This window comes from Streptomyces sp. NPDC110618 (assembly GCF_055657065.1).
The window spans coordinates 1-217,212 of sequence record NZ_JBVKBN010000014.1; the positions used below are offsets into that span (position 1 = coordinate 1).

The following is a 217,212-nucleotide window of genomic DNA, read 5'->3' on the forward strand; positions in this document are numbered from 1 at the left end:
CTGAGCCATCGGAGGCAGCCAGCATGAAAACCATCCCTGCCCCACCCGCGCAGTCCCAGAGTCGCGAACTCACGGGATGCACTCAAGAAGGTAGGGCGAGCATGACCGTGCAGACCGAACGGCCGCCCTCCGGCCCGGCGGACGTCCGCAAGCAGGCGGACGGCGCAGGATCCGGCAGGCCGAACCCGAGAGCGTCCCGCATCGGCGCGCTCGCCCCCTACCTTCTGCTGCTGCCCGCCGTCGCGGCCACCGTGCTGCTGCTCGGCTGGCCGCTGCTGAAGGATCTGTTGCTGTCGTTCCAGAACCTCAACATGGCGCAGCTGATCCAGCACGTCACCGAGTGGAACGGCGTCGACAACTACACCGAGGTCCTCACCGGTGAGGACTTCTGGCGGGTGACCCTCCGCTCGATCCTGTTCACGGCGGTCAACGTCGCCCTGACCATGCTCCTCGGCGGGCTGGTCGGCCTGCTGCTGGCCAGGCTCGGCAAGCGCATGCGGTTCACGCTGATGATCGGCCTGGTGCTGGCCTGGGCGATGCCCGTGGTCGCCGCCACCACCGTCTACCAGTGGCTCTTCGCCCAGCGCTTCGGCGTGGTCAACTGGGTGCTGGACAAGCTCGGCTGGCACTCCATGGCCGACTACAGCTGGACCAGCGACCAGATGTCGACGTTCTTCGTCGTCACCGTGCTGATCGTCTGGATGTCCATCCCGTTCGTCGCGATCAACCTCTACGCCGCCACGACCACCATCCCGAACGAGCTGTACGAGGCCGCCTCCCTCGACGGCGCCGGCGCCTGGAAGAGCTTCACCACGGTCACGCTGCCGTTCCTGCGGCCCTTCCTCTACGCGACCACGTTCCTGGAGATCATCTGGATCTTCAAGGCGTTCGTGCAGGTGTACACCTTCAACCAGGGCGGCCCCGACCGCCTCACCGAGATCCTCCCCGTGTACGCCTACATCGAGGGCGTCGGCAACCAGCACTACGGCATGGGTGCCGCCATCGCCTTCCTGACCATCCTGATCATGGTCGGTCTCACCGCGTACTACCTGCGGATCGTGCTCAAGCAAGAGAAGGAAGAAGAGGAGGCCGGGCTGTGAAGCGCACGCTCTTCGGTCGCATCTGGCCCAACGCCACGGCCGTCGTCCTGTTCATCGGCTTCGTCTTCCCCGTGTACTGGATGATCGCCACGGCGTTCAAGCCGACCGGCGACATCATCTCCGAGGACCCGGTCTGGTTCCCCACCGACGTCACCTTCGAGCACTTCAAGACCGCCACCAGCGCGGACCACTTCTGGACGTTCGTCACCAACTCGCTGACCGTCACGGTCCTCGCCGTCGTGTTCTCCCTCGTCATCGCGCTGGCCGGGTCCTTCGCCCTGGCGCGGATGCGGTTCAAGGGGCGGCGCGGCTTCATCATCGGCTTCATGCTGGCCCAGATGGCGCCCTGGGAAGTCATGATCATCGCAATGTACATGATCGTCCGGGACGCCTCGATGCTGAACAGCCTCGTCCCGCTGACCGCCTTCTACACGATGATGATCCTCCCGTTCACCATCCTCACCCTGCGCGGCTTCGTCGCCGCCGTGCCGGCCGAGCTGGAGGAGTCGGCGATGGTCGACGGCTGCACCCGGATCCAGGCGTTCCGCCGGGTCATCCTGCCGCTGCTCGCGCCGGGCCTGATGGCCACCTCGATGTTCGGATTCATCACCGCCTGGAACGAGTTCGCCCTCGTGCTGGTGCTGAACAAGGACGCCGAGGCACAGACCCTGCCGCTGTGGCTGACCAGCTTCCAGACGGTCTTCGGCAACGACTGGGGTGCCACCATGGCCGCCTCGACCCTGTTCGCCGTGCCGATCCTCATCCTCTTCGTCTTCCTCCAGCGCCGGGCCGTCAGCGGCCTGACCGCCGGCGCCGTGAAGGGATAACCGCACCCGATGACGACTTTCGCCAGCGATACGTTGACGCGGGACGCGCTCACCGTCCTCCAGCCCGGCTTCCCCGGCACCACCGCCCCCGACTGGCTGCTGCGCCGGATCGGCGAGGGCCTTGCCTCGGTCGGCCTGTTCGGCCGGAACATCGCCACGCCCGAGCAGGTCGCCGCGCTCACCGCGCAGTTGCGCGCCGAGCGCGAGGACGTCCTCGTCGCCATCGACGAGGAGGGCGGCGACGTGACCCGGCTGGAGGTGCGCACCGGCTCCTCCTTCCCGGGCAACCATGCCCTCGGCGCCGTCGACGACGTCGACCTCACCCGCGAGGTCGCCCACGAGCTGGGCCGCCGTCTCGCCGCGTGCGGGGTCAACTTCAACTGGGCCCCGTCCGCGGACATCAATTCCAACGCCGCCAACCCGGTCATCGGGGTGCGCTCCTTCGGCGCCGACACCGACCTGGTCGCCCGGCACACCGCCGCCTACGTCACCGGCCTCCAGGCCGCGGGCGTGGCCGCCTGCACCAAGCACTTCCCGGGCCACGGCGACACCGCCGTCGACTCGCACGAGGCGATGCCGCGCATCGACGTCGGACTCGACGTGCTGCCCGAACGCGAACTGGTCCCGTTCCGCGCCGCCATCGCCGCCGGTTCACGGGCGATCATGACCGCGCACATCCTGGTCCCGGCCCTGGACGCCGCCCGCCCGGCCACCCTGTCCCGGCCGATCCTCACCGACCTGCTGCGCGGCGAACTCGGCTACGACGGACTGATCGTCACCGACGGCATGGAGATGCAGGCCATCTCCGCCACCTACGGCATCGAGCGCGGCAGCGTCCTCGCCCTCGCGGCCGGCGCCGACGCGATCTGCGTGGGCGGCGGCCTCAACGACGAGAACACGGTACGGCGCCTGCGCGACGCCCTGGTCACCGCCGTACGCACGGGAGAACTCCCCGAGGAGCGGCTGGCGGACGCGGCGGAACGGGTCCGGGCCCTGGCCCGCTGGACGGCGGGCGCGGCCTTCGCGCCGGACACCGAGCCGTCGGACGTCGGCATGGTCGCAGCCCGCCGCGCCCTGAGCGTCACCCCGGCCGTCGGGCACACCCCGGTCACCGAGCCCGTCCAGGTGGTCGCCCTGAGCCCGGTTGCCAACATCGCGGTCGGTGACGAGACCCCGTGGGGCGTCGGCGCCGACCTGGCCGAGCTGCTGCCCGGCACGGAGACCACCACCGGCACGGACGCGTCCGCGGCGGAGGAGGCCCTGAAGGCGGCGGGGGAGCGCCGGATCGTGGCCGTGGTCCGCGACGAGCACCGCCACCCGTGGATGGCCCAAGCCCTGGACACCCTGCTGCGCGCCCGCCCCGACACCATCGTGGTCGAGATGGGCGTCCCCCAGTCCGCCCCCCGCGGCGCCCTGCACATAGCCACCCACGGCGCGGCCCGCGCCTGCGGCCGAGCGGCGGCGGAGTACATCACGGGCCGCTAGCCCGTGTCCCCAGCAGAAAGGCGCCGGTCCCCTGGATGGGGGAGGACCGGCGCCTTTCTTGTACCCGGGTCGACCCCGGTTCGATCCGGGGTCGACCCGCAGGGGTCTGATCCAGGGGTTGCCCTAGGGTCTGTCGTCGCATTCCCGCCTGCCGCGCGACGCCTGGCACGCGCGCTCGCCGCGTTGCCGGAGTGCCCACGTGACTCCGCCACGCGGGCACTCCGGCGCCTTGCGATCGCACGCACCGGACGCCGCGCGGCCCGCCCTCCGGGCGGACGACGGGAATGCGACGACAGACCCTAGATTCCCTGCCAGTCCGGCTTGTTGGCGTAGGTGTGGCGGAAGTAGTCCGCCAGCTTCAGCTTGGACGCGGCGGCCTCGTCGACGACGACCGTGGCGTGCGGGTGCAGTTGCAGCGCCGACGCGGGACAGACGGCCGCCACGGGGCCCTCCACGGTCGCGGCGACGGCGTCCGCCTTGCCCTCACCCGTGGCCAGCAGCACCAGGTGCCGCGCCTCCAGGATCGTGCCGATGCCCTGGGTGATGACGTGGTGCGGCACCTGCTCGATGTCCCCGTCGAAGAAACGGGCGTTGTCGATCCGGGTCTGCTCGGTCAGCGTCTTGATCCGGGTCCGTGAGGCCAGCGAGGAGCACGGCTCGTTGAACCCGATGTGCCCGTCGGTCCCGATCCCCAGCAACTGCAGGTCCACGCCCCCGGCCTCGGCCAGCGCCGCGTCGTACGCCTCACAGGCCGCCTGGACGTCCTCGGCGGTGCCGTCCGGGCCCATGAACGCGTCCATGCCGATCCCGAGCGGCTCCAGCACCTCGCGCCGCAGCACCGAGCGGTAGGACTCCGGGTGCTCGGCGGGCAGCCCCACGTACTCGTCGAGCTGGGCGATCCTGGCCCGCGAGGCGTCCACCTCACCGGCCCGCACCTTGGCCGTCAGAGCCTGGTAGATGGGCAGCGGCGTCGAGCCCGTCGCCACCCCGAGCAGGGCGTCGGGCTTGCGCCGCAGCAGCCGTGCCATGGCGTCGGCGATGAGCTCGCCACCCGACTTGGCGTCCGGAACGATGACAACTTCCACGCTGGGGCCTGCCGATCTGAAGAGGGGACTCAACCGGTACCCGAGAAGGGCTGTGTGGTTTAGACCAATCTAACAGAGGAGGGCCCTCCCTCCCAGGCGAACGCGGCGCCCGGGCCCGGCTACTGAAGGCTCAGCAGTGACCCTCCCGTCGCGTCCAGATGCTGCCCGGTCATCCAGCGCGAGTCCGGCGAGGCCAGGAAGGCGACCACGTCGGCCACCTCCTGCGCCGTCCCCACCCGCCCGAACACCGAGACCGACTCCGCGTGCGCCCGCATCCCGGGATCGGCCGGTACCGGGGCGGTGAGGTCGGTGTCGATGAACCCCGGCGCCACGGAGTTGGCCGTGATGCCGCGCGGCGCCAGCTCGACCGCGAGCGACCGGGTCAGCGCGGTCACCGCGCCCTTGGCCATATGCGTGGCGGCGATGGCGGGTATGCCGAAGTCCGTGGCCGCCGTGACATTGATGATCCGGCCGTCGTCCCGCAGCCGCCCGAGCCCCTCCCGGACGATGAAGAACGGTGCCTTGGCGTTGAGCGCGTGCGCCCTGTCGTACAGGTGCTCGTCGGTGTCGCCGACGGTCGCGAAGGTGGCCGCGCCCGCGTTGTTCACCAGGATGTCCACCCCGTCCGTGTGCCGGTCGAACGCCTCCCACAGTGCCTGCGCGTCCCCGGGCACCCCCAGCACCGCCCGGACGGCGAAGGCGCTGCCGCCCGCCGCCTCGATCCCGGCCACCGTCTCCCTCGCCGCCGCCTCGCTGCTGCCGTAGTGCACGCCCACCCGTGCGCCGTCGCGGGCCAGCCGCTCGGCCACCGCCCGCCCGATCCCCCGGCTCGCCCCCGTGACCAGCGCCGTCCTACCCGTGAGCACACCCATGCCGCACCCCCCAGATTTGCCTAGCGATCGCTACAGAAAGACCGTAGCGCACGACGGGATTCTTTCTCTAGTGCCCGCTATAGAATTCACCCCATGGAGCGCACCCAAGACCCCCGAGCCACCCCCGCGTCCCCCGTCGGCCGACGGGGCCGGCCCCGCTCCTTCGACCGCGAGACCGCGCTGGAGAAGGCGCTGATGGCCTTCTGGGAGCACGGCTACGAGGCCACCTCCGTCTCCGACCTCACCCGGATCATGGGCATCGGTGCCCCCAGCCTGTACGCGGCCTTCGGCGACAAGCGGGCCCTGTTCGACGAGGTCGTGACCGAGTACGGCCGGCGCTACGCGGCCTTCGGCGAGCGCGCTCTGGCCGAGGAGCCCACCGCCCGTGCCGCCGTGGCGCGCATCCTGCGCGAGGCCGCCGAGTGCTACACCGCTCCCGGCCGCCCGCAGGGCTGCCTGTACGCCCACGCCGCCACCAACTGCACCACCCCTGAAGTGCAGGAGAACCTGCGGGAGAAGCGCAACGCGGTCATCGCCGCGGTCGAGAGCCGGATCCGCGCGGACATCGCCGCGGGCCGTCTTCCCGCGGACACCGACGCCCGGGCGCTCGCCCGGCACACCGGCGCCGTCGTCCAGGGCATGTCCCAGCAGGCGCGCGACGGCGCGAGCCGCGCGGAGTTGACGGCGCTGGCGGAAATTGCCCTGTCCATCTGGCCCCGCACATGAACCCACACGGGTTAGGCTTCGTGGTGGATGTCGGAGCGCCCGAGCTGGTGGCGCGGCCCGCATCGGGCGTCACAACAACGAACATCCTTCAACGCATGGACACGTCGAGTGGTCTAGTCCACAATGGTGTGGAGAGTCCATGTGATACGAGGACGCGCAGCAGCTTCCGTCTTCCCCGCACAGGAAGACGGACGGAGGAACCGAGGCTCTCTGCCCTGACTGCCCCGGCTCCTCATCCTTCGGCCGACCGGGACCGCACACCCCACGGCCGATATTGCTCCGGGCTGCGGTGCCGGGAGGGTTGAGGGTCCCTCCCAGGCGCCGCGGCCCGCGGGTGTTTCCGGGCCCCTTCGGCCGTACGGGCCGCGACGGCCGGCCGTCCGTTTCGGAGCCGCACAGACCGCCGGGTACGCTCGCACCCGTGCCCTCCATGAACGAGCTGGTCCACCAGCACACCGCTCTCGACGAGTCCGACCTTGAGTGGCTCCACCTGCTCGTCTCGGAGTGGCAGCTGCTCTCCGACCTGTCCTTCGCCGACCTCGTCCTGTGGGTCCCCACCCGCGACGGCACCCGGTATGTGTCGGTGGCCCAGATGCGGCCCAACACCGGCCCGACCTCCTACCAGGACGACATGGTCGGCCACCTCGTCCCGCGCGGCCGCCGCCCCATGCTGGACGCCGCCCTCGACGAGGGCCGCATCGTGCGCGAGGGCGACCCCGAGTGGCGCGAGGAGGTCCCCGTCCGCGTCGAGTCGATCCCGGTACGACGCGAGGGCCGGGTCCTCGGTGTCATCGCCCGCAACACCAACCTGCTCACCGTGCGCACCCCGAGCCGCCTCGAACTGACGTATCTGCAGAGCGCCTCGGACCTGGCGCAGATGATCGCGGCCGGAGCCTTCCCGTTCGCGAACCAGCAGGTCGACATGGACGCCTCGCCCCGGGTCGGGGACGGCCTGATCCGCCTCGACGCCGACGGCATCGTCCAGTACGCCTCCCCGAACGCCCTGTCCGCCTACCACCGCCTCGGCCTCGCCGCCGACCTGGTCGGCCACCACCTGGGCAAGACCACCGCCGAACTCGCCCCGACCCACGGACCGGTGGACGAGGCGCTCGCCAAGGTGGCCAGCGGCTGGGCGCCCCGGGAGTTCGAGATCGAGTCCGACGACGGGGTGATCCAGTTCCGGGCGATCCCGCTCAAGCCCAAGGGCACCCGCATCGGTTCGCTCGTCCTGCTTCGCGACGTCACCGAACTGCGCCGCCGCGAACGCGAGTTGATCACCAAGGACGCCACCATCCGGGAGATCCACCACCGGGTGAAGAACAACCTCCAGACGGTCGCCGCCCTGCTGCGCCTCCAGGCCCGGCGGATCGACTCGGACCGCGGCCGGGAGGCGCTCGAAGAGGCGGTGCGCCGGGTCGGCTCGATCGCGATCGTGCACGAGACGCTCTCCCAGAACCTGGACGAGCGGGTGGAGTTCGACGAGATCGCCGACCGGGTGCTGGCGATGGTCGCCGAGATCTCGCCCGGCAAGGTCACCGGCCGGCGCACCGGACGCTTCGGCATCCTGGACGCCGAGGTCGCCACACCGCTGTCGATGGTGCTGACCGAGGTCCTCCAGAACGCGCTGGAGCACGGCTTCCGCCAGGGCGAGACCGGAACCGTCGAGGTCTCCGCGGTCCGCGGCGGCACCACCAAGGAGGCCCGCCTCCTGGTCACCGTCCAGGACGACGGCGTGGGACTGCCGGAGGGCTTCGACCCGCACACCGCGGGCAACCTCGGTCTGCAGATCGTACGGACCCTGGTGGAGGGGGAGTTGGGCGGGACGTTCGACATGGTCCCGGCCCCGGAGCGCGGTACGCAGGTGATCCTGGACATTCCGGTGCGGGCGCACAAGTAGGCCGTACCGGCCGGGGCTTCGTGAGGGTTCCGAAAGCGTAGGACCCCCGAAAGCGTAGGACCCGGAAAAGCAATGAGCCCCGGACCGAAAGGTCCGGGGCCAAAAGCTCGTGCTGCTCTTGCTAAGCGCATCGGGTACTGCGCGCTGCGGCTCGGGGGCGGGAGATGCGTACTCGCTGTACGCGCCGCCAAGCTCAGGCGGGGTGGGTGGGTCAGGCGGAGGCCTGACGGGCCCTGTTGCGGGCGGCACGGCGCTTCATGGCGCGACGCTCGTCCTCGCTGAGACCACCCCAGACGCCGGAGTCCTGGCCGGACTCAAGCGCCCACTGCAGGCACTGCTCGATAACCGGGCAGCGGCGGCAGACGGCCTTGGCTTCCTCGATCTGCAGCAGCGCAGGACCGGTGTTGCCGATGGGGAAGAAGAGCTCGGGGTCTTCCTCGCGGCAAACGGCGTTGTGACGCCAGTCCATGGCTGCTACCTCTCCTTGGTATTACGTGCAAGTTGCTTGTGAATGTGAACGCTTTCACGAATCCCTCAACAAGTGAAGGGCCGACCGTCAGGTTTCCCTGGCGTGGTCCTGTGGTTTGAAGAGGGGTTCCGGTGATCTGTGGAGCCGGTGTTGCGGGCTGTCTCGATCGCCACGTAGAGACTCGCAAACCTCAGCGGCGGATACAACCCCTTCCGGAAAGTTTTTTTTGATTCCTCGGTGTCGACTAGGTCACAGCCGTACTTCCATGGGGTGGACCCTGGCCTAAACGTTCGAGTGAAAGGACTTTAGCCGGTTCTGCTCACACAATCACACGCAGTGCACGGCGTACGCCTGTGAACGTCACGCTCGTTCGCAGTCCCAGGTGGTCGCCGTCCATCTGAAGGGGCAGTGGGACCTTCGAATGCAAGGTGAACTGGTCCAGGTCGTGCAGTGAGACGGCGTGCTTGCCGTGCGGGCCCCGCTCGGGGGACGAAGTGAGCAACTGGGTCGCATACCGGGCAACCGCGAGCGTGGACATACGGCTGAGACCGAGTACGTCCAGCCCGGTATCGAACGAGGCCTTAGGTGACGCGTACACCGGGCGATTGCCCAGATAGGTCCACGGAGCGGTATTGCAGACTATGAAGAGCACCAAATCGGTCACCGGTTCGACACCGGGCCGCTCCAGGGTGATCGTGCCGTGCCGGCGGTTCGGCTCCTGGAGGAACTGGCGCAGCGCCTGCCGCATATAGAGGGCGTGCGTGGACTTCTTGCCCCGCTCGCGCTGCTGCTCCACCCGGCCGACCACACCCGCGTCGAAGCCGAGCCCCGCGCAGAAGGTGAACCAGCGGGCCGGGACGCCCTCGTCCTCGGTGCCCGGCGTCCCCGAGGCGATACCCATGCCGACCGTCCGCCCGCTGCCCTCGCGCAGCGCGTCCAGCAGTGCGCCGGTCGCCTCCACCGCGTCGTTCGGCAGACCGAGGGCGCGGGCGAAGACATTGGTGGAGCCGCCGGGGACCACCGCGAGCCGCGGCAGCCGCTCCGGGTCGGGGCCGTTGTGCAGCAGTCCGTTGACGACCTCGTTGACGGTGCCGTCGCCGCCGAGGGCGACGACGAGATCGACGTCCTGGCTCTCCGCGGCCTGCCGTCCGAGGTCGCGGGCGTGGCCGCGGTACTCGGTGGTGACCGCCTCCAGCTTCATCTCGCTGGCGAGCGCGTGGATCAGGACATCGCGCGTACGTGCGCTTGTGGTGGTTGCCGCCGGATTGACCACGAGAAGTGCACGCATGAAGGGCAGCGTACCTACTGGGGGGTACCGAGCCCACACCGAACAGAGATCCAATATGAGAATCGGTGCGTGAACCTCGCCACGGGCGCCCGCGCACACGCCGGGCGCCCGAGGGGGCGGGCCTGGCGACGGATACCCTGCTGGGGTGAGTGCTGAGCAGAACCCCGCCCCGGAAGCCGGACCCCGCCCGCGGCGGCTGACGTACGCGGCGGCCCTCGCCGCACTGGAAGGGCTCGCCCTGGTGGCCGGCGGGATCTGGATCCTCGTCCTGGGCGTGACCGGGGACCCGGACGACCGGCGGCAGGCGATCACCGGCGGAGTGACGCTGATGGTCCTCGCCCTGCTGCCGCTGCTCGCCGCCCGCGGACTGCTCGCCCGGCGCAGCTGGTCGCGCGGCCCGGCCGTGATCACCCAGATCCTGGCGCTGCCCGTCGCCTACAACCTGCTCCAGGCCGACAGCATGGCCATCCCCGCCGGGATCGCCCTCGCGGTGGTGGCCGTCGCCGCGCTGGTGCTGCTGGTGAACGCCGAGACCACCCGGGCCCTCGGCATCCGGGGGCCCGGCAACGCCTCCCAGTAGGCGCGCGGCCTACTCCTCCACCAGCAGCTTCTCCCGCAGCTGGGCCAGCGTGCGGGCCAGCAGCCGCGAGACGTGCATCTGGGAGATGCCGACCTCCTGCGCGATCTGCGACTGGGTCATGTTGCCGAAGAACCGCAGCAGCAGGATGCGCTTCTCGCGCGGCGGCAGATCCTCCAGCAGCGGCTTGAGGGACTCGCGGTACTCCACGCCCTCCAGCGCCTCGTCCTCCGCGCCCAGGGTGTCCGCCACGGCCGGCGACTCGTCGTCGGTGTCGGGGACGTCCAGGGAGAGCGTCGAGTAGGCGTTGGCGGACTCCAGGCCCTCCAGCACCTCCTCCTCCGAGATGGCCAGCTTCTCGGCCAGCTCGTGGACCGTCGGGGAGCGGCCGTGCTGCTGGGACAGCTCCGCCGTCGCCGTGGTCAGCGCGAGGCGCAGCTCCTGCAGCCGGCGCGGGACGCGCACCGCCCAGCCCTTGTCGCGGAAGTGCCGCTTGATCTCGCCGACGACCGTCGGGGTCGCGTAGGTGGAGAACTCCACCCCGCGGTCCGGGTCGAAGCGGTCGACCGACTTGATCAGACCGATGGTGGCGACCTGTGTGAGGTCGTCCAGCGGCTCGCCGCGGTTGCGGAAACGGCGGGCGAGGTGCTCGACGAGCGGCAGATGCATCCGTACCAGCTTGTTGCGCAGCTCCGCGTACTCGGGGCTGCCCTCCTTCAGCCCGCGCAGCTCGACGAACATGGCGCGCGCCCCGCTGCGGTCCTGCGGCTCACGCACCGGCGTCTCGTGCTGCGTGGCCGGCACGCCCTGTTCGTCGTCTCGCTCGTGCTCGCTCATCGTCCCGCCCGTCGCCCTCTGTCGAGCCCTTGTCTCAGCCCGGCCGGGGGTGCCCCCGTTCCGCCTCTGGCGAGGCGAGCCCTGTGCGGCGCCGTCCGGTACTTCCGGGGCGCCGGCCGCGTCGTCCTCAGGATGCGGCCTGGCCTGCTCGGGAATGCCGTCCACGCCGTCCGCCAGGTGTCGGGAACCGCCCGGAGCGACCGCGTTGTCGGCGTTCTCGGCCGGCAGCTCCCGTGTGCCGCGCTCTTCGTCCCGCACCGGCCCGTCCCCGTCCCTCACGCCGGCCCGGGTCCCGCGCCGCGCTGTTTGTAGAGGCTGATCGAAACGGTTTTGTCCTCGTCCACGGCGGAGGAGACCTTGCCCGCCAGCGCGGACAGCACGGTCCAGGCGAAGGTATCCCGTGACGGTGCGTGACCGTCCGTGGTCGGTGCGGAGACGGTGACCTCCAGCGAGTCGTCGACGAGCCGGAAGACGCAACTGAGCACCGAGCCGGGCACGGCCTGCTGAAGCAGGATCGCGCACGCTTCGTCCACCGCGATGCGCAGGTCCTCGATCTCGTCGAGGGTGAAGTCCAAACGGGCCGCGAGGCCGGCAGTCGCCGTACGCAGCACCGACAGGTAGGCACCCGCAGCCGGCAGCCGGACTTCCACGAAGTCCTGGGTCGCGGGCTCGCCTGCGATCTGGGACACCCTCACCTCCAAGGTGGTACAAGCTTTTCGGGGCCGAGGGTCGCCCCTCGGGGTAACGCGATGTGTGGTTCAGCGGTGACGCTATCGCGCTCCGAACTTTCTTGTCCCCAGGACCCCAACCCCATGCTGTCACTCATAGTAAACACACGGATACGCTCCGTGGCTAGGGGGTCTGTGAGCCCAATTGGGAAGAGCGCGCGCCGGTTTGACGTACCCAGGCCGCCCGCACTCGAACCGTCCGGATGCGCAGTCGTGCCGTCACACCAGGACGTGGTCCACGAAACACCAGCGCCAGTCCTCACCCGGTTCGAAGGTCCGCATGATCGGATGCCCGGACTCCTTGTGGTGCGCGGTGGCGTGCCGTCCGGGTGAGGAGTCGCAGCAGCCGACGTGACCGCAGCTGAGGCACAGCCGCAGCTGCACCGGGTGGGTGCCGTCCGCCAGACACTCCGGACAGGTCTCGGTCAGCGGACCTGGTTCCGGGTGCGGCAGCACGTCGGCATGCGTGCACTGTTTCATGATTGCCAGGTTACGACGGGCGTGTGCAAGGCTGCGCGGAAAAATCGGCGGGGCGGACGGCGACGAGGAGAGCGGGCGAGGCCATGGACGTGATGCCGCTGCTGTTGCTGGTGGCGGGCAGCGCCGCGGTCGCCGCGGCCGCCCGGCGCACCCCGGTCCCGGCGCCGCTGCTGCTGGTCGCGGTGGGTCTGGTGGTGTCGTACCTGCCCGGCGTTCCCGAGTACACCCTCGACCCGCACATCGTGCTGCCGCTCGTCCTGCCGCCGCTGCTGCACACCGCCGCCACCGACAGCTCCTATCTCGACCTGCGGGCCCAGATGCGGCCCGTGGCGCTGCTGTCGGTCGGGTACGTGCTGTTCGCGACCTTCGTGGTCGGCTGGGCCGCCTATCTGCTCATCCCCGGGCTGCCGCTGACCGCGGCCCTGGTGCTGGGCGCGGTGGTGGCGCCGCCCGACGCGGTCGCGGCCACAGCCGTCGCCCGCCGGGTGGGGCTGCCCTCGCGGATCACCACGATCCTCCAGGGCGAGTCCCTGGTGAACGACGCGACCGCCATCACCGCCTACCGGGTCGCGGTCGCGGCCGCCGTCGGCGAGGGCGCCACCTGGGCGGGCGGGATCGCCGAGTTCCTGGTCGCGGCGATCGGCGGCATCGGCATCGGCCTGCTGCTCATGGTGCCGATCCACTGGCTGCGCATCCATGTGAAGGAGGCGCTGCTGCAGAACACCCTCTCGCTGCTGATCCCGTTCGTGGCCTACGCGGTCGCCGAGCAGGTGCACGCCTCCGGAGTGCTCGCCGTGGTGGTCGTCGCGCTGTGGCTGGGGCACCGCGCGTGGGAGGTCGATTTCGCCACCCGCCTCCAGGAGGAGGCCGTGTGGAAGATGGTTGCCTTCGTCCTCGAATCAGCGGTGTTCGCGCTGATCGGACTCCAGCTGCCGGTCGTCCTCAAGGGACTCGGCGAGTACGAGGGAGGACGCGCCGCCGCGTACGCGATCGCCGTCTTCCTGGTCGTCGTCGCCTCCCGGTTCGTCTGGGTCTACCCGGCGACCTTCCTGCCGCGCATGCTGTCGGCCCGGATCAGGGAGCGGGAGGAGAACCCCACCTGGAAGGCGCCGTTCGTCATCGCGTGGGCGGGCATGCGCGGCGTGGTCTCGCTGGCCATCGCCTTCTCCATCCCGCTCACCGTGCACGGCGGCGAGGAGTTCCCCGAGCGCAATCTGATCCTGTTCCTCACCTTCACGACGGTCATCGGCACCCTCGTCGTCCAGGGCGTCACCCTGCCCCCGCTGATCCGGCTGCTGAAGCTGCCCGGCCGGGACGTGCAGGCCGAGACCCTCGCCGAGGCCAACGCGCAGGCACAGGCGTCCCGCGCCGCCGAGCAGCGCCTCGACGAGCTCCTCGCCGACGAGCGCAACGCCCTGCCGCCCCCGCTCGCCGAACGGCTGCGCAGCGTCCTGGAACGCCGCCGCAACGCCGTCTGGGAGCGCCTCGGCCAGGTCAACCCGGTCACCGGGGAGACGGTCGACGACACCTACCGCCGCCTCTCCCGGGAGATGATCAGCGCCGAGCGCGAGGTCTTCGTCAAGCTCCGGGACGGCCGCTACATCGACGACGAGATGCTGCGCACCCTGCTGCGAAGGCTGGACCTGGAGGAGGCGGCGGCCTTCCGCGAGGAGGGGTGAGGAGACGTCCCTGAGGAGCAGGTCAGGACACCGGGAACGGCCGTCCCGTGACGACCGCCGCGATCGTCGTCCCGCGCGCGAAGGCGCCCTCCTCGGCGAGCGTCAGCAGCCCGTACAGCAGCTTGGCGACGTACAGGCGCTCCACGGGGACGGCGTGCCGGTCCTCGAAGTCGGCGGCGAAGGACTCCAGTTCGGGCCCGGTCCGGGCGTAGCCGCCGAAGTGGAAGCGCTCGTCCAGGGACCAGTCCCCGCGCCGGCCGCCGAACGCGGCGTGCTGCAGGGCCCGTATCTCCCGGGTCAGGAAACCGCCCTTGAGCACGGGCACGCCGAGCGCCCGCCGGCCGGGGCCGAGACCCGCGGCCAGTCCGGCGAGTGTGCCGCCGGTGCCGCAGGCGACCGCGGCCACGTCGCAGTGGCCGCGCAGCTCCTCGCCGAGGGCCCGGCAGCCGCGCACGGCACGGACGTTGCTGCCGCCCTCCGGGACGACGTACGCCTCTTCGGCGCCCGCCTCCCGCAGGAGCGCGGCGAGGGCGTCCGGCTCGGTCTTGCGCCGGTACGTCGATCTGTCGACGAAGTGCAGGCGCATGCCGTCGGCGGCGCAGCGGGCGAGGGAGGGGTTGAGGGGGCGGCCGGCCAGTTCGTCGCCCCGGACCACCCCCACGGTCTCCAGGCCCAGCAGGCGGCCCGCGGCGGCCGTGGCGCGCAGATGGTTGGAGTAGGCGCCGCCGAAGGTGAGAACCGTGCGGCCGGCCGCCGCGGTGAGGTTGGGCGCGAGCTTGCGCCACTTGTTGCCGATCAGCTCCGGGTGGATCAGGTCGTCGCGCTTGAGCAGCAGCCGCACCCCGCGCCGGGCGAATCGTTCGTCCACGATCTCCTCAAGCGGCGAGGGGAGCCGGGGCTGAAGGGCGTCGAGGCTGGTCACGGCACCATTGTCGAACATGATGGCGGTTCGCAATGCCCGCGTGCCCAAGCGGCTGGTGATCCATTCCCGCTCTTTCGTGTAATAGCACCAGCACTCTGTGTAAGGAAGGCTTGGTCCTGCGATTCGATGCCCGGCGCGATCGGTGCCGGTGCATGACCGGGAGGGCAATTCCTTATGTCGGTAGGCGAAGAGATCCGCACTGACGAGAGCAGGCCGCAGCAGAGTCTCGGCACTGCCGCCGCGCGGAACCTGGCCACCACCACCAAGTCGGCACCCCAGATGCAGGAGATCAGCTCGCGCTGGCTGCTGCGGATGCTGCCGTGGGTCAATGTGCAGGGCGGTACCTACCGGGTGAACCGCCGCCTCAGCTACGCCGTGGGAGACGGCCGCGTCACCTTCGTGAAGACCGGTGACCAGGTCGAGGTCATCCCCGCCGAGCTGGGCGAGCTGCCCCCGCTGCGGGACTTCGAGGACCTGGACGTGCTCACCGAGCTCGCCCGCCGCTGCCGTCAGCGCGAGCTCGCCGCGGGAGAGGTGCTCGCCTCCTTCGGCAGCCCCGCCGACGAGGTCTATCTGCTGGCGCACGGCCGGGTCGAGAAGATCGGCACCGGTCCCTACGGCGACGACGAGTCGCTGGGCGTGCTGGCGGACGGCGCCTACCTCGGCGACCACGCCCTGCTCGGCGAGGACGCCATCTGGGAGTACACGGTCCGCACGGTCACCGGCTGCACCCTCCTCGTGCTGTCCCGGCAGGACGTCGAACAGGTCGCCGAGCGCTCCGAGGCGCTCCGCGAGCACCTCACGGCGCACCGCGCGATCCCCGCCCAGCGTGCCAACAAGTACGGCGAGAAGGAGATCGATCTCGCCGCCGGCCACAGCGGTGAGGCGGACATCCCGCACACCTTCGTCGACTACGAGGCCAGCCCCCGCGAGTACGAGCTGAGCATCGCCCAGACGGTGCTGCGCATCCACTCCAGGGTCGCCGACCTCTACAACCAGCCGATGAACCAGACCGAGCAGCAGCTCAGGCTGACCGTCGAGGCGCTCAAGGAGCGCCAGGAGCACGAGCTGATCAACAACCGCGAGTTCGGCCTGCTCAACAACTGCGAGTACGACCAGCGGCTCCAGCCGCACGACGGGGTGCCCAGCCCCGACGACATGGACGAGCTGCTCAGCAGGCGCCGCGGCACCAAGCTGTTCCTCGCTCATCCGCGGGCCATCGCCGCCTTCGGGCGTGAGCTCAACAAGCGCGGGCTTGTCCCCGAGACCATCGACATGGCGGGCAACCGCATCCCCACCTGGCGCGGCGTGCCGATCTTCCCGTGCAACAAGATCCCGGTCACCGAGGCCCGTACCACCTCGATCATCGCCATGCGTACCGGCGAGGCCGAGCAGGGCGTCATCGGTCTGCAGCAGGCCGGCATCCCGGACGAGATCGAGCCCAGCCTGTCGGTGCGGTTCATGGGCATCAACGAACAGGCGATCATCAAGTACCTCGTGACCGCGTACTACTCGGCCGCGGTCCTGGTCCCGGACGCGCTCGGCGTGCTGGAGAACGTCGAGATCGGGCGCTGGCGGTGACCCAGCCCCCGGCAACCGGTGTCCCCGCCCTTCGGGGCGGGTACACCCTTGGGGTACGGCGATCGTCCGAGACGCGTGAAAGGCGGAGGCCCATCGGGACCCAGACACACGCCGGACCGGGTCCGCTCGACGGGCAGGAGGCGATGGCGATCCTGGAGCGTGCACGAGGAGCCGTCGACCCCGAACTGCGGTCCGCCATCGAATCCTTGCCGGACGCCATGCGCCGGACCGCGCTCTACCACTTCGGCTGGCAGCACGCCGACGGCACGCCCGCGGCGGGCAACGCCGGGAAGGCGATCCGTCCCGCGCTCGTCCTCACCGCGGCCGAGGCACTGGGCGGGCCCCAGGCCCGGGGGGCCGCGGTACGGGCCGCCGCGGCGGTGGAACTGGTCCACAACTTCACGTTGCTGCACGACGACGTGATGGACCGGGACGCCACCAGGCGGCACCGGCCCACGGCCTGGACCGTGTTCGGTGATTCCAACGCGATCCTCGCCGGGGACGCGCTCCAGGCGCTCGCCCTGCGACTGCTCGCCGAGGACCCGCATCCGGCGTCCACGGCCGCCGCCGCCCGGCTCGCCGCCTGTGTCGTCGAACTGTGCGAGGGGCAGCACACGGACACCGCCCTGGAGCAGCGGGCCTGCTCCGACGTCGGACTCGACGAGACGCTCGCCATGGCCGAGGCCAAGACGGGGGCGCTGCTGGGTTGCGCCTGCGCCCTCGGTGCCCTGTACGCGGGGGCGTCGCGGGAGGACGTCGAGGCGATGGACGCCTTCGGCCGGCAGGCCGGGCTCGCGTTCCAGCTCATCGACGACGTGATCGGCATATGGGGCGACCCCCGGCGCACCGGCAAGCCGGCCGGGGCGGACCTGGTGGCCCGCAAGAAGTCGCTGCCGGTGGTCGCCGCGCTGACCTCCGGCACCCCGGCGGCGGCCGCGCTGGCCGAACTGTACGCGGTACCCCACGGCAAGGGAGGTCTGGCGGCGGAGGAGGAGACGGCCCGGACCGCGCTGGCCGTGGAGCAGGCGGGCGGACGGGACTGGGCCCAGGTCCAGGCCGCCGACCGGATGGCCCGCGCCATGCAGGAACTGGCCCGCGCCGTACCCGAACCGGAGTCGGCGGGCGGCCTGCTGGCCCTCGCCGAGTTCGTCACCCGACGCACCACATAGATCACCTCGGACCCCGGACCGGTGGTCGTGCGGCTCCTGACCCCGCACGACCACCGGCTCCGGCCGGACGGGTCCCGCACATCCCCACGGTGTGCGGGGCCCGTTCATGTGAGGGCGCGCGGGTTCCTGCCACCCTCAGGGTCCAATTCCCGTCAATCTCAGCCCCGTCGCACCACCACACCCGCCAACCGCCTTACGATCACCGCCGGTTCACACGGAGAGGCGGACGATGAGCGTAGGCATCCGGCAGGCGGGCCAGGCCGACCGGGACCTGGTCGTGCGGTTGCTCGACTCGGCCTTCCAGGACGATCCCGTCAGCGGCTGGGTGTTCCCCGGGGACGAGTACCGCCGGGCCACCCACCACCGGCTCATGGCCGCCTTCACCGACATCGTGCTGGAGGCCGGGCGGATCGACGTGACCGAGGACGGGTCCGCCTGCGCGCTCTGGCTGCCGACGCCCGCCGGAGGGCACGATGCCGACGACGACGGGCCCGCGCAGGTACGGGCGGCGGTCGACCCCGACAACGAGCGCGTCGAGCTCATCGCCAGACTCACCGCCGGGATACACCCGGCCGACCGCGCCCACGAGTACCTGTGGATGATCGGCGTGCGGCCCGACCGGCAGGGCGAGGGGATCGGTTCCGCGATCCTGGGCGCCGTCCTGGACCGCTGTGACCGGGAGGGCACCCCCGCCTACCTGGAGGCGAGCAGCGAGCGCAGCCGGAAGCTGTACGAGCGGCTCGGGTTCGATCTGCTCGGCCGGCCGCTGCAACTGCCCGACGGCCCGCAGATGTTCCCCATGTGGCGCGAGCCGCGACCGCTCCGCGAGCCGTGACTCTCCGCCGGGACGTGACCTTCCGGCGAGAGATGACTTCTGGCGGGCCGTGATCCTCCGGCGGGCCGTGACCTTCCGCCGGGAGATGCCCTCCGTGAGCCGCGGCGCTCTGGCGAGAGAGGACTTCCGCCGGGCCGCGACCTTCCGCCGGGAGATGCCCTCCGTGAGCCGCGGCGCTCTGGCGAGAGAGGACTTCTGGCGGGCCGTGACCTTCCGCCGGGACATGACCCTCCGCCGGCCGCCTCACTCCTGAGGCACGATCGTCTCCACGATCCGGTCGATCAGCCCCTCCGGCACGCTCACCCCCGGCAGGACGCCGTCCAGCACCCCCGGCAGGGTCAGGTGCTCCAGGATCAGTCCGAGCATCGCCAGATAGAGCACCGCGACGGTCTCGTCGCCGCCCGGGAGACCGGCATCGCGGTGGAACTCCATGCCCTCGGTCAGGTCCCCGCGCACGGACGTGGTGTAGGAGGCGCGCAGTTCGGGGCGGCGGGTGGCCTCCAGGCGCATCTCCAGCAGAGCCAGGTATCCGGTCCGGTCCCGTGTGGCGCGGCCCATCAGGTCGTGCATGAACGCAGCGACCAGTGACCGGTCCTTGGGCCGCTCCAGCAGTTCCGCGATCACCTTCGGATCGGGGGCGAGCCGTATGTGCAGACGGGCGTCGATCTGGCGGAGCAGGTCGTCGCGGCCGGTGAAGTAGTTGGACGCGGTGCCCACCGGCACCCCTGCCTCGGCGTCCACCGCGCGGAATGTCAGCCCGCGCGCCCCTTCTCGCGCCAGCACCTCCACCCCGGCGTCCACCAGCGCGGCCCGGCGCTCCGGATTCCTGGCCAATGCGGAATCTCCTCTCCTACTTCAGTCCCGGTCCACAAAAACGCTTGCAACCACTACAAGCGAAGTACTACAACTGGAGTTGTTCACACCCCAGCCTACGAAGAGAGACCGGCTTGCGAAAGCTCACGTACTTCGTCGCCTGCTCCATCGACGGTTTCATCGGCGCCCCGGACGGCGACGCCACCTCGATGTTCGCCTTCCTGGACGAGGAATACCTCGGCTACCTCGCCTCGCAGTGGCCGGACACCATCTCCGTCCAGGGCCGCGAACAACTCGGCCTCAAGGGCGCCGAGAACCTCCACTTCGACACGGTCGTCCAGGGCCGCGCCAGCTACCAACTCGCCCTGGACATCGGCATCACCAGCCCGTACGGCCATCTGCGCGAGTACGTCGCCTCGCGCTCGCTCGGCCCCTCCCCGGACCCGAACGTCACGGTCATCGAGGACGACCTCGTCGCCCGGGTCCGCGAGCTGAAGGCCGAGGAGAGCGAGCTGGACATCTGGCTCTGCGGCGGCTCGCAGGTCGCGGGCGAACTGCTGGACGAGATCGACGAGTTGGTGATCAAGACCTACCCGCAGGTGTACGGCGCGGGCCTGCCGATGTTCGGCACCGGCTTCGCCGTCACCGACTTCACGCTGGAGGACGTCCGCACGTTCGCCAACGGAGTGGTCGTCCGCACCTACGCACGCAAGCGCTGACCGTCCTACTCTGAGGACATGGACAGCGAGACACGTGCCTGTCCGTCCTGCGGACAGTCCGTCGAAACGGTCGTCCGGCGCCACAAGACGCTGGGCGCATGGGTACCGCGCTGGGTGCCAGGCCCCTGCCGCAACCCCGACTGCGAGGCGTACGTCGAGGAAGGCGCCGAGGAGGAGCCGCACCCGCACCACCGTCGCACGCACCGCCATCACCCCGAGCCCTCGCCCGAGCCCTCTCCGGAGCGGTCCGAGAGCCCGGAGCAGCCGGAACAGCCCGCCGCGAAGAATTCCTGAGATTTCCCGCCGCACCATGTCGAGAGCACGGGCCCGGCTCCGACGTCCCCTGTGAAGAGCCGCCCGGACGGGCGGCCCGAGACGAAGGAGCGAGTCATGAAGTACCTGGTCATGGTGCAGGGCAGCCAGGCGGACTACGAGGTCATGAAGGGCAGCGGCCCCGAGGGCTCCCCGGTCTGGACCGAGCAGGACATCCAGGCGATGTTCTCCTTCATGGGCGCACTCAACGACGAACTCGCCGAGAGCGGCGAACTGATCGACGCCCAGGGTCTGACCGAGCCCGCGCAGGCCCGCTTCGTCGACCTCGGTGACGACGGCAAGCCCGTCATCACCGACGGCCCGTACAGCGAGACCAAGGAGCTGATGGCCGGCTACTGGGTGCTGGACTGCGCGAGCCTGGAACGGGTCACCGAGATCGCCGCCCGTGTCCTGGAGTGCCCCCAGCCGGCCGGTGCGCCGGTCTACCCGGTCGTCATCCGGCCCATCGGCGAGGCGGGCGGAGACGTCTGAACCCGTGGGCGACACCGTCGAGGACCTGCTGCGCTCCCACGCGCCGCAGGTCCTCGGCGCGCTCGTGCGCCGGTACGGCCATTTCGACGCCGCCGAGGACGCCGTACAGGAGGCGCTGCTCGCCGCGGCCGGGCAGTGGCCGGAGAAGGGAGTGCCGGACAACCCGCGCGGCTGGCTGATCAAGGTGGCCTCGCGGCGGCTGGTGGACGCGCTGCGCGCGGAGGGCGCCCGGCGGGCACGGGAGGAGAAGGCGGTGGCGCTCGGGGAGCGCCTGGCCACCGGCGCGGACCGGGCACCCCGCGAGGACGACTCCCTCTCCCTGCTCTTCCTGTGCTGCCATCCCGATCTGACGCCGCCCGCGCAGGTGGCGCTCACCCTGCGCGCGGTCGGCGGACTGACCACCGCGGAGATCGCCCGCGCCTACCTGGTGCCGGAGTCGACCATGGCCCAGAGGATCAGCCGGGCCAAGCAGAAGGTGCGCGGGGTGCGCTTCGGGCGGCCCGACCGCTGGGCCGAGCGGCTGCCCGCCGTCCTCCACACCCTGTACCTGATCTTCAACGAGGGCTACACCGCGACCTCCGGAGCGAGCCTGCAGCGGCGCGAACTGGCGGGTGAGGCGATCCGGCTCACCCGGATGGCCCACCGGGTACTCCCGGAGGTCGGCGAGGTGACCGGGCTGCTCGCCCTGATGCTGCTCACCGATGCCCGCCGCGACGCCCGCACCGGACCCCACGGCGACCTCGTGCCCCTCGACGAACAGGACCGCTCCCGCTGGGACAAGACCGCGATCGAGGAGGGCATCGCCCTGATCACGCACGCCCTGCGCAGCGGCCCCGCCGGCCCCTACCAACTGCGCGCCGCCATCGCCGCCGTCCACGACGAGGCGCCCCGTGCCGACGCCACCGACTGGGAGCAGATCCTCGGCCTCTACGACATCCTCGTCGGCCTCGTCCCCGGCCCCGTGGAGCGCCTGAACCGGGCGGTCGCCGTCGCCATGGTGCGCGGTCCGGCGGCGGGGCTCGCCGAAGTGGACGCGCTGGAGGGCGAACTGGGCCACCGCCGGGACGCCGTAAGGGGCCATCTGCTGGAGCGGGCCGGGGCCCACGAGGAGGCGCGGGCCGCCTACGAGTCGGCGGCCGCGCAGACCATGAGCCTGCCGGAGCAACGGTATCTGCGGGCGCGGGCGGCCCGGCTGGGCCCGTAGCGTGACCGCATGAGCGAACCGATCCTCCACCTGACCCGTCGCTCCCAGTGGGACGCGGCCCGTGCCCAGGGCACGTACGAGATCTCCACCCGCGGCCGGACCCTCCAGGAGGAGGGCTTCATCCACTGCTCCACGCGCACCCAGCTCCCGCGCACCGCCGCGGCCTTCTTCTCGGACCTGGACGATCTGGTGGTCCTGGTCGTGGACCCGGACCGGTTGAAGGTGCCCGTGCGGTACGAGGCGGCCGAGCCCGGTGGCGAGCAGTTCCCGCACGTGTACGGGCCGATCCCGGTGGACGCCGTGGTCGGGGTGGAGCCGTGGAAGTGAGGGGCGGTCAGCGGAAGTCGGCGAGGTGATCGGTGGCCCAGGCGGTGAAGGGGCGGGGGGAGTGGCCGGTCAGCTCCCGCACCGTGTCGGTGAGCGGGACGGGCCTGCCGTCGTTGGAGCGCCACCAGTTCAGCAGGGGCTCCGCGTAGTGCTCGGGCAGGTAGTCGGCCATCTCCAGCTTCCACTCCTCCCGGCTGACGTGGCGTACGGCCACGGGGCGGGCCAGCACCTCGGCGAGCAGGTCGATCTGCTCGGCGAAAGTCAGCGACTCGGGGCCGGTGAGCGTGTACCGGCCGCCGCGAAGGGCGGGGTCGGTGAGGACGGCGAGGGCGGCCTCGGCGATGTCCCGCTCATGGAGGGGGTCGCTGTGGGCGTTCGGGTAGGGGAGGCTGATCGGCTGTCCCGACCGGATGGGCCAGGCCCAGGCCGCCGCGTTGGAGGCGAAGGCGCCGGGGCGCAGGATCGTGGTGGTCAGCGGGGAGTCGAGCAGGGCGCGCTCGACGTCCAGGTGTGAGCGGGCCAGCGGGTCGTTCTCGGCGTCGGGGCCGAGGACCCCGGCGGAGGACAGGAGCACGATGTGCTCGACGCCGGCCTTGAGGGCGTGGCCGACGAAGTCGTGTATCCCCTCGGGGCGGGCGTAGAGGAAGACCGCGTCGACGCCGGTCAGGGCGGCGGGGAAGTGAGCGGGGTCGGTGAGGTCGAGGGGTACGGTCTCGACGCCGCCGGGCGGGTCGAGTTCGCCGGGGCGCGCCGAACCGAGCCGTAGGGGCAGGCCCCGTGAGTGGAGCAGCTGGGTGAGATGAGCGGCGACGGCGCCGCGGGCGCCGGTGATCAAAAGCATGGGTTTCCCCCTGGTGAAGCTGGCGCGAACGATGTACGTAACGAACGGCGTTCGCTTACGGTCGTGGCGGCGACCGTACGGAACGAACGCTGTTCGTGTCAAACGCTGTTCGTGCCGGGCTAGGCTTCCCCCATGAGCACCCCACCGGTCAGCCGCCGCGCGCGGCCCGCCAAGGCGCCCCTCAGCCGCGAGGTCATCGTCCGTACCGGCCTGGACATCCTGGACCGCGACGGCCTGGACGCCCTGACCATGCGCCGCGTCGCCAAGGAACTCGACACCGGCCCGGCCTCGCTCTACGTCTACGTCGCCAACCGCGACGACCTGATGGCCGCCATGCTCGACCAGGCCCTGGCCCCCGTCCCGCACACGGCACCGCCCGCCGGGACCGGATGGCGCGAGCGGCTGCACGCCCTGATGCGGGCCGCGATCGAGGCGATGAGCCGCCACGAGGGGCTCGCCCAGGTCGCCCTCGGCGCCATCCCCACCGGCGACAACGCCCTGCTCGTCATCGACCGCATGCTGGCCCTGCTCAAGGAGGGCGGCCTCGACGACACCACCGCGGCCTGGGCCGTGGACCTGCTCTACCTGCACATCGCGGCGGCGGCGGCCGAACAGAGCGCGTACGACACCAAGGCGCAGGACGAGGAGTCCGCGGTCGCGGCGGCCGACGCGCACTTCGCCGCGCTCCCGCCCGGCCGCTACCCCATGGTCACGGCGCTGCGCGGCCCCCTGTTCGCCCCGGGTGACCGGGACACCTGGGGCATCGACGTCCTGATCAACGGCATACTCCGCACACCCGCGAACTGAGAGGGGATCGCACGCATGCGACGGCGCCGGTTATGGCGATGGGCGGTCATCGTGTGGGCGGTCGTGGTGGCCGTCGCCGGAGGGGTCACCCTGTGGCTCCAGGACTCCCGGCCGCCGGGGGAGGACGGCAGGACGTACCGGTGGACGGAGTTCGAGCCGCGGCCGACGGGTGACTCCGAGTGCCCCGGCCCCGGAGAGACACCCACGCCCCGCGCCGACGGCACGGTCGTGGCGTGCGCCTACGCGACCGTAGAGCCCTGACCGGGCAGCCCGCCCGTGTGCGGATCCCGCCCCGTCAGGCAGTACAGCCCGCCCGCCGGGTCGCGCAGCACGCTCCAGTGGGAGCCGTGGCGCACGAGTTCGGATCCGAGGCGTTCGTGCGCGGCCAGGCTCGCCCCGATGTCCGCGCAGGCGAGGTCCAGGTGGGCGGAGGCGGGGCGCTCCTCGCCGAGCCGCTGGATCAGGATGCGGATCGGTAGCCCGGCCGGTGGCCGCAGCACGTGGAACTCCGGCAGGGAACCGGGGCGGGACTCCCATGCCGGCAATAGGGCCGTCCAGAAGGCGACTTCGGCCTCGTGGCGGGAGGGCGGGGTGTCCAGGCACACCTGGTCGAGCCGGGTGCCGTGGACGACGGGCGGGCGCTCGGCCTCCCCGGACCAGGGAACCGAGCAGAACAACTGCCCGGCGGGAGACCGCAGTACGGCCCACTCCCCGTGATCGGCGACCAGCTCCGCGCCCGCGCGCTGCGCCTCCTCCCGGAACCCCGCGACATCCTCCACGGCGAAGTCGAGATGGGCGCCGCCCGGCCCCGCGTCCACGCCCTGCACCTTGACGCACGCGTCACCGGACTCCGGCAGGAGGGTGGCGAACTCGCCCTTGTCCCCGCGCAGTTCGGACAGCCGAGTGCCCGTGACGGCGGTCCAGAAGTCGCAGGCGGCGCCGAAGGAGCCGGCGGGGCGGTCGACGAAGGCGTACGTCCAGCGGATGGTCATGGATGCGATCGTAGATCGACCGCTGGGCTCACTTGTTCGGTTCCATGAAGCGCAGCATGTTCCCGGCCGGGTCCCGGAAGGCGCAGTCGCGCACCCCGTACGGCTGGTCCATCGGCTCCTGGATGACGTCGCCGCCGGACTCCCGCACCCGCTCGAACAGGGCGTCGCAGTCGTCGGTGGTGAAGTTGACGCCGTGCAGCACACCCTTGGCGAGCAGCCGGGCCATCGCCTCCCGGTCGGCGGGGGAGATGTCCGGGTCCGCGCCGGGCGGCTCCAGCACGATGTCCACGTCGGGCTGGGCCGGCGACCCGACGGTCACCCACCGCATGCCCTCGAACCCGACGTCGTTGCGGACCTCCATGCCCAGGACGTCCCGGTAGAAGGCGATCGCCTTGTCGTGGTCGTCGACGGCGAGGAAACAGTTCTTCAGCCTGATGTCCATGCGGCCAGGCTAGGCTGCTAAGCCCGTTTCTTCCCCCTTGGCCGGGTGAACCGGCGTGCCACGCAGGCCGGGATCACCGCCCCGTCGTCGTGCGGCCGGGCCCGGTACGCGCTCGGCGTCTCGCCCACCAGCTCCGTGAACCGCGCGCTGAAGGAGCCGAGCGAGGTGCACCCCACCGCCATGCACACTTCCGTCACGCTCAGATCCCCCCGGCGCAGCAGCGCCTTGGCCCGCTCGATCCGGCGGGTCATGAGATAGCTGTACGGAGTCTCCCCGTACGCGGCGCGGAAGCTGCGCTGGAAGTGCCCCGGCGACATCAGCGCGGTCCGCGCGAGCGCGGCGATGTCGAGCGGCTCGGTGTACTCCCGGTCCATCCGGTCACGCGCCCGCCGCAGCCGCACCAGGTCCTCGGTGTCCACTCCGCCAGCATGCCACGAACTGAAGTTTCCCCGTGCTCTTGGACACTCGTTGGTTATGCCGCGAGAGTGTGTTGGTGGCGCTGCCTGGTCTCGACCGGGGTGAGATAGCCGAAGGTCCTGTGTTTGCGCAGGCGGCGGCGGTTATAGAAGGTCTCGATGAAGGTGAAGACCTCGGCGCGGGCGGTGGCCCGGTCGGGCCAGGTCCGGGTTCCGATCTCCTCCTTGAGCAGAGCCCAGAAGCTCTCCGCGGCGGCATTGTCGAAGCATGATCCGGTGCGTCCGCAGCTCTGGCGCAGCCCCAACGCGCGTATCCGGTCGCGGAATTGGGCCGATGTGTACTCGCTGCCGCGATCGCTGTGTATGACACAACCGGGCTCCAAATGCGCCCGGCCGTGAGCCATGTCGAGGGCGTCGGTGACGAGTTCGGCGCGATGGTGGTCGGCCATGGCGTAACCGACGACCTCGCGAGTGGCCAGGTCGAGCCGGCAGGCGAGGTAGAGCCAGCCCTCGGCGGTGGGCAGGCAGGTGATGTCGCCGACCAGCTTGATGCCGGGGCGCTCGGCATGGAAGTCGCGGCCGATCAGGTCCGGGGCCGGCTTCGCCTTCGTGTCCGGCCTGGTCAGCGAGCGTCTCTTGCGGCGGGTGACGCCGCGGATGTCGCGCTCGCGCATCAGGCGGGCGATGCGCTTGCGGTTCACCTGTCGCCCCCGGCGCCGCAGTTCGGCATGGATTCGTGGGACACCGTAGGTGTGGCGGGAGGCGATGTGCAGCACGGTGATCTCGTGCGCGAGTGCGTCGTCGGCCGCCTGGCGGGCCCGGCGGGCGGCCTCGCTCTCGCGCCAGGCGTAGTAGGAGGAGCGGGCCACGTGCAGTACACGGCACAGCAGAACGATCGGATAGTTCGCCTTCTCCGCATGGATCAACCGGTACAACGCGTTCACCGGTCGCTCTCCTTCGCGAAGAAGGCGGTCGCTTTTTTCAGGATTTCGATGGTCTGCTGCTGTTCGCGGTTCTCCTTGCGCAACCGCCGCAGTTCCTCGCGCTCGGCGCCGGCCAGCTCGCCGGGCTGCCCCTCGCTCTGGTCTGCCTTGGCCCGGCGGTACCAGCCGCGCAGGGACTCGGAGCTGATGCCGAGTTCCCGGGCGACCGCCGTGACCGTCTTGCCCGAGGAATCGACGAGCGCGATCGCGTCCCGCTTGAACTCTTCGGTGTACCGCTTCGTGTACTTGCTTCCCACCTGGTGCTACTTCCTCTGGAACCTCAGGTCCCAGTCTCCAGGTGTCCACGATCAAGGGGAAGCTTCACTTTCCAGTTGGCTCTGGACGTAGACGGACACGCGGTCTGGCAAAGGGCGTTTGGCTCTGCGGTTGAGCGCCGGCGCAGGCAGAGAAATGCCCACGCTCCGTTGGTGTGCCTTCGCATGTAGATAACGCCATCATGGCGGTCGAGGTTGAGCTCGCGGGCGCGGGCGCGGGTGTCGTTCATGGGGCGCCGGGCACCGCGTCTACTTCACCACCGCCGAGGAGGTCACCCCGCCCACGGTCGTGAAGGTCGAGGCCATGGCCCGTGTGATGCCGCCGTACATCCGCGCGGCGATCGTCACGCTCGCCGGATCAGGCTTGCGAATAGGCGAGTTGCTCGGCCTCAGGGTGTCGGACGTCGACTTCAAGGCCGGCACCATCCGCGTCGAGCGCCAGCGCCTCCAGTCCGGGAAGATCGGCCCGCCGAAGACCGCAAAGTCCCGGCGGACTGTCCCGGTCGGTGAGGTCGTCACTGACGCGCTTCTCACGCACTTCGCCGCACGCCCCTCCAAGGAGTGGCTGTTCACGATGGAGGAGGGTGAACCGCTCAACTACCGCCGCTGGAAGACCGAATGGAACTGGGCTCGTAAGGAGCTGCAGAAGGCGGAGAGCGAGGCTGCCGGGCGCGAGGGCCGCAAGCCCGTCGAGCTGCCGCACATGGTGACCCACGACCTGCGTCACTTCTACGCCTCCGCCCTCATCGCCGGCGGAGCGAGCGTCAAGCAGGTCCAGCTGGTCCTCGGCCACGCGTCCGCCGTCATCACGCTGCGGATCTACGCGCACCTGTGGCCGGGCGAAGAAGACCGCACCCGGACCGTCATGGACGCCGTTCTCGGCGGCCTGCGGACCGGGTGCGGACAGGTAGGCAATACGACCCGCGAAACCGCAGGTCAAACGGCCTAGCCAAAGATCAAGCCTTCTTGGTCTCCCAGAAGATCTTGTCGATCTGGGCGATGTAGTCCAGCGCCTTCTGGCCGGTGGCCGGGTCCGTGGACGCCTTGGCGGCCGAGAGGGCCTTCAGGGCGTCGTTGACCAGCTGGTGCAGCTCCGGGTACTTCTCGAAGTGCGGGGGCTTGAAGTAGTCGCTCCACAGGACCGACACGTGGTGCTTGGCGAGCTCGGCGCGCTGCTCCTTGATGACGGTCGCACGGGCCTGGAAGTGCGGGTCGTCATTGGCGGCCATCTTCTCCTGCACGGCCTTGACCGACTCCGCCTCGATGCGGGCCTGGGCAGGGTCGTACACACCGCAGGGCAGGTCGCAGTGCGCGCTGACCTTCACCTTGGGGGCAAACAGGCGGGAAAGCATGGAGCATTCCTTCCTCGTGATCGTCTTCTCAGGTGGGACATTACTCCCTGAGGGACGGGTTTTCGCGAGTGCCCCCTTGGGCTTAGGACAAAAGTCCGGGGTCGGGCCGAGACTGGTGGAGGATAGGACAGGGGAGGTGCCGCTGATGCCGGAACTGTCGCAGGAGACCGAACGCGGGCGGCCGTTGCTGCCCTTCGGGCCGGCCGAGGTGACCGGGCCGTCGATGGTGCCCACGCTGCACCACGGCGACCGGCTGCTGGTGCACTGGGGGGCCCGTATCCGGCCCGGTGACGTGGTCGTTCTGCGCCATCCGTTCCAGCAGGACCTGCTCGTCGTCAAGCGTGCGGCGGAGCGCCGCGAGGGCGGCTGGTGGGTGCTCGGGGACAACGCGTACGCGGGCGGGGACAGCACCGATTACGGGACCGTCCCGGCCGAGTTGGTGCTGGGCAAGGTGCGGGCTCGGTTCCGGCCGCGCCGGACCGATCAGCGCTCGCCGCTCGCGCGGGTGCTCTGGGCGCTCTCCGCGGTCCGTCCCGTGCTCTCGGACCGGTCCGCCTCCAGGCGTTTGCGGGCCCGGTAGGCGGCCACGTTCGCCCGGGTGGCACAGCGGTCGGAGCAGTAGCGCCGGGACCGGTTGGTCGAGGTGTCGAGGTAGGCGTTGCGGCACGGCGCCGCCTGGCACAGGCCCAGCCGGTCCACGCCGTACTCGGTGAGGTGGAAGGCCAGGCCCATCGCCGCGATGGCCGCGTAGCCGGAGGTCGCGTTCGAGGGGTGGTCGGCGAGGTGCATGTGCCACAGCGGGCGCCCGTCGTCGTCCCGGAAGTCGTGCCCGGAGATCTGCGGGCTGACCGGGAACTCCAGCAGCAGTGAGTTCAGCAGGTCCACGGCGAGCGTCTCGTCGCCGCCGTCCGCCGCCTCGAAGACCGCGCGCAGCCGGGCCCGGACCGAGCGGAAGCGGGTGACGTCGGCCTCCGTGGCGCGCCGCGCCGCCGACTGGTTGGCGCCGAACAGCTCGCGGACGGCCTCGACGGACGTCAGCGTGTCCTTGCCCCGGGCCGGGTCCTCGCTGTTGACGAGACGCACGGCGTAATCCGAGTAATAGGCCAGTTCCACTTGTAGTCCTTACGGAGGCGTTCTATGGTCGTGGTGCGGTCGGAGTAACAGCTGATCGTGGTTCCAGGGTATTACGCATCCGTCCGAGGAGGGGGCTTCCCATGACGACCGGTACCCGTACCGACTGGCAGGGCTGGCAGGAGAGCTGGGACCGGCAGCAGGAGTGGTACATGCCCGACCGGGAGGAGCGCTTCCGGATCATGCTGGACATGGTCGAGGCGCTCGTCGGTCCGAAGCCCCGGGTGCTCGACCTGGCCTGCGGCACCGGCTCCATCACCGCCCGCCTGCTGGCCCGGATGCCGGGCGCCACCAGCACCGGCGTCGACCTCGACCCGGCGCTCCTGACCATCGCCCGGGGCACCTTCGAGGGCGACGAGCGGGTCAGCTTCGTCACCGCCGACCTCAAGGACCCCGCCTGGACGGCCGCACTGCCGTACGACTCCTACGACGCCGTCCTGACCGCCACGGCCCTGCACTGGCTGCACAGCGAACCCCTCGCGGCCCTCTACGGTCAGGTCGCGGGGCTGGTCCGCGACGGCGGTGTCTTCATGAACGCGGACCACATGATCGACGAGACCACGCCCCGGATCAACCAGGCCGAACGCGCGCTGCGGCACGCGCGCATGGACCGCGCCAAGGACGCCGGCGCCCTGGACTGGGCCGAGTGGTGGCAGGTCGCCGCCCAGGACCCGGTCCTCGCCGAGCCGACCGCCCGCCGCTTCGAGATCTACGGCGAGCACGCCGACGGCGACATGCCCTCCCCGCAGTGGCACGCGCGCGTGCTGCGCGAGAAGGGCTTCGGCGAGGCCCGCCCGGTGTGGTGCTCGCCCTCGGACACCCTGCTGCTGGCGCTGAAGTAACCCGCCGGGACAGCGAAAGGGGCGGTACGGGAGACCCGTACCGCCCCTTCGGCGTCGTACCGTCAGAGGACCTTCGACAGGAACGCCTGGGTCCGCTCGTGCTGCGGGTTGGTCAGGACCTCGCGCGGGTTGCCGGACTCCACGACCACGCCGCCGTCCATGAAGACCACGCTGTCGCCCACCTCGCGGGCGAAGCCCATCTCGTGGGTGACGACGACCATCGTCATACCGGACTCGGCCAGGTCGCGCATGACGTCGAGGACGTCACCGACCAGCTCCGGGTCGAGCGCCGAGGTCGGCTCGTCGAAGAGCATCAGCTTCGGCTCCATCGCCAGCGCGCGGGCGATGGCGACGCGCTGCTGCTGACCGCCCGAGAGCTGCGAGGGGTAGTTGCCGGCCTTGTCGCCGAGACCGACCTTCGTCAGCAGCTCGTGCGCCCGCTCCCGGGCCTGGGACCTGCTGACGCCCTTGACCTGGACCGGGGCCTCCATGACGTTCTCGACGGCCGTCATGTGCGGGAAGAGGTTGAACCGCTGGAACACCATGCCGATGTCCCGGCGCTGCATGGCGACCTCGCTGTCCTTCAGCTCGTAGAGCTTGTCGCCCTTCTGGCGGTAGCCGACGAGCTCGCCGTCGACGTACAGCCGGCCGGCGTTGATCTTCTCCAGGTGGTTGATGCACCGCAGGAAGGTCGACTTGCCGGAGCCGGAGGGGCCGATGAGGCAGAACACCTCGCCGGTCTGGACCTCCAGGTCGATGCCCTTGAGGACCTCGACGTGGCCGAAGGACTTGTGGACGCCCTCGGCCTTCACCATGGGCGGGGTGGGCGCCGCGTCCTGGACGGGCTGCTTCGTCACGTCCGTCATGCCGTGACTCCCTTCGGGCGGCGAGCGGGCAGGACGGCTGCCTTGAAGCGCTGCAGGGGCGTCGGGGGCAGGGTCCGCGAGGAACCGCGCGCGTAGTGCCGCTCGATGTAGTACTGGCCGACGCTGAGGATCGAGGTCATGATCAGGTACCAGGCGGCGGCGAGGAAGTACATCTCCACCGTGGAGCCCGCGTTCTGACCGATGTCCTGAGCCTCCTTGAACAGGTCGGCGAACTGCACCGCCGAGACGAGCGAGGTCGTCTTCAGCATGTTGATGACCTCGTTGCCCGTCGGCGGCACGATCACGCGCATCGCCTGCGGGATGACGATCCGGCGCAGCGTCTTGGTGTGGCTCATGCCGAGCGCGTGCGACGCCTCGGTCTGGCCCTCGTCGACCGAGAGCAGACCGGCACGGCAGATCTCCGCCATGTACGCGGCCTCGTTGAGGCCGAGCCCGAGCAGCGCCGTCAGCAGCGGCGTCATGAAGGACGACCAGTAGTCCTTGTAGATCGGGCCGAGGTTGATGTACTCGAAGACCAGGCCGAGGTTGAACCACACGAACAGCTGGACCAGGACCGGGGTGCCCCGGAAGAACCAGATGTAGAACCAGGCGATCGACGAGGTGACCGGGTTCGTCGACAGGCGCATCACGGCGAGCAGGATGCCGCCCGCGATACCGATCACCATGGAGATCACGGTGAGCAGCAGGGTGTTCCAGACACCGTGCATGATCCGGTCGTCGAAGAAGTACTCGGGGATCGCGTCCCAGTTGATGTTGCCTTGCGCGAAGGCGTAGACGATTACGCCGAGGATGGCGATCGCGAGGGCCGCGGACACGTAGCGCCCAGGGTGCCGGACCGGGATGGCCTTGATGGCCTCCGGCCCGGTGGGCGGCGTGGGGTCCGCGGGACCGTCCGTCTTGTTGACGTCAACAGTCACGGGTGGAGCCTTTCAGAACGGTAGTGCCGAGGCGGAGATCAGGAGCCGCCGTTGATCTTGGCCTCGGTGATCGCGCCGTCCTCGACGCCCCACTTCTTGATGATCTTCTCGTACTCGCCGTTGTCGATGATGGCCTGGACGGCGGCCTGCAGCGCGTCACGCAGCTCGGTGTCGTCCTTGGCCACGGCGATGCCGTACGGGCCGGCCTCGACCTGGTCGCCGACGATCTCGAAGTACTTGCCGCCGCCCGCGTTCTTCACCGAGTACGCGGCGATCGGGAAGTCGGCGGAGACGACGTCGGCGCCCTTGGAGCGCATCCGGGTCTCGGCCTCCGGGTTGGTGGCGAAGTCCTCGATCTTGAGCGTGGCCTTGCCGTCGTCCTTGCACTTCTTCGCCTGCTCCTTGGCGAGGTCGTGCGAGAAGGTGTTGCGCTGCACGGCCATGGTCTTGCCGCACAGGTCGTCCCAGGTCTTGATGCCCTTGGTGTCGCCCTTGTTGGTGTACAGCGAGACGCCGGCGGTGAAGTAGTCCACGAAGTCGACGCCGTCGCCGACCTTCTTGCCGGTGTCGCCGTCGATGCCCTCCTGGCGGTCCTTGGTGTCCGTCATCGCCGACATGGCGATGTCGTACCGGTTGGAGGCCAGACCACCGATGAGGGTGTCGAACGTGGCGTTCTGGAACTCGAACTTCACACCGAGCTGCTTGCCGAGGGCCTCGGCGATGTCGGGGTCGATGCCGACCACCTTGCCGGAGTCGTCCTTGAACTCCACCGGGGCGTACGCGATGTCGGAGCCGACCTTGATGACGCCCTTGTTGGCGATGGCCGCCGGCAGCTTGTCGGCCAGCGGGGCCGAGCTCTCGGTTTCGGTCTTGCTGCTGTCGTCCTTGGTCTGGTCACCGCAGCCAGTGATCAGTAGGGCGCCTGCGACCGCGATCGAGCCGACCGCTGCCAGCCGGGAGCGCGCGGCGGTCGTACGACGGGTGGTGCTTGCGGTCATGGTGGGTTCCTCCGGCGGATGGGTGGAGTTGCCGATGGGTCGACGAGAGCACACGTCTTCGAGTGTCGCGACCTCGTGTGATTACGGCATCTTGCCATTCGGACTGTGCGATTCAGGGTGCCCGCTATGTCAAAATCGGATAACGGGTGACCCCCGAACCACTACAGGTCAGGACATCGCGACCGCATCTCTTCCGGGAATCTCCCCTTCCGGCCGAAGAATCTCCGGTCTGTCTCAGGATGTGACTGGTCGGTAAGTTCCGCCGGACGGCTACTTGAGCGTCAATCGGGCGCGCGTCAAGGGGGATTGACCGGTTGTCCATATGACGGCGCATGATTCATGTCACCGATAAGCGGTGATCGATGATCGTTCTTCGTTCCGCCATGTGAGCTTGCGCCTATTGGACTCGTCCTCGACGGCGTCCGTCCGGTAAGAAGGTGCTTTACACCCCTCATCCGGGGCTCAGGGCGCGTGTGCGGCGCGCCCGTCGCGTATGCGCCCTCAAGTGACCGTACGTATCGGTAACTGGGCCGTGCGCGGTGCCCGCCCACCCCTCACCTGGGAGTGGCCACCCTCAAACCATGAATACTTAAGGGGTCAGACAAAGTGGCAGCGGAGATCGTCAATCCTCGCAGCGACAGCGATACGGGTCAGGACGGAGAGGCGGAGCCCTTCGATTCCTTCGACCCCGCGTTCGCGCTGCACCGCGGCGGCAAGATGGCAGTGCAAGCCACCGTGCCGGTCCGCGACAAGGACGACCTGTCCCTGGCGTACACGCCCGGCGTGGCGAAGGTGTGCAGCGCCATCGCCGAGCAGCCGGAGCTCGTCCACGACTACACGTGGAAGTCCTCCGTGGTCGCCGTCGTGACGGACGGTACGGCCGTGCTCGGGCTCGGAGACATCGGGCCCGAGGCCTCCCTTCCGGTGATGGAGGGCAAGGCGATTCTGTTCAAGCAGTTCGGCGGCGTGGACGCGGTGCCGATCGCCCTGAACTGCACCGGCGTCGACGAGATCGTCGAGACCGTGGTGCGGCTCGCTCCCTCCTTCGGAGGCGTCAATCTGGAGGACATCTCGGCGCCCCGGTGCTTCGAGATCGAGCGCCGGCTGCAGGAGCAGCTGGACATCCCTGTCTTCCACGACGACCAGCACGGTACGGCGGTCGTGACGCTTGCGGCGCTGCGGAACGCCGCGCGGCTGAGCGGGCGGGAGATCGGGCAGCTGCGCGCGGTCATCTCCGGGGCCGGGGCGGCCGGTGTCGCCATCGCGAAGATGCTGGTCTCCGCCGGGATCGGGGATGTCGCGCTGGCCGACCGCAAGGGCATCATCTCGGCGGACCGGACGGATCTGACGGACGTCAAGCGTGAGGTCGCCGGGTTCACCAACAAGGCCGGGATCTCGGGGTCGCTTGAGGACGCGCTGGCCGGGGCCGATGTGTTCATCGGGGTCTCGGGTGGCACCGTCGCGGAGTCGGCTGTCGCCTCGATGGCGGAGGGCGCCTTTGTCTTCGCCATGGCCAATCCGAACCCCGAGGTGCATCCCGAGGTCGCGCACAAGTACGCGGCCGTCGTGGCTACCGGGCGGTCGGACTTCCCGAACCAGATCAACAACGTGCTGGCGTTTCCGGGCATCTTCGCGGGTGCGCTGCAGGTGCGGGCCTCCCGGATCACCGAGGGGATGAAGATCGCGGCGGCGGAGGCGTTGGCGTCTGTCGTCGGGGACGATCTGGCTGCCGACTATGTGATTCCGTCGCCGTTCGACGAGCGGGTTGCTCCTGCGGTTACTGCTGCGGTTGCCGCGGCGGCTCGGGCCGAGGGTGTGGCTCGGCGGTGAGTGTTCCGCGTAGGTAGGTGAGGTGACCCCGGTCGGGTGTATCGACCGGGGTCATTTCTTTACCCGGGGGTTGGGCCGGGTGGGTGATGGTGCATTTTTTCGCCCCCGCCGCCCCTGCCCGTTCCCGCCCTCCAGGGGCTTCGCCCCTTCGACCCCACCAGGGGGCTCCGCCCCCTGGACCCCCATCGGCCTGAACGGCCTCGTCCTCAATCGCCGGACGGGCTGGAGTGAGCGGCCTGGGTTCTTACGTGCTGGACGGGCTGGAGTGAGCGGCCTGGGTTCTTACGTGCTGGACGGGCTGGAGTGAGCGGGCTGTGTTCTCACGTGTGGACGGGCTGGAGTGAGCGGGCTGTGTTCTCACGTGTGGATGGGCTGGATTGGCTGGGCTCGGTGGCCGGGGGTGGAGTGCAAGAGGGGATGTGTCACAGGTGGGGGCTGTTTCGGTGGGGGTGGGGCGGGCCTATCGTCGGGGACATGTTCGCTGTCTATGCCGCCCGAATCGACCGCGACCAGCCGCTCAGCGGCCTTGAGTTGGGGGAGCGTCCTGCCCCAGAGGCCCGTGCCGGCTGGAGCGTCGTCCATGTCAGGGCCGCCTCTCTCAACCACCACGACCTGTGGTCCCTGCGCGGCGTCGGCCTCGCCGAGGACAAGCTGCCGATGATCCTCGGGTGCGACGCCGCCGGTGTCGACGAGGACGGCAACGAAGTCGTTCTGCATTCCGTCATTGGGCAGAGTGGGCATGGGGTGGGACCCAAGGAGCCCCGCTCGATTCTCACCGAGCGGTATCAGGGGACCTTTGCCGAGCAGGTCGCCGTGCCCACCTGGAACATCCTCCCCAAGCCCAAGGAGCTGTCCTTCGAGGAGGCCGCCTGTCTGCCCACCGCCTGGCTGACCGCCTACCGGATGCTCTTCACCAACGCCGGGGTACGGCCCGGCGACTCCGTGCTCGTGCAGGGCGCCGGGGGCGGTGTCGCCACGGCCGCCATCGTGCTCGGCAAGGCCGCGGGGCTGCGGGTCTTCGCCACCAGCCGGGACGAGGCCAAGCGGAAGCGGGCACTGGAGCTCGGGGCCGTCGAGGCCGTCGAGCCGGGGGCGCGGCTGCCGCAGCGTGTGGACGCCGTCATTGAGACCGTTGGTGCCGCCACCTGGTCCCACTCCGTCAAGTCGCTCAAGCCCGGCGGCACGCTCGTCATCTCCGGCGCCACCAGTGGTGACCGGCCCTCCCACGCCGAGCTGACCCGGATCTTCTTCCTGGAGCTCAAGGTGGTGGGCTCGACGATGGGGACCAAGGACGAGTTGGAGGATCTGCTGTCCTTCTGCGCCGCTACGGGCGTGCGGCCTGTCATCGACGAGGTCCTGCCCATGGACCGGGCCCGTGAGGGCTTCGAGCGCATGGCCTCCGGGGAGCTGTTCGGGAAGGTCGTGCTGACCAACTCCGGGTCCTGAGGCGTCTGGTTCCTTCGCCGAAACCGCCCGCCCCTGTCAACTTCGGTTGACAGGGGCGGCTTCGTCAACCTACGTTGACGGGTATGAGTGAGGCAACCGATCTCGCCGCGCGTGCCGGTGACCGTGACCCGAGGGTGGGGCTGCGGGCCGTCGCCGCGTTGCGGCGGCTGTTGGAGCAACTGGAAGCCGTACAGGTGCGCAGTGCGCGCAATCAGGGGTGGTCGTGGCAGGAGATCGCCGCGGAGCTCGGAGTCAGCAGGCAGGCCGTGCACAAGAAGTACGGGAGGCATTGATGTTCGAGCGGTTCACCAAGGACGCCCGCGCGGTCGTGAAGGGCGCGGTCGAGCACGCGGAACGCACCGGCGCCGGCACGGTCGACACCGAGCACCTGCTGCTCGCCCTGCTCGACCGGGAGGCCAGCCGCGGCTCCTTCGTCCTGGCCGCGCTGGGGCTCACGGAGCGCAGGGAGTCCGTACGGGAGGCGCTCGGGGAGGCGCGCAGTCGGGCCGGGCTGTCCCGGGCCGAGGCCGACGCGCTCGCCGGGCTCGGTATCGACGTCGCCGAGATCGTCGCCCGGGTCGAGGAGGTGCACGGCGTCGGCGCGATGTCCGGCGATCTCAGGGACAAGGGCTGGTGGTCCGGCCGCCGCTCCTTCAGCCGGGAGGCCAAGGGCGTCCTGGAACGCTCCCTGCGGATCGCCCTGGCCCACCGCGACCGGCACATCGGCGACGAGCACATCCTGCTCGCCCTCACGGCCTTCCCCGGGGTGCCGGCCGAGGTCCTCGCCGACCACGGGGTCACCAACGCGTCGGTGACCCGGGTCCTCTACGGGCAGGGGCAGGCCAAGGCGGGCTGAGCCGCTACGCCTTCGGCGCCCTCAGCAGCGCCCCTATGTGGGCCGCCGCCGTGGACAGATGCCTGCGGGCGTCGCGGAGTTGATCCGCCGTCACACCGTGGTCGCGGGCCGCGTCACGGACGTCGTCGCGGAAGCGGTCCAGCAGGCGCTCCAGGTCGCGCGCCGGGTCGCCGGTGGAGTCCTTGGCGTCCTCGTGGGCCCAGGACGGCTCGTACTCGGCGGGGAAGTCCACCGGGGTCTCGGAGTACCCCGGGGCCTCCGACGACTCCGGGCGCCGGTCGGTCGCCGTGCCGGGGCGGCCGAAACCGAAGTCCTTCCCGAACTCCTTGCCGAAGCCCTTCCCGAACTCGCCGAACTCCTTGGCCAGTTCCGCGAGGCCCTCGCGCACGCCGGTCGGCCAGTCGCCGCGCGCGAAGTGGTCCTGTACGTGGTCCTGGACCCGCTTGGCGATGCGCTGCATCTCCTCCTGGGCCTGGGCGCGGGCCCGGTCCTGCGCCTCCTTGGCCTGGCGCCGGGCGCGCTGGGCCTCCTCGCGGGCCCGACGGCTCTCGTCCTTGGCACGCCGGGCCTGCTCCTTCCACTCCTGCTTGGCCCGCCGCATCTCCTCCTTGGCCGCCCGCCAGGCCTCCTTGTCGGTGAAGTCCGTCAGGTCGCCGAGGTCGCCGAGGTCGCCGAGGGGACTGCCGCCCGTCCTGCCCTTGTCGCCCTGCCTGGCCTCGGAGGCCGCAGCGCGCATCTCCCGGCGCAGGTTCCCGGCCGCGCCGCGCACATCGGCCCGTATCTCCGCGGCCAGCTCCGCGACCGACTCCCGGATCTCCAGCTCCAGGTCGGCCAGTTCCCCGCTGCGGTCGGCGAGTTCGGCGCGGCCGGCGTCGGTGATGGCGTACACCTTGCGGCCGCCCTCGGTGGTGTGGGTGACCAGGCCCTCGCTCTCCAGCTTCGCCAGCCGGGGGTAGACCGTGCCCGCCGACGGGGCGTACAGGCCCTGGAAGCGCTCCTCAAGGAGGCGGATCACCTCGTAGCCGTGGCGCGGCGCCTCGTCCAGCAGCTTGAGCAGGTACAGGCGGAGACGGCCGTGGGCGAAGACGGGAGGCATGTCAGAGCACCTTCTTGTCGGTCGTGCCGTCGGCCGGGTCGCCCGGGTCGGCTTCGGTGGGCGGTGTGGAGTCCCGGCCGGCGTCGGAATTCTCCCCCGAACCGGCCCCCGTGTTCTCCACCGGGGCGTCCTCCCAGAACTCCCCCTCCCACGGCTCCTCTTCACGGGCCGGCCGGCGCAGCAGGGCGATGGAGCCGGAGACGGTGGTCGCCCGCAGCTTGCCGTTGCCCGCGCCCAGCTTGCCGGTGATCTTGTGGGCGCCCCACTGGCCGTGCACCCGAAGTCCGTCGAAGGCGTTGGAGATCGTGCCGCTCGCGGTGTTCGCCTCGACGTCGGCGTCGGCCGGGTGGGGGAGGCGGATGGCGATCTCGCCGGAGACGCTGGTGAGCCGTACGTCCGTCGGGCCCTCTGGGTCGAGGTCGACGATCATCGAGCCGCTGACCGAGTCCGCGCGCACGGAGGGCCCCGAGCCCTCGACGACGGTGAGGTCGCCCGAGACCGAGTTGAAGCGGAGGTCGCCGGTGACGGACTGGGCCTCCAGGTTCCCGGAGACCGTGTCGGCGCGGACCGGGCCGGAGAGGCCGACGAGGGTGGTGTCGCCGGTGACGCCCTTGACCACCGAGGGGCCGCGCACCCCGGAGACCACGGCGCCCGCGCCGACCACGCCCACCTCGACGCGGGTGTCGGCCGGGACCGCCAGCGAGACCACGGCACTGCGCCGCCAGCCCTTGCGGTCGAGCCACTTCAGGAAGCCCTTCCAGGGCAGGTCGTCGTAGGCGACAGTGAGGGTGCCGCGCTCCTGGGTGACCACCAGGGGTGGGCCCTCCATCTCGGAGACTTCGAGGCGGGCGGAACCTTCGTCGGTGCCCACCACGTTCACCGTGCCGTTGACGATCCGTACGTGCAGCTCGCGCACCGGTTCGTCGAAGGTGAGCTTCTTCGGCTCCGTGACTGACCACTCGGTCATGGTGACGACCTCCCCGTGACAACGCGCCATATCGCGTCTCCTGTCAATCACGATATATCGCGCTCGGGGAAAGTCAAGACACTCCTTCGGGGGTTCGGGAGGGGCTCGGGTTGCCGGCCGGGCGTCCCTGATGCGGCCGTCCGCGGGTCCAAAAGTGACCAATCGCCGCAGATCGCCCTACGGTATGAGCATGTCGACCCCCGGAGCCCTGCTGCTCTGCCGCGCCGCGCCGGAATCCGTCGCCGCCATCGCCCCGCTCCTGCGCGCACCCCTGCTCGTCGCCCCGGCGGGCGAGGAGTGGAGCGTGCTCGTGCCGGAGGACGGGCCCCGGGCGCTCCACGACGAGCCGGTCGACCGTGTGCTCACCGGCTGGGCGAGCGCGCTCGCCGTCGGCGCGCCCTGGCCCGTACTGGCGCTGTGGTGGGACGAGGACCGCGCCGGGTTCACCCTCGCGTCCGGCTTCCGCCGCCCCGTCGGTTACATCTGGCTGGGCGACGGCACGCCCGTCGGCGAGGACGAGGCCATGCACACCTTCGCCGCCCGGCTGGGCCTGGACCCGGTGCTCGACATGGAGGCCCTGGACGCCCTGACGGAACCGGACCCCGACGCCGACGCCCCCGCCCGGCTGACGGGCCTGCTCGCGGTCCTCACACACGCCGGAGTCGCCCTCCCCGACGGCCTCGCCCCCGGCGAACCCGCCGACCGTCTGCACGCCGTCGTACGGGCGCATCCCGGCGCCCACCCCGTCGAACGCGCCGGCTGGCGCGAGACGGTCCGCGCGGAACTGGACGCCGTGGACGTGGGCCGCCTCAGCCCCTGGTTCCCCTGGTCCGGCACCCCCCAGGCCCGCGCCCTGCACCTCGCCCAGCTCGCGGGGGGCGTCCCGGCCACGGTCTGGGGTCTGCACCGCCGCAGCCCCGGCTGGCTCATCGCGGGGGCGGTGCTGCTGGCGCACGGGACGCTGGGGCTGGCGTTCGACGTGACACGTCCGCGGGACTGACGGGCCGACCGCGCGGAGGCCGCGCCGAAGGCCGCGGCACGGGAAACAGAAGAGGGCGCCCGCAAGAGGCGCCCTACGCGTGGGGTGTTACTCGTCGTCCTCGTTACTCGTCGTCCTCGTCGTCCAGCCGTGCCAGCCAGGTCGCCAGGCGCTCCACCGGGACCTCGAAGTCGGGGTTCAGGTCGACGAACGTGCGCAACTGCTCGGCGAGCCACTCGAAGGTGACCTCCTCCTCGCCGCGCCGCTTCTCCAGTTCTTCGATGCCACGGTCGGTGAAGTACATGCCCACAGGATAAGGCGGCAGGGCCGCACCCCCGATCGGGGTACGGCCCTGCCGGACAGCCAGGCGCTTACGCCTCGAAGACCTCGCGTACCAGCTGCTCCTGCTCGGCCTGGTGGCGCTTGGCCGAACCGACCGCCGGGGACGAGCTGTGCGGGCGCGAGATACGGCGCAGGCGCTCGCCGTGCGGCACGTCCGCGCCGACCGCCAGGTCCAGGTGGTCGATGAGGTTCAGGGCGATGAACGGCCACGCACCCTGGTTCGCCGGCTCCTCCTGGGCCCACAGGTACTTCTCGGCGTTCGGGTACTTGGCGATCTCGGCCTGGAGCTCGGCACCCGGCAGCGGGTACAGGCGCTCGATCCGGATGATCGCCGTGTCCGTGGCACCGCGCTTCTGCCGCTCGGCTTCCAGGTCGTAGTAGACCTTGCCCGCGCAGAAGACGACCTTCTTGACCGCGGCCGGGTCCACCGAGGTGTCGCCGATGACCGGGCGGAACTGGCCGGTGGTGAACTCCTCCGCCTTCGACGCGGCGGCCTTCAGACGCAGCATCGACTTCGGGGTGAAGACGACCAGCGGCTTGTGGTGCGGGTTGTGCACCTGCCAGCGCAGGAGGTGGAAGTAGTTCGACGGCAGGGTCGGCATCGCGACCGTCATGTTGTTCTGGGCGCAGAGCTGGAGGAAGCGCTCGGGGCGCGCGGACGAGTGGTCCGGGCCCTGGCCCTCGTAGCCGTGGGGGAGGAGCAGCGTGACACCGCTGGTCTGGCCCCACTTCTGCTCCGCCGACGAGATGAACTCGTCCACGACCGTCTGGGCGCCGTTGACGAAGTCGCCGAACTGCGCCTCCCACATCACCAGCGACTCGGGGCGGGCCAGCGAGTAGCCGTACTCGAAGCCCATCGCCGCGTACTCGGAGAGCAGGGAGTTGTAGACGTTCAGCCGCGCCTGGTCCTCGGAGAGGTACATCAGCGGCGTGAACTCCTCGCCCGTCTCGCGGTCGATGATCACCGCGTGCCGCTGGCCGAAGGTGCCGCGCTGGGAGTCCTGGCCGGCGAGCCGGACCGGGACGCCCTCAAGGAGCAGCGAGCCGACCGCGAGGGTCTCGCCCATGCCCCAGTCGATGGTGCCCTCCTCGACCATCGTCGCCCGGCGCTGCAGCTGCGGCAGCAGACGCGGGTGGACGGTGATGTGGTCGGGGATGTTGACCTGGGACTCGGCGATCCGCTTGACGACCTCCGCGGAGACGGCCGTGTTGACCGCGACCGGGAACTCGGCCTGCGGGTCCACGTGCTCGGCGACGGCGGGCTGCGAGGTGGCCTCGCGGACCTCCGTGAAGACCTTCTCCAGCTGGCCCTGGTAGTCCTGCAGCGCCTGCTCGGCCTCTTCCAGGGTGATGTCGCCGCGACCGATCAGGGACTCGGTGTAGAGCTTGCGCACCGAGCGCTTCTTGTCGATCAGGTCGTACATCAGCGGCTGGGTGAAGGCCGGGTTGTCCGACTCGTTGTGACCGCGGCGGCGGTAGCAGATGAGGTCGATCACCACGTCCTTGTTGAACGCCTGGCGGAACTCGAAGGCCAGCCGCGCGACGCGGACCACGGCCTCCGGGTCGTCGCCGTTCACGTGGAAGATCGGGGCCTCGATCATGCGGGCCACGTCGGTGGCGTACATCGAGGAGCGCGACGACTCGGGGGCCGCCGTGAAGCCGACCTGGTTGTTGATGACGATGTGGACCGTGCCGCCGGTGCGGTAGCCGCGCAGCTGCGACATGTTCAGGGTCTCGGCCACCACGCCCTGGCCCGCGAAGGCCGCGTCGCCGTGGATCGCCACCGGCAGGACCGTGAAGTCGGTGCCGCCCTTGTTGATGACGTCCTGCTTGGCGCGCGCGACGCCCTCCAGGACCGGGTCCACCGCCTCCAGGTGGGAGGGGTTGGCGACCAGGGAGACCTTGATCTGCTCGCCGTCCAGGCCGGTGAAGGTGCCCTCGGCGCCCAGGTGGTACTTCACGTCGCCGGAGCCGTGCATCGACTTCGGGTCGAGGTTGCCCTCGAACTCGCGGAAGATCTGCGCGTAGGACTTGCCGACGATGTTGGCGAGGACGTTCAGGCGGCCGCGGTGGGCCATGCCGATGACGACCTCGTCCAGACGGGACTCGGCAGCGGAGTCGATGACCGCGTCCAGCAGCGGGATGACGGACTCGCCGCCCTCCAGGGAGAACCGCTTCTGCCCGACGTACTTGGTCTGCAGGAAGGTCTCGAAGGCCTCGGCGGCGTTCAGCCGGCGCAGGATGCGCAGCTGCTCCTCGCGCTCGGGCTTGGTGTGGCCGCGCTCGACCCGGTCCTGGATCCACTTGCGCTGCTTGGGGTCCTGGATGTGCATGAACTCGATGCCGGTGGTGCGGCAGTACGAGTCGCGCAGCACGCCGAGGATGTCGCGCAGCTTCATCAGGGACTTGCCGGAGAAGCCGCCGACGGCGAACTCGCGCTCCAGGTCCCACAGGGTCAGGCCGTGCTCGGTGATGTCCAGGTCGGGGTGCTTGCGCTGGCGGTACTCCAGCGGGTCGGTGTCGGCCATGACGTGGCCGCGGACCCGGTAGGAGTGGATCAGCTCGAAGACACGGGCGGCCTTGGTGACGTCGTCGTCGTGGCTGGCGTCGATGTCCTTGAGCCAGCGGACCGGCTCGTAGGGGATGCGCAGGGCCTCGAAGATGTCGTCGTAGAAGCCGTTCTCGCCGAGCAGGAGGTTGGCGACCTGGCGCAGGAACTCGCCGGAGGCGGCGCCCTGGATGACCCGGTGGTCGTAGGTCGACGTGAGCGTCATGACCTTGGAGATGCCGAGCTTGTTCAGGGTGTCCTGGGAGGTGCCCTGGAACTCCGCCGGGTAGTCCATGGAGCCGACGCCCATGATCACCGACTGGCCGGGCATCAGACGCGGCACGGAGTGCACGGTGCCGAGGCCGCCGGGGTTGGTCAGGGAGACGGTGACGCCGGTGAAGTCGTCCATCGTCAGCTTGCCGTCGCGGGCGCGGCGGACGATGTCCTCGTAGGCCTGCCAGAACTCGAAGAAGTTCAGCGTCTCGGCCTTCTTGATCGCCGCGACGACGAGCTGGCGGTCGCCGTTGGGCTTGACCAGGTCGATGGCGAGACCGAGGTTGACGTGGTCCGGCTTGACCAGGGTGGGCTTGCCGTCCTTCTCCGCGAAGGAGTAGTTCATCGACGGCATGGCCTTGATGGCCTGCACCATCGCGTAGCCGATCAGGTGCGTGAAGGAGATCTTCCCGCCCCGGGCGCGCTTGAGGTGGTTGTTGATGACGATGCGGTTGTCGAACAGCAGCTTCACCGGGACCGCGCGGACCGAGGTGGCGGTCGGCAGCTCCAGCGAGGCGTTCATGTTCTTCGCGACCGCGGCGGCCGGGCCGCGCAGCGTCACCAGCTCGGGGCCCTGCGGGGCCGCGGCGGCGGGCGCGGCCTGCGCGGCCGGCTTGGCGGCGGCGGGCTTGGCCGGGGCCGGAGCGGCGGGGGCCGGAGCGGCGGCGGCCGGCTTCGGGGCCGCCTGGGCCGGGGCCGGAACCGCGGCGGGTGCGGGTGTGGCCGGTGCGGCGGGAGCTGCCGGAGCCGGGGCGGGCGCCGCGGCGGTGCTGCCCGCGGGAGCCGAGCCTGCGGCGGCCCCCGGCTTGTAGTCGGCGAAGAAGTCCCACCAGGCGCGGTCTACCGAATTCGGGTCCTGGAGGTACTGCTGATAGATCTCGTCGACGAGCCACTCGTTCGGACCGAACGCGGCTGCGGGATTCTTGCCCGCTTGGTCTGCGTCGGTCGTGGGGGTACCGCCCGGCCGAAGGCTGGGGGAGCTCGATGCGTTACTGGGGGACTGTGGCGACACGGCGGCAACCGCCCTCTTCCGCTTCACAAGGTGATGGACAGCGGGAATAAAGGCTACGCCTCCATGACCGGGAAGGTCAGGTCGGGCCGGTTCATCGTCGTGTAAGTCACATCGGAAAGCGTGTTTCGGGCTTTGAAATGGCGGGAAACAAGCGAGGTTTCACTGCTCGGGGTACGGGTCGTCCCAGGCCGGGCGCACGGAAGGCGCGGGCCTTGGCCTGATCACACGTGTCCGTCAGCGCGGACGCCCGTGGATCTTGTGGCTCCGGTTCGAACCATACGTCAACTCGACGTGGATGGCTCTCCCGGAAGGGTGACAAGGATCCGGCAACCCCGATCGGATTCGGCCACTCCGATCCGGCCGCCGTGCAGATCCACCGCCCAGCGGGCGATGGCGAGGCCGAGACCGGTGCCGCCGTCGCTGCCCGGGCCGTGCGGAGAGGGCACCGCACCCCGGTTGAACCGCTCGAAGACGCGGTGCCACTGCGAGCGCGGAATGCCGGGCCCCTCGTCCAGTACTTCCAGCTCCAGCGACTGGGGCCGGTCCCCGCGCCGGGCCTTCACCGTCACCCGCCCGTGCGGCGGGCTGTGCTTGACCGCGTTGTCGATGAGGTTGGCCACCACCTGGTGGATCCGCTCGGGGTCCGCGTGCGCGGTCAGCTCCGGCGGAGAGACGTCGAGGTGCAGATGGACGTCGGTACGCGTGTGGCCGCCCGAGCCGGAGGCGATCCCCGCGCGCGTGGAGGCCACCATGTTGGCCTCCTTCAGTACGCCCGACAGATACGGCCACACCTCGAAGCGGCGCGCCTTGAGCGGGACCACGCCGTTGTCGATGCGGGACAGGTCCATCAGCGTGTCGACCAGGCGGCCCAGGCGCTCGGTCTGCTTCAGCGCGGTGCGCATGGTCTCCGGGTCGGCCTCGGTGACGCCGTCCACGATGTTCTCCAGCACCGCGCGCAGGCCCGCGATGGGGGTGCGCAGCTCGTGCGAGACGTTGGCGACCAGCTCCTTGCGCTGACGGTCCTGGGTCTCCAGCTCGTCGGCCATGACATTGATCGTCTCGGCCAGGTCGCCCAGCTCGTCCCTGCGGTTGTCGCGCACCCGGCGCGAGTAGTCGCCGTGCGAGATGGAGCGGGCCACCGCGTTCATCTCGTCCAGCGGCGCGGTGAGCGAATGCGCCACGAACTGCGTAATGAGCAGTGTGGCGATCATCGAGAAGACCGTGATGAAGCGCAGCTCGGTCTGGGTGCGCACCGCGATCATCGACAGACCCGTGGTGATCAGGACCGAGATGACGACCAGCGCGCCGAGCTTGGTCTTGATCGAGAACGGGCGTACGCCGCCCCAGGGCTCCCCGGGGCCTCTCCGCGCCGGCCCCTCGCTCATGGCGTCGGGGTCTCCAGGGCGTAGCCCACGCCGTGCACGGTACGGATGCGCTCGGCGCCGATCTTGCGGCGCAGGGCCTTGATGTGGCTGTCGACGGTCCGGGTGCCGGAGGCGTCGGCCCAGTCCCACACCTCCGCCAGGAGCTGCTCGCGGGAGAGCACCGCGCGCGGGGTGTTGGCCAGGCACACCAGGAGGTCGAACTCGGTGGGCGTGAGGTGGACGTCCTCGCTGCGCACGCGGACCCGGCGCTGGGCGTGGTCGATCTCCAGCTCGCCCAGCCGCAGGATGCCGCTGCGCGGGGTGGAGGCGGCGATCGCGGCCCGCTCCACCCGGCGCAGCAGGACGTGCACGCGGGCGGCCAGCTCCCGCATCGAGAACGGCTTGGTCATGTAGTCGTCGGCGCCGACGCCGAGGCCGACCAGCATGTCGGTCTCGTCGTCGCGGGCCGTCAGCATCAGCACCGGCACGGGGCGCTGGGCCTGCACGCGGCGGCAGACCTCCAGGCCGTCGAAGCCCGGCAGCATGATGTCGAGGATCAGCAGATCGGGCTGCCAGGCCTCGGCCGTGTCCACGGCCGACGGCCCGTCGCCCGCGGTCTGCACGAGGAATCCCTCGGCACGCAGGCGGGCCGCGATGGCGTCCACGATGGTCGGATCGTCCTCGACCACCAGAACCCTGCGCTGTGCGCCCGGGCTCGCCGCCGTGCCGTTGTGGGAGGTGTGTGTCTGCTCCATCGCCCGCCCCTGAAGTTGCTTTCCGGAATCCGTGGGGTGATCCGTCTTGTGCGACATGCCCGAGCATGCCTGCGATTGACGCTTGAATGATCCGCGCCAAGGCAGCAGCGTACGGGGAGTCACGGTGGCTCGGCTATCCAGGTCGGACGGCGAGATGCACGACGTCGGGAACGCCCCGGGCAACGGGGATCTCTTCGGTACGCACCTGATTGAACCCGGCATTCCGCAAGGATTCTTCGAATTCCGGAGAGGGCTGTGCCGACCACACGGCGAGCACCCCGCCGGGGTTCAACAGCCGTGCGCAGCTTGCCAGTCCGGAGTCCGAGTAGAGGCTGTTGTTCCCGTCCGTGACGGTCCAGCCGGGGCCGTTGTCGATGTCGAGACACAGTGCGTCGAACGTGTCGGATGTCTCAATGACGTAGTTGATCAGGTCAATTTCGAGGATCCGGGTACGCGGATCCCGTCGGGCCGCTTCGGTGAGCCCGGACAGAGGGCCCGAGCGGTGCCAGTCGACAATGGCCGATTCGCGTTCCACCACGGTGATCCGTCCCCAGCGCGGGTCGGCCGCGGCGTGTGCGAGCGAGAACCCGACGCCCAGGCCGCCGATCAGTACGGCGGGGTCGGTGCGGTCGTCCAGCGCGTCCCGCGCCGCGTCGACGAGCAGGCGCTCGGAGCGGCCGTCGGAGGTGTCCATCAGGAAACAGCCGTTGGCGATGATCTGCAGCAGCTCCCCGTGCCGCCGCAGCACGACCTCGCCGTAGGGGCCTTCGCGACGGTCCAGGACTTCAGGGATGTCGTACGAAGTGGGCATCCGCTCATCCTGTCAGGTCCGCGGCGTGAAAATCGCTGGGAGGCGTGGACCGGCATGTGGAGAATCCCCCCGGTACAGGGGAGGGTTCGTGGATGTTTTCGGGTGCGCCCGGTGTGATGCGCCGCTGACGGCCGCGGTGTCCCGGGTCGCGTTACCCGTGCACGCCCATCACTCGTCCTGGCACGAGCTGCTGCCGCCGCTGATGGAACAGGGCCTCTACGCCGTCGACCCGCTGCCCTCGGGCCCGCCGTACCGGCGCTGGGAGGAGGTCGGGGAGGCCGAGGCCGTCGCCCGTGGCGTGTACGCGCCGGAGTACTCGGTGTCCTTCGGCGCGGCGGGCCGCATCGCCGTCGCGCCCGGTGACTCGCGCGGCACGGTGGTGATCCCGGAGCGTTGCGACGGGTACTGCATGGGCCTGGACGGCAGGGACGGGCCCAACCTGGCCTGTGGGCGGTGCGGGTCGGCGGTGGGCACGCGGGTGGACGACTGCGGGCTGTGGCAGGCGGTGTGGCTGGAGCCCGACGCGGTACGCCGTGTCCCGCTGGACGACGGGTCCGATCCCGCGCCCGAGGTGCGGGCCCGTCCGCCGATCGAACCGTGCGGAGGCTGGGACGGGCGCTGGGTGGCGGCGGTCGCGGTGGCGTTGGCGCACCTGGTGGTGGCCGCGGAGGGTGATCCCGTGACCTTCCCGGCGGGCGGCCTGCTCGCGGAGACGTTCGCGCGCGGGGCCGAGCGGGTGCTGCCGGGGCCGGTGCGGAAGTCGGTGGGCCTGGCGGGTCCGGGCGTTCCCGTCGCCGGTGACGACATCGTCCTGGTCCCCCGGGACCCGGTGACGGGTGAGCCGTGGCGGCCCGAGGCGGAGGTCCCCGTGGCCCCGTTGTCCGCCGAGGTCTGGGCCCACCTGACCGAGCCCCCGGAGACCTCGCCCCTCCCGGCTTCGGGGACGCTCCCGCCCGGGGTCCTCCGCGACGACTACCCCCTGCCCCCGCTCCCCGGGTACTTCTTCGAACCGGACCGGCGGATCTTCCTGAGTGCTCTGGCCCGGCACCCGGCTGTACGGCGGCCGCGGATCCGGGCGGTGTACGACCGGGTGGCGGCGGGTCGGCACCCCCTTTGTCTGTAGCGGGAGTGAGGCGGGTTCATCTGTAGCGGGAATGGGGCGGGGACCGGCCCTGTTCTGGCAGGTCACCGGCCCGTCGGCGTGATCGCTCACAGCGAACAAAGGCTCGGGAACAATCCGCGGCCGTCATGCATTGAGTCGACATAACTCAACTTGACTGCCGAAGGGGAGATCATGGCTTCGACGTCCATCCCGCTCACCCTGCCCGTGTTGCCCCTCGACGACGAGGTCGTGCTGCCCGGGATGGTGGTCCCGCTGGACTTGAACGACGGGGATGTGCGCGCCGCCGTGGAGGCCGCGCAGGCCGCCGCCCGCAACGCGCAGGGCAAGCCCCGTGTGCTGCTGGTGCCGCGCATCGACGGCACGTACGCGAGTACCGGTGTGCTGGGCACCGTGGAGCAGGTCGGACGGCTCGCCGACGGTGACCCGGGCGCCCTGATCCGGGGCCGGGAGCGGGTGAGGATCGGCGCCGGGACGACCGGGCCGGGTGCCGCCCTGTGGGTCGAGGGCACCGTGGTCGACGACCGCGCGCCGGATCCGCTGCCCGGGAATGTCGTGGAACTCGTGAAGGAGTACAAGGCGCTCGCCACCTCATGGCTGCGCAAGCGCGGCGCCTGGCAGGTCGTGGACCGGGTCCAGGCCATCGACGACGTCTCGGCGCTCGCCGACAACTCCGGCTACTCGCCCTTCCTCACCACCGAGCAGAAGGTGGAGCTGCTGGAGACCGCCGACCCGGTGGCCCGGCTGAAGCTCGCCACCCAGCACCTGCGCGACCACCTCGCCGAGCAGGACGTCGCCGAGACCATCGCCAAGGACGTCCAGGAGGGCGTCGACAAGCAGCAGCGCGAGTTCCTGCTGCGCCGCCAGCTGGAGGCCGTGCGCAAGGAGCTGCGCGAGCTGAACGGCGAGACGGAGGGCGAGGAGTCCGACGACTACCGCGCCCGCGTCGAGGCCGCCGACCTGCCGGAGACGGTCCGCGAGGCGGCCCTGAAGGAGGTCGACAAGCTGGAGCGGGCCAGCGACCAGTCCCCGGAGGGCTCCTGGATCCGCACCTGGCTGGACACGGTGCTGGAGCTGCCGTGGAACGAGCGGACCGAGGACTCCTACGACATCCAGGGCGCCAAGGCCGTACTGGACGCCGAGCACGCCGGGCTGGAGGACGTGAAGGAGCGGATCACCGAGTACCTCGCGGTGCGCAAGCGGCGCAGCGAGCGCGGTCTCGGTGTCGTCGGCGGGCGGCGCGGCGGTGCCGTGCTCGCCCTGGTCGGTCCGCCCGGTGTCGGCAAGACCTCGCTGGGCGAGTCCGTGGCGCACGCGATGGGCCGCAAGTTCGTCCGGGTCGCCCTCGGCGGCGTCCGGGACGAGGCGGAGATCCGCGGCCACCGCCGTACGTACGTCGGTGCGCTGCCCGGACGGATCGTACGGGCGATCAAGGAGGCCGGTTCGATGAACCCGGTCGTCCTGCTCGACGAGATCGACAAGGTCGGCTCCGACTTCCGCGGCGACCCGGCCGCGGCCCTGCTGGAGGTCCTGGACCCGGCGCAGAACCACACCTTCCGCGACCACTACCTGGAGGTCGAGCTCGACCTGAGCGACGTGGTCTTCCTCGCCACCGCCAATGTGCTGGAGGCCATCCCGGAGGCCCTGCTCGACCGGATGGAGCTGGTCCGCCTGGACGGCTACACCGAGGACGAGAAGGTCGTCATCGCACGGGACCACCTGCTGCCGCGCCAGCTGGAGCGGGCGGGCCTGAGCGGGGACGAGGTCGCCCTCGACGAGGGCGCGCTGCGCAAGCTCGCCGGCGAGTACACCCGTGAGGCGGGCGTACGGAACCTGGAGCGCTCCATCGCCCGGCTGCTGCGCAAGGTCGCCGCCCAGCACGAACTGGGCGACCGGGAGCTGCCGTTCACGGTGACCGGGGACGACCTGCGCGGTCTGATCGGGCGCCCGCACCACGTGCCCGAGTCGGCGCAGGACCCGGCCGAGCGGCGTACGGCGGTGCCGGGCGTGGCCACCGGACTCGCGGTGACCGGAGCCGGCGGCGACGTGCTGTTCGTGGAGGCGTCCCTGGCCGACCCGGAGACGGGCGCGGCGGGTCTGACGCTGACCGGGCAGCTCGGTGACGTGATGAAGGAGAGCGCCCAGATCGCGCTGAGCTTCCTGCGCAGCCACGGCGCCGAACTGGAACTGCCGGTCGGCGACCTGAAGGACCGGGGCGTGCACATCCACTTCCCGGCGGGGGCGGTCCCCAAGGACGGCCCGAGCGCGGGCATCACGATGACGACGGCGCTCGCCTCGCTGCTGTCGGGCCGGCTGGTCCGCACCGACGTGGCGATGACCGGTGAGGTCTCCCTGACCGGCCGGGTGCTGCCGATCGGCGGCGTGAAGCAGAAGCTGCTGGCCGCCCACCGCGCCGGGGTCACTACGGTGATCATCCCCAAGCGCAACGAGCCCGACCTCGACGACGTCCCCGCCGAGGTGCTGGACAAGCTCGACGTGCACACCGTGACCGATGTGCGCCAGGTCCTGGAGCTGGCGCTGTCCCCGGCCACGCAGGGGGCACAGCCGGAGGTTCCGGTGGCGGCGTGACGGACGCTGCCGGAAGAGGGCGCAGGCCCGGGTTTCGTGAGGGAGGCCCGGGCCTCCGTCGTGCCGTCAGCCGTAGGCGAGGGCTTGCACCCGGTCCAGGGCGCCGTTGAACCGGTCGTGGTCGCCGACGGTCGGGCCGGTCGAGGTGTACTGCCACATCGTGTAGTACGCCCAGCCCGCGGGGAGCGTCCCCACGGTGGCGGCGTACCGCGCGATCCACAGCGGGTTGACGGCGCCGAAGCCGGAGTAGTCGCCCGTGCACTGGGTCCACCAGCTGGTGGCGGTGTAGATGACGGCGTCCCGGCCGGTGCGGGCCTTGTACCGGTTCAGGAAGTCACGGATCCAGGTGACCATGGCGCTCTGCGACTTGCCGTAGCAGGCGGCGCCGTACGGGTTCCACTCGATGTCCAGGGCGCCGGGCAGGGTCCGTCCGTCACGGGACCAGCCGCCGCCGTGGTCGACGAAGTAGTCGGCCTGGGCGGCGCCGGAGGCGGTGTCGGGGGTGGCGAAGTGGTAGGCGCCGCGGATCATGCCGGTGGTGTAGGAGCCGTTGTACTGCTGCGCGAAGTAGGGGTTGGTGTAGTAGGTGCCCTCGGTGGCCTTCACGTAGGCCCATCGCACGCCGCTGCTCCAGAGCGTGGACCAGGCCACGTTGCCCTGGTGGGAGGAGACGTCGACGCCCTCCGTTTGGGTGACGCGGGTGTCCCGGGGCAGTCCGTGGACGCCGTCGTGGGACGCGACGCCCATCCCCATGTACGCGGAGCCGCGGGCGGGGGTGGTTTCGGCGGCGGAGGCCGGGGGAGTGGGGGTGGCGGCGAGGGTCAGCGAGAGCGCGGTCAGCAGGAGTCCGGTCAGGACGAGTCGGAACGGTCCGGGTCTGTGCACGGGCATAGCGTGCCTCCGAAGGATCGGTGACGCACGGTGGGGAGACCTGGGGAGTGGGGGGGTACCGGCCCGGGACGGGGGTGGCGGGTCGCCGTTGGCCCGCTGTTGGCCCACCGCCCGACAATGCTGGCGTGAGCATGCCAGTCGGGGCCTGTTGAAGACGCTACGGACGTGCGCCGACCGGTGGAAGAGGCCCCGGAGGCTGCCGTTGGTCTACGCCTGAGAAATACTGACGGAGCTGCGGCGATGACGGCATGTGACGGAAACTTTCAGTACAGGGAAACCGAGGCAGGGGCTGACGTGCGCGAAGAGGGAATCGACGACGGTCGCCGGGCCGGGTCCGGGGGGTCCGCCGGACTGCCCGGACAAGGCGCCGACCCGCCCGAGTTCCTGTCCCTGGAGCGGGAGTTGACCGTACTGCTGCGGCGCGCCCGGGCCAGCCAGGGCGAGATGGCCCGGGAGGTCCACCCCGACCTGGAATCCGCCGCGTACGGTCTGCTGATCCGCCTCGACGAGTGCGGGCGCCAGCGCGCCACCGACCTCGCCGCCTACATCGGCGTCGGCAAGGCGACCATGTCCCGTCAGCTGCGCGCCCTGGAAGACCTCGGCCTGGTGGCCCGCGAGCCGGACCCCGCCGACGGCCGGGCCTGGCTCGTCCACCTCACCGAGGAGGGCCGCGGCCGGGTGAGCAAGGTCCGCGAGGCCCGGCGCGCCCGCTACGCCCGCCGCCTCTCCGGCTGGGACCCCCGCGAGGTCGCGGAACTGGCCCGGCTGCTCCAGCAGTTGAACCAGGAGATGGAGGGGCAGGGCTGAGCGGCCCTCGGTCGCACAGGTCCGCGGTGCAGCGGACCCTGCCGTCCTGGTGAACTGCTCGGCCCCGACCCGCACTCCGTGCCCGCGGTGGCCGTGACCCTCGTCAAACGGCCTCCCGGGCGCTGTACGCGTGGGTGGCGAAGCCCTGCGCACTCCGTGCCCGCGGCGGTGGCCGCGACCCTCGTCGAACGCAGCCTGGGTGCTGTACGCGTGGGTGGAGAAGCCCTGCGCGCGCCGCTGGACCAAGCCCCGCCGCGAGACCGTACCGGCACGCGGGAAGCCGGTCGCCGTCGGCTGGTTCGGCCCGGTCACAGCTCCACGAAGACGACCGTGGCGTCGTCGTGGGTCTTGCTGCGCCCCAGGAACACGCGCTCGGCGTCCGCCCGTTCCAGCGCCCGCACCCGGTCCACCAGCGCCTGGGCGCCTTCCTTGCGGACGACGTCCAGGCAGGCGGCCCAGTCGCCCTCCCGGAACCGGTCCACCCAGCGCGTGGCGCCGTCCGTCAGCGCGGCCAGCGCCCGTACCCCGGACCGCGGCAGTGTCCCGGTCACCGCGCGTGCCGCCACCGAGGGATCGGCGGCGGCGGTGAAGAAACCGCCCTCCCGGTTGCGCAGATCGGCGTCCACCAGCGTGTCCGTGGCCAGCGCGGACCGCGGCAGCCGGGCGAGCCGGTCGTCGGCGTACGGCGTCACCGTGCCGTCCGGCGCCCGCACCAGCAGGGTCGAGTCCGACAGCACCAGGTACTCGACGGACTCGGGCGACCAACGGGCCAGGACGACGGTTGCCTGCGGGGTGCGCGGGTGAGAAAGGTCACAGGTTCCGCGGTGTGCGTCGGCGGTCCGGGCGAGCGCCCGGGACAGGACCTCGGCAAGCGGAACATCGGGCAGGGAAACGGTCAGTTCGGTCAGCGCGCCGCCCAGGCGCGCGGTGAACCAGGGCACCGAATGCAGACACCCCGTGCCACCTCGTGGCGGGGTCACCCCGTCCAGGACGACCACCGCGCCACCCTGTCCCGAAGCGGGCAGCGCGACACTCGCGAAGTCCTCGTTGGGGCGGGCCGGATCGCCCGGTTCCGAAACAAGTTCCGTGCGCATCCGGCCAGTCTGCACGAGCCCTTCACAAGGTTCGCCAAAGGCTGGCAATACTCGCGCGATTGGCGCACTCGCGCAGGTCAGGCGCCAGGTTTGGGTCGTAATGCTGCCCGGCGCGCAGACGTGGTGGCGAATATTGCCACCGCCCGCCGCAGACGTCCAACCGGCCCGCCGTTGGCCGCCACGGTCGACACCTCGGTAACTTGCCCACCAACTCCCCTCCGGGGTTCACTCCTTCGGGTGGCGGGTCAGGTGATGCGCGAGAACCGCCCACCGGCACTGGTTGGGTCGGGAAGCGTACCGGGCGTATGCGCCATGTGACGGAGCGTCACCCGGGCCCATGGGTATCACGAGTTACGGAATGCGAGCACCGGTGCAGAAGACGCGGCCTCGTCGCTCAGGCAAGCAGACGGCCTCCGCAGGGGGTCCGGAGCACACGCCCGGCACCACGGCGGGGACCGGCCCCACACCGGCCGGCCGAGGCCGGCCCACCCATGTACGCAACCGGCTCATCGTCGCCGTCGCCGTGGTCGCCGCCGCTATCGCCGCGGCCGGCGCCCCCTCGATCGTCACCGCCTCCGCGCAGCTGCACGACACCCAGGACCTGGTGACCCTCTCCGAGCAGACCGAAAACGCCCTCGCGCTCGCCCACTCGCTCGCCGACGAACGCGACGAGGTCACCTCCTACGTCGCCGCCGGCCGCCCCAAGGCCAAGGCGCCCTCGGAGCAGCGCAGCGCCCGCGTCGACCGGCTGGTCGAGGAGTTGCGCGCCGACCCCGACATCCCCGCCTCCCTGCGCACCGACCTGGACGAGATCGCCGCCCTGCGCAGAGCGGCGCTCACCGGCAAGAGCAGCGCTCTCGACACGCACAAGGCGTACTCGACCGCGCTGACCGAACTCCACCGCCTCGCCGAGCAGCTGGCCGAGGAGATGCCGCCGCGCGCGGGCTCCGGCGCCTACGCCCTCGCCGAACTGGACACCGCCGTCCAGCAGGCCGCCTCCACCCGCGGACTGCTGCTCGCCGCGCTCAGCGTGCCGCGCACCACCGAGACCGTCATCGACACGGTCACCGGACTCCCGCGCCAGGTCACCGGCTCCGCCGACGCCAAGCAGGTCGACGCCCTCACCGCCGCCGCGCAGGAGGCGCGGCTGCGCTCCGACGCCGCCCTCGCCGACTTCCGCGCCACCGCGCCCAAGGAGTCGGTCTCCTCCTACGACTCCACGGTCACCGGCCCCGAGGCCGAGACCGCCCAGAAGTACCTCGCCTCCCTCACCGACCAGCCGACCCTCTCCGACGCCGAACTCGGCACCTCGCTGAAGAAGCTGGACGCGGCCCTGTCCGCCCGCGTCGACATGATGCGCGGCGCCGAGTCCGCCCTGCACGACCGGCGCACCAAGGACCTCGCCCAACTGCGCGACGAGGACGTCACCGAGCTGGAGATCCGGATCGCGATCCTCGGCGTGCTGGTGCTGCTCGCCATCGGCGTCGCCACCGGCATGGCCCGCAGCCTCACCCGCCCGCTCGCCGTGCTGCGCCTGGGCTCGGCCCGCCTGGCGGGCGCCGCCGACCTGTCCGCGGAGGAGCCGGTGAAGTTCACCGGCCGCAAGGACGAGTTCGCCAAGGTCGTCGACTCCGTCAACGCCCTGCACGCGCAGGCCGTCGCCCTGCACGAGCGGGTCGCGACGCTGGAGTCCGACCGCAAGCACCTGGTGGGCCAGCGTCAGAAGATGGCGGACGCGCGCGAGGACCTGCGCAGCGAACTCGCCGAGTCGGCGGCCCAGTTGGAGCGCCTGCGCACCAGCATCGGCTCCACCTTCGTCAACCTCGCCCTGCGCACGCTGGGCCTGGTGGAGCGCCAACTGGCCGTCATCGAGGGCCTGGAGGAGCGGGAGCAGGACCCCGACCGCCTCGCCACCCTGTTCAAGCTGGACCACTTCGCGACCGTCATGCGCCGGCACAGCGAGAACCTGCTCGTCCTCGCGGGCACCGAGCACGTCCAGCACAGCGCGGGCCCGGTGCCGCTGGTGGACGTGGTCCGGGCGGCGGTCAGCGAGATCGAGCGGTACGAGCGCGTCCGTATCGCGGCCCTGCCCCCGCACGCCCACATCGCGGGCTTCGCCGCGGACGACCTCTCGCACCTGCTGGCCGAACTGATGGAGAACGCCACCGCGTTCTCCCCGCCGGAGGCGCCCGTCGAGGTCTCCGGCTGGCTCCTGGAGAACGGCGAGGTCATGCTCTCCGTCCAGGACGAGGGCATCGGCATGACGGACGACCGCATGTCCCGCCTCAACGCCCGCCTCGCCGAGTTCGACCCCGAGGTCGCCTACGACCAGGAGGGCGAGGACGGCCTCGGCCTCGGCCTGTACGTCGTGGCCCGCCTCGCCCACCGGCACGGCGTCCGCGTCCAGCTCCGCGACCAGAAGCAGGGCGGCATCGCGGTGGTCACGGTCCTCCCGCAGACCCTCCTGGCCACCGCCGCCACCCCGCAGGCCCCGACCACGGTCCCCGGCGCGGACGCGGAGGCCAACTCCAACGTCCTGCACGGGAGCCGGGGCAAGGGCGACCGGCTGGTGGAACTGGCGGAGAAGGCGTTCGAGGAGGCGGGGCCCGAGGCCGAGCCGGAGCCCGAGGCTGAGGCCGCGTCCGAATCCCCGGCCGAGACGACGATGGAGCTTCTCCTTCCGGAGAAGCAGGCGAAGCAGGAGCAGTCGGAACAGCCGGATCAGTCGGATCAGCCGGATCAGCCGGATCAGCCGGAGGCTTCTGCCGACCACGCCCCCTCCGCCGAGCACACCACCCCGACCACGGACCCCGAAACACCCGGGGTCCCGCACCAGCCCACCAAGCAGCCGATAGCCGCCGGGACCGGCACCGCAGTCGGGACCAACACCGCAGTCGGGACCGACACCGAAGCCGAGACCGAGCACTCCCGCCCCACCGAGGAGCTGCTCACCGACAAGGGGCTGCCCAAGCGCACCCCGAAGATCACCGCACCACAGGAACCGCCCCGCCAGCGCCGCGGTTCCGTCGACGCCGAAGCCCTCCGCAGGAGGCTGGGCGGTTTCCGCCGGGGGGCGGAGGCCGGCTACCGCGACGTAGAAGCAGAAATCGCCGAAAAGACGGGCCAGAACAAGGCACCGCAATCCGAAGAAGCCACGGGGGGCACAGTCGAGGAGGCAAGCAGTTGACCGCGCCGAGTACCTTCGGACTGAGCAGTGAAGCCCGCAACCTGCACTGGCTGCTGACCAACCTGGTGGAGGAAGTCCCCGGCATCGAATCCGTCGCCGTCGTCTCCTCCGACGGCCTGCTCCTGCTCTCCTCGGACCCGGGGCGCAACGAGGAGGCGAGGGAGAAGCGCACCGACCGCCCCAGCGGCCCCCGCGGCTCCTCCGCCGACCTCGCCACCGTCGTCTCCGGCATCGGCAGCCTCACCGTCGGCGCCGCCCGTCTGATGGAGTACGGCGGGGTCAAGCACACGATGATCGCGATGGACGAGGGCAGCCTGTTCGTGATGTCCATCAGCGACGGCTCCCTGCTCGGCGTGCACGGCTCCGCCGACTGCGACATGAGCGTGGTCGCCTACCACATGGCCCTGTTCGTCGGCCGCGCCGGACACGTCCTCACTCCCGAACTCCGCAGCGAGCTGAGGAAATCCCTGGAAGCCGAGTCGACCGGGAGCCCCCGATGACCAGTGGCAGTCCGAAGAAGCTCCCCGTCCGCGGCGCCGACCGCAAACCCGCCCGGGTGCGCCCGTACTCCCTGACCGGCGGCCGTACCCGCTTCGGCCACGTCCTCCTCGTGGAGACCTTCGTCGCCGCGCTGGAGGCCCCGGAGGGCCGCAAGGAGCTGGAGAATGGTTCCCTCAACACCCGGGTGATGCCGGAGGCGCGGGCCATTGTCGAACTGTGCCGCCGTATGCGCACGGTGGCCGAGATCGCCGCGCTGCTGAGGATGCCGCTGGGCGTGGTCCGCGTGCTGCTCAGCGACCTCGCGGACCAGGGAAAGATCCGTGTATACGGCACCGGCACCGGTCATGGCACCGGACGTCCGGACCGCGCTCTGCTCGAAAGGGTGCTGAGTGGACTCCGTCGTCTTTGAAGACTCCGACAGAGAACTGAAGTCCTGGCAGACGGACCGCACCCGGGCCCCCATAGCCACGAAGATCGTCGTGGCGGGCGGGTTCGGCGTCGGCAAGACCACGCTGGTCACCGCCGTCTCGGAGATCACGCCCCTGCAGACCGAGGCGCTGATGACCGAGGCGAGCGAGGAGACCGACGACCTCAGCGCCACCCCGCAGAAGCTGACCACCACCGTGGCCATGGACTTCGGCCGCATCACGCTCGACGACGACCTGGTGCTCTACCTGTTCGGCACGCCGGGCCAGCAGCGGTTCTGGTTCATGTGGGACGACCTGGTGCGCGGCGCGATCGGGGCGGTGGTGATGGCCGACACCCGGCGCCTGAAGGACTGCTTCCCGGCGCTGGACTACTTCGAGAGCTGCGGGCTGCCGTACGTCGTCGCGGTCAACCACTTCGACGGCAGCGAGCGGTTCGAGCCGGAGGACGTGCGCGAGGCGCTCACGATCCCGAAGCACATACCCGTCCTGATCATGGACGCGCGGGTCCGGATCTCGGTGGTCGAGACCCTTCTGGCACTCGTGGGCCACGCCCTCGACGAAACACCCGAGTAGACCCGACCCGTTTCCGCCAGACCCCCAGCCCGACGCACCCCGAATCCGATCAAGGAGCCCCACCCGCATGCGGAAGATACTCGTCGTCGGGGCCGGCCAGTCCGGCCTCCAGCTCGCCCTCGGACTCCAGTCGCACGGGTACGAGGTCACCCTCATGTCCAACCGGACCGCGGACGAGATCCGCACCGGCCGGGTCATGTCGACGCAGTGCATGTTCCACACCGCGCTGCAGCACGAGCGCGATCTCCAGCTGAACTTCTGGGAGTCCCAGGCCCCGAAGATCGAGGGGCTCGGCGTCTCGGTGGCGGCACCCGGCTCCTGGGCCGAGGGTCCGGCGGCCCGCGCGATCGACTGGGTGGGGCACCTGGACGGGTACGCCCAGTCCGTGGACCAGCGGGTGAAGATGGCGGGCTGGATGGAGACCTTCGCCCAGCGCGGCGGCCAGCTGGTCATCCACGGCGCGGCCGTCGGCGACCTGGACTACTTCTCCCGTACGTACGACCTGGTGCTGGTCTCGGCGGGCAAGGGCGAGCTGGTGTCCATGTTCGCCCGGGACCCGGAGCGCTCCCCGTACAGCGAGCCGCAGCGCGCCCTCGCGGTCGCCTACGTGCACGGCCTCGGCCCGCGCCCGGAGCACCCCGACTTCGACGCGGTCCGCTGCAACCTGGTCCCGGGTGTCGGCGAGCTGTTCATCATGCCGACGTTCACCACTTCCGGGCGCGCCGACATCCTGTTCTGGGAGGGCATACCCGGCGGCCCGCTGGACGTCTTCAACGACGTCAAGGACCCGCGGGAACACCTCTCCCTGACCCTGGAACTCATGGAGCGGTACACGCCGTGGGAGTACGCGCGGGCGACGGACGTCGAACTGACCGACGCCGGCGGCACCCTGGCCGGGCGGTACGCGCCCACGGTCCGCAACCCGATCGGCCGGCTCCCCGGCGGCGGCCTGGTCCTCGGCGTCGCCGACGTGGTCGTCGCCAACGACCCGATCACCGGGCAGGGCTCCAACTCCGCGTCCAAGTGCGCGGCGGCGTACCTCGCCTCGATCCTCGAACACGGTGACAAGCCGTTCGACGAGGAGTGGATGCAGGCGACGTTCGACCGGTACTGGGAGATCGCCCAGCACGTCACCAAGTGGACCAACGCCATGCTCGCCCCGCCGCCGGAGCACATCCTGAACCTGATCGGCGCGGCCGGCGAGCTCCAGCCCGCGGCGGACCGTTTCGCCAACGCCTTCGACAACCCGGCGGACTTCGAGAACTTCTTCTACGAGCCCGAGAAGACGGCCGCCTACCTGGCCTCGCTGTCCTGACCTCCGGACGGCGGAGTTCCGTCCGGACGCACGGCCCCCAGGATCGGGTACGACGCGATCGGCGACACCCTGATCCGCTCACCGGTCCTGGGCGCCTCGACGACCTCACCCTCACCCAGATACATCGCCACGTGCGTGGCGTCCCGGTGGTAGACGACGAGGTCACCGGGCCGCAGCTCGTCCAGCGGCACCTTCGGCAGCCGGGCCCACTGCTCCTGACTGGTCCGGGGGACCGGGGTCCCGGCGTGCTCCCAGGCCTGTGAGGTCAGCCCCGAGCAGTCGTACGTACGAGGCCCCTCGGCGCCCCATTCGTAGGGCTTGCCGAGCTGCCGCAGCGCGTAGTTCACCGCCCGCTCGCCCCGCCCGGAGGCCGGCCGCTCCGGCCCCAGCGCCCCGGAGGCCACGACGTCCTGCTGAGCCGCCTCCACTCCTTCCCTTTCCAACTCGGCGATGTCGTCGAGCTGTTCAGGGGTGAGGGAGGCAAGCAGCTCCTCCACGTCGGACAGCCGCCCCCGGACCTCGTCCCGGTCCTCCTTCTGCCGTTCGGCGAGGGCGAGCTGCTTGTCGAGGGCGGCACGGGCCTTGCGGGCCAGGGCGTCGGCCTTCTTCTCACTCCCGGCCAGCCGCCCCACGGCCTGGGCCCGCTCCCGGGCCAACTGCCCGATCACATGCCCCTGATCGAGCGCGTGCTGCGGAGACCGGGCGAGCAGCAGTTGTACGTAGGTGGAGATCTCGGTACTGCTCTGGTACTGCTGCCGGGCGAGCCGCCCCGCCGCACCCCGGCTGTCGTGCAGGGAGAGCCGCACCCGGGCGAGTTCCCCGTCCAGGCGCTTCACCTCGGCCCGCTGCCGCTTGAGCCGTTCCTCGGTGGCGTTGTAGGTCTCGGTGGCCCGCTCCGCCTCCCGGTACAGCCGCTGAAGATCCGTCAGCAGGCGTGCGACGGTGGGTTCGCCGGGTTCCGGCGCGGCGGCAGCGGGAACCGGTGCGAGGACGGTGCAGGCCACCGTGGCGGCCGTACACACCAGACGCAGAAGCCTTCCTGACACGTCATCACCTCCGGCACGGGCAGCCCCTCTGCCCCGCACCGCGAGCATCGAACGCCCGCGCCGAGCCCGCGCGCCGACTGTGCGCGGTTCGGCGCAACCGCGTCACCCGTCCGCGTCGTCCGGCTTGCCGCGCGGCGTGGCGTCTGGCTTCGACCAGGGCCACTTCAGCCGGTGAACGTGCCGCCCCTCCGGGTCGTAGACGTACTTCCAGCGCCGACTGAGGCCCACATGGGCGCGGCCCTCCACGCGGGGAACCCGGCTGTAGAGCAGGACCGTCGGCTCGCCGCCGTCGGGGGCGGGGACCGGGATGCGGTACGTCTTCGGGGGGTGGCCCGTCATGCCGAGCAGGACGGGCAGGACCCGGCCGTCCATGGGGCCGCCCTCGAAGGGGGTGTCTTCGCTCTTCACCGCAACAGTGTCAGGCATCCTCGGCGAGGGCCCGGACCAGGGCGGCGGTCTGCGGGTCGCGGGTGCCGGTGACGGAGAGGACCGCGAGGAACTGGTCGACCAGCCAGTCGCGCAGCTCGGCCGCGGGGGGCTGCTTGCCCTCGTCGAGCCAGAGCAGGGACGCCGCCTCGCAGGAGGTGATCCACAGCTTGACGGTCATGCGCAGGTGCAGGCCCGGCTCGGTGACCTCCAGGTGGCTCAGGATGTGCTCGGCCGCCGCCCGGCGCACTCCGTCCACGATGGACGTCGTGCGCGAGGTCTCCACCACGCTGCCGCCCTGCAACAGCGCGCTGAAGCCGGCGTCGTGCTCGTCGACGAAGGTGAGGTAGCGGTCCAGGGCGCGTCCCAGGCGCGCGATGCGCGGGCCCTCCCGGGGCTCGTCGAAGCACTGCTCCAGCTCGTCGGCGGCGGAGCGCAGCGCGGCCTCGTACAGCTGCTGCTTGCCGCCGGGGAAGTACCGGTACACCAGCGGCCGCGACACCCCCGCCGCCTCCGCCACATCGTCGAGCGACACCTCTTCCGGTGCCCGGTGGGCGAACAGCGACAGAGCGGCGGCCAGCAACTGGTTCCGCCGCTCCTCGACACTGAGACGTCGGTAGGCGGGCGTGGGGGCCGAAGGGCTCATGACGTGCAGAGTAACCGCTCTACCGGCCCCGCAGCCGCCCCGTACCGGCTTGTTCGAGCCCGCCGTGAGGGTCTGTCGTGCCAGGCGTCGCGCGGCAGGCGGGAATGTGATGACAGACCCTAGGCCAGCAGCCCCGAGGCCCTCCACAGCCGTCGCCCGACGCCCCGCAGCACCCCGATGTCGTCCAGGAAGTCGGTGAGCCGCTTCGCCCCCGTCTGCATGACCTCGCGGCGGTGCGCGCTCGCCTTCACCTGGGCCATCGCCTCGCGCTTGTCCAGCCCGACGTTCGTGTAGACCTCGGGATTGATGAAGGCCACCGAGAACACCCGGGCGAACTCCCCGGAGGTGACCCGCGTGAACTCCTGCGACCAGCGCGGCGCCGTCACCATCTGCCGGCGCAGCTCCTCACGGGCGTACCGGACATGGCGGGCCTCCTCCACGACATGGATCCGCGTCACGCCCCTGATCAGCGGCTGCACCCGCTCGTCCGGGAAGGTCAGCCGCTGCATCCAGTCCAGGACCTCCTCGCCGAGCAGGGTCGCGGTGAAGGAACCCGGAGTCGTCGAGATCGTCTTGAACAGGCGCCCCAGGTTCTGGTGCACCCGGCTCACCGGGTACCACGGGGTCCCGCCGCGGGAGATCACCCGCGCGAACATCTTCGAGTGGCGGCACTCGTCCTCGATCTCGGTGAGCGCGTACCGCACATGGGCGCTCGTCGCCGCCTTGTCGTAGATGTGCCGCACCAGCAGCTGCATCAGGATCAGCTCGAACCAGATGCCGAGCGAGGCCAGCGCCGCCGCCTCGTGCTGGGAGAGCAGGATGCGCTGTTCCTCGCTCATCCGCTTCCACATCGGGGTGTCGTACAGCGACACCAGCTCCGGCGGCCAGAACCACTTGCCCTCCTCGAAGGGCGCGTCCCAGTCCAGCTCCTTGTCGGGGTCGAAGGAGTGCTTGGCGGAGGAGTCGAGCAACCGCTCGGCCACCTGTTCCCGGTCCTTCAGCAGGCCCAGCGCGTCACGCAGCCCTTCGATCGCGTCGGCATCGGTGAGCGTCGTCATGGTTCTCCCAACTCGTTACCCGGGGTCACACCCTCCGACCTCTTATGAGACTGCCTGTCAGCAAGCACGTCAATCCCCCGCGCGGTACTTGTTGACTCTTCGTCTACCGATTGACTGTGCGTCTACCGCTTGACGGTTCGTCTACCGCGCGGGGGAGCGGATGACGGCTCGGCGGGCCTCAGACCGAGCAGCCGAGCCCTTCCGGCACCTCGCCGAACACCGGCTGAGCCGCCCCCGGCGGGAACGAGGTGCGCAGCGTGAAGGCGTACGGCGTCGGCCCGTTGGCGCGCAGGTGCAGCAGCCGCGCCTCCGCCTCGGCGACCGTCGGGCGTTGCCCGGCCGGGACCCACCACAGCGCCACCATGGCTTCCTGCACCTTCTCGAACCACTCGCGCCGCCGCGCCAGCATCTCCCGGTGGCGGCCCTGGTACATGTACGCGGTCAGCGCGTCGGTGTTCCGCCACACCGACATGTTGATGATCAGCCACTCGTCCCCGAACACGGAAATGTCGGTGGCGTCGCCCTCCTCGCTCTGCAGCCGCCAGACGAAGCCGTCCGCCGCGTCGGCGTCGGCGTTGACCGGGTCGAGCGCGTCGACGAAATCCTTCAACTGGGGGGAATCGAGAGGGGCTTTGAGTCGTCCGATGTTCACCTGGGCGAGTTCGAATGCGACGGTCATGGACCGAACGTTAGGTCGGTCGGCGCCCGTCCGGACACCCCCGTCTCACCCACCGAGCACCGCCTCCATCACCGCCCGCGCGATCGGCGCCGCGTCCCCGCCGCCGCTGATCTCCCCGCGGTCCGCGTCCGCGTCCTCCACCACCACCGCGACCGCCACCTTCGGCTCCACGTCCCGCTCGCCCTGCGCCCAGGACACGAACCAGGCGTACGGCGTACCGGAGTTGCCGATGCCGTGCTGCGCGGTACCGGTCTTGCCACCCACGGTCGCCCCGGGGATCGCCGCATGGGTGCCGGTGCCCTCGCGCACCACGTCCGTCATCAGCTCCCGCAGCCGCACCGCGGTCGCCGGATGCATCGCCTGTCGCACCGGACGCGGCCCGGCCGTGTCCAGCGTCGCCCCGTCCCGCCGCGTCGTGCGCTCCACCAGATACGGCTCGCGTACCTGCCCCCCGTTCGCCACGGCCGCCGCCACCATCGCCATCTGCAGCGGAGTCGCCCGGGTGTTGTACTGGCCGATCGCCGACAGGGCGAGCTGCGCCCGGTCCACGGAGGTGTCGAAGGTGCTCGGCGCCACCGCGTACGGGATGCGCATCCCCGCCCCGTTGAACCCGAACGCCTGCGCGGTGGCCGCCAGATCGCTCACCCCCACCCGCACCCCGAGCTTCGCGAACACCGTGTTGCACGACCACATGAACGCCGCCCGCAAGGAGGCGTCCGCACACCCCTCCGCCTCGTTCGTCAGACTCTTCGAACTCCCCGGCAGCCGGTACGGATCGGGGGAGTCGGTCGCCTCGTCGACATCCGTGACCACCCCCGCGTCCAGCGCCGCCGCCGCGGTCACCACCTTGAAGGTCGACCCCGGCGGATACGTCTGCCGCGCCGCCCGGTTGAGCATCGGCCTGTCCGGGTCCTCGTTCAGCCCGACCCAGGACCGCTCCACCGACGGGCCGTTCCCCGACAGCGCCTCCGGGTTGTACGACGGCGTGGACACCAGCGCCAGGATGCGCCCGGTGGACGGCTCCACGGCGGCCACGGCGCCCGTGCGCCCGCCGAGCCCCTCGTACGCCGCCCGCTGCGCGCCCTCGTGCAGGGTCGTCACCACATCGCCGCCCGGGTTCCGGGCCCGGGTCAGATCGCCCAGCAGCGGGAACGGCGCCAGCAACGGATCGGCGCCGGACAGCACCCCGTCCTCGGTGTCCTCCAGCAGCGAGGTGCCGTACACCTGCGAGGCGAAGCCGGTCACCGGCGCGTACAACGGCCCGTCCAGGTACGTGCGTTCGTAGCGCAGCTGCTCCCCGGTGTCCTTGGACCCGGTGATCGGACGGCCGCCGACCAGGATGTTCCCGCGCGGCTGCCCGTACCGGGCGATGGTCTGCCGCCGGTTGGCCGGGTTGTCCTCGTACTCGGCGGCCTGGAAGACCTGCAGCCGGGTGGCGTTCACCAGCAGCGCCACCAGCAGCAGCGCGCACAAGGCGGCCGCGAACCGGATGTGCCGGGTCACGCCGGCGCCTCGTCGTACGGGCGGCGCGCGCGGTCGCTCAGCCGGACCAGCAGCGCCACGATCGCCCAGTTGGTGACCACCGACGAGCCGCCCTGCGCCAGGAACGGCATCGCCATGCCGGTGAGCGGGATCAGCCCGGTCACCCCGCCCGCGATCACGAAGACCTGGAGGGCCACGATCGAGGCGAGCCCCACCGCGAGCAGTTGCCCGAAAGGGTCGCGCAGGGCCAGGCCCGCCCGGTAGCCGCGCTCCACCAGCAGGCCGTAGAGCAGGAAGATCGCCGACAGTCCGGCCAGGCCCAGCTCCTCGCCCGCGGTGGCCAGGATGAAGTCCGACTTGACGGCGAACCCGATCAGCACGGAGTGGCCGAGCCCGAGACCGGTGCCCAGGATGCCGCCGGAGGCGAAGGCGAACAGCGACTGGGAGAGCTGGTTCGGGCCCTTGCCCGCCTCGATGGAGGCGAGCGGGTGCAGCCAGTCCTCGACCCTGCTGTGCACATGCGGCTCCAGCCAGCCCACCGCGACCGCGCCCAGCGCCGCGAGCAGCAGGCCCACGGCGATCCACCCGGTGCGCCCGGTGGCGACGTACAGCAGGACCACGAACAGGCCGAAGAACAGCAGCGAGGTGCCGAGGTCCCGCTCCAGGACCAGCACCAGCACGCTCAGCAGCCAGATCGAGACGATCGGCCCGAGCACCCGCCCGGTCGGCAGCTGCAGCCGGCACACCCGGCGGCCCGCGTACGCCAGCGCGCCCCGGTTCGCGGCCAGATAGGCGGCGAAGAACACCGCCAGCAGCACCTTCGCGAACTCGCCCGGCTGGATGGAGAATCCGGCGATCCGGATCCAGATCCGGGCACCGTTCACGGCGGGGAAGAGGATCGGCAGCACCAGCAGCCCCAGCGCCCCGGCCACGCAGACGTACGCGTAGCGCTGGAGCACGCGGTGGTCGCGCAGCAGGACGACGGTGACGATGAAGAACGCCACGCCCAGCGTGGACCACACGAGTTGGGCGGGGGCCGCCCGGTCGCCCGGGGTCTCCAGGTCGAGCCGGTAGATCAGCACCAGGCCGAGCCCGTTGAGCAGCACGCCGATCGGCAGCAGCAGGGCGTCTGCGTCCGGCGCCCGCAGCCGCACCGCCAGATGGGCGACCAGCGCCAGCACGCCGAGCCCGGCGCCGTAACCGGCGGCGCCGGGCGGGACGGCGCCGTGGCGGGCGATACCGACCGCGCAGTAGCCGTACACGGAGAGCAGGACGGCCACGACGATGAGGGCCAGTTCGATGCCACGGCGCCGGGGGAGGCGTACGACGGGTGCGGGTGCGTCCGCTCTCGCCTCGGTGGTTCCGGCCTTGATCATGTCCGGAACTTACCCAAATAGGGCGTCTTGTGTGCCTTGTTGCTCAGCACCAGCGTGGCGCGGGCCCGATGTTCTTGATGTACCGGGCCGAGCCCCAGGCCCAGGTGCCGTCGGGCAGCAGGTACCACAGCGGGTTGCCCTGGATGTTCTGGCCGACCGTCTTGCAGAAGATCTTCACGACCTGCCCGCGGTGCGCGGTCCGGATGACATGGCTGCCCCGGTTCGGCGCGCTGCGCAGGAGCAGGGTGTCGGCGGTGACGACCCCCTTGTACAGCTTGGGGTGCTTCTCGTGGTGCCCGCCCCAGTCGTCACCGGCGACTGCGGGGGAGGCGGCAGCCGCGGCGGTGAGAGCGCCGACGGCGACGGATATGGCGAGGCGGGAGCGGAACGACATGGGGTGTACCTCCATGAAGGGGGCGGAACTTGACTATCCGCCACGCTATGGGGCGAATGGTCCGCCCGCCTCTCCGCTTGGGCCATCCGGAAGGGCTGCCGTGGTCATACGGGGCGCGCGGCCGTCACTCGGGGAGGCGGGGAGGGGATGGTGTGGTCTCCGGTCGGTCGGGGAGGGGGCTGTCGTTTCCGGTCGGTCGGGGAGGCGGGCTGTGGTTCCCGGTCGGTCGGGGAGGCGGGCTGTGGTTCCCGGTCGGTCGGGGAGGCGGGCTGTGGTTCCCGGTCGGTCGGGGAGGCGGGCTGTGGCCTCCGGTCGGTCGGGGAGGCGCGGTGGTCGTCGTGCGGTCGGTCGGGGAGGCGTGCGGTGGTTCCCGGTCCGTCGGGGAGGCTGGCTGTGGTCCCCGGTCCGTCGGGGAGGCGGGGCGGTCGTCGTGCGGTCCGTCGGGGGCGTGCGCTGCCCCGCTCGGGACCTGCGGGAGGCGTGCCCGTCACCCGGTCCGTCAGGAATGCGCGCTCGCTCCGTCCGGAATCCGCTCCCTCGTCACCCGGCGACCGGAATGCGCGCCCTCGTCACCCGGTCTGTCAGGAATCCGCGGGCGCTCCGTCCGGAATCCGCGCCCCCGTCACCTGCCCCGTACGGCTGACGCGCCGTCCCCGCACCCGCCGTCCGGCAGACGCAGCGTCGCCACCGCCCCGCCCTCCTCGGCGTTCGCGAAGGTCAGGCGGGCCCCCAGTACTTCCGCCTGGCCGAGTGCGATGGTGAGTCCCAGTCCGTGGCCCTTGGCGCCGGCCTCGGTGCGGAAGCGCTGCGGTCCGTGCTCCAGCAGATAGGCCGGATACCCGTCCCCGTGGTCCCGTACCGTGATCCGCGGCCCGTCCACCTCCACCCGCACCGGAGCCCGCCCGTGCCGGTGCGCGTTGGCCACCAGATTCCCCAGTACGCGCTCCAGCCGCCGCCGGTCGGTGTCCACCGGCACGTCCCGCACCACGACGACCTCCGTCGGCTCCCCGGCCGCCCGCACCACCCGCTCGACCAGCGGCCCCAACTGCTCGGTGTCCGCGTCGAGCCGCTCCCGCCCGGTGTCCAGCCGGGAGATCTCCAGCAGGTCCTCGGTCAGCGTGCGCAGCGCGGCCACCCGGTCGCGTACCAGCTCGGTCGGCCGCCCCGGCGGCAGGAGCTCTGCCGCCGCGTGCAGCCCCGTCAGCGGTGTCCGCAGCTCGTGCGCCACATCCGCGGTGAACCGCTGCTCGGCCTGGAGCTTTCCCTGCAGCGACGCGGCCATGGTGTCCAGCGCGGAGGCCACTGCGGCCACCTCGTCCTGAGGGCGCGTCGGATCCTTCGTCCGCGGGTCGTCAACCCGCGCGTCCAGGTCGCCGCCGCTGATCCGGCGGGCCACCCGCGCGGTGGCGTGCAGCCGCCGGGTCACCCGGGTCACCGCGAGCGCGCCGACCAGCAGCGTCACGCCGATGGCCAGCGCCGAGGACCACAGGATCGCCCGGTCGAGGGCCTCGATCGTGCGGGCCCGCTGCGAGTAGTCCACCCGTACCGCCAGCGCCCGCGCGTTGTCCGCCGGGCCCGCCGCCCACATCGTCGGCCGTCCGTCGTGGTCGGCGACCATCGTGCCGCGCTCCCCGGAGACCGCCAGTTCCCGCAACTCCTCCGGCAGCCCCGGCGGGTCGACGCCCGCGCCCGGCATCAGCCGGTCCCCCGCCTCGAACGCCTCGGTGGCGTCCGCGAGGTGGGACAGCGCCTCGGTCCGGGCCCGCCCGACGGTCTGATTGGTCACCGAGACATGCACCAGCACGCCGAGCAGCGCCGCCAGCGCACAGCACATCACGGTGATGAACACGGCGGCCTTCGCGGCGAGCGTCCCGGCCCAGCGGGGCAGCGCGGGCCTCATCGGCCGCTCGCGGACGGGGTCGCCGACGGCTTCTGCGAGGGCTTGCGCGAGCCGGTGCGCACCATCTCGTCGTGGGTGAGCAGCATCGCGTTGGCGTCGGCGTCCCAGGTCCACTGGAGCCGGTACTCGTACCCGGGGACCTCCGAGGGCGCGCGCACGATCACCGACCGCCCGGCCAGCTCGACCGCGCTCACGGCGTCGTCGTAGGCCATGACGCGCACCAGCCGGTGCTTCTGGACGGTGTAGACGCGGATCGCGGTCAGCTTCTCGGGCAGCAGCCGGAAGCCGAGCGTGAGGTCCTCGTGGCCGTCGCCGTTGAGGTCCCGGTAGTAGGGGGTGAGGACGGGACAGCGGGCCGCCCGCTCACCCCCCGCCCCGCAGTCCGCCATCCGGGCGGCCGTCTCACGGTACGGAGCGTCGGTGTCCGCGTAGTCCTCGGGCTCGGACTCGATCTCGGCCCGCACCGCCGCCACCGGATCCACCTTCCGGATGTCGTCGCCGGGCACCTCGACGCCCTTGACCACCTCGGTGGTCACCTCACCGATCTCGTACGCCGGGGAGGACGCGGGCGTCAGCTCCGGCCACAGCCGGGCCGGGCTCACCGCCGTCGGCGTGGCCCCCGCGCCGCGCAGCCCGCCGGCGTCACCGCAGCCCGCGGCGGCCGCCAGCACAACGGCGACCACGGCGGTCGTACGGATACGGCTGAGGGGCACGGTGCTCCTGTGGTTCCGAGGTGAGCGGTGGCCCCGACACCTTGTTTACCGGGAAGTCCCCATTCTCGGGGAAGTCCGTTTCGCCCGCCCGGGCGGGCCGGAGCGATCACTCCGTCAGCTCCTCCAGCAGCCGGGCCGTGTACAGCCCCGCACGCAGGTACTCGACGAAGAGGTCATTGTGCAGGGCCCAGGGGGAGCGCCGGGACCGTATCAGCCGGATCGCCTCGTCCACCGAGTGCCCCCTGCGCATCAGCGTCTGCGCCACCACAAGCCCCGAGCGGTTGTAGCCGTGGTAGCAGCGCACCAGCACCGAACGGCCCGCGTCCAGCGCCTCCCCGGCGGCCTGCGCCAGCCGGATCACGCCCGCCAGCTGGGTGCCGTCCAGCGGCCCGTCCGGGATCGGCCAGACCTGGTGCTCCACCCCCGGGTCGGGCCCGTGCCCCGGCAGCCGCAGCAGCGACTGCACCAGGTCGAACTCGTCCCGGACGCCGACGGACTCCCGTTGTCCCGACGCCGTACGGACCTCATGACCGCCCATCCACAGGCCGGGCACGATCTCGTCCCACCGGGTGTCCGGGGCCGGAACGTCGGGTTGCTTCCTGCGGGTACGCAATTGGCGCCTCCCCCAACTTCCCCTCCCAAGTCCTCTCAAAGGTAACCGGGTTCTTGCCCCTGGAGCACCCCGCCTGTTCCCATGGTCAAAGGGGTGATGGTGCATGAGCGGACTGCGCGTCGTGCCGACCCGGCGCCACGGACAGGAACGGCTGTACGTCTGTCTCACGGACGGCAGGAACATCGCCTGGTACGACAGGGAGGCGGCCAGGGTCAACCTGATCAGCGACGACCACAAGGACGACGTCCTGGAGGCCCTGGCCCCCTACCTCACCGGCCCGGTGACCGTGGGCCCGCCCCCGGTGCCGACCCCGGCCGAACTGGCCCGGCTGACCCTCCACCCCGACGACGACCTGGCACCCAACCGGCCAGGCGAGGCCATGCTGATCGACCTGGAACGCGACCCGGGCCCGCCCCGCCGCCTGCGCACCGACCCCAGGCGGCGCGCCCTCACCGCCGAGCAGACGGTCGGGGAGGCCCTGGACCGCCTCGACGGCGCGGGCTGGCACACCCTGCACTCCGTCCCGCTGCCCGGCGGTACCCGTATCCACCACCTGGCCATCGGTCCGGCCGGCCTCTTCGCCATCCACACCCTGTACGCCCGCAAGCAGCGCGTCCGCGTCGCCGACCCCATGGTCACCGTCGGCCGCCGCGAGCCGCAGCCCCTGCTGCGCCGCGTCCGCTCCGACGCCGACCGCGCCTCGTACGCCCTGACCGCCGAGGTCCGCCCCGTACTGGCCCTGGCGGGCCCGGCGGACGTCTCGGTCACCGGGCCGGTCCGCGAGGTGCGCGTCCTCCAGGACACGGACCTGGCGGGCCTGGCCCGGCAGGGCGGGGTGCTCAAGCCCGGGGACGTGGAGGGCCTGCACGCGATGGCACGGGACCGGAGGATCTGGGAGCGGGTGTAGGTGCTTCCTTACAAGGCGGGGAGCGACTGCGACTCGGTGAGCAGCGGCGCCAGCAGATCGCCGTAGTCCTGGACGCGGGGCGGAATGTCGGGGGCGCCGAAGGCCAGCCGGCCGGGGGAGCGGCACTCCTCGACCTCCGCCCAGGTCACGGGCGCGGAGACCCAGGGCTCGGGGCGGGCGCGCAGGGTGTAGGGGGCGGCTGTGGTCTTGCGGGCGGCGTTCTGGCTCCAGTCGACGAACACCTTCCCGGGCCGCAGGCTGCGGGTCATCCGGTGCAGGGCGAGCCGGGGCATGGCCTCCTCGGCCTCCACGGCGAGCTGCTTGGCGTACTCCGACACTTCCTCGGAGGACGAACCGGAGACCGCGGCGAGCAGATGCAGCCCTTTCGACCCGGAGGTCTTGGCGTAGGCGTCGATCCCGTCCTCGGCGAGCCTGTCCCGCAGCCACAGGGCGACCTCGCAGCACTCCACCACGGTCGCCGGGGAGCCGGGGTCGAGGTCGAGGACGAGCCGGTCGGCGACGCCGGGCGCCTGGGCGACCCACTGGTGGGTGTGGAACTCGGCGACCTGGTTCGCGGCCCACATCAGACTCGGCAGGTCCTGGACGAGGACCATCCTGGCGGGCCCGTCCGAACGGGGGACCTCGGCCGTGGTGACCCAGTCGGGGGTACCCGGCGGCACGTTCTTGGTGAAGAAGATCTGCCCGTCCGGCCCGTCCGGGTAGCGCAGGAAGGAGACCGGCCGGTCACGCAGATGGGGCAGGAACACCCCGGCGACGGTGGCGTAGTAGTGCAGCACCTCGCCCTTGGTGAAGCCGGTCGCCGGGTACAGCACCTTCTCCAGATTGCTGAGCGCGACCCGCCGCCCCTCCACCTCTGTGATCGGCGTCATACGATGAGAATCCCACGCATAAGGGGTAAGTATGACGAAAGTCCGCCATAGCATGGCGAAAGGGTGCTGCACGTGAGATCCATATGGAACGGAGCCATCTCGTTCGGCCTGGTCAGCATCCCGATCAAGGTGGTGAACGCGACCGAGAGCCACTCCATCTCCTTCCGCCAGATCCATACCGACGACGGCGGACGCATCCGGTACCGGAAGTTCTGCGAGCTGGAGGACCGTGAGGTCAGCCAGTCGGAGATCGGCAAGGGGTACGAGGACGCGGACGGCACGATCGTGCCGATCACGGAGGAGGACCTCGCGCACCTGCCGCTGCCGACCGCGAAGACGATCGAGATCGTGGCCTTCGTCCCGGCGGACCGCATCGACCCGCTCCAGATGGACGCGGCGTACTACCTGGCCGCGAGCGGCGCCCCGGCCGCCAAGCCGTACACCCTGCTGCGCGAGGCCCTCAAGCGCAGCAACAAGGTCGCCATCGCGAAATTCGCCCTCCGCGGCCGCGAACGCCTGGGCATGCTGCGCGTGGTCGGCGACGCGATCGCCATGCACGGCCTGCTCTGGCCGGACGAGGTCCGCGCCCCCGAGGGCGTGGCCCCCGACGTGGACGTGACGGTCCGCGACAAGGAACTGGATCTCGCCGACGCCCTCATGGACACCCTGGGCGAGGTCGACCTGGAGGACCTCCACGACGAGTACCGCGAGGCGGTGGAGGAGGTCATCGCCGCGAAGGCGGCGGGCGAGGCCCCGCCGGAGACTCCCGAGCCGGCCGAGGGCGGCAAGGTCCTGGACCTGATGGCCGCCCTGGAAAAGAGCGTCCGGGCGGCGAAGGAGTCCCGCGGCGAGGAACCGGCGGAGGTCACGCGCCTGCCCCGCAAGACATCCGCCCGCTCGACGCCGAAGCAGACGGGGTCCACGAAGAAGTCGACGTCCGCGAAGAAGACGGCCGCGAAGAAGACGACGTCCGCCTCGGCGAAGAAGTCGACGTCGAAGTCGACGGGGACGTCGAAGAAGACGGCGGCGTCGAAGAGTACGGCGAAGAGCACTGCGAAGAGCACCGCGAAGAAGGCACCGGCGAAGAAGACACCGGCAAAGAAGGCGACGCCCCGCAAGCGCTCGGCGTGAGGCATGACAGCCCCCACCGTGCGGCGCGGCGTGTGGCGATTCCGGGTCACGAACGGGAGCCCATCCCGCACCGCGCCACGCGACCCCTGACCCAGAACCGCCACTCGCCGCCGCCCCTCACCGAGGCTCAGGCGACCCGGCGCAACGCGAGCACGGCGTTGTGCCCACCGAACCCGAAGGAGTTGCTGAGCACGAGATCCCCGTCCGCGGGCAACTCACGAGGACCCCTCTGTACGACGTCCAGCCCCAACTCGGGGTCGACGTCCCCCTCGCAGAGGGTGGGCGGCACAACCCCGTGATGCAGAGTGAGCGCGGCGGCAACGGCCTCCACCCCACCGGCAGCCCCCTGCAGATGCCCGAGGTGCCCCTTCAGGGCGGTTACCGGCACAGCCCGCCCCCCGAACACACTCCGCAGCGCCCCCGCCTCGGCGAGATCCCCCTCCACGGTGGCAGTGGCATGCGCGTTGACGTGTACGACGTCCACGAGATGCCCTCCGGCGTCCCGTACGGCCCGCCGCAGCGCAAGGGCGACCCCGTCCCCGGAGGGATCCGGCGCCGCCATGTGATGGGCGTCGGCGGAAAGCCCCCACCCGGCGGCCTCGCAGTAGATCCGGGCCCCGCGAGCCCGAGCATGCTCCTCGGCCTCCAGTACGAGCACCCCGGCCCCTTCGCCGTTGACGAACCCGTCCCGCTCCTTGCCGAACGGCCGGGAGGGCGACCCGGAGTCGACGCCCCCGGAGGCGAGGGCCCGCATGGAGGCGAAGGAAGCCATGATGGCGGGCGTGACAACGGCCTCGGCCCCACCGGCGAGGGCAACATCGACCCGCCCGTACCGAATCCGGTCGACAGCCTCCCCAATGGCCTCGGTCCCGGAGGCACAGGCACTGGTGACGGTCCGGGCCTCACCGGTGATGTGCAGATCGAGTGACACCTGAGAGGCGGCCTGGGAGGGCACGGTCATAGGAGTAGTAAGCGGCGAAACCCCACGGGGGCCCTTCTCCCGAAGCCGCCGATCCCCACCCACAAGCACGGAGGCGTCCCCAAGGATGGCCCCGAGCGACACCCCAACCCGCTCGGCGGGAACCCCACTCTCCCGAGTCCCACCCTCCACGAACCCGGCGTCGACCCAGGCCTCCCGGGCGGCCAGCACAGCGAACTGAGCGGCCCGGTTCATCCGCCGAGCGGCAGCCCGCGGCAGGAGCTCCGCCGGATCAACCGGCACCACACCCGCAACCCGTACAGGCAGCTCGCCGAACTCCTCCCCCTCCAACTCCCGTATCCCATGCCGCCCGTCAAGCAGCCCCCGCCAAAGCTCCCGCACCCCGACCCCCAACGGCGAAACGGCCCCCAGCCCGGTCACCACAACCCGCCGCCCCCGCTCCCGAACACCCCCGTGCTCGGCAACCCCCCGCCCCAGATACCGCACAACAAACCCGTCCCGATCGGCATCCTGGGCCCACCGCCGCACGTCATCGTCCCCGACTGCCTCGTCGGCGCAGCCCCCCGCCGGCGCGTCCAGATCCCGATGCCAGACCCCCCACCGCCGCACGTAAACGACCTCGTCAGCCAACGGATCAACAGCCCTGAGAGAGCTGACCCGATCCCCGTCCCGAAACGAAACGTCATCCAGCGACGAGGAGGACACCAGCGGCACCTCACCCACATCAAGCCGCCGACAACCAACCGTCACCACCCGTTCCCGCCCGAGCAGTTCCTCCCGGTCCACCCCACCCAGCGGCGGCCGCAACACGACCCGAATCGCCTCCGGCGACTCAGGCACGGTATGCACGACAACAAACCACCGCTGCACGTCGAGGTCTTGACGCGACAGTGCGACCAGGTCCCCTGGAATGACCTCGGCGGCGCTGACGGAGTGCGGACGTAGGGGAATTTGACGCATGTCTGTACACCTTCCTGTGCCCCCGAGTGCTTTTGCCGGACTTGTCCGAGTGAACTCGACGGGACGCCAGGAGGCCATAGTTGAATGGCGAACCTTCACCTGGCTTTGCGGCAGGCAATGGAGGAAGAGGGGGCAACACCCCAAGACTCAACCGGAGTTGCGTAATACCCCGCGGAGGTCAGTGTGTGAAAAGTCACGCCCACGCATGACAAAGCGTCACCGGCCATAAAGGAGGTCATGCGCTTCGGTGTGACTCTCAATGGAGAGCGCGCCGGCGGGCCATCAGCGCTGCTGATGGCCCGTCGTGAATGCTGCAATTAGTGATCGTTGAGGAACTGGAAGTGATACGAGCCCGAATTGTCCGAGGGCTCATGCGAGACTATGACGTCGAACTTGTGGTATTCCGCGAGGTTGTACTTGCCGCCGTCCGAGGCGCCCCGGTAGCTGCACTTACCGTCGTTCTTCTCATCGGTGAGGCTGTACACGAGATCGCCGCTGTAGTAGTCGAAGACGTTCACCCACGCCTTCTTGCCGTCGGTCTTGGTGTCACAGACCTTGAGGCGGTCGCCGTGCTCCTCGATGTAGGCCGCCGCGTGCTTGCCCGTGTCGTACAGCGGCCCGTGGTCCCAGTCCAGCGCCTGTGCCGAGCCCGGCACCATAGCCACCGCGACAACGCCCATGGCCAGTGCGGATATTCCGCCCTGAAGCACTCGCTTGGTGCGCAATTCGGTCTCCCTAGCTGTTATGTGAGGAGTCGTCAGAGACGTGTGAGGCTAACAGCAGGATCCGTATCACTCGCAAACGGGCGGTGATCCCTCCTCGGGCCTGGTGGGTGGGGGCAGTTCCGGCGCGCTCGGCGCCTCGGCGAGTACGAGGCGACCGTCCTCCAGCAGAGCATGGGCCACGATCAACAGGAGGCGACTCCCCACGGCCGACCCGACCATCGGCAACATGCGCCTCAACGGCGCAACCCCACATTCGATGCGAGCGGCATGTTCCGAAGCACCCGACCCCGAGGCCAAGCGGCGAGTGGGCCCAGTCCGCCGACGAGGCGTTCCGGCGTCCGGCTCCGGTTCCGGCTCGGGCACGATCACCGCCCTGCATCTGCCCACTCCCGCCCGACCGATGCCCATCCCGCCCGTCCTGGTGACGAACATACGGGCACACGTGGACACGTTCGGCACGGCCGAGGAAGGGCGTGTGTTCGGCAACGAACGCGGGGGAGTGATCGGTTCGTCAACGTACTGGCGCGTGTGGGAGGAAGCGCGGGAGCACGCGCTACCGCCTGAGCGCGTCGCCCCCGCCGTTGGCCGGACGCCTGCATCGACGGCAATGAGGAAGCAGCTATTGCGAAGAGCGCAAAGTCCGTGGAGGAGCAGGGAGACGTTGCACAGCGGTTGGTGTCATCGCGCTGAGAGGGCGGTCCGGGGGACTCGGACCGCCCTCTAGGTTGACTAGTTGCGCACGGTGAGCGTCACGTCAGCCTTGTCGTCGGGCTCCCCCTCAGCCCAATTCTGCACATGTGCCCTCCAGGTAGCTCCTGCCCCCGGAAAGAGAATCGCATTCCCGAGGGCTCGACTGCCGTCCAGGTCACGGTTGTCCTCCGTGTCCTCCTCGTAGAGATCGACGCGACCTGCGGTCACGCGGACGACTCCATTCGGATCGGCGGCAACCGTGTAGTGAACTTCAACCCTTATCTCTCCGCCGCACTTGGCCGATCCGCTGTTGGGTACGGAAGGGCCACCCTTTGTGAGTACCGTTGTAAGTGAGAAGCCCCGGTTGCAGACGGTGTTCGGGCCGAAGTTCTCCCAATCCATGATCCGCATGCTGACTCTTCCGGATACCGTCCGCTGGTGGCTGGCCTGGGCGTCTGTCGCTAGAGCGGGGACCGCAATGGCCACTGCGGCGGGAACAATGAGCGCCCGCCAGAGCGCGGAGCGATACGAGTCGTGGCGCATACCATTTGCCTTCATGAGGTTTCCCTCCACCAAAATGGGTGCACGCAACTGAAACCCAGTCGGCCAACGCCCCCTCTCCTTTCCAGGCTACTGCCTGGGCCACCCGTGCGCATTTTGACTCAGCGCGCCAACTCTCTTTTGTTGAATGGACAGTTGTCGTGTTACGCGGCCGCTGTTCTGGCGGCCTTCGACCGCATCCCGCGCACCCTTCTTGGCGCGCGGCACCGGCTCAGGAATCGCATAGCGTCTCCTGGTACACCTTGCATCGAACCCGCATGGTGCTCACCGTCAACCACGGCGGACACGACGGCCGCGCCGTCTCCGCCGACGCCGCACCGCCCGCCGCCCGCACCGTCAAGATCGGCGACGCGGTACTCGTGCCGACCGGCGCCACGTGGAACACCCAGCCGACCCACACGGGCGAGCCGATGCGAACCCGCTTCGCCAACCCAAAAGGGTGGGAAGCGCTGCTGACCCCGCCGCAGGCGGACGGGTCCTTCACCGTCACCCTGCGCCGCAACGCCACCGCCCGCCCGGTCTCCGGTCCGGTAGACACCGTCACCGGACAGGGACGCCACCACTGGCTGGTCATCCCGTACCGCAACGCCGGCCAGCCGCTGCACACCCTCGGCACGCGGTACTCCGCCGGACTGCTCGGTCCGGCACCGGAGTTGGAGGACTGCCACTACCGGATGATCCAGCCGCGCGAACAACTCCTCTCCGAGCGTTTCCCCGACGACTACATCGTCCACGGCAACAAGGGCGAACAGACATGGGCTGAATCTCGGCTTCTTCCGGGCGGGTTACGTGCCACGCAACCCTCGGAGTTCACGTTCGAAGACCTTGTGGAACCGAGATGACACGGCACCGCTGCTAGAGGCTGTCCAGGATTCTCGCGACGGCTCTCACAGCACCCCGAATCTGCGGCGGTGCTCTTTGGAGCAGTAGCGCCGGGTGCGCCACCGCCGTCGCTGCGGCACCGGCGTGCCGCACCACCGGCACGGCAACGACTCCGCTGATTCCCCGCTCACGCCGCTCACCGTAGCGGCCTCCGTTGGGGCCCGGCCGCCCACCTCCTACAGCGTCGGCCGGGCCCACCCTCCCCGAGAGAAGGAAGTCCCGGTGAAGCACCCCGACGACGATCACGAACTGTGCAACCGGCTGGAGGTGGCCGAGATGGCCGCCGAGTCCGGCGGTGAGGTGGTCGACCTGGACAAGGCCTGGTCGGCGCGGGGCGAGTCGCCCGACCCGGCCGCCGACTTCCGGCCGACCGAGTCGGCCATCCCCGTCGGCGAGTGGTCGGCCGACTGGGCCGACGACGACCCCGACGACCGGGAGCCGTTCATGGCCGACGGTCCGGCTCCGGCAGGTCCGGGCCTGATGGACCGGCTGAAGTCGGGACAGCGGCGGGAGGTGATCCCGGTGTGGGCGAAGTCCAGGCCGGAGTTCCTCACCGCGCTCGGCTGGCTCGGCGGCGACGCCCGGCACACCACCGCCTATCACGCGGTACGGCTGCCCTGGTACTCCGCCCGGCTGGTCTGCCATGCTCCCGTGGGTGTGGCGAAGTTCGTCGGTGGCACCATGCGCTGGGTCGCCGACACCGAGGGCGAGCCGCTGCGGCAGGTCGCCGCGCGCCGCGAGAACGTCGAGGAGTACCTGAAGCTGTCGCGGCAGCGCGACAGGCGGGTCAAGCTGCGCGGCCTGGTCCTGCTGCTCGCCCTCGTCGCCGGACTGCCACTCGCGCTGGTGCTGTTCGTGCTGGCTCCGACCTGGCTGGAAGTGCTGGCGCCGGCGCTGCTGACGGCTGGGTTCGGGTTCCTCGGAGCGCCGTCCGACAAGCCCGTCATCTCCCGCGCGGTCGTCACGACCGAGGTCGGGCGGCTCACCTCAGGCATTGTGGAGCGCGCGCCGGGCTCGCTCGGCATCGCTGAGATCAACAAGGCGCTCGGCAAGGGCGGTGAGGGCATGAAGTTCCCCGCGCCGATCACCCGCGACGGCCCCGGCTGGCGCGCGGACGTCGACCTGCCCTATGGCGTGACCGTGCCGGACATCCTGGACCGGCGCGAGAAGCTCGCCTCCGGTCTGCGCCGCCCGCTGGGGTGCGTGCGAAAGAGCGGGAGTCAGTGAGACTGACTCCCGCTCTCTCATGTCGGCATTCACCATGGTCGGGTCCAGTTTCAACCTTCAGACCGGCGAGTGCCCCCGGCAGGATTCGAACCTGCGCACACGGCTCCGGAGGCCGTTGCTCTATCCCCTGAGCTACGGGGGCTTGTCGCGGCTGCCCTTGCTGGCGGCGACGGGAAGAACACTACCAGCTCCGGTGGGGTGTTCATGAACGGGTTTCTCGGGGTGGGGGCGCCCGCAGGGGGTGGAAGTGGGGAAAACCCGGACGCGGTGGCCGGTCCGGACCTACTCTCGACTTGTGCCAGGCGCGTCGGGTCGGGTGCTTGTTGTGGACGACAACAAGGTCATCCGGCAGCTGATCAGGGTCAATCTCGAACTGGAGGGGTTCGAGGTCGTGACCGCGGCCGATGGTGCCGAGTGTCTGGACGTCGTGCATCAGGTGCGCCCGGATGTCGTCACCCTGGACGTCGTCATGCCTCGGTTGGACGGGCTGCGCACCGCCGCTCGGCTGCGTTCCGATCCCCGTACCAGGGACCTCCCTCTCGTCATCGTCAGCGCCTGTACGCAGTACGAGGTCGACACCGGCCTCGACGTCGGTGTCGACGCCTTCCTCGCCAAGCCCTTCGAACCCGCCGAACTCGTCCGTCTCGTTGGAAAGTTGGTCGAGCGGGCGCGGAGTCGGGCCAGTGAAGGCGTGGGGGCCAGTGCCAGCGGGAGGGCCGGCGCGCCCGGGGACGGGTCGGCCTGAGCCGTCCCACATCTCGGACGATCGTCCAAACCCGCTCGCTTACCCACCCCCCTTCTCCCATACGCTTGTCCCGTGACCCCCGTCGAGCTCTCCCGTACCGTGCTGCGCGCGGTGCGTCGTGCTGTCGATCAGGGGGAACTCCGTGTCGACGTGCCGGAGCGGGCGGTCGTCACCGTGCCGGGGCCCGGCGGGTGCGGGGACTACGCCACCAACGTCGCCCTTCAGCTCGCCCGGCCTGCTGGGGAGCCCCCGCTGCGCGTTGCCGAGATTCTGCGGCAGCAGCTCGTTGGGGACGATCTCCTCGACGATGTCGTGGTCACCGGGCCCGGGTTCCTCAATTTCCGGCTGCGCGGCTCCGGGCTCGTCACCGGGCTCGTCGAGGAGATCCTGCGGGACGGGGCGCGGTACGGGTTCAGCGAGCAGCTCGGCGGGCAGGTCGTGCACCTGCACGCGCCCTGCGAGGTGCGCGCCGTCGTCGTCATGGACTCCGTCGGCCGCCTGCTGCGGTCCCAGGGCGCCCGCGTGCAGCTCAGCTGCGACTCCCCGCCCCCGGAGGAACCGGCGGAATGGGAGAACCTCCTGGGCGGCGTACGCGTCGGTCATGGATCCGAGGTCGCTGTCCCCACGACCGGGCCGCCAGCCGCGGGCGCCGTCCACCTACGCCCCGTCCCCGCCCCCTCCGATCCCCTCCCCCTCGGCCCCGACGCCGCCCGCTGGGCCCTGCTCCACCCCGCCCCCCACGACCGGCCCCGCATCACCGACGAGCACCTGGTCCAGCGCGAGGCCAACCCCCTCTTCCGGGTCCGCTACGCCCACGCCCGCACCCGCGCCCTCACCCGCAACGCCGCCGACCTCGGCTTCGCGAGTGAGCCGGGTCCCGTCAGCCGTAGTGCCGGGGCGCAGGACCACTCCCGCAACGCCGCCGACCTCGGCTTCGCGAGTGGGCCCGGTCCCATCGGCCGTACCGCCGCCGACCACGGCTTCACCGGTGAACCCGGCCCCATCGGCCGTACCGCTGAAGCCCGCGCCCTCGCCCGCAACGCCGCCGACCTCGGCTTCGCGAGTGAACCGGGCCCCGTGGGACCGCATCTCCAGGACCTCGTCAGCGCCCTCGCCGACCACCCCCGCATCCTCCTCTCCTCCGCCACCCGCCACACCCCCGACCGTCTCGCCCGGCACCTCGTCGACGTCGCCGATGCCGCTCTCGCCCTTCTGCCCGCCGTGCTGCCCCGCGGTGCGGAGAAACCCTCGGCCGCCCACCGTGCCCGGCTGGCTCTCGCCGAAGCCGCCGGGGCGGTGCTGGCCGGTGGCCTGTCCCTGCTCGGCATCGACGCACCCGAACATCTCTGAGGAAGCCAACAAGAGTCATGAGCCGTTCCGCACACCCCGCCGGGCCCCGTCACGCCGATGTCCTGCCCGAGGGCCACTTCTCCGGCCCGCCCGCCGACCTCAACGCCCTCGACCCCAAGGTGTGGGCCCAGACCGTCCGGCGGGACGAGCACGGGGTTGTCACCGTGGGGGGCGTTGACGTGCAGACCCTCGCGGAGCAGCACGGCACGCCCGCCTACGTCCTCGACGAGGCCGACTTCCGGGCCCGGGCCCGCGCCTGGCGTACCGCCTTCGGTGCCGACGCCGACGTCTTCTACGCGGGCAAGGCCTTCCTCTCCCGTGCCGTCGTGCGGTGGCTGTACGAGGAGGGGCTCAACCTCGACGTGTGCTCCGGTGGGGAGCTTGCGACAGCGCTGTCCGGTGGGATGCCCGCCGAGCGGATCGCCTTCCACGGGAACAACAAGTCCAAGGACGAGATCCGGCGCGCCACCGAGGCCGGGGTGGGGCGGATCGTCCTCGACTCCTTCCAGGAGATCGTCCGCGTCGCCCACATCGCGCGGGAGCTCGGCAAGCGGCAGCGCGTGCAGATCCGTATCACCGTCGGCGTCGAGGCGCACACCCACGAGTTCATCGCCACCGCCCACGAGGACCAGAAGTTCGGCATCCCGCTGGCCGGGGGACAGGCCGCGGAGGCCGTGCGGCGGGCGCTGCAGCTCGACTCGCTGGAGCTGATCGGGATCCACTCGCACATCGGTTCGCAGATCTTCGACATGAGCGGGTTCGAGGTCGCCGCCCACCGCGTGGTCGGGTTGCTCAAGGACATCCGGGACGAGCACGGCGTGGAACTGCCCGAGATCGATCTCGGGGGCGGGCTCGGGATTGCCTATACGAGTGACGACGATCCTCGTGAGCCGCATGAGATCGCCAAGGCGCTCACCGAGATTGTCACCCGGGAGTGTGAGGGTGCCCGGCTGCGTACGCCTCGGATCTCCGTGGAGCCGGGGCGGGCCATTGTCGGGCCCACCGCCTTCACGCTCTACGAGGTCGGCACCGTCAAGCCGCTCGACGGGCTGCGTACCTACGTCTCCGTCGACGGCGGCATGTCCGACAACATCCGCACCGCGCTCTACGACGCCGAGTACAGCGTCGCGCTGGTCTCCCGCACCTCCGACGCCGAGCCGATGCTGGCGCGGGTCGTCGGCAAGCATTGCGAGAGCGGGGACATCGTGGTCAAGGACGCGTTCCTGCCGGCCGACCTGGCGCCGGGTGACCTGATCGCCGTACCGGCGACCGGGGCCTACTGCCGGTCCATGGCCAGCAACTACAACCATGTGCTCCGGCCGCCCGTCGTCGCCGTGCGCGACGGCGAGTCCCGGGTGATCGTCCGGCGGGAGACGGAGGAGGATCTGCTGCGTCTCGACGTCGGATAAAGCACGGACATGAGGGGCGGGAGATCTTCCGGTTCCCGCCTGCCAACATAATGAAATAGTCGTCTCACGATCCGGACCAGAGATAGAAACTCCGGTCCGGTGAGTGAGACTGGTCCAACCGTAGAAGGTAAAGGAAACGAGGTCGGATGATGCGTACGCGTCCGCTGAAGGTGGCGCTGCTGGGCTGTGGAGTGGTCGGCTCAGAGGTGGCGCGCATCATGACGACGCACGCGGACGACCTCGCCGCCCGCATCGGTGCCCCCGTCGAACTCGCCGGTGTCGCCGTGCGGCGGCCCGACAAGGTGCGTGAGGGCATCGCGCGCGAGCTGATCACCACCGACGCCACCGCGCTGGTCAAACGCGGCGACATCGACGTGGTCGTCGAGGTCATCGGCGGTATCGAGCCCGCCCGTTCGCTGATCACCACCGCCTTCGAGCACGGCGCCTCGGTCGTCTCCGCCAACAAGGCGCTGCTCGCCCAGGACGGCGCCGATCTGCACGCCGCCGCCGAGGCCCACGGCAAGGACCTCTACTACGAGGCCGCCGTGGCCGGTGCCATCCCGCTGATCCGCCCGCTGCGCGAGTCCCTCGCCGGCGACAAGGTCAACCGGGTGCTCGGCATCGTCAACGGCACCACCAACTTCATCCTCGACAAGATGGACACCACGGGGGCCGGCTACCAGGAGGCCCTCGACGAGGCCACCGCCCTCGGGTACGCCGAGGCCGACCCCACCGCCGACGTGGAGGGCTTCGACGCCGCCGCCAAGGCCGCCATCCTCGCCGGGATCGCCTTCCACACGCGCGTGCGCCTCGACGACGTCTACCGCGAGGGCATGACCGAGGTCACCGCCGCCGACTTCGCCTCCGCCAAGGAGATGGGCTGCACCATCAAGCTGCTCGCCATCTGCGAGCGGGCCGAGGACGGCCAGTCGGTCACCGCGCGCGTGCACCCCGCGATGATCCCGCTCACGCACCCGCTCGCCTCCGTGCGCGGCGCGTACAACGCCGTCTTCGTCGAGTCCGACGCCTCCGGCCAGCTGATGTTCTACGGCCCCGGCGCGGGCGGCGCCCCGACCGCCTCCGCCGTCCTCGGTGACCTGGTCGCCGTCTGCCGCAACCGGCTCAGCGGCACCACCGGACCCGGCGAGTCCGCGTACGCCGCCCTGCCCGTCTCCGGCATGGGCGACGTCGTCACGCGCTACCACATCAGCCTCGACGTCGCCGACAAACCGGGCGTACTGGCCCAGGTGGCGACCGTCTTCGCCGATCACGATGTCTCGATCGATACGGTTCGGCAGCAGGGCAAGGACGGCGAGGCGTCCCTCGTCGTCGTGACTCACCGTGCGTCCGACGCGGCCCTCGGCGGCACCGTCGAGGCGTTGCGCAAGCTCGACACCGTGCGTGGTGTCGCCAGCATCATGCGGGTTGAAGGAGAGTAACCAGCAATGACCCACCAGTGGCGCGGAATCATCGAGGAGTACCGGGACCGGCTGCCGGTATCCGACACCACGCAGGTCGTGACGCTCCGCGAGGGCGGCACGCCGCTCGTGCCCGCGCAGGTGCTCTCCGAGCGCACCGGTTGCGAGGTCCATCTGAAGGTGGAGGGTGCCAACCCCACCGGCTCCTTCAAGGACCGCGGCATGACCATGGCCATCACCAGGGCCAAGGAGGAGGGCGCCAAGGCGGTCATCTGCGCCTCCACCGGCAACACCTCGGCCTCCGCCGCCGCTTACGCCGTACGCGCGGGAATGGTTTCGGCCGTTCTTGTCCCGCAGGGGAAGATCGCGCTCGGCAAGATGGGCCAGGCGCTGGTGCACGGTGCGAAGATCCTCCAGGTCGACGGAAACTTCGACGACTGCCTCACGCTCGCCCGTGAACTGAGCGACAACTACCCCGTGGCGCTGGTCAATTCGGTCAATCCGGTGCGTATCGAGGGTCAGAAGACCGCCTCGTTCGAGATCGTGGACATGCTCGGCGACGCCCCCGACATCCACGTCCTGCCGGTCGGCAACGCGGGCAACATCACCGCGTACTGGAAGGGTTACAAGGAGTACGCCGCCGACGGTGTCTCAAAGCGGACCCCGCGCATGTGGGGGTTCCAGGCCTCCGGCTCCGCGCCCATCGTGCGCGGTGAGGTCGTCAAGGACCCGTCGACGATCGCCACCGCGATCCGGATCGGCAACCCCGCCTCCTGGCAGTACGCGCTCGCGGCCCGGGACGAGTCCGGCGGCCTCATCGAGGAGGTGACGGACCGTGAGATCCTGCGCGCCTACCGGCTGTTGGCCTCCCAGGAGGGTGTCTTCGTGGAGCCCGCCTCCGCCGCCTCCGTGGCCGGTCTGCTCAAGGCCGCCGAGCAGGGCAAGGTCGACCCGGGCCAGACGATCGTGTGCACCGTCACCGGCAACGGTCTGAAGGACCCCGACTGGGCCGTCGCGGGCGCCCCGCAGCCCGTCACCGTGCCCGTCGACGCGGCCACCGCGGCCGAGCGCCTCGGCCTGGTCTGAGCGCCCGGAAGAGCACTCCGACCGCTTCAAACGGCACGAGGGTGCACAGGGGGCTTACGACACGCATCGTGCGCCTCCTGTGCGCCCTATGTCGCCACAGAACCTTCCTTCGATAGGCTGTACTGAACCCGCCCGCCGCATATGCCCGAGCATTCGGTGGGCCGCCGCGCCGTCTCCACGGCCCGAGGGTCATCCCGTACGTATCGAATGTCTTCGACAATCACGCAGCTCAAGGAGAGTCATCGAGCGATGGCCGGTCCAGCGTTCCGCGCCGCCGCCGTCCGGGTGCGCGTCCCCGCCACCAGCGCCAACCTCGGCCCGGGCTTCGACGCCCTCGGCCTGTCGCTGGGGCTGTACGACGACGTGGTCGTCCGGGTGGCCGACTCCGGGCTGCACATCGACATCGCGGGTGAGGGCAGCGAGACGCTGCCGCGTGACGAGAGCCACCTGCTCGTCCGCTCTCTGCGCACCGCCTTCGACCTGCTCGGCGGACAGCCGCGCGGCCTGGAGATCGTCTGCGCCAACCGCATCCCGCACGGCCGTGGCCTGGGCTCCTCCTCCGCCGCCATCTGCGCCGGAATCGTCGCGGCGCGGGCGGTGACCATAGGCGGTGAATCCCGCCTCGACGACGCCGCGCTGCTGGAGCTGGCCACCGAGATCGAGGGCCACCCCGACAATGTCGCGGCCTGTCTGCTCGGCGGTTTCACGCTCTCCTGGATGGAGGCCGGCGCCGCCCGCGCGATCAGGATGGATCCCGCCGATTCCATCGTTCCGGTGGTTTTCGTGCCCGGGAAGCCGGTCCTCACCGAGACCGCGCGCGGCCTTCTCCCGCGCACCGTGCCGCATGTCGACGCCGCCGCCAACGCGGGCCGTGCCGCCCTGCTCGTCGAGGCCCTGACCAGGCGCCCCGAGCTGCTGCTGCCCGCCACCGAGGACCGTCTTCACCAGGAGTACCGCGCCCCGGCCATGCCGGAGAGCGCCGCACTGGTGGAGCGACTGCGTGCCGACGGGATTCCCGCGGTGATCTCCGGAGCAGGACCCACCGTGCTGGCGCTGGCCGACGAGGACAGCGCCGACAAGGTGGCCGATTCGGCAGGTGAGGGCTGGGCCGCGAACCGGCTCCAGCTCGACGCCCGGGGAGCGAGCGTGCTGCCGCTTGCTCCCTGACACACGGTTGCCGGATTGAGAGAGGGGGAATGTTTGTTGGATCCGGTAGTGTTAACCTCAAGTCTGCACCCGACCCCACCATGGCGAGGTGCTTTGTGTCCCCGTCCGGGACAGACATTCTTCCGGGAGCCTCCCAAGCCGCACTGTGTTCCGTACGTCGTATGCGGGCAGTACCTCGTACACGAGCATTGAGCGACTTGCCGGGCACGCTCCGGAACCGGTGCGACCAGGCCACCTGACATTGACACTCGGTGTCACGGCTTGGGCAAGCGCCAATCATCGATATTTCTTCCGCCGCACAGGGCGGACCACCGCCCCGGCCGGTCCACGACAAGGACCACAGCCGGACAGCACAACCGGTCGCCGAGCCAGACAGGCCGACGTCCGCTCCAGGGAAGGACCCTTCGTGAGCGACACCACCGATCTGATGGGCGCACGTGTCGAGGAGACCGCTGCCGCGCCCGCCACGGACGCCTCCGCGCCTGCCGCCGGTGCCGGCTCCCGGCGGCGCCGCGGTACCGGCCTTGAGGGCATGGTGCTGGCCGAGCTTCAGCAGGTCGCATCCGGCCTCGGCATCAGGGGCACGGCGCGCATGCGCAAGAGCCAGCTGATCGAGGTCATCAAGGAGGCGCAGGCGGCGGGAGGTGCCGCGGCTCCCAAGGCGGAGGCCGCCGCCGAGACCAAGCCGAAGCGCCGGGCCACCTCCAAGGCCCGCACCGGCGAGGACGCGCCCGCCAAGAAGGCGGAGAAGGCCGAGGCGCCCGCCGAGAAGGCCGTGGCGCAGCAGCAGATCGAGATCCCCGGCCAGCCGGCCGCCCGTGCGAGCGAGACCGAGCGCGCCGCGGACGAGGCCCCGGCCGAGCGCCGTCGCCGCCGTGCCACCGCCGAGGCGGGCGCGCCCGCGGCCGCCGCGGCCGACACGATCGTGGCCGAGGCCAAGACCGAGACGAAGACCGAGGCGCCCGTGCAGCAGCAGGGCGAGGCCAAGGGCGACGCCGGTGACGGCGAGGGCCGCCGCCGTGACCGCCGTGAGCGCGGCCGGGACCGTGACCGCGGTGACCGTGGTGACCGCGGCGACCGTCGCAAGGGCGACGACCAGCAGGGCGGCCAGCGCGGCCAGCAGCAGAACCAGCAGCAGGGCGGCGGCAGCCGTCAGGACCGCGGTCAGCAGCAGGACGACGACGACTTCGAGGGCGGCCGCCGTGGCCGTCGCGGCCGCTACCGCGACCGCCGGGGCCGTCGTGGCCGCGACGACGTGCAGGAGCCGCAGATCGCCGAGGACGACGTCCTGATCCCGGTCGCGGGCATCCTGGACATCCTCGACAACTACGCCTTCATCCGGACCTCCGGCTACCTGCCGGGCCCGAACGACGTGTACGTCTCCCTCGCCCAGGTCCGCAAGAACGGCCTGCGCAAGGGCGACCACATCACCGGCGCGGTCCGTCAGCCCAAGGAAGGCGAGCGGCGCGAGAAGTTCAACGCGCTGGTGCGCCTGGACTCCGTCAACGGCATGGCGCCCGAACACGGCCGCGGCCGCCCGGAGTTCAACAAGCTCACCCCGCTCTACCCGCAGGACCGCCTCCGTCTGGAGACGGACCCGGGCGTGCTCACCACCCGCATCATCGACCTGGTCTCGCCGATCGGTAAGGGCCAGCGCGGTCTGATCGTGGCCCCGCCGAAGACCGGCAAGACCATGATCATGCAGGCGATCGCCAACGCGATCACGCACAACAACCCCGAGTGCCACCTGATGGTCGTCCTGGTCGACGAGCGTCCGGAAGAGGTCACCGACATGCAGCGGTCGGTCAAGGGCGAGGTCATCTCCTCGACCTTCGACCGCCCGGCCGAGGACCACACCACGGTCGCCGAGCTCGCCATCGAGCGCGCCAAGCGTCTGGTGGAGCTGGGCCACGACGTGGTCGTGCTGCTCGACTCGATCACGCGTCTGGGCCGTGCGTACAACCTCGCCGCCCCGGCCTCCGGCCGCATCCTGTCCGGTGGTGTCGACTCGACCGCCCTGTACCCGCCGAAGCGCTTCTTCGGTGCGGCCCGCAACATCGAGGACGGCGGTTCGCTGACCATCCTCGCCACCGCCCTGGTGGACACCGGGTCCCGCATGGACGAGGTGATCTTCGAGGAGTTCAAGGGCACCGGCAACATGGAGCTCAAGCTCGACCGGAAGCTCGCCGACAAGCGCATCTTCCCGGCGGTGGACGTGGACGCGTCCGGCACCCGCAAGGAAGAGATCCTGCTCGGCAACGAGGAGCTGGCCGTCGTCTGGAAGCTGCGCCGGGTGCTGCACGCGCTCGACCAGCAGCAGGCGATCGAGCTGCTGCTCGACAAGATGAAGCAGACGAAGTCGAACGTCGAGTTCCTGATGCAGATCCAGAAGACGACGCCGACGCCCGGAAACGGCGACTGAGCGAAGTCGTGGACGCAGGGCCGCCCTTGTTCCAAGGGCGGCCCTCCGTCGTTGTCGGACCCACGGGGTACGATCACGGCTCTTCGAACTCGTGATCCCGAGGGGGGACATTCGTGGGTACTGCCATGTCCGGGGGCGGGCGCCACAGACGTCGGATACGGATCGCCCTGCCCGTCGCCGCAGCGGGCGTCGCGGCCGCTGTCGCCGCCGCGGTGCTGACCTCGTCGGCCGGCGCCGCCTCGGCGCAGCCGAACCCGCCGTCGATGGAGCGCGCGGGCGCGCCCTCGCTCGCGGAGCTGGAGAAGCGCGTCCTGGGCGCCGCCGCCCATGAGGACACGCTCGCCGCCGCGTCGTCCGACAAGTCGTCGCTGAGCAGCTCCTCCAAGGTCGACGCCAAGATCATCGGCGGCACCGCCACGACCATCGCCAACGCGCCCTGGATGGCGCAGCTCTGGTACCAGGACGAGACGAACGGCGTCTACTTCTTCTGCGGCGGCGCGGTCGTCGCCCCGACGAAGATCCTCACCGCCGCGCACTGCGTCAAGGGCTACAACTGGGCCGCGAACGGCGCGGTCGTCACCGGGGCCACCCAGCTGCCCGACGACGACCTCAACGGCGGCACCGCCACCGGCGTCCTGCGCCAGTGGAGCCACCCGTCCTACAGCGCGCGGACGATCGACAACGACATCGCGGTCATCACCCTGAACAACCCGGTCAAGGCGACCCCGATCCGGATGACGACGTCCACCGAGACCGCCGCCTACGCGGCCGGCACCAGCGCCAAGGTCTACGGCTGGGGCCGCACCACCTCCGCCAACGAGGAGATCTCCCCGACGCTGAAGACGGCGACCCTGCCGATCCAGTCCGACACCACGTGCACGGGCTTCTACGGCGCCGACTTCGTCAAGGGGCACATGGTCTGCGCGGGCAAGCCCGCCACCGGCAGCGACAGCGGCACCACCTCCGCCTGCAACGGCGACTCCGGCGGCCCGCTGGTCGTCAACAACCGCATCGTGGGCGTGGTCTCCTGGGGCGTCACGAACTGTGTCGCCAAGGGCGCCTACAGCGTCTTCACGAAGGTCAGGACGTACGTCGGCGCGACCTACCCGCGCATCGACGACACCAACCTGAGCTTCGACGACAAGGCCGACCTGTGGGTGCGCAACGCCTCCACCAAGACCGGCTACGAGAAGGACTCCAAGGGCACCTCCTTCGGCGCCCGGCAGTCCTGGGGCTACTGGCCCCACAACCTCATCCTGCAGAGCGACCTCAACCGTGACGGCTTCCAGGACCTGATCGTCCGGCGCAGCTCCGACGGCGACGTCTTCTGGAAGCACTGGGTGCCCGCCAGCGGCTCCTGGGCCACCACGAAGGTCGCCGACAACTGGAAGACCCGCACCCGCATCGTCGCCCCCGGTGACCTCACCGGCGACTACCTGCCCGACCTGGTGTCCGTGGACTCAGCGGGCAAGGCCTGGCTGTACCCGGGCAAGGGCAACGGCACCTTCTCCTCCCGGGTCCAGATCGGCACCGGCTCGGGCTGGAACCAGTACAACGCCGTTGTCGGGCACGGGGACTTCAACGGTGACGGCAAGGCCGACCTGATCGCCCGCACGGGCAGCAACGGCTACGTCTACCTCTACAAGGGCACCGGCAAGGCCTCCGCGCCGTTCTCCGCCCGCGTGAAGGTGCGCACCTGGAGCTCGTCGTCGTACAACAAGCTCGCCACCGTCGGCGACGTCACCGGTGACGGCAAGGCCGACCTGCTGGCCCGCACCCCCGGCGGCACGCTCTACCTGTACAAGGGCACCGGCAAGGCCACCAGCGAGATCTTTGCCACAAGGATCTCGGTCGGCACCGATTTCAAGCAGTACGACATCTTCGCCTGAAATCGCTGGTGATCCGGCGTCCGAGCGGACGATTCCGGTACGCGCTGTGGCCACTCATTCACAGGGTGGTCACAGCGCGCTGTGCAACCCTTTGCCGAGTTTCGCCGTCTGACCAGGCGGAGTGACGATGGTGCGTAAGGGATTTTTCCACCGCGCCTGACCCTGAAAGCAGGGGGTATCCGACCGGACGAGAACCGAGGAGCGCATGTCCGCCGACAGCACGCCGGAGTCCGGCATACCCGAGGGCACCGGCACCAACAGCCCGCGCCGCCGCGCCAAGGGCCACCGCCGCAAGCCCCGTGAGAAGCACGGCAAGGGCCTGCGGATCGCGGCGTGGACCGCCGCGGGCATCGTGGTCCTCGCCGGTACCGGCGCGGGTTTCCTGTACTTCAAGCTCAACGGCAACATCGACAGCGTCGACATCGACCAGGCCCTCGGCACCGACCGCCCGACGAAGGTCGACAACGGCTCGGAGAACATCCTCGTTCTCGGCTCCGACACCCGCTCCGGCAGCAACAAGAAGCTCGGCGGCGGCACCGACGACGGCAGCGCCCGCTCCGACACCGCGATGATCGTGCACGTCTACAAGGGCCACAAGAAGGCCAGCGTGGTCTCCATCCCGCGCGACACCCTGATCGACCGCCCCGAGTGCACCGACACCGACGGCAACACGCACGCCGCCGCGAGCGGCGTGATGTTCAACTCCGCCTACTCCACCGGCGGGGCGGCCTGCGCGGTGAAGACCGTCGAGTCGATCACCGATCTGCGCATGGACCACTACCTGGAGGTCGACTTCCAGGGCTTCCAGAAGCTGGTCGACGACCTCGGCGGCGTCGAGATCACCACCACCGAGGACATCAACGACCCCGACAGCCATCTGAACCTCAAGGCCGGCACCCACAAGCTCGACGGCGAGCAGGCGCTCGGCCTGGTCCGCACCCGGCACGGTGTCGGCGACGGCTCCGACCTCGGCCGCATCCAGCTCCAACAGGCCTTCATCAAGGCGCTGATCGCCCAGGTGAAGGATGTCGGCCTGTTCACCAACCCGAAGAAGCTCTACGACCTCGCCGACACCGCCACCAAGACGGTCACCACCGACTCCGACCTCGGCTCCGTCAACAAGCTGATGTCGTTCGCCAACGGTCTGCGGGGGATCAGCCCCGACAACATGACCATGATCACGATGCCGGTGCAGTACGACCCGGCGGACCTCAACCGGGTGCTGATCGAGGAGAAGAAGGCGGACCTGGTCTGGAAGGCCCTCAAGGAGGACCGGCCGATCCCGAAGAAGGCCACCGAGGGAACCGCCACCGGCCAGGCCAAGGACGTCGTCAGCGGCGACTGACCACCCGGGGGAATACCTCGCCCCCACCCCCCGTTTTGGGGGATGGCCCCAGTCCTGGCAGACTGGTACGTCGGCCCCGGTTCACGCCCCCGCATCCCGCGTCGGCGACCCGGTGCCCTCCCGAAACTAGGAGACACCTTGAAGCGCGACATCCACCCCGAGTACGTCGAGACGCAGGTCAGCTGCACCTGTGGCGCGTCGTTCACCACCCGTAGCACGATCTCCAGCGGCACCATCCGCGCCGAGGTCTGCTCCGAGTGCCACCCGTTCTACACGGGCAAGCAGAAGATCCTCGACACCGGTGGCCGTGTGGCCCGCTTCGAGGCCCGCTTCGGCAAGGCTGCCGGCTCCAAGAAGTAGCGAGCCCCATTTCGCCGGTCCACGGCCGCACCCCCGCCCGGGTGTGTCCGGGACCGGCGTTTTTGGTCGCCCGCCACTTCCCTTTCCGTACGCATTCAGGAGCCCCAAGATGTTCGAGGCCGTCGAGGAACTCGTCGCCGAGCACGCCGATCTGGAGAAGCGGCTCGCCGACCCGTCGGTCTTCGCCGACCAGGCGAACGCGCGCAAGCTCAACAAGCGCTATGCCGAGCTCACCCCGATCGTCGCCACCTACCGTTCCTGGAAGCAGACGGGCGACGACATCGAGACCGCGCGTGAACTGGCCGCCGACGACCCGGACTTCGCCGCCGAGGTCAAGGAGCTGGACAAGCAGCGCGAGGAGCTGACCGAGAAGCTGCGCCTGCTGCTCGTCCCGCGCGACCCCAGCGACGACAAGGACGTCATCCTGGAGATCAAGGCGGGCGCCGGCGGCGACGAGTCCGCGCTCTTCGCGGGCGACCTGCTGCGCATGTACCTGCGCTACGCCGAGCGCGTCGGCTGGAAGACCGAGATCATCGACGCCACCGAGTCCGAGCTGGGCGGCTACAAGGACGTCCAGGTCGCCGTGAAGTCCCGCGGCGCCACCGAGCCCGGACAGGGCGTGTGGGCCCGGCTGAAGTACGAGGGCGGCGTGCACCGCGTGCAGCGCGTCCCGGCCACCGAGTCCCAGGGCCGTATCCACACCTCCGCCGCCGGTGTGCTGGTCACCCCGGAGGCCGAGGAGGTCGACGTGGAGATCAACCCCAACGACCTCCGGATCGACGTCTACCGCTCCTCCGGCCCCGGCGGGCAGTCCGTCAACACCACGGACTCCGCCGTGCGCATCACGCACATCCCCACCGGAGTGGTCGCCTCCTGCCAGAACGAGAAGAGCCAGCTGCAGAACAAGGAGCAGGCACTGCGTATCCTGCGCTCCAGGCTGCTCGCCATGGCGCAGGAGGAGGCGGAGCGGGAAGCCGCCGACGCCCGCCGCAGCCAGGTCCGTACCGTCGACCGCTCCGAGAAGATCCGTACGTACAACTTCCCGGAGAATCGCATCTCGGACCACCGCGTCGGATTCAAGGCGTACAACCTGGACCAGGTCCTGGACGGCGACCTCGACGCGGTGATCCAGGCCTGCGTCGACGCGGACTCGGCCGCCAAGCTCGCGGCCGCGTAAAGGCACGGAGACGGAAGTAACCGGAGGACGAGCGTGCAGCAAGATTTTGGGGGGCGGCCCCCAAACCCCCGCAGCGTGCTGCTCGCGGAGGTGGCACAGGCCACCCAGCGGCTGGCCGACGCCGGCGTGCCCTCGCCGCGCAACGACGCGGAGGAACTCGCCGCGTTCGTGCACGGCGTGAAGCGGGGCCAGCTGCACACCGTGAAGGACTCCGACTTCGACGCCCGGTACTGGGAGGTCGTCGCCCGGCGCGAGCAGCGCGAGCCGCTGCAGCACATCACCGGCCGCGCCTTCTTCCGGTACCTGGAGCTCCAGGTCGGCCCCGGCGTCTTCGTGCCCCGCCCGGAGACCGAGTCGGTCGTCGGCTGGGCCATAGACGCCGTGCGCGCGATGGACGTCGTCGAGCCGCTCATCGTCGACCTGTGCACCGGCTCCGGAGCCATCGCGCTCGCCCTCGCCCAGGAGGTGCCGCGCTCCCGCGTGCACGCCGTGGAGCTGAGTGAGGACGCGCTGCGCTGGACCCGCAAGAACATGGAGGGGTCCAGGGTCGACCTCCGCCAGGGTGACGCCCTGACCGCCTTCCCGGACCTCGACGGCCAGGTCGACCTGGTCATCTCCAACCCGCCCTACATCCCGCTCACCGAGTGGGAGTACGTGGCGCCCGAGGCCCGCGACTACGATCCCGAACTCGCCCTGTTCTCCGGCGAGGACGGTCTCGATCTCATCCGCGGCCTGGAGCGCACCGCGCACCGGCTGCTGCGCCCCGGCGGGGTCGTGGTCGTCGAGCACGCGGACACCCAGGGCGGCCAGGTGCCGTGGATCTTCACCGAGGAGCGGGGCTGGGCCGACGCGGCCGACCACCCGGACCTCAACAACCGCCCCCGGTTCGCCACGGCCCGCAAGGCCCTGCCGTGAGCACCCCCCAGACCTTTCCGATGCACGTGTACGAGGAGGCCCGCTAGACATGGCTCGGCGATACGACACCAACGACGCGACCGACCGCGCGACCGGTCTGCGCGAGGCCGCGTCCGCCGTCCGCCGGGGCGAGCTCGTGGTGCTTCCGACGGACACCGTGTACGGCATCGGCGCCGACGCCTTCTCCAAGGAGGCCGTGGGCGACCTGCTGGAGGCCAAGGGCCGCGGCCGCTCCATGCCCACGCCCGTGCTCATCGGCTCCCCGAACACCCTGCACGGTCTGGTCACCGACTTCTCCGAGCTGGCCTGGGAACTCGTCGACGCCTTCTGGCCGGGCGCGCTGACCCTGGTCGCCCGGCACCAGCCGTCCCTCCAGTGGGACCTCGGCGACACCCGCGGCACCGTCGCCGTGCGGATGCCGCTGCACCCGGTGGCCATCGAACTGCTCACCGACTTCGGCCCGATGGCGGTCTCCTCGGCGAACCTGACCGGCCACCCGGCGCCGGAGGACTGCGACGCGGCCCAGGCGATGCTCGGCGACTCCGTCTCCGTGTACCTGGACGGCGGCCCGACCCCGGGCAACGTGCCGTCGTCGATCGTCGACGTCACGCGTGAGATCCCGGTGCTGCTGCGGGAGGGCGCGATCTCGGCGGAGGAGCTCCGCAAGGTCGTACCCGACCTTGAGGTGGCGAATTGACAGCCCCTGACGCGGGGCGTGGCATAGGCAACGGGGAACGAGCCGCGGAGATCACGACCACCTTCGTAGGGCTCCCGCGCGACACCTTCCGGATCCTCCACGTCAGCACCGGCAATGTGTGCCGCTCGCCGATCACCGAGCGGCTGACCCGGCACTTCGTCGCGCAGCGGCTCGGCATCCTCGGCGGTGCGCTGGTCGTGGAGAGCGCGGGCACCTGGGGCCACGAGGGCGCGCCCATGGAGTCCCACGCGGAGACGGTGCTGGCCGAGTTCGGCGCGGACACCTCCGGGTTCGTGGGCCGCGAACTGCTGGACGAGCACGTGATCCGCGCCGACCTGGTGCTGACCGCGACCCGGGACCACCGCGCCCAGGTCATCTCGATGGGCCACTCGGCGGGCCTGCGCACCTTCACCCTGAAGGAGTTCACCCGCCTGGTGCGGGCCATCGACCCGGCGACGCTGCCCCCGCTGGAGGACGGCATCGTCGAGCGCGCCCGTGCCCTGGTGCGCGCCGCCGCGGCCCTGCGCGGCTGGCTGCTGGCCCCCACGGCGGACGCGGACGAGGTCTACGACCCCTACGGCGCCCCGCTCACCTTCTTCCGCTCCATCGGCGACGAGATACACCAGGCCCTGGACCCGGTGGTCACCGCCCTGACCGGAGTACCGGCGCGCGCATAGCCGAGCGGGGCAGGGCCGCCGGGCCTACATTGGGTGCTACGTCACCGTCGACGCCCGGAGCCCACCATGTCGGTCACCCCTGTTCTTGAGGCCGATGTCCTGCGTCGGCAGGACCCCGAGCTGGCGGAGATCCTGCTCGGGGAACGGGAGCGGCAGGCGAGCACGCTGCAGCTGATCGCCGCCGAGAACTTCGTCTCCCCGGCCGTGCTGGCCGCGCTCGGCTCCTCCCTCGCCAACAAGTACGCCGAGGGCTACCCCGGCGCCCGGCACCACGGCGGCTGCGAGATCGTCGACGTCGCCGAGCGGATCGCCGTGGAGCGCGCCATGGCACTGTTCGGCGCCGAGCACGCCAATGTGCAGGCCCACTCCGGCTCGTCGGCGGTGCTGGCGGCCTACGCGGCCCTGCTCCGCCCCGGCGACACCGTCCTCGCCCTCGGCCTGCCCTACGGCGGCCATCTCACCCACGGTTCGCCCGCCAACTTCTCCGGCCGCTGGTTCGACTTCGTCCCCTACGGCGTCGACGCCGAGACCGGGCTCCTCGACCACGACCAGGTCCGCACCCTGGCCCGCACCCACCGGCCCAAGGCGATCGTGTGCGGGTCCATCGCCTACCCCCGCCACCTCGACTACGCCTTCTTCCGCGAGGTCGCCGACGAGGTGGGCGCCTACCTCATCGCCGACGCCGCGCACCCCATCGGCCTGGTCGCCGGGGGAGCGGCGCCCAGCCCGGTGCCGTACGCGGACATCGTGTGCGCCACCACCCACAAGGTGCTGCGCGGACCGCGCGGCGGAATGATCCTGTGCGGCGCGGAGCTGGCCGAGCGGGTGGACCGGGCCGTCTTCCCCTTCACCCAGGGCGGCGCGCAGATGCACACCATCGCCGCCAAGGCCGTCGCGTTCGGCGAGGCGGCAACACCGGCGTTCACCGCGTACGCCCATCAGGTGGTCGCGAACGCCCGCGTGCTCGCCGCCTGCCTCGCCGAGGAGGGGCTGGTCGTCACCACGGGCGGCACCGACACCCACCTGATCACCGCCGACCCGGCGCCCCTCGGCGTCGACGGCCGCACCGGCCGCGGACTGCTCGCCGCCGCCGGGATCGTCCTGGACTGCTGCGCCCTGCCGCACGGCGACGCCCGCGGGCTGCGCCTGGGCACGGCCGCGCTGACCACGCAGGGCATGGAGGAGGGGGAGATGCGGCAGGTCGCCGGCCTGATCGCACGGGTGCTGCGGGGCGAGGCCGAGGCGGGTGCGGTGCGTGAAGAAGTGCGGGAGCTGGCCGGGGGATTTCCGCCGTATCCGGGTTGACCAGGACGGTCATGGATCGTCGGTGGCGTGCTTGCGGTGGAAAACAGTCCCTCTTTACGAGCCCTCGTCGCCGAAGGACAGTGACGCGCTTCACATTTTGTACGCAGTGTGAGCGGAATCACTCATTCCATCGCCCACCTTGCCCCCTTGATCCCCTTCTTGGATAACCGCGAACACATCAGAGAGTCGCAGGCGGCAGGAGAGGCCCGGCCGGCGAAGTACCGAAATCACTGGTCGCGCACGAACTCCCGGTATACGGTTCGGGTCACCGCTGGGAATTGACCAACCCATTGCGTGTCTGTGCGACGACAGGATTCGTGCGCCATAAATGTGGGGTTCCTGCGTGCAGCGAGATCCAACGGTTTGGTGTTCCGTGAAACCCAAGGGGGAAAAATGCTTCGCAAGCCACGCCTGCGCCACCTTGTGACTGTGGCAGTTGCCATGCCCACCGCGATGATACTCGCCTCCGGTAGTGCGCAAGCCGCCGGAAACACGACCGTTGTCTATACGGCCGACGGGGGCAGCATCATGGGAGGGAAGGCGATCTTCTTCGGCAAGGCGAGCCCGGAAAGACTTCAGGCCTGCGACACGGAGAAGGACGGCCACAGCGTCATCGCCATCGTGACGTGGAACGACAACGGTCCTCGGGGCAGGGAAATCGTAGACTCCGATGGATCCTCGGATTTCTGCGACAACAAGCCCGGGAACATCTTGACGGTCAACGTACCGGAGGGGTCCGGGGTCCAGGTTACGGCGTGCCTTTACGAGTCGGGATCCAAGAAGAAGTGGGCCTGCGACACCGAGGCGGGCAAAGCGTGATCGGAAGCCTATCCGCTGGCGCTGACTCAGATCTGTCCAGCTGAAGCGCATTTTCGCCACTGAAACGAAAAAGGAAACGGATATGGCAAAGACGTTCACCCGGATTGCAGTTGCCGGCGCATCCCTCGCCCTGGTCTACGCTGGATCCACGCCGGCCTGGGCCGCGGATGCGGGAGTGCAGTGGGAAAACAAGGTGATTTCCCTTTCCGGCGGCCGAGGTGACATGGCCTTCCACGACGACGGTGACGTTTTTGAGGTCTGCGACACCAAAGCCGACGGCGCGGGTGTCACTGGCTATGTGTACGAGAGGAACCCCGTCACGCTGAATGTCAGGCTGGTCCGGTCCGTCAGCGATGGTGGAGACGCCGGCTGCGGCAAGATCAGCGACTACAACGTCGGCAGATGGCAGATTTACATGCTCCTTGAGAGCCACGCCTCCGGCGTGCCCTCCGTGAAGTCAGGGTGGTTCCACGAGTAGGCCGCAAAGGCACGGCCCTCTTCACATACGAAGCTCCGGTGGGAGCGGGTGACCTCTCAGGTCGCCCTGCCGAACCGGAGCTTCGGTGTGCCGTCAGTGTCTGCCGGGGCGCGTCATCCGTTCGTGAGCGTGCAGCACCATCGGTCGGTGGAATGAGCCGATACGTCGGTTGCCTGACCGGGTTCCCGGCGCAGGGTTTCTGGCCGCCGGCCGTGCTCACTCCGTGCTGGGCGGGCCAATAGCTGCGGGGGCTAAGGTGTGCTGCAGACAGTCCGGTGACATCTGTGGGGAAGCCCGTGCGTGAATACCTGCTGACGCTCTGCATCACGGCCGCGGTGACGTACCTGCTCACGGGGCCGGTGCGGAAGTTCGCGATCGTGGCCGGGGCGATGCCGGAGATCCGGGCGCGTGACGTGCACCGGGAGCCCACTCCGCGCCTCGGCGGTATCGCCATGTTCTTCGGCCTGTGCGCGGGTCTGCTCGTCGCCGACCACCTCACCAACCTCAGCGCTGTCTTCGAGAACTCCAACGAGCCGCGCGCCCTGCTCTCCGGGGCCGCGCTGATCTGGCTGATCGGTGTCCTGGACGACAAGTTCGAGATCGACGCCCTGCTCAAGCTGGGCGGCCAGATGATCGCCGCCGGCGTCATGGTGATGCAGGGCCTGACGATCCTGTGGCTGCCCATTCCGAAGGTCGGCACGGTCGCGCTGACCCAGTGGCAGGGCACGCTGCTGACGGTCGCCCTGGTTGTCATCACCATCAACGCGGTCAACTTCGTGGACGGCCTCGACGGCCTCGCGGCCGGCATGGTGTGCATCGCGGCGGCGGCGTTCTTCATGTACGCCTACCGCATCTGGTACTCGTACGGCATCGAGGCGGCTGCTCCGGCGACCCTCTTCTCCGCCATCCTGATGGGCATGTGCCTGGGGTTCCTGCCGCACAACATGCACCCGGCGCGGATCTTCATGGGTGACTCGGGCTCGATGCTCATCGGGCTGGTACTGGCGGCGGGCGCCATCTCGGTCACGGGGCAGGTCGACCCGGACAACCTCTTCGGTGGCTCCGAGCGGAGCACGGTGCACCAGATGGTGCCCCTGTACATCCCGCTGCTGATGCCGCTGACCATCATCGCGATCCCGGCGGCCGACCTGGTGCTGGCGATCGTCCGGCGCACCTGGCGGGGCCAGTCCCCGTTCGCGGCGGACCGGGGCCATCTCCACCACCGCCTGCTGGAGATCGGCCACTCGCACAGCCGGGCCGTGCTCATCATGTACTTCTGGTCCGCCCTGATCGCCTTCGGCGCCCTGGCCTACTCGGTCAACTCGGCGTCCATGTGGATCGTTCTGGGCGTGGTCTTCCTCAGCACCGTGGGCCTGATCCTCCTCCTGATGCCCCGCTTCCGCCCCCGCGCCCCGCGCTGGGCCCAGTCCTTCGTACCCCCGCGCTACCGCCGGCGCGGCCCGGTGGCGGAACCGGCGGCGGCGACACCGCGGACGGCATCGGAGGGGGAACGCACTCCCGTGGCGGCGGGGGTGTCGGGGGTCAACGGAGCCACGGCTCTGGGCGCCCGTTCGCGGCCGTTGAACCGGCGGAAGGTTGACACGACGCGCTCCTGACTCGTCGGGACGGGAAGTCCCTCACCGGACGGAAGGAATGCAAGAAGGAGTACGGCGACTGCTTCACCTTCGACAAGAAGGGGAAGCAGGGGACGTGCTTCCGGGTGACGAACGGCTGGGGCGTGCGCGGTGTACTCGCACACGCCCCAGCCGTGTTGTCGTCCAGCTCGCCCGCCCCCCATCGGCGGTGATCTTGATGACGGCAAGGTAAGAATCTGACTAGAGCATTGCCAAATCGTGGGGGAACGAAGCGGTGCAATATCAGACATAGGGGCGCTGATTCTGCACATACGCGCGGCATCACTCTCATGTGTGACTCCGAGCACACTTCGCAGGTAAAGACCTCATCAAATAGTTTGTGATACCGTTCACGAGAACCCCGGATAGAGCCGAAGGACCGTAGTGCGACGGTCCATCGGAGTGAGGTTCTCTCTCAGCCCGGGACTACGCTCGTCCATGACGACACCCTGCCCCCTGTGAAAGCGGAGTTGCCGCCATGCCGTCCAATGACGCCCGGAACCTCTTGCAGTGCGCTGTGCCCACAGCCGCTGCCGGCGCGATTGCCGTCGCCGTCAGCGCTGCGGTCGCCGGCGGCAAGGGTGCGCTCGGTGCGGCGGTCGGCACACTGCTCGCGATTCTGTTCATGGGAATCGGTCTGTACGTACTGCAGTGGACGGCAAAAACGCTCCCGCAGCTGTTTCAGGCCATGGGGCTGATGCTTTACGTCGCCCAGCTTCTGCTTCTCCTGATCTTCGTCGCCCTCTTCAAGGACACCTCTCTCTTCAATGCGAAGGCGTTCGCTGTCGCGCTCGTCGTCGCAACCGTCGTGTGGATGGCCGCGCAGGCTCGCGCGCATATGAAGGCCAAGATCTTCTACATCGACCCGGACTCCGCGAAGAGTGAGAAGACCGAGAAGACAGGGCCGTCGTCGTGAGAGGTAGGGCCGGGATAAAGGCCGGGGGGAACTCCTGCTATCGTCCGGTGCCAACTGCGGCATCGCGGGCGCGGGCATCCGAGCTGACGCCTGCTCGATCGCGAGGCTTGATGCCCCAGAGCCGCCCTCACATCCGTAACACCAGTCCGGTGCCGACCCGCGGCTGCGCGCCGCGCCGACACAACGAGGTTGCCGTACCCATGCGTCACGCCGAAGGAGCCCGCGGTGAGTGCTGACCAGACCCAGCTCGCCTTTGACTGGAGCTGTCGGATCATGTCCGACAACGGGTGTGGTTTTCCGGCTCCGGGCCTGCACTCGTTCCTGTTCGAGCCGATTGCCACGGTAGGCGGGTTCGAGTTCAACAAGGTGATGCTGCTCGCGCTCATCACCACCCTGCTCGTCACCACCTTCTTCTGGGCCGCGTTCGGCAAGGCCAAGGTCGTCCCGGGCAAGCTGCAGATGGTCGGCGAGGCCGGTTACGACTTCGTACGCCGCGGCATCGTCTACGAGACCCTCGGCAAGAAGGAGGGCGAGAAGTACGTCCCTCTGATGGTCTCGCTGTTCTTCTTCATCTGGATCATGAACATCTGGTCCGTGATCCCGCTGGCCCAGTTCCCGGTGTCGTCGATCATCGCCTATCCGATCGTGCTGGCGGCCGTCGTCTACATCGTGTGGATGTCGCTGACCTTCAAGAAGCACGGATTCGTCGGCGGTTTCAAGAACCTCACCGGCTACGACAAGTCGCTCGGCGCCGTTCTGCCGCTCGTCGTCGTCATCGAGTTCTTCTCCAACGTCCTGGTCCGCCCGTTCACGCACGCGGTGCGACTGTTCGCGAACATGTTCGCCGGTCACCTGATGCTGGTCATGTTCACCGTCGCCTCCTGGTACCTGCTGAACAGCTGGATGATCCCGGCGGCCGGCGTCTCCTTCGTGATGACCATCATCATGATCCTCTTCGAGCTTTTCGTGCAGGCGGTCCAGGCGTACGTCTTCGTGCTCCTTGCCTGCTCGTACATTCAGGGCGCTCTCGCCGAGCACCACTGAGCCCCGCCCCAATAACCCCCTGATCGTCCGGTGACCAACCCCCACCGGTCCGTAAAGAGAAGGAAGAATCAGCATGGCTGCCACTGAGACCCTCGCTGCCGTCACCGGTTCGCTCGGCTCCATCGGCTACGGCCTCGCCGCCATCGGCCCCGGCGTCGGCGTCGGCATCATCTTCGGTAACGGCACCCAGGCCCTGGCCCGCCAGCCCGAGGCCGCCGGTCTCATCCGTGCCAACCAGATCCTGGGCTTCGCCTTCTGTGAGGCGCTCGCCCTCATCGGCATCGTTATGCCGTTCGTGTTCGGTAAGTGATCACCCCTTACTGACACGCATCGACGAAAGGCACTGATGTGATCGCCAACCTGGTACAGCTGGCGTCCGAGGGCGAGGAGCAGAGCCCGCTCGTCCCGCCGGGCCCTGAGCTGCTCGTCGGCACCATCGCCTTCGCCATCGTGTTCTTCTTCTTCTGGAAGAAGCTGCTTCCGAACATCAACAAGGTTCTGGAGGAGCGCCGAGCGGCGATCGAAGGCGGTATCGAAGAGGCCGAGGCCATGAAGGTCGAGGCCCAGAGCGTCCTTGAGCAGTACAAGGCACAGCTCGCCGAGGCCCGGCACGAGGCCGCGCGTCTGCGCCAGGAGGCGCAGGAGCAGGGTGCCGCGCTCATCGCCGAGATGCGTGCGGAAGGCCAGCGGCAGCGCGAGGAGATCGTCGCCGCCGGTCACGCCCAGATCGAGGCCGACCGCAAGGCCGCGTCCTCCGCGCTGCGGCAGGACGTCGGCAAGCTCGCCACCGAGCTGGCCGGCAAGCTCGTGGGTGAGTCCCTGGAGGACCACGCCCGTCAGAGCCGGGTCATCGACCGCTTCCTCGACGAGCTTGAGGAGAAGGCCGAGGCCACGCGATGAACGGAGCGAGCCGCGAGGCCCTGGCAGCCGCACGTGAGCGTCTCGACGCGCTGACGGACTCCACGTCCGTGGACGCGGCGCGGCTCGCCGACGAGCTGGCGGCCGTCACCGCGCTGCTCGACCGCGAGGTGTCGCTGCGTCGGGTCCTCACCGACCCGGCGCAGGCCGGTGAGGCCAAGGCCGAGCTGGCCCAGCGCCTGCTCGGCGGCCAGGTCAGCGGTGAGACCGTCGACCTGCTGGCCGGCATGGTGCGCTCCCGCTGGTCGCAGCCGCGCGACCTGGTGGACGCGCTGGAGCAGCTGGCCGACACCGCCGACCTCACCGCCGCCCAGCGCGCGGGCAAGCTCGACAGCGTCGAGGACGAGCTGTTCCGGTTCGGCCGGATCGTCTCCGGCAGCACCGAGCTGCGGGCCGCGCTGACCGACCGTGCCGCCGGCAAGTCCGCCAAGAGCGAGCTGCTGCGCAGCCTGCTGGGCGGTCGCGCCGATGCCACCACCGAGCGTCTGGTGACGCGTCTTGTTACCGCGCCGCGTGGACGTAGCCTGGAGTCGGGACTGGAGTCCCTGTCCAAGCTCGCCGCCGAGCGCCGGGACCGGATGGTCGCCGTGGTCACCTCGGCGGTGCCGCTGAGCGACGGCCAGAAGCAGCGCCTCGGCGCCGCGCTGGCGAAGCTCTACGGGCGTCAGATGCACCTCAACCTGGACGTGGACCCCGAGGTCCTCGGCGGGATCCGGGTGCAGGTCGGGGACGAGGTCATCAACGGCTCGATCGCCGACCGCATCGAGGACGCCGGCCGCCGTCTGGCGGGCTGACCAGCAACTCAATACGCAGTACGTACTTACGGCCCAGTTGGGCCGTGCAGAGGATTCCTGGGGGTCGCCCCCAGACCCCCAAAGAAACTTCGGGCCCAACAAGGAGAGCAGGGAACCCAGATGGCGGAGCTCACGATCCGGCCGGAGGAGATCCGGGACGCACTGGAGACCTTCGTCCAGTCGTACAAGCCGGACGCGGCCTCGCGCGAGGAGGTCGGTACGGTCACCCTTGCCGGCGACGGCATCGCGAAGGTCGAGGGTCTTCCCTCGGCCATGGCCAACGAACTGCTGAAGTTCGAGGACGGCACCCTCGGCCTCGCGCTCAACCTGGAAGAGCGCGAGATCGGCGCCATCGTCCTCGGTGAGTTCAGCGGCATCGAGGAGGGACAGCCGGTGCAGCGCACCGGTGAGGTCCTCTCCGTGGCCGTCGGCGAGGGCTACCTCGGCCGCGTTGTCGACCCGCTCGGCAACCCGATCGACGGCCTCGGCGAGATCGAGACCAGCGGGCGTCGCGCCCTTGAGCTGCAGGCCCCCACGGTCATGCAGCGCAAGTCGGTGCACGAGCCGATGGAGACCGGCTACAAGGCCGTCGACGCGATGACCCCGATCGGCCGTGGTCAGCGTCAGCTGATCATCGGTGACCGCCAGACCGGCAAGACCGCCCTGGCCGTCGACACGATCATCAACCAGCGCGACAACTGGCGCTCGGGCGACCCGAACAAGCAGGTGCGCTGCATCTATGTCGCCATCGGCCAGAAGGGCTCGACCATCGCGTCGGTCCGCCGCGCGCTGGAGGAGAACGGCGCGCTGGAGTACACGACCATCGTCGCCGCCCCGGCGTCCGACCCGGCCGGCTTCAAGTACCTGGCGCCGTACACCGGTTCGGCCATCGGTCAGCACTGGATGTACGAGGGCAAGCACGTCCTCATCATCTTCGACGACCTGTCGAAGCAGGCCGACGCCTACCGCGCCGTGTCGCTGCTGCTGCGCCGCCCGCCGGGCCGTGAGGCCTACCCGGGTGACGTCTTCTACCTGCACTCCCGTCTGCTGGAGCGCTGCGCGAAGCTCTCCGACGACATGGGCGCCGGCTCGATGACCGGTCTGCCGATCGTCGAGACCAAGGCCAACGACGTCTCGGCGTTCATCCCGACCAACGTCATCTCCATCACCGACGGCCAGTGCTTCCTGGAGTCGGACCTGTTCAACGCCGGTCAGCGCCCCGCGCTGAACGTCGGTATCTCCGTCTCCCGAGTCGGTGGTTCCGCGCAGCACAAGGCGATGAAGCAGGTTTCGGGCCGTCTGCGCGTGGACCTGGCCCAGTTCCGTGAGCTGGAGGCGTTCGCCGCCTTCGGTTCCGACCTGGACGCCGCGTCGAAGGCGCAGCTGGAGCGCGGTCAGCGCATGGTCGAGCTGCTGAAGCAGGCGCAGTACCAGCCGATGTCCACCGAGGACCAGGTCGTCTCCGTGTGGGCCGGTACCACCGGCAAGATGGACGACGTGCCGGTCGCGGACATCCGCCGCTTCGAGAAGGAGCTGCTGGAGTACCTGCACCGCAAGGAGCAGGGCCTCATGACCTCCATCAAGGAGGGCGGCAAGATGTCCGACGACACGCTGACGGCCGTGGCCGACGCGATCGCGGACTTCAAGAAGCAGTTCGAGACCTCCGACGGCAAGCTGCTCGGCGAGGACACTCCGGCCGCTGCCGCCAAGTGACGTAAGGAAGGGACCTGACTCATGGGAGCCCAGCTCCGGGTCTACAAGCGTCGCATCCGATCCGTCACCGCGACCAAGAAGATCACGAAGGCGATGGAGATGATCGCCGCCTCGCGCGTCGTCAAGGCGCAGCGCAAGGTGGCGGCCTCCACGCCGTACGCGCAGGAACTGACCCGCGCGGTCACGGCGGTCGGTACCGGCTCGAACACCAAGCACCCGCTGACCACGCAGGCCGAGACGGTCACGCGGTCCGCGGTGCTGCTCCTGACGAGCGACCGTGGTCTCGCCGGTGCCTTCAACTCCAACGCCATCAAGGCGGCGGAGCTGCTGACCGAGCGCCTGGAGCGCGAGGGCAAGCAGGTCGACACGTACATCGTCGGCCGGCGTGGTCTGGCGCACTACAACTTCCGTGAGCGCAAGGTCTCGGAGTCGTGGACCGGGTTCACCGACGAGCCGACGTACGCGGATGCCAAGAAGGTCGCGGCACCGCTCATCGAGGCCATCGAGAAGGACGCGGCCGACGGCGGCGTGGACGAGCTGCACATCGTCTTCACCGAGTTCGTCTCGATGATGACGCAGACGGCGCTCGACCAGCGGCTGCTGCCGCTCAGCCTCGAAGAGGTGGCGAAGGAGGCGGCGCCGAAGGGCGAGATCCTTCCGCTGTACGACTTCGAGCCCTCGGCGGAGGACGTCCTCGACGCCCTGCTGCCGCGCTATGTGGAGAGCCGTATCTACAACGCGCTGCTCCAGTCGGCCGCCTCCAAGCACGCCGCCACGCGGCGCGCGATGAAGTCGGCCACCGACAACGCCGGAGAGCTCATTGAGACGCTCTCGCGGCTTGCCAACGCGGCCCGCCAGGCCGAAATCACCCAGGAAATCAGCGAGATCGTCGGTGGCTCCGCAGCCCTGGCCGACGCGAGCGCGGGGAGTGACAGGTAAATGACGACGACAGTTGAGACGGCCGCTGCCACGGGCCGCGTCGCCCGGGTCATCGGCCCGGTCGTCGACGTGGAGTTCCCCGTCGACGCGATGCCCGACATCTACAACGCCCTTCACGTCGAGGTGGCCGACCCGGCCAACGCCGGCGAGAAGAAGACGCTGACCCTGGAGGTCGCCCAGCACCTGGGTGACGGCCTGGTCCGCACCATCTCGATGCAGCCCACCGACGGTCTGGTCCGCCAGGCCCCGGTGACCGACACCGGCACGGGCATCACCGTCCCGGTCGGCGACTTCACCAAGGGCAAGGTGTTCAACACCCTCGGTGAGGTGCTGAACGTCGACGAGTCCTACGACGGTGAGCGCTGGTCCATCCACCGCAAGGCGCCGAACTTCGACGAGCTTGAGTCGAAGACCGAGATGTTCGAGACCGGCGTCAAGGTCATCGACCTTCTCACCCCGTACGTCAAGGGTGGAAAGATCGGTCTGTTCGGTGGCGCCGGCGTCGGCAAGACGGTGCTCATCCAGGAGATGATCTACCGCGTCGCCAACAACCACGACGGTGTGTCGGTGTTCGCCGGTGTCGGTGAGCGCACCCGTGAGGGCAACGACCTGATCGAGGAGATGTCGGACTCCGGCGTCATCGACAAGACCGCGCTGGTCTTCGGTCAGATGGACGAGCCCCCGGGCACCCGTCTGCGCGTGGCCCTGGCCGGTCTGACCATGGCGGAGTACTTCCGCGATGTGCAGAAGCAGGACGTGCTGTTCTTCATCGACAACATCTTCCGCTTCACCCAGGCCGGTTCCGAGGTGTCGACCCTGCTCGGCCGTATGCCCTCCGCGGTGGGCTACCAGCCGAACCTGGCCGACGAGATGGGTCTCCTCCAGGAGCGCATCACCTCGACCCGTGGTCACTCGATCACCTCGATGCAGGCGATCTACGTCCCCGCGGACGACCTGACCGACCCGGCCCCGGCCACCACCTTCGCCCACCTCGACGCGACGACGGTTCTGTCCCGTCCGATCTCCGAGAAGGGCATCTACCCGGCCGTGGACCCGCTGGACTCCACGTCCCGGATCCTGGACCCGCGTTACATCGCGCAGGACCACTACGACGCCGCCATGCGCGTCAAGACGATCCTGCAGAAGTACAAGGACCTCCAGGACATCATCGCGATCCTCGGTATCGACGAGCTGGGCGAGGAGGACAAGCTCGTCGTCCACCGTGCCCGTCGCGTGGAGCGCTTCCTGTCCCAGAACACCCACGTCGCCAAGCAGTTCACCGGCGTGGACGGTTCGGACGTGCCGCTGGACGAGTCGATCGCCGCGTTCAACGCGATCTGCGACGGCGAGTACGACCACTTCCCGGAGCAGGCGTTCTTCATGTGCGGTGGTCTCGAGGACCTGAAGAAGAACGCGAAGGAGCTGGGCGTCTCCTGAGCCTCGCGCTCTTGAAGAGGGGGCGGGTGCGTCCCGCCCCCTCTTTCACGCCTACTAGACTTGTAACCAACACCCGGCACAACCGCCGGGTGGTGACCCGAGGAGCCACCCTTGGCTGCTGAGCTGCACGTCGCGCTGGTCGCGGCCGACCGAGAGGTCTGGTCCGGTCAGGCCACCCTGGTCGTCGCGCGCACCACGTCCGGCGACATCGGCGTCATGCCCGGTCACCAGCCGCTGCTCGGTGTGCTGGAGTCGGGCCCGGTGACCATCCGTACGAGTGAAGGTGGGACGGTCGTCGCCGCGGTGCACGGCGGTTTCATCTCGTTCGCGGACAACAAGCTGTCGCTGCTGGCCGAGATCGCCGAGCTGTCGGACGAGATCGATATCCAGCGTGCGGAGCGGGCGCTGGAGCGCGCGAAGTCGGAGGCCGACGCCTCCGCCGAGCGTCGCGCCGACGTCCGGCTGCGTGCTGCGGCGGCCCGCTGACTCAGCGCGGTCGCGTCACGCGATGATGTCACTCAGCCGCGGCTGGGACCGGAGTGATCCGGTGCCGGCCGCGGCTGAGGCAGATATGGATGTTTTTTCCGTTCCGTTACCTGATTCGAAGGTACAGAGGAGACGAGGAGGTCGGTGTCGATGGTCCTCGCTCTGACTGTGAGCGGAATCGTCGTAGCCCTCGTGGTGCTGGGACTGTTCGTCTTCGGGCTGCGCCGCAGACTCATCCAGCGCTCCGGCGGCACCTTCGACTGTTCGCTGCGCTGGAACACCCCGGAGAAACCGGACACCAGCGGCAAGGGCTGGTCCTACGGTGTCGCCCGCTACAACGGCGACCGCATCGAGTGGTACCGGGTCTTCTCCTACGCCTATCGCCCGCGCCGCATTCTGGAGCGCGCCGCGATCGAGGTGGCCGGGCGCCGGCTTCCGGAGGGCGAGGAGGAGCTGGCGCTGCTCTCCGACCATGTGGTGCTGACCTGCCTGCACCGGGGCACGCGGCTTGAGCTCGCGATGAGCGAAGACGCGCTGACCGGATTTCTTGCGTGGCTTGAGGCAGCCCCGCCCGGTCAGCGCGTCAATGTTGCTTAGCTGATCTTGCTGTTGGTGGTTACTTCAGCCCGTTGCTGATGGCGGTCACCAGCTCACCATTGCTGGTGTCGCCGCTGAACTCCCAGAAGAAGGCACCGCCCAGGCCCTGGTTCTTGGCCCAGCTCATCTTTCCGGCGATGGTCGCCGGGGTGTCGTACGACCACCAGTTGTTGCCGCAGTAGGCGTACGCGGTGCCCGCGATGGTGCCGTTGGCGGGGCAGGTGTTCTTCAGGACCTTGTAGTCCTCGATGCCCGCCTCGTAGGTGCCGGGGGCGGCACCCGTGGCCGAGCCGCCGGGGGCGGCCTGGGTCACGCCGGTCCAGCCGCGGCCGTAGAAGCCGATGCCGAGCAGCAGCTTGCCGGCGGGCACGCCCTTGGCCTTGAGCTTGGCGATCGCGGCGGCGGAGTTGAAGCCCTCCTGCGGGATGCCGTTGTACGAGGTCAGCGGCGAGTGCGGGGCGGTGGGACCGGTCTTGTTGAACGCGCCGAAGTAGTCGTACGTCATCACGTTGTACCAGTCGAGGTACTGCGAGGCGCCGCCGTAGTCGGCCGCGTCGATCTTGCCGCCGTTGGAGCCGTCGGCCGTGATCGCGGCGGTGACCAGGTAGTCCTTGCCGAACTCGGCACGCAGCGCCTGGGCGAGGTTCTTGAACGCCGCCGGGCCGCTGGTGTCACAGGTCAGACCGCAGGCGTTCGGGTACTCCCAGTCGATGTCGATGCCGTCGAAGACGTCGGCCCAGCGCGGGTCCTCCACGACGGCCTTGCAGGACTTGGCGAACGCGGCCGCGTTCTGCGCCGCCTGGCCGAAGCCGCCGGAGTAGGTCCAGCCGCCGAAGGAGTAGAGCACCTTGATGTGCGGGTACTTGGCCTTCAGCTGGCGCAGCTGGTTGAAGTTGCCGCGCAGCGGCTGGTCCCAGGTGTCGGCCTGGCCGCTGACGGACTGGTCGGCCGTGTAGGCCTTGTCGTAGGCGGCGTAGGTGTCGTCGACGGTGCACTGACCGTTCTTGACGTTGCCGAACGCGTAGTTGATGTGAGTGATCTTGGACGCGGAGCCCGAGGTCACCAGGTTCTTGACGTGGTAGTTGCGGCCGTAGACGCCCCACTCGGTGAAGTAGCCGAGGTTGACCTTGTCACCCGGGTCCGGGTCGCCGTCGTCGTCGCCGGTGGTGCGCACCGCGACGGCGCCGCTGACCGGGCCGGTCTGGTCGGCGGTGTCGCGGGCCTGCACGGTGTAGGAGTAGTCCGTGCCGGCGGTCAGGCCGCTGTCCGTGTAGCTGGTGCCGGTGACGGTGGCCACCTTGGCGCCGTCGCGCAGGACGTCGTAGTTCTTGATGCCGTTGTCGTCGGTGGCCGCGCTCCAGGTGAGCTTCACCGAGGTGTCGGTGATGTTGGAGGCGGTCGGGGTGCCCGGCGCGGACGGTGCCGAGTCGCCGGGGACCGTGCCGCCGTCACAACTGCCGCCGTTGAGCTTGCAGTTGGACGGGGAGCCGGAGCCGCTGCCGTTGAAGCCGAAGGAGACGGAGGCGCCCGGGGCGAGCGTGCCGTTCCAGGACTTGTTCTTGGCGGTCCAGTGGTTGCCGGAGGAGCTGAAGTCGGCGTCCCAACCGGAGGTGACGGAGGTGCCGGAGGGGAAGTCCCACTCCACCTTCCAGGAGGTGATGGTGGTCGTGCCGGTGTTCTTCACCGTCCACTTGCCCTCGAAACCGGAGCCCCAGTCCTGCGTCTTGGCGTAGGTGGCGGTGGCTTCGGCCGCGGCCTGGGCGGGGCTGGCGAGACCCACCATGCCGGCGAAGGGGAGCAACAGGGTCGCGAACCCTGCCGCGGCTCTGTGTCTGAAGCGCATGCTGCGCCTCCCTGTCTGGGTAAGAGGGTGAGAGGGCGTGCTGAGCCTCCACGCCCACGGTGCCGCGAGAATAGAAAGGTCTGGACCACAGGTCAATAGGTCCAGACCAGTCCGTGACGGTGGGTGCTACAGCCCCAACTCCTGAGCCAGCACCGCCGCTTGCACCCGGCTGCGCAGCTCCAGCTTTCCCAGCAACCGGCTGACGTGCGTCTTCACCGTCGCCTCCGCCATGTCGAGCCGCCCCGCGATGTCCGCGTTGGACAAGCCCTCGCCCAGACAGGCCAGTACCTCGCGCTCACGCCGGGTGAGCGACTCCAGCACCCGGGGATCGGCCTTCGGCTCCCGGGGCTGCCCGGCCGCGAACTCGGCGATCAGACGCCGGGTGACGGCGGGCGCGATCAGCCCCTCGCCGCGTGCCACGGTCCGTACGGCGTCCAGGAGTTGGCGCGCCTCGGTGTTCTTCAGCAGGAACCCCGAAGCGCCCGCCCTGAGCGCCCCGAACACATACTCGTCGAGGTCGAACGTGGTCAGCACCAGTACGTCCGCGAGCTGTTCCTCCACCACCTGCCGCGTCGCCGACACCCCGTCAAGCCGCGGCATCTGCACGTCCATCAGCACCAGGTCGGGCCGCAGCTCCCGGGCCAGGGCCACCGCCTGCTCGCCGTCCGCCGCCTCGCCGACCACCTCGATGTCGGGCGCGCTGCGCAGGATGAGGACCAGCCCGGCACGGACGGCGGACTGGTCCTCGGCGACGAGGACGCGGATCATTCGCTCTCTCCTTGGGAGTTGTCGGTGACGGGAAGCGTGGCGCGTACGGCCCACACCTTGCCCTCGGGGCCGCTCTCGGGCGCCGCCTCGAAGCTGCCGCCGAGCAGCGCCGCCCGCTCCCGCATCCCCACCAGACCGGCTCCGGAGCCGGGGGCGCGAGGGCCGTCGCGGTCGCCGTAGGGGCTGGTCACCCGGATGTCGAGGACGCCGTCGCGCTGCGCGAGGCCGACCGTGACCCGGCCCGGGGCGGCGTGCTTGAGGGCGTTGGTGAGGGACTCCTGGACGATGCGGTAGGCGGCCAGTTCGACCGGGGCGGGCAGTTTGCCGTGCTCGGCGCTGAGACGGACGTCGAGGCCGTTGGTGCGGGCGCCCTCCACGAGCGCGGCGAGCCCGTCCAGCGTGGGCGCCGCCGCCGGTTCCAGGTCGCCGCTGCTGTCGCGCAGGATGCCGATCAGCCGGCGCATCTCGGAGAGGCCCTGGACGCTGTTCTCCCGGATGACCTCCAGCGCGTCCCGGGAGGTCTGCTCGTCGTCGAGGGAGAGCGCGGCGGTGGAGTGGATGGCGATCGCGGACAGATGGTTGGCGACCATGTCGTGCAGTTCCCTGGCCATCCGGGCGCGTTCGGCGGACACCGCCTGGGCGCGGTCCATCTCGGCGAGCAGCGCGGTCTGCTCGGCGTGCAGCCGGGCCGCCTCGGCGGCGTCGCGGTGGTTGCGCACGATCCAGCCGGTGGCCGCGGGCGTGAACGTCACGAGACCGACGACCATACCGATCAGCAGCGCCTCCGGCACCTGCCAGACCGCGATCGGCACCACCGTGCCGAGCACCGTCAGCAGGCCGGTGATCCAGGGCACCCGGCGGGCCGTGGCGGGCGGGCCGTACAGCACGGCCGCGTAGATGAGGTCGGTGAACATCACGACCGTCACCAGGTTGCCCTGGGTGAGGACGTCCCCGGTGATCGCGACGGTGCCGACGGCCAGACCGAGCCGGGGGCGGGTGCGGCGCAGCAGCTCGCACCCGGCCATCACGAACAGCGGCACCAGGACCGGCCAGCGGCCGTCCCAGACGACGACCGGGTCGTCCGCCGACCGGTTGCCGAGCCCGACGCCCCAGATGAGCAGTCCGCCGAGCAGGCCCGCGAGCGCGATCCACGCGTCGTCGCGGTGCGGGCGGGGGAGCGGTACGGCCATGACTCCATCCAACACGGCACCCGGCCCCGGTGCCTGATGCCCGGGAAGGGTCCCGCACTGCATCTTTCGATGTACCCCGGGTTCGTCAGCGACGACGACGAAAACGGCGCCCCGTGCCGGGAGCCTGGAAGGGTGACCGAGAGGAGCGAGCCGTGATCGTCGCGCTGATCATCATCTGTGAGGTCGGCTTCTGGGTACTGCTGGCCGCGGGACTGTCCTTCCGCTATCTGCTGCGGATGCCCCGCACCGGGATGGCGCTGCTGCTGTGCGAGCCGCTGCTGGAGGTCGTGCTGCTGGTCGCCACCGCCATCGACCTGAAGAACGGCGCCGAACCGAACTGGACGCACGGGCTGGCCGCGCTCTACATCGGCTACACCGTGGGCCACGGCCACCGCACCGTGAAGTGGCTGGACGGCCATGCCGCGCACCGCCTCGGCGGCGCCCCGCCGCCGGTCGGCCCGCCCCGCTACGGCATGGCCCGTGCCCGCCACGAGGGCAAGGTCTGGCTCGGCACGGTCACCGCCGCCGCGACCGCGAGCGTCCTGCTGCTCGTCGCCATGTGGTACGTCGACGACCCGAGCCGCACCGAGTCCCTGCGGAGCTGGATGTACGTGGCCTGGCGGGCGGCCGGCATCCACGGCCTGGTCGCGCTGACCTACGCGATCTGGCCGAAGAAGGCGCCGGCCGAGGAGAAGGCGTCCGGGACGTCAGCGCTCCCCGCCCGGGACCCAGAGCACGTCCCCGACCGCCTTGTTGGCCGTACGGGCAAGGATGAACAGCAGGTCCGATAGCCGGTTGAGGTAGGTCGCGGTGAGCGGGTTCATGGACTCCCCGTGCACCTCCAGCGCGGCCCACGTCGAGCGCTCGGCCCGGCGCACCACCGTGCACGCCTGGTGCAGCAGGGCCGCGCCCGGGGTGCCGCCCGGCAGGATGAAGGACCGCAGCTTCTCCAGCTGCTCGTTGAAGCGGTCGCAGTCCGCCTCCAGCTTGTCGATGTAGAACTGCTCGACCCGCAGCGGCGGGTACTCCGGGTTCTCCACGACCGGCGTGCACAGGTCGGCGCCCACGTCGAAAAGGTCGTTCTGGACGCGGGTGAGGACCGCGACGACCTCCTCGTCCAGACCGCCGAGCGCGATCGCCGTACCGATCACGGCGTTCGCCTCGTTGGCGTCCGCGTACGCGGAGATCCGCAGATCGGTCTTGGCGACCCGGCTCATGTCGCCGAGGGCGGTGGTGCCCTTGTCGCCGGTCCTGGTGTAGATACGCGTCAGATTGACCATGGGGTCAGCGTAGTAACCACCCCTCAACTACGCCGTCCGGGGCGTCCTGTGAGCCGCCCCGGTGTGATGTCCGTCAGATGAGACGTGACTCGCGTTACTAACCGATCACACAGCGCCTCACTGCCGCTAGGGTCCGGCCGAGAGGCCCCCTTTCGCTCGTATGCGCTCGCGCGGGGCCGACACCGAAATCAGCGTGTATTGGGGAGTCGCACAGTGGCACGGAAGCTTGCCGTCATCGGCGCCGGCTTGATGGGTTCCGGGATCGCCCAGGTCTCCGCACAGGCGGGCTGGGACGTCGTTCTGCGCGACGTCACCGACGCGGCCCTCACGCGGGGCACCGACGGCATCAAGTCCTCGTACGACAAGTTCGTCAGCAAGGGCAAGCTGGAGGCCGCCGACGCCGAGGCCGCCCTCGCCCGGATCACCGCCACCACCGACCTGGACGCCGCCGCCGACGCCGACATCGTCGTCGAGGCCGTCTTCGAGAAGCTGGAGGTCAAGCACGAGATCTTCCGGACGCTCGACAAGCTCGTACGCCCCGAGACGGTGCTGGCCTCCAACACCTCCGCCATCCCGATCACCAAGATCGCGGCGGCCACCGAGCACCCGGAGCGGGTCGTCGGCGTGCACTTCTTCTCGCCGGTGCCGATGATGCAGCTCGTGGAGCTGGTGCGCGGCTACAAGACCAGCGACGAAACCCTCGCCACCGCGCGCGAGTTCGCCGAGTCGGTCGGCAAGACCTGCATCGTCGTCAACCGCGACGTGGCCGGCTTCGTCACCACCCGGCTGATCTCGGCGCTCGTCGTCGAGGCCACCAAGCTCTACGAGTCGGGCGTCGCCACCGCCGAGGACATCGACCTCGCCTGCAAGCTGGGCTTCGGGCACGCCATGGGCCCGCTGGCCACGGCGGACCTCACCGGCGTCGACATCCTGCTGCACGCCACCAGCAACATCTACACCGAGTCCCAGGACGAGAAGTTCGCTCCGCCGGAGCTGATGCGCCGGATGGTTGACGCCGGTGACATCGGCCGCAAGAGCGGGCAGGGCTTCTACACGTACTGAGCCCCGAAAACCGCACACATCCCAGGAGCATCACCCGCTGGGGTGAATTCGGTATCGGTTCGCTTACAGACGGCAACCTCTGACTGCTTTGGGCCGTCAGAGGTTGCATCACCGGAACACACATCGCGGAGCACACAACGCACGCCTAGGGGAGCGCTATGCACATCAGGGGCGACCACGCCGAGCTGGTCGTCGGGGGCCGCCTCGACGTCCGCAGCGCGGCGGACGCCCGTACGGTCCTGCACTCGGCCGTCGACGACGGAGTCGGCGATCTCGTGCTGGACCTGTCCGAGCTGGAGTTCTGGGACGCCACCGGACTCGGGGTGATCATGGGGGCGCATCGGCGGGCCGGCCGCGCGGGCAGGCGCCTGGTGCTGCGCGCGGTGCCGCCGCAGATGCAGCGCCTGCTGGTGGCGACCCGGCTGCACCGGATCCTCGCCATCGAGGGCGGTATCGGCGTGGAGTCGCTGCCACGCGTGTGACCCCTCGGAGCGGGTGGGGCCAGGGCCTACGGAACGACAGGTTCCAGGGATCGGACGTTCCGGTTGCGAAGGGCATCACGCACGCAATCCTCATGAACCTGTGATGTCTCGGACGGCGCGCTACCCCGGCCTGTCGTAGATACTGTGCGAAGGTTTAGGGTTCGGTCGCCCGCTGCGTGACAACCCTTCGAGCGGGCCCGGACCAGAAGCGACAGCGCGGTGTGCACAACGGCCGGGAGGGGCTTCGGCACACGACGCTTTTGGGGGGCTTGAACCTATGGACCCGAACAACCGGGGACCCGAGGAGTACGGCCAGGAGGACGGTGCGACAGCGCCGCGCCCGCGCCCGCCCAGGGACCCCCTCACACCCGACTTCGGACAGCACGCGCCCGCAGTGGCCCGTACCGTGCAACTCGTCTCCGGCGACTTCCTGCTCACCGTCAACCCGGTGGACGGCAGCGAGATCGAGCCCTGCCCGCCCGGCGAGCGCCCGACCCGGCCCGCGAAGCTCAGCCCGGCCGCCCGCGCCGAGGCCGACCGCGCGGCCCGCCCGCAGACCCCGCCGGGACCGCCCCAGCCGGACCTGCCCCTGCTGGCCCGCCAGGACGAGCGCGAAGAGCTCGTACGCTTCCTCGCCCGCGGCCGCTCCGTACGCCTGACCGGCGCCGCCGGATCGGGCCGCACCAGCCTCCTCGACGTGGTCGCCGAGGACTGCTCGGACCTCGCCCCCGACGGCGTCGTCCGGCTCAACGGCTACCACCGCACGGTGGACGACCTGCTGCACGACCTGCTCTACGCCGTCTACGACGCACCCCTGTACCGCCCGGAACGGGACGAACTGCTCGCCTGCGTCCGTGAGATCGGCGCGGTCGTCGTCCTCGACGACGCCGAGATCGGCGGCGCCGCCCTCGACGAGCTGCTCGACGCCACCCCCGAGTGCGCCTTCCTGATCGCGGCCACGCCCGACGTGCCCGCGCCGTCCGCCGAGTCCGGGGTCGAGGAGGTCCTCCTCGGCGGCCTGGACCGCGCCGCGGGCCTGGACCTGCTGGAGCGGGCCGTCGGCCGGGAGCTGGCCGAGGACGAGGCCAACTGGGCCGGCGACCTCTGGTTCGAGTCCGAGGGACTGCCGCTGCGGTTCGTCCAGGCGGGCGCCCTGCTGCGCCAGCGCGACCAGCTGCGGGCCGGGGTCGGCGCCGTCGACGAGTACGGCGTCTTCGAGGACTCCCTGCCCGTCGACGTCGACGAGCCCTTCGACGTCGACGACAGCGTGGAGATCCCGCTGCCCGCCCTCGGCGAGGCCGCCGCGCCCGCCCCGCTGCTCGCCTCCCGGCTCAGCACCTCCGCCCGCGCCACGCTGCGCATCGCCGTCGCGCTCGGCGGCGAAGTGCCGGACCAGGCCCACCTGCCCGCCCTCGTCGACGACACCCACGCCGACGCCGCCCTGGGTGAACTGGTCGCCTGCGGTCTGGTCTCGCCGGTCGGCGCCACCTACCGGCTCGCGGCGGGCGTGCGCACCCAGCTGGTGGCCGCCGGATACGCCGAGGGCGCCGGCGAGCACGCGCTGGCCGCGGCCAAGCACTACGCCTGGTGGGCCGCACACCCCTCGGTCACCCCGGAGCGGGTCTGCGCGCAGGCGGACGCCCTGCTCGCCGCGCTCACCGCACTGGTGCCGGAGACCACCGCGCCCGTCGAGGAGGACGAGGAGACCGTTTCCGTCCTGCTCGCCCGGACCGCGGCGCCCGCCTTCGCCGGTGGACTGCACTGGAGCGCCTGGGAGCGCGCCCTGCGCGCCGGTGCCGAGGCCGCCCGGCTCGCCGGGGATGTCGCGGAACAGGCGTACTTCCACCACGAGTTGGGCGTCCTCGCGCTCTGCGGCGGCCAGTACGACCGGGCCCGCGCCGAGCTGGAGTCCTCCATCGGGCTGCGCGGCGCCCTCGCCGACAAGCGGGGCACCGTGGCGGGCCGCCGCGCCCTCGCGCTGGTCGCCGACCGCACCGGGGACACCCCGGGCGTCGGCATCCCGGCCGGGATTGGCGCCACGGCGGCGGAGGAGGTGCCGGACGCCCGGCACGAGGAGTCGCAGTCGCCGCCCGGCGGCACCCCGGCGTTCCCGCCGCTGCGGCCGGCCCCGAGCGACCCGGACCTCGTCAGCATCCACCGCACGACGGGGTCTTCTCCCAAGGCCGGCGGCGGCCTGAAGGGCCTCGCCAAGCGGAACCTCGTCGCGGCGGGCGCGGGCGCGCTCCTGGCGGCGGTGCTCGGCACCGTGGTGACGCTCGGCGCCACCTCGGACGGCGAGGCGGGCGCACCCTCCGACCAGGTGGGCGTCAACCCCTCGGCCAGCCAGGGCATCGGGGACGACAGCCTCGGCGCGGACAAGGCTGACGAGGGCGAGAACAAGGGCGACACCGGCACGGCGACCAGCCGTCCGACCGACCCCGGGCCCGACGGCACGCTCGGCACCTCCGACGACCCGACGCCCACGGAGACGGCGAGGCCGTCGGACAAGCCCAGCGGCAGCGAACGCCCGGACGACGACCCGTCGGACGGGCCGACGAAGCCGCCGAGCACCACGTCCCGGCCGCCGACCCAGACGACCCGGCCGCCGACGACGACGAAGCCGCCCACGGGCACGCCGACGACGCCGACGACGCCTCCGACCGACACCGAGGAGCCGACGCCGACGGAGACCGCGACGGGGTCCCCGGACACCTCCGACACGGCCAGCGGCCCGGCGGAGACCAGCACCTCGGCGAGCGCGGAGGACAGCCCGAGCGGCTCGGCCGACGTGATCTGAGGCCGCGTACGGCACACGCCCGCGTACGGCACACGGAGGGCCGGGTCCGTCAAGGACCCGGCCCTCTCGTCGTGTTGGGCGCGGTCAGAACAGCCGCAGCTTGTCGTCCTCGATGCCGCGCAGCGCGTCGTAGTCCAGCACCTGGCAGCCGATCCCGCGGTCCGTGGCCAGCACGCGGGCCTGGGGCTTGATCTCCTGGGCCGCGAAGATGCCGCGGACCGGGGCCAGATGGGGGTCGCGGTTGAGGAGCTCCAGATACCGCGTCAGCTGCTCCACACCGTCGATCTCACCGCGGCGCTTGATCTCCACGGCGACTGTCTGCCCCTCGGCGTCCCGGCAGAGGATGTCGACGGGCCCGATCGCCGTCATGTACTCGCGCCGGATCAGGGTGTAGCCCTCGCCGAGGGTTTCGATGCGGTCGGCGAGCAGCTCCTGAAGGTGTGCTTCCACGCCGTCCTTGATCAGCCCCGGATCCACGCCGAGTTCGTGCGTGGAGTCGTGGAGGACCTCCTCCATCGTGATGATGAGCTTCTCGCCCGCTTTGTTGACGACGGTCCAGACGCCTTCCTCGTCGCCGGTGCCCTCCTTCAGAGTGCACGGCGGGGACATCCAGTTCAGGGGCTTGTAGGCCCGGTCGTCCGCGTGGATGGACACACTGCCGTCCGCCTTCACCAGGATGAGACGGGGTGCGGACGGGAGATGGGCGGTGAGCCGGCCCGCGTAGTCGACGGAGCATCGGGCAATGACGAGACGCATGGTCGGCAACGCTACTCGACGGGCGCCAGTGCACGCGATTCGCCCTGGAAGAGCCCTGTTCAAGGGTGGCCGATTGTGTTCCTACGGGGACTTGTCCATGTGCGCATTCTTCTGGTGCCGCCCCGAGCCGTTGCCTACCGTAGTAAACGGGAGGTCGCGAGGCGTGCACGCAGAGTGTTCGAGGCGTGAACTCCCGTCCCTGTCCGGCAACCCCTGTTGTTCGGGGGTGCGAGAGGAGAACTCATGTCGCTCGACGTCTCACCGGCCCTATTGGAACAGGCCGAGCGAGGCGAGGTCGACGAAGCCGCCTTCGTCGACTGCGTCCGGACCTCCCTGCCCTACGCATGGGAGATGGTCAGCTCCCTGGTGGCTCAGCTGAAGGTCGACGGTGGAGAGTTCGCCGACAACCAGACGCCCCCGCCGGACGAGCAGGCGCGTGGTCAGCTGCTGCGTGCGCTTGCGAGTGACGCGATACGCGGTGCGCTGCAACGGCACTTCGGTGTGCGGCTGGCCTTCCAGAACTGCCACCGGGTGGCGGTGTTCCCGTTGGACTCCTCGGTCGACGAGACGCTCGCCCGTTTCACCTCGGTGCGCAGCCAACTGTTGAACCAGTCGCCGGAGCTGCGGGACTGCTGATCCGGTGAGCCGCTTGCTTGCCGCTCCGTACGCGGGAGGTGCATGGAAGTACCGGGGCGGCAAGCGTCCGGTCGGGCAGGTGCGTTCAGCCGAGGTGCGGGAGCACCTCGGCACCCAGCCGCCGTACGTTCTCCTCGGTGGCCGCGAGATCGCCCGAGCCCTCGACGAGCAGGGCGAAGCGGGAGATGCCGGTCCGTTCGCTGGTCGCCGCCAGCCGGTCCGCGCACAGCCGCGGGGTGCCCACCGGGTGCAGCCCGCAGAGCAGTTCGGTGTACGCCAGGGGGTCCCGCATCACCCGATGGCGGCCGTCCACCGTCATATGGGCCTCCAGGCCCTGCTTCAGAAAGCCCGGCATCGCTTTCAGGAGGGTCTCCGCCGCGTCGGTGCGCCGGTCGGCGATCTGGCAGACGCCGGCGGAGACATGGGCCGCGGCGCGGATCTCCTCCGGGGACCGGCCCGAGGCGCGCGCCTGCTCCCGCCACAGGGCGACCATCTCCGCCTTCTCCTCGTCGCCCACATGCATGCCGAGCAGCATCGGCAGGCCCCGCTCGGCGGCGAGCCGGACGCTTTTGGGTGAGGTGCAGGCGACGACGACCTCCGGCCCCGGTCCGCCCGAGAGGGCCTCGCTGGGGCGCGGGACGACCGGGACCGCACGGAAGCGGTAGCGCTCGCCGTCGGCCCCTACGGAGGGTTCGCGCAGCCAGCGCACCAGCAGATCGAGTGATTCCGGGAACCCCTGCTCGTAGGCCGCGAGCCCCGCGCCGAAGACCTCCAGGTCCACCCAGGGGCCGCCGCGGCCGACGCCCAGCGAGAAGCGGCCGCCGCTCGTCAGGTGCAGCAGCGCGGCCTGTTCGCCGACGGCGACGGGGTGGGTGGTGGGCAGTACGGTGACGGCGGTGCCGATCCGGATCCGCCGGGTGCGGCCCAGCAACAGGGCGGCCAGGGTGATGGCGGACGGGCAGGTGCCGTACGGGACGAAGTGGTGCTCGGCCAGCCAGACCGAGTCCAGACCCGCCTCCTCCGCGACCTCGGCCGAGCGGACCGCGCGGTGCAGCGCCTCCCCCTGGCCCTGCCCCGGGAACTGGGCCGCCAACATGAAACTTCCAACGCGCATTGCTCTTTTCCTGCTTCCTTGGCTCCGACGCGGAGCTCCCCCGCCCGGCATAACCGTCTGACACGTGCCGAGGACACGGCTTGACGGAGGGATTTCCGGATTGTCTGCAGAATGAGCTTCGGTGGCGGGGGACTTGTGGGGATTGGTGGCCTTCGCCTACCCCTGCCCGCGCCGCGTACGCTGGACGCGGCCCGTGCTTCCTGTATAGCCCCGTGAGGTGTCCTGTGTCCCCGCGTCGCAACCGTCCCAAGGCCGGCGGTGCGTCGGCCGCGTCCGGCCGGAGTGCCGAGGACGACGGCCGCGGCCGCTACGGCGGCTGGCAGTCCTCGGAGGAGTGGCAGGGCGAGGCCTGGAACGTCCGGCACGTGGCGGGCGCCAGCGCCCAGGGCAAGTCCTACCGCTGCCCCGGCTGCGACCAGCTGATCCCCGACGGTGTCCCGCACGTGGTCGCCTGGCCCGACCACGCCGGTGTGGACGACCGCCGCCACTGGCACAAGGCCTGCTGGAACGCGAAGGACCGCCGCACCACGAGGGTGCAGCGGTCCAGGAACGCGCCGAGGTTCTAAGGACACCACCCAGCGGACTACACGTCCCGCTTCTCCAGCAGGGCGAACGCGCCGGCGAACGCCGCCGCCGTGACCGCGAGCATGATCCACAGGGGGTCCCAGCCGGACGGGCCGCTGTCGGTGAGGGACTGGGAGTAGAAGGCGCTCAGCTGGTTCGGGATGGAGTACTCGAACAGGGCCTGGCGCAGGTCCTCCAGGGACTCCGAGAACATGAACAGCGCGATCACCAGCGGCGCCAGCAGAAGGCCGATCATGATGGTGATGGCGCCCGCGGAGTGCCGGATGATCGAGCCGACGAGCAGCGACAGCAGGCCGAGCAGCGCGATGAACAGCGAGACGCCGACCGTGCCCTTCAGCCACTCCTCGCCGGACGGCTCGCGCGCCCCGCTCAGCATGGAGACGTCCGCGAGCGCGACGAAGAACGCCGAGGCCAGCGTGACGGTGAAGGCGACCGCGAAGAACACGATGCCCTTGGCCAGCAGCACCCGCCCGCGGGACGGGCAGGCGGTCATCGTGGTGCGGATCATGCCGGTGCCGTACTCGGAGGCCGTGGTCAGCACGCCCAGCGTCATGATGCACATGATGCCGAGCAGCAGCCCGAAGAACCCGAACGACAGCGGGTTCTCGCCCGCCAGGTCGCTGTCCGAGGCGTTGGCGGTGACCAGCGCGGCGGTGGCCAGGCCGATGCCGACGACCAGCACGACGAACACGCCGAGTGTCCACATCGTGGAGCGCACCGAGCGGATCTTCGTCCACTCCGAGGCGAGCGCGTGCCCGAGGTGGGTGCGCTTGACCGGGATCGGCGAGGTGTAGACGGGGTACGGAGCGCCGGGCGCCGCCTGCCAGTTCGGTGCGGCGGTCTGCGGCATCGGGGGCTGCGGGGTGCTCATCGGGCGTCCTCGGACTTGGTCGTGTCGACGGCGGGGGCAGGGGCGGCGGGCGCCGCGGGCGCGGGCTGCGCGTACGGGTTCGGGGTGTCGCCCTGGGCGGCCGGGGGAGCGGTGGGCGCCGGCGGGGCGGCGTAGGGCCTCTGCGGCGGCTGCGCGGGCTGACCGGGCTGTCCCTGGGGCGTGGCGAACGGCTGACCGCCCTGCTGGGGCGGCGGCGGGGCGTACCAGCCCGGCTGGCCCTGCCCGGGCACCGGCATCGGCGGCTCGGCGCCGGGGGGCAGCTGCTGCTGGAGGCCGGCCTTCTGGTCGATCGTGGAGCGGTAGTCGACGGCGCCCTGCGTCATCCGCATGTACGCCTCCTCCAGCGACGCCTGGTGCGGGGAGAGCTCCCACAGCCGTACGTCCGACTCGTGCGCGATGTCGCTGATGCGGGGCAGCGCGAGCCCCGTCACCCGCAGCGCCCCGTCCTGCTCGGGCAGCACATGGCCGCCCGCCTCGATCAGCGCCGTGGACAGCTTCTCGCGCAGCTGCGGCTCGGTGTCGGGGGTGCGCACCCGGGCGAAGCCCGCGGAGTTCGCCGCGATGAAGTCCTGCACGCTCATGTCGGCGAGGAGCTGTCCGCGCCCGATCACGATCAGGTGGTCGGCGGTCAGCGCCATCTCGCTCATCAGGTGCGAGGAGACGAAGACCGTACGGCCCTCGGCGGCGAGCGACTTCATCAGGTTGCGCACCCAGAGGATGCCCTCGGGGTCGAGGCCGTTGACCGGCTCATCGAAGAGCAGCACCTGGGGGTCGCCGAGCAGCGCCGCGGCGATGCCGAGCCGCTGGCCCATACCGAGCGAGAAGCCCTTGGAGCGCTTCCTCGCCACGTCCTGGAGGCCCACCACGCCGAGCACCTCGTCGACCCGGCGGGCCGGGATGCCGGAGAGCTGGGCCAGGCTGAGCAGATGGGTGCGGGCGGTCCGGCCGCCGTGCACCGCCTTGGCGTCCAGCAGCGCGCCGACCTGCCGGGGGGCGTTGGGCAGCTTGCGGTACGGGTAGCCGCCGATCGTCACCTGCCCCGAGGTGGGGTTGTCCAGGCCGAGGATCATCCGCATCGTCGTCGACTTGCCCGAGCCGTTGGGGCCCAGGAAGCCGGTGACGGCGCCGGGCCGCACCTGGAAGGAAAGGTTGTACACAGCGGTCTTGTCGCCGTAGCGCTTGGTCAGGCCGACTGCCTCGATCATGCTCCGCACCCATCGAAAGGTTCAGGACAGCGGGGCACACGCCCCCGTAAGGGTTAGGAGGATATCCGGGCGCTGACGGTTCCCTTCATGACCGGGCAAAATCTGCGGCCCCTACGCGTCCCGCTTCTTCAGCAGGACGAAACCGCCCGCCAGGGCGGCGATCACCCACAGCACCATGATGCCGAGCCCGCCCCAGGGGCCGTAGGGGGTGTCGTTGTCCACCGGGGTGACCACCTGCATGATCTTGCTGCCGGCCTGGTCGGGCAGATAGCGGCCGATCTTCTTGGTGGCGGGGACGTTGCCGAGGATGGGGGAGACCAGGAAGAGGAACGGCATCAGGATGCCCAGCGACAGCATCGGCGAGCGGAGCATCGCGGCGACGCCCATGGAGAGCATCGCGATCAGCGCCATGTAGAGCCCGCCGCCGATGACCGCCCTGAGCACCCCCTCGTCACCGAGGTGCGCCTTGTACTCGCCGAGCATCGCCTGGCCCAGGAAGAAGGCGATGAAGCTGGTGACGAGGCCGACCAGCAGGGCGAGACCGGTCGCCACCGCGATCTTGCCGGACAGGAAGGTGCCGCGCTGCGGCACCGCGGCCAGCGAGGTGCGGATCATGCCGGTGCTGTACTCGTTGGACACCACCAGCACCCCGAACACGATCATCGCCAGCTGGCCCAGGCTCATCCCGGCGAAGCTGATGAAGGTCGGGTCGAAGGAGAGCCGGTCGTCGCGGTCCAGGTTGTCGTACTCGTGCTTGGACAGCAGCGAGATCAGCATGCCGAGGGCCACGGTGACCACCACGGCCAGCGACAGCGTCCACACCGTCGACGCCACCGACCGGATCTTGGTCCACTCCGAGCGCAGGACCTGGGTCGTCGCCATGGCTCAGCCCTCCTTCCGCCAGCTCTGTCCCCACCCCTGCGGCGGCTGTTCGGGCGGTGCCTCGGAATGCGCGTGGTACTCCACCGACTCCGCCGTCAGCTGCATGAACGCCTCCTCCAGGGACGCCTGCTGCGGGCTCAGCTCGTGCAGCACGACCTGGTGCTGCGCGGCCAGCTCACCGATCCGCTCGGACTTGCCGCCGTCCACTTCCAGCGTTCCGGCCGCCGTCCGTACGACCGTCATCCCGTTCTGCTTCAGCACCTCGGCCAGCCGGTCCTCGTGCGGGGTGCGGATACGGACGTAGGAGCGGGAGTTCTGCGCGATGAAGTCGGCCATGGAGGTGTCGGCGAGCAGCCGCCCCTGGCCGATGACGACGAGATGGTCGGCGGTCAGCGCCATCTCGCTCATCAGGTGGGAGGAGACGAACACCGTCCGGCCCTGCGCGGCCAGCGATTTCATCAGATTGCGGATCCAGTGGATGCCCTCGGGGTCGAGCCCGTTGACCGGCTCGTCGAACATCAGGATCCGCGGATCGCCCAGCAGCGCCCCCGCGATGCCGAGCCGCTGGCCCATGCCGAGCGAGAAGCCCTTGGCCTTCTTCCGGGCCACCGGGGTCAGACCCACCGTGTCCAGGACCTCGTGCACCCGCGCCCGCGGGATGCCGTTGCTCTGCGCGAGGCACAGCAGATGGTTGAAGGCGCTGCGCCCGCCGTGCATGGCCTTCGCGTCCAGCAGCGCCCCGATGTACTTCAGCGGGTCCTTCAGATGGTCGTAGTGCTTGCCGTCGATACGGACGTCACCGGCCGTCGGACGGTCCAGGCCCAGCATCATGCGCATCGTGGTGGACTTGCCCGCGCCGTTGGGGCCGAGGAACCCGGTGACGATCCCGGGTCTGACGGTGAAGGTGAGGTTGTTGACCGCCACCTTGTCGCCGTACCGCTTGGTCAGCCCCTCAAGCTCGATCATGCGCACACGCTAAAACGGGACAAAGCCCCCTGCCACCGCAGTGGCAGAAGGCCTTGTCCCGTTGGCGACAGGGCGCCGGAGCGCTGTTACCGGGTCTGCTGCGCGGGAACCCCGCGGGAGATCGGCTCGTCCTCGGCCGGGGTACCGGCCGCGGCCACCGCGGCACCGGTGAGGGTCGCCAGCATCTCGCGCACGTTGGTCAGCTGGGCGTTGATCGAGTCGCGGCGGTTGGTCAGCGCGGCCAGCTCACGCTCGGATTCCGAACGGATGCGGTCGGCCTTGGCGTTGGCGTCGGCCACGATGTCCTCGGCCTGGCGCTGGGCGGTCTCCACCGTCTGGCGGGCGCGGCGCTCGGCGTCCGTGCGCAGCTTCTCCGCCTCCAGGCGGAGCTGCTCGGCGCGGTGCTCGATCTCCGCGAGACGCTTCTCGGCCTTCTGCTGACGCGAGGCCAGGTCGCGCTCGGACTGCTCGCGGCGCTTGGCGAGGTTGGTCTCGAAGTCGGCGGCGGCCTGGGCGGCCTTGGCGCGGGTCTCCTCGAAGAGGGCGTCCGCCTCCTCGCGCTTGGACTGCGCGTCCTTCTGCGCCTCGGCGCGCAGCTGGGAGGCGTCGCTCTTGGCCTTCTCGACGATCCGGACGCCCTCGTCCTCGGCCTTGGCCTTGCGCTCCGCCGCGAACGATTCTGCGTCGTTGCGGACCTGCTGGGCCGCCGACTCCGCCAGCTCGCGGTGCTGCTCCGCGGCGCGCCGGGCCTCCTCGCGCAGATCCTTGGCCTCTTCCTCGGCGAGACGCAGGATCTTCTCGACGCGGGCGCCGAGCCCGGCGTACGACGGTTCGGCGTCGGTCACCTGGGCCTGGGCGTTCTGCGTTTCGAGGTGGAGCTCCTCGATGCGCTTTTCCAGAGCGGTGATGCGGGCGAGAGCGCTGTCACGGTCGGAGACGAGCTTGGAGATTCGTTCGTCCACCTGAGCGCGGTCGTATCCACGCCGCACAAGCTCGAAGCCGTAGGGGGAAGTGTCGCTCATGGGGTTCCTGTCGAATGAGACCGGTGAGGTGATAGGTGGAATCCTAGGGGCCGAAGCGGTGTGTCATCGAGCGGATACGTGTTTGATCTGGAGAATGACACCCCTTTTGAGTGGCTAACCGTCGGACGGCTTGCCAAAAAGTAGGTCAAAGGCCCCAGCCGACACCCGAATCGCATCGCTTGGCTAGCTCTCCGACGACTTGCCACCCGATCGTGGGGCGCCGATCGTCGCACCGGCCTTGACGCCGCCGTCCTTGCCGGCGCCCGGCGCCTCGAAGGACTCCAGCGCCTCCAGCACGTCCTGGACCCGGGAGATCTCGGCGTTGATGTCCTCCCGGCGGCGCACCAGCACCTCCAGCTCGCGCTTGCCCTCCTCGACCGTCCGCTTCGCCTCGCGGATCGCCTCGGCGCGCAGCTCCTCGGCCTCCTTGATGAGCGAGCTCTTCTTCTGCTCGGCCTCCTTCAGCAGGCCCTCGGCCTTCTTCACCGCGGCGATACGGACCTTGCCCGCCTCGGAGTTGGCCTCCGAGACCAGCTCCTTCGCCTTCGCCTGGGCCTTGGCCAGCTGCTCCTCGGCGGCCTTGATGAGCGCGTCGCAGCGGTCGCCGGTCGACTTCATGGTCTCCGCGGCCTCGCGGCGGGCCCGCTCGTGCAGCTCCTCGATCTCGCTGGTGATGCGGTCGCGCAGCTCCTCCGCCCGCTCCCTTATGGCGGTGGCGTCCCGGCGCGCCCCGACCAGCAGCTCGTCGGCGTCCGTACGGGCCTTCTCCACCAGCGAGTTGCCCTCGACCGTCGCCTCCGCGACCAGCCGCTCGGCCTCCTTGCGGGCGGCGCCCACCATGGTGTCGGCCTGGCCCTCGGCGTCCGCCGTCGTCTTCAGCGCCTGCGTCTGCGCCTCGGTGAGCAGCTTGTCGGCCTCGGCGGTGGTCTCCGTGATGAGTTTGTCGACCTGCTCCGCCGCCTCCGAGCGCCGCTTGTTGGCGTCCTTGCGGGCCTCGTCCAGCAGCCGCTCGGCCTCCTCGCGGGCGGCCGTCGTGACCCGCTCGGCCTCCGCCAGCGCCTGAGCCTTCACCCGCTCCGACTCGGTGCGGACCCGCTCGGCGTGCTGCTGCGCGGAACCCACCGTCTCGGCGGCCTCGGCGCGCAGCCGCTCCGCGTCCCCGGTGGCCTCCGACAGCAGCCGCTCGGCGTTGGCGACCGACTCGGCGCGGACCCGCTCGGCCTCCTCGGCCGTCTCGGTGGTGAGCCGTTCGGCCTCCTTGCGCGCCTCGGTGATCAGGGTGTCGGCCTGCGCCGCAGCGTCCGAACGGATGCGGTTGGCGTCCTCGCGGGCGTCCGCCCGGGTGCGCGCCGCCGCCTGGTCGGCCTCGGCGAGGGCGTCCGAGGCCTCGGTACGGACCCGCTGGGCGTGCTCGGCGGCGTCCGAACGCAGCCGGTCCGCCTCCGCGATCGCCTCCGACACGGTGCGCTCGGCCAGCGCCTTGGCGGCCTCCGACTCCTCGGACGCCTCGCGCCGGATCCGGCTCGCGTCCTGGGAGGCCCGCTCCCGCTCGGCGTAGGCGTCGGCGCGGACCCGGTCCGCCTCCTCCTCGGCCTCGCGCCGGGTGCGCTCGGCGACGTGCTCGGCGGCGCTGCGCAGCCCCTGGATCTCGTCCTGGGCCTGCTCGTGCAGCCCGGCCACCGAGTCGCGCACCTGCTGGGCGTGCTGCTCGGCGGCGGAGACCATCTCGGTGGCGCGCCGGTCGGCCTCCTCGACCAGCCGGACCGCCTCGGCCTGCGCCTCCTCCACCCGGTTGCGGGCGGAGGCCAGCAGTTCCTCGCTCTGCTCGCGGGCCCGCTCCCGCTCCTGGTCGGCCTCCTGGCGCGCGGAACCTAGCGTCTCCTCGGCCTCCCGGCGGCGCCTGACGGCCTCCTCCTGGGCGGCGGCCAGCGTCTCGGACGCCTCGGTCGCCAGCCGCTCGGCGGCGGCCTGCGCCTCGGCCCGTACCCGGTCGGCGCTGTCCTGCGCCTCCGACTTCAGCCGCTCCGCCTCGGCCGCGGCCTCCGAACGCAGGCGTACGGCGACGGCCTCGCCCTCCGCGCGGGAGGCGGAGGCGTCGGAGGCGGCCTCGGTGCGCAGCCGCTCCGCCTCCTCCTCGGCCTGCTGCAGCAGGGCGCGGATCCGGTCGGCGGCCTCGGTGCGCAGCCGCTCGCTCTCCTCGGCGGCCTCGCGGCGGATCCGCGCGGCCTCCTCCCGGGCGTCGGTCAGCGCCTGCTCGGCGGCCGTCAGCCGCTGCTCGGCCTCCGTCTGGAGCCGGGTCAGCTCCTCGGCGGCCTCCACCCGGCGGGCCTCTATGGCCTGCTCGGTCTCCTCGCGCAGTTCGCGCGCGGCCCGCTCGGCCTCGGCCCGGATGCCGTCGGCCTGCTCGACCGCCTCCTCGCGGTGGCGCTCGGCCTCCTTGCGGGTGCGCTCCAGGACGTCCTCGGCCTGCCGGCGCAGCGTGGTGGCGCGCTCGATGGCCTCGGTGCGGACCTTCTCGCTGTCGGTGGTGGCGGTCTGGCGCAGTTCGTCGGCGTCCGCCTTCGCCTTGGACAGCAGCTCCTCGGCGGTCTTGGCCGCCTCCTCGATCTGCTGGACGGCCTCCTTGCGGGCCTCCGCGCGGATCTTCTCGCCCTCGGCGACCGCGTCGGCGCGCAACTGCTCGGCCTCGCCGCGCAGCCGCCGCGCCTCCTCCTGGAGCTCGACCGTCTTGGCCCGGTACTCCTTGGTGTCGTCCTTCGCGGCGCCCTTGAGCTGCTCGGCGATGTCGTGCGCCTCGGCGCGCAGCCGGTCCGCCTCGGCCTCCGCCTCGCGGCGGATCCGCTCGGCCTCCTCGGCGGCGGCCTTGGTGGTCTTCTGCGCGTCCTCCTGCGCCTTGTTGAGGACGTCCTCGGCGGTCTTGGCCGCCTTCGACAGCTGGGTCGCGCTTTCCTCGGCGGTGAGCGTACGGGCCTTCTCGGCGGCCTCCGCCAGGACCTTCTCGGCCTCCGCGCGGGCGTCCGCGACGATCTGCTCGGCCTCCGCCTTGGTGGCCTCGGCCTCCTTGGTGGCCTCGCTGACCAGCCGGGCGACCTGCTCCTTGGCGGTGCGGGTGCGCTGCTCATTGGCGGACTCGGCGCTGCTGAGCGCCTTGGCCGCGGCCTCCTTGGCCTCGGCGAGGACCTTCTCCGCCTCCGACTGCGCCTTGCGCAGCGTCTCCTCGGCCTCCGTCATCCGCTGCTCGGCGGCCCGGCTCAGCTCACTGGCCTGGCGGCGGGCCGCGTCCGACTCGCTGACGGTGGAGTTGCGCAGCTGCTCGGCGTGGTCGGTGGCCTCCTGGGCCTGGGTGGAGGCGGCGTTCAGCAGCCGCTCGGCGTCCGCGCGGGCGCGGCGCAGCAACTGCTCGGCCTCCGCGCGGGCGGCCTCCGCCTCGCTCTGCAGGCGCTGGCGGGCCTCGGCGGTGAGCCGCTCGGCCTCCGCGCGGGCCGCCGCCATGGCCTGCTCGGCCTCCGCGCGGGACTCCTCCAGCAGACGGCGGGCCTGGGACTCGCTGCGGGCGCGCAGCTGCTCGGCCCAGGCGACGTTCTCGTTGACGTGCGACTCGACGGTCTGGCGGCGCTCGGCGAGCTCCTGGTCGAGCTGCTGGCGGCGGGTGACGGCCTCCTGGTGCAGCTCCGCCTGGAGGCGCGCGGCCTGCTCGGCGTGCTCCTGGAGGATGCGCTGCGTCTGCGCCCGGGCCTGGCTCAGCTCGCGCTCGGCGTCCTGGCGCAGCTGGTCGGCCTGCATCTGCGCGTTCCGCAGCAACTGCTCGGCCTGGTAGCCGATGTCACCGCCGCCGAAGTCGGGACGGGACATGATGGTGCGCCGCGCCTCGTGCAGCTTGGCGCGCAGCACCTCGACCTGGTAGCCGAGGTCCTCGGCGTGCTGGATCGCCTTTTCCCGCTCGGTCTTCAGCCGATCCATCTCGGCCTCGAACCGAGAGAGGTGGTCGACGTCAGCCGCCGGCTCTCGCTCCTGGCGTTCGTAGCCCCGCACTGCGCGGTCCCATCCGTCCCCTGGTCGCAAGTCTCTCCATACGAGCTCCGTCCATCCGCCGAACGGGGCCCCCGGGGAATGGTGTCAGATCAACGACGGAGCATGGGCTGCTGCCCCGACGCTCGTCCCCCGAAACCTGGACCCCGGCCCGCGATCGAACGCCGAAGAGGCGACGACCGACCCCAACCCTACCGGCCCCTATGTACGAGGGTCAGTGCTCAGGTGACTCAACGGGCGCCGAAGTGACCAGTTCTGTCAGTACGCCGTGGCAATCCTTGGGGTGCAGGAAGGTGATCCGTGACCCCATGGAGCCGCGTCGCGGCTCTTCGTACAGGACCCGGACGCCCTTGTCCTTGATGTCGGCCGCGTCCGCGTCGACGTCGGCGGTGCCGAAGGCGATGTGGTGGACGCCCTCGCCGTTCTTGGCGAGCCACTTGGCGACGGTGGAGTCCTCCCGGGTCGGCTCCAGGAGCTGCAGGTACGACGCCCCGCCGTCGGACGTATCGTTGATCTTGAGCATGGCCTCACGGACCCCCTGCTCTTCGTTGACCTCGGAGTGGAACACCTCGAAGCCGTAGGTGGCCCGGTAGAACTCGACAGTCTTGTCGAGGTCGAAGCAGGCGATCCCGATGTGGTCGATTCGCGTCAGCATGGTGTTAGTGCAGCGCTCCCGAGGTGGTAACGCAACGTGCCAGCGATCACACCGACAGCCCGGTGACGGCACGGAGTGCCACTCAGTACATTCGAAGTAAACCCTCGTTCACTCCTCGGCTGTGCAAGCTGGAAGGGGATCGCACCTCATGTCTGGAACGAACGGCACTACCTCGGTGATCGTCGCGGGCGCCCGTACGCCCATGGGACGGTTGCTGGGCTCGCTGAAGACCTTCTCCGGAGCCGACCTCGGCGGCTTCGCGATCAAGGCCGCCCTCGACCGTGCGGGGATCGGGGGCGACCAGGTGCAGTACGTGATCATGGGGCAGGTCCTCCAGGCCGGCGCCGGTCAGATCCCGGCCCGCCAGGCCGCCGTCAAGGCCGGCATCCCGATGAACGTCCCGGCGCTGACGATCAACAAGGTCTGTCTCTCCGGCCTCGACGCCATCGCGCTCGCCGACCAGCTGATCCGCGCCGGTGAGTTCGACGTGATCGTCGCCGGTGGCCAGGAGTCCATGACCAACGCCCCGCACCTGCTGCCGAAGTCCCGCGAGGGCTTCAAGTACGGTGCGATCGAGATGCTCGACGCGATGGCCCACGACGGCCTCACCGACTCCTTCGAGGGCATCGCCATGGGCGAGTCCACCGAGAAGCACAACACGCGCCTCGGCATCGGCCGTCCGGAGCAGGACGAGATCGCCGCGCTCTCCCACCAGCGGGCCGCCGCCGCACAGAAGAACGGCGTCTTCGAGGCCGAGATCACCCCGGTCGAGATCCCGCAGCGCAAGGGCGACCCGATCCTCTTCAGCAAGGACGAGGGCATCCGCGCCGAGACCACCGTGGAGTCGCTGGGCAAGCTGCGCCCGGCGTTCGCCAAGGACGGCACGATCACGGCCGGCACCTCCTCGCAGATCTCCGACGGCGCCGCCGCGGTCGTGGTGATGAGCAAGGCCAAGGCGCAGGAGCTGGGTCTGGAGTGGATCGCCGAGATCGGCGCCCACGGCAATGTGGCGGGCCCGGACAACTCGCTGCAGTCCCAGCCGTCGAACGCCATCCTGCACGCCCTGAAGAAGGAGGGCCTGGAGGTCTCGGACCTCGACCTGATCGAGATCAACGAGGCGTTCGCGGCCGTCGCGGTCCAGTCAATGAAGGACCTCGGGGTGTCCACGGAAAAGGTGAACGTCAACGGCGGCGCCATCGCCCTGGGTCACCCCATCGGCATGTCGGGTGCCCGGCTGGTGCTGCACCTGGCGCTGGAGCTGAAGCGGCGGGGCGGCGGGGCGGGCGCGGCCGCGCTGTGCGGCGGCGGCGGTCAGGGTGACGCGCTGATCGTGCGGGTCCCCAAGGCCTGACCTGTCTTTCCTTGAGTGAACGGAGCTGTGATGCAGGACGTCTCCACGCTGGTGGCCCAGGCCAGGGAGGGCAGGCCGCGCGCCGTGGCCCGGTTGATCTCCCTGGTGGAGGGGGCGTCCCCGCAGCTCAGGGAGGTCATGGCGGCGCTCGCGCCGCTGACCGGCGGGGCGTATGTGGTGGGTCTGACGGGCTCGCCCGGGGTGGGCAAGTCGACCTCCACGTCCGCCCTGGTCACTGCCTATCGCAAACAGGGAAAGCGGGTCGGTGTCCTCGCCGTAGACCCCTCCTCCCCCTTCTCCGGCGGTGCGCTGCTCGGTGACCGGGTGCGGATGTCGGACCACGCCTCCGACCCCGGCGTCTACATCCGCTCGATGGCGACCCGGGGTCACCTCGGGGGGCTGGCGTGGGCGGCGCCGCAGGCGATCCGGGTGCTGGACGCGGCCGGCTGCGACGTGATCCTTGTGGAGACGGTCGGGGTCGGGCAGTCGGAGGTGGAGATCGCCTCGCAGGCGGACACGTCCGTGGTGCTGCTGGCGCCGGGGATGGGGGACGGGATTCAGGCGGCGAAGGCCGGAATCCTGGAGATCGGCGACGTGTACGTCGTCAACAAGGCCGACCGGGACGGGGCGGACGCCACCGCTCGCGAGCTGAACCACATGCTCGGGCTGGGGGAGGCCCGGGGGCCCGGGGACTGGCGGCCGCCGATCGTGAAGACCGTCGCCGCGCGTTCGGAAGGCGTCGACGAGGTCGTGGAGGCGCTGGAGAAGCACCGGGCGTGGATGGAGGAGCGAGGGGTGCTGGCCGAGCGGCGCCGTTCCCGTGCCGCTCGGGAGGTCGAGACGATCGCGGTGACCGCGCTGCGGGAGCGGATCGGGGACCTGCACGGGGATCGTCGCCTCAGTGCGCTGGCGGAGCGGATCGTGGCGGGGGAGCTGGATCCGTACCGCGCGGCGGACGAACTGGTGGAGGGCCTGACGCGGTCGTAGGGGGTTCCTTTTTCGCCCCCGCCGCCCCTACCCGTCCCGTACCTGGGGGCTTTCGCCCCCAGACCCCCGTTTCGGCCCTGGACGGGCCTCGTCCTCAAACGCCGGACGGGCTGAAATCGGCCCCTGCCCCTTACCCGTACTTGGGGGCTCAGCCCCCAGACCCCCGTTTCGGCCCTGGACGGGCCTCGTCCTCAAACGCCGGACGGGCTGAAATCAGGCCCTGCCCCTTACTCAAACGCCGGACGGGCTGAATCAGCCTCTCCGGCGTTTGAGGAGCGGGGGTCCAGGGGGCAGAGCCCCCTGGAGGACGGGGATGGGCAGGGGCGGCGGGGGCGATCTCCAGGTCAGTCGTCGTCCCGCTCCTGCGTCACCGTCGACGTCTTCGCGTCCACCGTCCACTCGCCCTGCGTCGTCTCCACCGACCACACCGCCGGCCCGTCGTCGTCGAGGTCGACCTCGACCACCGTGCCCTTGGCGGCGGCCGCCCGAGCCGCCTCCTCGGCCGTCACCGCGGTCCCGCGCAGCGCGGCCAGCTCCTCGCGGCCGTCGCTGTCGTCGTCGCGCTGCGCGCCGAGGGCCTTGCCGGTGTCCGGCGCGACCCGGACCTCGTACTCCGTGCCGTCCGACTTCACCACGTCCACCTTCCAGTGGTCGGCGCCGTCGTCCTCCAGGTCGACGGAGACCGCCGTACCCGGTGTGTGCTTCAGGGCCGCCGCCACGGCATCCGCGGCCGTCACCTCCGCCGTACGGAGGGTGCCGTCCCGGCTGTCGTCGTCACGGTTGTCCCGATCATCGCGGTCGTCCAGGTCGTCCCGGTCGTCCCGGTCGTCCGCGACCGTCTGCACGTTCGTCTTCCCCCGCACCGGCGCGCTGTCGTCGTCACCGGATGCGGAGGCCGCGAAGGCACCGCCTCCGACGAGTGCCGCGACGGCGACGGTGGCGATGACGATGTTGCGCTTCATGGTGTTTCCTCCCGAGTCGTTCGGTTCGACGTGAACAACTGTCGCCCGCTGACGCTGAGGAGAAGCTGAAGGACCCTGAAGGAGTCTTCAGGTTCGCTTTGCGACGCTGTACGCATGCGCCTGTTGATCGTGGAGGACGAGAAGCGGCTGGCCCTGTCGCTCGCCAGGGGGCTGACGGCCGAGGGGTACGCCGTGGACGTCGTGCACGACGGCCGCGAGGGGCTGCACCGGGCCACCGAGACGCCGTACGACCTGGTGATCCTGGACATCATGCTGCCGGGCATGAACGGCTACCGCGTGTGCGCCGCCCTGCGCGCCGCCGGCCACGACGTGCCGATCCTGATGCTCACCGCCAAGGACGGCGAGTACGACGAGGCCGAGGGGCTGGACACCGGCGCCGACGACTACCTGACCAAGCCGTTCTCCTACGTGGTCCTGGTGGCCCGCGTGAAGGCGCTGCTGCGGCGGCGCGGTCCCGGTCCCTCCCCGGTGCTCGTGCACGGGGACCTGAAGGTCGACACCGCCGCCCGCCGGGTTCACCTGGGCGAGGACGAGGTCGCGCTCACCGCCAAGGAGTTCGCCGTACTGGAGCAGCTGGTCACCCGGCCCGGGGAGGTCGTGTCCAAGGCGCGGATCCTGGAGCACGTCTGGGACTTCGCCTACGACGGCGACCCCAACATCGTCGAGGTCTACATCAGCGCCCTGCGCCGCAAGCTCCGCCCCGGGCTCATCCGTACCGTCCGCGGCGCCGGATACCGGCTGGAGGCGGGCCGATGAGACGCCTGTTCGGCTCGGTACGGGCGCGGGCGGCCCTGGCCGCCACGGTCGTCGTCGCGGTGGCCCTGCTGGCGGCGGGCGCGGCCGTCCTGCTGTCCCTGCGGTCCAATCTGGTCGAGCGGGCGGGGACCGAGGCGGAGCGCGTGGCGCGGTCCGTCGCGGCCGAACTCGCCGGTGGACGGGCGTACGGCGATCTGGACCTGGACGACGAGACGCCGGTCCAGGTCGTCGACAAGGACGGGACCCTGGTCGCCGCGAGCGAGGGGCTGGAGCGGATCAGCGGGACCGGGACGGACGCCGTCACGCCCCGGCCCGCGCCCAGCCCCAGCCCCAGCCGCACCGACGGCGACGACGACGGCGACGATGACGACGACCGGGACGACGGGGCGTCCCTGGAGCCGGGGGAGATCGATTCGGAAACCGACTTCACCGAGGGCTCCGCCACCGTCGACGGGCACACCGAGGACTACCGGTTCGCCGCGGTGGAGGTCGACGCCGGGGACCGGGGCCGGTTCACCGTCACCGCCGGTGGCTCGCTGGACGCCGAGCAGAGCGCGGTGGACACCGCGACCACCGCCATGCTGGTCGGCTTCCCGCTGCTGATCGGGGTCGTCGCGGGGGTGACCTGGCTGGTCACCCGGCGCGCCCTGCGTCCGGTGGAGGACATCCGGCGCGAGATGGCGGAGATCACCGCCTCCGAGGACCTCACCCGGCGCGTTCCCGAGCCCGATACCCATGACGAGGTGGCCCGCCTGGCCCGTACGACCAACGAGACGCTGGCCGCGCTGGAGTCCTCGGTGGAGCGCCAGCGGCGCTTCGTCGCCGACGCCTCCCACGAGCTGCGCAGCCCGATCGCCTCCCTGCGCACCCAGCTCGAAGTGGCCGCCGCCCACCCCGAACTGCTGGATCTGGGCGGGGCGGTGGAGGACACCGTACGGCTCCAGCACCTGGCCGCCGACCTGCTGCTGCTCGCCCGGCTGGACGCGGGGGAGCGGCCCGCCGACGGGCGGGTGGACCTGGCGGAGCTCGCGATCGAGGAGTCCGCGGGGCGGGCCGGGGTGAGCGTGGTGGCCGACGGGCCGGTGGAAGTGGCCGGATCGCGGGGGCAGTTGGCGAGAGTGCTCGCCAACCTGCTGGACAACGCGGCCCGGCACGCCCGCTCGGCCGTGGTCGTGACGACCCGCCGGGAGGGGGGCTCGGCCGTCCTCCAGGTCTCCGACGACGGGGACGGGGTGCCCGTGGCGGACCGGGAGCGGATCTTCGAGCGGTTCGTACGGCTGGACGAGGCCCGCAGCCGGGACGACGGCGGTGCCGGTCTGGGCCTGGCCATCGCCCGGGATGTCGCCCAGCGGCACGGCGGCGGCCTCACCGTGGGCGACGGACCGGCGGGCGGAGCCCTGTTCGAACTCCGTCTGCCGGCCGTCTGAGTCTCGGGTGGGTCAGGGCCGCCCGCGTTGCCCGCGCAGGTGCTCCGCGATGGGCTTGAGGGCCTTGTCCAGCTCCACCAGCGCCTCCGGCGACAGCAGGTCGATGAAGTGCCGGCGCACCGAGGCCACGTGGTGCGGGGCGACCTTCTTCATCGTCTCCATGCCGTGCTCGGTGAGGACGGCGTAGAGCCCGCGCCGGTCCGACTCGCAGTTCTCGCGCCGGACCAGGTTCGCGTTCTCCATCCGGGTGATCTGGTGGGAGAGGCGGCTCTTGGACTGCAAGGTGGCGGAGGCGAGATCACTCATCCGCATCCGCACGCCCTCCGATTCGGAGAGGTTCACCAGGATCTCGTAGTCGTTCATGGTCAGGCCGAACGGCTGGAGGTCCCTTTCGAGCTGGTACGTCAACAGCCTGTTGACCTCCAGGTGGGTGCGCCAGGCGCACTGCTCCGCATCGGTCAGCCAGCGCGTGGCCGTCTCGGTCTCCATAAATGAAGTCTACCTAAAATGTTGAAAAGCGAACTAGTGTGGGCGGTGTGACACTGCGCACGCGTTCGAAGTCGTCACACTCCGCAGACTACCGCTCACAGCCCGAAGCGACGCTGGAGGTCTCCCAGCTGTCCGGGAAGGCGCGGTGCGCCGCCTTGCTGTGAGCCACCTGTGGAGGCTCCACTTCCGGGCACTCCCGCCTGGTGCGGGACGGTCCCCGTCGGCTGCTCGGCCATGAGGGCTTCCGAGGACTGCAGGAGCACCGTTCCGGCTCCCACGAACTCGAACTGGTGCTCCTCCCCGGAGGCCCCGCCGAGGCCCGTCATCGCACGTAGACCGCCCATCAGGCCGGTCATATAACCGTAGTCGTAGTGATGGCACGGGGAGGGGCAGTCGGCCCAGCCGACGAGCGCCTGCGGATCCACCCGGATCGGGGGTTCCATGAACACCACCGGACCGTTAGATGCGGCCACGAACTTCCCGGTTCCGATGAGGGTCAGAAAACCCGGCACGATCGATTGCTTGAGCGACAGACTTGGCTGAAAAGCGAGCAGGTTGCCTGAGCGAATGGTCAGGTTGCCCTCGTCGAGGTCGTAGGAGTTCACATCGAAGGCCCGATCTGCGAGGAGCATCTTCCCCGAGCCCTCGGCGACGACCCAGTCGCTCGCGTGCAGTGGTGAATGGAAGGACGTGCGGACGAGCCGCTCCAGCCGTCCGTGGCCGATCCCGTTGAACTCGATCGAGCCGTAGTAGGCGATCATCTTGCCCTTCTGGAGAAACCACTGGTTTCCCTTCAGTTCCACGCAGAAGGTGTAGCTGTCGACGTTGTCGTCGGACGGCAGGGTCATCGGGTCGTGGATCACGGGCCCCGCCCCCGGGTAGTGGCTCACAGCTTCTCCTCCGATGCCTGGACGTACACCGCGCCGCTGCCGCTGAGCTCCAGCTGGAACGCCTCGCCCGAACCCCGGCCCACCATGTCCCGCCAGCCCAGCGCCGTCGACAGCTTGTTGCGGACGTCGCCGTGGTGGGCGACATAGGCCTGGGGGTCGACATGGACCGGGCGCTGCGGGGTGATGGGCAGCTCCAGCACGCCGCCGTGCGCCATCACGGCGACCGCGCCGTGCCCCTTGAGGGTGGTGGTGAACAGGCCCTGGCCGGTGACCTGGCCGCGCACCATGCCCATCACACCGCCCTGGGAGCCCAGGAACATCGTGCCCTGCTCCAGGGTGCCCTCGAAGGCCAGCAGACGGTCCGCCTCGACGTAGAGGGTGTCGCCCGTGAGCTGGATCACCTGGACGTGGTGGCCGCCGTGCCCGAACAGGACGGTGCCGCTGCCCTCGACGGTCATCAGCGGGGTCGCCTCGCCCGCGACCCGGCGGCCGATCATGGACATCAGCCCGCCCTGGCCGCCGGTCATGTTCGGGGTGAAGGACACCTCGCCCTTGTAGGCGAGCATCGCGCCGCGCTGACTGAACAGCCGCTGCCCGGGCATGACCGTGGCCTCGACCATCTTGGAGTTGATCTCACGCAAGGCCATGTCAGAGGTCCCCCGCGATCGTGTTGCGCTCGCTCGGCTGTACGTAGACCAGGCCGTCGCCCTCGAAGCGGATCTGGAAGGCCTCGCCGCCGCCCTCGCCCATCAGTGTGCGGAAGGTCACACCCGACTGGAAGGACTGCCGCAGATTGCCCTGGTGGGCGATGTACGCCCCCGGGTCCACGGTCAGCGGGTACTGGGCACTGACCCGGAGCACGACCGCCGGGCCGTCCGAGGTGATCGCCGCCTGGCCGTGCCCCTCGACGGTCGTGGTGAACAGGCCGTTGCCCTGCGAGGCGCCGCGCAGCCCCGTGAAGGTCGTGCCCGTGCGCAGGCCGCCGTCGGTCGCGAGCAGGTTGCTCGACTCGACGTAGAGGGTGTCGCCCTGGAGGCCGACGAGGTTGATCTCGGACGCGCGGTCCGCGAACCAGCAGGTCCCGTGCCCCTTCACCTCCATCACCGTCATCTGCTCACCGGTCAGGCGCCGGGTCACCATCCCCCGGATGCCCTCACCGCCGCCGCTGAGCTTCTTGAACGCCATTTGTCCGTCGTACGCCACCATCGAGCCGTTCTTCGCCTTCACGGCGTCCCCGGTCATCTCGACGGCGAGCACCTTGCTGCCCTGAAGTCGGAACATCGCCACGCAGGTGACGGTAGCCGCCGCCGACGGGCCGGGGGTAGGGCCCGAAGCCGGAGATCGACCCGGAATGTGCCCTTAAGGGGCGACGGACCGGACAACGGACGGGGTGGCGCACCCCCACCCCCGGGCCGGAGGGGGCCCGCAGGTTTGCCACAATGGACGAACGTTTGTGCTCGCGTTCACAAACTCCGACGTCTCTCCCACCGAAGGTGATCCGTGGACATCAAGACCGCCACCGCCCTCCGCCGCCTCCGTCTCGTCTCCACGCCCGAGGCGGTGTCCTTCCTCCTGCTGCTGGTCTGCTCGGTGCTCAAGCGCACCACGGACTTCAACGCGGTGCCCGTGATGGGCGGCATCCACGGCTTCCTGTTCGTCCTGTACGTGATCTTCTGGGCGGACGCCTGGAACCGGGCGAAGTGGCCGCTGGGGACCGCCGCGCTGTACTTCGTCCTCTCCGTCCTGCCCACCGGCGGCTTCTTCGCCGACCGCAGGCTGCGGCGCGAGGCCGAGGACGCGGTCATCGCCTCCCGTGCCCGTCAGGAGGGCGTGGTGAAGGCGTCGTGATCGTCGCCTTCTCCGTGACGCCGCTCGGCGTCGGCGAGGACGTGGGGGAGTACGTCGCCGACGCCGTCCGGGTGGTGCGCGAGTCCGGTCTGCCGCACCGCACCGACGCGATGTTCACCTCGATCGAGGGCGAGAGCTGGGACGAGGTGATGGACGTCGTCAAGCGCGCCGTCGCCGCCGTGGAGGCGCGCGCCCCGCGCGTCTCCCTCGTGCTCAAGGCGGACATCCGGCCCGGTGTGACCGACGGGCTGACCTCCAAGGTGGAGACGGTGGAGCGGTACCTGGCCGGCGAGTAGCCGCCGCCCTTCCTCGCCGGAACCCCGGCCCCCGCGCGGGCCGGGGTTTTCTCGTGCCGCGATTTTGAGCGCTCGCTCAAAACTACCTTGAGCACTTGCTCAACTCGGTCTTGAGCACTCGCTCAAAAGCGTGTACGTTTCCGCGTCAGAAGGTTTGAGCACTCGCTCAAATCACACGCTGACCTGGGGGATCGCATGGGCCGTTCCGGCCTGTACATCGAGGCGCGGATCCGCGCCGACCTCGACGCTCTGTGGGCCCGTACCCAGGAGCCGTCCGAGCACCAGCGCTGGGACCTGCGCTTCACCGAGATCGACTACCTCCCGCGCGAGGAGGGCGAGCCGCAGCGCTTCCGGTACGCCACGCGCGTGCTGCCCTTCCTCACGGTCGCCGGGACCGGGGTCTCGGCCGGGGAGAGGGAACGCCCCGACGGCACCCGCACCTCCGCCCTGCGCTTCTCCTCCCCGCACCCCCTCTCGCTGCTCGCCGAGGGCAGCGGCTACTGGCGCTACATCCCCGACGGCGACGGCGTCCGCTTCCTCACCGGCTACGACTACCGCCCCCGCTGGGGCTCCCTCGGCGCGCTCGCCGACCGCCTGCTGTTCCGCCCGCTCATGGGCTGGGCGACGGCCTGGTCCTTCGACCGCCTGCGCCTGTGGCTGGAGCACGGCATCACCCCGGAACGGGCCCGCCGCAACTGGCTGGCGGAACTGACCGTCCGCGCTCTCGTCATCGCCTTCGCCTGCACGGGACTGGGTCTGGAGTCCGTACTTCTCCTGCTCGGCCCCTTCGCGGCCTCGGCGGCGTACCTGTGCCCCCTGCTGCTGGCGGCCGCGGTCTGCGCGGCCCTGTTCAAGTCCCCCCTGCCCACGACCCCGGCGGCCCGCCGCTGCCTGCGCCAGCCGCCGACGAGCACACGGGCGCCGCGGCTGCTCCGGACCCTGGAGAACCCGCGGTGACGGTGGCGACCCGTGCCGTGCCGGGTGCCGATCCCGGCGGCCTCCGCCGCAGGCCGGGCGCCGCCCTCGGCATCGGCCCGGCGAGCGGCGGGCCCGGCCCGCCCTCCGGGCGGACGACGTGACTTCGCGGACGCGTCCGAGGCCTCGATGACCACCCTGCTCCGTACCGGCCCGGACGCCGGCTGCGGCCGTCCGTACCCGAAGCCTCCCGCACCGCCCCGGTCGGGCGGACCCGCACCGGTCCGCCCGAGCGTCGGCCCAGATGCCCGTACGCCTTCCCACCTCGGAGACCCCGATGACTTCCATCTTCCGTACCGCCATGGGCCCCGACTTCCGCCGCCTCCACCCCGAGCTGCAGCGCCGGTTCTCCGTCGGGCTCGCGAGCGGGGAGGCCTGTACCGGGCGTGGGGTCATGGACCGGATCTGGCACGGCGGGGCCGTTGTGAAGCCCTTCCTGGCCCTCGGGGGTACGCGGAACATCCTCGTGCCCCGCGAAGGGCGCCGTGTGCCGTTCGTGATCGAGAACGTGCCGTACGTCGACTCCTTCGGGCGTGAGACGGTGAGTTTTGTGCGTACCTTTGATCTGCCCGGGAGGGCCCGGCGGTTCGATGCCCAGATGGTGCTGAGTCCCCGGGGCGACCGGGTGCTCGACTACCTCGGCACCCATCAGCACCTCGCCACCGATCTGTTCCTGCGGGCCGAGCCCGACGGGTCGCTGCTGATCCGGTCCGGGGAGCACCGGTTCCGGGAGGGTGTGGTGGATGTGCGGGTGCCCGAGCTGATCGGGGCCGCGGCCGAGGTGCGGGAGTCGTACGACGACGCCGCGGGACGGTTCCGTATTCAGGTGCGCGTGGTTAACCGGTACTTCGGGCCGCTCTTCGGGTACGAGGGGTCCTTCCGGGCCGAGTACACCGACGTCCGGCGCTGCGGTGTGCGGCCCGGGCTGCGGCCGGTACGCGAGGAGGCGCGGGCGTGAGCGCGGAGACCCCGAAGTCGGCGGAGACCCCAAGGCCGGCGGAGACCCCAAGGGCGGCGGAGACCGCGAAGGCGACGGAGACCGCGAAGGCGCTGGAGACCAAGACCAAGCTGCTTGAGGGCGCGCTGCGGACGCTGACCGAGCAGGGGATCGCCAAGACCTCCGCGCGGGCGGTGGCCTCCGCCGCCGGGGTCAACCAGGCGCTGGTCTTCTACCACTTCGGCTCGCTGACCGACCTGCTCGCCGCGGCCTGCCGGTACGGCGCCGAACAGCGCGTCGCCCGCTACCGCGACCGTTTCGCGGGCATCGCCTCGCTGACCGAACTGCTCGCCGTCGGCCGGGAGATCCACGAGGAGGAGAAGGCCACCGGCTATGTCTCGCTGCTCGGCCAGCTCCTGGCCGGCGCCCAGACCCACCCCGGCCTCGCCCCCGCCACGGCCGCCGGCCTCGACCTGTGGATCACCGAGATCGAGCAGGTCCTCACCCGGGTGCTGGCCGGTGCCCCGTTCGGTGAGTTCGTCGACGCGCCCGGCCTCGCCCGCGCGGTGGCGGCCTCCTTCGTAGGAATCGAACTGTACGAAGGGGTCGACGCGCAGGGCGCCGGTGCGGCCCTCGACGCCCTCGAACAGCTCGGCCGGCTCGTGGCCGCGCTGGACGACCTCGGCCCCGTGGCCCAGCGGGCGGTGCGTCATCACCTGAGGCGCTCCCGGCGCTGACGGACCGCCACCCACGGGCACCCACCTGGACGCCCCCAGTTCGACACGCCCACAAATGTCCACTTGTGTATGGGTATCGACGCGATCGTCGATGACTCCTCGATCACTGGAGGGCGCTGTGCGGCCGGAGGGCTATGACTACGACACCCACAGCCGACTCGCCGGACCTCTGACGGAACCGGCCGACGCTGCCTACCGGGTGCAGTACACCTCACTGCTCTCCCGCGAACCACGCCGAATACGAGCCGTCCTCCTGATGACCCTGGCGCCCCTGCTCACCGGCGCCCTGCTCGTCTACCTCGTCTGGCCCACCCACTGGGTCGCGCGCGAGGGCGGCGACCGCTGGCTGGTCGACCTCGACATCGCCATGCTCGTCTCGATCGGGCTCATCGAGCTCTTCATGGTCGTCAACGTCGTCTCGGTCGCCCACGCCACCCTCGTGGCCCGCGACCCCATCCCCGTCGTCCCCGAGGCCGGTACCCGCGTCGCCTTCCTGACGACCTACGTCCCGGGCCGCGAGCCCCTCGACATGGTCCGCGCCACCCTCGAAGGCGCCGTCCGCATCACCCACGACGGACCGCTGGACGTCTGGCTCCTGGACGAGGGCGACGACGAGGCCGCCAAGGCCCTGTGCGCCGAACTCGGCGTCCGCCACTTCACCCGCCACGGCGTCCCCGAGTGGAACCGCCCCAAGGGCGCCCACAAGGCCCGCACCAAGCACGGCAACTACAACGCCTGGATCGCCATGCACGGCGGCGACTACGACTTCTTCGCCTCCGTCGACACCGACCACGTGCCGCTCCCGAACTTCCTGGAGCGGATGATGGGCTACTTCCGCGACCCGGACGTCGCCTTCGTCGTCGGCCCCCAGGTCTACGGCAACTACCAGCATCCCGTCACCAAGGCCGCGGAGTCCCAGCAGTTCCTCTTCCACGCGCTCATCCAGCGCGCCGGCAACCGCTACCGGGCGCCCATGTTCGTCGGCACCAACAACGTCGTACGGATCGCCGCCGTCAAGCAGATCGGCGGACTCTACGACTCCATCACCGAGGACATGGCCACCGGCTTCGAACTGCACCGCCGCCGCAATCCGCTCACCGGGCGGCACTGGCGTTCCGTCTACACCCCGGACGTGCTCGCCGTCGGCGAGGGCCCCGCCTCCTGGACCGACTTCTTCACCCAGCAGATGCGCTGGTCGCGGGGGACCTACGAGACCCTGTTCAAGCAGTACTGGAAGGCGCCGTTCTCCATGTCGCCCGGCCGGCTGTTCTCGTACACGCTGATGCTCGTCTACTACCCGATGACGGCCGTCAACTGGTTCCTCGGCATCCTCAGCTGCTTCCTCTTCCTGTGGTTCGGGGCCTCCGGCACCCAGGTCGCCGCCTCCGTGTGGCTGATGCTCTACAGCGACGCGGCGGCCCTGCAGATCGGGCTCTACCTGTGGAACCGGCGGCACAACGTCTCGCCGCACGAACCGGAGGGCTCCGGCGGGCTTGCGGGCATGGCGATGTCGGCGCTGTCCGCGCCGATCTACCTCAAGTCCTTCGGCGAGGCGCTGATCCGCCGGCCCAGCCGGTTCGTCGTCACCCCCAAGGGCGAGGACGTCAGCCCCGACCGGCTGCTGACCTTCCGTATCCATCTGGGGTGGGCGCTGCTGCTCGGCGCCTCGCTGGCCGCCTCCGTGATGCTCGACCACACCCATGTGGCGATGCGCACCTGGGCGGTGCTCGCCATGGTGATCTCGCTCGCGCCGGTCGCGGTGTGGATCTCCACCCGGGTCAGGGAGCGGCGCGCGGGGCGGTCCACGGTCCCGGCCGCGCGGCCCGCCGACGGCACCGAGTCCGCCCTCGCCCCCGCACCCGTCTCCGGTACCCCGACAGGAGGCAACTAGTCCATGGCCTACCGACCCTCGAAGAAGACCAAGAAGACCGTCCTCGGCATCGGCGGCATCACGATCCTGCTGGGCCTGAACGCCCCCGCCGCGCTGGATTTCGCGGGGGAGAAGTACCACGAGTACAAGATCGCCCAGCCCGGCTACAAGGCCCGCTACGGGTCCTGGAGCATGGTCGACATCCCCGAGGAGTACCGCACCAACGCCATCCACGCGGCCCTGCTGCACACCGGCAAGGTGCTCATCGTCGCGGGATCCGGCAACGAGCAGCGCAAGTTCGACGCGGGCGACTTCGACACGGTCCTGTGGGACCCGGTGAAGAACACCTTCAAGAAGATCCCCACCCCGGACGACTTCTTCTGCTCCGGCCACGCCCAACTCCCCGACGGACGCCTGCTGGTGGCCGGCGGCACCGCCCGCTACGAGCTGCTGGAGGGCGAGGTCGACCGGGCCGGCGGCGGGATGCGGGTGAAGAACGAGAGCCCCGACAAGGCCGTGTTCCTGAAGAAGGGCACCCGCTTCCGCTCACCCGCCGGCGTCGAGTACGTCACCAAGTTCGACGTCACCGTCCCCAAGGCCAAGCGCACCTTCAAGGTCACCTACAACAAGGCCGGGGTGATGCAGCCCTGGCAGACCAAGGTCACCGCCAGCGAGGCCCGGGTCTTCGTGGAGGCCGTGGAGGAAGGCCCGCTGTCCGTCACCAACAAGCAGGCGCAGTACGAGATCGTCGGGCTGACCGGCGAGGAGGCGCAGAACGTCTACGGCCTCTCCGAGAAGATCACCCTGGACAAGCAGGACTTCCAGGGCATCCGCGCCGCCTACGAGTTCGACCCGGTCGCCGAGAAGTACGTCCCGGTCGACCCGATGGACAAGGCCCGCTGGTACCCGACCCTGGTCGGCCTGGACGACGGACGTGTCCTCGCGGTCTCCGGGCTCGACGACGTCGGGGTGATCGACCCCGGCGACAACGAGATCTACGACCCGAAGACCAAGAAGTGGTCCCCTGGCCCCAAGCGCTACTTCCCCACCTATCCGGCGCTGTTCCTCACCAAGGGCGGCAAGCTCTTCTACCCGGCCGCCAACGCCGGTTACGGGCCCGCCGACCAGGGCCGTGAACCGGGTCTGTGGGACCTGGAGACCAACACCTTCACCAAGGTGCCGGGGCTGCGCGACCTGGACCAGACCGAGACCGCCGCCTCGCTGCTGCTGCCGCCCGCGCAGGACCAGAAGGTGATGATCCTCGGCGGCGGGGGCGTCGGCGAGTCGAAGAAGTCCACGCCGCGCACGGCCGTCGTCGACCTCAAGAAGGACAACCCGGCCTTCGAGGACGGCCCCGACCTCCCCCAGGGCACCCGCTACCTGAACAGCGTGATCATGCCGGACGACACGGTGTTCACCACCAACGGCTCCGAGGACTACCGCGGCCGCAGCGCCAGCAACATCTTCAAGGCGCAGTTCTACGTCCCCAAGGAGAACCGCTTCCGGGAGGCCGCCGCGCCCAAAGTGGGCCGCAACTACCACTCCGAGGCGCTGCTGCTGCCGGACGGCCGCATCGCCACCTTCGGCTCCGACCCGCTCTTCGACGACCAGCAGAACACCAAGCTCGGCCACTTCGAGCAGCGCATGGAGGTCTTCACCCCGCCCGCCCTGCACAAGAACGGCGCCAACCGGCCCGTACTGAAGGACGGCCCCGAGCTGCTGCCGGAGAACCGGGAGGCGACCTTCACCACCGACCACCCCGAACGGATCGCCAAGGCCCGTCTGATGCGGCCCAGCGCGGTCACCCACACCACCGACGTCGAACAGCGCTCCATCGCGCTCGGCCTGGACAAGGACAAGGACTCCGTGACGGTCACCGTCCCCGAGGACCCGGCCCTGGTGCCGCCCGGCTGGTACATGCTGTTCGTCACGGACGCGGAGGGCACGCCCTCGGTGGCCAAGTGGATCCAGGTGAAGTGACCGGCTAGCCCTTGGCGTTGCGGGCCAGGCCCAGCGCGTACTCCGGCCACCACTGGCCGGCGGGCGGGCCGCCCGCGCAGGTGCCGTCCGACTCGCCGGGCCGCTTGACCCAGAGGTAGGCGTCCACGACGGGATCCCCGGTCCTCGTCGTGGGCGCGCTGCCGAGGGCGCGGCCCGGCGGGTTGCACCAGACTCCGTCCAGCGGGCCGTTGCCGTTGCGGCTGGTGTCGATGACGAAGTGCTTGCCGTCCAGCCGCTGCGACAGCACCCGGCCGTACGCCTTGGTGACCTCGTTGGTCTGGAAGTTGGAGACGTTCAGCGCGAAGCCGTCGGCCTCGGCGATCCCGGCCCGCAGCAGCGGCTCGACCAGCTTCTCCGGCTCCTTGATCCAGGCGGGGTTGCCCGCGTCGAGGTAGACCTCGGTGTGCGGCTGCTCCTTGAAGCGGCGGATCGCCTCGCTCAGCAACTGCTCCCGCTCGGCGTGCAGTTCACCGGGCGTGCAGCCGTCCACCATGTGCGCGACGGCGTCCGGCTCCAGCACCACCAGTGCCTTGCTGCCGCCGAGCGACCGGGCGAACCGCTCGATCCACCGCCGGTAGGCGTCGGCGTCGGGCGCGCCGCCCGCGGAGTGCTGCCCGCAGTCCCGGTGCGGGATGTCGTACGCCACGAACACCGCGGTACGCCCCTCGGCGGCCGCCGCGGCGGTGGCCGCGCGGATGGCGGGCCCCGGGTCGCTCTCCCCGGTCGGCCACAGGGCGGCGGGCCGGTCCGCGATCCGGCGCAGCAGCTTGGCGTCCTCGGTCCGGCCCTGCCGCTGCCACAGCTCGATCTGCTGGGCCGCGGGGCTGCCCGGGTCGACCCAGAACGGGGAGCCGGGCGCCGGAGCGGCCTGCCGGGACGAGGCGGCGGCGACGGGCGTCCCGTCGCTGTCGGCCTCGGACGAACAGCCCACCACGAGTGCGAGCACCGCGAGACCCGCGAGGGTGTGGATCAGCCGGGACATGCTGCTCCCTGGAGCGGAGGTGACGGTACGTCACCAATCGTTCCATAAAGGAGACGTTTATTACGGAATCGACATGTTTCAGGCGCCGCCCGAGGCCAGCGCGATCCCCAGCGGCGTCCGCTCGTACAGCACCTGGTGGCCGTAGCGCCGGGAGACCAACAGCCCCGTGTCCCGCAGCGTCGTCAGGTGCGCGGACACCGACGAGGGCGCGAGACCCAGACGGTGGGCGAGGGCGGAGGTGGTGGCCGGTTCGTCGAGCGCGGCGAGCACGGCCGCCCGGCCCCGGCCCAGCAGCCGTACCAGTGCCTCGGAGGTACCGGCCGCGGGCTCGGCCCACAGCCCGGCCAGGCCCCGGACCGGATACACCACCGTCGGCTGCCAGGGCGGCTCGAAGCCGCTGACCACGTCCGGCCAGCAGAACACGCTCGGCATCAGCACCAGCCCCTGCCCGTCGAGGTCGCGCACATGCTCGGCGGCCACCTCCATGGTCAGCGTGCGGCCGCTGAAGGACAGCCGCCGGTCCAGCTCGGGCAGCAGCGCGCCCAGACCCACCTCCGCCAGCCGCCGGGAGTGGAAGGCGACATCGGCTTCGAGGAGGGCGCGCAGCCGCGGCCAGTCCGGGGCCACCAGGACGCGCCAGGCTTCCGCCAACAGATCCGCCAGCTCCTGGACGGTGCGGGCGGGGTCGGCCAGCAGCGCCCGGCCCTCGGGGGAGTGCAGGGCGCCCGGGGTGTCGGCGAGCGCGCGGGCCATGTCGTCGCGCGCCGCCTCCGGATCGGCCGAGCGGACCGCCGCGAGCTCCTCCTCGAAGTCGGCCGCGGGGCCGATCGGAGGCGGGCCGAGGAAGTCCGGGGTGTGCCCGCGCCTGGGCATCAGCAGCCACAGCGGGGCCAGGTCCAGCGCCCGGGCCGACTCCTGGATCCGGCGCAGCCACTGCGGGTGGTAGCCGTGCCGGTCCCGTCGGCGCAGGGTGCGCACCGCGTCCTGGGTCTCCCACAGCGGGGAGATCGCGAACCGGCACCGGAGGAGATCGTCGTCGCCGAAGCGCAGATGGGACGGCACGGCACCTCCTCCTGATCCGGAACATTCGGCTGTCGCCGAAACTCTACGGCGGGCGGCCCACTCCTGGGCAGGATGCCGCCCATGCCGGACCAGACCAGCCCGCCCGCACAGGCGGACCTCCAGGAACTCACGGGCTACCGCCCCGTCTTCGCCGTACGGGAGTTCCAGGCCGTCTTCGCGGCCTTCGCGCTCTCCCTGCTCGGTACCGTCGTCGGCGAGATCGCGCTCACCGTCCTCGTCTACGGGATCACCGGTTCGCCGCTGCTCAGCGCGCTCACCTTCGCCATGGGCTTCCTGCCCTACCTGCTCGGCGGCACCCTGCTCGCCGGGATCGCCGACCGGTACCCCGCACGGCGGGTGCTGGTGGTGTGCGACCTGGTCTGCGCCGGCTGCGCCCTGGTCATGGCGGCGCCCGGCACCCCCGTCGCAGCACTGCTCGCCCTGCGCTGTGTGATCGCCGTCGTCTCGCCGGTGTTCAGCGGCACCCGCACCGCCACCCTCGCCGAGATCCTCGGCGACGGCGACCTCTTCGTCCTCGGCCGCTCCCTGCTCAGGATGGTCTCGCAGAGCGCCGTGCTGGTCGGCTTCGGACTGGGCGGCGTCCTGCTCACCGTCGTGACACCCCGCGGCGCCCTGGCCGTCACCGTGACCACGTACCTGTGCTCCGCGCTCCTCCTGCGGTTCGGCACTCGGCGCAGGCCCGCCACCGCCCAGGGCGGCTCGCTCGTGCGGTACTCCCTCGCCGGCGCCCGCGAGGTGCTCGGCGACCGCAGGATCCGCGCGCTGCTGCTGCTCCTGTGGGTGCCGCCGATGTTCATGGTCGCGCCCGAGGCGCTGGCCGCCGCCTACGCGGACGAGATCGGCATCGGCACGGCCGGGGTCGGGCTGCTGATGGCCGCCATGCCGGTCGGCACCATCATCGGCGAGGTGTACGCCGGCTCCGCCCTCTCGCCCGCCGCCCGTTCCCGGATCGTGCTCCCGCTCGCCTCCTGCGGACTGCTGCCCCTGCTGGTCTACCCGCTCGGCCCCGGCCTGGTCTGGATCCTGGCCGCGCTGCTGGTCACCGGGCTGGCCGGGGCGTACACGCTGGGTCTGGACCGCTGGTTCGTGGACGCGGTGCCCAAGGAGCTGCGCGGGCGGGCGATGACCGTGCACACCGCGGGCCTGATGACCATCCAGGGCATCGGCATGGCGCTGGCCGGGGCGGCGGCGGAGTTCTGGCCGGTCGCGACCGTGGTCGGCGTGGTCGGCGCGCTCGGTACGGCCTGCTGTCTCGGCCTCGTCCTGGAGGTGCGGCGGACCTCCCGCGGACCGATGGGCGAGACAGGGCTGACCACGATATGACCGGCCGGTAAGGTCTATTGCCGTGCCGAAGCCGCTCAGTCTTCCCTTCGATCCCATCGCCCGCGCCGACGAACTCTGGAAGCAGCGCTGGGGAAACGTGCCGTCCATGGCCGCGATCACCTCGATCATGCGCGCCCAGCAGATCCTGCTCGGCGAGGTCGACGCGATCGTCAAGCCCTACGGGCTGACCTTCGCGCGGTACGAGGCGCTGGTGCTGCTGAACTTCTCCAAGGCCGGGGAACTGCCGATGTCGAAGATCGGCGAGCGCCTGATGGTGCACCCCACCTCGGTGACCAACACCGTGGACCGGCTGGTGAGGTCCGGACTGGTCGCCAAGCGGCCCAACCCCAACGACGGGCGCGGCACCCTCGCCTCCATCACCGACAAGGGGCGCGAGGTGGTCGAGGCGGCCACCCGGGACCTGATGGCCATGGACTTCGGGCTGGGCGTGTACGACGCGGAGGAGTGCAAGGAGATCTTCGCGATGCTGCGGCCGCTGCGGATCGCGGCGCACGACTTCGAGGAGAAGTAGGGGGCCGGAGCGGGCCCCGGACCCGCGCGAAGATCGCCCGGAACGTGCGGTTACGCTCGACGGCATGAAATCCAGCGTGCTGACCCGCTACCGCGTCATGGCGTACGTGACCGCCGTGATGCTGCTCGTGCTGTGCACCTGCATGATCTTCAAGTACGGGTTCGACAAGGGCGAGGACGTGACCTTCGCGGTCTCCCAGATCCACGGCGTCCTCTACATCATCTACCTGATCTTCGCCTTCGACCTGGGCTCCAAGGCGAAGTGGCCGTTCGGCAAGCTGCTGTGGGTGCTGCTGTCCGGGACCATCCCGCTGGCCGCCTTCTTCGTCGAGCGCAGGATCGCCCGGGAGACGCTCCCGCTGGTCGGTGGCGCCCGGACCGCCGCCGTCAAGGCGTAACAGCACACCGTCGTGAGGAACTGCTCACGGCGGTTCGCCATCGACATTTACTAGGACGTCCTAGTAAATTCGAAGGTATGGACGCTGACGCCATCGAAGAGGGCCGCCGACGCTGGCAGGCCCGGTACGACGCCTCGCGCAAGCGCGAGGCCGACTTCACCACGCTCTCCGGTGATCCCGTGGAGCCGGTGTACGGGCCCCGGCCGGGGGACACCTACGACGGCTTCGAGCGGATCGGATGGCCGGGGGAGTACCCCTTCACCCGGGGCCTGTACCCCACCGGCTACCGCGGGCGGACCTGGACGATCCGCCAGTTCGCCGGGTTCGGCAACGCCGAGCAGACGAACGAGCGGTACAAGATGATCCTCGCCAACGGCGGCGGCGGTCTGTCCGTGGCCTTCGACATGCCCACGCTGATGGGGCGGGACTCCGACGACCCGCGCTCGCTGGGCGAGGTCGGGCACTGCGGCGTCGCCATCGACTCGGCGGCGGACATGGAGGTCCTGTTCAAGGACATCCCGCTGGGCGATGTCACCACCTCGATGACGATCAGCGGCCCGGCGGTGCCGGTGTTCTGCATGTACCTGGTGGCGGCCGAGCGGCAGGGGGTCGACCCCGCGGTGCTCAACGGCACTTTGCAGACGGACATTTTCAAGGAGTACATCGCCCAGAAGGAGTGGCTCTTCCAGCCCGAGCCGCATCTGCGGCTGATCGGCGACCTCATGGAGCACTGTGCGGCGGGCATCCCGGCGTACAAGCCGCTGTCGGTCTCCGGGTACCACATCCGCGAGGCCGGGGCGACGGCCGCGCAGGAGCTGGCGTACACACTGGCCGACGGCTTCGGGTACGTGGAGCTGGGCCTGTCCCGCGGGCTGGACGTGGATGTGTTCGCCCCCGGCCTCTCCTTCTTCTTCGACGCGCACGTCGACTTCTTCGAGGAGATCGCCAAGTTCCGTGCGGCGCGGCGCATTTGGGCGCGGTGGATGCGGGACGTGTACGGCGCGAAGTCGGAGAAGGCGCAGTGGCTGCGGTTCCACACACAGACCGCGGGTGTCTCGCTGACCGCGCAGCAGCCGTACAACAACGTCGTCCGTACGGCCGTCGAGGCGCTGGCGGCGGTGCTGGGCGGGACGAACTCGCTGCACACCAACGCGCTCGACGAGACGCTGGCGCTGCCGTCGGAGCAGGCGGCGGAGATCGCGCTGCGCACGCAGCAGGTGCTGATGGAGGAGACCGGGGTCGCCAACGTCGCGGATCCGCTGGGTGGTTCGTGGTACGTCGAGCAGTTGACGGACCGGATCGAGGCGGACGCGGAGAAGATCTTCGACCAGATCAAGGAGCGCGGGACGCGGGCGCATCCCGACGGGCAGCACCCGATCGGGCCGATCACCTCCGGGATTCTGCGCGGGATCGAGGACGGGTGGTTCACCGGGGAGATCGCGGAGTCCGCCTTCCGGTACCAGCAGTCCCTGGAGAAGGGTGACAAGAAGGTGGTGGGCGTGAACGTCCACACCGGGTCTGTCACCGGGGACCTGGAGATTCTGCGGGTCAGCCACGAGGTGGAGCGGGAGCAGGTGCGGGTGCTCGGGGAGCGGCGGACCGCGCGGGACGATGCGGCGGTGCGTGGCGCGCTGGACGCGATGCTCGCTGCCGCGCGGGACGGGTCCAACATGATCGGGCCCATGCTGGACGCGGTGCGGGCGGAGGCGACGCTCGGGGAGATCTGCGGGGTGCTCCGCGAGGAGTGGGGGGTGTACACGGAGCCTGCGGGCTTCTGAAGTCCCCTTGTCCGGTGCGGCCGTTGGGGGTGGGTGCGCTCACCGGCGCTGGCCGGGTGCCTCCCCCAGAGGGGGGACCCCCAGCCCACCCGTGCCGCCTGGGGGTCCCCCCTCTGGGGGAGGCACGACTGCCCGCAGCTGCGGCGATTCGGCCGCTGACGGCGGGGTGGGTGCGCAGCCCGGCGCCATCGGGGTGCCGCTGCGCCCACCCGTGCCGCCCTGCGGCACGACTGCCCGCAGCTGGGGCGGGTTTACTGCGCAGGCGCTGACGCGGCCCCCAGCCCGGCCACGAGCACCGTCGTGAACCGGTGGACCCACGCCGCGTCCGCCGGTTCCGCGCTGACCAGGCAGCGGTGGACCACCGCGCCGGCGACGACGTCGAAGATGAGGTCGACCGTGCGGGCGGATTCGGACTCGTCCGTTTCCGGGGGGAGCTCGCCGCGGGCCTGGGCGCGGGCGCGGCCCTCCAGGACCAGACGCTTCTGGCGGTCGACGATGGACGCACGGATGCGTTCGCGAAGCGCCTCGTCGCGGGTGGACTCCGCGACGACCGCCATCAGTCCGCTCCTGGCCTCCGGCCGCGCCAGGATCGCCGCGAACTGATGGACCACGCCCTCGATGTCCGCGCCCAGCGTCCCGCGGTCGGGCAGTTCGAGTTCGTCGAAGAGCTCCGCCACCGCGTCGACGACGAGTTCGTTCTTGCCGGACCAGCGGCGGTACAGGGTCGTCTTCGCGACCCCCGCCCGCGTCGCCACGTCGGACAGCGTCAGCTTCGACCAGCCCAGCTCCACCAGCGCCTGACGGGTCGCCGCGAGGATCGCCGCGTCCGCCGCCGCGCTGCGGGGGCGCCCGGTGGCCCGTGGGGCTGGAGTGCTGCTCTGCATGCCAAGCACGATAACCACGCCCGCTGTGTGTCGGCGCCGTGAGGCAGATCACCGCCCCCGCGTCCCCGGGAGGCACTCGGTGCCATTACGCTACGACTCGTAGCGAAACCACTGGCGTGGGGTGGGGACCCCCCGCATCGAAAGCTTGACCGGCTTTCTCATCGCTTTTCACTCGTGCGCGAGAACGGGGGAGGATAGACGCATGCAGCCACGGAACATGTCCATGAGCGGAGTCGTCGACCTCGCCGCGGTGAAGGCGGCCCAGGAGGCCAAGGCGAAGGCGGAGCAGGCGCGCGCCGAAGCGGCCCGGCAGGGCGGGGGCGGCGCCGTATCGCCCGCGGACCTCGTCATCGACGTCGACGAGGCCGGGTTCGAGCGAGAAGTACTCCAGCGGTCCACCGAGGTGCCCGTCGTCATCGACTTCTGGGCCGAGTGGTGCCAGCCCTGCAAGCAGCTCAGCCCCGTCCTGGAGCGGCTCGCCGTCGAGTACAACGGCCGCTTCCTCCTCGCGAAGATCGACGTCGACGCCAACCAGATGCTGATGCAGCAGTTCGGCGTGCAGGGCATCCCCGCGGTGTTCGCCGTCGTCGCCGGACAGGCGCTGCCGCTCTTCCAGGGCGCCGCGGGCGAGCAGCAGATCCGCGAGACGCTCGACCAGTTGGTGACCGTGGCCGAGCAGCGGTTCGGGCTGACCGGTCTGCAGGTCGACCCGGAGGCCCAGCCCGGCGACCGGTCGGCGCCCGCCGCCCCGGCCGGTCCGCACGACGCGCTGCTTGAGGCGGCCGTACAGGCCCTGGACGCGGGTGACTTGTCCGGGGCAATCCGGGCGTACCAGAACGTTCTGGTCGACGACCCGGGCAACACCGAGGCCAAACTGGGGCTCGCGCAGGCCGAGTTGCTCCTGCGGGTGCAGGACGCCGATCCGCAGACCGTGCGCAAGGAGGCCGCCGAGAAGCCCGGTGACCCGCAGGCGCAGATCGCCGCCGCCGACCTGGACCTGGTGGGCGGTCATGTGGAGGACGCCTTCGGCCGGCTCATCGAGACGGTGCAGCGCACCGCCGGTGACGACCGGGAGGCCGTACGGGTAAGGCTGCTTGAGCTGTTCGAGGTCGTCGGGGCCGACGACCCGAGAGTGGCGGCGGCGCGCCGGGCCCTGGCGCGCGCCCTGTTCTGAGCGGGTCACGGGCCCCCTTCTGACCAGTCACTAAACGCGAGACGGCGTGTGACAGGAGTGAAGGAACCGGCCAACCTGTTGTCACTGCGGCCGCGCTTTACCAAATCTTGGTAATCGCGGCCGCTGTTACTGCCAGTAAATCAAGGGCGTTGGTCTGTCGGAATCTGTCCGGCGATTCCCGGATTTGTTCACCCCCCTGAGGCGACCGAGCGTCGCCGTTCGAGACCGACGGGTCGCCCCGCGGTTATCCGGCCGTTACTAGCGAGTAACGAACCCCCTTGTGCGGGCGGCGAGAATGCACCACGATCGGCCACGCTCGGTCCATTCCCGAACTGCCCCGACAGCCAGCCGGGGTGACGGGAGTCCAGGGTCCCCACCGGGCAGAACCGGCGGCAATGACGCCGGTTCTTGGACAGGGGGGTCTTCGCTCTCCGGCGAAGCCTGTCCAGCAAGGTTGTGCGTGATGCGTGTCAGGCGCGACCAGTGGTTGTCGCTCGGGGGTGATCGCCGGTGATTCGGGCGCGGTTCCCGCGCCGCCGAGTGCGGGCGCTCTCCTTCCCGAGGACGTAGCACTTCTCCCATCCCTGCCCGGCTGAGCCGTCGAGTCGTACGGGCCAGTCAGGGCCAGGAGATGTACGTCCGAGAAGGAGGAAATATGGAGTCCCAGGTGCGTGGCGGGACCAGATGGAAGCGGTTCGCCGTCGTGATGGTGCCCAGCGTCGCCGCCACGGCTGCGATAGGTGTCGCCCTCGCGCAGGGCGCTCTCGCCGCGTCGTTCAGCGTGTCGGGCCAGTCGTTCAAGGTGACGACGAAGCAGCTCGACGGTACGGGCTTCGCCCAGTACGGCGCCCTCGATGAGGGCTACACGCTCAGCGGCAAGAAGACGGTTCACCCCGTCGCGGTCTCGGCCTTCAAGTCCGCGACCATCAACAGCCTGTGCCAGTCGGTTGTCACCCCTGACATTCCGATCCTCGGCAACGTCAGCCTGATCCTTCGGGCCGGCGAGGACCCGAAGAAGCCGGTCGAGGCCGAGAACCTGTACATCGACGTGGCCGACCTTGAGGCCGACGCGACGTTCAAGGGCATCGACATCGGTGTGGCCGCCAAGGACGCCAGCAAGGGTCCGGGCATGAAGGGCGGCGGCGAGCAGTCCAACCCGTTCGGCTTCGCCCAGCAGGCCGACTCGGTCGTGCTGAAGGACGTGAAGCAGACGGCGTGGGCCACCACCGCCGGAACCTTCAAGCTCAGCGGTCTGTCGATGAAGCTGTCGACGGGTGTCAAGGAGTGCTACTAAGCACTCACTGACGGGCGGGGGAGCCGGTGGCGCCCCCGCCCGTCCACCATCCGGGCGTCCTCTTCACACGTCCGCACCCTCAGCATCACAACTCACCACCACAGCAACGCCGCAGCAGGGAGCTGTTTTCCATGAGCGCCGAGACTCCTGCCGTACCCGGCCGTGATGAGCACTACCTCCGGGTCATCAGGCGGAACTTCCGCGCCTGGCGGGGCGCGAGGCCCTTCTGGGCCGGTCTGTTCGTCATGCTCGGCGGACTCCCGATCGCCTACTTCCCGTACGCGAACCTCCAGATCGGTCATCTGACTCTGGCGATGTCGACGACCGCGGGCGCCGGCTCCCTGATCATCGGCGTGCTGCTGATGGTTCTCGGCGTCAGCCTCTGGTTCCAGAAGCACGTGCGCGTCTTCGCGGGCGTCGCGGCGATTCTGCTGGCGCTGGTGTCCATTCCCGTCTCCAACCTGGGCGGCTTCCTGATCGGCTTCCTGTTCGCCCTGGTGGGCGGCGCGATGGCCGTCGCATGGGCCCCGGGTGTGCCGGAGGCAGCGCCGGAGTCGCAGCCGGAGCCGGTCAAGGAGAGCGCGGACCAGCAGGAGGCCGCCCCCGAGGGCGAACTCCCGGCCGAGCGGGACGCGGTGGACGAGCCGAACGATCTGTCAGGAACGAGCCCGGCGAACGGGGCGAACGGGAGGCACAGTGCCGGCTGACGAGGTGACCCACGGGGCTGACGTGGACACGTCCCGTGCGAGAACCGGGCCGCGGCATGCGGCTCCCAAGAAGCCGCTGTTCACCAGGTTCCACATGCCGGCCGGCAAGGCGATAGCCCTGGCCGCGATGCCGACGGCGGTCCTCATGGGGATGGGGTTCACGCCGACACTCGCCAACGCCGAGGACCAGCCGGCCGCCAAGAGCCTGACGGCCGACGAGTACAAGGACTGCGTGGCCGCCCTGGAGGGCGAGGACGAGAAGAAGTCCGAGTCCCCCACGCCGTCTCCGAGCGTGAGTGAGTCCGCCGCCGAGGAAGACACGGCGGAGCCGACCCCGACCGAGACGGCCGGGACCGGCACGGGCGGTTCCTCTTCGTCGGATTCAGGTTCCGACGACGAGGCCGAGCCCGAGCCGGCACCGTCCGCGAGCAAGACGTCCGAACCGCAGTCCGGCGGCGGCGACACCGCCCCGGAGACCCCCACGCCGTCCCCCACCGAGTCGGACCCCAATCTGCTGGAGCAGATCGGCGGTGCGCTGGAGGACATCTTCACCCCCGGCAAGGACGACAAGGAGACCGCGAGCCCCACGCCGTCGGCCACCCCGTCCGCCACGCCGTCGCCGAGCGCCGACGAGGACAAGCCCGAGGAGCCGGTGAAGGAGACCGCCGACAAGGTCACCGACACCGCGAAGGACACGGTCAAGGACGCGGCGAAGGACACCACCGACGCCGCGGCCGAGGCGGCCGACGACGCCGCCGAGGCGGTCGAGGAGGCGGCCGAGGAGGCCACCGCCACGCCCAGCCCGTCGGCGACCGAGAGCGTCGACCCGGAGGACTGCCCGGTCGCCACGGACGCGGAGGGCGGTGTCGACAACACCGTGCCGCTGCCCGACGACCCTTGGTACCTGAACGCCAGCTCGCTGCTGCTCAAGGGCGCCGACTACAAGGGCATCGTCAAGGTCCGTACGGCGAACGGCACCACCAAGGAAGTGCTGAAGTACGTCATATCCGACGGCACCGACATCGGCGACCTGCACCAGACGGTGAAGGACCCGCAGACCGGCAAGACGTACCACGTGCAGGCGGGCAAGGGCACCACGTCCACCATCCGCGACGGCAAGACGATCATGTACACCGAGTCCATCTCCGGCAATCTGCTGGGGCTGATCCCGGTGACGTTCAGCCCGGAGAACCCGCCGCCGCTGAACATCCCGCTGATCTACTTCACCAAGGTCGAGGTCGTCCAGGCCGCCCAGTTCGGCGGCACCCTGCATGTCCCCGGCCTGCACCAGTTCGTCACCGACTGAGGCACCGTACGGAGACTGAGGCACCGTCAACGCGCTGAGGGCGCCCCCTGATCCAGGGGGCGCCCTCAGCGCCGTACAAGACCCTTCGCGGGGCCGTCAGTTGCTCTGGTCGCCGCCCAGGTGGTGGACGCGGACCATGTTGGTGGTGCCGGGGACGCCGGGCGGGGAGCCGGCCGTGATGATCAGGACGTCGCCCTGGTTGAAGCGGCCCAGCTTGAGGACCTCGCCGTCGACCAGGTCGACCATCTCGTCGGTGCTGTTGACGAACGGCACGACGTGCGACTCCACACCCCAGCTGAGGGTCAGCTGGTTGCGGGTGGACTCGTCGGTGGTGAACGCCAGGATCGGCTGTGCGGCGCGGTAGCGGCACAGGCGGCGGGCGGTGTCACCGGACTTGGTGAAGGCCACCAGGCCCTTGCCGCCCAGGAAGTCGGCGATCTCGCAGGCCGCGCGGGCGACCGAACCGCCCTGCGTGCGCGGCTTCTTGCCCGGCACCAGCGGCTGCAGGCCCTTGGCCAGCAGCTCCTGCTCGGCCGCCTGGACGATCTTCGACATCGTCTTGACGGTCTCGATCGGGTACGCGCCCACGCTGGACTCGGCGGAGAGCATGACCGCGTCGGCGCCGTCCAGGATCGCGTTGGCCACGTCGGAGGCCTCGGCGCGGGTCGGACGGGAGTTGGTGATCATCGACTCCATCATCTGGGTCGCCACGATCACCGGCTTGGCGTTGCGGCGGCACAGCTCGATGAGCCGCTTCTGCACCATGGGGACCTTTTCGAGGGGGTACTCGACGGCCAGGTCGCCGCGGGCGACCATGACGCCGTCGAACGCCATCACGACATCCTCCATGTTCGCCACCGCCTGCGGCTTCTCCACCTTGGCGATGACCGGGACGCGGCGGCCGACCTCGTCCATGACCTTGTGCACGTCCTGCACGTCGTTGGCGTCCCGCACGAAGGACAGCGCGACCATGTCGCAGCCCATGCGCAGCGCGAACCGCAGGTCCTCGACGTCCTTCTCGGACAGCGCGGGCACGTTCACGGCCGCGCCGGGCAGGTTGATGCCCTTGTGGTCGGAGACGACACCGCCCTCGATGACGATCGTCCTCACCCGGGGGCCCTCGACGTCCAGGACCTTCAGTTCGACGTTGCCGTCGTTGATGAGGATCTGGTCGCCGCGCGAGACATCGCCGGGCAGGCCCTTGTAGGTGGTTCCGCAGATCTGCTTGTCACCGGGGACGTCCTCGGTGGTGATGACGAACTCGTCGCCACGCTCCAGCTCCACCGGACCCTCGGCGAAGGTCTCCAGACGGATCTTGGGGCCCTGGAGGTCGGCGAGCACACCGATGGCCCGGCCGGTCTCGGCGGCGGCGGCCCGGACCCGGTCGTAGCGGCCCTGGTGCTCTTCGTGCGAGCCGTGGCTGAAGTTGAAGCGGGCCACATTCATGCCCGCCTCGATCAACGCGACGAGCTGTTCATGGGAGTCGACCGCGGGGCCGAGAGTACAGACGATTTTCGAACGGCGCATGGGGCGATCCTATCGGTTTGTTTCGCTGCGGAATATTCCGTCTGGCGGAAAATACAAAAGGGCGGGATGCCGCTCAGGTGAGAATGTCCGAGTCCTTTACCAGCGCGTACGTCTGTGTCGCGATCTCCAGTTCCTCGTCGGTCGGTACCACCGCCACGGCCACCCTCGCGGACGGCGGCGAGATCAGCCGCGGCGCGTCGCCGCGTACGGCGTTCAGCTCGCCGTCCACCGCGAGCCCCAGCTCCGCCAGGCCGGCCACCGCAGCTTCCCGCACGGCGCTCGCGTTTTCCCCGACTCCCGCTGTGAAGGCCACCGCGTCCACCCGGCCGAGCACCGCGTAATAGGCGCCGATGTACTTCTTCAGCCGGTGAATGTATATGTCGAAGGCGAGTTGCGCCGATTCGTCACCCTCCTCGATCCGGCGCCGGATCTCCCGCATGTCGTTGTCCCCGCACAGGCCGATCAGCCCGCTCTTCTTGTTGAGCAGATTGTCGATCTCGTCGGCGGACATTCCCCCGACCCGCATCAAGTGGAAGATCACCGCCGGGTCCAGGTCCCCGGAGCGGGTGCCCATCACCAGCCCCTCCAGCGGGGTGAGCCCCATGGAGGTGTCCACGCACCGCCCGCCGCGCACCGCCGAGGCCGAGGCGCCGTTGCCCAGGTGCAGCACGATCACGTTCACCTCCTCCGGCGCCTTGCCCAGCAGCTTCGCGGTGGCGCGGGAGACGTAGGCGTGCGAGGTGCCGTGGAAGCCGTAGCGGCGGATGCGGTGCGCGTCGGCGGTCGCCACGTCGATCGCGTAGCGGGCCGCCGACTCCGGCATCGTCGTGTGGAAGGCGGTGTCGAACACGGCGACCTGCGGCAGGTCCGGGCGCAGCGCCTGCGCGGTGCGGATGCCGGTGAGGTTCGCCGGGTTGTGCAGCGGGGCGACCGGGATCAGCCGCTCGATCTCGGCGAGCACGCGGTCGTCGATGACGGTGGGCTCGGTGAAGTACTTGCCGCCGTGCACCACCCGGTGCCCGATCGCGGCCAGCTCCGGGGAGTCCAGGCCGAGCCCGTCCCGGGACAGCTCCTGGGCCACCGCCTTCAGCGCGGCGTCGTGATCGGATATCGCCCCGGACCACTCCCGGGTCTCCCCGTCGGCCGGGGTGTGCTTCAGACGCGAGGTCTCCTCGCCGATCCGCTCGACGAGCCCCTGCGCGAGCCGCCGGCTGTCACTCATGTCGAGCAGCTGGTACTTCACCGACGAGGAGCCGGAGTTCAGGACGAGGACACGGGACGAGGTCACTGCTGGGACGCCTTTTCGACGGGGGACTGGGCCTGGATCGCCGTGATGGCGACGGTGTTGACGATGTCCTGCACCAGCGCGCCGCGGGACAGGTCGTTGACGGGCTTGCGCAGACCCTGCAGCACCGGGCCCACGGCGATGGCGCCGGCCGAGCGCTGCACGGCCTTGTAGGTGTTGTTGCCGGTGTTCAGGTCCGGGAAGATCAGCACCGTCGCCTGCCCCGCGACCTCGGAGTCGGGCAGCTTGGTCGCGGCCACCGACGGCTCCACGGCCGCGTCGTACTGGATCGGGCCCTCGATCTTCAGGTCGGGCCTGCGCAGCCGCACCAGCTCCGTCGCCTCGCGCACCTTGTCCACGTCGGCGCCCGTACCGGACGTACCGGTGGAGTACGACAGCATCGCGATCCGCGGCTCCACGCCGAACTGCGCGGCCGTCGTCGCCGACTGGACGGCGATGTCCGCCAGTTGCTCGGCGTCCGGGTCGGGGTTGACCGCGCAGTCGCCGTAGACGAGCACCCGGTCGGCGAGGCACATGAAGAAGACGCTGCTCACGATCGAGGCTCCCGGCTTGGTCTTGATGATCTCGAAGCCGGGGCGGATGGTGGCCGCCGTGGAGTGCACCGCGCCCGACACCATGCCGTCGGCGAGGCCCTCCTCGACCATCAGCGTGCCGAAGTAGTTCACGTCCGAGACCACGTCGTACGCCAGCTCCACCGTCACGCCCCGGTGGGCGCGCAGGGCGGCGTACTTCTCGGCGAAGGAGTCGCGCAGTTCGCTGGTGGCCGGGTCGATCAGCTGCGAGTCGCCTAGGTCGATGCCGAGGTCGGCGGCCTTCTTGCGGATCTGGTCCACGGGGCCGAGCAGGGTCAGTTCGCACACCCCGCGGCGCAGCAGCACCTCGGCGGCGTGCAGCACCCGAGGCTCGGTGCCCTCCGGGAGCACCACGCGCCTGAGGTCGGAGCGGGCCTGCTCCAGCAGCTTGTGCTCGAACATCATCGGCGTGACCCGGTCGCTGCTCGGGGCGCTGACCCGCTTGATCAGGTCCCCGGTGTCGACGTACCGCTCGAACAGGCCGAGCGCGGTCTCCGCCTTGCGCGGGGTGGCCGCGTTCAGCTTGCCCTCCAGGGAGAACAGCTGCTCGGCGGTGGGGAAGCTGTTGCCGGGCACCGAGAGCACCGGGGTGCCGGGGGCGAGGCGGGAGGCGAGGGTGAGGATGTCGTCGCCCGGCACCTCGTTCAGGGTGAGCAGCACCCCGGCGATCGGCGGGGTCCCGGCGCTGTGCGCGGCGAGCGCGCCGACCACCAGGTCGGCCCGGTCCCCGGGGGTGACGACCAGACTGCCGGGCGTCAGGGCGCTGAGGAAGTTCGGCAGCATCGCGCCGCCGAAGACGAAGTCCAGCGCGTCCCGGGCGAGCCCCGAGTCGTCGCCCAGGATCACCTTGGCACCGAGCGCGGTGGCGACCTGCGCGACCGTCGGCGCGGCCAGCGCGGGCTCGTCGGGCAGCACGTAACAGGGGACCGGGAGCCGTCCCGAGAGCCGCTCGGCGATCGCGTCCCGGTCCTCCCGGGCCACCCGGTTGGTCACCATGGCGAGCACGTCGCAGCCCAGGCCGTCGTAGGCGCGGTAGGCGTTGCGGGTCTCGGCGAGCACCGATTCGGCGGTCTGCCTGCGGCCGCCGACGACGGGTATGACGGAGGCGCCGAACTCGTTGGCGAGCCGGGCGTTGAGGGAGAGCTCCTCCGGGAACTGGGTGTCGGAGTAGTCCGTGCCGAGGACGAGGACCACGTCGTAGTCGCGGGCCACCCGGTGGAAGCGGTCGACCAGGGTGGAGACCAACTCGTCGGTGCCCTGCTCGGCCTGGAGGGCGGAGGCCGCGTGGTAGTCGAGGCCGTAGACCGTCGCCGGGTCCTGGGCCAGCCGGTAGCGGGCGCGCAGCAGGTCGAAGAGGCGGTCCGGCCCTTCGTGCACGAGGGGCCGGAAGACGCCCACCCGGTCGACCTGGCGGGTCAGGAGCTCCATCACCCCCAGTTCGACGACCTGGCGACCGTCCCCGCGGTCGATCCCCGTCACGTACACGCTGCGCGTCACGCGTGCTCTCCCCTTCGTCCAACGACCGAAGTCGGGTGGCATTCACCGTTGGGTGTCATACACCGGTGGGTGTCATACACAGTCGGGTGTCATAAAAATCGCCCACCGAGGTGAGCAGAACCCTCTTGACAATACCTCCGCCGGTAGCTAAGGCGCCCGTCAGTCCGAGGGTGCGGCATCGCCCTCCCGGACGTGAAACAATCGGACTGGCTCACCGGTGGTATCAACAGCGAGCAGGAGACACAGCACGATGCGTATCGGAGTTCTCACCGCAGGCGGCGACTGCCCCGGCCTGAACGCAGTGATCCGGTCGGTCGTGCACCGGGCCGTCACGACGTACGGCGACGAGGTGATCGGCTTCGAGGACGGCTACTCCGGCCTCCTGGACGGCCACTACCGGTCGCTGGACCTCAACGCCGTCAGCGGCATCCTGGCCCGCGGCGGGACCATCCTCGGCTCCTCCCGGCTGGAGCGCGACCGGCTCCGCGAGGCCTGCGAGAACGCCTCCGACATGATCCGCGACTTCGGCATCGACGCCCTGATCCCGATCGGCGGCGAGGGCACGCTGACCGCGGCCCGCATGCTCTCCGACGCCGGGCTGCCGGTGGTCGGCGTCCCGAAGACCATCGACAACGACATCTCCTCCACCGACCGCACCTTCGGCTTCGACACCGCGGTCGGTGTCGCCACCGAGGCGATGGACCGCCTGAAGACCACCGCCGAGTCCCACCAGCGGGTGATGGTCGTCGAGGTCATGGGCCGTCACGCGGGCTGGATCGCCCTGGAGTCCGGCATGGCGGCCGGCGCCCACGGCATCTGCCTGCCCGAGCGCCCCTTCGACCCGGCCGACCTGGTGAAGATGGTCGAGGAGCGCTTCGCGCGCGGCAAGAAGTTCGCCGTGATCTGCGTCGCCGAGGGCGCCCACCCGGCCGACGGCACCATGGACTACGGCAAGGGCGAGATCGACAAGTTCGGCCACGAGCGCTTCCAGGGCATCGGTACGGCCCTGGCGTACGAGCTGGAGCGGCGGCTCGGCAAGGAGGCCAAGCCGGTCATCCTCGGCCATGTCCAGCGCGGCGGTGTGCCGACCGCGTACGACCGTGTCCTCGCCACCCGCTTCGGCTGGCACGCGGTGGAGGCCGCGCACCGGGGCGAGTTCGGCAAGATGACCGCCCTGCGCGGCACGGACATCGTGATGGTGCCCCTGGCCGAGGCGGTCACCGAGCTGAAGACGGTCCCGAAGGACCGGATGGACGAGGCGGAGTCGGTCTTCTAGGACCTCGGGGCCCCTTGCCTCCGGGGCGGCTCAGATCGCCCCCGGGGCCCGGTCGCTGACCCTGGTCCAGAAGTGGTCGACGATCCGGTCCAGGAAGTCCCGGCCTGCCGCGCTGGAGCCGCCCTCGCTGCCCCAGCTGAGGGTGGCCACCATCTGGCCGTGGTACTCCCGGTGCAGTTCCTGCAGCGCGTCCTCCACCAGCCGCCGGTCCAGCGGCACCAGCTTGCCGACCGGGCGCGCGTACGCCTGCCAGCGCGTCGTCACCGCGCTGCGCAGCAGATCGGCGAGCCGGGCGTCGCGCCCGGTGACGGCGACCAGGTCGGGCAGCCTCAGTCCGAGCAGTTCGGCGAGGGCGGCGGACTGCCGCTCGGTGCCGCGCCAGTCATCGCTCTCCTCCATCCGCAAGTACGCCTGCACCTCGTGCCCCACGGCACGCGCGACGTCCTCCGGCGCGAGCCCGCGGGCCATGCGGTGCTCGCGCAGGCTCCTCGGCCGGCCGATGAGTTCACCGGGCGAGCACCACAACACGCCCGCGAGAGCGGTGAGTTCGGGATTGCTGGGGACGGCGACCCCGCGTTCCCAGGCGGTGACGAGGTCCGGGGTGACGTAGGGGAGACCGTAGGAGACCCGCATGCCGTAGGCGACATGCTCGGGGCCCATGCTGAGGGCGGCACGCAGGCGGCGGGCGGCGGGGGCGTTGAACGGGGGAGTCGGCGGACTGGGGCGGTTCGGCTGAGCAGGGGGTCGGCGCACGTGCCTCAAGCTAGGGGCGCGCGGGGGTGGTGACTACGGTCTGTTCGGCCAGGATCACGGATTGTAGGAACGTACGGTTCCGGCCGTTCCGGACGTATGGCCGAAGGTCGCCGGTGGGGTTGGGGGCGCGTGCGGATGCGATGCGCGCCGGGGCGCTCGCGCGGGGGCGTGGGGCTGTGGTGCGGGGTCGAACGGCAAGCTCAGCGGGCATATTCGCGGATGCGTGCGGGCGCCGGACCTCCGGGGCCGGCCACCGTCCGCCTCCGTCGGGGCGGTTGGTGCTTCGTCCGGGTGATCGGACGTCGAAGGCGAGTGCGCGCCGGGTGGTGCGCGGATCGGCACGGGCGGCGCGGCGCAAACCGTACGGTCCGCTGCGCCGGGGGCCTGCTGTCACACGGTCCGCTGTCCCGGGGTGCCCTGCTTCATGCGGTCTTCGTACGGTCCGCTGTTCCGAAGTGCCCTACTCCCGCGCCCGCGCCACCCGCTCCCGCCCCGTCAGCAGCATCAGCAGCTCGGCGATGGGGGCGCGGACCTCCTCGCCCTCGCCCCGGGACCACTCGATGTCCGTCGCCACCAGCTTCTTCCGCGGCAGGGGCCAGGGGCGCGGCGGGAAGCGCATGGTCCAGACGCGGTCCGCCGCGTCCCGGGCGGCCGCCGGGGGCATCTCGCGGTGGCGGCCGAGGGGCAGGGCGATGTCCTGGCCGTGGACCAGGATGTCCAGCAGGGGCTCCCGGGGTGTGGTCATGGGCGCCTGTCGGCGGGAGCCGACGATGCCGCGCAGGTCGGCGACGATCTCCTCGGTCGGCTTCGCCGCCTCGCGCACCGCGGTGTCGTGGATCAGGCGGTCCATGTTCCCCCGGGCCCGCACCATGTCGCGCACCAGGTCGCCGTAGGAGAAGCGCGGCGCCAGGGTCAGATGGGCGGCGACGTCCCGTACCCGCCAGTCGCCGCAGGCGGTCGGGGTCTCCCACTCCGCCGGGGTGAGCCCCTCCAGGAGGTCCGCGAGCGTCCGGCGCTGCTCGTCGACGATCCGCCAGCGCTCGTCCGTGCCCAGGACGACGGTCACAGGAATCACCACCCACTCAAGTGGTAAGCTTCTCTGACCAAATTAGTCAGAGAGACTGACCAGTGTCAAGGTGCGTTCGAGGGGGCGTCGTCCGTGGTCGTCGAGAGCGAGCTGAGCACCGGCGTTCTGCTGTTCCTGCCCTACCGGGCGCTGGAGGAGCGGGTCTTCGCGGCCCTTGCCGAGGCCGGATTCGACGACTTCACCCCGGCCCAGGCCCGGGTCCTGCAGCGCGTCGGACCCGAGGGCACCCGGCTCACCGAGCTGGCCGAGCAGGCGCAGATCACCAAGCAGACGGCCGGCTTCCTGGTCGACCAGCTGGAGAAGGCCGGGTACGTACGCCGCGAGCCGGACCCCACCGACAGGCGGGCCCGGCTGGTGTGCCTCGCGGACAAGGCGCTGGCGGCCAAGGAGGTCGCCGACGCCGTGGTCGCCGAGGTGGAGCGGGAGTGGGAGGAGCACCTCGGCAAGCGGCGGATGCGGCAACTGCGTGAGGCGCTCACCCTGCTGCGGGAGATCACCGACCCGTGGGCGCCCGGACAAGGGGGAACCCCGAGCGGTCAGGGCGGGGGGAGCGCCTGATCGCTCGGGGTTCCGAAGTGGCGGGTCCTGGCGGTCAGGACCGGGACCCGCCGGGTCCTGGAGCGCGTCCGGGCTGTGCCTCGGATCGTGTCCGGCGTAAGGCTTGGGCCGTCTTCGGCCTACGCCTTGGGCCGTCTCCGGCCTATGCCTTGGGCAGGCCGTCTTGGGCCTACGCCTCGGGCCGTTTCCGGCCTACGCCTTGGCGAGTTCCTTCTCGCCTCCCTGCTCCGGTACCTCCGCCGGGGCCTCCTCGGACTCGTGCCCGGACTCGTGCCCGTCGTCGAGGAGCGTCTTCTCGTCGAAGGGGAGGTGTCCGGCGAGCACCTGGTCGACCCGGCCGCGGTCGATCTCCTTGGTCCAGGTGCCGATCAGCACCGTGGCCACCGCGTTGCCCGCGAAGTTCGTCAGGGCGCGGGCCTCGCTCATGAACCGGTCGATGCCGACGATCAGGCCGATACCGTCCACCAGCGCCGGCTTGTGGGACTGCAGTCCGCCCGCCAGGGTGGCGAGCCCGGCGCCGGTCACACCCGCCGCGCCCTTCGAGGCGACCAGCAGGAACAGCAGCAGCGGGATCTGCTCGCCGATCGACATCGGCGTACCCATGGCGTCGGCGATGAACAGGGACGCCATGGTCATGTAGATCATGGTGCCGTCGAGGTTGAAGGAGTAGCCGGTCGGGACCGTGATGCCGACGACGGGCTTGCTGACACCCAGGTGCTCCATCTTCGCGATGAGCCGCGGCAGCGCGGACTCGGAGGAAGAGGTGGACAGGATCAGCAGGAACTCGCGGCCCAGGTACTTGAAGAGTGTGAAGATGTTCAGGCCCGCGACCACCCGCAGCAGGATGCCGAGCACGATGAACACGAACAGCACACAGGTGGTGTAGAAGCCCAGCATCAGCACCGCGAGGCTCTTGAGCGCGTCCAGGCCGGCCGAGCCGGTGACCGCGGCGATGGCACCGAAGGCGCCGATCGGGGCGGCCCACATCACCATGGAGAGGATGCGGAAGACGAGCCGCTGGATGTGCTCGACACCGCGCAGGATCGGCTGCCCGGCGTTGCCCATGGCCTGCAGCGCGAACCCGGCGAGCAGGGCGATGAGCAGGGTCTGCAGGACCTCGCCCGCGGTGAACGCGGACACGATCGTGGTCGGGATGATGCCGAGCAGGAACTCGGTGGTGTCCTTGGCCTCCGCGTCGACCTGGGCCTGTCCGACCTCCTTGACCGCGTCGGTCACCGCGAGGCTGGAGCCCGGGTCCAGGATGTTGCCGACGACCAGGCCGATACCCAGGGCCACCAGCGACATCACCAGGAAGTAGCCGAGCGCGATACCGCCGACGGCGCCCACCTTGGCGGCCTTGCGCACCGAGCCGATGCCCAGCACGATCGTGCAGAAGATGATCGGCGAGATCATCATCTTGATCAGGTTCACGAAGCCGGTCCCGATCGGCTTCAGCTCCACCGCGAAGTCCGGCGCGATCAGCCCGACGGCGATGCCGAGGGCGACCGCGACGATCACCGCGATGTACAGATAGTGCGTGCGGTCCCGTTTGGCAGCGGGTGCCGTCCTGGGGGTACTGGCGGCCACGGTCGCCCTCCTTGACGTCGTCGTCGGCATCACCGGCGTGCGGCTCACGCCCGGGGGTTTTGGGGAATGCCGTGACTATCTCCCGGCCTGTGAGGGCGGTCACCCTTACGTTCATTTAGTTCGCGCTTACGTCAGGACACCCACCGACAGTGCGCGCTACGTCAGGACACCCACCGACAGTGCGCGCTACGTCGGGACACCCACCGACGACATGCGCATACGTCCGGATGCACACTGACGACATGCGCATCCCCGTCCCCCGCCCCCGCAGCCTGGCCGGCCAGCTGTTCGCCATGCAGGCCGTGCTGATCGCGGTACTCGTGACCGGATACGCGCTGTTCAGCTACGTCAGCGACCAGAGCCAGGCCGAGGAGGCGGCGGGCCGCCAGGCACTGGCCGTGGCCCGCTCGATCGCCGACTCCCCCTCGGTGCGACAGGCCATCCGCACCGACAACCCCTCCTCCTCGCTCCAGCCGTACGCCGTGCACGTGCAGCAGGACACCGGGGTCGACTTCGTCACGATCATGAACCCGCGGGGCATCCGCTGGACCCACCCGAACCCCCAGGAGATCGGCCAGCCGTTCATCGGCCACATCGCCCCCGCCCTGGAGGGCCGCTCCTTCACCGAGACCTACACCGGCACCCTCGGCCCGTCCGTCCGCGCCGTCACCCCGATCTGGGACGGCGGGCGGATCGTCGGCCTGGTCAGCGCGGGCATCAAGGTGGAGGAGATCAGCAAGCGGGTGCGGGACGAGCTGGCCGCCCTGCTCGGGGTCGCGGGCGGCGCGCTGGCGCTGGGCGCGGTGGGCACGTACGTGATCAACGCCCGGCTGCGGCGGCACACCCACGGGATGAACGCGGCCGAGCTGAGCCGGATGCACGACTACCACCAGGCCGCCCTGCACGCGGTGCGCGAGGGGCTGCTCATGCTGGACGGGCAGTTCCGGGTGGCGCTGATCAACGACGGCGGCCGGGAACTGCTCGGCGTCTTTGACGAGGCGGTCGGCACCTCGGTCGCCGACCTCGGGCTGCCGCCCTCCCTCACCGGCGCGCTGCTGTCCTCGCAGCCGAGGGTGGACGAGGTGCATCTGACGGCCGATCGGGTGCTGGTCGTGAACACCTCACCGGTCTCCGGCGGCGAGCGCCGGGGCACGGTCGTCACCCTGCGCGATGTGACGGAACTCCAGTCCCTGATGGGTGAGCTGGACTCCGAGCGCGGCTTCACCCAGGCGCTGCGCTCGCAGGCGCACGAGGCCGCCAACCGGCTGCACACCGTGGTCTCGCTGATCGAGCTGGGGCGCGCCGAGGAGGCCGTGGAGTTCGCCACCGCCGAACTGGAACTGGCGCAGGCCCTGACCGACCAGGTGGTGGCGGCGGTCAGCGAACCGGTGCTGGCGGCGCTGCTGCTGGGCAAGACGGCGCAGGCCAACGAGCGGGGCGTGGAGCTGGTGGTGTCCGCGGACAGCCGCCTCGACGACGGACTGCTGCCGTCGTCGCTGCCCGCCCGGGACCTGGTGACCATCCTCGGCAACCTGATCGACAACGCGGTGGACGCGGCGCAGGGCAGTGTCCGGGCGCGGGTCACGGTGACCGCGTACACGGCAGGGGCCGAGCTGGTCCTGAAGGTCTCCGACACCGGCGCCGGGGTGGACCCCGAGCACGCGGAGGCGGTCTTCGAGCGGGGCTTCTCCACCAAGCCCGCCGTGGGTCCCGGCGGCCGGGGCCTCGGGCTCGCGCTGGTGAGGCAGGCGGTCGCCCGGCACGAGGGGACCCTGACGGTGGCGGACGCCGCCGAGGGCGGGGCCGAGTTCGAGGTACGGCTGCCCCTGGGCGTCGTACCGGCCGGTGAGGGCGTAGTTTCTGGGGGCGCAGTCTCTGGAGGCGACGTATGAGCACCGACACACCGATCCGGGTCCTGGTCGTGGAGGACGACCCGGTCGCCGCCGATGCCCACGTCATGTACGTCAACCGGGTCCCCGGATTCGTCGCGGTCGGCAAGGTGCACACGGGCGCGGAGGCGCGCCGGGCACTGGACCGCACTCCGGTGGACCTGCTCCTGCTCGACCTCCACCTCCCCGATGTGCACGGCCTCCAACTCGCCCGCTCGCTGAGGGCGTTGGGCCACCACACGGACGTCATAGCGGTGACCTCGGCACGCGACCTGGCGGTGGTCCGCGAGGGGGTGTCGCTCGGTGTCGTCCAGTACGTCCTGAAGCCGTTCACCTTCGCGACGCTGCGCGACCGGCTCGTCCGGTACGCCGAGTTCCACGCGGCGGCGGGCGAGGCGAGCGGCCAGGACGAGGTCGACCGCGCCCTGGCGACCCTGCGCGCCCCCGGCCCGGCCGCCCTCCCGAAGGGCCTGAGCGCCCCCACCCTGGAGCGGGTCACGGTGGCCCTGCGGGACTCCGCGGAGGGCCTGACCGCGACCGGCGTCGCGGAGGCGGTGGGCATCTCGCGCATCACGGCCCGCCGGTACCTGGAGCACCTGGTGGACGCGGGCCGAGCGGCCCGCAACCCGCAGTACGGGACGGTGGGGCGCCCGGAGCTGCAGTACCGCTGGGTGAAGGGCCCTAGCTGAACGGCAGCGCGTACAGGACGACCTGCACGCCGAGCCCCAGCAGGGCCAGCGCCTCGAACACCGACACGACGACCAGCCCGGCGGAGGTCTGCCCGGCGCCCCAGTAGACGGCGAGCCCCGCGAGCGGGACGACGCAGAAGGCGAGCAGGTCGACGGCGCACTGGACGGCCTTGCGGGACCGGCGGCGGGCATCGGTGCGATGGGCGGTCTCCCAGCGGAAAGCGCCCTCGGATCCGGAGAGTTGGGTCAGCCGGGGCCCCAGGTCCTCACGTATGTACTTCCCGATCGCGGAGATCTTCTCGTCGTTGACCAGGTAGGTCCAGCCGAGGACGACGCACACGGGCGGGACGGCGAGCAGCATGGCGGACTGTTCGGCCTGCGCGGCGGCGGCGATCACGGCGGCGACGACGGTGAGGGTGACGTAGAGGAGGTTGTCGCGGAACCCGATCCGGGTCTTCTGCTCGTCCTTGACGGTCTGGTACTCGGCGAGGAGCAGCTGACCGAGGGTCACATCGCGCTCCGCCATGTACTTTTCCTCCCTCGGTGACGGTTCCTGGCAGTACCTTAATCGCGTGCCGCAGACTTCACCCACCGTCGTGGTCCTGACCGCACTGCCCGTCGAGTACGACGCCGTACGCGCCCATCTCGGCGCCGGGATCGAGGAGTTGGTGCACGAGGACGGCACGCGTGTGGAGTGCGGGCCCCTCACGGGCACCGACTGGCGGCTGGCGGTCGCCGAGTTGGGCGAGGGCGCGGTGAACGCGTCCGCCCTCACCACCCAGATCCTGGGCTGGCTGCGCCCCGAGGCGGTCCTGTTCGTCGGCGTGGCCGGCTCCCTGAAGGACGACGTGGCCATCGGTGACGTGGTGATCGGCACGAAGGTGTACGCGGTGCAGGGCGGCAAGGTGACCCCGGACGGCTTCCTGGCCCGCCCCGAGGTGTGGCACGGCTCGAACCGTCTGGTGCAGGCGGCGCGCTCGGCGCTGCGCGGGCTGGACGGCGTACAAGGCCATCTGAAGCCGATCGCTTGCGGTGACGTCGTCCTGACCGACGACAGGTCGGCCTTCGCCGAGTTCGTCCGCCGCACCTACAACGACGCCAACGCCATCGAGATGGAGGGCGCGGGCGCCGTCCACGCGGCCCACGTCAGCGGGCAACTGGACGCGCTGGTCGTCCGGGGCATCAGCGACCGGGCCAACCCCGACAAGTCCGATGCGGACCAGGGCGGTTCGCAGGAGCGTGCGGCGGCGCGTGCGGCGGAGGTCGCGGTGGCGGTGCTGCGCAAGCACCGGCCGCGGGGGAGTTCCGCCGCTCCCTCCACCGACCGGGAGAGCCCCCGCTACGGGGGCGACCACATCGATTTCCGCGGCGGCGTCTTCAACGGTCCCGTTGTCGGCAAGCGGGTCGACCGGGGGTAGGGGTCCGGGGGCGGCCGGACCCCCGTACCGCTAGTCCAGCGGGTCGGCCGCCAGGACCCACAGGTGTCCGGTGCCGCACGTGATGCGGCGGCCGGTGCCCGGCGGTGGTTCCTGCAGCGTGGTGCGGCGCAGCCGCCACCGCGAGCCGTCGATCACCGCCACCGGCCCCTGCACGCGCGGGTGATGACCGGCGATGTTCCAAGCCCGGACCTGGGTGTGGATCCGCGCGGCGTCCGCCGACCAGTCCACCGTGGCGTAGTCCTCCGAGAAGAACCCGGCCCAGGAGCCCTCACCGGGCGGCTGCGGTTCGCCCTCCTCTCCGCGCACCAGCCGGGACAGAACCTCCGGCAGCAGCTCCGAAGCGGCTTGCAGGACCCGTGAGTTGACGCCGGTGAACGACCAGGTCCCCTCGTCCAGCGGGATCGTGGTCCGGGCCAGTACGGAGCCGGTGTCCAGCTCCGCGTCCATCCGGTGCCAGGTCACGCCGATGCTGCGCTCACCGTTGCGTACGGCCCACCCCACCGGGTTGGGGCCCCGGTAGGAGGGCAGCTTCGACGGGTGGCAGTTGACGATGCCCAGGCGGGCCGCGGTCACGGCGGCGGCGGGCAGCTTCCTCGGGTAGCCGTAGCTGACGGCCACGTCCACGGCGTAGGCGCGCAGCAGCCCGGCGATGGACCCCGTGCGCGAGGGAATCCCCAGGTCCACACCCGGCGGCAGGTCCTGCTCGCCGAGCACATGTCCGGGCCAGTCGGCGGGGCGCCGGTAGCCGATCACCACCGGCACCCGGTGACCGAGTGCGTGCAGCGCCTCGACCAGCGGCGGCGCGGTCTGCGGAAGGGCCGCCACGACAGCGACGCGCAGCGCGGGCGTGTCCGGGGCGGTCACCGGCCGGCTCCGGCGGCCCGCAGCGAACGCGGCCGCAGATCGGTCCAGGTCGATTCGATCCAGGCCATGCAGGTGGCGCGGTCGGCGCGGGGGTGCACCTCGCGCCAGCCGTCCGGCACGGCGATATGGGCGGGCCACAGACTGTGCTGGTCCTCGTCGTTGGCGAGCACGAGGAACGTGCCGTCGGGGTCGTCGAAGGGGTTCATGGGTCTCCTTGTGTGGCGGCGGCGCGAAGCACCGCCGGATGTGAAGCCGTGATCCGTCGGGAGAGCACTGCTGAAGGGAAGGGGGGCGGGGGAGCCAAGGCCGGTCCCCGCCGCCGCGGGCGGGGACCGGCGGTCCGCTCAGCCGCGCGTGGTCACGGGGGCGCCGCCCTCGCGGGGTCCGGGCGGTACCGGGGGAGTGGCCCCCGGCTCCGTCGGCTGTTCCGCCGTGAGCGCGGCGGCCAGCGCGGCCGGTGTGGCCCGCTGCATCACCTGGGCCAGGGAGGCCGACGGGTCCAGGCGCTCGCGCAGCCGCTGGAGCAGGCGGGCGGCGAGCAGCGAGTGCCCGCCCAAGTCGAAGAAGTTGTCGTCGACGCCGACCCGTTCCACCCCTAGGACCTCGGCGTAGGCCTCGGCCACCACGCGCTCGGCCGGGGTGCGCGGTTCCCGCAGCACGGCGGGCGCCCGCTGCGGCTCGGGCAGCCGACGCCGGTCGACCTTGCCGTTCACGGTCAGCGGCATCCGGTCCAGCACCATCACCCGGGCCGGCAGCATGAAGTCCGGCAGTACCTCCGCGAGCGCGGCCCGCAGGGCACCCCCGTCCAGCGGCGCACCCGACTCGGCCGCGCCGACGGCGTATCCGGTGAGCTCCTTGCCGCCGCGTCCGTCCGGCCCCGCCACCACCGCGGCCTGCACCACGCCGGGAAGCGCGGCCAGCGCGGCGCGCACCTCGTCCGGCTCGATCCGATGGCCGCGGATCTTGACCTGGTCGTCGTTGCGGCCGGTGAACTCCAGCGAGCCGTCCGGGAGTTGACGGGCCAGGTCGCCGGTCCGGTACATCCGCGAGCCCGGCGGTCCCCACGGGTCGGCGACGAACCGCGCCGCGGTGAGCCCCGGCCGTCCCAGGTACCCGCGCGCCACTTGGTCACCCGCCAGATACAGCTCGCCGACCAGCCCGTCGGGCACCGGTCGCAGTCCGGCGTCCAGCACCCTCACCCGTGAACCGGGCACCGGGCGGCCGATCGACGGGCGGGCCGGCCAGTCGGCGGGCTCCCCGGCGACCTCGCCCGCCGTCACGACGTGCGTCTCGGCCGGCCCGTAGTGGTTGTGCAGCCGCTTGCCGCCGCTCGCGCACAGCGCGCGCAACTGCGGTCCGACCACCAGCGCCTCCCCGGCCTGCACCAGATGCCGCAGGTCGGGCAGGGTCTCCCGGTCCCCGTCGGCGAACTCGCACAGCGCGGCGAGCACGGGCGTGGGGGCGAACAGCTCGGTGACCCGGTGCTCGCGCAGCCAGGCCGTCCACGCGGCCGCGTCGGCACGCGTGTCCGCGTCCGGCACGGCCAGCGTGCGGCCCGTGCACAGCGCGGTGAGGACCTCCTGGGTGGCGACGTCGAACGCCATCGACGTGAACTGGGCGGTCACCGCGCCCGGTTCGGCCGGGAAGCGACACTCGTGCCAGTCGACCAGCCGGTCCAGGGCCGCCCCGGGCATCACCACGGCCTTCGGCGTCCCCTGCGTCCCGGAGGTGTGCACCACGTACGCCGGATGGCCGGGCAGCCGGACCGGACGGACCCGGTCGGCACCGGGCACCGGCTCGGGGGACACATGCCGAGGTGCCAGCCGCATGCGCGGCACGGAGGCGGGGACGAGCGCCAGGGCCTCGTCGAACTCCTCGTGCCGTACGAGCAGGGCAGGCCGCCCCTCGGCGGCCAGCGCCGCCACCCGGGGAGCGGGGTGGCGCGGGTCCAGCCACAGGTAGGCGGCGCCGGCCTTGAGCACCGCCAGCATCGCCGTCACCGCGTCCCGGCCGCGCCTGAGGCACAGGGCGACCACGTCCTCGGCGCCGATGCCGCGGGCGGTCAGTTCCCCGGCCAGCCGGTCCGAGGCCGTGTCCAGGCCGCGGTAGTCCAGCACTCCGTCGCCGTCGACCACGGCCGCCCGCCCGGGCTCGGCCCGCACGCACGCCGCGAACCGCTCCAGCACGGGCACCGGTGCGGGCAGCGGCACCTGCGTCTTTGACCGGCCCACGGCGAGCGCCGGGGCGACCGGGAGTGCCGCGGGCGCCGACAGATCCGCGGTCAGCGCGTCCAGCGCCTCGACGAACCGCTCACCGATCCCACGGGCGCCGCCCTCGCCGATGTTCTCCGGCCGGTACTGCACCCGGATACTCATCCGCTCACCGGGCGACACCAGCAGGCACAGCGGATAGTGCGTGCCGTTCTCCACCCTGCTGGACGTCACCCGCAGCTCCGCCCCCCACCGGGTGGCGAAGGCGTCCGTGTACGTCTCCAGCACGACGACGGTGTCGAACAGTTCGCGCAGCCCGCACACCCGGATGATCTCCGCGAGGCCCAGATGCTGGTACGGCATCAGCTCGGTCCGCTGCTCCTGAAGCGCCGCCAGCAGCGCGCCCCGGTTCCTGGCCGCGGCGGTGTCCACCCGTACCGGTACCGCGTTGTTCATCAGCCCGACCATGGACTCGACCCCGTCCAGGTGCGGCGGACGGTCGGCGACGACCGTGCCGAACACCACGTCCTCGCGGTCGGTCAGCTGCGCGAGCACCAGCGCCCACGCGCCCAGGACCAGGGTGTTCAGGGACAGCGCCCGCTCACGCGCCCGCGCCCGCAGGGCCGCCGTCCGCTCGGCGGACAGCTCCAGCAGGACCGTGTGCGGACGGCCCCGCCGCTCGGCACACGACGGCATCAGCAGCGTCGGCTCCGTCACGTCGGCGAGCAGAGTCTGCCAGTGCTTCCCCGCCAACTCCGCGTCCTGGTCGGCCACATGCCGCAGATAGTCCAGCGCAGACGGCCGGGCGAGGGGACCCGGCACCTCTCCCGAGGCGAACCGGCCGTACAGGTCGGCCAGATCGGCCAGCGCCACCTGCATCGACCAGCCGTCCATGAGGATGTGGTGGTAGCTCAGCAGCAGCCGGGACCGCTCCCCGCCCAGCCGCAGCAGCACCGCCCGCAGCAGCGGCGGCGCGCCCAGGTCGAACGGCTCGTCCCGGTCCCGGCGGGTCTCCTCCTCGGCGGCACGGGCGCGGTCCGGCTCGGGCAGCCGGGACAGGTCGACCTCCCGCAACGGGACCTCGACGGTGCCGGGCACGAACTGCACGGCCTGCCCCCGGCAGTCCCAGCGGAACCCGGCCCGCAGCGCCGGATGCGCCTCGGTGAGCCGGGACAGCGCCAGGCCCAGAGCGGCCGTGTCGACCTCTCCGGCCAGGTCGAGCACGGTCTGTACGTGATAGGGGTCGGCGCCGTCGGCGTCCCGGTGGGCGTGGTACAGCAGCCCTTCCTGCAACGGGGAGCAGGGCCACCGCTCCCCCTCGCGCGGCGCGGGTACGACCTGTTCCCCGGCCCGCTCCCCGGTCTCCGCCGCGCGGACGAGAGCGGTGAGCACCTCGGCCCACTCCGCGGCCAGGCCCGTGGCGTCGCCGCTGTCCACCAGCCGTGCCGACCAGCGCCACACGGCCGTCAGCAGCGGCTCTCCGGTGCGCTCGTCGACGACCGCGTTGATCTCCAGCGGGTGGGACAACGGCTGCCGGGCCGCCCGGTGGATGCCGAGCACGGGCGCCTCGTCGGCGTACGGCCAGGCGTCGGCGCCCGCGACGGCGTACCGGCCCAGGTAGTTGAAGAGGACCGGCCGGCCGGGTGCGGCGGCCAGCGCACCGGCCGTCTGCGGATGCAGATGGCGCAGCAGCCCGTACGACGCCCGGTCGCGCGGCACCCGCTGCCACTGCTCACGGACGGCACGCACCGCGGCGGCGAGGGCCGCGTCCCCCGCGCCCCGATCCGCCGCCTGCCGGGGGCACTCCAGGCGCACCGGGAACATGCAGGTGAACCAGCCCACCGTGGCGGACACATCGGCCCCCTCGGCGTCCGCCGCGCCGTCCCGCCCGTGCCCCTCGGTGTCCAGGACCAGCGTCCGGGAACCGCCGCGCCGGGCCGCGGCCACCGTCAGCGCGGCCAGCAGCAACTCCTGGGTCGTGGCGCCGTAGTGAGCCGGCGCCGTGGTGAGCAGGGCGCGTCCGATCCCGGCCGGCAGCACCGACTCCAGACAGCGGGACGTGCCGACGGTGTCCAGCTCCGGGTCCAGCGGCCCGTGCGCGGGCCAGGGCCGCTCCGCCGGGACGCCCGCCGCCAACCAGTGCGGCAGCGTCGCCAGTACCTCGGAGCTGTCGGCCCGGGCGTTGTTCTCCCGCACCCAGCGGAGGTAGGGGGTGGCCGTTCCCCAGGCGCCCAGGGCCCGCGGGTCCCCGGCGGCCCGCGCCAGGTCCTGGGCGATCACCTGCCAGGAGACCCCGTCCACCACCAGGTGGTGCACGGCCAGCAGCAGCCGTCCCGGCCGCTTTGGGCCCGCGTCCCACCACACCGCGCGCAGCGTCCGGCCCGCGGGCAGGTCCAGCGACCGCATGGCGCGCCCCACCGCCTCCCGGACCGCGCGCGGGTCGGGAGAGCCCGGCAGCTCCCGCACGTCCACCACGTCCAGCAGGGTGCTCGCCGCCACCTCGCCCGGGGTCAGTACCTCGGGCTGCCACACGGCGTCGGTGGACGGGTCGGGGAGCCGGGTGCGCAGCGCGTCGTGCCGGTCGAGCACCGCCTGGAGGGCGGCGACCAGCGCCGGCCGCCGCAGACCGGGCGGTGTCCGCAGCAGCACCGACTGGACGAACTCCTCCACTCCCGCGCCCTGTTCACGCAGCCACAGCGCGATCGGCGGCATCTGGAGCCTGCCGGTGGCCGACTGGTGCAGCAGGTCCGCTGCCGGGGCCGCCGCCTGTGCGGCGGCCGCCAGGGCGCCGGGGGTGCGCAGCCGGAAGACGTCCTGCGAGCTGATCGCCACGTTTTCCCGGCGCACCCGGCTGACCAGGCGCATCGCCGTGATGCTGTCACCGCCGAGGGCGAAGAAGTCGTCGTCGGTGCCCGTCCCGGGCAGCCCCAGCACCTCCGCGAAGGCCGCGCACAGCGCCTTCTCGGCGGGCGTCCGCGCGACCCCCGCCCCGGCACGCACCACGGCCGGTGCGGGCAGCGCCGCCCGGTCCACCTTGCCGTTCACGGTCAGCGGGATCTCGTCGATCAGCAGCACGGCCGTGGGCACCAGGTACTCGGGCAGTACGCGGCCGAGCCGGGCGCGCAGGTCCTCCCCGGTGACCCCCGGTGCGTCGCGCTCGGGGACCGCGTAGCCGACCAGCCGCCCGTCCCGTACGACGACCTCTGCCCGGGCGACGCCGGGCAGGGCGGCCAGCGCGGCGCGCGCCTCGCCCGGTTCGACCCGGTGGCCGCGGATCTTGACCTGGTCGTCGTTGCGCGCCAGGTACTCCAGCGCACCGTCGGACCCGCGGACGGCGAGGTCGCCGGTGCGGTACATACGAGTGCCCGGCGGGCCGTAGGGGTCGGCGACGAACCGCTCGGCGGTCAGGCCCGGCCGTCCCAGGTACCCGAAGGCGACCTGGTCGCCCGCCACGTACACCTCGCCGGGCTCGCCGGGAGGCACCTCGGCTAGATCCGGACCGAGCAGCCGTACGGCGGCACCGGGCAGGCCCGTGCCGATCGGGACCCGCTCGCCGGGGACCGGCCCGCCCGGCGGCAGGAGGTGCCGGGTGGTGAACGTGGTGCACTCGGTGGGGCCGTAGACGTGCTCGATCCACAACTCTGGGCAGGCCGCACGGACTTGTGCGAACGCCCGCGGGTCGGCGGCCTCGCCGCCGGTGAGGACCGTGTGCAGCCCGCGCAGCGCGCCCGGGTCGTCCGCGGCGATCTGGTTGAACCAGGCGGTGGTGAGGAAGACCCCGGTGACCCCGTGGGCCTCGGCCAGGGCGGCCAGCCGGTGCGCGTCCAGCCGGTCCTCGGCCGGGACGACCACCGTGCCCCCGCGGGGAGCGGCAGCCACAGGTCATGGCTGAGCGCGTCGAAACCGAGCGCGGAGACCAGCGCCGTGACCCGGTGGCCGGGCCGCTCCCAGTGCGGGTCGGCGGCGAAGCTCGCCAGATTGCGGTGCGTGAGCTGCACGCCCTTGGGGCGGCCGGTCGATCCCGAGGTGTAGAAGACGCAGGCCACGCGGTCCGGTTCGCCGTCCGGCACGGCAGGACCGAGGCTTTCGACACCGCGGGAGGCGGCGGGCACGGGGACGGGCCGGGGACCGCCCGCACGCGCGCTCTCCCCGTCCGGTACGAGTACCGCCACACAGGCCGCGTCGTCCTCGATGGCGGCCAGGCGCTCGTCGGGGGTCCGCGGATCCAGCACGACGGCGGCGGCGCCGGTCTCGAAGACCGCGAGCAGCCCGGCGATCAACCGCGCCGAACGCGGCAGCCGCAGTGCGACCGCGGCCCCCGGTCCGACCCCGGCCGCCCGTAGCAGGCCGGCCAACTCCTGTGTCCAGCAACACAGTTCGCGGTACGACCAGGTCCTGCCGCCCTCCTCCACGACCGCGGGGAGGTCCGGTGCGCGCAGTGCGACGGCGGCGACGGCGCGGTGCACGGGAAGCGGGAAACCGGTATCGCCGACCGGGTAGGAGGACGCCCCGGTCGCTGCAGAAAAGATCATGGACTTCATCCAAAGCGCACCGCAGTGACGTTCCGCCCGCCCGTCACTCGCTCGGCTCAGCGCGGTCATCCGATCGGGTGTACAAAAGCTTTGCCCATGTCCATTCCGGACCTCAATTCGCAGGCGGAGGGCCCGCGTTAGCGGCCCGCCGCCACCGACGTACGTCATTGCCTTGACGTCCGCGTCAAGGTCTACGGTCGTACGTATGCGAATCGGCGAGCTGGCCGAGCGGGCCGGGATCACGACCCGGACGCTGCGGTACTACGAGTCCCGGGGGCTGCTGCCCGCGCGGCGCGCGAGCAATGGTTACCGGACCTACGACGAGAGCGATCTGAGGCTGCTGCGGCAGATCAGGACGTTGCAGGACTTCGGGTTCGACCTGGAGGAGACCCGGCCGTTCGTGGAGTGTCTGCGGGCCGGGCATCCCGAGGGCGACGTGTGTCCGGCCTCGCTCGCGGTGTACCGGCGCAAGCTGGACGAACTCGACGCGCTGATCGCCGAGTTGCAGGCCGTGCGGGCGAAGATCGGGGTGCGGCTCGCGCTCGCGGAGGATCCGAAGTGCGAACTGGGAGGGTAGCCGTGGTGCAGGAAGTGACCGACGTCGACTTCGAGAGCGAGGTCATCGGGGCGGGGCGACCGGTGCTGGTGGAGTTCACCGCCGACTGGTGCCCGCCGTGCCGGCAGATGGGGCCGGTGCTGCGCGCGCTGGACGAGGAGACCGGGGAACGGCTGAAGGTCGTGCAGTTGAACGTGGACCGCAATCCCGACATCACCAACGCCTACAAGGTGCTGTCCATGCCGACCTTCATGGTCTTCCGGGACGGGGAGCCGGTGAAGTCGATGGTCGGGGCGCGGCCGAAGCGGCGGCTGCTGGAGGAGCTGGCCGACGTCGTCTGACCAGGGTCCGGAGCAAGGGTCCGGAACAGCGGAAATCCCCCGGGTAATTGCGTCCGGGGGATTTCTTTGCGTATATTCAATGATTCACGACTTCAGAAGAAGCTTCATCAGAAGAAATAGGCCGCGAAGAAGCTGAGTAAGCGCAGTATATCCGGGCGGGAGTGGAATTGTCAAACAGCGAATTTCCGGACGACGAAATGCGCGCCGAGCAGAAATTCATCGACGGCCTCTACGCGCGCGTCGACGAGCTGCGCGGTGAGACCCAGGCCGGGGTCACCGACGCGCTCGCCCAGGGAAACACGCCGATGCAGGCCCGCCTGGAGCGGGACATCCTGGTCGCCGAACGCTCCGGTCTGCTCGCCGCCCTGAACTCGGTCGACGGCTCGCTCTGCTTCGGCCGGATCGACCTCTCCTCCGGCGTCAGCCACCACATCGGCCGTATCGGACTGCGCACCGACGACGCCGAGCGCACCCCCATCCTCATCGACTGGCGCGCCGATGTCGCCCGCCCCTTCTACCTGGCCACCGGCCACACCCCCATGGGCCTGCGCAGGCGCCGGCACATCAGCACCCACGACCGGACCGTCACCGCGCTGCACGACGAGATCCTCGACCTCGGCGACGAGGAACGCACCGGCCACGAGGACCCCAGCGGCGACGCCGTGCTGCTCGCCGCCCTCAACTCCGCGCGCACCGGCCGCATGGGCGACATCGTGCGCACCATCCAGGCCGAACAGGACGAGATCATCCGCGCCCCGCACCGCGGCGTCCTGGTCGTCGAGGGCGGCCCCGGCACCGGCAAGACCGCCGTCGCCCTGCACCGGGCCGCCTACCTCCTCTACGAGCACCGCGAACTCCTCGCCCGCCGCGCCGTCCTGATCGTCGGCCCCAACCCCGCCTTCCTCGGCTACATCGGCGAGGTGCTGCCCTCCCTCGGTGAGACGGGTGTGCTGCTGGCGACGGTCGGCGAGCTGTTCCCGGGGGTACGGGCGACCGCCACGGACAGCCCGGAGGCGGCCGCCGTGAAGGGCCGCGCCGACATGGCCGACGTGCTCGCCGCCGTCGTACGCGACCGGCAGGCCCTGCCCGACCCGGTCCTCGCGATCGAGCACGACCGCGAGGTGCTGATGCTCGACGACGGTCTGGTGAGCGTCGCCCGTGACCGCACCCGCGCCGCCAAACTCCCGCACAACGCCGCCCGCGAGGTCTTCGAGGGCCACATCCTCAACACCCTCACCGACATGGTCGCCGAACGCATCGGCACCGACCCCTACGACGGTACGAATCTGCTGGACCCCAGCGACATCACCCAGATCCGCGACGAGCTGGCCGAGAACCCCGAGGTCTGGTCCGCGATCGACCGGCTGTGGCCGGTGCTCACCCCGCAGCGCCTGGTCGCCGACTTCCTCGCCGAGCCCGAGGGCTACCTCCCCGACGCCGACGCGGCCGCCGTACGCCGCCCGGTGACCCGGGCCTGGACGGTGGCGGACGTCCCCCTGCTCGACGAGGCCGCCGAACTCCTCGGCGACGACGACCGGGCGGCCCGGTTGCGCGCCGAACGCGAGCGGGAGACCCAGGTCGCCTACGCGCAGGGCGTGCTGGACGTCTCCTACGCCTCCCGTACCTACGAGTTCGAGGACAAGGACGACGACGAGTCGGAGGTGCTCTCGGCGCACGACATCATCGACGCCGAGCGGTTCGCCGAGCGGCAGGAGGAAGAGGACCACCGCAGCGCCGCCGAGCGCGCCGCGGCCGACCGCACCTGGGCGTTCGGGCACATCATCGTCGACGAGGCGCAGGAGCTGTCCCCGATGGCCTGGCGGCTGCTGATGCGGCGCAGCCCGACCCGCTCGATGACCCTGGTCGGCGACCCGGCGCAGACCGCCGAGGCGGCGGGCGTCGGCTCCTGGGCGGACATCCTCCAGCCGTATGTCGAGGACCGCTGGACGCACACCCGGCTCGGCGTCAACTACCGCACCCCGGCCGAGATCATGGAGCTGGCGGCGGGCGTGGTCCGCGCCGAGAACCCGGACTTCGAGCCGCCCAGCTCGGTGCGGTCCACCGGCGTACGCCCCTGGGTCCGCGCAACCGACGACGTGCCGGGCGCGGTCGCCGAGGCGGTCGCCGAACTCACCCCGGAGGAGGGCCGCCTGGCGGTGATCGCCCCGCGCGACCTGCACCGCCGCATCGCCGCCCGCCTCGACGGGGTGACGGCGGGCGCGGAACCGGACCTCACCCGAACCGTCGTCCTGCTGGACCCGCGCCAGGCCAAGGGCCTGGAGTTCGACTCGGTCCTGGTCGTCGAACCCGGCCGCTACGGCACCAGCGACCTCTACGTCGCCCTGACCCGGGCGACGCAGAGGCTGGGCGTCCTGCACACCGGGAACCTGCCCGAGGGGCTGGCGGCCTAGGCGGGGCGCAGCCAGACCGTCGCCAGCGGCGGCAGCGTCAGGCGGACGCTCGTCGAAAAGCCGTGCCAGGGCTGGCCTTCTGGCTTCACGGCCTCCGGATTGACGACATCGCTGCCGCCGTACCGGGCCGCGTCCGTGTTCAGGGCCTCGTACCAGGCGGGCACCTCCTCGGGCACCCCGAGGCGGTAGTCGTGACGTACCACGGGCGAGAAGTTGGAGACCGCCAGCAGGGGAGTGCCGTCGGCGGCGTGGCGCAGGAAGGCGAAGACATTGTCGTCCGCCGCGTCGCCGACCACCCACCGGAAACCGGCCGGATCGGTGTCCCGCTGCCACAGCGCCGGGGTGTGCCGGTACACCGTGTTCAGGTCCCGGACCAGGTCCCGCACACCCCGGTGGTCCGGCTCGGCGCCGTAGGCCGAATCCAGCAGCCACCAGTCCGGCCCGTGCGCCTCCGACCACTCGGCGCCCTGCGCGAACTCCTGCCCCATGAACAGCAGTTGCTTGCCGGGGTGGGCCCACATGAAGCCCAGGTACGCCCGGTCGTTGGCGCGCTGCTGCCACCAGTCGCCCGGCATCTTCGACACCAGCGACCGCTTGCCGTGCACGACCTCGTCGTGCGAGATCGGCAGCACGTAGTTCTCGCTGTAGGCGTACACCATCGAGAAGGTCATCTCGTGGTGGTGGTACTTGCGGTGCACCGGCTCATGGGCGAGATAGCCCAGCGAGTCGTGCATCCAGCCCATGTTCCACTTCAGCCCGAAGCCGAGTCCGCCGCTGTCGGTCGGCCGGGTCACGCCCTCCCACGCGGTGGACTCCTCCGCGATGGTCACCACGCCCGGCGAACGCCGGTAGACCGTGGCGTTCATCTCCTGCAGGAACGCCACCGCGTCCAGGTTCTCCCGCCCGCCGAAGACGTTCGGCGTCCACTGCCCCGGCTCCCGCGAGTAGTCCAGGTAGAGCATCGAGGCGACCGCGTCCACCCGCAGCCCGTCGATGTGGAACTCCTCGCACCAGTAAAGGGCGTTCGCCACCAGGAAGTTGCGCACCTCGCGCCGCCCGAAGTCGAACTCCAGCGTGCCCCAGTCGGGATGCGCCGAGCGCAACGGGTCCTCGTGCTCGTACAGCGGACGCCCGTCGAACTCGGCCAACGCCCAGTCGTCGCGCGGGAAGTGGGCCGGCACCCAGTCCATGAGCACCCCGATGCCCGCCCGGTGCAGGGCGTCCACCAGGAACTTGAAGTCGTCCGGCGTGCCCAGCCGGGCCGTCGGTGCGTAGAAGCCGGTGACCTGGTAGCCCCAGGAACCGCCGAACGGGTGCTCGGCGACCGGCATGAACTCCACATGCGTGAAGCCCAGGTCCTTGACGTACGAGGGGAGTTGCTCGGCGAGATGTCGGTAGGTGAGCCCCGGCCGCCAGGACGGGAGGTGGACCTCGTAGACCGAGAACGGCGCCTCGTGCACGGGGGTCTCCCCGCGCCGCGCCATCCACTCCGCGTCGCCCCACTCGTACGTCGAGGAGTGCACGATCGAGGAGGTGTTCGGCGGCGCCTCGGTACGGCGGGCCAGCGGGTCGGCGCGCAGGGTGCGCGAACCGTCGGGCCGGGTGATCTCGAACTTGTACAGCTCGCCCTCGCCTATCGCCGGGACGAACAGCTCCCACACCCCGGACGAACCCAGCGAGCGCATCGGGAACCCGGTGCCGTCCCAGAAGTTGAAGGTGCCCGCCAGCCGCACCCCGCGCGCGTTCGGCGCCCACACCGTGAACCGGGTGCCGGACACGCCCTGGTGCGTCATGGGCTCGGCGCCGAGCGCCCGCCACAGCTCCTCGTGCCGCCCCTCGCCGATCAGATACAGGTCCAGCTCACCCAGCGCGGGCAGGAAACGGTACGGGTCCTCGATCTCCAGCTCCGCGCCGTCGTACACCACCAGCAGCCGGTACTCCGGCACCTCCGGCAGCGGCAGCAGCCCCGAGAAGAACCCCTCGCCGTCGTCGTGCAGCTCGGTCCGGGCGTCCCCGGTGAGCACGGTCACGGAACGGGCGTACGGCCGGAAGGCCCGGAAGGCCACACCGCCGGGCACGAGATGCGCGCCGAGCACGGCGTGCGGTTCGTGATGGGTGCCGGCGAGGAGCCGGGCACGGTCGTCGGCGTTGACGGCGGGGGAGACGGCGACGACCTCGGGGGCCGGGGCCGGCTTCTTGGCGGGGGACTTCTTCGGCGAGGACTTCTTGGCCGTGGTCTTCTTGGCCGTGGCCTTCTTCGCGGGGGCCTTGGCCGCCTTCTTCGGCGCCGCCTTCTTGGCGGCGGCCTTCTTCGCGGTGGCCTTCTTCGTCGCGGACTTCTTGGCGGCCTTCTTCGCCGCCTTCTTCACGACGCTCTTCTCCTCGGACGTCTGCTCGGCCGACTCGTGCGGGTCCGGACCGGGGGACGGGGCTCGGCGGGTCACGGGTGGGGCCTCCTGGGCGCGGGTGAGGTGAGCGGGGATGTGGTGCCGTCGTCCAGGGCGAGACGGCGTACGGCCGACAGCGGTACCGGAAGCCAGTCGGGGCGGTGGCGGGCCTCGTAGACGACCTCGTAGACCGCCTTGTCGGTCTCACAGGCCCGCAGCAGTACCGGGTCGGTGCGCGGGTCCGTGCCGGAGACCTCGGCGTAGCCGGAGCAGTACGCCGCCCGGCAGCTCTCGGCCCAGCCCGGCACCGGCGAGGGGGTGGAGTGGGCCGCGTAGTCGAAGGAGCGCAGCATTCCGGCGATGTCCCGCAGCGGGGGCTGCGGCATCCTCCGCTCGGTGAGCGACTTGGCCGGTTCCCCCTCGAAGTCGATCAGCCACCACTGTCCGGCGGGCGAGCGCAGACACTGGCCCAGATGCAGATCGCCGTGGACCCGCTGGGCGGTCCAGGTGCGGCCCTCCGCCGCCAGCGCGGCCAGCGCCTCGAAGGCGGAGCGCAGGCCCGGCTCGTACGGCCGGAGCGCGGGCACCGCCTGCGCGGCCGCCGCCAGACGCTCCGTCATCGAGGCGGTCATCAGCTCCACCTGGGCGCGGCCGAGGGTGACCGTGGGCAGGGCGCGGGCCAGGACGGTGTGCACCTCGGCGGTGGCCCGGCCGAGCGCCCTCGCCTCGGCGACGAAGTCCTCCCCCTTGGCCAGTTCGCGCAGCGCCAGCTCCCAGCCGTCCGCGGCGCCCTGCACGAAGGGCTGGAGCACCCCGAGCACATACGGCTCCCCGTCCAGCTCCGCCCGTATCCACGCCGTCGGCGGGGGCACCCGGGGGCAGCCCTCGCGGGCCAGCGCCAGCGGCAGCTCCAGATCGGGGTTGACGCCGGGCACCACCCGGCGCAGCAGCTTCAGGATGTAGGTGTCCCCGTAGACGATCGAGGAGTTGGACTGCTCGGAGGTCACCACCCGGGGCACCAGGCCCGGACGGATCTCCTGCTCCTTGTCCGCCTCGAAGAAGAGCCCGCCGATACGCGCCCTGGCGCGCAGCGCCTCCAGGAGCACCTCGGCGGGCCGGGGGTCGTACAGGGCCTCGTACACCGTCCGTCCGGTGAGCGGGCCCCGGTCCACATGGCCGATCAGCGCGGGCGCCAGCCGGGGCGGCAGCGCCTCGCGCACACCTATGAGGAGCTGGTAGCAGTCGCCGGGCACGGGGGACTGCTCGGCGCGGACCAGCAGGTGGTACAGGCCCAGCTTGCTGTCGGAGGGCAGTAGTTCGGTGGCGCCGACCAGGGTGAACCCGGTGACGGGACGCCCTTTCCCGGCGAACCACCGCTGCCGTGGCAGCCACTCCCGCAGCAGCGGATCCAGCGATTCCAGCAGGCCCGGAGTCGAGGTGAGGGTACGGCTGACGGCTTCCGACATGACGTCGCGTCCTTTCCCCGGGAGTGGCGGGGTGTGAGTGATGCGTGCCCCCGGCGGGACGGGGGAAACCGCCCCGCCGGGCCGTGCACCGGTCGCCCCGGCCGTGGTCCTGGATGTGCGTCTAGCTGTTCTCCTTGCGGAGGCGGAACCAGTAGAAGCCGTGCCCCGCCAGCGTCAGCAAGTACGGCAGTTCCCCGATGGCCGGGAATCGCACCCCGCCGAACAACTCGACGGGGTGCCGTCCGCTGAACCGCCGCAGATCCAGCTCCGTCGGCTGCGCGAACCGCGAGAAGTTGTGCACGCACAGCACGATGTCGTCCTCGTACTCGCGCAGGAACGCCAGCACCGCCGGGTTGGACGACTGGAGTTCGGTGTACGAGCCGAGTCCGAAGGCGGGGTTCTGCTTGCGGATCTCGATCATCCGGCGGGTCCAGTGCAGCAGGGACGAGGGGGAGGCCATGGAGGCCTCGACGTTCGTCACCTGGTAGCCGTAGACCGGGTCCATGATCGTCGGCAGGTAGAGCCGCCCCGGATCGCTGGACGAGAAGCCCGCGTTGCGGTCGGGGGTCCACTGCATGGGGGTGCGGACGGCGTCGCGGTCGCCGAGCCAGATGTTGTCGCCCATGCCGATCTCGTCGCCGTAGTAGAGGATCGGCGAGCCGGGGAGGGAGAGCAGGAGTGCGGTGAAGAGTTCGATCTGGTTGCGGTCGTTGTCGAGGAGGGGGGCGAGGCGGCGGCGGATGCCGATGTTGGCGCGCATCCGCGGGTCTTTCGCGTACTCGGCCCACATGTAGTCGCGTTCCTCGTCGGTGACCATCTCCAGGGTCAGCTCGTCGTGGTTGCGCAGGAAGATGCCCCACTGACAGCCCGACGGGATCTCCGGCGTCTTGGCGAGGATCTCGGAGACCGGGTACCGCGACTCCCGCCGTACCGCCATGAAGATCCGCGGCATGACGGGGAAGTGGAACGCCATGTGGCACTCGTCGCCGCCGCTGCGGTAGTCGCCGAAGTAGTCGACGACGTCCTCGGGCCACTGGTTGGCCTCCGCCAGCAGCACCGTGTCCGGATAGTGCGCGTCGATCTCCTTGCGCACCCGCTTCAGGAACTCGTGTGTCGCCGGAAGGTTTTCGCAGTTGGTGCCCTCCTGCGCGTAGAGGTAGGGCACGGCGTCGAGGCGGAAGCCGTCGATGCCGAGGTCCAGCCAGAACCGCAGTGCGGAGATCATCTCCTCCTGCACCGCCGGGTTCTCGTAGTTGAGGTCCGGCTGGTGGGAGAAGAACCGGTGGAAGAAGTACTGCTTGCGGACCGGGTCGAACGTCCAGTTGGAGGCCTCGGTGTCGACGAAGATGATCCGCGCGTCGGCGTACTGCTTGTCGTCGTCGGCCCACATGTAGTAGTCCCCGTAGGGACCCTCGGGGTCGTTTCTCGACTCCTGGAACCACGGGTGCTGGTCGCTGGTGTGGTTCATGACGAAGTCGATGATCACCCGCATGCCGCGCTGGTGGGCGGCGTCCACGAACTCCACGAAGTCGGCGAGGTCGCCGAACTCGGGCAGGACGGCGGTGTAGTCGGAGACGTCGTAGCCGCCGTCCCTCAGCGGGGACTTGAAGAACGGCGGCAGCCACAGGCAGTCGACGCCGAGCCACTGCAGATAGTCCAGCTTGGCGGTCAGGCCCTTGAGATCACCGACGCCGTCACCGTTGCTGTCCTGGAAGGAACGGACGAGCACCTCGTAGAAGACGGCTCGCTTGAACCAGTCGGGGTCCCGGTCCTTGGCCGGGGTGTCCTCGAAGGTGTCCGGGACGGGCTCGTTGACGATCATTTTGTGGGTGACCCTCCGATCTGCGGGGTGGACGGTCGCAGAACCGAGAAGACGTGCGCCGGTGCCCGGCCGGGCTCCAGACGCACGTAGTTGGTTCTGCCCCAGTGATAGGTCTCGCCGGAGAGCTCGTCGCGCACCGGCACCGACTCGTGCCATTCCAGGCCGAGTTGCGGCATGTCCAACGAGACCGTCGCCTCCTGGGTGTGGTGGGGGTCGAGGTTGACGACCACCACAACCGTGTTCGACCCCGACCGCTTCGAGTAGACGATCACCTGATCCTTGTCGGCGTGGTGGAAGCGAAGATTGCGCAACTGCCGCAGGGCGGGATTCTCACGTCGAATGCTGTTGAGCTTGGTGATGAGGGGGGCGATGGTGTCGGCGGTGTCCCAGTCGCGCGGGCGGAGTTGGTACTTCTCGCTGTCGAGGTATTCCTCGCTGCCCTCGCGCAGGGGGGTGTTCTCGCACAGTTCGTAGCCGCTGTAGATGCCCCAGGTGGGGGAGAGGGTCGCGGCGAGCACGGCGCGCAGTTCGAAGGCGGGGCGTCCGCCGTGCTGGAGGAAGGCGTGCAGGATGTCGGGGGTGTTGGCGAAGAAGTTCGGCCGCATGTAGGCCGCCGCCTCCCCCGACAGCTCGGTCAGGTACTCGGTGAGCTCCTGCTTGGTGTTGCGCCAGGTGAAGTAGGTGTAGGACTGCTGGAAGCCGATCTGGGCCAGGGTGCGCATCATCGCCGGGCGGGTGAACGCCTCCGCCAGGAAGATCACGTCCGGGTCGGTGCGGTTGATCTCGCCGATCACCCGCTCCCAGAAGACGACCGGCTTGGTGTGGGGGTTGTCCACGCGGAAGATCCGCACCCCGCAGCCCATCCAGTGCCGCAGCACCCGCACCGTCTCGGCGACCAGGCCGTCCATGTCCGCGTCGAAGGCGATGGGGTAGATGTCCTGGTACTTCTTCGGCGGGTTCTCCGCATACGCGATCGTCCCGTCCGGGCGGTGGTGGAACCACTCCGGGTGCTTGCTCACCCACGGATGGTCCGGGGAGCACTGCAGCGCGAAGTCCAGGGCCACCTCAAGACCATGGCCGCGGGCCTGCTCGACGAACCAGGTGAAGTCCTCCAGCGTGCCCAGCTTCGGATGCACCGCGTCGTGACCGCCCTCCGGCGAGCCGATCGCCCACGGCACCCCGACATCGTCCGGGGTGGGGTCGAGGGTGTTGTTGCGGCCCTTGCGCCAGGTCGTGCCGATGGGATGGATCGGCGGGAGGTACACCACGTCGAAGCCCATGCCCGCGATCGCCGGAAGACGCCGCGCCGCCGTCCGGAACGTGCCGTGGGGTTCCTCGGCGGTGCCCTCGGAGCGGGGGAAGAACTCGTACCAGGACCCGAACAGCGCCCGCTCCCGCTCCACCAGCAGCGGCAGCGGCTCCGAGGCGGTCACCAACTCCCGCAGCGGATACCGCGCCAGCACCCGCTCCACCTCGTCGGTCAGCGCCGCCGCCAGCCGGGCGGTCGGGGCGAGGGAGTCGTCGCGCAGCCGGGCGGCGGCGGTGAGCAGGACGCGCCGCTGTTTCGCGGGGACCTCGGTGGCGGCGCGTTCGTACAGCCGGGCGCCCTCCTCCAGGACCAGGTCGGTGTCCATCCCGGCCGGCACCTTGATGCGCGCGTGATGGCGCCAGGTGGCCACCGGATCGCCCCACGCCTCCACGGAGTACGTCCACCGCCCTGGGGAGGTGGGGGTGACCTCGGCGCCCCAGCGGTCGCTGCCGGGGGCCAGTTCGCGCATCGGGGTCCACGGGCCCTCCCGGCCCGAGGGGTCCCGCAGGACGACATTGGCGGCCACGGCGTCGTGCCCCTCCCGGAACACGGTCGCCGAGACCTCGAACGTCTCGCCCACGACCGCCTTCGCGGGGCGGCGGCCGTTCTGCACGAGCGGCCGGACGTCGAGGACGGGTATGCGCCCGATCACCGGGACCCGGTCCGCGGGGGGTTCCCCCGCGGCGGTGGGTCCGGCGGCGGCCGGGCGCTTGGCGGGGGGCTTCTTGGTGGTGCGCGTCGGGGGTGCCGACGAGTGGTGCTTGGCGGGCATGACCGCTCCTGTCCGCGTCAACGTGGGTGGGCGGATGGCTATGGGGAGGTGGGTCCTGCGGGGTGCTGCTGTGGCGTGCCTGTGGGGTGTACCGGAGGAGCCTTCCCACCCTATTCGGGTGGGCAATCCGGCACTTTGTTAACTACTCACGCGTATGTCGGCACACAAGTCCGGCCCCGTCCACGGAGGGCGGGGCCGGTCCTTCCAGGTCAATTTCGATCGGTCCTGGACGTGCCGCGAATACGCCGCTACGAACCCGGTACTTGGAGCAGTTTGTTCGGCGATCCGGGTCCGCGTCCGTATACCTTCCCGTTCGCCGCCTTCGCCCGTAGCGCCTTGGCCACTTGGGCCGGCTTGGCCGTGCGGTGGTCGGCCAGGTAGAGCGCCGCCGCGCCCGCCGCGTGCGGCGCCGCCATCGACGTACCCGAATAGGTGGCCTTCGCGCTGTCGCCCGTGTGCGACGCGGAGGTGATCGCGACGCCCGGGGCGAACAGGTCGAGGACCGAGCCGTAGTTCGAGAACTCAGCCCGCGCGTCGTCGCGGTCGGTGGCGCCGACCGTGATCGCCTGGCCCACCCCGGAGGGGGAGTACAGCCCGGCCGGCAGCCCGCTGTTGCCCGCGGCGACGGTGTACGTGACACCGGAGGCGATGGAGTTGCGTACGGCCGCGTCGAGCTGCGCGTTGTACGGGCCGCCCAGGGAGAGATTGGCGACCGCCGGCTTCCGGGCGTTCCGGGTCACCCAGTCGATCCCGGCGATGGCCTGGGCGGTCGTCCCGGCGCCCGCGTTGTCGAGGACCCGTACGGAGACCACCTTCGCCCGTTTGGCGACGCCGTACTTCGCCCCGGCGACCGTGCCCGCCACATGGGTGCCGTGGCCGTTGCCGTCCCCCGCCGAGGCGTCGCCCCCCACGAAGTCCCAGCCGTGTCTCGCCCGGCCGCCGAAGTCCTTGTGGGAGATCCGTATGCCGGTGTCGATGACGTACACCGTCACTCCGGCGCCCCGGGACTTCGGCGAGGTGTAGCGCCGGTCCAGCGGCAGGTTCCGCTGATCGACACGGTCGAGTCCCCAGGACGGGGGATTCTTCTGGGTGTGTTCGAGCGTCACCCGGGTGTCCTGGACGACCGAGGAGACCCGGGGGTCGGCGGCGAGCCTCCTTGCCTGTCTCTCGCTCGCGGTCACCGCGTACCCGTTGAGGACCGTGTCGTAGGTATGGCTGATTTCCGCCCCGTACTCCTCGACCGTCTCTCGACCGGCCGCCGAGCGGGCCTCCGTATCCCCCTTGAGTGTCACCAGGTAGCTTCCGCCGACGGTGCCGGGCAGACCGGCGCCGAGTATGTGCCCTTCCGGTGCGGCGTGTGCGGGCGGGCCGACGGCCGAAAGCGCCGCGGCACAGGTCACCGCGGTCAGCCCCCCTGCCCAGCGCAGACGCCCTGCTCGCGTCCGTGCCATGCTCCGAGTCCCCTCCTCGACTCGGCGTCCGGCCCCCCTTCCCCGCCGGGTGCACCCGGCGACGGCCGGAACGCCATCAGCAGCCTCTCGTGGGCGGTGAAGTCGCCACAAGGACACCCACAGGGGCGGAATCGGCCATATCGCGAATGGCGGACCCGGGACGGTTGCGGCGTTTTTCGGGCGGAGTGCGCGTGCGCTCCGGGTCGAGTACGGCTCCAGTACGACACCGACGCGAAAAAAGGCGCCGTGGTTACCGAGCGCCCGCACCGATACCGTGCAGATGATGACAAGGCGCACACCGCCGTGCGTCCTCTTCCGCACGCCTGCCGAGGTGGAATGTGAAGGCGATCCGTCGATTCACCGTCCGTCCCGTTCTCCCCGAACCCCTCCGGCCGCTCAGTGATCTGGCGCGTAATCTGCGCTGGTCCTGGCATGCGGAGACCCGCGATCTGTTCCAGTCCGTCGACCCGGAGCGCTGGGCCTCCTCGGACGGTGACCCCGTACGCCTGCTCGGCAGTGTGTCACCGGACAGACTGACCGAGCTGGCCGAGGACCGCCGCTTCCTGCGCCGGCTCACCGCTGCCGCCGACGACCTGGCCGACTACGTCTCCGGGGACCGCTGGTATCAGTCCCAGTCCGCCGACCTGCCGGCGGCCATCGCCTACTTCTCACCCGAGTTCGGCATCACCGCCGCCCTCCCGCAGTACTCCGGCGGCCTCGGCATCCTCGCCGGCGACCACCTGAAAGCCGCCAGCGACCTGGGCGTACCGCTCATCGGCGTGGGGCTGCTGTACCGGCACGGCTACTTCCGGCAGTCCCTGTCCCGGGACGGTTGGCAGCAGGAGCACTACCCGGTGCTCGACCCCAACGAGCTGCCGGTGGCGCTGCTGAAGGAGCCCGACGGCACCCCCGCCCAGGTCTCCCTCGCCCTGCCCGGCGGCCGCTCGCTGCACGCCCGGATCTGGCTGGCCCAGGTCGGCCGCGTGCCGCTGCTGCTCCTCGACTCCGACGTGGAGGAGAACGACCTCGGCGAACGCGGTGTCACCGACCGGCTCTACGGCGGCGGCAGCGAGCACCGGCTGCTGCAGGAGATGCTCCTCGGCATAGGAGGTGTGCGGGCGGTCCGGACGTACTGCCGCCTCACCGGGCACGCGGCGCCCGAGGTCTTCCACACCAACGAGGGGCACGCGGGCTTCCTCGGCCTGGAGCGGATCGCCGAACTCGTCGACGACGGGCTGGACTTCGACGCCGCGCTGGAGGCGGTGCGGGCGGGCACCGTGTTCACCACCCACACCCCCGTCCCGGCCGGTATCGACCGCTTCGACCGGGAGCTGGTCGCCCGCCACTTCGGCCCCGACGCCGAACTCCCGCGCATCGCCGTCGAGCGGATCCTCCAGCTCGGCATGGAGACCTACCCGGGAGGCGAGCCGAACCTCTTCAACATGGCCGTGATGGGCCTCAGGCTCGGCCAGCGGGCCAACGGGGTCTCGCTGCTGCACGGCAACGTCAGCCGGGAGATGTTCTCCGGGCTCTGGCCGGGCTTCGACGCCGACGAGGTGCCGATCACCTCGGTCACCAACGGCGTGCACGCCCCGACCTGGGTGGCACCGGAGGTGTTCCGGCTGGGGGCGCGGCAGATCGGCGCCCAGCGCACCGAGGACGCGTTCACGGTCGGCGGCTCGGAGCGCTGGGACGCGGTGGCGGACATCCCCGACCAGGACATCTGGGAGCTGCGCCGGGTGCTGCGCGAGCAGCTCGTGGTGGAGGTGCGCGAGCGGCTGCGGGCGTCCTGGCGGCAGCGCGGGGCGGGCAGCGCGGAGCTGGGCTGGGTCGACGGGGTGCTCGACCCGGACGTGCTGACCATCGGCTTCGCCCGCCGGGTGCCGTCGTACAAGCGGCTCACCCTGATGCTGCGCGACCGGGACCGGCTGATGGACCTGCTGCTGCATCCGGAGCGGCCGGTGCAGCTCGTCGTGGCGGGCAAGGCGCACCCGGCGGACGACGGCGGCAAGAAGCTCATCCAGGAGCTGGTGCGGTTCGCCGACGACCCAAGGGTCAGGCACCGGATCGTCTTCCTGCCCGACTACGGCATGGCGATGGCGCAGAAGCTGTACCCGGGCTGCGACATCTGGCTGAACAACCCCCTGCGTCCGCTGGAGGCGTGCGGCACGTCCGGGATGAAGGCGGCGCTGAACGGCTGTCTCAACCTCTCGGTGCTGGACGGCTGGTGGGACGAGTGGTTCCAGCCCGACTTCGGCTGGGCGATCCCCACCGCGGACGGCTCGGGCACCGACCCGGACCGGCGTGACGACATTGAGGCGGCGGCGCTGTACGACCTGCTGGAGCAGCGGGTGACCCCGCGGTTCTACGAGCGTGACCAGCACGGTCTGCCGGGCCGCTGGATCGAGATGGTCCGCCAGACCCTCACCCTGCTCGGCCCGAAGGTGCTGGCCGGGCGGATGGTCCGGGAGTACGTCGAGCGGCTGTACGCCCCGGCCGCGCAGGCGCACCGCTCGATGGACGCCGACGCGGCGCGGGAACTGTCGGCGTGGAAGGCGCGGGTGCGCGGCGCCTGGCACGGGGTGAGCGTCGACCATGTGGAGACCTCGGTGGCCGCGACCACCGCGGAACTGGGCACCACCCTGAGCCTGAGGGTCCGGGTCGGGCTCGGCGAACTGGCGCCGGACGACGTGGAGGTGCAGGCGGTCTCGGGCCGGGTGGACTCCGAGGACCGCATCACCGACGCGGCGACGGTCCCGCTGAAGTCGGTGGGCGGCCCCGACCTGGACGGGCGCTGGGTGTACGAGGGCCCGCTCTCCCTGGACCGCACCGGGCCGTACGGCTACACGGTACGCATCCTTCCGGCGCACCGGCTGCTGGCGTCCGGTGCGGAGCTGGGCCTGGTGACCGCTCCGTCGGAGGACGTGGTGGAGGGCGCGGGGGTGCTGCTGCGCTGAGGTACGGGCGGGGCGGGCGTCAGCTCTTGGGGCTCGCGGCCAGCCTCCGCAGTACCGTCCCGCACCTGCGGGCGTACGCCTGCTGGAGCCCGCGCGTGGCCGGACCGCCCGCGCGGGCGTACCACTTGGCGGCCCGGCTGAAGGCGTGCACCGTCAGCCACACGGTGCCGTCCCCGGTGCGGTCGACCACGAAGGACTCCTCGCCGCACTCCGGGTGCCCGGCCAGCGTGCCGTACGCCCAGCCCGCGCGGCGGGGTTCCTCCACCGTCCACACCACCCGGCAGGGCGCCTTGATGACCCCGGCCAGGGTCACCGTGACGTCCACGCCGGGTGCCGCCCGGTCGGCGGAGGTGTCCATGCCGACGCCCATGGTGCGGTGCAGGTCCCAGGTCAGCACGGCCTCGGCGGCCCGGTGGAAGACGTCGTGGCCCTCGCCTATGCGGGTGCGCACATGCAGGGGGTGGAATCCGGGCGGGCAGAAGTCGTGCTCCCGGGTGCCGCCGACGTGCTCGTAGCTGAAGGACATGGGTCCCAAGAGTAGGGCGGCACCCGGAACCCCGCGGTCCGGGGTGCCGCCCCGTGGAACGTCTAACCGGTCAGCTGACGTTGACCGCGCTCCAGGCTGCGGCGACCGCGTTGTACTCGGTGCTGCCGGAGCCGTACAGGGCCGTCGCCGCGTTCAGTGTGGCGGTGCGGGCACCCTTGTAGTTGGTGGTCGAGGTCATGTACGAGGTGAGTGCCTTATACCAGATCTTGACCGCCTTGTCCCGACCGATGCCGGTGACCGTGGAGCCGTTGTAGGTGGGGGAGTTGTAGCTGACCCCGTTGATGGTTTTGCTGCCGCTGCCCTCGCTCAGCAGGAAGAAGAAGTGGTTCGCGGGGCCGGAGGAGTAGTGCACGTCCACGCTGCCCAGCGACGAGGACCAGTAGTCCTTGGACGCGCCGTCCTTGCTCGGCTTGTCCATGTAGCGCAGCGGGGTGCCGTCGCCGTTGATGTCGATCTTCTCGCCGATGAGGTAGTCGCCGGCGTCCTTGGAGTTGGCCGCGTAGAACTCCACGGCCGTGCCGAGGATGTCGGAGGTCGCCTCGTTCAGACCGCCCGACTCGCCGGAGTAGTTGAGCCCGGCGGTGTTGGAGGTGACGCCGTGGGTCATCTCGTGCCCGGCCACGTCCAGGGAGGTCAGCGGCTTCACATTGCCCGCGCCGTCGCCGTAGGTCATGCAGAAGCAGCTGTCCGACCAGAAGGCGTTGATGTAGGCGTTGCCGTAGTGGACCCGGGAGTAGGCGGCGACGCCGTTGTTCTTGATGCCGTTGCGGCCGAGGACGTTCTTGTAGAAGTCCCAGGTGACCTGGGCGCCGTAGTGGGCGTCCACGGCGGCGGTCTGCGAGGTGGAGGAGCTGGACGCGGTGCCGGTGCCCCAGGTGTCGTCCGCGTCGGTGAACAGGGTGCCCGCCGAGGAGGAGGTGGCGCGCGCCTTGTTGTACGTCTTGTGGTTGCCGCGCGTGGTGTCGTTGAGCTGGTACGTCGAGCCCGACAGGGAGGTGCCGATGGTGACGGTTCCGCTGTACTGGCTGTTGCCGGTGCCGGTCTGGATCGCCTCCCACTCGTAGAGCTTCTCGCCGGTGGTGGCGTCGGTGACGACGTGCAGCTCCTGCGGGGTGCCGTCGTGCTGGAAGCCGCCGACGACCGTCTCGTAGGCCAGCTTGGGGGTGCCGCTCGCGGCCCAGATCACCTTGCGGGGCGCCCGGTCGGCGGCGGACTTGGTGGAGCCCTCGGTCTTGGCGGCGCGTACGGCCTGCTTCTCGGCGGCGGACCTGGTGATGTCCGCGGTGAGGTCGGCGACCTTGAGGGCGGCCTTGGTGGCCCGGGTGACGCCCTCGGTCTCGCCCGTGGGCGACTCGTGCACGACGAGGTCGCCGCCGAGGACGGGGAGCCCTGCGTAGGTGCGCTCGTAGCGGGTGTGGGTGGTGCCGTCGGCGTCCTTCACCACGTCCTTGACGACCAGTTCCTCCTTGGCGCCGAGGCCTATCTCCTCGGCCGTGGCCGGGGCCTCGGCGGTGGCCTGCTCGATCAGCGCGGTGCGGGCGGAGGAGGACAGGAGCACGGGGGAGGCGCCGGCGGCCCGGTCCGTCTTGGCGGCGGCGCCGGTGCTGGTCAGACCGGTGGTGAGGAGGGCTCCGGCCGCGACCGCGGTGGCGATGGCCAGGGTGGTGCGCTTGTGACGCGCGTAGCGGGGGGTCACACAAGCTCCTTATGTGGGGGTGGGGCGGGAAGTTGTGCGGCGGGTGAGGAGAGAGTGACACTTGAGACGCGTACATGTCATGACCCCCTGATGATGTTGACCGAAAACCGACTGTCCGGTGAACGTTTCAGGAATGTAAAGCGGGCGCCGCCCCGGGGAGTTGAACCTCCGGGACGGCGCCCTGGTCACAGGGGAGCCGGACGCTCTACGGGAACGTCAGCTTCCAGCCGTTGATGTAGCCCGTGTCCCACGACGCGTTGTCCTGGACCCTCAGCTTCCAGGTGCCGTTGGCCGTCTCGGAGGAGGCGTTGACGGTGTACGTGGTGTTGATGTTGTCCGAACTGCCGCCGGTGCCGTAGCCCTTCAGCGTGTAGACCGAGCCGCCGGGGGCGATCAGATCCACCTTGAGGTCACCGATGTAGGTGTGGACGATGTCCACGCCGACCTGGAGATTGGACGGGGCGTTGCCGGTCCGGCCGGTGACGGTGATCGACGAGGTGACCGCGGAGCCGCGGTCCGGGATCGCGACGTCGGTGTTGTTCTCGAAGACGGTGCCGCCACCGCCGCCGTCACCGGGGCGCGAGCCCACCGCGACGCCCGCCCAGGCGTGCTGCACGGCCGCGTACTCGGCGCTGTCGGCGCCGTACAGCTCGGCGGTCGCCGCCAGGGTGCCGGTGCGGGCGCCCGCGTAGTTGGTGTTGGACGAGAACTTCGTGGTCAGCGCGCGGAACCAGATCTTCTCCGCCTTGGCCCGGCCGATGCCGGTGACCGGAAGGCCGTCCGCGGTGGGCGAGTTGTAGGTGACACCGTTGATGGTCTTGGTGCCGCTGCCCTCGCTCAGCAGGTAGAAGAAGTGGTTGGCGGGGCCGGACGAGTAGTGCACGTCGATCGACCCGATACCGGAGTACCAGTTGTCCTTGGACGCGCCGTCCTTGCTCGGCTTGTCCATGTAGCGCAGCGGGGTGCCGTCGCCGTTGATGTTGATCTCCTCGCCGATGAGGTAGTCACCCACGTCGGAGGAGTTGTTGGCGTAGAACTCCACGGTCGAGCCGAAGATGTCGCTGGTCGCCTCGTTCAGGCCGCCGGACTCGCCGCTGTAGACCAGACGCGCGGTCACGGAGGTGAGCCCGTGGGTCATCTCGTGCCCGGCCACGTCGATCGCGGTCAGCGGGTTGGAGTTGCCCGAGCCGTCGCCGTACGTCATGCAGAAGCAGCTGTCGGACCAGAACGCGTTGACGTAGTTGTTGCCGTAGTGGACCCGCGAGTAGGCGCCGACGCCGTCACCGCGGATGCCGCTTCGCCCGTGCACGTTCTTGTAGTAGTCCCACGTCAGCGCCGCGCCGTAGTGCGCGTCCGCGGCGGCGGACTCCGCGTTGGACGGGCTGCCGTTGCCCCACACGTCGTCGGGACCGGAGAAGAGCGTGCCGGTGCCCGAGGTGCCGCGGTTGAGGTTGTACGTCTTGTGCCCGCCGCGCGCGCCGTCGGTGAGGTTGTACGTCGAACCCGACTGCGTGGTGGTCAGGTCCACCGTGCCCGAGTACACCGTGTGGCCGGTGCCGGTCGCGATGGCCTCCCACTCGTAGAGCTTCTCGCCCGTGGTGGCGTCGGTGACGACGTGCAGCTCCTGCGGGGTGCCGTCGTGCTGGAAGCCGCCGACGACCGTCTCGTAGGCGACCTTCGGGGTGCCGCTCGCGGCCCAGATCACCTTGCGGGGCGCCCGGTCGACGTCCGCGCCCTTGGCGTGCTCGGCCTTCGCGGCGGACAGGGCCTGGCGCTCGGCCTTGGCCTTGGTGACGGCGGCCTTCGTGGTGGCCGGCTTGATCGCCTTCTTGGTGGCCTTCAGCACGGCCGCCGTGGCGTCGGACTTGGTGCTCTTGACCACGAGGTCGCCGCCGAGGACCGGCAGTCCGTCGTAGGTGCGCTCGTAGCGGGTGTGGAGGGTGCCGTTGCCGTCCTTGACCACGTCGCGGACGACCAGCTTCTCCTTGGCGCCCAGGCCCAGTTCGCGCGCGGTGTCCGCGGCGTTGGCGCTCTGGGTGCGGATCAGCTCGGCGCGCTGGGCGGGCGTGAGCTTGACCGATTCCGCGCCCGGGAGGACCTTGCCGGCGGCGGGCCGGGCCTGCTCCGGGGCGGCCGAGGCGGCGCCCGACTGGACGGCGGCGGCGATCAGGGCGGAGACACCGACCAGGGCGACAGCGGCGGCCCGGCGGGTGGTGGATCTGTGGGAGGTGCGTCGGTCTGAGGAACTGCTTCTCAAAACTGACTCCTTCTGCGCGGCCGCGGATCGCGCGGCCAGGGGAGACCGTCCGGCGGGTGGGCCGGCCGGGCAGAACTGGGTGGTGCGCAGAACACGTGCGGGAGCGTCGGCCGGTCACAGCGGTCTGGCTATGGGGTTGCTGTGAAGCAGCCGTGGGAAGAGTGGCAGGGGATCATTGGTTCTGTCAGGGGCGCGTCAGAAACTTGGCCGGAATTCGTTCGTTGTCCGGGAGTTCCTGTTCGGAATACGGACGCTTCCGGCCAAGTTGTCCCGGACCCGGCCCGGCGGGTTTGTGCCGCCCGGCGGCCGGGGTTCCCCGGGCGTCGGGCGGCAGGCGGGACTTCGCGGACACGGCCTTGGGCCGTGCGCCCCGGGGAGCAGCCGGGTCAGGCCAAACTGTCCCGCCAAGCCCGGTGCAGGTCCGCGAACCGCCCCGTGCCCGCGATGAGTTCGGCGGGTGTGCCGTCCTCCACAATCCGCCCGTGCTCCATCACCAGTACCCGGTCCGCGATCTCCACCGTCGACAGCCGGTGCGCGATCACCACGGCCGTACGCCCCTGCAGCACCGTCGCCATCGCCCGCTGCACCGCCCGCTCGCCGGGGATGTCCAGCGAACTGGTCGCCTCGTCGAGGATCAGCACCGCCGGGTCGGCCAGCAACGCCCGTGCGAACGCCACGAGTTGGCGCTGCCCGGCCGAGATGCGACCGCCCCGCTTGCGGACGTCGGTGTCGTAGCCCTCGGGCAGGGAGCTGATGAACTCGTGTGCCCCGATCGCCTTCGCGGCCCGCTCGACCTCCTCCCGGGTGGCGTCCGGCCGCCCGATGGCGATGTTCTCGGCGACGGTGCCGGAGAAGAGGAACGCCTCCTGGGTCACCATCACCACTCCGCGCCGCAGTTCGGCGTTCGGCAGGTCGCGCAGGTCCACGCCGTCCAGCAGCACCCGTCCGTCGGAGGGGTCATAGAACCGGGCCAACAGCTTCGCCAGCGTCGACTTGCCCGCGCCGGTGGAGCCGACCACGGCGACCGTCTGCCCGGCCGGCAGGGTCAGGTCGAAGGTGGGCAGCACCTCACCGCCGGTGCGGTAGGCGAACCGCACGCCGTCGAAGACGACCTCGCGGCCCGGGTGCTGCGACTCCCGGACCGGCAGCTCCTTCGGGTTGGCCGGTTCCGGCACCGACGGGGTCTGCGCCAGCAGCCCCGCGATCTTCTCCAGCGAGGCCGCCGCCGACTGGTAGGAGTTGAGGAACATCGCGAGCCGGTCGATCGGGTCGTACAGCCGCCGCAGGTACAGCACCGCCGCCGCCAGCACACCGAGCGCCAGGGTGTCGCCCGCGACCCGGTGGGCACCCCACAGCACGATCAGCGCGACCGCCGTGTTGGCCACCACCCGGGAGCCCACCACATAGCGGGCCATCTCCAGCAGCGCGTCCCCGTTGGTGCGCTCGTGGCGCTTGTTCAGCACGCCGAAGTCGGCGTCGTTGACCGCCTCGCGGCGGAACGCGCGCACCGGCCGGATCCCGTTCATCGTCTCCACGAACTTCACGATCACCGCGGCGATCGCGGTGGACCGCAACCGGTACACCCGCCCGGCCCGCCGCCGGTAGGCGCGCATGAGCAGGTACAGCGGCGCGAAGGAGGCCACCGCGAGCGCGCCGAGCCCGAGGTCCAGCCACAGCAGCAGCACGCAGATGTAGACGGACGACAGGACGACCATGACGAGTTCCTGCAGCCCCTCGTCCAGCAGCTCCCGCAGCGACTCCACGTCCGTGGTGGACCGGGAGATCAAACGGCCGCTCGTGTAGCGCTCGTGGAAGTCGATGCTCAGCGCCTGCGCGTGCCGGAAGATCCGGCCGCGCAGATCCAGCAGAACGTCCTGGTTGACGCGGGCCGCGGCGACGATAAACGCGTATTGCAGGGCGCCGGCCAGGGCCGCGCAGAGCAGATAGCCCACGGCCACCGCGATCAGCGGGCCGAGGTCGTCGTGGCGGAACGCGGGCACCGCCTCGTCGATGGCGTACGCCACCAGCAGCGGGCCCGCCTGCACGGCCGCCTGCTGGAGCAGGAGCAGCAGCGTGGTCACCGCCACCCGCGCCTTCATCGGGGCCAGCAGCGACCGCAGCAGCGCCCCGGTGGCGCCCGGGGCGGTGGGCAGCACGTCCCGGTCGAAGGCGTCGCCGTGCTCCTCGGGCCGCGGCGCCGCCTTGGCCGGTGCCGTGGTCGTGGGCGCCGTCATCGCTGGACCTCCTCGTCCGCTCCCGACATCAGATGGGCGTACTCGGCGTTCGTACGCAGCAGTTCGTGGTGGGTGCCGACCGCCGCGATCCGTCCGCCGGACAGCAGCGCGACCCGGTCGGCGAGCAGCACGGTGGACGGGCGGTGCGCCACGATCAGCGCCGTGGTCTCCGCCAGCACCTCGCGCAGCGCGGCCTCCACCGCGGCCTCGGTGTGCACGTCCAGCGCCGACAGCGGATCGTCCAGTACCAAGAAGCGTGGCTTGCCCACCACGGCCCGGGCCAGCGCCAGCCGCTGCCGCTGCCCGCCGGAGAGGCTGAGCCCCTGCTCGCCGACCTGGGTGTCGGTGCCCTGCGGCAGGGAGTGCGCGAAGTCCGCCTGGGCGACGGCCAGCGCGCGGTCCAGTTCGACGGGCCCGGCGCCGTCCGCGGCGCCCATGAGCACGTTCTCGCCGACGGAGGCCGAGAACAGCGTGGGCTCCTCGAACGCGACGGCCACCTTCGCGCGCAGCTCCTCGCGGGACATGGCCATGATGTCCTCGCCGTCGAGGGTGATCCGCCCGGAGGTGACCTCGTGCAGCCGCGGCACCAGCGCGGTGAGCGTGGTCTTGCCCGAGCCGGTCGCGCCGACCAGGGCCAGCGACTCACCGGGCCGGATGTGCAGGTCGATGCCGTCCAGGACGGGCGGGGAGTCCGGCGGGGCGTCGGGATAGCGGAACGAGACGCCGTGGAAGCGCAGTCCGGCCGGCCCGTCCGCCGGGGCGTCCGGCACCGCGCGGTCCCTCGACTCCGGCCGCTCGTCCATCACCTCGAAGTACCGCTCCGTGGCGGTCGCCGCCTCCTGGCTCATCGCCAGCAGGAACCCCATGGCCTCCACCGGCCAGCGCAGCGCGAGCGCCGTGGACAGCACCGCGACCAGCGTGCCCGCGGACAGTTCCCCGTCCGCGACCCGCACACACCCCAGCACCAGCGCCGCGCCGACCGCGATCTCGGGCAGCGTCACGATCACCGCCCAGATGACCGCCAGCAGCCGGGCCTTGCGCAGCTCGGTGCCGCGCAGCTCCCGCGACAGCTCACGGAAGGCCCGCGCCTGGCTGCGGTGCCGCCCGAACCCCTTGATGATCCGGATGCCGAGAACGCTCTCCTCGACGACCGTCGTCAGATCCCCGACCTGGTCCTGCGCCCGCCGCGACACCTCGGCGTAGCGCTTCTCGAAGACCGCGCACATCCACATGACCGGCACCGCGGGCACCAGGATCACCAGTCCCAGCGTCCAGTCCTGCAGCAGCATGATGATCACGCCGACCAGAATGGTCACGCTGTTGACCAGCAGGAACGTCAGCGGGAACGCCAGGAACATGCGCACCATCATCAGATCGGTGGTCGCCCGCGACAGCAACTGCCCCGACGCCCACCGGTCGTGGAAGGCGATCGGCAGCCGCTGCAGATGCGCGTAGAGCCCGGCCCGCATCTCGGCCTCGACATGCGACAGCGGCCGGGCCACCAGCCAGCGCCGCAGCCCGAACAGCACCGCCTCACCGAGCCCGAGCAGCAGCAGGAACAGCGCACCGAGCCACACCCCGGACTGGTCCCGGTCGGCGACCGGCCCGTCCACCATCCACTTCAGCACGAGCGGGATCACCAGCCCGGCGCACGAGGCGAGGATCGCCACGAACGCGGCGCTGAACAGCCGAGCGCGGACGGGCCGGACGTACGGCCACAGCCGCAACAGGGTCCGGACGGCGGAACGTTGCCTGGGGGTATCGGTTGCAGTGGACATCAGGAGCGAGCCTACGGATCGCCACTGACATCGCCCACCGAGTTTCTGCCCGTTCCCGACTCCTCCGATGGTCCTACGACCTGCGTGTTCGAGGGTCCGGACGGACTCAGCGCACCACCCTCAGCAGCAGCACCGCCCGCTCCGGCACCGTCACCTCCGCCCCCGCCCGGTGCACCACCCCCGGCGCCTCGTCCTGCTCCTCCCGGGAGGTGTCGACGACCACCTCGTACTCCTCCGCCCACGGCGGCGCCGGCAGGACGAACGGCGCCGGGCGGTCCCCGGCGTGCAGGACGGCCAGAAAGCTGTCGTCGACGATCGGGGCGCCCCGCTCGTCCCGGCCCGGGATGTCCCGCCCGGACAGATACATGCCGAGCGTGGCGGCGGGCGCGTACCAGTCCTGCTCGGTCATCTCGGTGCCCCGCGCGGTGAACCAGGCCAGGTCCCGCAGCCCGTCCGCCGAGTGCGCCCGCCCGGAGAAGAAGGCCCTGCGGCGCAGCACCGGATGCCGGTGGCGCAGCGCGATCAGCCGCGAGGTCAGCTCGAACAGCGCCTGCCAACCGGGTTCCTCCAGCAGCCGCCAGTCCAGCCAGCTGATCTCGTTGTCCTGGCAGTAGGCGTTGTTGTTGCCGCGCTGGGTGCGCCCCAGCTCGTCGCCCGCGACCAGCATCGGCACCCCCGTCGACAGCAGCAGGGTCGTCAGCAGGTTCCGCAGCTGACGGCGCCGGAGCGCCCGTACCCCCTCGTCGTCGGTCTCGCCCTCGACGCCGCTGTTCCAGGCCCGGTTGTCGTCCGTGCCGTCGCGGTTGCCCTCGCCGTTGGCCTCGTTGTGCTTGCGCTCGTAGGAGACGAGGTCGCGCAGGGTGAACCCGTCGTGCGCGGTCACGAAGTTCACCGAGGCGTACGGGCGGCGCCCGCCCCACGCGTACAGGTCGCTGGAGCCCGACAGCCGGTAGCCGAGGTCCCGCACGTCCGGGAGGGCACCGCGCCAGAAGTCCCGCACGGCATTGCGGTAGCGGTCGTTCCACTCCGTCCACAGGGGAGGGAAGGCGCCCACCTGGTAGCCGCCCGAGCCCACGTCCCACGGCTCGGCGATGAGCTTGACCCGGCTCAGCAGCGGGTCCTGGGCGATCACGGCGAGGAACGGGGAGAGCATGTCGACGTCGTGCATCGAGCGGGCCAGCGCGGCGGCCAGGTCGAAGCGGAAGCCGTCGACGCCCATCTCCGTCACCCAGTAGCGCAGCGAGTCGGTGATCAGCCGCAGGACGTGGGGCTGCACCACGTGCAGCGTGTTGCCGCAGCCGGTGTAGTCGGCGTAGCGGCGGGCGTCGGACTGGAGGCGGTAGTAGCCCCGGTTGTCGATGCCCTTCAGCGACAGCGTCGGCCCCAGCTCGCCCGCCTCCGCCGTGTGGTTGTAGACCACGTCGAGGATGACCTCGATCCCTGCCTCGTGCAGCGCCCGCACCATCCGCTTGAACTCGCCGACCTGCTGGCCGCGCGTCCCGGAGGCGGCGTAGGCGGCGTGCGGGGCGAAGTAGCCGATGGAGTTGTAGCCCCAGTAGTTCCTCAGGCCCCGGCGCAGCAGGTGGTCCTCGTGCGCGAACTGGTGGACCGGCAGCAGCTCCACCGCCGTCACCCCCAGCTTCACCAGGTGCTCGATCGCCGCCGGGTGCGCGAGACCGGCGTAGGTGCCGCGCAGCTCCTCCGGGATGCCGGGGTGCAGCTTGGTGAAGCCGCGTACGTGCGTCTCGTAGATGACCGAGTCCGCCCACGGCGTCTTCGGCCGCCGGTCGTCCTGCCAGTCGTCGTCATCGTGCACGACGACGCCCTTGGGCACGAAGGGCGCCGAGTCCCGGTCGTCCCGGACGGTGTCCGCGACCTGCTGCTGCGGCCAGTCCCGGACATGGCCGTACACCTCCGGCGGCAGCCCGAAGTCGCCGTCCACCGCGCGGGCGTACGGGTCGAGCAGCAGCTTCGCCGGGTTCCAGCGGGCGCCGGTCCACGGGTCCCAGCGGCCGTGCACCCGGTAGCCGTAGCGCTGGCCCGGCATCACCCCGGGCACGAAGCCGTGCCAGATCTCGTGGGTCAGCTCGGTCAGCCGGGTCCGGGTCTCCTTGCCGGACTCGTCGAACAGACACAGCTCGACCGCCTCGGCGCCGCCCGCCCACAGCGCGAAGTTGGTCCCGGCCACCCCGTCGGGGCCGACCCGGAAGCGGGCGCCCAGCGGGGTCGGCGCACCCGGCCACACGGGCATGCCCGGCGCCCGGCGCGGGGTGCCGTTGACGACGGGCCCCGGACCCTCGGCGGCGTGCTCCCGGGCCACCGCCTGACGCTCGGCTGCGCTGCTGGACACCTTCGGCCTCCCACGGCTCCTGGAACGACGTGGAATCGGGCATGCCGAGATGGCGGTTCCGGCTCCGGGCTCGTCGCCCGCGGCTCCCCGTCGCGTCGTCCTCCCCACTGTTCTGCCCAGCGCTTGGCTCGCACTCACGTTTCCCCGGAGCGGGGCCGGTCGTTGGGCACCCCGTGAGGCATGTACAAGGGCGCGCGCGGCGCGCGGGGGCCGTGCTGGCCGCCGTACTGACATGGGCAGGACTGCTGGCCGGGGCCGCCGGCTGCACTACGGACGCCACCGGCGGGGTCGGCCTCGGCGGACTCGGCAAACGGGCACCCGAGGAGGTCATCAAGGTCACCCCGGACGACGGCAGCAAGGGCGTCGACCCCGAACAACCCCTGCTGGTACGGCTGGCCGGCGGACGGCTGGAGTCGGTGAAGGTCGTCAAGGAGCAGGACGCCCAGGAGACCCCGGTCCCCGGGCAGATCTCCGCCGACGGACTGCGCTGGGAGCCCGACGAGCGCGGGCTCGCCCTCGCCGCCCGCTACTCCGTCGACGTGGTGGCCCTGGACGGCCACGGCCGCCGCACCGCCCGGCACACCACCTTCACCACCCAGGTGCCGAAGGAGCGCTTCATCGGCTACGTCACCCCGGAGAACCGCTCCACCGTCGGCACCGGCATGATCGTCTCCCTGGAGTTCAACCGCGAGATCGAGAACCGGGCGGCGGTCGAGCGCGCCGTCCGCGTCACCGCCCGCCCGCCCGTCGAGATCCGCCCGCACTGGTTCGGCAAGGGCCGTCTGGACTTCCGCCCGAAGGAGTACTGGAAGCCCGGCACCCAGGTCACCGTCTCCCTCAAGCTCCGTGACGTCGAGGGCGCCCCCGGCGTCTACGGCCTGCAGTACAAGACGTTCTCCTTCACCGTCGGCCGCCACCAGGTCTCCACCGTGGACGCCGCGAAGCACACCATGGACGTACGGCGCGACGGCGAACTCCTCGCCACCGTGCCCATCACCGCGGGCGCCCCGAAGACCACCACCTACAACGGCAGGATGGTCGTCACCGAGATGCTCGAAGTGACCCGGATGAACGGCGCCACCGTCGGCTTCACCGACGACGACGGCAAGGGCGAGTACGACATCCCGGACGTCCCGCACGCCATGCGGCTCACCGAGTCCGGCACCTTCCTGCACGGCAACTACTGGGCGGACGACGTCTTCGGCCGGGAGAACGTCAGCCACGGCTGCGTGGGACTGCGCGATGTGAAGGGCGGCGGCTCGGACACCCCGGCGGGCTGGTTCTTCGACCGCAGCCTCATCGGTGACGTGGTCGAGGTCGTCAACAGCAAAGACAAGAAGGTCGCGCCCGACAACGGCCTCGGCGGGTGGAACATGAGCTGGAAGGCGTGGAAGGCCGGAAGCGCGGTGAAGTAACCGGACATGGAGGTCGCTTGCCGCACAACCCTCGCAGTCCGCACCGAACTCGGTACGGAACGGTGACAATCGCGGGGCGCCGAGCCGGATGACCTTGTGGTTAATATGCGCCGAGCGCGGGATCCGACGCGCGGGGGCGGGGGCCCGATCGGGCCCGGCGAGGGGAGAGAAGGACCTTGAACGTGCGACCGATATCGGGGGCGTCGGTTGACGCGCGCGCGACCCACCACCGCAGCGGTCGCGCGCGACGCCGGTGGACGGCGGTGCTGGCCGGCGGACTGCTGCTGGCCACCGCCGCCTGCGGCGGCGGCTCCGACTCGGGCTCCGGCTCCGGTGACGGCAAGGGTAAGGGGGAGGCCGGCTCCGGGAAGGTCGACAACAAGCCGTCGCAGGCCGTGGTCTCCATAGCCCCGAAGAACGGCGCCAAGTCGGTCGACACCATGGACGCCCTCAAGGTCAGCGCCTCCGAGGGCAAGCTGTCCGAGGTCGTCGTCAAGGACGCCAAGGGCCGCGCGATACCCGGGAAGATCACCGACGGGGGCGCCCGCTGGACGCCGTCCACCCACCTCGCCGCGTCCACCAAGTACACGGTGCGCGCGGTCGCCAAAGACTCCGAGGGCCGGGAGAAGACCGAGGAGTCCAGCTTCACCACCCTCACCCCGCAGGCCACCTTCACCGGCACCTTCACCCCGGAGGACGGTTCGAAGGTCGGCGTGGGAATGCCGTTCTCCGTCCGCTTCGACCGGGGCATCACCGACCCGGACGCGGTGGAGAAGGCCATCAGCATCAAGACCGAGCCGGCCGTCGAGGTCGAGGGCCACTGGTTCGGCAACGACCGCCTGGACTTCCGCCCCGAGGAGTACTGGAAGGAAGGCACCAAGGTCACCGTCGACCTCAACCTCGACGGCGTCGAGGGCCGCGACGGCGTCTACGGCGAGCAGAAGAAGACCGTCTCCTTCACCATCGGGCGCAACCAGGTCTCCGTCGTCGACGTGAAGACCAAGAAGATGAAGGTCACCCAGGACGGCAAGGTCATCAAGACCATCCCGGTCACCACCGGCAAGCCCGGGTACGACACCTGGAACGGCCAGATGGTCATCACCGAGAAGTTCGTCCAGACCCGGATGAACGGCGACACGGTCGGCTACGACGGCGAGTACGACATCGACGACGTGCCCCACGCCATGCGCCTGACCCAGTCCGGCACCTTCATCCACGGCAACTACTGGGGCGGCGACGCCTTCGGCAACTACAACGCCAGCCACGGCTGCGTGGGCCTGCGCGACGTCAAGGGCGCCTGGGACAAGAAGGCCCCGGCCGCCTGGTTCTTCAACCACTCCATCATCGGCGACGTGGTCGTCGTCAAGAACTCCAACGACCAGACGGTCGCCCCGGACAACGGCCTCAACGGCTGGAACATGTCCTGGGCGGAGTGGAAGAAGTAACACCGGCGGGGTGAGGTCCTCCCTTCTGCGTCGGCGTTAGTCGGCGTTAACCTGCGGGGCATGACCGTGAATCTCGAAGTCGCCGAGGGTGTGGGCACGCTCCGGCTGGACCGCCCCCCGATGAACGCGCTGGACATCGCCACCCAGGACCGCCTGAAGGAACTCGCCGAGGAGGCCACCCGGCGCGACGACGTGCGCGCCGTGGTGATCTACGGCGGGGAGAAGGTGTTCGCGGCGGGCGCGGACATCAAGGAGATGCAGGCCATGGACCACACGGCCATGGTCCTGCGCGCCCGCGCCCTGCAGGAGTCGTTCACCGCCGTGGCCCGGATCCCCAAGCCGGTCGTCGCGGCGGTCACGGGGTACGCCCTCGGCGGCGGCTGCGAGCTGGCGCTGTGCGCGGACTTCCGGATCGCCGCGGAGAACGCCAAGCTCGGCCAGCCGGAGATCCTGCTCGGCCTGATCCCGGGCGCCGGCGGCACCCAGCGCCTGGCCCGGCTGATCGGCCCCTCCAGGGCCAAGGACCTCATCTTCACCGGTCGTATGGTCAAGGCGGACGAGGCGCTCACCCTCGGTCTGGTGGACCGCGTCGTCCCCGCCGAGGAGGTCTACACTGCCGCACACGCGTGGGCGGCCAAGCTCGCGCAGGGCCCCGCGATCGCGCTGCGCGCGGCCAAGGAGGCCGTCGACACGGGGCTGGAGACGGACATCGAGACGGGCCTCGCGGTCGAACGCAACTGGTTCGCGGGCCTGTTCGCCACCCCCGACCGGGAGACCGGTATGCGTAGTTTCGTGGAAGAGGGCCCGGGCAAGGCGAAGTTCCTCTGAGCCTCTGAGGAGTCCCCTCCGGGCTCCTGGGGAGTCCTCTCCGGGCTCCTGGGGAGTCCTCTCCGTGTACCTGGGGAGTCCTCTCCGTGTACCTGAGAAGTCCTCTCCGCGTACCTGAGAAGTCCTCTCCGCGTACCTGAGAAGTCCCTCTCAATTCGCCCGCCCCTCTTGCAATTGACGCGATGTCTGATCCGGGTCCCTCGATGGGACGGTTTATGGGAGCCTTAAGGGAGCCTTAAGCCTGTCTTGTCGAGGGGGCCTGTCGCTTGCCGTCAACTGAGCCTCCGTCGCAGGTCGGAGGGGCTGCGCCGGACTCCGAAATGCCGCCGTCATATGCCGATCGATGCTCGCGGAATGGTGGATTCCGGGGGGCGTATTCCGCAGAGACGGCCCCCAAGGCCCGCTCGGGCGGTCATGATGGGGGCATGGCGGGGCTGGAGGGCATCGAACAGCCGCGGGGACACAGCCGTGCGACCGCGGCGCGCTGGTCGCCGACGGTCGAGGACGAACACGCGCTCAAGGCGCTGGAGTTGTTCGGCAATCCGACGGAGGCCGAAGTTCCGCTCCCCTCCCGCCCCGAGTCCGCCGCCACCGCCCGCCGACTGGCCCAAGTGGTCGTCCTGCGCCAGTGGGGCCTGACCGCCAAGATGACGGAGGATGCGGTCTTACTCGTGTCCGAACTCGTGGGCAACGCCGTACGGCACACCGGCGCCCGGGTCTTCGGACTGCGTATGCACCGCCGCCGGGGCTGGATCCGGATCGAGGTCCGCGACCCCTCCAGGGGCCTGCCCTGTCTGATGCCGGTGCAGGAAATGGACGTCAGCGGACGGGGGTTGTTCCTCGTCGACAAGCTCGCCGACCGCTGGGGAGTGGACCTGCTCCCCCGGGGCAAGACCACCTGGTTCGAAATGCGGGTCGCGGACCGCTGAACCCGGCCCCACCGCAAGGGACCCCCGCAGGGCGGCCCGACCTCTCCGTCAAGGGGAGTAATCATCGGCAATCCGCCGTAAACCCCCTTAAATGGGGCACGTGACCCACACCGACCGCCGGACGGTGCTGCGCGCCGCCACCGCCCTGGTCGCCGCGACCGCCTGCACCCCCACCCGCCCCGCGGACCGCCCCACGACGCCCGCGCCGCCCCCGACCCCCCACAGCGCCCCGTCCCCGCACCGCGTCCCCGCGCGGCAGACCCACCTCACCCACGGCCCCCGCGGCACCGGCCGGGTCGCCCTCACCTTCCACGGCAACGGCGACCCGCGCACCGCCGAGGCCATCCTGGACACCGCCGACGAACACGGCGCCCACATCACCGTCCTCGCCGTCGGCACCTGGCTCGACGCCAACCCGAAACTCGCCCGGCGCGTCCTCGACGCCGGCCACGACCTCGGCAACCACACCCAGCACCACCTCGACATCAACGCCCTGCCCGAGGCCGAGGCGCGCGCCGAGATCACGGCCTGCGCGCGGCGCCTGAAGCGCCTGACCGGGTCCATCGGCACCTGGTTCCGGCCCTCGCGCGCCGCCCGCGCCTCCCCGCTCGTCGCCCGCCTGGCCCGCGAGGCCGGCTACCCGCAGGTCCTCTCCTACGACGTCGACCCGCTCGACTTCACCGACCCCGGCCCGGCCGTCCTCACCCGGACCCTCACCGCCGACATCCGCCCCGGATCGATCGTGAGCCTGCACTTCGGCTACCCCGACACGGTCGCCGCCCTCCCCGCCGTACTCGACGACCTCCACCGCCGCGGACTGACCGCCGTCACCACCACGGAGCTGTTCACCTGATGCGCCACAACCTCGTGAAGGCCAGCCTGATCGCGGGCGCCGCCCTCGCCACCCTCGCCGCCTGCGGCACCGAGACCAAGGAGAGCGAGAAGGAGAAGGCCCGCGCCACCAAGGCCGCGGCCGTCCCCGCGCCGCCGAAGAAGAAGCAGATCCAGGGGCTGCCCGGCATGCCCCCGGTGCTGGACCCCAAGGACGTCTACGCCGCCGACCGCCCCAACAAGCTCTCCCCGGTGGTCAAGGACTTCCCGAGCCGCGTCTACGTCCCCAACACCGAGTCCGACACGGTCTCGGTCATCGACCCCGAGACGTACAAGATCATCGAGACCATCCCGGTGGGCCGGCAGCCGCAACACGTCGTGCCGTCCTGGGACATGAAGACCCTGTGGGTCAACAACAACCGCGGCCACACGCTCACCCCGATCGACCCGAAGACCGGCAAGGCGGGCAAGGAGGTGGAGGTCCACGACCCCTACAACCTCTACTTCACGCCGAACGGCAAGTACGCGGTGGTGATGGCCTCCCTCGACCGCGAACTCGTCTTCCGCGACCCGCACACCATGAAGCGGATCAAGACCGAGCCGGTCACCTGCTACGGCGTCAACCACGCCGACTTCTCCCTGGACGGCCGGTACTTCATCGTCTCCTGCGAGTTCAGCGGTGAACTGCTCAAGGTCGACACCGAGAAGATGAAGGTCGTCGGACAGCAGAAGCTCCCCTTCGACGGTGCCATGCCGCAGGACGTGAAGATCTCGCCGGACGGCAAGAAGTTCTACATCGCCGACATGATGGCCCACGGCATGTGGGTGGTGGACGGCGAGAAGTTCGGCAAGCCGGAACTGCTGCCCACGGGCAAGGGCTGCCACGGCCTCTACGTCAGCCGCGACTCGCGCGAGATGTACGTCTCCAACCGCGGCGAGGGCAGCGTCTCCGTCTTCGACTTCACCAAGAACAAGCTCACCAAGAAGTGGCACCTGCCCGACGGCGGCAGCCCCGACATGGGCGGCGTCTCGGCGGACGGCAAGGTCCTGTGGCTGTCCGGGCGTTACGACGCCGAGGTGTACGCCATCGACACCCGCACCGGCAAGCAGCTCGCCCGCATCCCGGTCGGCAGCGGCCCGCACGGCCTGGCCGTCTACCCGCAGCCGGGGCGGTACTCGCTCGGACACACGGGCATCTTCCGCTAGGCCGTTCCCCGGACACGCCGCCGTACGAGTGAAGATCCACAACGCGCCGCCGCAGAACCGGAATTGTGCTCTCCATGATCACCACTCCACTGCGGCGGCGCGCCGCTGCCGTCGTCCTGTCCCTCGCCGCCGTCTTCACCACCACGGCCGCGACGTCCCCCGCGCAGGCGCCCGCTCCCGCCGACTGCACCGTCCAGTACGACGACCCGGTCAAGGCCGCCGCCGACCGCCGCGTCGAGGTCTCCCGGATCACCCCCGAACCGGTCTGGCGCAAGACCTGCGGCACCCTCTACCGCGCCGACGGCCGCGGCCCCACGGTCGTCTTCGAGGAGGGCTTCCTGCCCAGGGACGTGGTAGGCGGCCAGTACGACCTGGAGAGTTACGTCCTGGTCAACCAGCCCTCCCCGTACGTCTCCACGACCTACGACCACGACCTGTACAAGAAGTGGTGGAAGTCCGGCTGGAACTACTACATCGACGCGCCCGGCGGCATCGACGTCAACAAGACCATCGGCGACACCCACAAGTGGGCCGACCAGGTCGAGGTGGCCTTCCCCGGCGGCATCCACCGGAAGTACATCATCGGCGTCTGCCCCGTGAACAAGACCACCAAGGTCGAGATCATGAGCGGCTGCCAGAGCAACCCGCACTACGAGGCCTGGCACTGACCCCTACCGGCCCGTGAACAGCGCCTCCGAACCCACGGGCCGGTAACCGGCCGCCTGGAACGCCCGCAGACTGCGGGCGTTCCCCGCCGACACCTGCGCCCACACCGGCTCCCCGGCGAGCTGCCGCGCGGCGGTGACCAGTTCCCGCCCCAGCCCCCGGTGCCGTACCTCCTCCGCCACCTCCACGGCGACCTCCCGCCGTCCGCCGATCCCACGCCCGAGCACCAGCACGCCACCGGGCGCCGCCCACACGCGTACGTCGTCGCGCCGCCGACGGGAGGAGACGACGCGCGGATGCGCGGGATCGTCGATCTCGGTCAGCTCCGGCCTTGGCCGCCCCGGAAGGGGCTCCCCGACGAGCATCACGTCGATGGTGTCCGTGGTGCGGCCGGTGCGGGCCATGAAAGCGGCCAGGAACCGCGGATTCATGGTGGCGGCCAGGGCGTCGCAGTCCAGCGCGCGCAGGGTGTCGTGGACCCACTCGGGGTCCTCGTCCGTGAACACGACGGAGTGCGCAGTGAAGGCGAGCACCCCGGCGTCCCGCGCCGAATGCTGCGGCACGACCGTGACCCCGCCGTCGGCGGGCGGGAAGACGCCCCGCGCGGCACGCCCGAGAATCTCCGCAAGGTTCCGCATCGTGCTCGCCACGCTACCGCGGACTCTCCCGGCCCTCGCGTTGTGTGCTCATCCGGCCGGATAACCTGACCTCCGGCAAGAAGCCGCGACAAGGTACGAAGAACAGTACGAAGAAAAAGGGGCGGATCGGTGGCGGACATCGACGAGGCACGCAAGCAGTTCGAGCGGATCGACACGGACGGTGACGGCTTCATCACCGCTGCCGAGTTCAAGACCGCCCTGGCCCAGGGTGGCGACTGGAACGTCACCGAGGCGGTGGCCGAGGTCATCATCAAGTCCCGCGACCTCGACGGCGACAAGCAGCTGAGCTTCGACGAGTTCTGGGCGTACCTGAACAAGTAAGCGCCGTGTGCGAAAGGGGCGCCCGTCCGGGAAGGACGGGTGCCCCTTCGTCGTGCCGGGAATAGCCGGGCCGGCGCCATGGGTTTGCCATACGTTTGCACATGCATCTATTGCTGGATCGGGAGTGACCCTCATGAAGATCGGCATCATCGGCGCGGGCAACATCGGCGGCAATCTCACCCGACGACTGACGGCCCTCGGCCACGAGGTCGCGGTCGCCAACTCGCGCGGCCCGCAGACGCTCACGGAACTGGCCGCGGAGACCGGGGCGACGCCCGTGCCGGTGGAGGAGGCGGCGAAGGGCGCGGAGATCGTCGTGGTGACCGTCCCGCTGAAGGCGGAGGCATCCCCGGAACGCAAGCCGGAGTTCAGGGCGTGACCGTCGCCCACTCCCGCAGCGCGGCCCTGCTCGCGAAGTCCGCGACGTTCTTGTCCAAGGGGTCGTCGGTGTACTGGTGGAAACGCCACTTGGCCTGAATACGCGGCTTGCCGGCGGTCACGTAGTCGGCGATCCAGAGGGCGTCACCGGCGTACGAGGTCTTGTCGAAGGTGAGCCAGAAGTTGCGGTTGCAGTACAGGATCACCCGGTTGTCCGGCCGCAGTTCCTTCACCTTGCGGATGAAGCGGTCCTTCTCCGCGTTGCTCGCGTGCGTTCCGTCGCCGGTCGTCTCCCAGTCGACGGCGAGGATGTCACCGGGCTTGTCGGGGGCGCGCTCGACGAAGTACTCGGCCTGGTCGGTGATGTTGCCGGGCCAGAGGAAGTGGTAGAAGCCGACCACCAGACCGGCGTCACGGCCTCGCTTGGTCTGGGCGGTCAGCTTCGAGTTGACGTACGAACGGCCCTCCGTCGCCTTGATGAAGACGAAGGAGAGGCCGTCCGTGTCGTAGGCGGAGGACTGGTAGGCGCTGACGTCAATGCCACGCAGCATCGTGGGGGGCTCCCTGAGGTGCTAGTGGGGAACGGGAGTTGCTCGGCTGCCCCCTTTGTACCCGGCCGGAACCCTCAGCACTCGATGATGTTGACCGCCAAGCCCCCGCGCGCCGTCTCCTTGTACTTCACGCTCATGTCCGCGCCGGTGTCCTTCATGGTCTTGATGACCTTGTCGAGGGACACCTTGTGGGAGCCGTCGCCGCGCATGGCCATCCGCGCCGCCGTGACCGCCTTGACGGCGGCCATGCCGTTGCGTTCGATGCAGGGGATCTGGACGAGGCCGCCGACCGGGTCGCAGGTCAGGCCCAGGTTGTGCTCCATGCCGATCTCGGCCGCGTTCTCGACCTGCTCGGGGCTGCCGCCCAGGACCTCCGCGAGGGCGCCCGCCGCCATGGAGCAGGCGGAGCCGACCTCGCCCTGGCAGCCGACCTCGGCGCCGGAGATGGAGGCGTTCTCCTTGAAGAGCATGCCGATCGCGCCCGCGGCGAGCAGGAAGCGGACCACGCCGTCCTCGTCGGCGCCCGGCACGAAGTTGATGTAGTAGTGCAGGACCGCCGGGATGATGCCCGCCGCGCCGTTCGTCGGGGCCGTCACGACCCGTCCGCCAGCGGCGTTCTCCTCGTTCACGGCCATGGCGTAGAGGGTGATCCACTCCATGGCGAGGGCCTGCGGGTCGCCCTCGGAGCGGAGTTTGCGGGCCGTGGTGGCGGCGCGGCGCTTGACGCGCAGGCCGCCGGGGAGGATGCCCTCGCGGGTCATGCCGCGCTGCACGCACTCGCGCATCACGCGCCAGATCTCCAGCAGGCCCGCGCGGATCTCGTCCTCGGTGCGCCAGGCGCGTTCGTTCTCCAGCATCAGCGCGGAGATCGACAGGCCGGTTTCCCGGGTGAGGCGGAGCAGTTCGTCGCCGGTGCGGAAGGGGTACTTCAGGACCGTGTCGTCGAGCTTGATGCGGTCGGCGCCGACCGCGTCCTCGTCGACGACGAATCCGCCGCCGACGGAGTAGTAGGTCTTCGACAGCAGCTCCGCACCCGAGTCGTCGTAGGCCCATATCGTCATGCCGTTGGCGTGGTACGGCAGGGCCTTGCGGCGGTGCAGGACCAGGTCGTCGTCGAAGGAGAAGGGGATCTCCTTCTCGCCGAGCAGGTTCAGGCGGCCCGACGACTTGATCGTCTCCACTCGGTCGTCGGCCGTCTCCACGTCCACCGTCCGAGGGGACGCGCCCTCAAGGCCGAGGAGCACCGCCTTCGGGGTGCCGTGGCCGTGACCGGTCGCGCCCAGGGAGCCGTACAGCTCGGAGCGGACCGAGGCGACGGAGGGCAGCAGGCCCTCGTTGCGCAGTCGGCGGGCGAACATGCGGGCCGCACGCATCGGGCCGACCGTGTGGGAGCTCGACGGGCCGATGCCGATCGAGAACAGGTCGAAGACCGAGATGGCCACGGGAACTCCTAGAAAAAGGGTGGGGGCACACTTCGTCGGGTGCCCCCACCAGGGAACTACTACTTGCTCAGGCCGGGGTACAGCGGGTGCTTGTCGGCGAGGGCGGTGACCCGGGCCTTGAGGGCCTCGGCGTCGTAGGACGGCTTCAGCGCCTGCGCGATCACGTCCGCGACCTC

Annotated in this window: 196 protein-coding genes, 1 tRNA gene and 3 pseudogenes; 109 read left to right on the forward strand and 91 right to left on the reverse strand. The window is 70.6% G+C overall.

Going from position 1 to position 217,212, the window contains the following annotated elements; all coding sequences use genetic code 11:
• The first annotated feature begins 101 nt into the window (after window positions 1–101).
• The 3 genes from ACZ7L7_RS23240 to ACZ7L7_RS23250 are packed head-to-tail and all read left to right on the forward strand — an operon-like array spanning window position 102 to window position 3,412.
• Entirely contained in the window at window positions 102–1,100 is a 999-nt protein-coding gene (locus ACZ7L7_RS23240; RefSeq protein WP_285510191.1) for a carbohydrate ABC transporter permease, read from the forward strand.
• Window positions 1,097–1,927: a carbohydrate ABC transporter permease gene (locus ACZ7L7_RS23245; protein ID WP_285510190.1), complete on the forward strand. Its 831-nt coding sequence runs from the start codon at window positions 1,097–1,099 to the stop codon at window positions 1,925–1,927. The genes ACZ7L7_RS23240 and ACZ7L7_RS23245 overlap by 4 nt, the downstream gene beginning before the upstream one ends.
• Window positions 1,928–1,936: 9 nt before the next feature.
• Window positions 1,937–3,412, forward strand: a complete 1,476-nt coding sequence (locus ACZ7L7_RS23250; RefSeq protein ID WP_471427701.1) for a glycoside hydrolase family 3 protein — start codon at window positions 1,937–1,939, stop codon at window positions 3,410–3,412.
• Window positions 3,413–3,711: 299 nt separating this feature from the next.
• On the opposite strand, the gene nagB is transcribed toward ACZ7L7_RS23250, so the two are convergent.
• Together nagB and ACZ7L7_RS23260 are read right to left on the reverse strand one after the other, a co-directional pair.
• On the reverse strand, window positions 3,712–4,497 hold the full coding sequence (nagB, locus tag ACZ7L7_RS23255) for a glucosamine-6-phosphate deaminase (RefSeq protein WP_285510188.1): 786 nt from the start codon (window positions 4,495–4,497) through the stop codon (window positions 3,712–3,714).
• A 119-nt stretch (window positions 4,498–4,616) separates the two neighbouring features.
• The gene (locus ACZ7L7_RS23260) at window positions 4,617–5,369 is read right to left on the reverse strand and encodes an SDR family oxidoreductase (RefSeq protein ID WP_472077001.1); all 753 of its coding nucleotides are present in this window, start codon (window positions 5,367–5,369) and stop codon (window positions 4,617–4,619) included.
• Between the two features lie 93 nt (window positions 5,370–5,462).
• Between ACZ7L7_RS23260 and ACZ7L7_RS23265 the strand changes: the two genes are divergently transcribed.
• Window positions 5,463–6,095, forward strand: coding sequence for a TetR/AcrR family transcriptional regulator (locus ACZ7L7_RS23265; protein WP_285510186.1), 633 nt, complete (start codon window positions 5,463–5,465; stop codon window positions 6,093–6,095).
• Window positions 6,096–6,525: 430 nt separating this feature from the next.
• Window positions 6,526–7,992, forward strand: a complete 1,467-nt coding sequence (locus ACZ7L7_RS23270; RefSeq protein ID WP_285510719.1) for a sensor histidine kinase — start codon at window positions 6,526–6,528, stop codon at window positions 7,990–7,992.
• Between the two features lie 211 nt (window positions 7,993–8,203).
• On the opposite strand, the gene ACZ7L7_RS23275 is transcribed toward ACZ7L7_RS23270, so the two are convergent.
• Together ACZ7L7_RS23275 and ACZ7L7_RS23280 are read right to left on the reverse strand one after the other, a co-directional pair.
• Window positions 8,204–8,461 (reverse strand): WhiB family transcriptional regulator, encoded by a 258-nt coding sequence (locus ACZ7L7_RS23275; RefSeq protein WP_003992873.1) that lies wholly within the window; start codon window positions 8,459–8,461, stop codon window positions 8,204–8,206.
• A gap of 319 nt (window positions 8,462–8,780) precedes the next feature.
• Window positions 8,781–9,749 carry a diacylglycerol/lipid kinase family protein gene (locus ACZ7L7_RS23280; protein ID WP_472077004.1) on the reverse strand — a complete coding sequence of 323 codons (969 nt, stop codon included), beginning with the start codon at window positions 9,747–9,749 and terminating at the stop codon, window positions 8,781–8,783.
• A 145-nt stretch (window positions 9,750–9,894) separates the two neighbouring features.
• On the opposite strand from ACZ7L7_RS23280, the gene ACZ7L7_RS23285 reads away from it, so the two are divergent.
• A complete protein-coding gene (locus tag ACZ7L7_RS23285; protein WP_471427695.1) occupies window positions 9,895–10,329 on the forward strand; it encodes a hypothetical protein in 435 nt (144 codons plus the stop codon).
• Window positions 10,330–10,338: 9 nt separating this feature from the next.
• On the opposite strand, the gene ACZ7L7_RS23290 is transcribed toward ACZ7L7_RS23285, so the two are convergent.
• The 3 genes from ACZ7L7_RS23290 to ACZ7L7_RS23300 all read right to left on the reverse strand — a co-directional run bounded on the left by ACZ7L7_RS23290 (window position 10,339) and on the right by ACZ7L7_RS23300 (window position 12,371).
• A complete protein-coding gene (locus ACZ7L7_RS23290; protein WP_453607478.1) occupies window positions 10,339–11,421 on the reverse strand; it encodes an RNA polymerase sigma factor SigF in 1,083 nt (360 codons plus the stop codon).
• Window positions 11,422–11,438: 17 nt separating this feature from the next.
• A complete protein-coding gene (locus ACZ7L7_RS23295; RefSeq protein ID WP_004925829.1) occupies window positions 11,439–11,852 on the reverse strand; it encodes an ATP-binding protein in 414 nt (137 codons plus the stop codon).
• Window positions 11,853–12,110: 258 nt separating this feature from the next.
• Window positions 12,111–12,371 carry a UBP-type zinc finger domain-containing protein gene (locus tag ACZ7L7_RS23300; protein WP_285510182.1) on the reverse strand — a complete coding sequence of 87 codons (261 nt, stop codon included), beginning with the start codon at window positions 12,369–12,371 and terminating at the stop codon, window positions 12,111–12,113.
• Between the two features lie 83 nt (window positions 12,372–12,454).
• Between ACZ7L7_RS23300 and ACZ7L7_RS23305 the strand changes: the two genes are divergently transcribed.
• Window positions 12,455–14,050: a Na+/H+ antiporter gene (locus tag ACZ7L7_RS23305; RefSeq protein WP_453607474.1), complete on the forward strand. Its 1,596-nt coding sequence runs from the start codon at window positions 12,455–12,457 to the stop codon at window positions 14,048–14,050.
• Window positions 14,051–14,072: 22 nt separating this feature from the next.
• Here ACZ7L7_RS23305 and ACZ7L7_RS23310 read toward each other — a convergent pair whose 3' ends face one another.
• Window positions 14,073–14,990: a 1-aminocyclopropane-1-carboxylate deaminase/D-cysteine desulfhydrase gene (locus tag ACZ7L7_RS23310; RefSeq protein ID WP_453607471.1), complete on the reverse strand. Its 918-nt coding sequence runs from the start codon at window positions 14,988–14,990 to the stop codon at window positions 14,073–14,075.
• Window positions 14,991–15,146: 156 nt separating this feature from the next.
• Here ACZ7L7_RS23310 and ACZ7L7_RS23315 point away from each other — a divergent pair, with 156 nt between their 5' ends.
• The 3 genes from ACZ7L7_RS23315 (at window position 15,147) to ACZ7L7_RS23325 (ending at window position 18,557) form a co-directional block, all read left to right on the forward strand.
• On the forward strand, window positions 15,147–16,553 hold the full coding sequence (locus tag ACZ7L7_RS23315) for a family 2B encapsulin nanocompartment shell protein (protein ID WP_285510179.1): 1,407 nt from the start codon (window positions 15,147–15,149) through the stop codon (window positions 16,551–16,553).
• 92 nt (window positions 16,554–16,645) lie between these two features.
• Window positions 16,646–17,722 (forward strand): family 2 encapsulin nanocompartment cargo protein polyprenyl transferase, encoded by a 1,077-nt coding sequence (locus ACZ7L7_RS23320; protein ID WP_285510718.1) that lies wholly within the window; start codon window positions 16,646–16,648, stop codon window positions 17,720–17,722.
• A gap of 229 nt (window positions 17,723–17,951) precedes the next feature.
• Window positions 17,952–18,557 carry a GNAT family N-acetyltransferase gene (locus ACZ7L7_RS23325; protein ID WP_285510178.1) on the forward strand — a complete coding sequence of 202 codons (606 nt, stop codon included), beginning with the start codon at window positions 17,952–17,954 and terminating at the stop codon, window positions 18,555–18,557.
• A gap of 243 nt (window positions 18,558–18,800) precedes the next feature.
• On the opposite strand, the gene ACZ7L7_RS23330 is transcribed toward ACZ7L7_RS23325, so the two are convergent.
• The gene (locus ACZ7L7_RS23330; protein ID WP_285510177.1) at window positions 18,801–19,391 is read right to left on the reverse strand and encodes a TetR/AcrR family transcriptional regulator; all 591 of its coding nucleotides are present in this window, start codon (window positions 19,389–19,391) and stop codon (window positions 18,801–18,803) included.
• A gap of 113 nt (window positions 19,392–19,504) precedes the next feature.
• Between ACZ7L7_RS23330 and ACZ7L7_RS23335 the strand changes: the two genes are divergently transcribed.
• The 5 genes from ACZ7L7_RS23335 (at window position 19,505) to ACZ7L7_RS23355 (ending at window position 22,424) form a co-directional block, all read left to right on the forward strand.
• On the forward strand, window positions 19,505–20,089 hold the full coding sequence (locus tag ACZ7L7_RS23335) for a dihydrofolate reductase family protein (protein ID WP_285510176.1): 585 nt from the start codon (window positions 19,505–19,507) through the stop codon (window positions 20,087–20,089).
• Between the two features lie 18 nt (window positions 20,090–20,107).
• The gene (locus ACZ7L7_RS23340) at window positions 20,108–20,383 is read left to right on the forward strand and encodes a hypothetical protein (RefSeq protein ID WP_471591916.1); all 276 of its coding nucleotides are present in this window, start codon (window positions 20,108–20,110) and stop codon (window positions 20,381–20,383) included.
• 96 nt (window positions 20,384–20,479) lie between these two features.
• Window positions 20,480–20,893, forward strand: a complete 414-nt coding sequence (locus ACZ7L7_RS23345; protein WP_285510174.1) for a YciI family protein — start codon at window positions 20,480–20,482, stop codon at window positions 20,891–20,893.
• 4 nt (window positions 20,894–20,897) lie between these two features.
• The gene (locus ACZ7L7_RS23350; protein WP_471427694.1) at window positions 20,898–22,097 is read left to right on the forward strand and encodes an RNA polymerase sigma factor; all 1,200 of its coding nucleotides are present in this window, start codon (window positions 20,898–20,900) and stop codon (window positions 22,095–22,097) included.
• Between the two features lie 9 nt (window positions 22,098–22,106).
• A complete protein-coding gene (locus ACZ7L7_RS23355; RefSeq protein ID WP_285510172.1) occupies window positions 22,107–22,424 on the forward strand; it encodes a DUF952 domain-containing protein in 318 nt (105 codons plus the stop codon).
• A gap of 7 nt (window positions 22,425–22,431) precedes the next feature.
• Here the strand turns inward: ACZ7L7_RS23355 and ACZ7L7_RS23360 are convergent, their stop codons facing one another.
• A complete protein-coding gene (locus ACZ7L7_RS23360) occupies window positions 22,432–23,265 on the reverse strand; it encodes an SDR family oxidoreductase (RefSeq protein WP_453607460.1) in 834 nt (277 codons plus the stop codon).
• 132 nt (window positions 23,266–23,397) lie between these two features.
• Here ACZ7L7_RS23360 and ACZ7L7_RS23365 point away from each other — a divergent pair, with 132 nt between their 5' ends.
• Window positions 23,398–24,072, forward strand: a complete 675-nt coding sequence (locus tag ACZ7L7_RS23365) for a TetR/AcrR family transcriptional regulator (RefSeq protein ID WP_453607457.1) — start codon at window positions 23,398–23,400, stop codon at window positions 24,070–24,072.
• Window positions 24,073–24,087: 15 nt separating this feature from the next.
• On the forward strand, window positions 24,088–24,333 hold the full coding sequence (locus ACZ7L7_RS23370) for a hypothetical protein (protein ID WP_285510169.1): 246 nt from the start codon (window positions 24,088–24,090) through the stop codon (window positions 24,331–24,333).
• Here the strand turns inward: ACZ7L7_RS23370 and ACZ7L7_RS23375 are convergent.
• The 5 genes from ACZ7L7_RS23375 to ACZ7L7_RS23395 are packed head-to-tail and all read right to left on the reverse strand — an operon-like array spanning window position 24,312 to window position 27,162.
• Window positions 24,312–25,064 carry a VOC family protein gene (locus tag ACZ7L7_RS23375; protein ID WP_453607453.1) on the reverse strand — a complete coding sequence of 251 codons (753 nt, stop codon included), beginning with the start codon at window positions 25,062–25,064 and terminating at the stop codon, window positions 24,312–24,314. The genes ACZ7L7_RS23370 and ACZ7L7_RS23375 overlap by 22 nt on opposite strands.
• 28 nt (window positions 25,065–25,092) lie before the next feature.
• Window positions 25,093–25,506, reverse strand: a complete 414-nt coding sequence (locus tag ACZ7L7_RS23380; protein ID WP_285510167.1) for a VOC family protein — start codon at window positions 25,504–25,506, stop codon at window positions 25,093–25,095.
• 17 nt (window positions 25,507–25,523) lie between these two features.
• Window positions 25,524–25,925 (reverse strand): helix-turn-helix transcriptional regulator, encoded by a 402-nt coding sequence (locus ACZ7L7_RS23385; RefSeq protein ID WP_285510166.1) that lies wholly within the window; start codon window positions 25,923–25,925, stop codon window positions 25,524–25,526.
• A 53-nt stretch (window positions 25,926–25,978) separates the two neighbouring features.
• Entirely contained in the window at window positions 25,979–26,866 is an 888-nt protein-coding gene (locus tag ACZ7L7_RS23390; protein WP_471591915.1) for an IS3 family transposase, read from the reverse strand.
• Window positions 26,863–27,162 (reverse strand): transposase, encoded by a 300-nt coding sequence (locus ACZ7L7_RS23395; RefSeq protein ID WP_285510164.1) that lies wholly within the window; start codon window positions 27,160–27,162, stop codon window positions 26,863–26,865. Before ACZ7L7_RS23395 ends, ACZ7L7_RS23390 begins: the two co-directional genes overlap by 4 nt.
• Window positions 27,163–27,445: 283 nt before the next feature.
• On the opposite strand from ACZ7L7_RS23395, the pseudogene ACZ7L7_RS23400 reads away from it, so the two are divergent.
• Window positions 27,446–28,129: pseudogene (locus ACZ7L7_RS23400) on the forward strand (site-specific integrase); the annotation flags it as partial.
• 7 nt (window positions 28,130–28,136) lie between these two features.
• Here the strand turns inward: ACZ7L7_RS23400 and sodN are convergent.
• Window positions 28,137–28,532: a superoxide dismutase, Ni gene (gene sodN, locus ACZ7L7_RS23405; RefSeq protein WP_020123534.1), complete on the reverse strand. Its 396-nt coding sequence runs from the start codon at window positions 28,530–28,532 to the stop codon at window positions 28,137–28,139.
• Between the two features lie 145 nt (window positions 28,533–28,677).
• Here sodN and sodX point away from each other — a divergent pair, with 145 nt between their 5' ends.
• On the forward strand, window positions 28,678–29,112 hold the full coding sequence (gene sodX, locus ACZ7L7_RS23410; RefSeq protein ID WP_285510162.1) for a nickel-type superoxide dismutase maturation protease: 435 nt from the start codon (window positions 28,678–28,680) through the stop codon (window positions 29,110–29,112).
• On the opposite strand, the gene ACZ7L7_RS23415 is transcribed toward sodX, so the two are convergent.
• Window positions 29,016–29,645, reverse strand: a complete 630-nt coding sequence (locus ACZ7L7_RS23415) for a CGNR zinc finger domain-containing protein (protein WP_285510161.1) — start codon at window positions 29,643–29,645, stop codon at window positions 29,016–29,018. The genes sodX and ACZ7L7_RS23415 overlap by 97 nt on opposite strands.
• Window positions 29,646–29,746: 101 nt before the next feature.
• Between ACZ7L7_RS23415 and ACZ7L7_RS23420 the strand changes: the two genes are divergently transcribed.
• Entirely contained in the window at window positions 29,747–30,505 is a 759-nt protein-coding gene (locus ACZ7L7_RS23420; protein WP_285510160.1) for a class I SAM-dependent methyltransferase, read from the forward strand.
• Window positions 30,506–30,567: 62 nt separating this feature from the next.
• Here ACZ7L7_RS23420 and ACZ7L7_RS23425 read toward each other — a convergent pair whose 3' ends face one another.
• From ACZ7L7_RS23425 to ACZ7L7_RS23435, 3 genes are read right to left on the reverse strand one after another with little or no spacing between them, the layout of a single operon-like run.
• Window positions 30,568–31,320, reverse strand: a complete 753-nt coding sequence (locus tag ACZ7L7_RS23425) for an amino acid ABC transporter ATP-binding protein (RefSeq protein ID WP_285510717.1) — start codon at window positions 31,318–31,320, stop codon at window positions 30,568–30,570.
• Between the two features lie 47 nt (window positions 31,321–31,367).
• Entirely contained in the window at window positions 31,368–32,309 is a 942-nt protein-coding gene (locus ACZ7L7_RS23430) for an amino acid ABC transporter permease (RefSeq protein WP_285510159.1), read from the reverse strand.
• Window positions 32,310–32,347: 38 nt separating this feature from the next.
• Complete coding sequence (locus ACZ7L7_RS23435; protein WP_285510158.1) at window positions 32,348–33,307, reverse strand: ABC transporter substrate-binding protein; 960 nt, start codon at window positions 33,305–33,307, stop codon at window positions 32,348–32,350.
• A 606-nt stretch (window positions 33,308–33,913) separates the two neighbouring features.
• Between ACZ7L7_RS23435 and ACZ7L7_RS23440 the strand changes: the two genes are divergently transcribed.
• The 4 genes from ACZ7L7_RS23440 to ACZ7L7_RS23455 all read left to right on the forward strand — a co-directional run bounded on the left by ACZ7L7_RS23440 (window position 33,914) and on the right by ACZ7L7_RS23455 (window position 37,439).
• Complete coding sequence (locus tag ACZ7L7_RS23440) at window positions 33,914–35,137, forward strand: NAD(P)-dependent malic enzyme (RefSeq protein ID WP_093721114.1); 1,224 nt, start codon at window positions 33,914–33,916, stop codon at window positions 35,135–35,137.
• Window positions 35,138–35,611: 474 nt separating this feature from the next.
• The gene (locus ACZ7L7_RS23445) at window positions 35,612–36,583 is read left to right on the forward strand and encodes a zinc-binding dehydrogenase (RefSeq protein ID WP_471591914.1); all 972 of its coding nucleotides are present in this window, start codon (window positions 35,612–35,614) and stop codon (window positions 36,581–36,583) included.
• Between the two features lie 83 nt (window positions 36,584–36,666).
• On the forward strand, window positions 36,667–36,876 hold the full coding sequence (locus ACZ7L7_RS23450) for a helix-turn-helix domain-containing protein (RefSeq protein ID WP_093721113.1): 210 nt from the start codon (window positions 36,667–36,669) through the stop codon (window positions 36,874–36,876).
• Window positions 36,876–37,439, forward strand: coding sequence for a Clp protease N-terminal domain-containing protein (locus tag ACZ7L7_RS23455; RefSeq protein ID WP_285510156.1), 564 nt, complete (start codon window positions 36,876–36,878; stop codon window positions 37,437–37,439). Before ACZ7L7_RS23450 ends, ACZ7L7_RS23455 begins: the two co-directional genes overlap by 1 nt.
• Before the next feature lie 4 nt (window positions 37,440–37,443).
• Here ACZ7L7_RS23455 and ACZ7L7_RS23460 read toward each other — a convergent pair whose 3' ends face one another.
• Window positions 37,444–38,535 carry a PadR family transcriptional regulator gene (locus ACZ7L7_RS23460; RefSeq protein WP_471591913.1) on the reverse strand — a complete coding sequence of 364 codons (1,092 nt, stop codon included), beginning with the start codon at window positions 38,533–38,535 and terminating at the stop codon, window positions 37,444–37,446.
• Window position 38,536: 1 nt separating this feature from the next.
• A complete protein-coding gene (locus tag ACZ7L7_RS23465; protein ID WP_285510154.1) occupies window positions 38,537–39,502 on the reverse strand; it encodes a DUF4097 family beta strand repeat-containing protein in 966 nt (321 codons plus the stop codon).
• 184 nt (window positions 39,503–39,686) lie between these two features.
• On the opposite strand from ACZ7L7_RS23465, the gene ACZ7L7_RS23470 reads away from it, so the two are divergent.
• Entirely contained in the window at window positions 39,687–40,502 is an 816-nt protein-coding gene (locus tag ACZ7L7_RS23470; protein WP_285510153.1) for a hypothetical protein, read from the forward strand.
• A gap of 103 nt (window positions 40,503–40,605) precedes the next feature.
• On the opposite strand, the gene ACZ7L7_RS23475 is transcribed toward ACZ7L7_RS23470, so the two are convergent.
• The 5 genes from ACZ7L7_RS23475 to ACZ7L7_RS23495 form a co-directional block, all read right to left on the reverse strand.
• Window positions 40,606–40,785: a DUF6104 family protein gene (locus tag ACZ7L7_RS23475; RefSeq protein ID WP_003992906.1), complete on the reverse strand. Its 180-nt coding sequence runs from the start codon at window positions 40,783–40,785 to the stop codon at window positions 40,606–40,608.
• Between the two features lie 67 nt (window positions 40,786–40,852).
• Window positions 40,853–44,656, reverse strand: coding sequence for a multifunctional oxoglutarate decarboxylase/oxoglutarate dehydrogenase thiamine pyrophosphate-binding subunit/dihydrolipoyllysine-residue succinyltransferase subunit (locus tag ACZ7L7_RS23480; RefSeq protein ID WP_471427684.1), 3,804 nt, complete (start codon window positions 44,654–44,656; stop codon window positions 40,853–40,855).
• Window positions 44,657–44,937: 281 nt separating this feature from the next.
• Window positions 44,938–46,041 carry a HAMP domain-containing sensor histidine kinase gene (locus ACZ7L7_RS23485; protein ID WP_453607381.1) on the reverse strand — a complete coding sequence of 368 codons (1,104 nt, stop codon included), beginning with the start codon at window positions 46,039–46,041 and terminating at the stop codon, window positions 44,938–44,940.
• The gene (locus ACZ7L7_RS23490; RefSeq protein ID WP_093725353.1) at window positions 46,038–46,775 is read right to left on the reverse strand and encodes a response regulator transcription factor; all 738 of its coding nucleotides are present in this window, start codon (window positions 46,773–46,775) and stop codon (window positions 46,038–46,040) included. Before ACZ7L7_RS23490 ends, ACZ7L7_RS23485 begins: the two co-directional genes overlap by 4 nt.
• Before the next feature lie 133 nt (window positions 46,776–46,908).
• A complete protein-coding gene (locus ACZ7L7_RS23495) occupies window positions 46,909–47,586 on the reverse strand; it encodes a spermidine synthase family protein (protein ID WP_285510150.1) in 678 nt (225 codons plus the stop codon).
• Between the two features lie 157 nt (window positions 47,587–47,743).
• On the opposite strand from ACZ7L7_RS23495, the gene ACZ7L7_RS23500 reads away from it, so the two are divergent.
• Complete coding sequence (locus tag ACZ7L7_RS23500) at window positions 47,744–48,709, forward strand: hypothetical protein (RefSeq protein ID WP_472077016.1); 966 nt, start codon at window positions 47,744–47,746, stop codon at window positions 48,707–48,709.
• 171 nt (window positions 48,710–48,880) lie between these two features.
• The gene (gene lon, locus ACZ7L7_RS23505) at window positions 48,881–51,295 is read left to right on the forward strand and encodes an endopeptidase La (protein ID WP_472077018.1); all 2,415 of its coding nucleotides are present in this window, start codon (window positions 48,881–48,883) and stop codon (window positions 51,293–51,295) included.
• 66 nt (window positions 51,296–51,361) lie between these two features.
• On the opposite strand, the gene ACZ7L7_RS23510 is transcribed toward lon, so the two are convergent.
• On the reverse strand, window positions 51,362–52,186 hold the full coding sequence (locus tag ACZ7L7_RS23510) for a lysozyme (protein ID WP_285510147.1): 825 nt from the start codon (window positions 52,184–52,186) through the stop codon (window positions 51,362–51,364).
• A gap of 309 nt (window positions 52,187–52,495) precedes the next feature.
• Between ACZ7L7_RS23510 and ACZ7L7_RS23515 the strand changes: the two genes are divergently transcribed.
• Window positions 52,496–52,993 (forward strand): MarR family winged helix-turn-helix transcriptional regulator, encoded by a 498-nt coding sequence (locus tag ACZ7L7_RS23515; RefSeq protein ID WP_453607431.1) that lies wholly within the window; start codon window positions 52,496–52,498, stop codon window positions 52,991–52,993.
• Window positions 52,994–53,301: 308 nt separating this feature from the next.
• Here ACZ7L7_RS23515 and ACZ7L7_RS23520 read toward each other — a convergent pair whose 3' ends face one another.
• A complete protein-coding gene (locus ACZ7L7_RS23520; RefSeq protein ID WP_471591911.1) occupies window positions 53,302–54,087 on the reverse strand; it encodes a hypothetical protein in 786 nt (261 codons plus the stop codon).
• A 358-nt stretch (window positions 54,088–54,445) separates the two neighbouring features.
• Between ACZ7L7_RS23520 and ACZ7L7_RS23525 the strand changes: the two genes are divergently transcribed.
• The 5 genes from ACZ7L7_RS23525 to ACZ7L7_RS23545 all read left to right on the forward strand — a co-directional run bounded on the left by ACZ7L7_RS23525 (window position 54,446) and on the right by ACZ7L7_RS23545 (window position 60,091).
• Window positions 54,446–57,274, forward strand: coding sequence for a sensor histidine kinase (locus ACZ7L7_RS23525; RefSeq protein ID WP_472077020.1), 2,829 nt, complete (start codon window positions 54,446–54,448; stop codon window positions 57,272–57,274).
• Entirely contained in the window at window positions 57,271–57,774 is a 504-nt protein-coding gene (locus ACZ7L7_RS23530) for a roadblock/LC7 domain-containing protein (protein ID WP_285510144.1), read from the forward strand. Before ACZ7L7_RS23525 ends, ACZ7L7_RS23530 begins: the two co-directional genes overlap by 4 nt.
• Window positions 57,771–58,184: a DUF742 domain-containing protein gene (locus ACZ7L7_RS23535; RefSeq protein ID WP_093724954.1), complete on the forward strand. Its 414-nt coding sequence runs from the start codon at window positions 57,771–57,773 to the stop codon at window positions 58,182–58,184. The genes ACZ7L7_RS23530 and ACZ7L7_RS23535 overlap by 4 nt, the downstream gene beginning before the upstream one ends.
• Window positions 58,165–58,776 (forward strand): GTP-binding protein, encoded by a 612-nt coding sequence (locus tag ACZ7L7_RS23540; RefSeq protein ID WP_285510143.1) that lies wholly within the window; start codon window positions 58,165–58,167, stop codon window positions 58,774–58,776. The genes ACZ7L7_RS23535 and ACZ7L7_RS23540 overlap by 20 nt, the downstream gene beginning before the upstream one ends.
• 67 nt (window positions 58,777–58,843) lie before the next feature.
• A complete protein-coding gene (locus tag ACZ7L7_RS23545; RefSeq protein ID WP_285510142.1) occupies window positions 58,844–60,091 on the forward strand; it encodes a styrene monooxygenase/indole monooxygenase family protein in 1,248 nt (415 codons plus the stop codon).
• On the opposite strand, the gene ACZ7L7_RS23550 is transcribed toward ACZ7L7_RS23545, so the two are convergent.
• From ACZ7L7_RS23550 to ACZ7L7_RS23600, 11 genes are all read right to left on the reverse strand, one after another.
• Window positions 60,070–61,137, reverse strand: coding sequence for a C40 family peptidase (locus ACZ7L7_RS23550; RefSeq protein ID WP_453607404.1), 1,068 nt, complete (start codon window positions 61,135–61,137; stop codon window positions 60,070–60,072). The two genes, ACZ7L7_RS23545 and ACZ7L7_RS23550, sit on opposite strands and share 22 nt — an antisense overlap.
• A 102-nt stretch (window positions 61,138–61,239) precedes the next feature.
• The gene (locus ACZ7L7_RS23555; protein ID WP_285510140.1) at window positions 61,240–61,545 is read right to left on the reverse strand and encodes a hypothetical protein; all 306 of its coding nucleotides are present in this window, start codon (window positions 61,543–61,545) and stop codon (window positions 61,240–61,242) included.
• Between the two features lie 10 nt (window positions 61,546–61,555).
• Entirely contained in the window at window positions 61,556–62,209 is a 654-nt protein-coding gene (locus ACZ7L7_RS23560) for a TetR/AcrR family transcriptional regulator (RefSeq protein WP_285510139.1), read from the reverse strand.
• A 119-nt stretch (window positions 62,210–62,328) separates the two neighbouring features.
• Window positions 62,329–63,267, reverse strand: coding sequence for an AurF N-oxygenase family protein (locus ACZ7L7_RS23565; RefSeq protein ID WP_453607409.1), 939 nt, complete (start codon window positions 63,265–63,267; stop codon window positions 62,329–62,331).
• A 178-nt stretch (window positions 63,268–63,445) separates the two neighbouring features.
• Window positions 63,446–63,946, reverse strand: coding sequence for a DUF3291 domain-containing protein (locus tag ACZ7L7_RS23570; RefSeq protein ID WP_472077023.1), 501 nt, complete (start codon window positions 63,944–63,946; stop codon window positions 63,446–63,448).
• A 45-nt stretch (window positions 63,947–63,991) separates the two neighbouring features.
• On the reverse strand, window positions 63,992–65,449 hold the full coding sequence (locus ACZ7L7_RS23575; RefSeq protein WP_472077025.1) for a penicillin-binding transpeptidase domain-containing protein: 1,458 nt from the start codon (window positions 65,447–65,449) through the stop codon (window positions 63,992–63,994).
• A complete protein-coding gene (locus ACZ7L7_RS23580; RefSeq protein ID WP_285510135.1) occupies window positions 65,446–66,804 on the reverse strand; it encodes an FtsW/RodA/SpoVE family cell cycle protein in 1,359 nt (452 codons plus the stop codon). Before ACZ7L7_RS23580 ends, ACZ7L7_RS23575 begins: the two co-directional genes overlap by 4 nt.
• A gap of 43 nt (window positions 66,805–66,847) precedes the next feature.
• The gene (locus ACZ7L7_RS23585; RefSeq protein ID WP_285510134.1) at window positions 66,848–67,198 is read right to left on the reverse strand and encodes an SH3 domain-containing protein; all 351 of its coding nucleotides are present in this window, start codon (window positions 67,196–67,198) and stop codon (window positions 66,848–66,850) included.
• A gap of 622 nt (window positions 67,199–67,820) precedes the next feature.
• A complete protein-coding gene (locus tag ACZ7L7_RS23590; RefSeq protein WP_285510133.1) occupies window positions 67,821–69,098 on the reverse strand; it encodes a sensor histidine kinase in 1,278 nt (425 codons plus the stop codon).
• Window positions 69,095–69,811, reverse strand: a complete 717-nt coding sequence (locus ACZ7L7_RS23595; RefSeq protein WP_285510132.1) for a hypothetical protein — start codon at window positions 69,809–69,811, stop codon at window positions 69,095–69,097. The genes ACZ7L7_RS23590 and ACZ7L7_RS23595 overlap by 4 nt, the downstream gene beginning before the upstream one ends.
• Window positions 69,812–69,917: 106 nt before the next feature.
• Complete coding sequence (locus ACZ7L7_RS23600) at window positions 69,918–70,424, reverse strand: protein-tyrosine phosphatase family protein (protein ID WP_285510131.1); 507 nt, start codon at window positions 70,422–70,424, stop codon at window positions 69,918–69,920.
• Window positions 70,425–70,527: 103 nt separating this feature from the next.
• Between ACZ7L7_RS23600 and ACZ7L7_RS23605 the strand changes: the two genes are divergently transcribed.
• On the forward strand, window positions 70,528–71,331 hold the full coding sequence (locus ACZ7L7_RS23605; protein ID WP_285510130.1) for a nuclease-related domain-containing protein: 804 nt from the start codon (window positions 70,528–70,530) through the stop codon (window positions 71,329–71,331).
• Between the two features lie 8 nt (window positions 71,332–71,339).
• Here ACZ7L7_RS23605 and ligD read toward each other — a convergent pair whose 3' ends face one another.
• The gene (ligD, locus tag ACZ7L7_RS23610; protein WP_453607424.1) at window positions 71,340–72,221 is read right to left on the reverse strand and encodes a non-homologous end-joining DNA ligase; all 882 of its coding nucleotides are present in this window, start codon (window positions 72,219–72,221) and stop codon (window positions 71,340–71,342) included.
• A 72-nt stretch (window positions 72,222–72,293) separates the two neighbouring features.
• On the opposite strand from ligD, the gene ku reads away from it, so the two are divergent.
• Window positions 72,294–73,352 (forward strand): non-homologous end joining protein Ku, encoded by a 1,059-nt coding sequence (gene ku, locus ACZ7L7_RS23615; protein WP_472077028.1) that lies wholly within the window; start codon window positions 72,294–72,296, stop codon window positions 73,350–73,352.
• A 127-nt stretch (window positions 73,353–73,479) separates the two neighbouring features.
• Here ku and ACZ7L7_RS23620 read toward each other — a convergent pair whose 3' ends face one another.
• The 3 genes from ACZ7L7_RS23620 to ACZ7L7_RS23630 form a co-directional block, all read right to left on the reverse strand.
• Window positions 73,480–75,252: a beta-ketoacyl-[acyl-carrier-protein] synthase family protein gene (locus ACZ7L7_RS23620; RefSeq protein ID WP_472077030.1), complete on the reverse strand. Its 1,773-nt coding sequence runs from the start codon at window positions 75,250–75,252 to the stop codon at window positions 73,480–73,482.
• A 317-nt stretch (window positions 75,253–75,569) separates the two neighbouring features.
• Window positions 75,570–75,977, reverse strand: coding sequence for a hypothetical protein (locus ACZ7L7_RS23625; RefSeq protein WP_453607429.1), 408 nt, complete (start codon window positions 75,975–75,977; stop codon window positions 75,570–75,572).
• Window positions 75,978–76,706: 729 nt separating this feature from the next.
• Window positions 76,707–77,210 (reverse strand): hypothetical protein, encoded by a 504-nt coding sequence (locus ACZ7L7_RS23630; RefSeq protein WP_472077032.1) that lies wholly within the window; start codon window positions 77,208–77,210, stop codon window positions 76,707–76,709.
• A gap of 275 nt (window positions 77,211–77,485) precedes the next feature.
• On the opposite strand from ACZ7L7_RS23630, the gene ACZ7L7_RS23635 reads away from it, so the two are divergent.
• Together ACZ7L7_RS23635 and ACZ7L7_RS23640 are read left to right on the forward strand one after the other, a co-directional pair.
• Entirely contained in the window at window positions 77,486–78,070 is a 585-nt protein-coding gene (locus tag ACZ7L7_RS23635) for a hypothetical protein (RefSeq protein WP_472077034.1), read from the forward strand.
• A gap of 262 nt (window positions 78,071–78,332) precedes the next feature.
• Window positions 78,333–79,337 (forward strand): hypothetical protein, encoded by a 1,005-nt coding sequence (locus ACZ7L7_RS23640; protein ID WP_472077036.1) that lies wholly within the window; start codon window positions 78,333–78,335, stop codon window positions 79,335–79,337.
• Window positions 79,338–79,407: 70 nt separating this feature from the next.
• Here ACZ7L7_RS23640 and ACZ7L7_RS23645 read toward each other — a convergent pair.
• Window positions 79,408–79,479: transfer RNA gene (locus tag ACZ7L7_RS23645), tRNA-Arg, on the reverse strand.
• Between the two features lie 105 nt (window positions 79,480–79,584).
• Here ACZ7L7_RS23645 and ACZ7L7_RS23650 point away from each other — a divergent pair.
• From ACZ7L7_RS23650 to ACZ7L7_RS23785, 28 genes are all read left to right on the forward strand, one after another.
• The gene (locus ACZ7L7_RS23650; protein WP_285510109.1) at window positions 79,585–80,082 is read left to right on the forward strand and encodes a response regulator; all 498 of its coding nucleotides are present in this window, start codon (window positions 79,585–79,587) and stop codon (window positions 80,080–80,082) included.
• A gap of 72 nt (window positions 80,083–80,154) precedes the next feature.
• The gene (gene nrtL, locus ACZ7L7_RS23655) at window positions 80,155–81,432 is read left to right on the forward strand and encodes an ArgS-related anticodon-binding protein NrtL (RefSeq protein WP_472077038.1); all 1,278 of its coding nucleotides are present in this window, start codon (window positions 80,155–80,157) and stop codon (window positions 81,430–81,432) included.
• A 17-nt stretch (window positions 81,433–81,449) separates the two neighbouring features.
• Window positions 81,450–82,841 (forward strand): diaminopimelate decarboxylase, encoded by a 1,392-nt coding sequence (lysA, locus tag ACZ7L7_RS23660; protein WP_472077040.1) that lies wholly within the window; start codon window positions 81,450–81,452, stop codon window positions 82,839–82,841.
• A 146-nt stretch (window positions 82,842–82,987) separates the two neighbouring features.
• Window positions 82,988–84,280 (forward strand): homoserine dehydrogenase, encoded by a 1,293-nt coding sequence (locus tag ACZ7L7_RS23665; RefSeq protein ID WP_285510106.1) that lies wholly within the window; start codon window positions 82,988–82,990, stop codon window positions 84,278–84,280.
• A 6-nt stretch (window positions 84,281–84,286) separates the two neighbouring features.
• On the forward strand, window positions 84,287–85,345 hold the full coding sequence (thrC, locus tag ACZ7L7_RS23670) for a threonine synthase (RefSeq protein ID WP_285510105.1): 1,059 nt from the start codon (window positions 84,287–84,289) through the stop codon (window positions 85,343–85,345).
• Between the two features lie 249 nt (window positions 85,346–85,594).
• Window positions 85,595–86,512, forward strand: a complete 918-nt coding sequence (gene thrB / locus ACZ7L7_RS23675; RefSeq protein WP_285510104.1) for a homoserine kinase — start codon at window positions 85,595–85,597, stop codon at window positions 86,510–86,512.
• 406 nt (window positions 86,513–86,918) lie between these two features.
• Entirely contained in the window at window positions 86,919–88,934 is a 2,016-nt protein-coding gene (gene rho, locus ACZ7L7_RS23680; RefSeq protein WP_285510103.1) for a transcription termination factor Rho, read from the forward strand.
• Between the two features lie 125 nt (window positions 88,935–89,059).
• Window positions 89,060–90,823, forward strand: coding sequence for a trypsin-like serine protease (locus ACZ7L7_RS23685; protein WP_453605840.1), 1,764 nt, complete (start codon window positions 89,060–89,062; stop codon window positions 90,821–90,823).
• Between the two features lie 205 nt (window positions 90,824–91,028).
• The gene (locus ACZ7L7_RS23690; RefSeq protein ID WP_285510102.1) at window positions 91,029–92,168 is read left to right on the forward strand and encodes an LCP family protein; all 1,140 of its coding nucleotides are present in this window, start codon (window positions 91,029–91,031) and stop codon (window positions 92,166–92,168) included.
• Window positions 92,169–92,306: 138 nt separating this feature from the next.
• Window positions 92,307–92,528, forward strand: coding sequence for a 50S ribosomal protein L31 (rpmE, locus tag ACZ7L7_RS23695; protein WP_093720256.1), 222 nt, complete (start codon window positions 92,307–92,309; stop codon window positions 92,526–92,528).
• A gap of 109 nt (window positions 92,529–92,637) precedes the next feature.
• A complete protein-coding gene (gene prfA, locus ACZ7L7_RS23700; RefSeq protein ID WP_285510101.1) occupies window positions 92,638–93,705 on the forward strand; it encodes a peptide chain release factor 1 in 1,068 nt (355 codons plus the stop codon).
• 75 nt (window positions 93,706–93,780) lie between these two features.
• Window positions 93,781–94,620 (forward strand): peptide chain release factor N(5)-glutamine methyltransferase, encoded by an 840-nt coding sequence (prmC, locus tag ACZ7L7_RS23705; protein WP_093720254.1) that lies wholly within the window; start codon window positions 93,781–93,783, stop codon window positions 94,618–94,620.
• Window positions 94,621–94,669: 49 nt separating this feature from the next.
• Window positions 94,670–95,317, forward strand: a complete 648-nt coding sequence (locus ACZ7L7_RS23710) for an L-threonylcarbamoyladenylate synthase (protein ID WP_285510100.1) — start codon at window positions 94,670–94,672, stop codon at window positions 95,315–95,317.
• On the forward strand, window positions 95,314–95,994 hold the full coding sequence (locus ACZ7L7_RS23715; protein WP_093720252.1) for an arsenate reductase/protein-tyrosine-phosphatase family protein: 681 nt from the start codon (window positions 95,314–95,316) through the stop codon (window positions 95,992–95,994). The genes ACZ7L7_RS23710 and ACZ7L7_RS23715 overlap by 4 nt, the downstream gene beginning before the upstream one ends.
• 66 nt (window positions 95,995–96,060) lie before the next feature.
• Window positions 96,061–97,299 carry a serine hydroxymethyltransferase gene (locus ACZ7L7_RS23720; protein ID WP_285510099.1) on the forward strand — a complete coding sequence of 413 codons (1,239 nt, stop codon included), beginning with the start codon at window positions 96,061–96,063 and terminating at the stop codon, window positions 97,297–97,299.
• A gap of 429 nt (window positions 97,300–97,728) precedes the next feature.
• Window positions 97,729–98,118 carry a hypothetical protein gene (locus ACZ7L7_RS23725; protein WP_285510098.1) on the forward strand — a complete coding sequence of 130 codons (390 nt, stop codon included), beginning with the start codon at window positions 97,729–97,731 and terminating at the stop codon, window positions 98,116–98,118.
• Window positions 98,119–98,200: 82 nt separating this feature from the next.
• On the forward strand, window positions 98,201–98,596 hold the full coding sequence (locus tag ACZ7L7_RS23730) for a hypothetical protein (RefSeq protein ID WP_285510097.1): 396 nt from the start codon (window positions 98,201–98,203) through the stop codon (window positions 98,594–98,596).
• A gap of 296 nt (window positions 98,597–98,892) precedes the next feature.
• A complete protein-coding gene (locus ACZ7L7_RS23735) occupies window positions 98,893–100,212 on the forward strand; it encodes an MraY family glycosyltransferase (protein WP_453605815.1) in 1,320 nt (439 codons plus the stop codon).
• Between the two features lie 496 nt (window positions 100,213–100,708).
• Window positions 100,709–101,146, forward strand: a complete 438-nt coding sequence (locus ACZ7L7_RS23740; protein ID WP_285510095.1) for a hypothetical protein — start codon at window positions 100,709–100,711, stop codon at window positions 101,144–101,146.
• Window positions 101,147–101,419: 273 nt separating this feature from the next.
• Complete coding sequence (gene atpB, locus ACZ7L7_RS23745) at window positions 101,420–102,190, forward strand: F0F1 ATP synthase subunit A (RefSeq protein WP_261720654.1); 771 nt, start codon at window positions 101,420–101,422, stop codon at window positions 102,188–102,190.
• Between the two features lie 73 nt (window positions 102,191–102,263).
• Window positions 102,264–102,500, forward strand: coding sequence for an ATP synthase subunit c family protein (locus ACZ7L7_RS23750; protein WP_285510094.1), 237 nt, complete (start codon window positions 102,264–102,266; stop codon window positions 102,498–102,500).
• Between the two features lie 38 nt (window positions 102,501–102,538).
• Window positions 102,539–103,090 carry a F0F1 ATP synthase subunit B gene (locus tag ACZ7L7_RS23755; RefSeq protein WP_285510093.1) on the forward strand — a complete coding sequence of 184 codons (552 nt, stop codon included), beginning with the start codon at window positions 102,539–102,541 and terminating at the stop codon, window positions 103,088–103,090.
• Window positions 103,087–103,902, forward strand: coding sequence for a F0F1 ATP synthase subunit delta (locus ACZ7L7_RS23760; RefSeq protein WP_093720246.1), 816 nt, complete (start codon window positions 103,087–103,089; stop codon window positions 103,900–103,902). The genes ACZ7L7_RS23755 and ACZ7L7_RS23760 overlap by 4 nt, the downstream gene beginning before the upstream one ends.
• Before the next feature lie 120 nt (window positions 103,903–104,022).
• Window positions 104,023–105,615 (forward strand): F0F1 ATP synthase subunit alpha, encoded by a 1,593-nt coding sequence (gene atpA, locus ACZ7L7_RS23765; protein ID WP_093720245.1) that lies wholly within the window; start codon window positions 104,023–104,025, stop codon window positions 105,613–105,615.
• Between the two features lie 21 nt (window positions 105,616–105,636).
• Entirely contained in the window at window positions 105,637–106,554 is a 918-nt protein-coding gene (locus ACZ7L7_RS23770) for a F0F1 ATP synthase subunit gamma (protein WP_093720244.1), read from the forward strand.
• Window positions 106,555–107,991, forward strand: coding sequence for a F0F1 ATP synthase subunit beta (gene atpD / locus ACZ7L7_RS23775; RefSeq protein WP_285510091.1), 1,437 nt, complete (start codon window positions 106,555–106,557; stop codon window positions 107,989–107,991).
• Window positions 107,992–108,102: 111 nt separating this feature from the next.
• Complete coding sequence (locus ACZ7L7_RS23780) at window positions 108,103–108,477, forward strand: F0F1 ATP synthase subunit epsilon (RefSeq protein ID WP_093720242.1); 375 nt, start codon at window positions 108,103–108,105, stop codon at window positions 108,475–108,477.
• A gap of 150 nt (window positions 108,478–108,627) precedes the next feature.
• Window positions 108,628–109,074: a DUF2550 domain-containing protein gene (locus ACZ7L7_RS23785; RefSeq protein ID WP_093720241.1), complete on the forward strand. Its 447-nt coding sequence runs from the start codon at window positions 108,628–108,630 to the stop codon at window positions 109,072–109,074.
• Between the two features lie 19 nt (window positions 109,075–109,093).
• Here ACZ7L7_RS23785 and ACZ7L7_RS23790 read toward each other — a convergent pair whose 3' ends face one another.
• The 3 genes from ACZ7L7_RS23790 to ACZ7L7_RS23800 form a co-directional block, all read right to left on the reverse strand.
• Window positions 109,094–110,917: a glycosyl hydrolase family 18 protein gene (locus ACZ7L7_RS23790; protein WP_472077045.1), complete on the reverse strand. Its 1,824-nt coding sequence runs from the start codon at window positions 110,915–110,917 to the stop codon at window positions 109,094–109,096.
• Window positions 110,918–111,043: 126 nt separating this feature from the next.
• Window positions 111,044–111,685, reverse strand: coding sequence for a response regulator (locus tag ACZ7L7_RS23795; RefSeq protein ID WP_285510089.1), 642 nt, complete (start codon window positions 111,683–111,685; stop codon window positions 111,044–111,046).
• Entirely contained in the window at window positions 111,682–112,875 is a 1,194-nt protein-coding gene (locus ACZ7L7_RS23800; RefSeq protein ID WP_472077047.1) for a sensor histidine kinase, read from the reverse strand. Before ACZ7L7_RS23800 ends, ACZ7L7_RS23795 begins: the two co-directional genes overlap by 4 nt.
• 152 nt (window positions 112,876–113,027) lie before the next feature.
• Between ACZ7L7_RS23800 and ACZ7L7_RS23805 the strand changes: the two genes are divergently transcribed.
• A complete protein-coding gene (locus tag ACZ7L7_RS23805; RefSeq protein WP_472077049.1) occupies window positions 113,028–113,666 on the forward strand; it encodes a hypothetical protein in 639 nt (212 codons plus the stop codon).
• On the opposite strand, the gene ACZ7L7_RS23810 is transcribed toward ACZ7L7_RS23805, so the two are convergent.
• Complete coding sequence (locus tag ACZ7L7_RS23810) at window positions 113,583–114,155, reverse strand: cob(I)yrinic acid a,c-diamide adenosyltransferase (RefSeq protein ID WP_453605828.1); 573 nt, start codon at window positions 114,153–114,155, stop codon at window positions 113,583–113,585. The genes ACZ7L7_RS23805 and ACZ7L7_RS23810 overlap by 84 nt on opposite strands.
• Window positions 114,156–114,368: 213 nt before the next feature.
• Between ACZ7L7_RS23810 and ACZ7L7_RS23815 the strand changes: the two genes are divergently transcribed.
• The 3 genes from ACZ7L7_RS23815 to ACZ7L7_RS23825 all read left to right on the forward strand — a co-directional run bounded on the left by ACZ7L7_RS23815 (window position 114,369) and on the right by ACZ7L7_RS23825 (window position 118,496).
• Window positions 114,369–115,217 (forward strand): 3-hydroxyacyl-CoA dehydrogenase family protein, encoded by an 849-nt coding sequence (locus tag ACZ7L7_RS23815; protein ID WP_471427641.1) that lies wholly within the window; start codon window positions 114,369–114,371, stop codon window positions 115,215–115,217.
• Between the two features lie 158 nt (window positions 115,218–115,375).
• Window positions 115,376–115,699, forward strand: a complete 324-nt coding sequence (locus ACZ7L7_RS23820; RefSeq protein WP_093720234.1) for an STAS domain-containing protein — start codon at window positions 115,376–115,378, stop codon at window positions 115,697–115,699.
• Between the two features lie 277 nt (window positions 115,700–115,976).
• The gene (locus tag ACZ7L7_RS23825; RefSeq protein ID WP_472077051.1) at window positions 115,977–118,496 is read left to right on the forward strand and encodes an ATP-binding protein; all 2,520 of its coding nucleotides are present in this window, start codon (window positions 115,977–115,979) and stop codon (window positions 118,494–118,496) included.
• Window positions 118,497–118,580: 84 nt separating this feature from the next.
• On the opposite strand, the gene nucS is transcribed toward ACZ7L7_RS23825, so the two are convergent.
• Window positions 118,581–119,252 carry an endonuclease NucS gene (nucS, locus tag ACZ7L7_RS23830; protein WP_093720232.1) on the reverse strand — a complete coding sequence of 224 codons (672 nt, stop codon included), beginning with the start codon at window positions 119,250–119,252 and terminating at the stop codon, window positions 118,581–118,583.
• A gap of 243 nt (window positions 119,253–119,495) precedes the next feature.
• Between nucS and ACZ7L7_RS23835 the strand changes: the two genes are divergently transcribed.
• Window positions 119,496–119,888: an SCO5389 family protein gene (locus ACZ7L7_RS23835; RefSeq protein ID WP_093720231.1), complete on the forward strand. Its 393-nt coding sequence runs from the start codon at window positions 119,496–119,498 to the stop codon at window positions 119,886–119,888.
• Between the two features lie 85 nt (window positions 119,889–119,973).
• Here ACZ7L7_RS23835 and ACZ7L7_RS23840 read toward each other — a convergent pair whose 3' ends face one another.
• Window positions 119,974–121,002, reverse strand: a complete 1,029-nt coding sequence (locus ACZ7L7_RS23840; protein ID WP_285510083.1) for an LLM class flavin-dependent oxidoreductase — start codon at window positions 121,000–121,002, stop codon at window positions 119,974–119,976.
• A gap of 224 nt (window positions 121,003–121,226) precedes the next feature.
• Between ACZ7L7_RS23840 and ACZ7L7_RS23845 the strand changes: the two genes are divergently transcribed.
• The gene (locus tag ACZ7L7_RS23845) at window positions 121,227–121,568 is read left to right on the forward strand and encodes an ATP/GTP-binding protein (protein ID WP_285510082.1); all 342 of its coding nucleotides are present in this window, start codon (window positions 121,227–121,229) and stop codon (window positions 121,566–121,568) included.
• A gap of 17 nt (window positions 121,569–121,585) precedes the next feature.
• Here ACZ7L7_RS23845 and ACZ7L7_RS23850 read toward each other — a convergent pair whose 3' ends face one another.
• The 7 genes from ACZ7L7_RS23850 to mce all read right to left on the reverse strand — a co-directional run bounded on the left by ACZ7L7_RS23850 (window position 121,586) and on the right by mce (window position 131,238).
• Window positions 121,586–122,458 carry an ABC transporter permease subunit gene (locus ACZ7L7_RS23850; RefSeq protein ID WP_285510081.1) on the reverse strand — a complete coding sequence of 291 codons (873 nt, stop codon included), beginning with the start codon at window positions 122,456–122,458 and terminating at the stop codon, window positions 121,586–121,588.
• On the reverse strand, window positions 122,455–123,684 hold the full coding sequence (locus ACZ7L7_RS23855; protein WP_472077053.1) for an ABC transporter ATP-binding protein: 1,230 nt from the start codon (window positions 123,682–123,684) through the stop codon (window positions 122,455–122,457). The genes ACZ7L7_RS23850 and ACZ7L7_RS23855 overlap by 4 nt, the downstream gene beginning before the upstream one ends.
• 111 nt (window positions 123,685–123,795) lie before the next feature.
• Complete coding sequence (locus ACZ7L7_RS23860; RefSeq protein ID WP_285510079.1) at window positions 123,796–124,566, reverse strand: ABC transporter permease; 771 nt, start codon at window positions 124,564–124,566, stop codon at window positions 123,796–123,798.
• Window positions 124,567–124,569: 3 nt separating this feature from the next.
• Window positions 124,570–125,532, reverse strand: a complete 963-nt coding sequence (locus ACZ7L7_RS23865) for an ABC transporter ATP-binding protein (protein WP_285510078.1) — start codon at window positions 125,530–125,532, stop codon at window positions 124,570–124,572.
• Window positions 125,533–125,618: 86 nt separating this feature from the next.
• The gene (locus ACZ7L7_RS23870) at window positions 125,619–126,554 is read right to left on the reverse strand and encodes a coiled-coil domain-containing protein (RefSeq protein WP_285510077.1); all 936 of its coding nucleotides are present in this window, start codon (window positions 126,552–126,554) and stop codon (window positions 125,619–125,621) included.
• Between the two features lie 183 nt (window positions 126,555–126,737).
• Window positions 126,738–130,586, reverse strand: coding sequence for a polarized growth protein Scy (gene scy, locus ACZ7L7_RS23875; protein WP_472077055.1), 3,849 nt, complete (start codon window positions 130,584–130,586; stop codon window positions 126,738–126,740).
• A gap of 211 nt (window positions 130,587–130,797) precedes the next feature.
• Entirely contained in the window at window positions 130,798–131,238 is a 441-nt protein-coding gene (mce, locus tag ACZ7L7_RS23880; protein ID WP_086563263.1) for a methylmalonyl-CoA epimerase, read from the reverse strand.
• Window positions 131,239–131,386: 148 nt separating this feature from the next.
• Here mce and ACZ7L7_RS23885 point away from each other — a divergent pair, with 148 nt between their 5' ends.
• Window positions 131,387–132,589, forward strand: coding sequence for an acetyl-CoA C-acetyltransferase (locus ACZ7L7_RS23885; protein ID WP_472077057.1), 1,203 nt, complete (start codon window positions 131,387–131,389; stop codon window positions 132,587–132,589).
• Window positions 132,590–132,619: 30 nt separating this feature from the next.
• Window positions 132,620–133,576 (forward strand): methylmalonyl Co-A mutase-associated GTPase MeaB, encoded by a 957-nt coding sequence (gene meaB / locus ACZ7L7_RS23890; RefSeq protein ID WP_453605838.1) that lies wholly within the window; start codon window positions 132,620–132,622, stop codon window positions 133,574–133,576.
• A 344-nt stretch (window positions 133,577–133,920) separates the two neighbouring features.
• Here the strand turns inward: meaB and ACZ7L7_RS23895 are convergent, their stop codons facing one another.
• Window positions 133,921–134,538, reverse strand: a complete 618-nt coding sequence (locus ACZ7L7_RS23895; protein ID WP_285510073.1) for a PepSY domain-containing protein — start codon at window positions 134,536–134,538, stop codon at window positions 133,921–133,923.
• A gap of 114 nt (window positions 134,539–134,652) precedes the next feature.
• On the opposite strand from ACZ7L7_RS23895, the gene ACZ7L7_RS23900 reads away from it, so the two are divergent.
• Both ACZ7L7_RS23900 and ACZ7L7_RS23905 read left to right on the forward strand, forming a co-directional pair.
• On the forward strand, window positions 134,653–135,315 hold the full coding sequence (locus tag ACZ7L7_RS23900; RefSeq protein WP_285435659.1) for a response regulator transcription factor: 663 nt from the start codon (window positions 134,653–134,655) through the stop codon (window positions 135,313–135,315).
• Window positions 135,312–136,742, forward strand: a complete 1,431-nt coding sequence (locus tag ACZ7L7_RS23905) for a sensor histidine kinase (protein WP_471427633.1) — start codon at window positions 135,312–135,314, stop codon at window positions 136,740–136,742. Before ACZ7L7_RS23900 ends, ACZ7L7_RS23905 begins: the two co-directional genes overlap by 4 nt.
• Window positions 136,743–136,754: 12 nt before the next feature.
• Here the strand turns inward: ACZ7L7_RS23905 and ACZ7L7_RS23910 are convergent, their stop codons facing one another.
• The 4 genes from ACZ7L7_RS23910 to ACZ7L7_RS23925 all read right to left on the reverse strand — a co-directional run bounded on the left by ACZ7L7_RS23910 (window position 136,755) and on the right by ACZ7L7_RS23925 (window position 139,402).
• Window positions 136,755–137,231 carry a MarR family winged helix-turn-helix transcriptional regulator gene (locus tag ACZ7L7_RS23910; RefSeq protein ID WP_285510071.1) on the reverse strand — a complete coding sequence of 159 codons (477 nt, stop codon included), beginning with the start codon at window positions 137,229–137,231 and terminating at the stop codon, window positions 136,755–136,757.
• A gap of 95 nt (window positions 137,232–137,326) precedes the next feature.
• Entirely contained in the window at window positions 137,327–138,121 is a 795-nt protein-coding gene (locus ACZ7L7_RS23915; protein ID WP_285510070.1) for an AIM24 family protein, read from the reverse strand.
• Window positions 138,118–138,768, reverse strand: coding sequence for an AIM24 family protein (locus ACZ7L7_RS23920; RefSeq protein WP_285510069.1), 651 nt, complete (start codon window positions 138,766–138,768; stop codon window positions 138,118–138,120). The genes ACZ7L7_RS23915 and ACZ7L7_RS23920 overlap by 4 nt, the downstream gene beginning before the upstream one ends.
• A 1-nt stretch (window position 138,769) precedes the next feature.
• Window positions 138,770–139,402, reverse strand: a complete 633-nt coding sequence (locus tag ACZ7L7_RS23925) for an AIM24 family protein (RefSeq protein WP_285510713.1) — start codon at window positions 139,400–139,402, stop codon at window positions 138,770–138,772.
• Window positions 139,403–139,621: 219 nt separating this feature from the next.
• On the opposite strand from ACZ7L7_RS23925, the gene ACZ7L7_RS23930 reads away from it, so the two are divergent.
• The 8 genes from ACZ7L7_RS23930 to glxA all read left to right on the forward strand — a co-directional run bounded on the left by ACZ7L7_RS23930 (window position 139,622) and on the right by glxA (window position 146,764).
• Window positions 139,622–139,969 (forward strand): DUF3817 domain-containing protein, encoded by a 348-nt coding sequence (locus ACZ7L7_RS23930; protein ID WP_285510068.1) that lies wholly within the window; start codon window positions 139,622–139,624, stop codon window positions 139,967–139,969.
• On the forward strand, window positions 139,966–140,265 hold the full coding sequence (locus ACZ7L7_RS23935) for an MTH1187 family thiamine-binding protein (RefSeq protein ID WP_285510067.1): 300 nt from the start codon (window positions 139,966–139,968) through the stop codon (window positions 140,263–140,265). Before ACZ7L7_RS23930 ends, ACZ7L7_RS23935 begins: the two co-directional genes overlap by 4 nt.
• A gap of 195 nt (window positions 140,266–140,460) precedes the next feature.
• Window positions 140,461–141,222, forward strand: coding sequence for a hypothetical protein (locus ACZ7L7_RS23940; RefSeq protein WP_472077060.1), 762 nt, complete (start codon window positions 140,461–140,463; stop codon window positions 141,220–141,222).
• Window positions 141,219–141,344, forward strand: a complete 126-nt coding sequence (locus tag ACZ7L7_RS23945; protein ID WP_285510065.1) for a hypothetical protein — start codon at window positions 141,219–141,221, stop codon at window positions 141,342–141,344. Before ACZ7L7_RS23940 ends, ACZ7L7_RS23945 begins: the two co-directional genes overlap by 4 nt.
• A 173-nt stretch (window positions 141,345–141,517) precedes the next feature.
• On the forward strand, window positions 141,518–142,198 hold the full coding sequence (locus ACZ7L7_RS23950; protein ID WP_285510064.1) for a DUF4166 domain-containing protein: 681 nt from the start codon (window positions 141,518–141,520) through the stop codon (window positions 142,196–142,198).
• A 92-nt stretch (window positions 142,199–142,290) separates the two neighbouring features.
• Entirely contained in the window at window positions 142,291–142,914 is a 624-nt protein-coding gene (locus ACZ7L7_RS23955; protein ID WP_285510712.1) for a TetR/AcrR family transcriptional regulator, read from the forward strand.
• 118 nt (window positions 142,915–143,032) lie between these two features.
• Window positions 143,033–144,805, forward strand: a complete 1,773-nt coding sequence (locus tag ACZ7L7_RS23960) for a glycosyltransferase family 2 protein (RefSeq protein WP_472077093.1) — start codon at window positions 143,033–143,035, stop codon at window positions 144,803–144,805.
• Window positions 144,806–144,808: 3 nt separating this feature from the next.
• A complete protein-coding gene (gene glxA, locus ACZ7L7_RS23965; protein WP_472077062.1) occupies window positions 144,809–146,764 on the forward strand; it encodes a radical copper oxidase GlxA in 1,956 nt (651 codons plus the stop codon).
• A 4-nt stretch (window positions 146,765–146,768) separates the two neighbouring features.
• On the opposite strand, the gene ACZ7L7_RS23970 is transcribed toward glxA, so the two are convergent.
• Together ACZ7L7_RS23970 and ACZ7L7_RS23975 are read right to left on the reverse strand one after the other, a co-directional pair.
• A complete protein-coding gene (locus ACZ7L7_RS23970; protein ID WP_471427625.1) occupies window positions 146,769–147,767 on the reverse strand; it encodes a glycoside hydrolase family 6 protein in 999 nt (332 codons plus the stop codon).
• A gap of 78 nt (window positions 147,768–147,845) precedes the next feature.
• Window positions 147,846–148,829 (reverse strand): ArsR/SmtB family transcription factor, encoded by a 984-nt coding sequence (locus tag ACZ7L7_RS23975; RefSeq protein ID WP_471593163.1) that lies wholly within the window; start codon window positions 148,827–148,829, stop codon window positions 147,846–147,848.
• Window positions 148,830–148,910: 81 nt separating this feature from the next.
• Here ACZ7L7_RS23975 and ACZ7L7_RS23980 point away from each other — a divergent pair, with 81 nt between their 5' ends.
• The 4 genes from ACZ7L7_RS23980 to ACZ7L7_RS23995 all read left to right on the forward strand — a co-directional run bounded on the left by ACZ7L7_RS23980 (window position 148,911) and on the right by ACZ7L7_RS23995 (window position 152,880).
• On the forward strand, window positions 148,911–150,173 hold the full coding sequence (locus tag ACZ7L7_RS23980) for an MFS transporter (RefSeq protein WP_471593164.1): 1,263 nt from the start codon (window positions 148,911–148,913) through the stop codon (window positions 150,171–150,173).
• A 22-nt stretch (window positions 150,174–150,195) separates the two neighbouring features.
• Window positions 150,196–150,705, forward strand: coding sequence for a MarR family winged helix-turn-helix transcriptional regulator (locus tag ACZ7L7_RS23985; RefSeq protein ID WP_285510058.1), 510 nt, complete (start codon window positions 150,196–150,198; stop codon window positions 150,703–150,705).
• A 64-nt stretch (window positions 150,706–150,769) separates the two neighbouring features.
• The gene (locus ACZ7L7_RS23990; protein WP_453608433.1) at window positions 150,770–151,102 is read left to right on the forward strand and encodes a DUF3817 domain-containing protein; all 333 of its coding nucleotides are present in this window, start codon (window positions 150,770–150,772) and stop codon (window positions 151,100–151,102) included.
• Window positions 151,103–151,179: 77 nt separating this feature from the next.
• Window positions 151,180–152,880 carry an acyl-CoA mutase large subunit family protein gene (locus ACZ7L7_RS23995; RefSeq protein WP_471427619.1) on the forward strand — a complete coding sequence of 567 codons (1,701 nt, stop codon included), beginning with the start codon at window positions 151,180–151,182 and terminating at the stop codon, window positions 152,878–152,880.
• Window positions 152,881–153,131: 251 nt separating this feature from the next.
• On the opposite strand, the gene ACZ7L7_RS24000 is transcribed toward ACZ7L7_RS23995, so the two are convergent.
• Window positions 153,132–153,764 (reverse strand): TetR/AcrR family transcriptional regulator, encoded by a 633-nt coding sequence (locus ACZ7L7_RS24000; RefSeq protein ID WP_471593165.1) that lies wholly within the window; start codon window positions 153,762–153,764, stop codon window positions 153,132–153,134.
• A gap of 202 nt (window positions 153,765–153,966) precedes the next feature.
• Here ACZ7L7_RS24000 and ACZ7L7_RS24005 point away from each other — a divergent pair, with 202 nt between their 5' ends.
• The 4 genes from ACZ7L7_RS24005 (at window position 153,967) to ACZ7L7_RS24020 (ending at window position 158,245) form a co-directional block, all read left to right on the forward strand.
• The gene (locus ACZ7L7_RS24005) at window positions 153,967–154,938 is read left to right on the forward strand and encodes a tetratricopeptide repeat protein (RefSeq protein WP_471593166.1); all 972 of its coding nucleotides are present in this window, start codon (window positions 153,967–153,969) and stop codon (window positions 154,936–154,938) included.
• A gap of 655 nt (window positions 154,939–155,593) precedes the next feature.
• Window positions 155,594–156,232 (forward strand): DUF6230 family protein, encoded by a 639-nt coding sequence (locus tag ACZ7L7_RS24010; protein WP_285510054.1) that lies wholly within the window; start codon window positions 155,594–155,596, stop codon window positions 156,230–156,232.
• A gap of 131 nt (window positions 156,233–156,363) precedes the next feature.
• Complete coding sequence (locus tag ACZ7L7_RS24015) at window positions 156,364–156,939, forward strand: DUF6114 domain-containing protein (RefSeq protein WP_285510053.1); 576 nt, start codon at window positions 156,364–156,366, stop codon at window positions 156,937–156,939.
• Entirely contained in the window at window positions 156,929–158,245 is a 1,317-nt protein-coding gene (locus ACZ7L7_RS24020) for a hypothetical protein (protein ID WP_472077065.1), read from the forward strand. Before ACZ7L7_RS24015 ends, ACZ7L7_RS24020 begins: the two co-directional genes overlap by 11 nt.
• Before the next feature lie 96 nt (window positions 158,246–158,341).
• Here the strand turns inward: ACZ7L7_RS24020 and pyk are convergent, their stop codons facing one another.
• From pyk to pta, 3 genes are all read right to left on the reverse strand, one after another.
• Window positions 158,342–159,772 carry a pyruvate kinase gene (pyk, locus tag ACZ7L7_RS24025; RefSeq protein WP_285510051.1) on the reverse strand — a complete coding sequence of 477 codons (1,431 nt, stop codon included), beginning with the start codon at window positions 159,770–159,772 and terminating at the stop codon, window positions 158,342–158,344.
• A gap of 73 nt (window positions 159,773–159,845) precedes the next feature.
• On the reverse strand, window positions 159,846–161,060 hold the full coding sequence (locus ACZ7L7_RS24030; RefSeq protein WP_285510050.1) for an acetate kinase: 1,215 nt from the start codon (window positions 161,058–161,060) through the stop codon (window positions 159,846–159,848).
• On the reverse strand, window positions 161,057–163,147 hold the full coding sequence (pta, locus tag ACZ7L7_RS24035; RefSeq protein WP_471593167.1) for a phosphate acetyltransferase: 2,091 nt from the start codon (window positions 163,145–163,147) through the stop codon (window positions 161,057–161,059). Before pta ends, ACZ7L7_RS24030 begins: the two co-directional genes overlap by 4 nt.
• A 250-nt stretch (window positions 163,148–163,397) precedes the next feature.
• Between pta and ACZ7L7_RS24040 the strand changes: the two genes are divergently transcribed.
• Complete coding sequence (locus ACZ7L7_RS24040; protein WP_093720193.1) at window positions 163,398–164,423, forward strand: ATP-dependent 6-phosphofructokinase; 1,026 nt, start codon at window positions 163,398–163,400, stop codon at window positions 164,421–164,423.
• A gap of 30 nt (window positions 164,424–164,453) precedes the next feature.
• Here the strand turns inward: ACZ7L7_RS24040 and ACZ7L7_RS24045 are convergent, their stop codons facing one another.
• Together ACZ7L7_RS24045 and ACZ7L7_RS24050 are read right to left on the reverse strand one after the other, a co-directional pair.
• The gene (locus tag ACZ7L7_RS24045; RefSeq protein WP_453604349.1) at window positions 164,454–165,176 is read right to left on the reverse strand and encodes a helix-turn-helix domain-containing protein; all 723 of its coding nucleotides are present in this window, start codon (window positions 165,174–165,176) and stop codon (window positions 164,454–164,456) included.
• Window positions 165,177–165,636: 460 nt separating this feature from the next.
• Window positions 165,637–166,251: a maleylpyruvate isomerase family mycothiol-dependent enzyme gene (locus tag ACZ7L7_RS24050; protein ID WP_471593174.1), complete on the reverse strand. Its 615-nt coding sequence runs from the start codon at window positions 166,249–166,251 to the stop codon at window positions 165,637–165,639.
• Between the two features lie 84 nt (window positions 166,252–166,335).
• On the opposite strand from ACZ7L7_RS24050, the gene ACZ7L7_RS24055 reads away from it, so the two are divergent.
• Window positions 166,336–166,821: a MarR family winged helix-turn-helix transcriptional regulator gene (locus ACZ7L7_RS24055; RefSeq protein ID WP_471593168.1), complete on the forward strand. Its 486-nt coding sequence runs from the start codon at window positions 166,336–166,338 to the stop codon at window positions 166,819–166,821.
• A gap of 192 nt (window positions 166,822–167,013) precedes the next feature.
• On the opposite strand, the gene ACZ7L7_RS24060 is transcribed toward ACZ7L7_RS24055, so the two are convergent.
• Window positions 167,014–168,438, reverse strand: a complete 1,425-nt coding sequence (locus ACZ7L7_RS24060) for a cation:dicarboxylate symporter family transporter (protein WP_471593175.1) — start codon at window positions 168,436–168,438, stop codon at window positions 167,014–167,016.
• A gap of 212 nt (window positions 168,439–168,650) precedes the next feature.
• Between ACZ7L7_RS24060 and ACZ7L7_RS24065 the strand changes: the two genes are divergently transcribed.
• Window positions 168,651–170,300 (forward strand): ATP-binding protein, encoded by a 1,650-nt coding sequence (locus tag ACZ7L7_RS24065; RefSeq protein ID WP_471593169.1) that lies wholly within the window; start codon window positions 168,651–168,653, stop codon window positions 170,298–170,300.
• A complete protein-coding gene (locus ACZ7L7_RS24070) occupies window positions 170,297–170,986 on the forward strand; it encodes a response regulator (protein WP_285510046.1) in 690 nt (229 codons plus the stop codon). Before ACZ7L7_RS24065 ends, ACZ7L7_RS24070 begins: the two co-directional genes overlap by 4 nt.
• Here ACZ7L7_RS24070 and ACZ7L7_RS24075 read toward each other — a convergent pair.
• A complete protein-coding gene (locus ACZ7L7_RS24075) occupies window positions 170,979–171,512 on the reverse strand; it encodes a hypothetical protein (RefSeq protein WP_453604343.1) in 534 nt (177 codons plus the stop codon). The genes ACZ7L7_RS24070 and ACZ7L7_RS24075 overlap by 8 nt on opposite strands.
• A 46-nt stretch (window positions 171,513–171,558) precedes the next feature.
• Between ACZ7L7_RS24075 and ACZ7L7_RS24080 the strand changes: the two genes are divergently transcribed.
• Window positions 171,559–172,404, forward strand: a complete 846-nt coding sequence (locus tag ACZ7L7_RS24080; protein WP_453604341.1) for a 5'-methylthioadenosine/S-adenosylhomocysteine nucleosidase — start codon at window positions 171,559–171,561, stop codon at window positions 172,402–172,404.
• A 30-nt stretch (window positions 172,405–172,434) separates the two neighbouring features.
• Here the strand turns inward: ACZ7L7_RS24080 and ACZ7L7_RS24085 are convergent, their stop codons facing one another.
• The 4 genes and pseudogenes from ACZ7L7_RS24085 to ACZ7L7_RS24100 all read right to left on the reverse strand — a co-directional run.
• The gene (locus ACZ7L7_RS24085; protein ID WP_471593170.1) at window positions 172,435–173,289 is read right to left on the reverse strand and encodes a methionyl-tRNA formyltransferase; all 855 of its coding nucleotides are present in this window, start codon (window positions 173,287–173,289) and stop codon (window positions 172,435–172,437) included.
• Window positions 173,286–173,495 carry an MbtH family protein gene (locus tag ACZ7L7_RS24090; protein WP_285510042.1) on the reverse strand — a complete coding sequence of 70 codons (210 nt, stop codon included), beginning with the start codon at window positions 173,493–173,495 and terminating at the stop codon, window positions 173,286–173,288. The genes ACZ7L7_RS24085 and ACZ7L7_RS24090 overlap by 4 nt, the downstream gene beginning before the upstream one ends.
• A 138-nt stretch (window positions 173,496–173,633) precedes the next feature.
• Entirely contained in the window at window positions 173,634–178,856 is a 5,223-nt protein-coding gene (locus ACZ7L7_RS24095) for an amino acid adenylation domain-containing protein (protein WP_472077095.1), read from the reverse strand.
• A 123-nt stretch (window positions 178,857–178,979) separates the two neighbouring features.
• Window positions 178,980–180,199, reverse strand: a pseudogene (locus ACZ7L7_RS24100) (AMP-binding protein); the annotation flags it as partial.
• 37 nt (window positions 180,200–180,236) lie between these two features.
• Between ACZ7L7_RS24100 and ACZ7L7_RS24105 the strand changes: the two are divergent.
• From ACZ7L7_RS24105 to ACZ7L7_RS24115, 3 genes are all read left to right on the forward strand, one after another.
• The gene (locus ACZ7L7_RS24105; protein ID WP_285510040.1) at window positions 180,237–180,608 is read left to right on the forward strand and encodes a MerR family transcriptional regulator; all 372 of its coding nucleotides are present in this window, start codon (window positions 180,237–180,239) and stop codon (window positions 180,606–180,608) included.
• Between the two features lie 5 nt (window positions 180,609–180,613).
• The gene (locus ACZ7L7_RS24110) at window positions 180,614–180,928 is read left to right on the forward strand and encodes a thioredoxin family protein (RefSeq protein ID WP_285510708.1); all 315 of its coding nucleotides are present in this window, start codon (window positions 180,614–180,616) and stop codon (window positions 180,926–180,928) included.
• A gap of 197 nt (window positions 180,929–181,125) precedes the next feature.
• Window positions 181,126–183,339 (forward strand): HelD family protein, encoded by a 2,214-nt coding sequence (locus ACZ7L7_RS24115; RefSeq protein ID WP_472077097.1) that lies wholly within the window; start codon window positions 181,126–181,128, stop codon window positions 183,337–183,339.
• Here ACZ7L7_RS24115 and glgB read toward each other — a convergent pair.
• The 5 genes from glgB to ACZ7L7_RS24140 all read right to left on the reverse strand — a co-directional run bounded on the left by glgB (window position 183,336) and on the right by ACZ7L7_RS24140 (window position 192,546).
• Window positions 183,336–185,783 (reverse strand): 1,4-alpha-glucan branching enzyme, encoded by a 2,448-nt coding sequence (gene glgB, locus ACZ7L7_RS24120; protein WP_472077069.1) that lies wholly within the window; start codon window positions 185,781–185,783, stop codon window positions 183,336–183,338. The two genes, ACZ7L7_RS24115 and glgB, sit on opposite strands and share 4 nt — an antisense overlap.
• Window positions 185,780–187,192, reverse strand: coding sequence for a maltokinase N-terminal cap-like domain-containing protein (locus ACZ7L7_RS24125; RefSeq protein WP_472077071.1), 1,413 nt, complete (start codon window positions 187,190–187,192; stop codon window positions 185,780–185,782). The genes glgB and ACZ7L7_RS24125 overlap by 4 nt, the downstream gene beginning before the upstream one ends.
• Before the next feature lie 121 nt (window positions 187,193–187,313).
• On the reverse strand, window positions 187,314–189,014 hold the full coding sequence (gene treS, locus ACZ7L7_RS24130; RefSeq protein ID WP_285510037.1) for a maltose alpha-D-glucosyltransferase: 1,701 nt from the start codon (window positions 189,012–189,014) through the stop codon (window positions 187,314–187,316).
• A complete protein-coding gene (locus ACZ7L7_RS24135; protein ID WP_472077073.1) occupies window positions 189,011–191,095 on the reverse strand; it encodes an alpha-1,4-glucan--maltose-1-phosphate maltosyltransferase in 2,085 nt (694 codons plus the stop codon). The genes treS and ACZ7L7_RS24135 overlap by 4 nt, the downstream gene beginning before the upstream one ends.
• Window positions 191,096–191,343: 248 nt before the next feature.
• Window positions 191,344–192,546 carry a S8 family peptidase gene (locus ACZ7L7_RS24140; RefSeq protein WP_472077075.1) on the reverse strand — a complete coding sequence of 401 codons (1,203 nt, stop codon included), beginning with the start codon at window positions 192,544–192,546 and terminating at the stop codon, window positions 191,344–191,346.
• Window positions 192,547–192,884: 338 nt separating this feature from the next.
• On the opposite strand from ACZ7L7_RS24140, the gene ACZ7L7_RS24145 reads away from it, so the two are divergent.
• Window positions 192,885–195,503, forward strand: a complete 2,619-nt coding sequence (locus ACZ7L7_RS24145; protein ID WP_472077077.1) for a glycosyltransferase family 1 protein — start codon at window positions 192,885–192,887, stop codon at window positions 195,501–195,503.
• A 19-nt stretch (window positions 195,504–195,522) separates the two neighbouring features.
• On the opposite strand, the gene ACZ7L7_RS24150 is transcribed toward ACZ7L7_RS24145, so the two are convergent.
• From ACZ7L7_RS24150 to glgX, 6 genes are all read right to left on the reverse strand, one after another.
• Complete coding sequence (locus ACZ7L7_RS24150) at window positions 195,523–196,029, reverse strand: DUF1990 domain-containing protein (protein ID WP_472077079.1); 507 nt, start codon at window positions 196,027–196,029, stop codon at window positions 195,523–195,525.
• 70 nt (window positions 196,030–196,099) lie between these two features.
• Window positions 196,100–197,746, reverse strand: coding sequence for a M4 family metallopeptidase (locus tag ACZ7L7_RS24155; protein WP_472077081.1), 1,647 nt, complete (start codon window positions 197,744–197,746; stop codon window positions 196,100–196,102).
• Between the two features lie 205 nt (window positions 197,747–197,951).
• Window positions 197,952–200,003, reverse strand: coding sequence for a M4 family metallopeptidase (locus ACZ7L7_RS24160; protein WP_472077083.1), 2,052 nt, complete (start codon window positions 200,001–200,003; stop codon window positions 197,952–197,954).
• A gap of 386 nt (window positions 200,004–200,389) precedes the next feature.
• Window positions 200,390–202,237 carry an ABC transporter ATP-binding protein gene (locus tag ACZ7L7_RS24165; protein ID WP_285510030.1) on the reverse strand — a complete coding sequence of 616 codons (1,848 nt, stop codon included), beginning with the start codon at window positions 202,235–202,237 and terminating at the stop codon, window positions 200,390–200,392.
• Entirely contained in the window at window positions 202,234–204,015 is a 1,782-nt protein-coding gene (locus tag ACZ7L7_RS24170; RefSeq protein WP_472077085.1) for an ABC transporter ATP-binding protein, read from the reverse strand. Before ACZ7L7_RS24170 ends, ACZ7L7_RS24165 begins: the two co-directional genes overlap by 4 nt.
• Window positions 204,016–204,121: 106 nt before the next feature.
• The gene (glgX, locus tag ACZ7L7_RS24175) at window positions 204,122–206,365 is read right to left on the reverse strand and encodes a glycogen debranching protein GlgX (RefSeq protein WP_471593395.1); all 2,244 of its coding nucleotides are present in this window, start codon (window positions 206,363–206,365) and stop codon (window positions 204,122–204,124) included.
• 173 nt (window positions 206,366–206,538) lie between these two features.
• On the opposite strand from glgX, the gene ACZ7L7_RS24180 reads away from it, so the two are divergent.
• The 7 genes from ACZ7L7_RS24180 (at window position 206,539) to ACZ7L7_RS24210 (ending at window position 213,687) form a co-directional block, all read left to right on the forward strand.
• Complete coding sequence (locus ACZ7L7_RS24180) at window positions 206,539–207,780, forward strand: L,D-transpeptidase (protein WP_472077087.1); 1,242 nt, start codon at window positions 206,539–206,541, stop codon at window positions 207,778–207,780.
• A 176-nt stretch (window positions 207,781–207,956) separates the two neighbouring features.
• On the forward strand, window positions 207,957–209,225 hold the full coding sequence (locus ACZ7L7_RS24185) for a L,D-transpeptidase (protein WP_285510026.1): 1,269 nt from the start codon (window positions 207,957–207,959) through the stop codon (window positions 209,223–209,225).
• A gap of 60 nt (window positions 209,226–209,285) precedes the next feature.
• Window positions 209,286–210,053 (forward strand): enoyl-CoA hydratase/isomerase family protein, encoded by a 768-nt coding sequence (locus ACZ7L7_RS24190; RefSeq protein WP_285510025.1) that lies wholly within the window; start codon window positions 209,286–209,288, stop codon window positions 210,051–210,053.
• Between the two features lie 425 nt (window positions 210,054–210,478).
• Window positions 210,479–210,982, forward strand: coding sequence for an ATP-binding protein (locus ACZ7L7_RS24195; protein ID WP_453604317.1), 504 nt, complete (start codon window positions 210,479–210,481; stop codon window positions 210,980–210,982).
• Window positions 210,983–211,082: 100 nt separating this feature from the next.
• Complete coding sequence (locus ACZ7L7_RS24200; protein WP_471593393.1) at window positions 211,083–211,835, forward strand: polysaccharide deacetylase family protein; 753 nt, start codon at window positions 211,083–211,085, stop codon at window positions 211,833–211,835.
• A complete protein-coding gene (locus tag ACZ7L7_RS24205) occupies window positions 211,835–213,019 on the forward strand; it encodes a YncE family protein (RefSeq protein WP_453604313.1) in 1,185 nt (394 codons plus the stop codon). Before ACZ7L7_RS24200 ends, ACZ7L7_RS24205 begins: the two co-directional genes overlap by 1 nt.
• 74 nt (window positions 213,020–213,093) lie before the next feature.
• A complete protein-coding gene (locus ACZ7L7_RS24210) occupies window positions 213,094–213,687 on the forward strand; it encodes an ADP-ribosyltransferase (protein ID WP_285510021.1) in 594 nt (197 codons plus the stop codon).
• A gap of 3 nt (window positions 213,688–213,690) precedes the next feature.
• Here the strand turns inward: ACZ7L7_RS24210 and ACZ7L7_RS24215 are convergent, their stop codons facing one another.
• Window positions 213,691–214,323, reverse strand: a complete 633-nt coding sequence (locus ACZ7L7_RS24215) for a GNAT family N-acetyltransferase (RefSeq protein WP_471427583.1) — start codon at window positions 214,321–214,323, stop codon at window positions 213,691–213,693.
• Window positions 214,324–214,452: 129 nt separating this feature from the next.
• Between ACZ7L7_RS24215 and ACZ7L7_RS24220 the strand changes: the two genes are divergently transcribed.
• Both ACZ7L7_RS24220 and ACZ7L7_RS24225 read left to right on the forward strand, forming a co-directional pair.
• Window positions 214,453–214,665, forward strand: coding sequence for an EF-hand domain-containing protein (locus tag ACZ7L7_RS24220; protein ID WP_093724182.1), 213 nt, complete (start codon window positions 214,453–214,455; stop codon window positions 214,663–214,665).
• A 109-nt stretch (window positions 214,666–214,774) separates the two neighbouring features.
• A pseudogene (locus tag ACZ7L7_RS24225) lies at window positions 214,775–215,005 on the forward strand (NAD(P)-binding domain-containing protein); the annotation flags it as partial.
• 28 nt (window positions 215,006–215,033) lie between these two features.
• Here ACZ7L7_RS24225 and ACZ7L7_RS24230 read toward each other — a convergent pair.
• Together ACZ7L7_RS24230 and ACZ7L7_RS24235 are read right to left on the reverse strand one after the other, a co-directional pair.
• Window positions 215,034–215,594 carry a glycoside hydrolase family 25 protein gene (locus ACZ7L7_RS24230; protein WP_472077090.1) on the reverse strand — a complete coding sequence of 187 codons (561 nt, stop codon included), beginning with the start codon at window positions 215,592–215,594 and terminating at the stop codon, window positions 215,034–215,036.
• Window positions 215,595–215,668: 74 nt separating this feature from the next.
• Window positions 215,669–217,036 carry an L-serine ammonia-lyase gene (locus tag ACZ7L7_RS24235; RefSeq protein WP_285510018.1) on the reverse strand — a complete coding sequence of 456 codons (1,368 nt, stop codon included), beginning with the start codon at window positions 217,034–217,036 and terminating at the stop codon, window positions 215,669–215,671.
• Window positions 217,037–217,212 lie beyond the last annotated feature (176 nt).

Bases quoted from the DNA above. Each gene is read 5' to 3' on its own strand.
- ACZ7L7_RS23240 (WP_285510191.1), top strand. From the start codon at position 102: ATGACCGTGCAGACCGAACGGCCGCCCTCCGGCCCGGCGGACGTCCGC.
- ACZ7L7_RS23250 (WP_471427701.1), top strand. From the start codon at position 1,937: ATGACGACTTTCGCCAGCGATACGTTGACGCGGGACGCGCTCACCGTC.
- ACZ7L7_RS23260 (WP_472077001.1), bottom strand. From the start codon at position 5,369: ATGGGTGTGCTCACGGGTAGGACGGCGCTGGTCACGGGGGCGAGCCGG.
- ACZ7L7_RS23265 (WP_285510186.1), top strand. From the start codon at position 5,463: ATGGAGCGCACCCAAGACCCCCGAGCCACCCCCGCGTCCCCCGTCGGC.
- ACZ7L7_RS23270 (WP_285510719.1), top strand. From the start codon at position 6,526: ATGAACGAGCTGGTCCACCAGCACACCGCTCTCGACGAGTCCGACCTT.
- ACZ7L7_RS23275 (WP_003992873.1), bottom strand. From the start codon at position 8,461: ATGGACTGGCGTCACAACGCCGTTTGCCGCGAGGAAGACCCCGAGCTC.
- ACZ7L7_RS23280 (WP_472077004.1), bottom strand. From the start codon at position 9,749: ATGCGTGCACTTCTCGTGGTCAATCCGGCGGCAACCACCACAAGCGCA.
- ACZ7L7_RS23300 (WP_285510182.1), bottom strand. From the start codon at position 12,371: ATGAAACAGTGCACGCATGCCGACGTGCTGCCGCACCCGGAACCAGGT.
- ACZ7L7_RS23305 (WP_453607474.1), top strand. From the start codon at position 12,455: ATGGACGTGATGCCGCTGCTGTTGCTGGTGGCGGGCAGCGCCGCGGTC.
- ACZ7L7_RS23310 (WP_453607471.1), bottom strand. From the start codon at position 14,990: ATGTTCGACAATGGTGCCGTGACCAGCCTCGACGCCCTTCAGCCCCGG.
- ACZ7L7_RS23315 (WP_285510179.1), top strand. From the start codon at position 15,147: ATGTCGGTAGGCGAAGAGATCCGCACTGACGAGAGCAGGCCGCAGCAG.
- ACZ7L7_RS23325 (WP_285510178.1), top strand. From the start codon at position 17,952: ATGAGCGTAGGCATCCGGCAGGCGGGCCAGGCCGACCGGGACCTGGTC.
- ACZ7L7_RS23340 (WP_471591916.1), top strand. From the start codon at position 20,108: ATGGACAGCGAGACACGTGCCTGTCCGTCCTGCGGACAGTCCGTCGAA.
- ACZ7L7_RS23345 (WP_285510174.1), top strand. From the start codon at position 20,480: ATGAAGTACCTGGTCATGGTGCAGGGCAGCCAGGCGGACTACGAGGTC.
- ACZ7L7_RS23355 (WP_285510172.1), top strand. From the start codon at position 22,107: ATGAGCGAACCGATCCTCCACCTGACCCGTCGCTCCCAGTGGGACGCG.
- ACZ7L7_RS23360 (WP_453607460.1), bottom strand. From the start codon at position 23,265: ATGCTTTTGATCACCGGCGCCCGCGGCGCCGTCGCCGCTCATCTCACC.
- ACZ7L7_RS23365 (WP_453607457.1), top strand. From the start codon at position 23,398: ATGAGCACCCCACCGGTCAGCCGCCGCGCGCGGCCCGCCAAGGCGCCC.
- ACZ7L7_RS23370 (WP_285510169.1), top strand. From the start codon at position 24,088: ATGCGACGGCGCCGGTTATGGCGATGGGCGGTCATCGTGTGGGCGGTC.
- ACZ7L7_RS23375 (WP_453607453.1), bottom strand. From the start codon at position 25,064: ATGACCATCCGCTGGACGTACGCCTTCGTCGACCGCCCCGCCGGCTCC.
- ACZ7L7_RS23380 (WP_285510167.1), bottom strand. From the start codon at position 25,506: ATGGACATCAGGCTGAAGAACTGTTTCCTCGCCGTCGACGACCACGAC.
- sodN (WP_020123534.1), bottom strand. From the start codon at position 28,532: ATGCTTTCCCGCCTGTTTGCCCCCAAGGTGAAGGTCAGCGCGCACTGC.
- sodX (WP_285510162.1), top strand. From the start codon at position 28,678: ATGCCGGAACTGTCGCAGGAGACCGAACGCGGGCGGCCGTTGCTGCCC.
- ACZ7L7_RS23420 (WP_285510160.1), top strand. From the start codon at position 29,747: ATGACGACCGGTACCCGTACCGACTGGCAGGGCTGGCAGGAGAGCTGG.
- ACZ7L7_RS23425 (WP_285510717.1), bottom strand. From the start codon at position 31,320: ATGGTGAAGGCCGAGGGCGTCCACAAGTCCTTCGGCCACGTCGAGGTC.
- ACZ7L7_RS23435 (WP_285510158.1), bottom strand. From the start codon at position 33,307: ATGACCGCAAGCACCACCCGTCGTACGACCGCCGCGCGCTCCCGGCTG.
- ACZ7L7_RS23445 (WP_471591914.1), top strand. From the start codon at position 35,612: ATGTTCGCTGTCTATGCCGCCCGAATCGACCGCGACCAGCCGCTCAGC.
- ACZ7L7_RS23450 (WP_093721113.1), top strand. From the start codon at position 36,667: ATGAGTGAGGCAACCGATCTCGCCGCGCGTGCCGGTGACCGTGACCCG.
- ACZ7L7_RS23455 (WP_285510156.1), top strand. From the start codon at position 36,876: ATGTTCGAGCGGTTCACCAAGGACGCCCGCGCGGTCGTGAAGGGCGCG.
- ACZ7L7_RS23460 (WP_471591913.1), bottom strand. From the start codon at position 38,535: ATGCCTCCCGTCTTCGCCCACGGCCGTCTCCGCCTGTACCTGCTCAAG.
- ACZ7L7_RS23465 (WP_285510154.1), bottom strand. From the start codon at position 39,502: ATGACCGAGTGGTCAGTCACGGAGCCGAAGAAGCTCACCTTCGACGAA.
- ACZ7L7_RS23470 (WP_285510153.1), top strand. From the start codon at position 39,687: ATGAGCATGTCGACCCCCGGAGCCCTGCTGCTCTGCCGCGCCGCGCCG.
- ACZ7L7_RS23475 (WP_003992906.1), bottom strand. From the start codon at position 40,785: ATGTACTTCACCGACCGTGGCATCGAAGAACTGGAGAAGCGGCGCGGC.
- ACZ7L7_RS23485 (WP_453607381.1), bottom strand. From the start codon at position 46,041: ATGAGCGAGGGGCCGGCGCGGAGAGGCCCCGGGGAGCCCTGGGGCGGC.
- ACZ7L7_RS23490 (WP_093725353.1), bottom strand. From the start codon at position 46,775: ATGGAGCAGACACACACCTCCCACAACGGCACGGCGGCGAGCCCGGGC.
- ACZ7L7_RS23495 (WP_285510150.1), bottom strand. From the start codon at position 47,586: ATGCCCACTTCGTACGACATCCCTGAAGTCCTGGACCGTCGCGAAGGC.
- lon (WP_472077018.1), top strand. From the start codon at position 48,881: ATGGCTTCGACGTCCATCCCGCTCACCCTGCCCGTGTTGCCCCTCGAC.
- ACZ7L7_RS23510 (WP_285510147.1), bottom strand. From the start codon at position 52,186: ATGCCCGTGCACAGACCCGGACCGTTCCGACTCGTCCTGACCGGACTC.
- ACZ7L7_RS23520 (WP_471591911.1), bottom strand. From the start codon at position 54,087: ATGCGCACGGAACTTGTTTCGGAACCGGGCGATCCGGCCCGCCCCAAC.
- ACZ7L7_RS23525 (WP_472077020.1), top strand. From the start codon at position 54,446: ATGCGAGCACCGGTGCAGAAGACGCGGCCTCGTCGCTCAGGCAAGCAG.
- ACZ7L7_RS23535 (WP_093724954.1), top strand. From the start codon at position 57,771: ATGACCAGTGGCAGTCCGAAGAAGCTCCCCGTCCGCGGCGCCGACCGC.
- ACZ7L7_RS23545 (WP_285510142.1), top strand. From the start codon at position 58,844: ATGCGGAAGATACTCGTCGTCGGGGCCGGCCAGTCCGGCCTCCAGCTC.
- ACZ7L7_RS23560 (WP_285510139.1), bottom strand. From the start codon at position 62,209: ATGAGCCCTTCGGCCCCCACGCCCGCCTACCGACGTCTCAGTGTCGAG.
- ACZ7L7_RS23565 (WP_453607409.1), bottom strand. From the start codon at position 63,267: ATGACGACGCTCACCGATGCCGACGCGATCGAAGGGCTGCGTGACGCG.
- ACZ7L7_RS23570 (WP_472077023.1), bottom strand. From the start codon at position 63,946: ATGACCGTCGCATTCGAACTCGCCCAGGTGAACATCGGACGACTCAAA.
- ACZ7L7_RS23580 (WP_285510135.1), bottom strand. From the start codon at position 66,804: ATGATCAAGGCCGGAACCACCGAGGCGAGAGCGGACGCACCCGCACCC.
- ACZ7L7_RS23585 (WP_285510134.1), bottom strand. From the start codon at position 67,198: ATGTCGTTCCGCTCCCGCCTCGCCATATCCGTCGCCGTCGGCGCTCTC.
- ACZ7L7_RS23590 (WP_285510133.1), bottom strand. From the start codon at position 69,098: ATGAGGCCCGCGCTGCCCCGCTGGGCCGGGACGCTCGCCGCGAAGGCC.
- ACZ7L7_RS23605 (WP_285510130.1), top strand. From the start codon at position 70,528: ATGAGCGGACTGCGCGTCGTGCCGACCCGGCGCCACGGACAGGAACGG.
- ligD (WP_453607424.1), bottom strand. From the start codon at position 72,221: ATGACGCCGATCACAGAGGTGGAGGGGCGGCGGGTCGCGCTCAGCAAT.
- ACZ7L7_RS23620 (WP_472077030.1), bottom strand. From the start codon at position 75,252: ATGCGTCAAATTCCCCTACGTCCGCACTCCGTCAGCGCCGCCGAGGTC.
- ACZ7L7_RS23630 (WP_472077032.1), bottom strand. From the start codon at position 77,210: ATGCGCCACGACTCGTATCGCTCCGCGCTCTGGCGGGCGCTCATTGTT.
- ACZ7L7_RS23635 (WP_472077034.1), top strand. From the start codon at position 77,486: ATGGTGCTCACCGTCAACCACGGCGGACACGACGGCCGCGCCGTCTCC.
- lysA (WP_472077040.1), top strand. From the start codon at position 81,450: ATGAGCCGTTCCGCACACCCCGCCGGGCCCCGTCACGCCGATGTCCTG.
- ACZ7L7_RS23665 (WP_285510106.1), top strand. From the start codon at position 82,988: ATGATGCGTACGCGTCCGCTGAAGGTGGCGCTGCTGGGCTGTGGAGTG.
- thrC (WP_285510105.1), top strand. From the start codon at position 84,287: ATGACCCACCAGTGGCGCGGAATCATCGAGGAGTACCGGGACCGGCTG.
- thrB (WP_285510104.1), top strand. From the start codon at position 85,595: ATGGCCGGTCCAGCGTTCCGCGCCGCCGCCGTCCGGGTGCGCGTCCCC.
- ACZ7L7_RS23685 (WP_453605840.1), top strand. From the start codon at position 89,060: ATGTCCGGGGGCGGGCGCCACAGACGTCGGATACGGATCGCCCTGCCC.
- ACZ7L7_RS23690 (WP_285510102.1), top strand. From the start codon at position 91,029: ATGTCCGCCGACAGCACGCCGGAGTCCGGCATACCCGAGGGCACCGGC.
- prfA (WP_285510101.1), top strand. From the start codon at position 92,638: ATGTTCGAGGCCGTCGAGGAACTCGTCGCCGAGCACGCCGATCTGGAG.
- ACZ7L7_RS23710 (WP_285510100.1), top strand. From the start codon at position 94,670: ATGGCTCGGCGATACGACACCAACGACGCGACCGACCGCGCGACCGGT.
- ACZ7L7_RS23720 (WP_285510099.1), top strand. From the start codon at position 96,061: ATGTCGGTCACCCCTGTTCTTGAGGCCGATGTCCTGCGTCGGCAGGAC.
- ACZ7L7_RS23730 (WP_285510097.1), top strand. From the start codon at position 98,201: ATGGCAAAGACGTTCACCCGGATTGCAGTTGCCGGCGCATCCCTCGCC.
- ACZ7L7_RS23740 (WP_285510095.1), top strand. From the start codon at position 100,709: ATGCCGTCCAATGACGCCCGGAACCTCTTGCAGTGCGCTGTGCCCACA.
- atpB (WP_261720654.1), top strand. From the start codon at position 101,420: ATGTCCGACAACGGGTGTGGTTTTCCGGCTCCGGGCCTGCACTCGTTC.
- ACZ7L7_RS23750 (WP_285510094.1), top strand. From the start codon at position 102,264: ATGGCTGCCACTGAGACCCTCGCTGCCGTCACCGGTTCGCTCGGCTCC.
- ACZ7L7_RS23760 (WP_093720246.1), top strand. From the start codon at position 103,087: ATGAACGGAGCGAGCCGCGAGGCCCTGGCAGCCGCACGTGAGCGTCTC.
- atpA (WP_093720245.1), top strand. From the start codon at position 104,023: ATGGCGGAGCTCACGATCCGGCCGGAGGAGATCCGGGACGCACTGGAG.
- ACZ7L7_RS23770 (WP_093720244.1), top strand. From the start codon at position 105,637: ATGGGAGCCCAGCTCCGGGTCTACAAGCGTCGCATCCGATCCGTCACC.
- atpD (WP_285510091.1), top strand. From the start codon at position 106,555: ATGACGACGACAGTTGAGACGGCCGCTGCCACGGGCCGCGTCGCCCGG.
- ACZ7L7_RS23785 (WP_093720241.1), top strand. From the start codon at position 108,628: ATGGTCCTCGCTCTGACTGTGAGCGGAATCGTCGTAGCCCTCGTGGTG.
- ACZ7L7_RS23790 (WP_472077045.1), bottom strand. From the start codon at position 110,917: ATGCGCTTCAGACACAGAGCCGCGGCAGGGTTCGCGACCCTGTTGCTC.
- ACZ7L7_RS23795 (WP_285510089.1), bottom strand. From the start codon at position 111,685: ATGATCCGCGTCCTCGTCGCCGAGGACCAGTCCGCCGTCCGTGCCGGG.
- ACZ7L7_RS23800 (WP_472077047.1), bottom strand. From the start codon at position 112,875: ATGGCCGTACCGCTCCCCCGCCCGCACCGCGACGACGCGTGGATCGCG.
- ACZ7L7_RS23810 (WP_453605828.1), bottom strand. From the start codon at position 114,155: ATGGTCAATCTGACGCGTATCTACACCAGGACCGGCGACAAGGGCACC.
- ACZ7L7_RS23820 (WP_093720234.1), top strand. From the start codon at position 115,376: ATGCACATCAGGGGCGACCACGCCGAGCTGGTCGTCGGGGGCCGCCTC.
- ACZ7L7_RS23825 (WP_472077051.1), top strand. From the start codon at position 115,977: ATGGACCCGAACAACCGGGGACCCGAGGAGTACGGCCAGGAGGACGGT.
- nucS (WP_093720232.1), bottom strand. From the start codon at position 119,252: ATGCGTCTCGTCATTGCCCGATGCTCCGTCGACTACGCGGGCCGGCTC.
- ACZ7L7_RS23835 (WP_093720231.1), top strand. From the start codon at position 119,496: ATGTCGCTCGACGTCTCACCGGCCCTATTGGAACAGGCCGAGCGAGGC.
- ACZ7L7_RS23840 (WP_285510083.1), bottom strand. From the start codon at position 121,002: ATGCGCGTTGGAAGTTTCATGTTGGCGGCCCAGTTCCCGGGGCAGGGC.
- ACZ7L7_RS23850 (WP_285510081.1), bottom strand. From the start codon at position 122,458: ATGAGCACCCCGCAGCCCCCGATGCCGCAGACCGCCGCACCGAACTGG.
- ACZ7L7_RS23855 (WP_472077053.1), bottom strand. From the start codon at position 123,684: ATGATCGAGGCAGTCGGCCTGACCAAGCGCTACGGCGACAAGACCGCT.
- ACZ7L7_RS23860 (WP_285510079.1), bottom strand. From the start codon at position 124,566: ATGGCGACGACCCAGGTCCTGCGCTCGGAGTGGACCAAGATCCGGTCG.
- ACZ7L7_RS23865 (WP_285510078.1), bottom strand. From the start codon at position 125,532: ATGATCGAGCTTGAGGGGCTGACCAAGCGGTACGGCGACAAGGTGGCG.
- ACZ7L7_RS23870 (WP_285510077.1), bottom strand. From the start codon at position 126,554: ATGAGCGACACTTCCCCCTACGGCTTCGAGCTTGTGCGGCGTGGATAC.
- mce (WP_086563263.1), bottom strand. From the start codon at position 131,238: ATGCTGACGCGAATCGACCACATCGGGATCGCCTGCTTCGACCTCGAC.
- ACZ7L7_RS23885 (WP_472077057.1), top strand. From the start codon at position 131,387: ATGTCTGGAACGAACGGCACTACCTCGGTGATCGTCGCGGGCGCCCGT.
- meaB (WP_453605838.1), top strand. From the start codon at position 132,620: ATGCAGGACGTCTCCACGCTGGTGGCCCAGGCCAGGGAGGGCAGGCCG.
- ACZ7L7_RS23895 (WP_285510073.1), bottom strand. From the start codon at position 134,538: ATGAAGCGCAACATCGTCATCGCCACCGTCGCCGTCGCGGCACTCGTC.
- ACZ7L7_RS23900 (WP_285435659.1), top strand. From the start codon at position 134,653: ATGCGCCTGTTGATCGTGGAGGACGAGAAGCGGCTGGCCCTGTCGCTC.
- ACZ7L7_RS23905 (WP_471427633.1), top strand. From the start codon at position 135,312: ATGAGACGCCTGTTCGGCTCGGTACGGGCGCGGGCGGCCCTGGCCGCC.
- ACZ7L7_RS23910 (WP_285510071.1), bottom strand. From the start codon at position 137,231: ATGGAGACCGAGACGGCCACGCGCTGGCTGACCGATGCGGAGCAGTGC.
- ACZ7L7_RS23920 (WP_285510069.1), bottom strand. From the start codon at position 138,768: ATGGCCTTGCGTGAGATCAACTCCAAGATGGTCGAGGCCACGGTCATG.
- ACZ7L7_RS23925 (WP_285510713.1), bottom strand. From the start codon at position 139,402: ATGTTCCGACTTCAGGGCAGCAAGGTGCTCGCCGTCGAGATGACCGGG.
- ACZ7L7_RS23940 (WP_472077060.1), top strand. From the start codon at position 140,461: ATGGGCCGTTCCGGCCTGTACATCGAGGCGCGGATCCGCGCCGACCTC.
- ACZ7L7_RS23950 (WP_285510064.1), top strand. From the start codon at position 141,518: ATGACTTCCATCTTCCGTACCGCCATGGGCCCCGACTTCCGCCGCCTC.
- glxA (WP_472077062.1), top strand. From the start codon at position 144,809: ATGGCCTACCGACCCTCGAAGAAGACCAAGAAGACCGTCCTCGGCATC.
- ACZ7L7_RS23970 (WP_471427625.1), bottom strand. From the start codon at position 147,767: ATGTCCCGGCTGATCCACACCCTCGCGGGTCTCGCGGTGCTCGCACTC.
- ACZ7L7_RS23980 (WP_471593164.1), top strand. From the start codon at position 148,911: ATGCCGGACCAGACCAGCCCGCCCGCACAGGCGGACCTCCAGGAACTC.
- ACZ7L7_RS23990 (WP_453608433.1), top strand. From the start codon at position 150,770: ATGAAATCCAGCGTGCTGACCCGCTACCGCGTCATGGCGTACGTGACC.
- ACZ7L7_RS23995 (WP_471427619.1), top strand. From the start codon at position 151,180: ATGGACGCTGACGCCATCGAAGAGGGCCGCCGACGCTGGCAGGCCCGG.
- ACZ7L7_RS24000 (WP_471593165.1), bottom strand. From the start codon at position 153,764: ATGCAGAGCAGCACTCCAGCCCCACGGGCCACCGGGCGCCCCCGCAGC.
- ACZ7L7_RS24005 (WP_471593166.1), top strand. From the start codon at position 153,967: ATGCAGCCACGGAACATGTCCATGAGCGGAGTCGTCGACCTCGCCGCG.
- ACZ7L7_RS24010 (WP_285510054.1), top strand. From the start codon at position 155,594: ATGGAGTCCCAGGTGCGTGGCGGGACCAGATGGAAGCGGTTCGCCGTC.
- ACZ7L7_RS24015 (WP_285510053.1), top strand. From the start codon at position 156,364: ATGAGCGCCGAGACTCCTGCCGTACCCGGCCGTGATGAGCACTACCTC.
- pyk (WP_285510051.1), bottom strand. From the start codon at position 159,772: ATGCGCCGTTCGAAAATCGTCTGTACTCTCGGCCCCGCGGTCGACTCC.
- ACZ7L7_RS24040 (WP_093720193.1), top strand. From the start codon at position 163,398: ATGCGTATCGGAGTTCTCACCGCAGGCGGCGACTGCCCCGGCCTGAAC.
- ACZ7L7_RS24060 (WP_471593175.1), bottom strand. From the start codon at position 168,438: ATGCCGACGACGACGTCAAGGAGGGCGACCGTGGCCGCCAGTACCCCC.
- ACZ7L7_RS24065 (WP_471593169.1), top strand. From the start codon at position 168,651: ATGCGCATCCCCGTCCCCCGCCCCCGCAGCCTGGCCGGCCAGCTGTTC.
- ACZ7L7_RS24070 (WP_285510046.1), top strand. From the start codon at position 170,297: ATGAGCACCGACACACCGATCCGGGTCCTGGTCGTGGAGGACGACCCG.
- ACZ7L7_RS24075 (WP_453604343.1), bottom strand. From the start codon at position 171,512: ATGGCGGAGCGCGATGTGACCCTCGGTCAGCTGCTCCTCGCCGAGTAC.
- ACZ7L7_RS24090 (WP_285510042.1), bottom strand. From the start codon at position 173,495: ATGAACCCCTTCGACGACCCCGACGGCACGTTCCTCGTGCTCGCCAAC.
- ACZ7L7_RS24095 (WP_472077095.1), bottom strand. From the start codon at position 178,856: ATGTACCGCACCGGCGACCTCGCCGTCCGCGGGTCCGACGGTGCGCTG.
- ACZ7L7_RS24105 (WP_285510040.1), top strand. From the start codon at position 180,237: ATGCGAATCGGCGAGCTGGCCGAGCGGGCCGGGATCACGACCCGGACG.
- ACZ7L7_RS24115 (WP_472077097.1), top strand. From the start codon at position 181,126: ATGCGCGCCGAGCAGAAATTCATCGACGGCCTCTACGCGCGCGTCGAC.
- ACZ7L7_RS24125 (WP_472077071.1), bottom strand. From the start codon at position 187,192: ATGTCGGAAGCCGTCAGCCGTACCCTCACCTCGACTCCGGGCCTGCTG.
- treS (WP_285510037.1), bottom strand. From the start codon at position 189,014: ATGATCGTCAACGAGCCCGTCCCGGACACCTTCGAGGACACCCCGGCC.
- ACZ7L7_RS24135 (WP_472077073.1), bottom strand. From the start codon at position 191,095: ATGCCCGCCAAGCACCACTCGTCGGCACCCCCGACGCGCACCACCAAG.
- ACZ7L7_RS24140 (WP_472077075.1), bottom strand. From the start codon at position 192,546: ATGGCACGGACGCGAGCAGGGCGTCTGCGCTGGGCAGGGGGGCTGACC.
- ACZ7L7_RS24150 (WP_472077079.1), bottom strand. From the start codon at position 196,029: ATGTCCTTCAGCTACGAGCACGTCGGCGGCACCCGGGAGCACGACTTC.
- ACZ7L7_RS24165 (WP_285510030.1), bottom strand. From the start codon at position 202,237: ATGACGGCGCCCACGACCACGGCACCGGCCAAGGCGGCGCCGCGGCCC.
- ACZ7L7_RS24170 (WP_472077085.1), bottom strand. From the start codon at position 204,015: ATGTCCACTGCAACCGATACCCCCAGGCAACGTTCCGCCGTCCGGACC.
- ACZ7L7_RS24190 (WP_285510025.1), top strand. From the start codon at position 209,286: ATGACCGTGAATCTCGAAGTCGCCGAGGGTGTGGGCACGCTCCGGCTG.
- ACZ7L7_RS24195 (WP_453604317.1), top strand. From the start codon at position 210,479: ATGGCGGGGCTGGAGGGCATCGAACAGCCGCGGGGACACAGCCGTGCG.
- ACZ7L7_RS24205 (WP_453604313.1), top strand. From the start codon at position 211,835: ATGCGCCACAACCTCGTGAAGGCCAGCCTGATCGCGGGCGCCGCCCTC.
- ACZ7L7_RS24210 (WP_285510021.1), top strand. From the start codon at position 213,094: ATGATCACCACTCCACTGCGGCGGCGCGCCGCTGCCGTCGTCCTGTCC.
- ACZ7L7_RS24215 (WP_471427583.1), bottom strand. From the start codon at position 214,323: ATGCGGAACCTTGCGGAGATTCTCGGGCGTGCCGCGCGGGGCGTCTTC.
- ACZ7L7_RS24230 (WP_472077090.1), bottom strand. From the start codon at position 215,594: ATGCTGCGTGGCATTGACGTCAGCGCCTACCAGTCCTCCGCCTACGAC.